The organism is Erwinia sp. HR93 (assembly GCF_034555055.1).
Taxonomy (GTDB): Bacteria; Pseudomonadota; Gammaproteobacteria; order Enterobacterales; family Enterobacteriaceae; genus Apirhabdus; species Apirhabdus apintestini.
The window spans coordinates 1,490,826-1,721,511 of record NZ_JAXUDP010000001.1 but is presented as its reverse complement, the minus strand read 5'-3'; the positions used below and the strand labels follow the sequence as shown (position 1 = coordinate 1,721,511).

Genomic DNA, 230,686 nt, shown 5'->3' with positions numbered 1-230,686 from the left:
AATTGGTTTTTCCTCATCTGAAGTTTCATCAATTAAATATTTGATGAATGATTCTGCTGTGCATATTGAACGCAATGTATCAATAATTTCTCTAGCTTCATAAGGATTGTCAAATCCAGGATGTTTTGCTCTTTCATAAGATTCTCCCCCAGCATCGGAAGTATCAACCCAAGTAACAATAGAACTTAATCTTTTAGGTAATTGATTAAACCAAGGTTCTGGATTTCCACGTCCAGGTTCTAACGGTTTGGGATAAAAACAAGCTGAAACCATTTCACCTATTGGTGGGGCCATTCTATATTGAGTACGTAATGTTGCTCCGACTTGTTTACCATAATCTGATTCGAAAGCACGTTCAAAATCACTACGAGTTAGTACCGTGCGATCAGAGTAATTTAGTTCTATCGATATTTTTCGCACCACTGGTTCAGGATACAAAGGTGGCAATTGACGATGATCGCCGACCAGTAACACCCTGCGACCCGACTGAATTGCTATAGCCAATTCGCCAGGTGTCGCACGAGCAGCTTCGTCGACTATCACCCAATCATAGCGATTTTTTGCTACACCAAATTGTGAGCGTCCTAGACCCACACAAGTCCCACATACAAGTGATCGAGTCTTCGCAAGAAATTCTTCAAAGTTACCTCTCAGAGTGCCTAAGCGATCTACCCACTCTTGAGACATTGCAATTACTTGCTCCAGTCTAGACACTGCATCTAAAGAAGTTACACCAAACTGATTCATTGTCTCACGGCTTAATTGATTAATCACTTCATCTGGAGTTCCCTCCCCCGCATAACCAAACTTTTCAGATGCAATTTTTTTAAATCGTTCAAGTCGCTGATTTATTCGAGCTATCAGAGGATTATTAGCTCCTGATATTTCATTTTTATTTAGTTTTGTGGTTAACCTTTCTATTTCACGATTCAAACGCTTAAGTTGATATTCAATATCGAACCATCTTTCTACAAATTTGTTAGGGAGGCCTAAATTTCGGTTCATTGCTGAAATTCTAACTCGCATTTCTGAGCGGAATAAGTCTCGATAATTTTGCAAAATGGAAGATGAATGATATGGATGAAGTTTTTCTGAGACCATTCCTTCTGCACCGAACCTAACAACATCTAGGGGCAAATTGCTGTGCTGACAAAGTTCAATTACTTTTTCTGCAGCATTATTAACTGCTTCATGTGACTGGCTTGCAAGAAGTATACTTTGGGCTCCTTGTGAGAGAGCATAATGGATAAATGAAGCAATGAATGAAGTTTTACCAGTGCCTGGAGGGCCTTGCAAAAGACTCAATGGGCCGTATGACCAAAGTTTAGAAAAGGCATCTCGTTGCTGTCGATTGAGTGAAAAAGATAGCTCTCCATCTTTATCATATCGATTATAAGCATCAAGATCAGAATCAGTTGGCTCTGGTTGTAGATATTGTGGATGAGGGCAAGTTAATGGATCAAAGTAATTGATTAATGAGGGGATAGCCGATTCCGCATTTAAAATACGTGTAACTGCATGACGCCTACGAATAAAAGATGATAAATCTTGTTGACTTCGTAATTTCAAAGTGTCGCCAATATTAGTCTGAATGCGAATCTTTGGATTTTCAAGTACGAGAGTAGATTGGGTAGTCTCTCTTATATCAACATTCCCTACACGAATTAGTTCACCGTTTATTTCTTGTAATGCCTCAACTTTTGCATCTGATTCATAGTCTAAAGACTCTCCCTCTTTTCTGTAAGGTATTCGCAATTTCTCATGACGCTTATCCATATCCCTGACAACTGATGAGGTGATTTCAATTTCAGGTAAGGAATCTTCTTCTGCATCTAAAATTGCACGCCAAAGTGATGCTGTATGTGGTCTTGTTTGAGAAACAGTTAAAGTTTCTGAGTTCTCAATTTCTTCCTCATCAGAAGAAAGATCGCCACCGAGAATTCTATTCTGAATTCTCGATATTGCAGAGATAACCTCAGGTATTTTTTTTACATGTTCTAATAACTTGCTAGGGTCATCCGCGGATGAGGGTTCGAATAATATATTAGCTTCGAGTTGTGTAATGGCTTGTGATGCCATTCGTACAAATAAGCTATGGGCTATATCTTTAGTTCGTAAAAATGCAAAATCTAATTGGGTCGCTTTAAGATAGATTTGTAACTGTTTACGTACTCCGGCAAAAGCTACGATAATATGAGGCTGCTGCTTTGGCGAACGGACTCGTTCTTCACTAATACTGATATGGTATACACCATTGTCATTTATTAATTCCTGGCTGGAGGTCAGTTGCCTCATTAATACTGACAACCTCACTCCCTCATTTATTTGTGGAGGGTTGATTAACATCTCTATTTCATCATTTATTCGGTCAAGAGAATAAATTTTAAAATCCCGCCCCATACAACTTCTGATCTCATTAAGTAAAGCTGATGGATCAACCCCTTCCCAGTTAACGTCGTGTTCTAAAATCTCATTACACACTTTGGCTACAGCGTAGCAATCACGTTCCTCCGTTGGCAAAGATTCGTAATCTGTAGGTACATATGCAGGAGTAAATATTATATTCTCACCTGAACAAGGTATATCAAGTGCATCAATGAAGCGAACGTCTCCCTCTTCTATTAAAATATTGTTAGGGTGCAGGTCCCCATGTTGTAATTGCATAGCATGTAAATGTAGCACTGCCCTAACTATTTTTTTGCATAGTAATATCAATTCACGACCAACATGACATGATTCGACAGCGTCATTTAGGAATTCCCCATTCAACCATTTTTGGACTAAATAGGTTCCTGCATCTGAAATACCAAAATCAATAACTTCAGCAAGAGAAGAACAGGGCTGGGATTTTATTAGGCGAGCTTTATCGAGAAAATTCTGAAGTTGTAAAGCCTCTTCCGGTCGCTTTATATCTGGTTTCCGCCCGTACCATACTTTAACCGAAACACTCTCACCAGAAAAAGTCGATTTATATAAATGACTCATGCCCTGCTTTATATTTTCCTCAATAGGATAAATAACCATTGGAATCAACTCACTTCGATAAGGCTCGAATCTACGTAAGTCAATACCTGTTTTTTCCGGATATCCTAAAGGTAAGGTATTAAAAGAATTAAGCATCGTTCGCGCATCTGAAAATCGACCTGCGGGAATTAAATCCAAAGCAGTTTCAAACCAAGTGCTAAGTTGTGGATCAACTTCAAAATCAGCTGGACTATTCCAAACAAATAAAGAGTCTTCTTGCTTGGGGGCTTGTAAAAATAAAATATGATGTATAACTACAGCCAATAAATAAACATCTCTACGGAATGGATCGCTCGCTTCACCTTGTCCAATTTCGGAATCCTCAGGTAAAACAGTTTTGCTTGCACGAAGCTGATCACGAAGAGAACCAACTGTTCCTAATTCAGGGAAATATGCGGTCAGGAAACCTGATATAGATATTTTAGATGGCCGTTCTAACCAAATAGAATGATCGCTAATATCCCGATGAGCAACGCCCAAGTCATGTAAATCGGCTGCGTGGGATAAAAGTACCTTTACAAAGTTAACCCTTTCACAGAACTCTAGATCTTCACCAAAACGTTGAATGAATTCATTAAGTCTTAATTGTCTCGACGGTAGTCTATATAGTTCACAGAAATCAGCATCTATATCATCTCGAGTTGGATGCGATAGAGGTTGCAAAACTACGCTATCAAGTTGTTCATTTTGCTCATGAATGAAACCTAGAACTTTATGCTCTCGCAATGCTATACGGGCTCGTTCATCAATAGTATCGGCTATGCCAGATAATGCTGAGAAATCCCATCGCCTTAACAATGCTTCATGTCGTTGGTCATCTTTTTTGACAGATTTATATTCTTTGTACAATCCATCAGGATGAGGAAAAGTTGCTTCTCCAACAATTTGGAAATTATTGAATGAAAAACTTGAAGGCTTGAAATCCTTACCTCTAAAAAATGGTGTGAACACCTGCAAATATTCACAAGGCTTACGCGCTTTTTGTGGACCAAATTCGCCTTGGTACCCCCCAGATTTGGCAATTTTTAAAAACTGTTCAAGTGTACATACAAATGATTTTTCATCTTCTGGAATTTCAGAAAAGTCAGCACTCCCACACATGACAACTCTGTAATCAATGTATACTTCTGTTGCTGGCGCACTTAGACGAGTTTTAATCTTTGATGATAAAATTTTCCACTTATCGGCAAGGACTTTAACTGGTGAACGCCCCATGTCATCACCATCACGTAACCAATGATCATGCATTGGTTCAATTTTCCCGCGCCACTTTTTAAGTTCCACGATTAGGAGTCTATCATGCGTCAGAAGAACTAAATCAATCTCTCGATCTCTATAAGTTGTATCCATCATCATGAAACCAGCATAGCCATGCCATTTTTGGCTAAAACTAGATGCATTGAAAACTTCTACCATCCTCTTAATTGCTTCCTTTTCTGAGGCATGGATACCGTCACTACTTAGAATATCAATCTTCATTTTTATATTTTCATCAGGAGTTCCGTCATGTTAACGATTTGCAAGACTCTTAACGGAAACGCAAACAAAAAATGACAGATAACTCGTGAAATCAAGGACAAAACGCAGAACTAACTCAACAGGAGCAGTGCTACATACCGCATTCAATTATTGATGAATTTTTCACCACATTACATTATAACATGTAACGTATTGATTTTTAAAATATTAATAGTTATAAACATATTCCTTACCATTTTAACATTCGTAGCAAATAGCATGATCTTCATTTCATGCCGAATCATGGGTATAAAAGGGTAATAAAGCAATGCTCCTACCCTTTAATTAGCGACACCCCCCAACACTTAAAACAATATCAAACCCACTTCTGGAGCTAAATTTATGGAACCATTGAGGCGTTAGGCACATCATAGATGTGCGCAGCAAAGTGCGATTGCAAGCGATGGTCAAGCAAAGCCTGAAATATATCCGCACAACACTCATCACTGGCAATGATTTTACCTTGAGCATCAAACTGCAGATTTAATCTAAATCGTAACGCATTAGCTCTCAAACTATCCATGAACTCTGGTACCTTGTAATACCCTTTTTCTTTAATAGCAGATGCTCTTCTCAGTTGCATCGCATTATTACCAACGTACCGTTTCAACGGCTCTGCATCGGTAAGCAACTGACTGAATTCCGGTTCATCCATCAATACGTTAAAATTATCAATATGCGCTGTTTTGTAGCTCAAAACTGATTCAAATACTTTTTTATTCTTAATATAAACATTATCCTCAAGAATGAAAAAGTCAAAATCCTTTGCAATGTTAAATCGCGGGGACCTATCAATTTTTAACTTATTATTTTTGAAAACAACTGACTTCAACCCAGCCTGCTTTTTGGCCGCCCAGGATGCATCAGTTTTCTTTACACAGTGTAGTACTGTATCGCCGGAGACTAATTTTACAGAGTAGAAATCACAATTAGATAACTCTTTAATCTCTTTTACCTTTTTCGCTGGCATTTGATTTGCAGATATCGTTGTAACATCTACAGCCGAAGTTTCCCCGGTTCCAATAAGCATAAGACTGCCTTCGTTGTTCTGCGCCAGCAACGAATAATCGATGATTTCTGTATAGTTACCTCTTTCTGTTTGAATAAATCCTAATAATTCTGTTTTAAGCTCAGGATCTACTGGGATCCATTTCCCTGTAAATGACGCCTGTCCTTTCAGGGATTTTTTCCTGAAAACCCAGACCGATAACTCGGCCGTTTGAAGATCAAAACCCTGTAAATTCTCAAGCATCATCATTCTCTCCACAAATGACTATAACAGATTGTATTGTTTCGTATTCATAATCTGAATTTGGATTAACATCAGTGTTGGCTAACACAACTCCAGAAAAGATATCATTGCTCCCAGGGAAACGATAAGATATCTCATACATCTTCCAGTTAAAGACTATAAGCATGGGGTTTAATATTATTTGACCTGACTTATATGAGAGCCAGAAGAGCCACAACAGGAATATAACAAACCCTAGAAACTTATTGGTCTCCATATAACTTATACTCATAAATGAAACGATATAAGGAAGCACATAGTTCATTAAATCTGATGGAGTATATTTTGATTCAATTATTTTTATTTTTTGCCCATCTGGTTTAGCAAGGTTCAAAGCGAACCATGAGAAAACAAAGCAGGCTAAACAAACAAGAAACAAACTCACTGACAGGAATGGTTTTTGAAGCGGAAGATGGCATGTTCCTGAAGTCAAAAAATTAAAACAGATGTTTCCCTTGAGTTTTTATTGTCCAAATCCTGCATTAGCAGGATCATACTTAATGGCAAATATGATCCTAAGAAGATTGCAAGAGCAAAGAATAGTCTTGGTGTCACGCTCCCCCCTTGTTTTTTCTTATGTTCTTAATCAAACAACCTCGCGCTTTTTCCACTGCTTTTTTGGTCCTGTCCGGAAACAGTATTACCTGCTGCTCAGCCACACTCAGATGCATATTCTTTTCCAGAAGAGACCATTCTTCTTCGCTCCAGGGACGGAAACCAGCTTCACTACTGCGGGATTTCTTCAGCCCCAGCCTTCTCGCCATTATTTTAACTGACATTGCATTTCTTCCTGGCAGACGAGCAGTTACCGACATTCCCATCCGGGGATAGTCTGATTTAAGTATATCGAGTTCCTCCTCACGCCAGAAACGTCCACTTTGTACCCCCAGCGTCTCCGCCATCGAAAAAATCGCACTAATACTTCTCCCTGGAAGTAATTGTGTCAGAGACCTAGCCTCCATACCCCGGGCATAGTGGTCACGGATAATATCCATTTCATTTTCACTCCACGGTGCATTTTTCTTTTTTCGACACCCGAGCTTATCAGCCATCAACCCTACTGCACCTGGAGTCCGCCCCAACCCGTCAGCAATTTCAACGACTGACATGGAAGAATAATTATTTTCCAGAAAGGTTAAATCCCTGATCGTCCATCGGGCACGATTATTACGATAACGAACTGAATTACCCATAATTTTTAGCACCATTTCTATTCTGATGCATTCTCTTGTATTTCAGCATAGCGAGCTGTCAATTGTTTCAGATGCATCTCCAGTTGAGCCCGGGCAGCAGCAGGTAAAGGTTCACTCTCAGGATTTTGTAACAATACCCGCATTTGCTCTTCAGCCGGTACCGATTTGTTAAATGACTGCATGGCGGAAAATACCACAGATTTCAGCTCGCTGACCGTCATGTATTTACCTTTCTGTTCATCCAGCCCGTTCAGCCTGTCACTCAGTTGCTTCAGCTTCATCATCCCCTGATGCCAACCATTCAGCTGCTCTGTTGGTAATGCAGCAGTATTAAGTCGTTGTTGCCACTGTTGTACTAGGGGCTTTGCCTGTTCCGGCCACAGTTCCTGAGCCTGTTCTGTGAGTTTTCTGGCGTAAGTGATATTCCAGTCAGGCGGCAACTTATCCAGTCGGGAAAGCTGTTGCTGTGTCCGGGCGATAAGGTCCTGCGGTAACGAAGTCTGCTGACGCAACATATCCAGTTGTTCAGGTGTAAGAGGTGCAGGGAACGGAGCCAGTGAAGCAGCAAGCTGAGTCTGTAGCGGGTCTGGACGGTGAAGAAAATGCCAGCTCCACACTGAGACTATGCTTATCGCCAGCATGGTACACATGCCGGCAGCGAAGGATTTCCATTTTTTTACCGGAGCGGGCATAGCCGCCAGCACCTCCACGTTCGGCTGTTGTTCCGGTTGCGCAACGTAAACCCACTTCACTGCACTCTCTGGCGTATCTTCAGCATGGCTACCAGTAAGGTCCCTCGTGGATGCTGTCGCAACATTCATCACGGTGGCAGGCAACACAACACCAGGCTGAATGTTCGACCCGGTGCTGGTTATGTCATCGCTGTTTTCCAGCCGGACAGCACTGTTGTGCATCAGGGTACGCAATGTATCGAGCTGGCTCAGATGTTTTAGCTCCAGGTGTTGCAGTACTTCTCCCAGACCCGTAAGCAGTTGCTCCGCTCGGTACAGCTGGCTGAGGTCGCTGTAATTCAGCGGGAGCGAGCGCATTCGTTGCTGCAGGCGCTGACTCAGACTGCTGAGGATTTCCATCCGGGCATGGACAGGCTGTGGCCACAGTGTCCCCCACTGATGGCTTATCAGGGCCTCGAGTATCGTCAGCCCTTCATTGAGCCCGAATAAGCCGGCCAGTTGCGTACGCGCAAGCGTATACCAGGCTGCCGTCTGCAACTCCACACCGTTCTGCTCAAACAGTGAGAGACAGAGTTTTTCGGCATAACGCCAGTTCACATCCGGGCGAGCCGGATGTGTCAGTTTACTCAGTTCATCACGCAGGGCGGCATAATCCGGTAGCGTGCGCGGGTCGCCGCCGGTTTTGATTTTACGCGGGATGATGTCATTCATGACCAGTTGTCCATTTGATATATAAGGAGCGATTGAAAGTTATTGCTTATCCGATTAATACTGATTCCCTGAGCAAATCGGTAAATGGGTGTATCCGGGCTTACTGGCCATATAGAGGGGAGCGCATGTGGGCTGGCGGGGTTGGGTACTGACCGGTTCGTCGTTTTCTGCAACACGTTGCGGTTCCTGCTTTTTCGCCGTTGTCACTTTTTTCGTCTGCGCTTTGCGGGTGGAAGTGGGCGGTTTTACCGGATTGCTGGTTGCTGAGGAACCATACCCGGAACAGAATCGTTTCGACTGACTTAAACTCCCGTCATTACAGACAAAGCGGCCATCCGATGTGCAGTGCGCTATACCGCCTTTTGAACCTGAGCAGGGCTGCCTCCCACGCGCAGCATCAGCCTGTACCGTAAAAAGAATTCCTGAGACCAGAAAAAAGATTAATTTTCTCATTTCCATATCCGTAATTTATTTCGTTATTTTGTGGCTCTGTTCTCCGTCAGCCATTAACTGTTTCGCCAGGTAATTATGCAATGGCTGACAGGCAAACAAACTATTACTCATTCCGGTTCCGCTATGGAAGGAGCGTCAGAATCAAACCAAAAAATGTGCTCTCATCAAAATCCTGCCCGGAGGGGGATAAAGCACCAGGCGGAGTAAAGGTCCAGTGGTTCACCGTGCCTGACCGCATAAATAATCGCCCCAGTGAAGTCGTATACCTCCCATCATGGAAGGTCGCCTCCACGCACCCGGTTACACCCTGACCATAAAGAAATGCCGGCACAAATTTTACAGACCGGTCGTCGATACGAAGAACGAGGCTGGCAATATCAAATACTCTCCCCTCAACCAGCAGGTCCGTAACGGATGTACTGGCCGTCTCCACATTCAGTCCGGTACCTTCCAGCCACGCGTCCATCTGCTCCTGAAGCTGTGCCATTCGCAGGCGGAACTCAGCAATATCGGCCTGAGTCTTGCTGACAGATGAAGCCGGAGCAGACTGTCTGGTCTGCAATTTTTCGAGAAACCGTGATTTTACTGACATGGTGTTATCTGGCCTTACAGACGGGTTGCGGTGTCAAGATACTGCTGTTGCTTCAGATGCCTCAGCATCACTCGTCCCTCGGGCATAAACTCGGTGCCATAGCGTACGAGGCCAATGCCCTTCAGCTCAGCATCAATGGCATAACGCAACTCGCCGGGGACGTTCTGCTCCAGCAGGACGACAGTAATTTTTTTCAGACGCGGTTCGTATTTGAGCAGAACAGCCGACAGGGTACCCATCAGCTCATGGGCGGTGCCCGGCATGCCCTGGAGAACTCTGGTCATATCCGGCAGTCCATAGTCCGGCAGATGCGCCAGCGTGCCGGCACGACAGTTGAGGATACGCTGCATATTGTCGAGTACGGACAAAATGACCTGGTTCTGCTCGCTGACCTGGTGCAGGTCGAGGCCGCCGGTGAAGTTGCCATAAAGCGTTTCATACAATGAAGGACGGGATGACTCACTCATCTTTCAGCGCCTTCAGGGTCAGGTGGTTGTTACCGGCCTCAATCACCCGGGCTTTATCCGGATCGAGGTCATCACGGCTCAGCACCACCCGCCAGGTGTTGTTCACCTGGTCTGGCGACATAAACATGCCAGCCACTGCGACATACTGCGCATTTTCATCCATCGGCATATCCACCATCACCGCCCCGCCCGGCTGCAGGCGGATATCTTTCTCTGCCACCAGGTCCGCCCTGATGGCCTGACTGTCGGCTTTAAACAGTGACGGGTAGTCCGTGCTGTCGAAGGTCTTGCGGTCCTTCAACTGGTAAATACGCACCACCGTCGACAGCGCAACCCCACGCGCATTGCTGTTAACGGCCTCGCGGGCCCGAATATCCAGATGCAGAGTTTTTATCTGCTTATAAAATATCGATTTGGTCACAGCAACGGTGCCGTCTGTCACTTTTTGCGTCAGCCCGCACCCCGCCAGCATCAAGGTGATACCCGCGGCCAGTGCAGCCAGAGGAAATTTACCAGCGATAATCGCCATCTTCATCGGTCTCCCTGCGGTGAATATTTTCCTGTACCCGCTCATAGCGGCCCAGATTAATGGTGATTGTTTTTGGGTGTGATGCGGTCTTAGCCGCATTCAGCGGTCGCATCACGGCAGTGCGGCCCAGTTGCACTGCGCCGGCGTTGGGTTTAGCGCTCATTGTCGCGTCCGGGAGCAGGCTACGGTCGACACGCAACTGCAGCCGGACATCCAGGCGAGACCCAAGATACACGTGCAGCAGCGCCATAAAATCCGTGTGAAGCTCTCTGCCCGGTAACCAGCCCTGCACTTCTGCCGGGTCGGTGGTGGTCAGACGCATCAGCACCTGACTGTTTACGTCGGTGGCATAGTTGCCCATCACCGGACGGTTTGTCAGGGTGACGGGCTGGCTGACGCTCATGGTCAGTGGCTTCTTCAGCGGCACACGGCGTTTGTCGTGGTGCCAGAGTTTCGCCTGCGTGTTGGGTGCCAGCAGGCGCACCAGCGAGGCCATGCCTTCTGCAGTACGCCCCGGCAGTAACATGACCGGCAGCAGTGCCAGAAAGCGCGAAGCCGGGGTCGCGATACTGTCCGTGCAGCCGTTAATCCCGAGCCCGGCCAGTCCCAGCAGGTACTGCGAGGTTTTGTCCTTACCGCCTTCCTCAAAGGTTGCCGGATACGAATATTTCCGCCAGATGCGGTAGTACTGGGCAATCAGCCGGTGGTTGAAGATATCGAGGAAATCCGCGGTGGCCTCATACCCTTCCCGGCGCTGGGTGATGTCATCGATATAGTGCGTCGGCAGCGGGGACTCCACGCCGTAGAGCCCCATAAAGGTGATGCGTACCGTCGGCGGCAGATGCGAATACTCAGACTGCTCAATCCCTTTGATTTCAGATGCCGGAAAGCCCATCCCCGGGTGTGGCCGAAAACGTACCGGTTCATGACGCACCTGCCAGGTGCTGCCCGTAACCGGTTTGTCCGGCAGGCTCTGCTCCAGCAACTGACAGAAGCGGTAAAAGTTGATATATGGCAGCCGGTCACCCAGCCGCTCCATCAGCCTGGCAGGCGCGGACTGTGATTCTCTTTCCACCGGATGCATTTTCCTTCTGGCTGTACGATGAGGGTGAGCTGGTTGAACTGGTTCATGTCGGCATACAGAGCAAAGAACCGGTTGAGCATTTCACCAAACAGGTGAATATCCCCCTCGCCGGTGAAGCCATTGCTGTCGAGGGTCACTTCGATATCCAGGCCCCGTAGCAGGTAGCCCTGCTCAAAGCGCTGAAGGCGGTGATGCTCCACATGCTGGATAGCTTCCAGACGCCGTGTGTTCAGTTCATCTTCCTGCCAGTTATAAAGGGCCAGCGTCCCGCGCAGCACTTCGGCGGTACTCATCATGTTCAGGAAACCGGATCCCAGGTGGCTCAGAACCCGCCAGTGAAAACGGTCTTCGGAAGGCGGATAGACTGGCAGCGTTGGTTTGCAGAGATTGCGTACTGAAAGTTGTGTGCTGACCACCTGCTCACAGCGGTCAAGCAGCGTGCTCTGTAATGCCCGGCGTGGCAACTGGCCGTTGGTGCCGGTGATTTGCAGCGAGACAGCTTCACGCTCAAACAGACGGTCCTCTTCCCACTGATGCCCACCAAGGATAAGCCAGGTGTCATACAGCCCGGTCACGCTGCGCTTCACGCGGGTGTGGTAGTAACGGGGTGGTGCATGACGGCGCATCATCCCGCCCTTGTGCCTGAAGCTGCTGAACGGCACATACTCTGCGTCACTGGTCCGGTTTGAGCCTGTCACCGAATCCACCGAATAAATCTCGGTATGTCCGTCCTGCAGACGTTTAGGACGCAGCAGGTACTCACTTTCAAGCCCGGTAATGGTGAGCGGGTCAGCTTCCAGTGTGAACAGGTTAATCACCGGCACACAGTGCAGACGAACCGCGTCATCGGTGACCGGCAGCTCTGATGGCCACGGTGTGCTGAACACGACTTCGATGTCGAAATACCCCGCTCCGGCAGGCGGTGTAATGCCATCCAGGCCGTTGAGGTGGACAAACATAAACTTGTCACGGAAGGTGAAATACTCCAGCAGCAGCTGGTAACCACTGAAGGCGGTATCGCCTTTTGGCCACAGGCTGTCTTCCTCCGCAAAACCACCCGGCGAGAAATACCCGTCGAGGCGAATACGGTCGGTCTGCCCGGGCAGACGCATATACAAGGCAGCCTGTCGTTTGGTCAGCATCAGGTGCAGCTGGCTGCTGACCGGGGCATCCGCCCCGAGATAGAGACTCAGGTGGCTGAGATCAGCATGGGACCAGTCCGCCTGGGTGCTGCAGGTAAAACGCATCCGCAGTAGCGAGCGCCCGTCCGGCTCAGTGGTCATGGTCACCCCAGAGATATTCAGCGGATTGAGCATCACATCGCGGGTGGTGCGGTAGCGACAGACCGTGTTTTTCGGCCCCACCGGGCGGGAATATACTTCCAGACCCGCGGGCATCACTTCTGCCATCTTAACAGTCTGAAGCGCAGGCGTGAACGCAACCACCGAGAGTGACGGAATGGTTCGCAGGTAGTGTGGCCAGAGCATACTGACCAGCCCTTCGGTCAGTTCCGGCAGGTCGTCGTCGATCTTCTCCCGCAGCCGTCCCATTGAGAAAGCAAAGCCTTCGAACAGCCGTTCAACATACGGATCAGGTGTGCCGGCCTTATCCAGGTCGAGCATTGCTGCGCGATCGGGATGGGTCTGAGCGAACTCTTTCGCGGCTTCACGCAGGTAGCGCATTTCCGCGTCGTAATAACGTAGGGTCAAATCTTCCATTTATTTCTGTTCCTGTGGATTTAACCGCAAAGCACGGCGGCACGGGCTGGATCGACTGCTATCAGCCCGGCAAGTAACTGGTCCATTACCGGTGTAAGGCGGGCCTTATCAGCCTCACTGCGACCGGCTTTCAGGCGCAGGAGTTTCAGATGGCGGGCCTGTACCTCGAACAACAGCTCAGGCTCCCAGTCACTGATAGTCACTTCTCTTGCACGTTCACCCAGTTCTGCAAACAGGTGTACCGCCAGGTCATTTTTACCGTACTGCTCAGCAATGCGCCCCATCAGCAGACGCAGAAGCCACTTCTGACGATCGGTGGTCATACCCGGTCGGGTCTGCAACCAACCCAGTGCGGCATCCGGACCTTCACTGTCGGCCAGTGCCACGGCTTCCGGCTCCAGCGCCAGAATGTCGTCGTTACCAGAGGTGATCGGGGCTGATGGCGTGTCATCACCCCACCCACCGACGGTGTCCAGCACGCTCTGCTGGATCCAGTTCAGCGTCACTTCATCCGCAAAGGGGGTACCGTCACTGAACGCCAGCGTTTCGAGGCCTGACAGCCGCGTCAGCAGCCCTTTCAGATCAGCCACGACAATGTCGGCCAGCGTCTCCTGACCGGATTTCGTCAACGCCTGGTGGATATACCACTGCAAATCCAGCCACAGGTGATTGGCACCGCGGGAAAATGTGCTGTCGGCCGTTTCCAGCATTTCAGTCCAGTTCTGCTGCAGGTAGAGACGTTTGAGTAACGCGCGTTGATCCGACCTTGGCGGCTCAATGCGTGTGCGCCCCTGCGCATCCGGTGCCGGGATGGCCCGCAGGGTGTCGTGCCGCAGGCTTTTCATCAGATGGTGTGCTGACAGCCAGCCGTCCGGCTGCTCGCGCAGATATTCAGTAAGGGTGCGGGCCTGGGCCAGCAAATCCTGACCGGAGGTGATCCGCCCGATGGCCGGGGCATCGCTGTGGCTGGCAGCCGAAGGGGTTTCACTGGTACTGGCATTCTGTGGTACCACCGCATCCACACCTCCCGCTTTCTGCAGACGACTTTCCAGCGCGCTGTAAAGCGCATTGAGCTCAGGACGGGTTTCATCCGGCTCTTTCTCAATAATCTGTGATATCAGCAGCAGCGCACCAGTGGTTCGCATCGCATCGATCCTGACCACTTCCGGGTACAGGGAAAGCGAATCAGTCATGCGCGACCCGGCCAGCCATTCCAGTGCCGCCTTACGGCTGCGGTCACGCTGCGGGTGCAACTGTGGTCCAAAGCGCTCCAGCAGACCAGCCAGCAACTCGAGTCCTTCGGCCAGCCCCTGCTCACCTTCGCGGTGTAGCTTCGCCCAGCAGTAGTATGTTGCCACACGGATATCTTTGGCGGTCGTGGTCAGCAGCTTCTCAGCAAGCCGGCAGATGAGTTCGGTATCTGCACCGGAAAGTTTATTGACCTCTTCACGCATCTGCTGGAAGTCATCGTCATAGCCCGGGTCTTCGCCAGCGGACGATTGCCCGGACAGCGGCTGCAGCCAGCTTTCCCACTGCGCCATACGTTCACGGGTTGCTACAAGCAATGGTTCCTGTTCTGTCTGGCAGGCGCTGAGTAAGGCATTGAGCGTGCTCATCAGTAAACCTCCTCTGCATCACTGTTCGCACTGGCGACATGGTCTGACAGTGCAACTCCGGTCATGCTGAAGATGGTTTCCGGCAGACGGAAATTACGCAGTTTCAGCAGCGCCAGCGGACCCTCGCCGGCTTCGGTACGCAGGGTATAATTGAGCATACGACCATCCTGTGCCTTCCAGCTCAGGCTGTAGCTGCTGCCCACGCCCGGATACGCTTTCACGCTGGCTTTATCGAGCAGGCGAATCAGCCCCCAGCTACCCGGAATATCGGCGTACTGACGGGTCCCGGCCTGCGTGCTAATCCAGCTCAGGTTGGCCCCCGGGGCTTCAGTATCAGCAGGCCAGGTGAACCGCTTCCATGCCGGCATCTGGTTCACATAAGTCAGCTTCTGGCTGTCGATAATTATGTCGGTCTGCATCACCCCATCGGCGGTACCCGGGCGCAGTTCGAAGTGCATGCCAGCATTGCCTTCGGTGAAGGCCACATCCGAAATGTGACTCAGGGTGTTAATGGCGTTAAGGAACGCCGGGTTAAAGGCGAGGCCCTGCGAGTTGATGCTGTCAGGTACCCAGTGGTTGCCCTCTCTGTGCAGCACACCTTTGAGGCGGGTCTGCAGGAACCGGGCGATACGCCCGGAATCCGCGTTGAGGTATTTGGCGAGCAGCGGAAGAGAAACATCGCTGCTGGTGTTGTTAAATGGATAACGGCCTCCAAAAGCACTGTTCCAATCAGCCACGACTGCCTGCTGCCACTGGACATTGAGGCTGTCGGCCGCCGGGGTCAGTACCTGCTGCCAGGCCTGCTCCATCGGATTCACAAACACCGAACGACCAAAACCGCTCCACTCCTGCCCCAGACCGGCGGCAATGAGACTTCCGTAGTCGCGGGTTTCAGTCAGGTCTACCGCTTTGCCCTGGAATACTGTCTGGGCGATGGTCTGGGTCATAGCCTGTGGGTCGGCGGCATTAGTCACCTGCTGCAGACGCAGACGCACCTGCGTCACGCGGGTCAGAAACGACCGCAGACTTTGCTCCTGTGCTCCCGTGCGGTTCTTGTCCATCAGCGCCAGTACCGGACCAAAGGTCGCATCCAGCGGGCCGTGAACGCCTGCACTCTGGTCAATGGCATCCCTGTTGTCACCGCCCAGCAGATTTTTCGCTGATTTCACCAGTGAATCCGAAATCGCCTCCCCGGTCTGGCCGGTACGGCCCTGTACATTCAGGGTATTCATCAGCGCCACCAACGGCGACTGGCGCACGTCGGCCATCAGGGTCAGTTGGTCAATGGAATCCGACAGCGTGGTGGCCTGGTTCCAGCGCAGGCTGTTGAGAAACTCAAGCCAGGCCCCGCCAAAGTCGGCAAAGTAACGCTCCGTCAGGCGTTTTTTCAGGGCTTCCGGCGAGGTCTCGTCCTGTTTATTCACCTGGCGCTTGCTGTCAGTGAGCACCCAGTCGAGTTCGTCCCGGCGCGCCTTCACTACCTTCTCGATAGCGGGCTGAACGGCCTGCTCCCACGCCTGGCGGGTGAACATGCCCGGCACAATTTCGGTGGTGCTGAACAGGCGGGATGCATCGGTGTCGCCTGTCATATCTTCAAGGCGCATGTCGACATACAGGTGCGCTACCTGAGAGAGCATCTTCTGATACAGGGTCGATTCACTGTTGCGCACACCCATCAGGCGTACTAACAGTGCGCGCGACTGGCTGACCATCGTCTCATCCGCAGGCAACCGCCAATACGGGTGGGTGGTCAGGCTGGCGGCATAAAATGCCAGCAGTGACGGGGCCATGCCCTGCCAGACGGCGTCTTTCACGCCATCACGCTTCGGCCAGTTATGCAGCAGCGCGGTACTGAACCAGGCCGCATCCATACGTTCCGGGCGGGCCAGCATCAGGTAGAGCCTGAGCTGGTCATACGTGGTTTTTGCCATCTGCTCGCGCAGCGGGCTGCCCGGCGGCAGCGCGTTAAAAGCACTGACCTGCTTCTGCAGATGGTCTGCGGCGGCATCCCGCAACAGCGGCAGTGCACTGTCCTGGTAACGTGGCCAGAGTGCGGCCAACAGCGCATTGTTCTGACTTAGTCCGGCCTGCTCATACCATGGCACACCGTGCTCAGAACGGTATTGCAGACGGGCCAGCGTTTTCTGCAGTTCAGACAGCGCGTGCAGGCGCTGTTCCAGCGGCTGATTCTGTCGGGCGGCAAGTGCGGCCTGGGCATTCGCACCGTCAATCTGGCTGCGGTTGGTGACATACGCGATGCTCATCCACGCAGCCCAGCCCATCATTGCCAGGGCGATAACCGACGCAAATACTTTGCGCCAGGGAATACCCGGTTTGCGCGGACGCAGTCCGGCAGGAAGCGTCCGGACGGATTCAGGCAGGACATCCCAGCGCTTGTCCATCCCCCAGTGATGCTGCACCGCGCGCTCAGTACCGGCAGAAGGCTGGCTGAATACCACACCCGCCAGCGGCAGCGGGCGGTACGGATTGAGCATCACCGACAGCGGCGCAGTCACGCTCTCCGGTTCGCGAATAAGCTGGTCGGCAAGCGTCAGCAGGAAGTTATGTTTCACCTCACCGCAGGTCTGCTGCAGACCCTGTGAAGTCAGTTCCGGCGTCAGGGCGGAAAGTTGTTCTGCCAGCCCTTCGGTACGGCAACCGGCAGGTAACAGACAACCGGTAGCCTGAGTAATGCGCCCTTCCGGTTTACCGGCGCGCGGGTGCAGGGACCAGACGTACAGCGGGAGTTTCCAGCCAAGCGTTTCCATACGCGCGCTGATGGCGTGAGACAGGGAATCCATGGTGCTTTCAGACGGTACCGGCAGCGGCGGCTCCAGCCCTGGTGCTGAGAGCTGGTCAAAGGCCGAGGTGACCCACACCAGCCCATCTACCGGGCGACGGCGCAGTTTGCGCAGCGCGTTCAGCCAGGCACTGTCCACTGGCGTATTGAGGTCACCGCCCCACAGCAACAGTGTGCCGCGGTCATCCTGCCAGAGCTGGCCCGTAAGACCCGGAGTCAACTGCTCCACCTCAGATATGGTCCCGGTGACCAGCAGAATGCGTGTTTTACGTCCCCAGCGCCGACCGTAGAGGTTACGCATGGCGTCACGGATAGTATCAACGGTGACATTGCGTGGCGGAGTCCGGGCAACTCTTGATTCATCAGAAGGTAACGCATTGTTCTTCTGTTCCCACCAGCGGTGATACTTTTCTCGCATGTACCGGAACATGAACGGCGTATAGAAAACAATCAGCAAGACTATCCATACGGCAACAAATGCAAGCACTTGCTTCAGTCGGGTATCAAGGCCATACGAGGGACCAAAATGCAGGATCAAGGCCACTATAATCGCTGAGATGCAGGCTATTATGCCGGCAAGCCCCACTCTGCTCCATGTACTACCCGGCATCATTATTTTCACTCCCTGAGGTAACAGTACTGACAAAACGATCAGCACCTGAGGTAAACAACCCTAAAACAGGTTTGTTGCTGACGGACACGATGTCGGCCAGTAATGTGGCCAGAAGCCACGCACTCCCGGCCCCTGGAATACCGTTATATTTTTCCAGTACATCAATTTCCTGGGGCACCCACGGTGTCAGATGTGATTGAGACGCAGTCATTAGATCAGCAAACCCGTCATTCCAGTGCCCGTAATCACAGAACACGTTTGACGTCTGACAGGCGATCGTTTGTGTTTCGAGGAACAAACCCATATCAGCCCTGAAATTTGTCATGTCCAGCGGCATCGGTCGCAATATGCGGGCGGAGTGTGAAAGCTGGTATTTTTCAGCAACATCATCGCTGGTAAGTACCATCGCTGTGAGTGCATCGGAATACTGTTCAGCCCCCTGATTCTGCAATATCAGGATCAAATCAATATCGAAAACGGGATTTTTAAGGCGCTCTTCGATCCAGGCAAAAGAAAGGACTTCACAACATGAAATCGAACCTGTCAGCGCACGCCCTGGATAAATTTTTCCCCATGATTTGCGAAACCGGGTCTCGAAGTCAGACGAAATCGTGTCGCTCACAATGGTGACGTTGAACGGCACTGTCGCAGGCAACATCGCGATTGCCTTTTGTACACCGGCCAGCCCCAGTTCGAGCAAGGAGGTGGACGTCGTCGATTTCGCATCAAAATGACAGGTTAGTGAAAGAAATTGCGGTGCATCTGCAGCATCTGATTTAGCAATGGCGTCAGAGGTCACTCCGGAAGGTAGCAGTATGCTGCTTCCGAGTACGGCCAGATAGCGTCCAGCCCAGGCCTCCCACTGTTGCTGTCCATATTCAGCTTCCTTCTGCAAAAACTGATGTTCATTGACGGTTCTGCCCCACAGCCCCCCCCGCAAACAAAACAGGAAAAACCAGCCAAGAATCGGGCTGGATGCCAGCCACCAGATATTGAATGCAGCCAGTGCCTTAACCATGCCTGACGCATGCAGAATAAACAGCAAAATACCCACAACCGCGGCAACACCCCCTGCCAACAGCCATCCCGTAAAAGATGGCTCAGGAGGCAACTCCATTGTCGTTGCTTTCGTCCTTTCCCAGCCCATTGATTATCCTACTGTGCTGTTCTGAGCACTTGAAATTACAGTACAACCGCACTGACATTTGCAGCCATCAACGACAACAGCGCGACCGTTAAAGGTACGGTGCGGTGATCCTTCCACGACAGGATTAGTTCCATGCCCATCTACCGGACAACTCACCATATCACCCACTAATGCGGTTTTTTTCCCGTCGACAGTAATATTGGAAGAGGCGGAGATCACTTTTCCGCCGTGAGAAGTATTGTCACCAAGCAAAACTAAGCCTTTTGTCATGTTGAATACTCGAAAAATAAATAAGAATCAATTAACATTCATTTTGTCGATCTTATCAAAATCAGGAAAAAGAGTTTTTTCAGGAGCAACACTTCCATCCGGATAAATTATCTTGGAGTACACACCATCAATTTTTTTTTCTGGCTCTATATATCTAACAACTTTCATCTCATCAACTTCAGGATAAAAATAAATATTGCTAAGTTTAGAAACTCTATAAGAAAGAAAGTTCTCTTTCCCTAGCAGGGAAAGCGTTTTTGTTTCCTCTGCTATTTTTCTTTCTCGAATATATGGGTAATATTTAGGCGAAATATTTAAGTCGCCTGTAGCGAAGGTGAATTGACCATTCCGCGCGGCATCATTATCAAAAGCAAGCGATACCCCTACGGCAGTACCGGGTATCAAATCCTCGCCAAGATGTGTTGCATCAATGTATTCGATACCTAAATTGACCGCACTCAACGTCCATTTACACGAGCCCCCCCCGGTCATAGCCACTTTTGCTTTCCAGATATCCCCGCTCTCTTGCTGCATGGGGATCCCGGTAACGTTATAGCTGGGTTCCGTAATAACTGAACCATCAAATCCACTGATTCTTTTTTTCTTACATTCATAAGAGATGTATCTGACTTCGAGCGGGAAGGGTTTTGTATACTGAGACGGATTTTTTACTTCAACATTCACCCATTTTGTATCCGCTGGCGGAGATAAGGTTTTATTAACAGTTCTACTTATGCTGCACCCTGATGATGAAAACAACACTAATGAAAGCAAAATGATTTTTGATTGATTAGACATTTTCCATTACCTCTTCTCCGTATTGAGCAAACCGCAAAAGTGTATCGTTGCCAGACGGTATGGACAACGTAGGGGAAAGCGATGCATCCAGCAGTCCTTCTATATTCAGAAAGATGTTATTTCTTGCTACCTCTCTCTCCGGTATGTCATTTTTATTTTCTGCCATCTGCTCCCGGAATGCATCCACATTATACCGGTGCTCAGTAAAGGTACGTTTTTCCACTATCCCGGCATTATCAATCAGCTCTAGCACTTTGTTATACATATAAGGCATATAGGAGGTCATGAAGTGTTCAAAAAGATTTAAATTAACGCCTCTGTCCGGATTACTGCCTTTGGGGAAAAAGTTCTTTAGATCTGCCTGCGTTAATGACGCTTTAAATTCTTTCTGCTTCTGACCAGCCTGCTGCATCTCCTGCTCTGCCAGTGCAGGGACCAGGTAAAGTTTAGCCTTAAGAGGTAGTAAATTCCTGATGGTAATACACCCTGCCGGCGTTGGCAGGTCTCGCTTGCACTCATGCCATTCCCGACTCTGGGTAGCTGTGAGAAAAGCCACCGTATTGCCGTGGTGCCAGAAGCAGTCTCCCCAGGTAACCATCTGGTTAGCCAGAAGCTCACCCAATGACCAGAAAAAGCCCAGAGTCCCACCAAACCATCCCCATAATTTATATAACTCGTTATCCAGGTTAGCTTCCGCGGGCACGGCTGGAATAGGATCATTATCGTTTACATGACGGAAATGGGTAATCTCCGATAATTGCATTACGGCATCGCGGGTAAAAGTTCGCGGCATTCCATAAGTGTAAAGTATCGGATTAAAATTCTTCAATTTGGCTGCATGAATTAATGCCAATGCACCGCCTAAACTATGCCCACAGATAAACAACTTAAGATTTGCGAGCAGATCTTTTAATGTTTCGATCTGTTCTTTAAATTTCTTTTCAACACGACTATATCCGCTCCAGAACCCGGTATGTACTTTTCCAGCAGGCAGTAAGCTAGTACATTGTGTTTTATCCATATCACAAACTTCAGTATTCACCGGTCTGAACGCCAGATCCGTTCCCACATCAAACAAGCTGGCCGTTCCACGCCAGGCAACAATCACCTTATCCGCGTTATAAACATAATAAAGCTGCGTATCACCGTCTGCCTTTGTTGCAGCAGTGTCATCCTCTGCCTGTACTGTTCCATGTGGGTTCTTCTCGTCTTCCTTAGGTGACGTGTCTCGTGAGGTATCCATAAATACCGGGGGATGATATCGTTCACTAAAGGGAACATCCTGTACTAACGTATTCCATGCAGAGCCGTCTTTATAAAGCTGAGGTAAGCGGGATAGATCCTGGCACTGGTTAATAAAAAAGCGCGTAATTGATACCGTATCCAGAGTACTGTCGTCTGCATAGGCAAGCGTTGCTGCCGCACCAAGATTAATTCCGTTCGCAATGGAATAGTCCTTTTGATGATGCAGAACAAGCTCCCAAGCTCTGAAAGGACATATTTCAATAACGTGTCGCTTTTCAAGCTCATTGGTTCTTACAATCACCCCTTTCATAATTTTCTGCGGAGGGAAATGGAATGGCGGCCACACTTCTCTTTTACGTAGTTTAACAGAGGGAAGGGTACGGCAAAGTTCGCCGATAACAGCGTAGTGCCAGATATACCCTTTCTCTTCAGCTTCAGGACGAACAACAGAATCATTTTCCGCATCCCTGCTAACACGCAAGGTACGTTTTTCCATTTCAGTAGCCAGTTGATTGCCATCTAACGTCAGCCTCAGCTCCAGACCGTGCGGCATGTCGACCCTGATTAGCCCGTCAGCATCGCTCTGACCAGAATAAGTGAATCCCTCCACCGGCCCGGAAACAGGGTGTGAACTTTCAGCAGTCCATGGCATATTCGCCACAGGTTCGCCCTGCTCATCAACCAGTTGAAATTCGACCCAGTAGGGCTTCTGCTCGTCACATGGAGCATGGGGGTTTTTACGGCAGAGTGAGGATACAGCGGTAGTCATGTTATTCGCCCTCCTGGCTATCAGCAATATTTCGCGGATATTCGATTTTTAACTGCGATGGCATAGACGTAAATATTGGAGAAGTCTCTCCATCTGCACCAGAAATGCCCTCATAAATCTCTCCTTCAGCTGTCGTAATTTTATATGTGGTGAAAGGCTTGACTGCTCCGCTTACTGATGAAGTTGTGGTAAACCCTTCACTGTACCCTTTTGGGAAAGTCACTGGTGGTGTATCTAAGCTGGCGGGGCCCGTCTGATTAACATTGGCCGCTTTCAGCAAAATATTCCCCGGACATCCCAGTTCAATATTCCCGCCGCTAAGCTTTATATAAGCACCACCGCAACTTAAAATTAGTTCCTTGCTGGCATTTACCTTCACGCTCCCCTGACCACTGGCGACAGTAATGTCCTGTAATGCTGAGACATTCATGGCATCAGCTTGTGCCTGAATATCAACCTTCCCTGCCCCTGCATACATTTTCATTCCTGCAGCCTGTGCAAACAAACTTACAGCCTCGCTTGCCGCTACAGTGAACGATTGCCCGGTGCTGATATCCGTGTTTTTACCTGACATGAGGCCTATACTTGCTCCGCCTGAAGCAAGCCGGACAGCCTCAGGACTCAGAATGCCTATACCAGCAGGTGCACTGGCCAGCATTCCTGGCATTTTCAGATATTTCAGTGAACTGTTAAGCGTCTTTTGGCTGTCGATATCTGATACCGTTGCCTTCGCTCCTTTCGCCGCTGCCTTGAGGCTTCTTGCCAGCGTGAGTGCCTGCTCCAGTTGTTCTACAGCCCTGTCCATTTCGAGCATTTTACTGCCGACGTCAGGCTGAGCATCTGCGGTAAGCAGAATGCCCTTACCACCACGAACGCTGACCCAGTCGTTAGTGCGCAGCTCCGCCCCCTCGCCACGGAGAGTTCTGGATGCATTGACGTTGTGACCTAAATTGAGTTGGGTTTTGCCGCCATACTCTGTACTGAGCTTAATGTGCTCCTCGCCGCGCTTATCCTCCATCCTCAGTTTGTTCAGGCCAGCAGTGCGGATAACGTTACGCGTGCTGTTGGCTTCAGTGACGTGGTCAACGTGCCGGGAGTCGTGGAGGGCGTGAGCGATGTATGGACGGTCTGGGTCACCTTCATGGAACGCAATGGCGACTTCAGTACCCTGTATCAGCGGAAAGTGAAAACCGTATTTGTCACCCCCATAAGGTTTGGCAAAACGCACTGGCATGCTTTCCATACCCTGTTTTTTGTCATCACGGTCGGCATCAAACTTCACCCGGTACATGCCGGATGCATCCTGCCAGGCGTAGATGTCGTTATCTTTGGCACTGGTCACACGCGCCATAAGGGTGCCGCTGACCACCGGACGCTTTTTCGCGGCTGGACGCCAGCATCGGTTCTCGTAGTACGGCATAGCCGCCCATTCCACCTTCAGCGCGTTCTGACGGCTGGCAGAGTAACCGGCGCTGATGATGACGAGACCGTTTTCGGTTTCACGCGGCAGCGTCGGCGGGATAGCCGTCTCGGTGATAGTCAATACCTGAGCCGGGCCCAGGGTATGGTCGGTGCTGCTGCCAGCTACAGTGGTCTGGGTGGAAAGGTAACGTTCATGCTCCAGGCGCGCCCAGTAGTTACCTGTTTCCGCTGCGGGGTTAATTTTGTCGCCACGTTCAAGGTGACGCGGGCGATAATGGTACACATCGCCGTAGGTGTTCCCTTCCCCGTCCCCGCGGGTCATGTCCGCCGGCACGGACGTCAGGACGTTCTGGGCCTCACGGTGGTTATAGTCGCTGGCCGTGACAGAGCGTTCCACGACGTTATGCCAGACGTGCACATCCCACACCGAGTCGACCGCATTGTCATTCGCCCCTGACGGGCTGTTCAGCGGCAGTTTCTTACCAAACGTCCACGCGCTCTGCTTGTCCGCAAAGTGCACCACTTCGGTCTGGGTGTCAGGCTGCAGGGTGAAGAAGTAAAAAATCCCCACCTCTGCCAGCAGGCGTTCAATGAAGGCGAGGTCGTTTTCCTGATACTGGTTAATCTGCTCACGCTTTGGATAATCAGCTTTGAGGGTAAAGTCATACTCCCAGCCTTTCAGGCCATGTTCCGTGAGCACCTCTGCAACCACTTCCGGTACCGACTTATTGACGAAAAAGCGGTGAGTGCGGAACTGATTCCCCAACAATGCCAGAAACGGCTCCAGCACGATGCAGTACTTCGCCTCATCCGCCGAACCACCGGTACGCTCGAAGTGGGTGACCACCCCGTGCACCACCTTGCGCTCTGTCAGGGACAGCAGGTTCCCCGCCCCCATCGTCAGGGTCGCCGGCTTGCTCAGCAGCTGGCGGGCATCGATGTTTTTGTCGGTACTGGTGAAATTGATGGTGTAGCTGTACAGCTCGCTCATCGCTTCCGAGCCACTGAAGTCCTCCACGTCGATATCGGCTGTACAGGAAGGGATATCGAGGCGGTAGCGGTTAAGGGCTTTTCCGGTGACGGTGGCCACCATCGTGTTCAGGGTATCCGTCAGGCTCATGGCGTTGACTCCATTGTGTATTCGGTTATTCCGTCAGGGCTGGCGCGGGCCAGCATCGGTCAGTGAAGAAGAAAACGGACTATTTATTCGGGCGGTTGCGCAGCCAGTGAAGCAGGGTCAGCAGGAGGTATGCCCCGACGCCGCTGAGCAGGGCTTTTATCAGGATGACCGTCATCGCAAGGTTATCCATCCCCTCCTCACCGTCTCCCGACACCGGAAGGTGGTTGATGACAAAATCGGTAAGGTTGCCATCGGGAAGGAAGAACGACCCGAGCAACGCAAGGGCCAGTACGAGCAGGATTTTCATTCTGCGCTCTCCGTGCGTTTCTTCAGGGCCTGTTGTGCACGACGCTTGTCAGCGTCTTCCTTTTCCCTGACCTCTGCCTCACACTGGCTGAAATCAGGGATACCGCGTACATCAATACGGGCATAGGCCATCAGGCCGTTGCCACCCGGAACCGGAAACGTACCGCGGCTCAGTAACAGGCGGCGCAGATGCTGGAAGTCGCTGTAGCGACGCAGGGTGATACAGCCCCATGAAACACCGGTTCCGTCGCTGTTCAGCGGATGAAGGCGAAATCCGGTCCGGTTCAGGCCATTCACATTCAGACTGTCTTTCTTGGTTTTGTCGCTGAACAGCGCAAACCAGTCGCTGTGATGGTTGCGGTAGTGATGCCAGGCATCGATCGCTTCTGCACGAACCCGGTTGTAGAGACTGCCGGCAGGCCGGTCAGTGACCCAGTAGGTCCCGACAGGAATCGCGGCTTTTTCATGGTCGGCGCAGTCAGGATTATTCATATAACGCTCAATCCCCGAGAGCACTTCAAACGTCCCGATGCCGTAGCATTTCAGGTACGCCGTTTTGCCATCTGCCGACAGGTTGCCGTAATCCATCATGCAAATCTGCATTTCAGCCTCCGTGCGCCTCATTAAACGCCAGTACAATCCCTTCTTCCTCATTCCAGCCGAGCGTCAGGGAGTGTGGTTTCTGTTTCGCGGCCATGTGGGTCAGCAGTTGCTGACTCAGCACTGGCAGAATTTGTTGATTGAGCAGACTGTCGACGTTACGTGCGCCGGTGTCCGGCAGCAGGCAGGCTGCAGTCAGGGCGTCATACAGGCTTTCATCAATCTGCGTGGTCAAACCGTAGTGGCGATGTAAGCGCTTGCTGACCTGAGCCAGTTTCATTTCCACGATGGTACGCATGGCTGCTTCTGCCAGTGGGCGGTAAATTACGGTCTGGAAGCGGGCCAGCAGCGCCGGCTGGAAGTGGTCACGCAATATCGGACGCAACAGTTCCTGCAAGTCGCCTTCGGTGGCGTCCGGCTGTTCGTCGAGCAGCTGCATCAGGTGGTCGCTGCCGAGGTTCGAGGTCATCAGGATAACGGTGTTACGGAAGTCGATTTCACGCCCTTCCCCGTCGCGCATAAAGCCACGGTCGAACACCTGATAGAACAGGTTCATCACGTCGCGGTGCGCCTTTTCCACTTCATCCAGCAGCACCACGCTGTACGGGCGCTTGCGCACCGCTTCGGTAAGAATGCCGCCCTGGCCGTAACCGACATAGCCCGGAGGCGAGCCCTTCAGCTGCGAAACGGTGTGCGGCTCCTGGTACTCGGACAGGTTGATGGTAATGAGTGACTTCTCACCGCCGTACAGCACGTCTGCCAGCGCCAGTGCAGTTTCGGTTTTCCCGACACCACTCGGGCCGACCAGCAGGAACACACCCTGCGGGCCGTTCTCTGACGTCAGCCCGGTCTTCGCTGCGCGCAGGCGCTGGGCGATAGCCTCAAGGGAAACATCCTGACCGACGACACGACAGCCGATTTCATTTTCCAGGGTCAGCAGTTCGGTCTGCTCGTCTTTCATCAGGGAAGAGAGCGGTACGCCGGTCCAGTCGGCAATCACGTTAGCGACCGTGCGGGTGTCCACATCCACCTGAACCAGCACGTCGCCTTGTTGTGCCTGTTCGAGCTGCTGCTGCAGGTCGGAAATCTCAGCCTGCTGGCTGATGTCCTGGCGGCTGGCCATCAGCTGCTGTGCCAGTACCTTCTCGTTGCTGAAGCGCGCCTCCTGCTCCCCGATACGTGCTTCCAGTTCAGCCCGCTGCTGCTCAATGGCACCCAGACGGTCACCATGGCGGTTGCTGCCGGCAGCGATATCTTCCAGCAGCGCCTGCTCTTCCAGTTCCAGAGCGGTCAGCAGTGCTTTCAGGCGCACAATTTGTTCCGGCACCGTGTCGAGGCTCATGCGCACACGCGCGGCGGCGGTATCCAGCAGGTCAACGGCCTTGTCTGGTAACTGACGGCCTGTCAGGTAACGACGTGATAGCGTGACCGCAGCACGGACGGCGTCATCGGTGATATGTACGTTGTGGTGTTCGGCATAGCGGGATTTGAGGCCGCGCAGCATCAGGCACGCAGTATCATCATCCGGCTCGTCCACCTTCACCATCTGGAAGCGGCGCTCCAGCGCAGCATCACGCTCAAAATACTGCTTGTATTCAGACCAGGTGGTCGCGGCAATGGTGCGCAGTTCGCCGCGGGCGAGTGCCGGTTTCAGCAGGTTGGCCGCATCCGCACCACCCGCCTGATTACCGGCTCCGATAATGGTGTGGGCTTCGTCGATAAACAGCAGGATTGGCGTCGGTGACTGTTGCACCGCATCAATGACATTTTTCAGGCGCTGTTCGAATTCGCCTTTTACGCCTGCGCCCGCCTGCAGTAAACCGAGGTCAAGGGTGCGCAGGATGACCGGTTTGAGGGATTCCGGCACGTTGCCCTCGGCAATGCGCAGCGCCAGACCTTCGACCAGCGCGGTTTTGCCCACGCCCGGTTCACCGACCAGAATCGGGTTGTTCTTGCGACGACGCGAGAGAATATCCACCATCTGGCGGATTTCGGTATCGCGACCAAACACCGGGTCGATTTTGCCCTCTTTGGCCTTGGCGGTGACATCGAGGGTGAATTTATCCAGCGCGTTCTGCAGCGCCGGGTTGAGCTCACCCTCTTTCAGCTCTGCCCCGACAGGACGGCCAACAAATTCCACCTCAGTGCCGTGATCCTGGCTCAGTTCGGCTTCCAGCTGCAGATCCGGCCGCTCGTCAGACTGCGCATCCAGTAACGGACGCAGGCGGGAGAGCTGGCTCATCCCGAGCGTCAGCAGTGGCCACAGACCATCACAGTGGGCAAGTCGCTGGTTTTCCGTCAGCGCCATCAGCAGGTATACGCTGCGGATACTTTCCTCTCCGGCAAGTGAGGCCAGCATCCAGGCTTCCTGCATCAGTTTCTGGATATCGGCGGACAACTGCGGACGGCTGCGTACCGAGCGCGGTTGATTATCCAGCCAGCCGAGCAAATCCTGCCATAGTGCATCCATATCCCACTCGTAGCGGCGAGCCAGCACTGTCAGGTCACCTTCCCCCTGTTCGAGCAGCTTCAGCAGCCAGTGCTCCGGCAAAATTTCCGCATGGGCACGGGTCTGGCACAGGGAGGCCGCCCCTTCCATCGCACGGGCACAGTAAGGGTTCAGACGTCGCAACAGGATGGCTGGATTTTCCATGAATCTCTCTCTTGATGGCTTCCGGACACGCTACCGCCCCTCGCTGTTTCCCGTTCAGGAGACCAAAGCGCATGTGGCCGGGCAGGCAGATGGTGAATTTCTTTGCTGAAGGCCCGTGTTGACAGGCGCTTAACGAAGAAATCCATTCAGGTCCGCGTGACGGACCTGAACAGGGAGCAAATTAAAAACTGTGCCCCAAATATTCACGTTTATTGATTTCGACAGGTCTGGTCACGCTGTTATCCAGAATGACATGCCAGCAGGAACTGCTGGTATTGGGCTGTAATGTCATATGCTACCGGGCATCACCACCGCCATTCGGCCCGGCTTTACGATGCGGCCCGGCAATTACCTTAAGCGTTCCGCTGCAATAAGCATTGTTTAACTGAGTATCCAGCCCACAAGCTTTTTCAATAAGACGCGCCGTGTAGTTTTTGCTAAAGCGCTGGTCTTTCTGCCAGTTAGTCGCCCAGTTCGCGAGTGAAACAGACATAGCTCTCTCCTGTAACCGCATTGTGATACGCAAAGGGATCGCAATGCGGTGTGAACATGGTCTTACGCGGTGGCGCGTTCGTTCCAGGAATCGGAATGAATGATGTTGCCGTCTTTGTAGGTCCAGGTGATTTTTTCGTAACGCAGCTCGATTTGCTCGAGGTGGTTGTGTTTCTCGAAAGCCGGGTTTTTGATGTCGTGCATCATCGGATTCACTTTAACGACCTTCACGTTTTCTAACTTCGTGTTGAAATACTCCACTTCCTGGCCCGCGTCGTTGATTTTGTACCACTTGAATTCCGCAGACTTGAGGGTCTGACCGGTGGTCACCGCCTTGTACAGATACGGGCTGGAGGAGTCGATTTCCTTGGTGAACAGGAACGGGGTGTGGATACGGGTACCAGTCAGTTTGCCGGTGTTGTTATCGGTCGGGATGTACAGGTTATGTTCCTGAGCGACCACTTCGATGCTGCCTTCACGATCCTGAACGTCCACAGACCCTTTAATGTCCGCGCCGCCGTCGTCTTTCAGCCACAGATAAACAGGAATTGCCATGGTTTATTTCTCCATTTCTTGAGTTGATGCGTCACTTTCATCCGGTGACGCTGGTTTGCCTGGCACCTGACAGGCGTCAGCCTGCGGCACAAGGCTTATCTCTACACGCCGGTTGGCTGCGCGGCCTTCCGCCGTGTCATTGGTGACGACCGGTCGGCTTGCGCCATAGCCCTGCACCGCAAAACAGCTTTCTGGCACGTCACCGGTGTCACGCATCCAGTTGCGTACCGCTTCGGCACGTTTCAGAGACAGCGTCTGATTAAGCTTCGGGTTACCGGTGTTATCGGTATGGCCGGACACGACAATCAGCCAGCCCGGCTTCGCCTTAACGCCGACCAGCGAATTGACCAGCATTTTGGTGGACCCGGCTTTCAGCGCCGACTTGCCCGAATCGAACAGCGACATGCTGTCGAGGCGAATGGTTTTCGGACCCTGGATGATTTTCTTAATGACCGGTGGTGGCGGTGGCGGTGGAGCCCAGTCGCTGACGGCAGCCTCAACAGGCGGAACCAGACGCAGCCCCTGATACAGCCCCAGGCGATAACGCAGTGGCTCCCCACGACGCTGCCAGTCGTCCAGCAATGCGCCATCGGCTCTTAGGCGCTGCTGGGCCCGCAGTTTCGGAGCAACAGGCTTACCCGTCAGTTGGTGATATAACGCAAGGTGATCGCCCACATTACGGATGAGACGCTGGTTGTTCATCCAGGATGCCAGCATGGCCAGTGCAAGGAAAATCCCGCCCAGTAATCCGGCATAGCGCCAGAACACCATTCTGCGGCTGACACCACGTCGGCGTGGTAACGCCGGCAGCAGCAGTTCAGGCAGCGGCAGTGGCTCTGTCGTCACAACGGCATCCGGTGGCAGCGCCGTCACGGAAGTGATGTGCTGCTGCCAGAGATTGCCCGTGATACCGCTCACCGGCACCATGCACATGCCCTGCACGCAGGGCTTCATCACCGGCAGTTCGCCCTGGCGTACCGACAGCAGGTTTGTCACCGCGCTGTTCTGCCAGGCAAGCAGACTGTCCAGCCACAGGCCCTGACTCAGACGCGAAAGACGTCCGTCTGAGCCGGTCTCCCGGGTCCACTCCGTCAGTGACACATTGCCCTGACCAGGCTGATACACCTGAATGCCACTTCGCTGGCTGACCGTGGTAAACCAGACGGACTCTGCCTCCGCGCAGGCCACAGGGGGCGAGCCCCAGGTCACAGTCCACAGCGGAGGGAGAGTGCCAAATGCCGCACGGCACTGGACGACAGCCCGCTGCCAGCCCCGCAGGGACTGGGTAAAATCATCACCGGAGGTGTGCTGTTCAGGCACCACCGCCAGCATGACGGAGATTTGCGACACCAGGGCCGGGCGCACCAGGCTCAGATGCTGCGCAAAGAGTGGCAGCTGTTCCGCATCTTTCACCCACAGATACCAGCCCTGCCGGGTTTCCCGGTGACGGGAACCGGACACAAACAGCGGGGTGTTGTCCCCACAGACGAGGATCACCGCCCCCTGAAAATCTTCCGCCGGCAGGTTTTCATCCACAATCTCACTGACAGCGGTCGCCCGCGCCTGAGAAGCCCGACGCTGACGCCAGAGCATCCCCCCGGACACCAGAACAACCAGCAGGCTGAGTGCCACACGGCTGCCTGTGGACAGTGGCCAGAATCCCAGGATGAGCCACAGCGCCAGTAAGGCACCCAGGGCAGTTAACAGACTTCTGTACGCATCCCGCATCGCTTATCCCGGCCTGACGGTCTGGCCTACCAGGTCAGTAAGCGAAGACGAAAGGAAGAACCAGAGCGCCACCAGGGCAACGGCGGCCACAATCCAGGTCAGCCAGTACCAGCGACGACCACTGCGCAGGCGTGATGCCCGGGCAACAATGGGGGCGTCCTGAGCCAGCGTGAAGGCCGGCACCCGTTCCGCGAGTGCGCGAACAATATCCTCCCGACGCTCATCATCCTGGGCGCGATACTGACCGACGAACCCCAGTTGCAGGGTCCGGTACATGCAGGTCAGGACGGCGGCGTCAGGAGCCGTTTCTTTCAGCAGGTTTCGGATCCGCTCCCACAGCTCTTCACCAGCATTGAGGGTGCCAAAGAAGTGTGCCTGTAGCGGGTCACGGCGCCAGGTCAGGTAACCATCATCGGTGGTTCCCCGGTTCATCACGCTCTCATCAAGCAGTGCACACAGGGCATACACCATATGGTCACGGCTGATGTCGCTGTAACCTGTCTCCGTGAGCGCCGCTTTCGCCTCCTGCACCAGACGGCAGGCCCGGCGATAGAGCCCTTCCCCGTCCCGGACTTCCTGGCCGCCGCGCAGCTGGCTGGCCATCAGCCAGCCCGGGTAGAAAATGCGTTCTATCTGGCTGAGTTCGGATTTATTCATGAGCGCAGCACCGCAAAGAGTTCAAGATTCACATCCCCCAGTGACCGCGGGGTGTAGAAGGTGCAACTGCCCATCTCAAGCATTGCGCGAGCCGCCTCAGTACTCAGATCCAGCGAGAAATACTGGTTCTCAAGGCGTAACGGGATAGCGGCCGGAACATGGGCCAGCGGTTTGATAACCATGCCGCTCAGGGCCACATTCACCACATCAGACACATCATCAAAACTGCCCGCTTTACACAGCTGCGGGAATTTCGTCTGAAGTTCATGGTTCGGCATGGAGGAGCGTACGGAGAGGTAGAAATCAGCCCCTTCGCGCAGGCGCGCATCGTGCAGGGCTCCTTTCCAGATCTGGTCCTGATGTTCCAGGTGAATACTCACCACCCGTGACGGCAGGCTCGCTTCCAGCAGCTTGTCGAGCAGTGCCAGCAGCGGCGGGAATACCCGCTCAGGTGCATCGTGCTGATAAGCAGGAATATCGCCGGCGTCGTGCTCCAGTGAGAAGGTCAGCAGGCTGCCGGCCAGACGGGTCAGTTCGCGGTACAGCAGTTCCGGGTGACGCTCAGGCGTCTGCAGCAGTTCCGTCAGCACCGGCCCGGCGCTGTTCAGGGCATTGAGCAACCAGAACAGGGAGACATCCGCGACCGCAAAGTCGGCCATCCGCTCATTGCTTTCACGACGCATGGCCATCAGGCGACGTCGACGGGCCTGCAGACGAACCAGCAGATCACCCAGTTCGGTGGCAAGCCACGGGCTCGCAGCAACGGACAGCATCGGCGGGATAAAGGCCGGGTCACGGCTCCACTGCCCCTGCGCATTGCGTACCAGGCGGGCCACCGGACAGGTCAGGTATGCCGTGTTTTCCTGGCTGGACAGACGCAGGGTCAGCGCATTACGCAGAATCGCCAGCTCCCCGCTTTCATGCCCGGCCAGCTCCTGCACCACCACACGCTCCGCTTTCCAGCGGCGCGGGCGCTCACTGTCCTGCCCGTTATCGAGGTTACCGCCGCTGGCACTCAGCAGCGGCAGCGCAACAACCACATCAACAGCCTCACTGCCGGCGGCAACAGACAAATCACAGACCGGTGGAAGCGTGTCTGCCAGGTCGGTATCCACAAGGGTACCGTCCTGAAAGCGCACCACAAGACGGGTGGCGTTCAGGCGCGAGAGCGCGAGTGCAGCATCATCAAATTCTGCCGCCACCACGCCCCAGGGATGAGAAATACCCATCCGGGCGACCATGTCGGCAACGTGTTCACTCCAGCGGGCCTGCTGCTGGAACTGTTGCGGGGCCAGAGCAGCCCCATCCTCCCAAAGTGGGCGGTAAATTTTCATCCCTGATTTCCCCTCGCCTTACGATTTGGCTTTCGGCATCTGAGAAACCAGTGACAGGTTGACGTCCATCCCTTCCACCTGGAAGTGCGGGATCGCGTACAGCTTCACGCGGAAGAAACCCGGGTTATCTTCGATGTCTTCCACCACCACTTTCGCGTCACGCAGCGGGTGTGAAGCCTGCAGTTCGTCGCCCGGATCGGTCATTTCGGTCACCAGACTGCGCACCCAGGTATTGAGTTCTAATTCCAGCAGACGACGGTCCTTGGTGGTGCCGATATTTTCACGCTGAATCAGCTTCAGGTAGTGCGCAATACGCGACAGCAGGAAAATGTACGGCAGACGGGCATTGATACGGCTGTTGGCCGTCGCATCCGCGGTGTCATATAGCGCCGGTTTCTGGGTGGAGTTCGCCGAGAAGAAGCACGCGTAGTCGCGGTTCTTGTAGTAGGACAGCGGAATGAAGCCAAGGTTAGCGAATTCAAATTCGCGGGTTTCCGGGATCATCACTTCTGACGGAATTTTCACCTGGTTGCCGGTGCCCAGGTCATACAGATGGATTGGCAGGTCCTGTACGGCGCCACCCGCCTGCGGGCCACGAATTTGTACGCACCAGCCGTTGTTGATGAAGCTTTTCACCATGTTGGATGCAAAGGCGAACGAGGCATTGGTCCACAGGTATTTATCATGATCCGGGCCTTTCACTTCTTCCACATAGTTGAAGCTGCGGACCGGCACGGTGTCCGGACCATACGGCAGGCGACCCAGTACACGTGGCATCACCAGACCGATATAGCGGGAATCGTCCGTCTCGCGGAAGGATTTCCACTTGATGTACTCCGCACGGTCGAAGTAGTTACCAATGTCCTTGATGGCTGCCACTTCTTCCATTGAGTCCTTGAGGAAGAATTTCGGGCCGGCAGAGCCGATAAACGGCATGTGGGCAGCAGCGGAGACTTTTGATATATTACGCAGCAGCGCGACATCCTGCGCAGACGCGTCAAATTCGTAGGCAGAAATCAGCGCGGCAATCGGCTCTCCACCCGGGGTGTCATACTCATCGATATATGTATGTTTATACAGTCCACTCTGGATAATTTCCGGGCTGTCTTCGAAGTCCTGACGCAGGTCTTCTTTTGACATATCCAGCAGCTCAACCTTCACGTTCTGACGGAAATCGGTTTTGTCGACCAGCGATTTCACGCCGCGCCACAGGCTCTCCACCGCCTGGAATTCTTCGCTATGCATTACTGCATCCAGCTGACGGCTAATCTGCCAGTCCAGCTCCGCGATATGGTGGTCAATCAGGTTTTTGTCGAGTTTTTCAACTTTTGAGCCCGCTTTCGTCAGGCACTCCAGGAACACCTGCATCCCCGCCGTTAGACGTTCATCCGCAGTCGCATCCGACATCGCCTGCGCGTCCTGCCAGATATCCAGCGCACTCAGCTCAGAGACCGGATTCAGATTGATTTTTTCAAACAGGGACGCATAAACCCCGCCCGCAGCAGGACGTTCCAGCACCACACTTTCGCCGCCCGTCGCATTCTCATTTTTTACAGAAATCAGCATCTTCCTTATTAATCCGTTAAATCATCGTGACCGTTATGGCTGTTTCGGGGCCAGGGCTGAAAGTTCGGCTCTGAGCTCTGCACTTAACGCCGGGTCGAGCAGAATTTTTTCCAGCTCCTTTCGGAAAGCCTGATTGTCCAGCAGGTTCGCTTTTAAATCCCGAAGCAGGTTGCGCATGGAAAGCATTGCCTTCAGTTGAGGGATTTGCCGGGAGACCTGCTCCGGAGTGAAATCTTTCATGCTCCGGAAGGTCAGGCTGATGTTGTCTTCGCTGCCATCATCAGCCAGCGTGTTTTTAACAGTCAGATTGACTTTTGGGGAATATTCGGACAACACTGAGTCGAAATTATTTTTATTCAAATCAACTTTTTTGCGCTCAGACAGGGGGGCAGATTCCTGACCGTGACTGAAGTCGCCCGCCACCAGTAATTTCAGGGGGAGCTCCGTTTTCTTGCTCGCGCCCCCCGTATGCAAATCGAGCTTGAGATTAATACGCGCTTTAGGGATTTCGGACTGAAAGGAAGAGTTAGACATGGCTGTCCCTGTTCTATGGAGTAATAGAAACGGTCAATGCCAGTGAGAAATAACTAAGAAAAAATTACCCTGCCAGAACAACTTTCCGGTTCGCGTCATCCGACGTAAATAAAAATCCCGGAACTAAAAAGCGGGCGCATTCCATCCACCAGCATGCCGACACTGTATTTTTGAGCATTTGTCTGAAATGAAAAATTTCGGATAAAACCCAATAGCCGGAGTGTAGGAACGTTCCCTGCCAGATAGGAAACAAAAAAATGTAACAATATTTTACATTTCCAGTTTTTAACAATCACAGATCATCTTTCTGATTTATAAGAATTTTCTTACATAACCCCTTAAGGCCTTATGGGATAAGGGTGTGCAGCAAATGATCAATTTTGCTTAGGGAGCATGCTTGTACAAAATATCAACGAATAACGTGAAATATCTGATTTTGTACTTTTATCAAAAATGAGAAGCAGGACGTGAATGAGCATGTGAAAAATTGACGACATTTTCAGGTTTTCATCATTTCTTATTTTTCATTTAAACGGGGCTTATTTTTTTCTCGTCAGAAGGAAATGTCACGACTGCCCTTTACACATGCACCAATACCAGGAGGTAAGCACGACCCGGATACCTGCCATTCAGGGAATGGACAGTGATCAGACTGACTAATGCGTTGAGAATGTTTGTTCTATTGCTCAGGTTGTAATGCGAACCGATTCAACGCCATCATGACTAAAGGAAGGGCATGGGCCTGAAAAACCGCTGTACATGCTGACAGGTTACCCGTCACCAGAAATTCCACCGGTGCAACCAGTTTGCCCTCATCCGAAAAGCCACCGGTCAGTGCCAACTTCCTTACCAGCAGTGCATCCATATCACTGTATTCCTGGACCAGGAGCGCTTCATTGTCCCAGTCCCCATCGCTCACCACGGCATTGACCCAGCCCTGCGATTTAAGCTGTTCAATTGCGTACGTCAGACTGTACAAATCTGACTGAGCAGGCACCGGTCTGCTACACGAAGACCAGATATATTCCAGACGACTGAGTAAGCTGGCAGCAAGACCTTTGTTGCGCCCCAGCACCACCAGACTCTCAATGTCGGATGCGATTGCACGCGGAAACCGTTTTTGTTTATACGCCACCGTTAACCAGCGAAGTAAAAATGTGTGCGTGCTGAGCAGCGACAACGCCTGACCATCCTGCTGTGCAGTGCGTAAGGCGACAAGGGCACACCAGGCAAAATGCGCAAGTGCCGTGACGGTTTGTTCTGTGGGTAAGGTATCAAGAGCTTTTTTCATTCAGAAATTATATCGGCGCTGCAGACATCGGGGAAGACCAGGAGAAGGTGCATATTTTCTGGCCCGAATAACTGCCACAAGAACAGCCATAACCTTTACGGACAAACCACAGCCGTTCTGGCCGTCATAACGGGAGAGGCCATTTCATTCACCCTGGTCTGTAACTGACTGAATGATCGGGTAAATGAACACCTGTCTGTGCGGCTGATAATGGAAGAGGACATGCTGACTACGCGGTTATCTGCATCCGTCACCGTGCGCCATGCCTCGCGAATAACGGCATACATCTCCTGCAACACACTCTCCACAAGTGGCGGTTTTCTCACAGCCGCCAGCGTGTCAAGGTTCATCAGCAGTACCATCCGACACGCTGGCGCACTCGCGGCCTCCCATAGCCAGCGCAAAAGAGTGGGCGGTAAGTGACACCGCGCCTGCTGGCGTTGCCACGAATATTCGCCAATACGCTGCCAGACTTCGGTATGAAAGCGCAGAATCAATGACCGGTAATCGGCCATGCTCTCGCGGTACGGCAGCGCCAGCGTAAAGCAGAACGCCGCGAGTCGTGGGTAATGGTCAACGGCCTGTTGCAGAAAGGCGCGTGTATTTGTCGTGTCAGTCGAATTGCCGGAGACGATGGAGGGAGAATAAGGATTCATAAAGACGCTCTCTTTGTTTCATAGAGGAATACTGGTGTGATGGACAGGAGCGTGATGTCGCAGGCGTGCTGCTCATCATCGGTCCCATATCATTACGTTCGCTCACTAAGACGGAGAGCCTTTCGTCCTTTAATCGGTTACAATCCAAATAATTTCAGAAAGATATTATCTCCGTGAATCCCCCGCCTCCTGTACTGGTGCGCGGGGATTTTTCTTTTTCACGCTGAGAACCCTGTATGACTAAACCACACGGCCTTCAGGCCCTTGAACAACCGCTGGCGTCGCTTCCCGGTACACTTCGCCAGCTGATTCTTGAACGCATTCAGAATCTCACCCACTACGAGCCGGTAATTGGCATCATGGGCAAAAGTGGTGCCGGTAAGTCCTCGCTCTGCAACGAACTCTTCCGGGGCGAGGTCTCCCCCGTCAGTGATGTGAACGCCTGTACCCGTGACGTGCTGCGCTTCCGGCTGCGCAGCGGGCGTCACAGCCTGGTGATTGTCGATTTACCGGGGGTGGGAGAAAACGGGCAACGGGACCATGAATACCGCGCCCTGTACCGGCGCATGCTGCCGGAGCTGGACATGGTGCTGTGGGTCATTAAGGCCGATGACCGGGCGCTGTCGGTGGACGAACAGTTCTGGCACGGTGTGATGCAGCCTTACCGGCAGCAGGTGTTGTTTATAATTAACCAGGCCGACAAAATCGAACCCAGCCACGAATGGGATACCCGAACCAGTACCCCTTCAGCACAGCAACAGGAAAACCTGAAGGCGAAGCAGGCAGCCATTACGTCGATGTTTAACCCGCATCACCCGGTCTGCATGGTCTCCGCCTGTAGCGGCTGGGGTGTGGAGGAGATGGTGGCAACCATGATGCGCTGTCTGCCGGACCGCGCCACCAGCCCGGTGGCGACACAACTGCAAGGGAGGCTCTGTACGGAGCCGGTAAAGTCGCAGGCCCGTGACGACTTCGGTGAGGCGGTGGGCCGGGTGTTCGATACAGCCGAGTCATCGTCATTCCTGCCCGCGCCGCTGAAGACTGTGATACGTACCGTGCGTGATGCGGTGGTGTCCGTGGCCCGCGCGGTCTGGGACTGGATTTTCTTCTGAATGAGTAAAAGGTCGTCATGACGGTAGTGAATGACTCTATTTGTTCACCACATGGTAGATGATTATTTCAAGGCAGACATAACCTGTCCTGACCAGCAAAAGATACCACCAGTTATAAGCGCGTCACCACTGCCGACACTGCATCCACACAGTCTTCTTGCACCAGGCGTTTCGCTACGTATGACGGACACAACCTGTCACCCCCATCCTTTACAGTAATACCTTCTTAATTAATCACTTACCCAACACGGAGATAATACATGTCTCAGGCTGAGCGTCGTTATGACCGCCTGTCTGTCCGGCTGTCGCTGATTATCAGCCGTCTGCTCGCGGGTGAAACGCTGAATATGCGCAAACTGGCCGCTGAGTTTGGCGTGTCGGTTCGCACCCTGCATCGTGATTTCCGCGAGCGTCTGATTTATCTCGACATCGAGTATCAGGATGGCTGCTGCCGTCTGCTGACCGGTGGGCGTCAGGAAATTCGGGAGGAGGCAGCAATGCAGTTTGCCCTTCAGTCAGGCACTGGCGCGTTGTTTCCTGATATGGACCACCATCTGGTCAGTTCATTGATGAGCAGCCAGAGCGCCTCTCCATGCCTTATCTGGTATCAGGGGGCATCCGTACCGTCTTCCCGCCCGGGTATTTTCACGCGACTGGTCAGGGCGGTATCAGAACAGCGGAGGGTAACCCTGCTGGCTGACGGATGCCGTTGCGACAACCTTGCCCCCTACCGACTGATTTTCAGCGCCGGTGAGTGGTTTCTGGTGGGGGAACACCTTGCCCGGATAACCGTTTTTGCACTGCACACCGTTCACTCCGTGACGTTTCATGCGGAAACCTTCACACCAGACGGACATGTTATCCGCACTCTGTCACGCCCGGATTTTTTACAGGCGTTACCGCATTTTCATGTGTTTCATTCATTGTTCGTTGACGGCAACGAACAGTTTACCCATAAGGAACAGGTATGAAATTACTCTCCACGGCGGCGCTGGCAGCCAGCCTCTGCATCACCTCAGTAGCTCCGGCCCTTGCTGATGACATCATGGGCTCCGTCAGGTCCTGGCAGTACATGCAGGCCGACGGCTGGAAATCGGCCGACGGTACGGATAACAACACGCTGCATAACGCCCTTTATCAGGCTAATGTAATAGGCAATTATCCCTGGACGAAACAGTTTCTGCTGCGTGTCCGTGGTGGCGGTGCCTATTACCTTGCCGACAAGAAAACGCACACGGTACGCAGGCTGAATCTGAAACCAGCCAGCGGCTACACCTCTGACCTTACCTCTGTGTACCAGGGCGAAGACCAGGGGAAAGGCTGTTATTTCACCATTATCGATACGCAGTATCAACTGGAGCTGGCCGAAGAACCTCACAGCAATCAGGTGCTGGCCGCCTTCCCGGAAAACTGCGTCAACAAAAAACAACAGGTAGCCCTGGCGGCCAGAAGATCTGAAGCTGACAGGAAACTACAGCAGTGGGTGGCGCAACAGAGCCTGGCGGAGCTGTGTCGCCGCACCGGCAACTGCTGAACCCGCTGAAAATAACCATAACAGGGCGTTTTAACATGAATGTATTTATTACGCGTCTGACGACCTCTCTGGTGGTCATCGGCACTCTGCTGCTCTCCGGCTGCGACAGCAAGGAAGATGCAGGCGTGAAGGCGATTGCCCGATTTAAGGACCTGACCCCGCCGCCGTTCAGCAAGGTGGTGTCGCATAAATCCGATATCGTGCAGGAATGGGTAAAAAAGGATGCCTTCGGTACGCCGCAATACACGGTAATGAAAACACACCAGTCGCCGGAAGACTGTGAGTCCGGTAATTATTACTACATTGCTGATATGCAGCAGAAAACGGTACAGCCGCTGATGGCTGCCCTGTGCCTCGCTGACAATATTACGCTGAGCTTCCGGATTGAGACCGATAGCTATACGGGTGAAAAATCGGTGGTGTATTCGCACGATGGCAAGGAAATGGGGAAACTCTATCTGCCGGATAACCAGGAGAACCATCCATGAAGAAGCTGAAAGGTGTTATCTCTGCTGCAGTCCTGAGTCTGTATTTGCTGACACCGGCCCATGCTGATGTCTCTGGCGGTTTTCAGGGTGCCATCAAAGGCGGCATTCCGGCCTACACCCGCGATATGCAGCATAACAAACCCTTCTGGTGTAACCAGTACAAACTGGTGAGAAAGATGTGTGAAGTGGTTTCGCAATCGGAAAACGGGTGCGTTGCCATTGTCAGAATGGTCCCCAGCGACTGGAAATGCCCCAACGGTATCTGGGGTGTGGTTGACCGTTCTAATGGTGACGCCATGGAGTTGATCCCGACGGCGAAAATGTCCCTGGAGCAGTACTGCAGCAAGGCATTCAGTGCAGGTTTTGTCAAACCACAGAACAGAAAATCACTGGCAGACGTCGTGATGTACTACAACGGCAAGCCAGTCGGTTCTTTCGAATACATTGAAGAGTGAACTCCCTGTCTCAGGGAGAAGCTTCCCGTATTCATTTAACACATTAAAAATAAAGGAAAAGAATGAACTGGCATTATGAGAAAAATGGCGTGCGTCATGACAATGTGACCGAAGCCGACATAAGCGAACGTATTCGGCGCGGAGAGCTGAATGCCTCAACGCTGGTATGGCAACAGGGCATGGCGGAATGGCAACCACTGTCAGCCACCCCGCTGGCTGAGGTCCTGAAACAAAGTACAGTTCCCCCCGCGCTCCCCGGCAATCGTATCCCCGGCGGGGTGGTCTGGACGCTGGCTTTTGCTCCCCTGATTGGGTATGCCCTGGAGATGTGGACGGCCGGGCTGAGCGGAATGGAATTTGAGGAGGCGTATACCGCAGTAAGTGAAGGGCAATACTGGTTTATCACGCTGATACTGAATATTGCGCTGGGATATCTGGATGAACGGCGGCTCCGTAAATCCGGTGTGGATACCGCCGCCTTTGGCTGGCTGGCCTGGCTGGTTCCGTTTTATCTGTGGCGCAGGGCAAAAGCCCTCGGTCAGAAACCGGCTTACTTCTGGGTCTGGCTGGTCACGCTGATACTGGTACTGCTGGCGGCCTGATGGTTATTCAGCAGGAGAAAGGTTGAACATCAGCCTGTTTAATTACAACCATTATTATCAACACAATAACAGTGTTCATTACTTAAGGACAATATCATGAGACTGTCTCAATGTATTCTCACCGCCGCCATACTGACTTTAGCATCAACGGCCCATGCCCTGCCCAATATGTGGACCAGCGGATTTGGTCAGGGCGTGACCGAATATCTCATCACCAGCCCGGAGAAGGTGGTGTTTAATCTGAACTGCACCACCAACCCGGATGCTCAGAATATTCTGCAACACGGTGTTGATCTCACCCTGCCTGATGGAACATCAGTAAGTTCTCATGACAACGGGACGGAAATAACGGTCGTCATGGATAATAGTCAGTATTTGCTACCGTCATTCCTCGGCTGGCGAAACGGTGATAACGCCTGGGTGTCATTTATTAACGCGCTGGCTCAGGCCACGACGTTTGATGTTTACGTCAACGATAAAAAAGTCGACACCTTCAGTCCGGGGCTGAAGAACACGCAGAAAGAATTGTCTGACCTCAGTGAATGCAGGACCATCGACGCCACAGACGGCTAATCCCCCACGTTTCTGGTCACAGACCAGTCCCCACCAGCACCAGATAACACCAGGCCATGTTCCCGAAGGAACATGGCCTTTTTGTTTTTATTTCACTATCGATACAAGGAGTTAATCATGCGATTAGCCAGCCACTTTGGACGAACAAATCAGATCCGCCGCGACCGTCCATTAACCCATGAAGAACTGATGCAGCATGTCCCCAGCGTCTTTGGAGAGGATAAACATGCTTCCAGGAGTGAAAAATATACTTTTATTCCCACCATCACCCTGCTGGAGAACCTGCAGCGCGAAGGCTTCCAGCCCTTTTTTGCCTGCCAGTCCCGCGTCCGCGATCCGGGTCGCCGGGAACACACAAAACATATGCTCCGACTGCGTCGCGCCAGTCAGATAAACGGTCAGCAGGTGCCGGAAATTATCATCCTGAATTCGCACGGCGGTGAATCCAGTTTTCAATTGCTTCCTGGAATATTCCGCAGCGTCTGTACTAATTCGCTCGTCTGCGGACAGTCGTTTGGTGAAATCCGGGTTCCACACCGGGGGAATGTGGTGGAAAAGGTCATTGAAGGTGCTTACGAGGTACTGGGTGTGTTCGACCGGGTGGAAGAGAAGCGTGATGCGATGCAGTCGCTTTTACTCCCGCCACCGGCACAACAGGCTTTTGCCAGAGCCGCGCTGACGTACCGTTTCGGGGAAGAGCACCAGCCGGTGACGGAAGCGCAGATACTGACACCCCGCCGCTATGAAGACCGTCAGGATGACCTGTGGTCAGTTTTTAATCGGTGCCAGGAGAACCTGCTCAAAGGGGGGCAGCCAGGGCGTACTGCCAAAGGCAAACGCAGCCATACCCGCGCGGTGAAAGGCATCGACGGCGACGTTAAGCTCAACCGGGCACTCTGGGTGATGGCGGAAGAGCTGCAGCAGGCGCTGAGCTGATGCCACCGTTGCCTGATAACGCCCACCCGGCTGCCATTTATCCTGCCCCCCTGGAGAACAACCCCGGCAGCCGCTCTATCTCCGATGACGACCTGTGCGCCTGGTGTTCACACCTTCTTTATCGTCCCGGTGAACTCAGTCTCTGCCGGTTAAGTCTCGCTGACGGCCACTGGCCCTCACACTGTGATGAAGACGGCTATGCGCAGTCCTGTCCGTCACTCCGGTTGAACCGGTATCCCCAACACAATGAATAAAAGAGGAAAAACAACATGACCGATAACACTCTGCCACTGTTCACACCCGCAACAGATACTCCTGCTGCGGCTCAGCATCAGATTATCGCTATACCGGTAACCGATGAGAACCGCATCAGCTTCTGGCCGCAGCACTTTGGCAGCATTCCGCAGTGGATAATCCTTGAGCCCACGGTCTTCGCGTGGATGGACCGCCTCTGCGCCGATTACCACGGCGGTATCTGGCAGTTGTACACGCTCAGCAACGGCGGCGCGTTTATGGCCCCGGAAGCGGATAGCGAGGGCCCCTGGTCTCTGTTCAACGCGATGAATGGCAACGGCGGTGACATGAGTGCCGAAGCTGCCGGGATTGCGGTCTGTCTGATGACTTACAGCCACCACTCCATGCGTACCGAATGCGATGCCATGACAGAGCACTATTACCGCCTGCGGGATTACGCGCTCAACCACGCGGAATGTAACACCATCATGCACATCATCGACTGAGGTCAGCCGCTATGGAACAACAGTTACCGCTGTTTGCCCGTGAATTACCCCCTGCCGACCAGCAGACAGTCAGGGAAGCGTTAACCCTGCTGGAGTGCCAGCTACGTGAACCCGGCGCGTCATTTACTTCCAGCCATGCCGTCCGCGACTGGCTGCGCCTGCAGCTCGCGTCACTTGAGCGTGAAGAGTTTACCGCACTCTTCCTCGATAACCAGCACCGTCTTATAGACCATGAAACGCTCTTCACCGGCACCATAAACCATACGCAGCTCCATCCCCGGGAAGTGGTGAAATCCGGCCTGAAACACAACGCTGCCGCAGTCATTGTGGCGCATTGCCACCCGTCAGGTCATGCAGAACCCAGCCAGGCCGATCGTCAGGTCACTGTGCGTATTCAGCAGGCTCTGGCGCTGGTTGATATCCGCCTGCTGGACCACCTGGTGGTGGGCGGCATGGATGTTGTCTCATTTTCCGAACGTGGCTGGCTTTAAAGGAGAGCAGCACGATGAAAATCATCAGCAAACGTCAGGCGATGACGATTTATCGCCAGCATCCGCAGTCCCGGTTGTTTCGCTTCTGTACCGGCAAATATAAGTGGTCCGGCAGTATCTGCCACTATGCCGGTCGGGAGGTGCAGGATATCACCGGTGTGCTCGCGGTCTTCGCTGAACGCCGCCAGGACCGCAATGGCCCGTATGTCGTATTACGCAGCGTCACGCTTAATTAACACACGTTTAAGGAAGGCTAAAATTGTCGAATAAAATACCGACAGTAAACCACGATATCACTGAACCCTGGTGGGGGCTTAAACGCAGTATCACGCCCTGTTTTGGCGCACGGCTGGTGCAGGCGGGCAACCGTCTGCATTATCTCGCTGACCGGGCCAGCATCACCGGACAGTTCAGCGACGCGGATTTACGGCATCTCGACCAGGCATTTCCACTGCTGCTCAAACAGCTTGAACTGATGCTCACCAGCGGTGAACTCAATCCCCGCCATCAGCACTGTGTCATGCTCTATGCAAAAGGGCTGACCTGCGAGGCCGACTCCCTCGGCTCGCATGGTTACGTATACCTGGCGATTTATCCGACACCAGCGGCAACCGCATAAAGCTTCTTACTACTTACCCTCGTTTTACCCATCAACAAAGAGATCCCACTATGCAAACCCAACCACTATCCTCAACGCAGGAGGCTACACCACACCCGTCACCGGTGGAGATTTGGCAACGGCTTCTGAGCAACCTGTTAGATCGTCACTACGGTCTGACACTTAACGACACGCCGTTTGGTAACGACGGTGTGATTCAGGAGCATATCGACGCCGGTATATCACTGTGCGACGCCGTGAACTTTATCGTGGAGAAATACGATCTGGTACGCACCGACCGTCGCGGTTTCAGCGCAGAAACACAGTCGCAGCTTCTCACCAGTATCGATATTCTCCGCGCCCGCAAAGCCACCGGACTGATGACCCGCAACGACTACAGAACGGTGACCGACATCACCATCGGCAAATACCGGGAGGTGCAGCCATGAAGCTGTCCCTCACTGTGGAAGCTGATGCCATCAACGTACTGGCCCTGAATGCGGGCCGGATCGCTGTCGATATCGATGGTATTGAACTGGCCGACCTGATTAACGTGGTCTGTGACAACGGTTATTCCCTTCGCGTTGCTGACTCCCCCGGAAAGCTGGTTGTTGAAGATCCGCTTCCGCCCGTCGCCCGCGTCAACTGTATCCAGTGCAGTACCGCGCATATCACGGAGCAAGACAATGCTCTGCTGTTTACCCTTTCACACCAGTATGAAGACTTTGGCGACCAGGAATGGATTTCTTACACTGGCTCGGGTTATCTGCTCTACCTGGGGGCGTGGTCATTTCCGGTCTTACGACTCAAACGCCTCGGTCTGTCGAAAGCCTGCCGTCGGTTAGTGGTGACGCTTATCCGTCGCTACGCCGCTGGTATAGTTCATCTGGACGCCTTTGGCGAAGTGCTACCGGGCTTTGCCACCTTCGACTGGTAATCCAGCCTCAATCACCGCAAGGTTTTCACATGCCGGAATTAACCACTGAGGTTGCTCTCAACATTCTGATCGACTGGCTACAGGACAATATTGATTGCGGTACGGAGATCATCTTCGACAACGACGAAGACAACACCGATTCAGCAGTGCTGTTGCCCTGGATTGAACGTGCGCGTCAGGACGTTCGCGATCTCCGTCATCTTCAACTTCTGCGACAGACCAGTACAGATTAACCACCGAACAGTAGTCATCACTTACTCATAATCGCCAGCCCTCACCGGCTGGCGCTTTGCTTTATATAAGGAACGAAATAATGTCAGAGCTTACTCTCACCGAACCCGAAGTATTAACCGGCCACACCGACGTGATTTGCTCCACCAGCATTGAGCGTATTGTCACGGGACGTAATGCCGCTCTGGCGCAGATTGAAGTGCTCATGCAACAACTGGACGATGTTTCGATGCTGACCCGCAGTATCGGGGGAAAAACCGCGCTGGACTGGGCTATGAAGCAGGATTTCCGTTGCGGCTGCTGGTTGATGGAGAAACCAGAAGCGGCGATGAAAGCTATTACCCGTAATCTCGATCGCAGCATATGGCGAGACCTGATGAAGAAGTCGGGCATGCTTTCGCTCATGGATGCTCAGGCTCGTGAGCAGTGGTACAACAGCCTGGAAAAGGACGATATTCCCGCTGTCAGTGAAGCCAATATCCTCAGTACGTTTGAGCAGTTGCACCAGAGCAAAGGCGAGGTGTTTGAGCGTGGGGTGATCAACGTGTTTAAAGGGTTGTCCTGGGATTTCAAGACAAACTCGCCCTGCAAGTTTGGCGCGAAAATCATTGTGACGGGACTGGTCAAATTCGACCGATGGGGATTTGGGCTTAACTGGGGCTGGCAACGTGATCGGCTTGCAGACCTTGAACGCATGCTGATGCTTCTTGATGGCAAACCGGTTCCCGACAACCGCGCTGACGTTACCCGTCGTCTCAGCGATCATATCCATGCTAATCGGCACAGTAACCGTTACGAGGATGAGATATTTGTGATTAAGTATTTTCAGAAGGGAACTGCACACATCGTATTCAAGCGACCTGAGCTGGTTGATAAGCTGAACGACATCATCGCCCGACACTATCCGGGAGCACTGCCAGCGAGAAGAGAGTGAGTTGTCCGATGCTATATCAGGTGAGCCAGCGCAAGCCGGACGACAATGGCATACTGGATGGCATACCGAAAAATCAGAAAAGAAAAAGGGCCATGTTAATCAATAACATGGCCCTGAATATTGGCGGAACGGACGGGACTCGAACCCGCGACCCCCTGCGTGACAGGCAGGTATTCTAACCAACTGAACTACCGCTCCGCGGCGCTCCACGTTGGGAGCGGAGCGAATATTACGAATTGCCCCCGGGCGCGTCAATAAATTTTCTCGTAAAATAAACCGACTGCGTGAAATTTAGCCCGAAAATCGGCATTCAGGCACGCCACATGCAGCTACCGCCCTTTTTTTCTACCAGGTCCAGGCGCGCCTCATGGTTTAATAGCTCTTCATCGCTGGCGTTAATGACGCGCAGTTTCCCGCCGCTGCGCACGATGCGTTGCACCCTATTTTCATCGCCCTGCTTCTGACGCGACTCACCTTCCATCGTAAACGCCAATGCCGTTTGCCCACCGGTCATCGCCAGGTAGACATCTGCCAGAATTTGGGCATCGAGTAATGCGCCGTGCAGGGTGCGTTTGGTGTTATCTATCTCATAGCGCGAGCATAAAGCATCAAGGCTGTTTCTCTTGCCGGGAAACATCTGGCGAGCGAGAGCGAGGCTGTCGGTGATTTTGCAAAACGTATTTGTCTTCGGGATGCCGCGATTGAGCATACCGAACTCATAATCCATAAAGCCGATATCAAACGATGCGTTGTGTATAACCAGCTCGGCGCCATCGATATAGGCCAGAAAGTCGTCGGCGATATCGGCAAACGTCGGCATATTGCGCAGAAACTCATCGGCGATACCGTGGACATTGAACGCTTCGGGGTCCACCAGCCGGTCCGGTTTTATATAGACGTGAAAGTTATTCCCCGTTAAGCGCCGGTTAACAACCTCAACGGCGCCCACTTCTATAATTCGGTGCCCTTCATAGTGGACACCGAGCTGGTTCATACCCGTGGTTTCGGTATCGAGAACAATCTGTCGTGTAATTGCAGTGCTCATAGCGCTCGTTTATGTCAGACTTGGCTTTTTGTCACAGGAAGTCTACCAGAGATGCGTAAACAGGTAGAAATTTTCACCGACGGCTCCTGCCTAGGCAACCCAGGCCCCGGCGGATATGGCGCAATTCTACGCTATAAACAGCATGAAAAAACCTTCAGCGCCGGATATCAGCTAACCACCAATAATCGTATGGAGCTTATGGCTGCTATTGTGGCGCTTGAGGCCGTTCGGGAGCACTGCGATATTGTCCTGAGTACCGATAGCCAGTATGTACGCCAGGGTATAACGCAGTGGATCCATAACTGGAAAAAGCGCGGCTGGAAGACTGCGGCCAAACAGCCGGTTAAAAATGTCGACCTTTGGCAGCGTCTCGATGCCGCACTCAGCCAGCATACGATTAAATGGGAATGGGTAAAGGGACACGCTGGCCACCCGGAAAATGAGCGCTGCGATGAACTGGCGCGCGCGGCGGCCTCTAAGCCGACGCTGGACGATGTGGGCTATCAGGCGCAGGAGGCTGCGGGATAACCCGATTCAGTACTGGCGCGTCGCGCCCACCGCCGGGCGCAACTGCGGTTTTTTACGCAAGTTTTTCATGGGGGTGAATGTCAACGGCACGGTGCGTTTACGCGCCACGATCATTTGCAGGCATCCCAGGGCGGGCACGTGGGTATTTAATAAACGTCCGCCGCTCTTCTGCCATGGCAATACTTCAAAGCAGCCGCAGTGCATAACTTCAAAATTAAGTAATGCCAGCCAGTCTATTTGGCGCATCAGCGTAAATGACCGCCACTGAGGAACCCGCGGTTTGCGAAACAGCGTCCGTATTCTGCCGACTCTGGCAAGACTTAAGGGGTTGAATCCGGTGATTATCAGCCAGCCATCGTCAATCAGGACTCTGTCAATCTCACGCAATAAACGATGAGGATCGCCACACCAGGGCAGAGAATGTGCCAGCAAACACGCATCGATTGAATCTGGTGCGAAGGGAAGTTGCAGCGCCTCTCCCATCACCTGAAGGTTTTCCCCTTGTAATGCCATGTTAAACTGGTGTGAAATAGCGCAGGTATCGGTATTGATTTCTGCGCTTAAGTTACCGACTTTAAGCAGATGAAAGCCAAACATCTTCGCCAGCCACGGCTGCAACTGCCGTTCGATCGCCGCGCGATGGTTATCGCCCCAGGGCAACTCGGCCCAGCGGGCTGGCGCCACCAGTGGTTCAGGAATCCTTGCCGGTTTCATCTCGCCCTTCCATTACGCAGTAAGAGGTATGCATGAATCTTACCAGTATTTCCGCTTTTCAGGATAATTACATCTGGGTTCTGAGCGATGAGAAAAAACGCTGTCTGATCGTTGACCCCGGTGAGGCCGCACCGGTGCTGAGCGCATTAGAAGATAATCAGTGGCAGCCTGAAGCAATTTTATTGACGCATCATCATCAGGATCACGTCGGCGGTGTTGCACAGCTGCGTGAACGCTATCCGCAGCTTCCTGTTTACGGCCCTGAAGAAACGCGGGATAAAGGCGCGACAGAGCTTGTGTACGACGGCACTCGCATGACACTTCTGGGCCTTGATTTTCAGGTTATCGCCACGCCCGGTCATACGCTGGGGCATATTTGCTGGTATGCCGCCCCCTGGCTATTTTGCGGAGATACACTCTTTTCCGGCGGCTGTGGGCGTTTGTTTGAAGGAACCGCCGCACAAATGTTCGCTTCTTTGAAGAAATTAAATGCGCTCCCTGCGGATACGTTAATTTGCTGTGCTCATGAATACACGCTGAGTAACATAAAATTTGCATTAAGCATTCTTCCGGAAGATAGAGCTTTAAAGGATTACTATCGCGATGTAAGTGAATTAAGGGCAAAAAATGAAAAAACCTTACCCACTATTTTAAAAAATGAGCGCGCAATAAATTTATTCTTAAGAACAGAAGATTCTGATTTAATTAAAAAAATTTCAAAAGAAACAAAGTTGCAACAATCTGAACACGTTTTTGCATGGTTACGGGCCGCTAAAGATATGTTCTGAGTTTTCCTGGTTGCTTCCCCCCGCAGTGGACTGTATGATTGCACGTCTTTTAAACAACCATTGACGCACACACATGAAGGCAAAAGCGATAATTTTCGCCTCTGTCCTGCTCGTGGGGTGCCAGGCGACGCAGCGCGACGCCGGCGTTCAACAGCACGCACAGAGCCTTTCTGCAGCGAGTCAAAATGATGCAGGGAAGCTAGCAGATCGAGCGACATCCGCGCGATGGCTGGATAATAATCTCGCCCTCGCGCAGGATCAGGATCTGTGGTCCTTCATTGGCAACGAGCTAAAGATGGGAATTCCGGCCAATAGCCGGGTTCGCGAGCAAAAATTAAAATTTTTAAAAAACAAGAGCTATCTCCACGATGTGACCTTACGGGCTGAACCGTATATGTACTGGATAGCCGGGCAAATTAAGAAACGTAATATGCCTATGGAACTGGTACTGTTACCCATAGTGGAGAGCGCTTTTGATCCCCATGCAACGTCTGCCCGCAGCGCTGCAGGAATTTGGCAAATTATCCCCAGCACGGGGCGTAATTACGGTCTGAAACAGACCCGGGATTACGATGCACGTCGCGACGTAGAGGCTTCAACGACGGCCGCGCTTAATATCATGCAGCGCCTTAACCGAATGTTTGACGGGGACTGGCTGCTAACGGTTGCCGCGTATAATAGCGGCGAAGGGCGCGTGTTAAAGGCGATAAAAGCGAATAGAGCCGCAGGGAAACCAACCGACTACTGGTCGCTGTCGTTGCCCAAAGAGACACAAATCTATATTCCGAAAATGCTGGCGCTGAGCGATATCTTCAAAAACAGCAAACGCTATGGCGTTCGCCTGCCTACCACCAACGGCAGCCGCGCGCTGGCGCGCGTCAAAGTGACAACGCCGGTCGAAATGACTCAGTTAGCGAGTATGACCGGTATGCCTGTGAGTAAATTGAAGGCATTTAATGCTGGTTACAAAGGCAGCGTACTGGGCAAAGGCGGCTCGCAGTATGTTATGGTCCCGCAAAAGCATGTGGCTAAACTGCGCGCATCGCTGGCGTCCAGCGATTTTGTTGCCGTAGAGTCGGGGCTTCTGGCAGAAAATAGTAGCCGGACTACAAAAAGCCGTTATACCGTGCAGCGTGGCGATACGCTTAGCGGTATCGCCGCTAAGCTGAATATGTCGCAGAGCGCTTTGCAGCGGAATAACGGTTTGAACAGCGCACGTATCAAACCAGGGCAAACGTTGACCGTAAGCACTGAGTCCAAAAGCGTATCTCAACTTGCGAAAAACGATAACAGCATTACTTATCGCGTGCGAAAAGGTGACTCTCTGGCCAGCATCGCAAAAAGGCATGGCGTTAAAATTAAAGATTTAATGCGCTGGAATGAGAGTACCGGCAATCTTAAGCCGGGCGATCAGCTTACGCTATATGTTAAGCACGATGCGATGCCTGAAACCTGAAATTCCTGAAATTCCTGAAATTCCTGAAATTCCTGAAATGATAAAAAAGCGCCGCTCAAACGGTGCTTTTTTATTGCCTGTCTCCCTGTAAAAAGCCAGTCTCCACCAGTTTTGTCCGTTCTTAATGTATTTACTTGAATCCTGTCAATGGGTAGCCGCTCCGATCGTTTAGCGCGTATCTCAACCGCTAGCTATGAAAGCAATTTTTGGCTGCGGCGCCTGCAAGGAGTGATTGGGAGAAGATAGGAGTAGTGTTGTTAAGGATAGCAACGTCTGTAATTGCAGCGTCATCTCTGCCAGAGCGCCCTTCACATCGCGTAACGCGTTAAAATAATCGCCTGGATATCGCTCGTCGGCTACCGTTCTCTACTACGCTTACCGGTTAGCGCCGGCCTGGCGTAAATTCAACCAGCAAAGGGTTATGATCGGAAGCTCGGGTAACTAATACAGAGGCATCATGCACGGTCAGGCCGCGATAGAAAACAAAATCCAGCGGGCGGCCAAAAGTCCGGCGGCGGCGGTCGTCCTTAAAACGCACTTCACGCAGCGACATTTCCCGAGAGAAGCGGTAGAGCGCATTCATACGCGGGCGACTCCATGCATTGAAATCGCCGGCCATAATAACCGGACCAGAATGCGCCGCTATTTGTTCACCAATCGGTCCTAACTGCTTACTATAAACATCCACGCCGAGGCTAAAATTTACGGCATGAATGTTGACGACCATTAAAAGGCGCCCGTCCGGGATGGGATAAACCGTAACCAAGGCTGATTTTGCAAGGCGTAATATTGGCTCTCTTTCACGCAGTGGGCAACAATAGACGGGATGAGCTGAAGCCAGTGTCATTACTCCGGATGGATGCTGCGGCAGTACAAAGGCGGGAACCTGATCGGCGGCTAAATAGTTCGTGGTCGCAAAGCGAATCAACTCAGGGGTAGTTTGCGCCTCCTGTAGCAGCACCAAATGCGCTTCTTTGCCAAAATCACGCAGTACGGATAGCCATTCGGCCCGCTGCTGCTTAAAAATATTCCATACTAATACGCGCAGTGGGCCCTCTCCATTAAGAGGCGCCCCGGAGGGCATCGCCTGGCCAATGCCGACCGGAACGCCGGTTGCCATTATCCTTTCCGCTGGCTGACCTGCAACGTAGCGCATAGCGTAGGTTTTTCTTCGCACGATTGATTAATGCCTCTATTTCTTTTCGACACAATAACGGCCGTTTCTTTCGTTATAGGGTGTTTAGACGTCACTTTCAACGTTACGTTCCCACAACCGCATGTAGTCTCAAAACAGATGACAGCTTTCTGCCACTGTGCTGAAATGCTAATTATATATAAATCGCATGGCAATTTTGCTTTAGGTGCAATAGTGAAAGCAACTTCGGAAGAGCTAATTATTTTTGTGGCTGTGGTAGAAAGCGGAAGTTTTAGCCGGGCTGCCGAACTGTTAGGGCAGGCGAATTCGGCTATCAGCCGGGCAGTAAAGCGCCTCGAAAATAAACTTGAAGTTAACTTGTTAAATCGTACAACGCGTCAGCTCAGTATGACCGAAGAAGGACAGCGCTATTTCAGACGCGCACAGCAAATTCTGCAGGATATGGCGGCGGCGGAAAATGAATTACAGGAAAGCCGCCGCGCACCTAAAGGGCTGCTGCGAGTTGACGCTGCAACGCCTATCGTTCTACATCTGTTGTTGCCACTGGTTAAACCCTTTCGTGAACGTTACCCTGATGTGACGCTCTCTTTGGTCTCCTCTGAAACCTTTATCAACTTAATTGAGCGCAAAGTGGATATTGCTATTCGCGTAGGGGAGCTCACAGATTCCAGCCTGCGGGCACGCCCATTATTCAATAGCCTGCGCCGCATCATCGCAACTCCTGCCTATCTGGAGCAGTTTGGCCATCCTCAATGTGCGGCCGATCTCAATCAGCATTCCTGTCTGGGTTTTAGCGAGCCTGCGTCACTTAATCGGTGGCCGCTTGCCCAGGATGACGGGCAAATGTATGAGGTTAACCCTTCGCTCTCCTCTAACAGCGGAGAGACAATTAAGCAGCTTTGCCTGCAAGATAACGGCATCGCCTGCTTATCGGATTTTATGGTCGATAAGGAAATTGCGCGAGGTGAATTAGTGGAAGTATTACCCGATAAATTGCTTCCCGTCACCATACCATTAAGCGCCGTATATTATAGCGATCGGGCAGTGAGTACGCGGATCAGGGCATTTATCGATTTCTTAAGCACGAATATTCATAAGACGGATGCTCCATGAAATAGGCAACCCATATAAAAGGCGTTTAACCCCTTCAATTATTACTATAAAACCACGGCGAACGTTAAACGCGTTGAGATTTTAAAAGCCGGCGATATATCAATGATGCTCTTGCAGGAATTCCAACCGCCTACACTGTGTAAACCGTGTAGCTTCATGGTTTTCGCTCCTATGCAACATATTTAGCGGCTAGTAGAAAAGCAAAAAACCCTGAGCAAGGCTCAGGGTTTTTAATAAGTGGCGGAACGGACGGGACTCGAACCCGCGACCCCCTGCGTGACAGGCAGGTATTCTAACCAACTGAACTACCGCTCCACCGAATTTTTATTACACCAGGATATTCCCCGGTTTACTGCAATTAAAAGCCTGGCAGTTCCCTACTCTCGCATGGGGAAGCCCCACACTACCATCGGCGCTACGGCGTTTCACTTCTGAGTTCGGCATGGGGTCAGGTGGGACCACCGCGCTGTCGCCGCCAGGCATATTCTGTCACCCGCCGCCGCACTCTCGTGCCGCCACAGGTCTTATCCGTCACAAACTGAAAATACTCTCAACCCCTCAAAACACCTTCGGCGTTGTAAGGTTAAGCCTCTCGGTTCATTAGTACCGGTTAGCTCAACGCATCGCTGCGCTTACACACCCGACCTATCAACGTCGTCGTCTTCAACGTTCCTTCAGGAGACTTTAAGTCTCAGGGAGAACTCATCTCGGGGCAAGTTTCGTGCTTAGATGCTTTCAGCACTTATCTCTTCCGCATTTAGCTACCGGGCAGTGCCATTGGCATGACAACCCGAACACCAGTGATGCGTCCACTCCGGTCCTCTCGTACTAGGAGCAGCCCCCCTCAGTTCTCCAGCGCCCACGGCAGATAGGGACCGAACTGTCTCACGACGTTCTAAACCCAGCTCGCGTACCACTTTAAATGGCGAACAGCCATACCCTTGGGACCTACTTCAGCCCCAGGATGTGATGAGCCGACATCGAGGTGCCAAACACCGCCGTCGATATGAACTCTTGGGCGGTATCAGCCTGTTATCCCCGGAGTACCTTTTATCCGTTGAGCGATGGCCCTTCCATTCAGAACCACCGGATCACTATGACCTGCTTTCGCACCTGCTCGAGCCGTCACTCTCGCAGTCAAGCGGGCTTATGCCATTGCACTAACCTCCTGATGTCCGACCAGGATTAGCCCACCTTCGTGCTCCTCCGTTACTCTTTGGGAGGAGACCGCCCCAGTCAAACTACCCACCAGACACTGTCCGCGACCCGGATTACGGGCCTGCGTTAGAACACCAGCCATTAAAGGGTGGTATTTCAAGGATGGCTCCGTGCAGACTGGCGTCCACACTTCAAAGCCTCCCACCTATCCTGCACATCAAGGACCAGTGTTCAGTGTCAAGCTATAGTAAAGGTTCACGGGGTCTTTCCGTCTTGCCGCGGGTACACTGCATCTTCACAGCGAGTTCAATTTCACTGAGTCCCGGGTGGAGACAGCCTGGCCATCATTACGCCATTCGTGCAGGTCGGAACTTACCCGACAAGGAATTTCGCTACCTTAGGACCGTTATAGTTACGGCCGCCGTTTACCGGGGCTTCGATCAGGAGCTTCTCGCAACGCGATAACCCCATCAATTAACCTTCCGGCACCGGGCAGGCGTCACACCCTATACGTCCACTTTCGTGTTTGCAGAGTGCTGTGTTTTTAATAAACAGTTGCAGCCAGCTGGTATCTTCGACTGGCTTCAGCTCCGTCAGCAAGTGACTTCACCTACGCGCCAGCGTGCCTTCTCCCGAAGTTACGGCACCATTTTGCCTAGTTCCTTCACCCGGGTTCTCTCAAGCGCCTTGGTATTCTCTACCTGACCACCTGTGTCGGTTTGGGATACGATTTGATGTTACCTGATGCTTAGAGGCTTTTCCTGGAAGCAGGGCATTTGTTACTTCATCACCGTAGTGACTCGTCATCGTGCCTCAGCGTTAAAGCAGACCGGATTTGCCTGGTCCACACACCTACACACTTAAACCGGGACAACCGTCGCCCGGCTAACATAGCCTTCTCCGTCCCCCCTTCGCAGTAACACCGAGTACAGGAATATTAACCTGTTTCCCATCGACTACGCCTTTCGGCCTCGCCTTAGGGGTCGACTCACCCTGCCCCGATTAACGTTGGACAGGAACCCTTGGTCTTCCGGCGAGCGGGCTTTTCACCCGCTTTATCGTTACTCATGTCAGCATTCGCACTTCTGATACCTCCAGCAGACCTCACAGTCCACCTTCGACGGCTTACAGAACGCTCCCCTACCCAACAACACATAGTGTCGCTGCCGCAGCTTCGGTGCATGGTTTAGCCCCGTTACATCTTCCGCGCAGGCCGACTCGACCAGTGAGCTATTACGCTTTCTTTAAATGATGGCTGCTTCTAAGCCAACATCCTGGCTGTCTGGGCCTTCCCACATCGTTTCCCACTTAACCATGACTTTGGGACCTTAGCTGGCGGTCTGGGTTGTTTCCCTCTTCACGACGGACGTTAGCACCCGCCGTGTGTCTCCCGTGATAACATTCTCCGGTATTCGTAGTTTGCATCGGGTTGGTAAGCCGGGATGGCCCCCTAGCCGAAACAGTGCTCTACCCCCGGAGATGAATTCACGAGGCGCTACCTAAATAGCTTTCGGGGAGAACCAGCTATCTCCCGGTTTGATTGGCCTTTCACCCCCAGCCACAGGTCATCCGCTAATTTTTCAACATTAGTCGGTTCGGTCCTCCAGTTAGTGTTACCCAACCTTCAACCTGCCCATGGCTAGATCACCGGGTTTCGGGTCTATACCCTGCAACTTAGCGCCCGGTTAAGACTCGGTTTCCCTTCGGCTCCCCTATTCGGTTAACCTTGCTACAGAATATAAGTCGCTGACCCATTATACAAAAGGTACGCAGTCACCCCCCATAAAGGAAGGCTCCCACTGCTTGTACGTACACGGTTTCAGGTTCTGTTTCACTCCCCTCGCCGGGGTTCTTTTCGCCTTTCCCTCACGGTACTGGTTCACTATCGGTCAGTCAGGAGTATTTAGCCTTGGAGGATGGTCCCCCCATATTCAGACAGGATACCACGTGTCCCGCCCTACTCATCGAGCTCACAACAGGTGCATTTTCATGTACGGGGCTGTCACCCTGTATCGCCGGACTTTCCAGACCGTTCCATTAACACACCCGCTGATTCAGACTCTGGGCTCTTCCCCGTTCGCTCGCCGCTACTCAGGGAATCTCGGTTGATTTCTTTTCCTCGGGGTACTTAGATGTTTCAGTTCTCCCGGTTCGCCTCATTAACCTATGGATTCAGTTAATGATAGTGCAACGAATTGCACTGGGTTTCCCCATTCGGACATCGTCGGTTATAACGCCTCATATCAGCTTACCGACGCTTTTCGCAGATTAGCACGTCCTTCATCGCCTCTGACTGCCAGGGCATCCACCGTGTACGCTTATTCGCTTAACCTCACAACCCGAAGATGTCTTCGGACTGCAGGCTTGAGAGACCCATTAAACGGTTATTCCGTTTATGGATTTTCAATTTTCAGCTTGTTCCGGATTGTTAAAGAGCAAATATCTCAGACCTGACTCCGCCTTCACGGCAAAATCAGCTTTGAGATACAGTGGCCGGTGACTTTCACTCACAAACCAGCAAGTGGCGTCCCCTAGGGGATTCGAACCCCTGTTACCGCCGTGAAAGGGCGGTGTCCTGGGCCTCTAGACGAAGGGGACACGAAAATTGTCTGTCACACATTGTGTGACATTTTCGTGTAGGGTGAGCTTTCGTTAACAGAAAGCGAACGGCTATATCCCGCCCTTACTCACGCCCAACGCGTAAACGCCTTGCTTCTTTTCTTTCATCAGACAATCTGTGTGAGCACTGCAAAAGACCGTATCTTCAGGTAAGGAGGTGATCCAACCGCAGGTTCCCCTACGGTTACCTTGTTACGACTTCACCCCAGTCATGAATCACAAAGTGGTAAGCGCCCTCCCGAAGGTTAAGCTACCTACTTCTTTTGCAACCCACTCCCATGGTGTGACGGGCGGTGTGTACAAGGCCCGGGAACGTATTCACCGTGGCATTCTGATCCACGATTACTAGCGATTCCGACTTCACGGAGTCGAGTTGCAGACTCCGATCCGGACTACGACGCACTTTATGAGGTCCGCTTGCTCTCGCGAGGTCGCTTCTCTTTGTATGCGCCATTGTAGCACGTGTGTAGCCCTGGTCGTAAGGGCCATGATGACTTGACGTCATCCCCACCTTCCTCCGGTTTATCACCGGCAGTCTCCTTTGAGTTCCCGACCGAATCGCTGGCAACAAAGGATAAGGGTTGCGCTCGTTGCGGGACTTAACCCAACATTTCACAACACGAGCTGACGACAGCCATGCAGCACCTGTCTCACAGTTCCCGAAGGCACTTCTCCGTCTCCGGAGAATTCTGTGGATGTCAAGACCAGGTAAGGTTCTTCGCGTTGCATCGAATTAAACCACATGCTCCACCGCTTGTGCGGGCCCCCGTCAATTCATTTGAGTTTTAACCTTGCGGCCGTACTCCCCAGGCGGTCTACTTAACGCGTTAGCTCCGGAAGCCACGGTTCATGACCACAGCCTCCAAGTAGACATCGTTTACGGCGTGGACTACCAGGGTATCTAATCCTGTTTGCTCCCCACGCTTTCGCACCTGAGCGTCAGTCTTCGTCCAGGGGGCCGCCTTCGCCACCGGTATTCCTCCAGATCTCTACGCATTTCACCGCTACACCTGGAATTCTACCCCCCTCTACGAGACTCAAGCCTGCCAGTTTCAAATGCAGTTCCCGGGTTGAGCCCGGGGATTTCACATCTGACTTAACAGACCGCCTGCGTGCGCTTTACGCCCAGTAATTCCGATTAACGCTTGCACCCTCCGTATTACCGCGGCTGCTGGCACGGAGTTAGCCGGTGCTTCTTCTGCGGGTAACGTCAATCTGATGGCGTATTAAGCCACCAGCCTTCCTCCCCGCTGAAAGTACTTTACAACCCGAAGGCCTTCTTCATACACGCGGCATGGCTGCATCAGGGTTTCCCCCATTGTGCAATATTCCCCACTGCTGCCTCCCGTAGGAGTCTGGACCGTGTCTCAGTTCCAGTGTGGCTGGTCATCCTCTCAGACCAGCTAGAGATCGTCGCCTAGGTGAGCCTTTACCCCACCTACTAGCTAATCCCATCTGGGTTCATCCTATGGCGTGAGGCCCGAAGGTCCCCCACTTTGGTCTTGCGACATTATGCGGTATTAGCCACCGTTTCCAGTGGTTATCCCCCTCCATCGGGCAGATCCCCAGACATTACTCACCCGTCCGCCGCTCGCCGGCAAAGAAGCAAGCTTCTTTCCGCTGCCGCTCGACTTGCATGTGTTAGGCCTGCCGCCAGCGTTCAATCTGAGCCATGATCAAACTCTTCAATTAAAGTTTGATGCTCAAAGAATTAAACTGTTAGTTCGTAATGAATTAACTGTTGTTCACTCTTGAGACTTGATAATCATTTTTCGTCCGAAGACGTTGATATCAGTGCTTTCGAGTGCCCACACAGATTGTCTGATAAATTGTTAAAGAGCAGTTGCGCCGGGCTTTCGCTCCGGTCGCGAGGTGGCGTATGTTACGCTTTCCTCTTTCAGAGTCAACCCCATTTTTTAGGCGTTTTCTCTTTCGGCCCGGCCTTCACTTTCGTCTGCGCCGTGTCGATGGAGGCGCATTATAGGGACTGCTGCGCCCCTGACAAGCAAAAATTAAGAAACTTCGATCAACCGCTCAATTTACGAGCGAAAGCGCTATTTTGCTCTGTTTCTGATAGCCGTTGGAAGTTCTGCCAGGCTATCGATAACCCAGTCCGCTAACTGTTCGCTTTCCTCAGTTACTGGCTTACCGGTGCGTACTAATACCCGCGTCCCAACTTTTGCAGCGGTCGCGGCCTGCATATCTTCTGTCTTATCGCCCACCATATACGATGCTGCCATATCGATATTAAGATAATCGCGGGCCGTAATGAGCATCCCCGGTTGCGGCTTACGGCAATCACACGCCTGTCGGTAGGCTTCAACGCCTGCTTGCGGATGATGCGGACAGTAATAAATACCATCCAGATCCACGCCGCGATCGGCCAAAGACCAATCCATCCATTCAGTGAGCCGTTCGAACTGCGTCTCACTGAATAAACCGCGGGCAATCCCCGATTGATTAGTCACCAGCACTAACGCAAATCCCATCTCTTTTAATTCACGTAGCGCATCAATAGCTCCATCAATAAATTCAAAGCTTTCGATTTCATGCACATAACCGTGATCAACATTAATAGTGCCATCACGATCGAGAAATATAGCGGGGACAGATTTAGTCACCAGGCGCTCCTGAGATTGAATATGAATAATGTTGCCTATGATATCGTCGCAATGATTTCCGGGCCACAAACAACGCGCTTCTTTAGATAAAACCTTTCATTTTGCCGCTTCTCTTAAAAAGGATGAGTGGCGAATAAGAGACAGATTGATTTAGACGTCTGGATGCCTTAACATCCATCCATCGCGGACTTTGAACCCAGTCGAACAATACAAAATGCCACGGCAACATTTTATAAGATAAAAATAATCTAATGATTAAACTTTCCAGCATCACCAAAGTATTCCAGCAAGGGAATCGACATATTCAGGCGTTAAAAAATGTCAGCCTGCACGTCCCCGCTGGGCAAATATTTGGCGTTATCGGCTCTTCCGGCGCCGGGAAAAGCACGCTGATTCGCTGCGTGAATCTTCTTGAACGGCCTACTTCCGGCGAGGTACTTGTTGACGGCAAAGATCTCACGGCAATGAGCGAAGCGCAGCTTACGAAAGCTCGTCGCCAAATCGGCATGATATTTCAGCATTTTAACCTGCTGTCTTCACGTACGGTTTTCGGCAATGTCGCGCTTCCGCTTGAACTTGATAATACTCCGCGTAGCGAAGTTAAACGCCGCGTAATGGAGCTTCTTGAGCTGGTAGGGCTTGCAGAGAAGCATGACGCTTACCCGGCCAATCTATCCGGTGGGCAAAAACAGCGCGTCGCGATTGCTCGCGCTCTGGCGAGCAACCCTAAAATATTGCTGTGCGATGAGGCCACCAGCGCACTGGACCCCGCAACCACGCGCGCTATTCTGGAGCTATTAAAGGATATTAACCGCCGCCTGGGGTTAACCATTCTACTGATTACGCATGAGATGGACGTCGTAAAACGCATTTGCGATCGAGTTGCAGTGATTAGTGACGGCGAGCTTATTGAACAAGACAAAGTCGGTGAAGTCTTTTCTCATCCTAAAACCCCGCTGGCGCAACAGTTTATTCAATCAACCCTGCATTTGGATATTCCTGATGACTATGCCCAGCGGCTCAGCGCACGGCCCCAGGACGATATGATGCCACTTATGCGCCTTGAGTTTACCGGCCAATCTGTCGATGCCCCGCTGCTGTCGGAAACCGCCCGCCGCTTCAATGTTAATAACAACATTATTAGTGCGCAGATGGATTACGCCGGCGGCGTAAAATTCGGCATCATGCTGGCGGAAATGCACGGAGAACAAGAAGATACTAACGCTGCCATTGCGTATTTGCAGCAGCATCACGTAAAAGTAGAGGTGCTGGGTTATGTCTGAAGCAATGGTTTGGCTATTAATCCGAGGCGTCTGGGAAACGCTGGCGATGACGTTCGTTTCCGGCTTCTTTGGTTTTGTATTAGGCCTGCCGCTTGGCGTGCTGCTATATATCACTCGCCCCGGGCAAATCAGCGCCAACGCGCCGCTATACCGTATTATTTCAGCGCTGGTTAATATTTTCCGCTCAATTCCCTTTATTATTCTGCTGGTGTGGATGATTCCGTTTACGCGGGCTATTGTTGGCACCTCTATTGGGCTTCAGGCGGCAATTGTACCTTTAACCGTCGGTGCGGCGCCGTTCATCGCCCGTATGGTGGAAAACGCCCTGCTCGAAATTCCCGGCGGGCTTATCGAAGCGTCTCGCGCAATGGGCGCCACGCCGCTACAGATTATCCGCAAAGTCTTACTGCCCGAAGCGCTTCCTGGTCTAATCAACGCCGCGACTATCACGCTGATCACCCTTGTTGGCTACTCGGCGATGGGCGGAGCCGTCGGTGCCGGTGGCTTAGGCCAAATTGGCTATCAATACGGCTATATTGGATATAACGCTACGGTGATGAATACCGTACTGATTCTCCTGGTATTACTGGTTTACATTATTCAGTTCGCAGGCGATAACTTTGCACGTGCCGTAACGCGAAAATAACGCAACGTCGTATTCAACACCTACAGAAGGAAAGACTATGTCTCTGAAATTTAAGGCCGTGGCCGTGATTGGTACGTTGATAGGCGCGCTGACTCTGGCTGCCTGCGGTCAGGAAGAAAAAGATCCTAACCATATTAAAGTCGGCGTTATTGTCGGTGCAGAACAGCAGGTTGCTGAAGTCGCACAGAAAGTCGCTAAAGATAAATACAATCTCAACGTCGAGCTAGTGACGTTTAACGATTATGTTTTGCCGAACGAAGCCCTGAGCAAAGGCGATATTGACGTGAATGCATTCCAGCATAAACCTTATCTGGACCAGCAAATTAAAGATCACGGCTATAAGCTAGTGCCCGTCGGCAGTACATTTGTTTACCCGATTGCCGGTTATTCGAAGAAGATTAAATCACTGGATGAACTTCAATCCGGTGCGCAAATTGCGCTTCCAAACGATCCTACCAACTTAGGGCGCGCCTTACTGCTATTGCAAAAAGAAGATCTAATTAAACTGAAAGAAGGCTCCGGGTTGTTGCCTACGGTGCTGGATGTGATTGAGAATCCTAAAAATCTGAAGCTGGTCGAACTGGAAGCACCGCAGTTACCGCGCTCGCTTGACGACGCACAAATCGCACTCGCCGTGATTAATACCACCTACGCCAGCCAGATTGGCCTGACGCCGGCAAAAGATGGGATTTTTGTTGAAGATAAGGATTCCCCTTACGTTAATCTGATCGTGGCGCGGGAAGATAATAAAGACGCTGAAAACGTGAAAAAATTCGTGAAAGCCTTCCAGTCAGACGAAGTATCAGAAGCTGCTAATAAAATTTTTAACGGTGGTGCAGTAAAAGGCTGGTAAACCACTATTAACATTTTTCGTATAAAAATAAACAAGACAGGCGCAAGCCTGTCTTGTTATTTATGCGAGAGATTGTTTCAATAAGCCCCGTTTGATTATTCATTGAGGAAGACTTATGCGTGCTTTACCGATCTGTTTATTAGCACTCATGTTAAGCGGCTGTTCATTGCTAAGCAGATCCCCCGTGGAGCCCACGCAGAGCACGGCAGCACCGGTTAAACGCCAGCCCGTTAAGCCAAAGATTGCGCGCCCGGCGCCCGTCAAAATTTATACCAATGCAGAAGATTTGGTCGGTAAACCGTTTAAAGATCTCGGAGAAGTCACCGGAGAATCCTGCCAAATGAGCAATCAGGATTCCCCACCCAATATCCCGACCGCGCGTAAGCGGATGCAGATCAATGCTGCGAAAATGCACGCCAACGCCGTGCTTCAGCATAGCTGCGAAGTCACCAGCGGCACTCCGGGCTGTTACCGCCAGGCCGTATGTCTGGGTTCAGCGTTAAAAGTAAGCGCGCAATGACCGGTTATAACGTCAACCAGATTGGCGTTATTCGATCTCCCTATAAAGAAAAGTTCGCCGTTCCGCGCCAGCCAGGTCTGGTCAACAGCGCGGATGGCGAACTTCACCTGCTTGCCCCGTGGAATCATCCCGATGCCGTGCGTGAGCTGGAAGGCTTCAGCCATCTGTGGGTGCTGTTTATTTTTCATCACACCATGGATAAAGGCTGGCGCCCCACCGTGAGGCCGCCGAGGCTTGGCGGTAATACGCGCGTAGGGGTATTTGCTTCGCGCTCCACATTCCGCCCCAACCCTATTGGAATGTCGCTGCTAGAGCTGAAAGCCATCTGTTTCGGTAAAACCGGGCCGGTACTTAAACTGGGGGGCGTCGATTTAGTCGATGGAACTCCCGTTATTGATATAAAGCCTTACCTTCCTTTTGCCGAAGCGATTCCTGGCGCGCGCTCTGGATACGCACCGGAGGCACCCACCGCCAATATGCCCGTGCGCTTTACCCCTGAAGTGATGCAACAGCTGGCCGTGCTGGCACCGCGCTACCCTACGCTGAAGCAGTTTATTTGCGAGGTGTTAGCTCAGGACCCACGTCCCGCCTATCGCAAAACGGACGCCAGGGATAAAACCTACGCCGCCTGGCTCATGGATTTCAACGTGCGCTGGCGTATCGATACGCTGGGCGCTGAAGTGTTTGCACTTGAGCTAAGTTAATTTCCCGCCCCTCTCTTTTGGCAACTCTGCCACACTGGTAAACTAAACCACTTTTTTGCATCAGGTCGCTTTAGGCCTGCGTTCGTTTGTCCATATGGAACCTGAATAACATGCGTACTAGCCAATATATGCTCTCCACTCTGAAGGAGACCCCCGCCGACGCCGAAGTCATCAGTCACCAACTGATGCTGCGCGCCGGGATGATCCGTAAGTTAGCCTCCGGGTTATATACCTGGCTGCCGACCGGTCTGCGCGTTCTTAAAAAAGTCGAAAATATCGTGCGCGAAGAGATGAACAACGCCGGTGCGATTGAGGTTTCCATGCCGGTGGTGCAGCCTGCAGACTTATGGCAGGAAAGCGGCCGCTGGGAACAATATGGCCCGGAATTGCTGCGTTTTGTCGATCGCGGCGAGCGCCCGTTCGTATTGGGCCCCACTCATGAAGAAGTGATTACCGATTTAATACGCAATGAGCTGAGTTCCTATAAACAGCTCCCGCTTAACTTTTTCCAGATCCAAACTAAATTCCGCGACGAAGTACGCCCGCGTTTCGGCGTGATGCGCTCACGCGAATTTATTATGAAGGATGCCTATTCATTTCATACTTCGCAGGAATCTCTGCAGGCGACATACGACACCATGTATGAAGCCTACAGCAAGATCTTTACCCGCATGGGGCTTGATTTTCGGGCGGTTCAGGCGGATACCGGCTCCATTGGCGGCAGCGCATCTCACGAATTCCAGGTACTGGCGCACAGCGGCGAAGATGACGTTATCTTCTCTGATTCATCCGACTATGCGGCGAATATCGAGCTGGCCGAGGCCGTCGCGCCCGCAGCGCCCCGGGCTGCGGCGACCCAAGAAATGACTCTTGTGGATACGCCAAAGGCAAAAACTATCGCCGAGCTGGTTGAGCAATTTGCTCTGCCGATTGAAAAGACGGTGAAAACTCTGCTGGTAAAAGCGGCCGAAGGTAGCGCGTATCCGCTGGTTGCTCTGCTGGTTCGCGGCGACCATGAATTAAATGAAGTGAAAGCGGAAAAACTGCCGCAGGTCGCCAGCCCGCTAACATTCGCCACGGAAGAAGAGATTCGCGCCGTAGTTAACGCTGGTCCTGGCTCCCTCGGCCCGGTGAATATGCCGGTACCTGTGGTAATTGATCGCACCGTTGCCGCGATGAGCGACTTCAGCGCTGGCGCGAATATCGACGGCAAACATTATTTCGGCATTAATTGGGATCGCGACGCGGTTACCCCAGAAGTTGCAGACATTCGTAACGTTGTCGCCGGCGATCCCAGCCCGGACGGCAAAGGAACGCTGCTGATTAAACGCGGCATTGAAGTCGGCCATATTTTCCAGCTTGGCACCAAATACTCAGAGGCGATGAAAGCCAGCGTTCAGGGTGAAGATGGACGCAACCAAATCCTGACAATGGGCTGTTATGGTATTGGTGTCACGCGCGTCGTTGCCGCTGCCATCGAGCAAAACTACGATGAGCGGGGCATCGTGTGGCCAGAAGCCATTGCGCCTTTCCAGGTCGCCATTCTGCCGATGAACATGCACAAGTCCTATCGCGTTCAGGAGTTGGCGGAAAAACTGTATGCCGAGCTGCGCGCCCAGGGCGTAGAAGTGCTGCTCGACGATAGAAAAGAGCGCCCCGGCGTTATGTTTGCCGATATGGAACTCATCGGCGTGCCGCATACCATCGTGCTGGGCGATCGCAATCTCGATAACGACGATATTGAATATAAGTATCGCCGCGAGGGCGATAAGCAACTGATTAAAACCGGCGATATTGTTGAGTATCTACTATCCCGCATCCGCGGCTAACAGCATCGTAAATTGGCCCGCCTTTGGCGGGCTTTTTTAGCAACCTCAAATGTATTTCGCACAATACATTAATTATCGCAGTCTTTTCCCGGGATGAATTGCCCATTCTCATCGGCAACAATCGCCAGGCGCATAACGCCGGTATCTGAATTTTCTTCCAGAGTGAAATGCGCTTTAACGCTCACCAATACCGGTGCCATTGAGGCATCACGAGATGCGCTATATCCAAGCTCAAGCTGTGGACTATCGGTCACCAGAAAGGTGCGTCGCGTGGCGCAATCAGTAATAATTGCCACATCAGCCATATATTTATACATCCCTTTCATCACGACAGACGTCGCCTGCGGACGTATCTGCTGAATGGCCGTTAGGCGATAAACGGGCGAGGTCGGATTACCGTGAACATCCAGCGCCTCCAGCCCATTATTATCCGGGCGAAAATAGAGTTTGTTCTGTTTGGAATCGGTCAGCACCAGCTTATCCGCGGTACGCGCCCAGGTGCCATAGCTCACGGCATCGGCGGAAGCGATACCTTTTTGATAATGGCGATTAATCACCCAGTCGCCATTTTTATCTAAAAATAACGTGGTCTCAATGCCTTCACAATCGGCGCAGGGAAGTACACCGCGATAGCTCTGCTGCATCGGCTTAAGTTCCTGAACCTGTGCCGGAATATCCGTAACGCGGTGGTTACATCCTGCAAGCAGAAAGAGTAGGCCTGACGCCAGCGCCGCGCCCGCCGCATAGCCCGTCTTTTTCATCTCCTTTCTCCCATAGTCCCTTTACGCTTAATCTCCGCGATCGCGCACTTTTCCGCGCAGCGATCTAACCGCTGAGCGGCGCGATTTCGCATCAAGCCTCCGTTCTTTTGAGGCTCGGGTTGGCCGCGTCGCCTTACGGCTCTTTGGCACTACGGTCAGCTCCTGAATCAGTGCCGCCAGCCGCGCTATCGCCGCCTCTTTATTCATTTCCTGGCTACGGTACTCCTGCGCTTTGATAACGACAACGCCTTCCGGGGTAATCAGATGATGAGAAGCGGCCAGCAGCCGTGATTTCCAGACCTCCGGCAGCCGGGAAGCGGCAATATCAAAGCGCAAATGGATAGCCGTAGAGGCTTTATTTACGTGTTGCCCACCGGCTCCCTGGGCGCGGATAGCGCTGAGCGTATACTCATCATCCCCAATACTCACACCGCGTCCGAGCGTAATCATGCCGCGCTCTGCCAACGTGTCAGACGTAGCTCCAGGTGAGTTTGCGCATCTGAAAGCCAGATAACGCCTTCCTGCAGCGTGGCCTGTAGCGCCATATTTCTATCCGCCAACGCGCTCAACGCCGCCAGTTGCTCATCATCCAGATACCATAACGTCAGGTTCTTATACTGCGATAGCGCGGCCTGCTGCTGCTGCCACCAAACCTGCGCCGCGCGACTGTTATACGCAAATAAAACCACTTCAGCCGCTTTGCGGGTCGCCTTTTTCAAGCGCCGTTCATCAGGCAAGCCTAGCTCAACCCAGAGATCTACACCGCCATGATCGTTACAGAGCCAAATCTCTGGTTCCTCATCCGCGCACAGCCCGCGCGTAAATGCCAGTTTCTCATCGGCATACACTATCCATGCCAGCAAACGCAGCATCATACGCTGCTGCGTTTCTGAAGGGTGGCAGGCGAGCGTCAGGCTGGTCTCAAGAAAGCGATTGCGATCTAAATCGGCAATGCTCACCGCTGCTTTATAAATTGTTGCCTTTAACGCCATGTTAACCTCTCTTACGGGAACGGCATTGTACCTTTTAAAAATGCACCGCGCCCGTCAATCCGCGCCTGGTTTCTGCGTAAATAATCATGTCAGCGGCTACGGAAAAGCGGCACCATCTTGCTAAACCGAAGCGAACTTCGTAGGCTTAACAAGCACCTTATGCACAATCCCAATTCGGGACGCTGACAGGAGGGCCTATGGAGCAATATTGTGAATTAATACGCCGCCGCTACGCCGGGGTAGCCAGCGGCGAGCTCGGATATATCCCCGATGCTCTAGGTTGCGTATTAACGGTTCTGAATGACATCGCTGGCAACGATGCGCTTTCAGAGTCAATCAGGGAACAGGCAGCTTACGCTGCCGCTAACTTACTGGTGAGCGATTATGTCAACGAATGATGTCTACCACCCCATCAATTGCGATGATTATGACAATCTGGAACTCGCCTGCCAGCAACATATGCTGTTAACGCTGGAACTTAAAAACGGCGAAACGCTACAGGCCAAAGCCGATGCTCTGGTAACGCGAAAAAACGTGGAATATCTTCTGGTCGATAACGCAGGAACCGTGCGCGAACTGCGGCTCGATACTATCAGCAAATACAGTAATCCTCAGCTTGGCGAGATGATCGTCAGCGAGTAATACCTCCCTCACGCAGTAAAGCCGCCTTCCCTGCGAAGGCGGCTTTACTATTGTTGCTAAATTACCTGATTAAGCGCCTGACAAAAGGCGCCTCGCGCTGTAGGCGCTACCCCCGAGTCAAGAAAAGAAAAAGCCCCGCTCCATAAGCCAGCGCTTAAATAGTTGATAAAATAATGGCTTGAGACACTCTTTGATACTTATTAATCCACCGCTTAACGACGTGCGCGCATCGCCCCACGGCGGTTACGCTTGCATTACCCTGCTCGCGCTGTATGCATACGCGCTCGCTTACTGCACCCACGAGACCAAATCGTCGCTACTCTTTTTGCGAGGAATACCAGGCGGCCAGATTCGCGATATCTTCATCGCTCAGGCTACTTACGTACGCTCTCATTATTTCTGCCTGCCCGCCGTGCCGCTCGCCGTTTTTATAGGCATGCAGCGCGTGCGCCAGATAATTTTCGCTCTGACCGGCAAGAGTTGGATAAATGGGCGCAGTCGACTTTCCATCATCGCCGTGGCAGGCGGCACAGGTCACGGCTTTCTTTGCACCGGCCTGAGGATCGCCCTTTGCCATAGCCATAAAACTGCACAATAGTATGCTACTTAGCACCAGCCCAGGTTTTTTCATCATAACTCTAACCCCTTATGCCAATAGAGATAGCCACATTGCCCAATTGGCGCTGCTCCCTCCCGGGTGACGAATATCCCGGGCGCGGCAATCAGACAATCATCATAAAACAGTAGGGGAACCGCACCTCGTAGCCAGGGGGCAATGCCCAACTCCTGCCACAGTTTTTTTAAGGTTCGCCCTCGCTCTCGCCCAACGATGTGCAGCCTGCCTTCGGCGTGAAACCTGACGCTAACGGTTTCATGCGATAACGGGAAACGCACCGGCGCACCGCCCTGCTGCCAGCAAAGCTGCCCCAATCCTCCCGGCAGCGTTAATGGCTGTGAATGTTCATGCCAGACAATGGGGGTGGATGAGAACGCAGGTATACAAGGAATACGCCATAGCGCGCCCCGCCAGCGCCGAATTTCATAATGCCCCAACTGCAGGCGGGGGCTGGCATCCTGTCGCGCGCAGGCAACTTCGTGCCAAATCCGCGTCAATGCATCCCGAGAAGGCATTTCCGCGCCCAGACTACTGAGCCAGCGCCGAAGCAGCGCCCCGCGCCGGGCCTCGCTTTTATCGTTCAATGCCGCTATCCGCAATGATCCTTGCGCCGTTGTCGCAAGCGCCAGTTCATCGGCAAGGAGTTCATTCAATAATGACTCCTGCTCGGCGCACAGCGCGGCGCTACGCGCAGCGGCGTCGGTAAAATGCGGCCAGCGCGCCGTCAGTTGAGGCAAAATCTGCTGGCGCAGGAAATTGCGTTCAAAACGGACATCCGTATTGCTATCGTCTTCAACCCAGACAAGTTGGTGCATGGAGGCCCACTGTTCCAGATTAATGCGAGCAACATCCAGCAGCGGACGTAATAATTCTCCGCCGGCGAACGGAGTGCTCATCGGCATCGCCGATAGCCCCGCAGGGCCGCTACCGCGTTTTAATGCCAGCAGCAAGGTTTCACACTGATCGTCCTGGTGCTGGGCAGTTAGCAGGGTCTCCCCTGGCAATAACGCCCGCGCCAGCGCCGCGTAGCGTGCGTCGCGAGCCTGGGATTCGATGCCTTTACCATTCGAAGTAAGCGTCACGCGCTCCACGCACAGCGGGACTTGCCATTGCTGGCACTGGTGCGTGCAGTGCGCCGCCCATTCATCCGCGTGCGGGCTTAGCCCGTGATGAATATGCATAGCGCGCAGCGTAATATCCGGATAACAGTGACGTAGCTGAACCAGTTGATGCAGTAATACCGTAGAATCCAGACCGCCGCTGTAGGCGACCAGCAAATGCCGGCGTGCGCCGAGACGATGATGCAGCTGTGGGGGTGTCATAGTATGGAAAGATTAACAGACATAGCGGCACGTTACCGGGCAACTTCCGGCAACGCAAGTCTTACTGTTGGTACAGCTCTAGCGGCAAACCATCCGGATCGCAAAAAAACGTAAATCGTTTTCCCGTCAGTGGATCCAAACGCACCGCTTCACAGGCTACACCCAGTGAGAGTAGCTGCTTCATCGCAAGGTCGACATCGTCGACGCTGAAAGCTAAATGGCGTAAACCGCAGGCTTCCGGCTGACTCACGCGCGCCGGTGGCTTTGGAAATGAAAACAGCTCAATGGCATAAGCACCGTTAAGCGCTAAATCCCCTTTCCAGGAGTCGCGCGCCTCGCGGTAAACTTCGCTAAGTAGCGTAAACCCCAGAATATCGCAATAAAACGCCTTACTGCGGGCATAATCGCTCGCAATAATCGCGATGTGGTGCACCTGGTTTAAATTCAGCATTAACGTCTCCTTCAAGGGCAGCAAATCAGGTAATTACGGCGAAGTCTCTGTAATAGACGTCAGGCAAAACGCATTGGATTTGCCTGACGGCTTAAAGCCAAAATCAGGCTAGTACGCCGATGGTTGGCTTTAGTCGTTTATTCTGCGGGCGATGCAATTCACAATAGAGAAGAGAAAATCCCCGTAAAACGCACTTTGCGCATACTCCCGCGGGATAAACTGACGGCCTTAAATCAAGCCGCATCGGGTTCTATTAAAATTAATAGCCCACTTTGTAGATGCCACAGGAGAGCGTTTACTATCGGCAATAAATATCCGCCTTCATACAAGGCAGCTTTGATTTCGCCCCACAGAGATGTATCAAAACCCTTACCGCCACTCCTGGAAGTATTAAAACCCCGCGCGATAATAAAGCTGAGCCAAAACCCGCTGATGACCGCGCCCGCAGGAGGTGAATTTCAGTTAGCAATAAAAAAACCGGCCCAAAAGGAGCCGGCTGCATAGTCTATTTTTAATCAGGCGTAGCCGTAGCTCATTAAACGCTGGTAGCGGCGGTTAAGTAAATCTTCAGTTCCCAGCGTATCAAGATCTTCTAAATCCGCCAGTAGCTGTGCCTTAAGCGCTTCCGCCATTGCTTCCGGATTACGATGAGCGCCGCCAAGCGGTTCCGGGATAACGGAATCAATAAGCTTCAATTCTTTCAGACGTGGCGCAATAATGCCCATCGCCTCTGCTGCCAGCGGCGCTTTATCCGCACTTTTCCACAGAATAGATGCGCATCCTTCCGGAGAAATCACCGAATAAGTGCTGTACTGCAGCATATTGACTTTATCGCCGACGCCGATAGCCAGCGCGCCGCCGGAGCCGCCTTCACCGATCACCGTGCAAATTACCGGCACTTTTAACCCCGACATTTCACGCAGGTTACGGGCAATCGCCTCTGATTGCCCGCGCTCCTCGGCGCCAACGCCGGGATAAGCGCCTGGGGTGTCGATAAACGTGATGATAGGCATCTTAAAGCGTTCGGCCATTTCCATTAACCGTAAAGCTTTACGATAGCCTTCTGGGGCTGGCATACCAAAATTACGGCGAATTTTTTCTTTTGTCTCACGGCCTTTTTGATGGCCAATGACCATTACCGGGCGCCCGCTCAGGCGAGCGATGCCGCCCACAATTGCTTTATCATCCGCGTAGGCGCGATCGCCTGCCAGCTCATCGAAATCATCGAACGCCATACGGACATAATCCAGCGTATATGGCCGCAGCGGATGGCGCGCTAACTGCGCGATTTGCCACGCCCCTAAATCAGCAAAAATTTTCCGCGTCAGTTCTACGCTCTTTTCGCGCAGGCGGTAAACTTCTTCATCTATATTAATATCCAGCGCTTCATCCTGACGGCTCACCGCGGTCAGGGAATCGATTTTCGCTTCCAGCTCTGCAATCGGCTGTTCAAAATCAAGGAAATTCAGACTCATAGTATTCCTGTATTAATCAAACTCCAGTTCCACCTGCAGCGAACCTGGCAAACGGTATCGCCTTCACCCGCCAAACCTGGCGGATGAAAGGCTAAATCTTAGGCGTCCATTACACCGGCAACCGGCGCTTAGAATGCCTCAGACGTTAGTCAAACTCTAAATCCACCTGTTCTGCACCCACCAAGCCACGCAGATCGTTGAGTAAACGGTCGTTTGGCGACACGCGCCAGGCTGCCCCAAAACGCAGACGGGCGCGTGCATCAGCCCTCTGATAATAGAGGTGCACTGGAATTGTCCCCGAACGGTACGGCTCCAGAGATTGTCGGAGACGGTTTAAAAGTTGGTCATCAATTTGCCTGTCTGTCAGCGAGATAGCAAGCCCGCGCGCATATTTTTCACGCGCCTCGTCAATATCCATGACTTCACGGGCGGTCATTTTAAGGCCGCCGCTGAAGTCATCAAAGCTGACCTGTCCGCTCACAATTAAAATTCGGTCTTTTTCCAGCAAATGCTGATATTTTTCCAGCGCATCGGTAAATAGCATCACTTCCAGTCGCCCGGAGCGGTCATCCAGAGTACAAATGCCAATACGATTGCCGCGCTTAGTCACCATAATACGCGCACCAAGCACTAATCCTGCGGCGGTAGTCACCTTTCCGCGATCGGTTGGGTGCATATCTTTTAGCCGCACCCCGCCGACATAGCGCTCGATCTCTTTTAAATATTGGTTGATCGGATGACCGGTAAGATACAGACCCAGCGTTTCACGTTCCCCGTCCAGAACAATTTGCTCCGGCCAGCGCTGGCAATTCGCATAAGAGCGCTCAACCTCTTCCGGCTCTTCAGCCAGCACGCCAAACATATCTGCCTGCCCGATAGCCTCGGCTTTAGCGTGTTGATCCGCCGCCTTCAGCGCCGCAGGCAGCGAGTTCATCAATGCCGCACGATGCGGGCCCAGGCGATCGAAGGCACCGGACATTACAAGCTTTTCCATCACGCGTTTGTTGATTTTTTTGGTATCAGTACGCGCACATAAATCAAACAGCTCGCGGAAGTAACCGCCTTCGTTACGCGCCTCAAGGATTGCTTCAATCGGCCCTTCACCCACGCCTTTAATAGCGCCAATCCCGTAAACTATTTCACCTTCATCGTTAACGTGAAAATGATACAGCCCTGAGTTAATATCCGGCGGTAGAATTTTCAACCCCATACGCCAGCATTCATCTACCAGCCCCACCACTTTCTCGGTGTTATCCATATCGGCAGTCATAACGGCTGCCATAAATTCAGCGGGATAATGTGCTTTTAGCCACAGGGTCTGATACGAGACCAGCGCATACGCGGCGGAGTGCGATTTGTTAAATCCGTAGCCAGCAAATTTCTCTACCAGATCAAAGATTTTTATCGCCAGTTCGCCGTCAATGCCGTTTTTACGCGCCCCTTCTTCAAATACGGAGCGCTGCTTGGCCATCTCCTCCGGCTTTTTCTTACCCATCGCACGGCGCAGCATATCCGCGCCGCCGAGAGTATAGCCAGAAAGCACCTGGGCAATCTGCATCACCTGTTCCTGATACAAAATGATGCCGTAAGTTGGCTCCAGTACGGGCTTCAGGCTTTCATGCTGCCACTGAACGTCCGGATAGGATATCTCCTCACGACCGTGTTTACGGTCGATAAAGTTATCCACCATTCCCGACTGCAGCGGGCCAGGACGGAACAGCGCTACCAGGGCTATCATGTCTTCGAAGCAGTCAGGCTGCAGGCGCTTGATCAAATCTTTCATACCGCGAGATTCAAGCTGGAAAACGGCGGTCGTTTCCGAACGCTGCAGCATATCGAAACTTTTTTTGTCATCCAGCGGGATCGCGGCGATATCCAGCGGCGGCTCACCTTGCTTTTCCCGGCGCGCATTAATCATTTCCAGCGCCCAGTTGATGATGGTAAGCGTGCGCAAGCCCAGGAAGTCGAACTTGACCAGCCCGGCATATTCCACATCATTTTTATCAAACTGGGTTACCGGATGCTGGCCGGCTTCATCGCAATAGAGGGGCGCAAAGTCCGTTATTTTGGTCGGCGCAATTACCACGCCGCCCGCGTGTTTCCCTGCGTTACGCGTGACCCCTTCCAGCTTGCGCGCCATATCGATCAGCGCTTTTACTTCTTCGTCTGCGTCGTAGATTTCCGGTAGCTGTGGCTCTGCCTCAAACGCTTTCGCCAGCGTCATTCCGGGGTCAGGCGGCACCAGCTTAGAGATCCTGTCTACAAAGCCGTAGGGGTGCCCTAATACGCGCCCGACGTCGCGGATTACCGCCTTCGCCGCCATGGTACCGAAGGTAATAATTTGCGAGACCGCGTCGCGCCCATACATATCCGCAACGTGCTCAATAACCCGATCGCGTTTCTCCATACAGAAGTCAACGTCAAAGTCTGGCATCGACACGCGTTCAGGGTTAAGGAATCGTTCAAACAGTAAATCAAATTCCAGCGGATCGAGGTCCGTGATTTTTAACGCATACGCCACTAACGAGCCAGCGCCGGAACCGCGCCCTGGTCCAACCGGCACACCGTTATCCTTCGACCACTGGATAAATTCCATTACGATGAGGAAGTAGCCGGGAAATCCCATCTGGTTAATTACCTGAAGTTCGATATCCAGGCGTTCATCGTACGGGGGACGCTGCTTTTGCCGCTCATCCGGGTCCGGATAAAGAAATGCCAGCCGCTCTTCCAGCCCTTCCTGCGATTTCTTCACCAGAAAATCTTCTGTCGACATTTCTCCGGTGGGGAACTGCGGCAGAAAATATTCGCCGAGGCGGACGGTCACATTGCAGCGTTTGGCGATTTCAACGCTGTTTTCCAGCGCTTCAGGAATGTCAGCAAACAGCTCGCACATCTCTTCTTCGCTGCGCATATACTGCTGCGGTGAATAGTTGCGCGGCCGCTTGGGGTCGTCCAGGGTAAAGCCATCGTGGATAGCAACGCGAATTTCGTGCGCGTCGAAATCATCGCTATTGATGAAGCGCACATCGTTGGACGCCACAACCGGAATACCGCTTTTTTCCGCGAGTTCAACCGCCGCGTGTAAATAGCGCTCTTCGTCCGGGCGCCCGGTACGAGTCAGCTCCAAATAGTAGCGTTCCGGAAAATATTCCTGATAGAAAGCGAGGCACTGTTCCGCCAGCGCCGCGTTACCGCGCAGCAGGCTTTTTCCCACATCGCCCATGCGCGCGCCGGAGAGTAAAATTAATCCCTCATTCAGTTCAGCCAGCCATTCTTTATCAATCCAGGGCCCCGCCGCGCCGTAGCCGCGCTGATAGGCGCGAGATATCAGTAAAGTGAGATTTTGATAGCCGGTATTATTGGCCGCTAGCACCGTCAGCTGATTAAACTCGTCGCCCAAGAGCGCGTTAGCTACGTGAAAATCGGCGCCAACAATAGGCTTTATACCTACCCCATGGGCGCCGCCATAAAACTTCACCAGGCCACACAAATTAGTAAAATCGGTAATGGCTATAGCAGGCATTTCAAGCGAGGCCGCTTTTTTCACTAAAGGGCCGACCTTCGCCAGCCCGTCGATCATCGAATAATCGCTATGAATGCGCAGATGAATAAAACGAGGTTCAGCCATAGTTCTCCCAGCAAGAATCAGGAAACCAGACCCAGCGCCCGCTTGACGGGAGCAAAGCTTCGGCGATGGTGCTCGGTCGCGCCATGTTGCGCCAGTTTCTCAAGGTGGAAAGCCGTTGGGTAGCCTTTATGCTGCGCAAATCCGTATTCAGGATAAACGCGGTCCAGTTCGGCCATTTCTCTATCACGGGTAACTTTCGCGATGATTGACGCGGCGCTAATTTCTGCCACCCGGCTGTCGCCTTTGACTACCGCCATACTCGGCATCGGCAGGCTGGGGCAACGATTTCCGTCTATCAGAACATACTCGGGAATAACGGGCAGCGCAGCGACGGCTCGCTGCATCGCCAGCATCGTGGCGTGCAAAATATTCAGCCGGTCTATTTCCTCCGGCTCGGCGCGACCAACGCTCCAGGCCAGTGCCTGCTCGCAAATCAAGGGGTACAGCGCCAGACGCCGTTTTTCGCTAATCGCTTTCGAATCGGCAAGCCCGGGAATTGGGCGTTCAGGATTGAGAATCACCGCCGCGGTGACTACCGCACCAACCAGAGGGCCGCGCCCAACTTCATCAACGCCGGCGACTAAGTGTGTATGGGGATAAAGAAAAGTAGTATCCATCATTTTGCAAGCTCCAGCACGGCCTGTACCGCCTGTTCATCGGCGTTACAGCGAATTTTCTGGTGTAACTGACGAAAAGTGTCGTGCATCTGGCGGCTGGTTTCACCGCCATCAAGGAGCGGCGCCAGCGCGGCAGCCAATAGCGCCGGCTGGCACTCATCCTGCAGTAACTCTTTCACCAGCGCTTTACCTGACAGCAAATTAGGTAATGATACGTATTCGGTTTTTACCAGACGCTTTGCCAGCCAGAAAGTCACGGGTTTCATACGATAGCCGACCACCATCGGGCATTTAGCCAGCATGCATTCCAGCGCCGCGGTTCCGGAGGCCAATAGCGCGGCATCGCTGGCGATCATCGCCTCGCGCGCCCTGCCGTCCAGCAGATGTATATTTAACTCTGGCGCGACTTCGGCTTTGATTTGTTCAAATTGCTCGCGCCGCTTCTCGTTAACCAGCGGCACGACGATTTCCAGATCCGGACGTTCCACCCGCAATAGCTGCGCCGTATGCAGAAAGTCGGCGCTCAGCATTTCAACCTCTGCGCCCCTGCTCCCCGGCAATAGCGCCAGGCAACGCGCGTGAGGGGCTATTGCCAGCGCTTCCCTCGCGGCCAGCTTATCCGGATCCAGCGGCATAGCATCAGCCATCGTGTGGCCGATAAAGCGGCAAGGCACGTGATATTTATCGTAAAACGCTTTTTCAAACGGCAGAAAAGCCAGCACTAAGTCAGTGGCTTTACCTATTTTGAAAACCCGTTTCTGTCGCCACGCCCATACGGAGGGGCTGACATAATGAATGGTTTTAATCCCGCGCTTTTTTAAATTGCCTTCAAGCGTCAGATTAAAATCCGGTGCATCAATGCCAACAAAGACATCAGGTCGCAGTGCGGTAAAACGCCGGGTAAGGTCCGCGCGAATATGAAGCAAGCGGCGCAGGCGTCCAAGAACTTCAACGATGCCCATCACCGCCAGCTCTTCCATGTCATACCAGCTTTCACAACCTTCCGCCTGCATGCGTGGGCCAGCCACGCCGACAAAGCGTGCGTCAGGCACCTGGGCCTTTAATGCGCGAATTAAACCCGCGCCTAAAATGTCACCGGAGGTTTCACCAGCCACCAGTGCGATGGTTAATGGGCGTGACGTGGACATTCAGCGAATCATACCGCGCTTAGAGCGGGCAAAAAATTCCGTAAAACGTTTCAGCTCTGCGTGCTGCTGCGCCAGAGTTTCGATTTCCGGGCGCACTTCATCCAGCGTCTTACCGCTACGGTAGAGCAGCTTGTAGACATTGCGGATCGCATGCATCGCTTCTTTACTGAATCCTCGACGCTTTAATCCTTCCAGATTGACGCCAAACGGCCCGGCGTGATTTCCCTGAGCGATGATATAAGGCGGCACATCCTGAGCCACGCCGGAACAGCCGCCTACCATAACGTGAGCGCCAATGATGCAGAACTGATGAACCGCCGTCATACCGCCAATGATAGCAAAGTCGTCAACGGATACATGGCCCGCGAGGGTCGCGTTATTTGCTAGAATGCAGCGATCGCCTACCGTGCAATCATGTGCGATATGCACATTGACCATGAATAAGTTGTCGCTCCCGATGCGGGTTAATCCGCCGCCCTGCGTTGTCCCTCGATGCACGGTGACGCTTTCGCGTATGCGATTACGATCGCCAATTTCAACGCGGGTCGGTTCGCCTGCATATTTCAGATCCTGGTTAGCTTCGCCAATTGAGGCAAACTGATAGATCTGATTCTCACAGCCTATTTTCGTATGACCATTAACTACAACGTGGGATTTCAGCTCAGTGCCTTCGCCAATTTCAACGTTAGGCCCCACAAGGCAAAATGGCCCGATATGGACGCGGGCGCCAATGACTGCGCCCTCTTCAACGATCGCAGTAGGGTGGATAAAGGCGGATTTATCAATCACGTATTAGGCCTCCCGGTTACGGGCACACATCATCGTCGCTTCACAGACAATCTTACCGTCAACCGTTGCAACGCCTTTAAAGCGCGTCACACCGCGGCGGGTCTTTTCAAAGGTGACTTCCATAATCATCTGATCGCCCGGCACAACCGGACGCTTAAAGCGAGCCTCATCGATGCCAGCAAAATAATACAGCTCGCCCGGTTCCAGTTTACCGACGCTTTTAAACGCCAGAATGCCGGTAGCCTGAGCCATCGCCTCGAGAATTAATACGCCCGGAAAAATAGGCTTACCAGGGAAATGTCCCTGGAAGAACGGTTCGTTTACTGAAACATTCTTTACCGCGCGCAAAAAACGCCCTTCTTCAAAATCCAGCACGCGGTCAACCAGCAGAAACGGGAAACGGTGCGGTAAAAGCTCCAGAATCTCGTCAATGTGCAGTGTATGAGTGTCAGTAGTCAAAATACGCTTCCTGTCTAAATATAGATAAAGGCAATAATAACACGGCCTGCGGCGATACGACGATCGCTGGCAGGCCGCGAAACATGGGCTTGCGCCCGGGCATAATGAGCGCGCTTAGTCCTGACTGGCTTTACGTTCCAGCGCCTTCAGGCGTTTGCTCATATCATCAATATTCATCACCAGAGCAGCGGTTTTACGCCAGGCTTTGTTCGGCTGCAGCGGGATACCGGAGGAGTAAACGCCAGGTTCTGTAATCGGGCGCATAACCATTCCCATACCGGTGACGGTCACTTTATCGCATATTTCCATATGCCCGTTAATGACGCTGGCGCCACCAATCATGCAATAACGACCGATTTTAAGGCTACCGGCCATGATAACGCCCCCGGCTACGGCCGTGCCATCGCCAATCACAACGTTATGTGCGATTTGGCATTGGTTATCAATAATTACGCCATTGCCGATTTGGGTGTCATCCAGCGCACCGCGATCGATAGTCGTGCAGGCACCAATTTCAACGTCATTACCAATAAGCACGCGCCCCAACTGGGGGATTTTTACCCATACGCCGCGATCGTTCGCATAACCAAAACCATCTGCACCAATGACGGTACCAGACTGGATCAGGCAGCGCTCGCCTATCGCGATATCATGATAAATGCTGACATTGGCCCATAACCGCGTACCTGCGCCAATGCGCGTATTTTTTCCGATAAAACAGCCGGGACCAATTACTACGCCATCGCCCAACTCTACGCCAGATTCGATAACCGCATTCGCGCCGATAGCAACATTCGCGCCGAGCCGTGCCTGCGCATCGATAACCGCGCTGGGCGCAATATTTTGCGCAGGTTGAGGCGTGGTATCCAGGATTTGCGCCAGGCGCGCGTAGGTTAGGTAAGGATTTTTTACTACCAGCGCCGGACCGTGCGCCCAGGGTAGATCTGCTTCAGTCATTACTACCGCCGCCGCACTGCATGTTGCTAACAGTTCGCGATAGCGGGGGTTCACAATAAAAGTAATCTGACCATCTGCTGCAGATTGCATAGACGCAACGCCGGTGATGGCGATATCGCCATCACCGTGCAATTCCGCATCTAGCCGCTGCGCCAAATCAGCCAGTCGAATGGAATGCATGAATTATTTAACCTGCTTCAGTACGTCAGCGGTAATGTCTTTCACATCGCTGCTGTTATACGCCACGGTGTTAGCATCCAGAACCAGATCGAGGCTCTGATCGTCCGCTACTTTCTTCACAGCGCTCTGAATGCGCGTTACAAGCTTGCCACGCTCTTCGTTAGAACGACGCGCGCGATCCTGCTCAAACGCCTGCGCTTTGCTGGAAAACGCTTCGCGTTTAGCCATCAAATCTTTTTCCATGCTGGTACGCGCGCTGGCTTTCATGGTTGAACCATCACGCTGCAGTTGCTGCATTTTGCCCTGAAGATCGCTCTCCATACGCTGCAGTTCACTGGCTCGGCCTTTAAATTCATTTTCCAGCGTTTTAGAAACGCCGGTTTTCTGTGCAACCTGCTGAAACAGGTTTGCCATGTTTACAATAGCAATTTTATCTGCTGCCTGCGCAGATGCCGCCATTGCCAGACCCAGACTCGCTGCAATTAACCATTTTTTCACATTAAACTCCTTACCATCCCATACATACCCAAAGTAGCTTTAACGAAGCGGAGAAGATCTTCGCCGCTTCGCTGTAAGGCAAACACATTCCATTGCGCGGGACAATTACCAGGTTTTACCAATGTTAAACTGGAACTGTTCCGCTTTGTCTCCATCGTATTTTTTGAACGGTTGGGCGTAGGAGAATACCAACGGCCCCAATGGCGACATCCACTGTAAAGCAATACCGGCAGCCATACGAATGTTGCCCGGATCGCTGTAGTCAGGAATACCTGCCGCGCGCGTTGCCGCGGTGTTATCCCAATTGGTATCCCACACGGTGCCCGCATCAACAAACAGCGAGGTGCGCACCGAATTAGCGTATTTTTCGCTCAGGAACGGCGTTGGCGTTATCAGTTCAAGGCTTGCTACGCCCATCGCATTACCGCCGATAGCATCGTCGGAATTACACAACGATCCCGAACCGCAGTTATCGTTATTTGGACCGTAGTAAGCCGCTTTCGGACCGATGTTATTGGACTGGAAGCCGCGAACGGTACTGGAACCACCGGCGTAGAAGTTCTCATAGAACGGCAGCTCTTTTCCGCCCAGACCATCGCCATAACCCCACCGCGTGCGACCGAGGACAACCCACTTATGGTCGTCATCAATAGGCAGATAAGTGGCTGTATCCAGCGTGACCTTATAGAACTCATTATCAGAGCCAGGGATAGTGACTTTACCATTCAGGTTGACGCGCGAACCTTTGGTCGGGAAGTATCCGCGGTCAAGGTTGTTGTAAGTCCAGCCATAGTTAAAGGTAAAATCATCCGCAGAGAAGTCATTATCATCTTTTGACTTGCTCGGGTGTTCGCCCTGACCTTCCAGGTAACGCCACATAGCGACCTGAGGCTGCATATCAGACAAGTCGTTATGCACATAACCCAACCCTACACGCAGCGTATTGTACTCATTTATCGGGAAGCCCAGCGTCCCATCGAGCCCATAGCTGGTATTAGTGTAGGTGGAAAGATCCGCGTCGTCCGCTTTAAAGTCGTTATAGAACAGGCGCCCGCCCAGGCTTACGCCATCAACGGTAAAATACGGGTTGGTAACGGCCAGTTCTGCATAAGTTTGATAGTCGTTTTTCGTACCGTTGATGCCAACGGAGTAACCGGTTCCTAACCAGTTATCCTGCTGAACGCCGGCCTGGAAGCTCACGCCGCTTTCGGTGCCGTAACCCACGCCAAAGTTAAGGCTGCCGGTATTGCGTTCTTTCACTTTATAAACGACATCAACCTGATCGGGGCTACCCGGCACGCGCTGAGTATCCACGTCAACCGTTTCAAAATAGCCGGTACGGTTCAGGCGCTCTTTGCCTTGATCGACAAGATCGCTGCCCAGCCACGAACCTTCCATTTGGCGCATTTCACGGCGCAGCACGGTATCTTTGGAGGTATCGTTGCCCTGGAAGCGGATTTTACGCACGTAATAACGATTGCCGGAGTCAACGCTCACGTGCAGTTTAACGGTTTTATCCGCATCGTTAATTTCAGGCTGAGATTGTACGCGCGGATACGCGTAGCCATAGCGCCCCAGAAGCTTTTTAATGTCATCTTCCATGCGGGTCACTTTGGTGCCATTGTACAGCTCGCCGGGTTTTATTTTGGTCAACCCTTCGATTTCCGCCGAGTGGCCCGCCAGGTTGCCGTTCACCTCAACGCCGGAGAGCTTATACTGCTCGCCTTCAGTAATGTTGATGGTGATATAGATACCTTTTTTATCCGGCGTCAGGCTGACCTGCGTCGAATCGATATTAAACCGGGCGTATCCACGATCGAGATAGTAGCTGCGCAAAGCTTCCAGATCGCCCGCCAGCTTCTGCTTCTGATATTTACGATCGCCGACCACATTCCACCAAGGAACCTCATCGCGTAGCTGGAAGTTTGAAATCAATTCTTCGGTACTGAATGCGTGGTTACCGACAATATTGATCTGCTGGATTTTCGCCGAGACGCCTTCCTGGAACACCAGTTTAAGGTCAACGCGGTTACGCGGCAGCGGTGTTACCACGGCTTTCACGCTAGCGCTGTATTTCCCGACGCTGTAGTAGAAGTCTTCCAGGCCTTTTTCAATATCGGCAAGCGTAGTACGATCGAGAGATTCCCCAACGCGAACCCCGGAAGCCTCAAGGTTCTGCTTCAGCATGTCATCCTTAACCGACTTATTACCGGAGAATGTAATGCTGGCGATAGTTGGGCGCTCCTTCACCTGAACCAACAGCGAATCGCCGTCGCGCAGTACTCGCACGTCCTCGAAATTCCCGGTGGCAAACAGTGAACGAATGGTATTACTGATATCCTCATCGTTAACCGTATCGCCAACGCGCACCGGCATACTGAGGAGAGCCGCACCAACGGCGACTCGCTGCAGGCCTTCGAAATGGATATCTCTGACCACAAACCCGTCTGCACCGTACACGGTGGCGCTGCTGAAGAGCAGCGACGCTATGAGCAACTTTTTCATCGCCATCGTTGTTATGCGTTCTTCCTAACCCAGTTCTCTCTACAACCGAGAGAAATCATTGAAAAGTGCAAGCCCCATTAGCAACACCAGCAATACCGCGCCGATGCGATAACTAACGTCTTGAACTCGCTCGGAAACCGGCCCGCCCTTCAGCTTCTCAATCGCTAAAAACAGCAGATGTCCGCCATCCAGAACTGGCAACGGAAACAGATTGATTATCCCCAAATTAACGCTGATGAGCGCCAAAAACATCAGGAAGTAAATCAGTCCATACCCCGCCGACATCCCCGCCCCCTGGGCGATGGAAATCGGCCCACTGAGGTTGTTCAGTTTTACGTCACCGGTTATTAATTTCCCCAGCATGTTAACCGTCAGCTTCATAAGCTGCCAGGTTTTCCCTACGGCTTCTGCTACTGCGGTAAACGGCCCATACTGGCGTACTGTTTTATACTCATCGGGCAAGGGAATCACATTGGGTATTACACCAACAAATCCCTGCGCCTTGGTTTTCGCCGCACCAGGTTTTGTATCTGGTATCAGCGTTAAAGACAAGAAGCTCCCTTGTCTTTCAATATCAACGTTGAGTTCGCGCCCGGGATTATCACGAACCAGCGTGGCAAACGTTACCCACTTTGTTAACGTCTGCCCCCCGACTTTAACGATCCTGTCTCCAGCTTGCAAACCCGCTTTTGCGGCCGCCGAATGCGGCTGTACCTCGGCAAGCGTCAGTTCAATTACTGGCCCACGCGGCTGCATACCTAATGAAGTGACCGGATCCTGCTTATCTGGATCAAAGTGCCAGTTACGCAAATCAACGCGTTTTTCACTGCGGGCATTTTGCCCAAACGGCGCAACGTCAATTTGCACTGACTCATCGCCTATTTTGCTCATCAGCGCGAGACGCACGGCGTCCCAATCAGGCGTTTCGATACCATCGATAGCCTTAAGTTCCATTCCCGGCGCAATTTGTGCCTGCGCGGCAAGCGAATTGGGCGTTATTTCACCAATCACTGGCCGCACGCCGGGGACGCCAATCATATACACCAGCCACCAGGCAAATGCGGCAAATAAAAAATTAGCGATTGGACCGGCGGCAATAACTCCCGCGCGCTGAGCAACGCTTTTATTATTAAACGCCCGATGCCTTAACTCCGGCGCCACAGGCTCAACCCGCTCATCCAGCATCTTAACGTAGCCGCCCAATGGAATAAGCGCCAGGACATACTCCGTTCCCTGTTTATCCACCCGGCGATAGAACGCCTTGCCAAACCCAATTGAAAAACGCTCAACTTGCACGCCACAGCGGCGGGCAACCCAGAAATGACCGAATTCATGCACGGTAATTAAGATGCCTAATGCAACAATAAAGGCCGCCAGATTCCAGAGCAGGCTCAGCATACTTTTCTCAACTTAAATCGTCTGAAAAACCAGCAATAATAAACAGGCGAATACAGGCACCGCCGCGGTCAGGCTATCGATACGATCCAGAATGCCGCCGTGGCCTGGTATCAGATTGCCGCTGTCTTTGATCCCGGCTTCACGTTTAAACATGCTTTCCGTCAAATCGCCTAATACAGAGGCTAAAGCAGCAACAATGGAGCAGGTTAGCAATACGGAAAGAGCAACATTCAGATGTGCTAAATAGCCAAAAAGCCAGGCGATCGCCGCCGACGTTAAGAGACCACCGAAAAAGCCTTGCCAGGTTTTGCCCGGTGAAACTTTTGGCGCCAGCTTATGTTTACCAAACATTTTACCGAAGATATATGCACCGGAATCAGCGCTCCATACCAGTAACATCACGTATAAAAGCCATAGCGCGCCGGTATAATGATTAGTTTCATAGTGCCAGTTGCGTAAAACGATCATGCCCCAGAAAAAAGGCACTATCGTCAGCACACCGAAGAGAAGGCGTAAGAGACGTGATTTCCGCCATAAAGCGGCGGAAGACGGATAAAAGAAGACCAGCAGCAACGCGACGATCCACCATCCGAGAGAAGCCCATAGCGTCCCTTCTATCACCGGCAAGCTGGCGCCGTGACGATATTCTGGCAGCATTAACATCATCGCCGCCAACAGCAATCCACACAACAGAGCCAGCCAGATACGCTGCCCGCGCTGCGCGAATCCGCTCAATTGCCCCCACTCCCATGCGGCAAGCATGCATACAGCGAGCGTTACAATAGCAAACCCAACGGGAGGTAACCACAGCAATGCGGCTATCACCACGGGAATTAAAATTAAAGCAGAAATCAGGCGATACTTCAGCAAAAGCTCCCCCCATCAGGCAAGATTGCCGTCCGGTGTCGTGCCGCCAAAACGTCGCTCTCGATTAGCAAAGGCATGCAGCGCACCTTCAAAGTCTTGTTCATCGAAATCAGGCCAGAGAACATCAGTAAAGTAAAGTTCAGCGTAGGCTATCTGCCACAGCAAAAAGTTACTGATACGGTGCTCTCCCCCTGTCCTAATCACTAAATCCACGGGAGCCAGTTCATTCATGCTGATGTGCTGACTTATCGTCTCTTCATCTATTCCGTCAGGTTGCAGCATCCCCTGCTGCACCTTCTCGGCCAGACGCCTGACGCCCTGGACTATATCCCACCGGCCACCGTAGTTGGCGGCAATATTCAGCGTTAGCCCCGTATTCTGGCCAGTTAGCGCTTCCGCTTTCTGGATACGCTCCTGCAAGCGCGTATTAAACCGGCTGGTATCGCCAATAATACGCAAACGCACATTATGGCGATGCAGGCTTTTCACCTCGCTGTCCAGAGCCCAGACAAACAGCTCCATTAGCGCGCTCACTTCCTGCGCCGGACGGTTCCAGTTTTCGCTACTAAACGCATACAGCGTTAGTGCATCGATTCCATTATTCGCCGCGAAAGAAACCGCGCGTCGAACTGATTTCGCTCCGGCCTTATGGCCAAAGACTCTCATCTTCCCTTGTCTTTTCGCCCAACGGCCATTGCCGTCCATAATGATGGCAACATGGCGTGCGCCATGCGCAGGTATGGTTTCGCTCAATGGTTGGTTAGCAGACAACATAACGCGTTTAATTTCCCTGATAAGGATTAAGCGGTTCTCAGGAATAAAGAAGCCTTCTCGTGAAAAAACCGTGATAAACCACGGCGTTATTCCCTTTACCGTTACAATTAACGGTTGTCGAGTGGCGCTGACTATATCACCTCAGCCGGGCGCTCACAAATAGCGGCGCACTCCCGGCATGGTTTTCTTATTCACCATACTGCGCGATAAGTTGCTGCGCCAGGCGGCGCGCCTCAGCGTCAATCACCAGCACATCATCTACGGTCTGAGGCTCATTCGCGTTACACGAATCCAGCACGGCCTGATTGAGCGCTGCGATATCGGTAAAGCGGATACGCTGCGCCAAAAATGCAGCCACCAGTTCTTCATTGGCAGCATTCAGCGCCGTTGTCGCCGCCTGCCCTTGCTCACTGGCAGCAATCGCCAGCTTCAGGCATGGATAACGCGTAAAATCAGGTGCCTGAAACGTCAATGCGCTTATCTGGCAAAAATCGAGCGCCTTTACATCAGCGTGCACGCGCGCGGGCCATGCCATCGTATGAGCGATCGGGGTACGCATATCCGGCTCCCCAAGCTGCGCAAGCACGCTGCCATCCCGATAACGCACCATGGAATGAATCATCGACTGCGGGTGTATCAGCACTTCCATTTGTTCGGCGGAAGCGTTAAATAGCCAGCGGGCTTCAATATATTCGAGACCTTTATTCATCATAGTGGCGGAATCAACGGAGATTTTACGCCCCATTGACCAATTCGGATGTCGGCAAGCTTGCTCCGGCGTAATAGACGCCATCGCAGACAGCGGAGACTCGCGAAATGGGCCACCAGATCCGGTCAGAATAATGGAGTCAACCCCATTATCCCTGAGAGAAGCGTATCCCAGCCGCCGCTGAATTGTTTCGGGCATACTCTGAAAAATCGCATTATGTTCGCTATCAACGGGCAAAAGTTGGGCGCCGCTCTGCTGTACCGCCTCCATAAACAGGCGTCCACATGTGACCAGCACCTCTTTATTGGCCAGTAATACTCGCTTTCCCGCCCGCACTGCCGCAAGCGTGGGCAGCACGCCTGCCGCACCGACAATAGCCGCCATAACCTGGTCGACGTCATCCAGAGACGCTATGTCACACGCGGCCTGCTGCCCGCTCAGTACCGTAGTTCGGCTACCCGACTCCCGCAGGCGTCGGTGTAATTCACCGGCGCTTCGCTCATCGTTCATTACGGCATAACGCGGCTGAAACTCCAGGCACTGCTCCAGCATACGCTCAATATTCGTTGCAGCGACCAGTGCGGCCACCGCAAAAGCGCCTGGATTATGACGGACAACATCAAGCGTGCTGCAACCAATCGACCCGGTTGAACCCAGCAGAGTTAACTGTTTCATCGAATGCCTGAACTCCCGAAAACGTTTCGCGCCAGCAGCGCTGCAAAAAGCAAAACGCCGTAAGAAAAACCGCGTCATCGGCTTTCCTGTACGGCGTTTCGAATTAAACCACTATCAGAACTGCATCAGTTCTTCTTCTTTATCCGCCAGCGCCGCGTCAACCTTTTTAATCGCCGCGTCGGTCAGCTTCTGAACGTCATCCTGCGAACGACGTTCATCATCTTCGCTAATTTCTTTATCTTTCAGCAAAGCTTTCACTTTGTCGTTCGCATCGCGGCGAACGTTACGCACGGACACCCTCGCCTGCTCTGCTTCACCGCGCACAACCTTAATCAGATCTTTACGGCGCTCTTCCGTTAACGGTGGCAGCGGTACGCGGATATCGGTACCCGCAGAGCTGGGATTGAGCCCCAAATCGGAGGTCATGATCGCTTTCTCGATAGCCGGTGACATTGAGCGATCGAAAACGTTAATTTTTAAGGTACGGGAATCTTCTACGGTGACGTTTGCTAACTGGCGCAGCGGCGTCGGCGTACCATAATATTCCACGGTAATACCATCAAGCAGGCTGGGAGAAGCGCGGCCAGTACGCACTTTGCTAATCTGATTTTTAAACGCTTCAACGCACTTATCCATGCGAACTTCAGCGTCTTTTTTGATGTCGTTAATCACGTTATAAATCCTTGAAAACTGTTTGTCGGGCAGCCTGGGGCAATACGCAGCGCGCGCGTAAAACCTTGCAGCTAAGTATAGCCCGGCCGGCTGCCTGAATGAAAACCGGGTATTAAAGCAGAATCTTACCCCGATTCGCTAAAAACGAAAATTAATCCGCGATTAGCGTACCTTCTTTTTCGCCCATAATTACACGGCGCAGTGCGCCGGGCTTGTTCATATTAAAGACGCGAATCGGCAAACCGTGATCGCGAGCCAGCGTAAATGCAGCTAAATCCATGACTTTTAGCTCTTTTTCCAGAACTTCCTGATAAGTGAGCTGTTCATGCAGCGTTGCATTCGGGTCTTTAACCGGATCGGCCGAATAGACACCGTCCACCTTCGTCGCCTTCAGTACAATATCTGCTTCGATTTCAATGCCGCGCAGGCAGGCGGCGGAATCCGTGGTAAAAAACGGATTTCCAGTACCCGCAGAGAAAATAACTACCCGACCATTACGTAGCAGGCTAATCGCCTCTGCCCAACTGTAGTTATCGCAGACGCCGTTCAGCGGGATGGCCGACATCAGACGCGCATTAACGTAAGCGCGATGCAGCGCATCTCGCATCGCCAGGCCGTTCATTACAGTCGCCAGCATCCCCATATGATCGCCCACCACACGGTTCATCCCGGCTTTAGCAAGCCCTGCCCCGCGAAACAAGTTACCGCCCCCGATGACAACGCCGACCTGAACCCCGAGCTCCACCAGCTCTTTCACTTCCTGAGCCATACGGTCCAGTATGCTCGCATCAATACCGAAGCCTTCAGTGCCTTGCAGCGCTTCGCCACTCAGTTTGAGTAGAATGCGTTTGTATACGGGTTTTGCATTGGTAGCCATGTTTCTTTCCTGGAACAGTGAACGAATAGGACGATTATATTGACGGCATTTGATGCCGTCTTTGTCTCCGGAGCCGGGGGCGCTTATATCAAGCAGCATTTATGTAACGGCACACGACGTGAGTAGGGCGCCAGGCCCGGCATACGGCAAACTACACGCGATACAGCCACCTCTCGTATAGGCTGGCGTATTCCGGACAAAAAGGAGCCGCCCGTAGGCGGCTTCTTATTAGGTAACTATCAGGAAGATTTAGACATTGCCGCAACTTCAGCAGCAAAATCGGTTTCTTCTTTTTCGATACCTTCGCCAACTTCAAAACGCGTAAAGCCAGTGACTTCAGCGTTATGCTCTTTCAGTAGCTGGCCAACCGTTTTACTCGGATCCATGATGAATGCCTGGCCGGTCAGAGAAACTTCGCCGGTGAATTTCTTCATGCGGCCTTCAACCATTTTCTCTGCGATTTCTTTCGGCTTACCGGACTGCATAGCAATATCCAACTGGATCTGATGTTCATGTTTTACAACATCAGCAGGTACATCTTCCGGCTTCACATATTCAGGCTTAGAAGCAGCAATATGCATAGCGACGTGTTTGATCAGCTCTTCATCAGCGCCGGTTGCGGCAACCAATACGCCAATACGCGCGCCGTGCAGGTAAGAGCCCAGCGCTTCGCCTTCCAGAATAGAGATGCGACGGATATTGATGTTTTCACCAATTTTCGCCACCAGCGTCGTACGCTGCTCTTCAAAGCGCGCCTTAAGTACATCAACGTTGCTGATGCGCTCTTCCAGCGCAACGGCGAGAACTTCTTCGCCAAACGCTTTAAAGCCAGCGTCTTTCGCAACGAAATCGGTTTCACAGTTCAGCTCAAGGATAACGCCGTATTTGTAATCGATACCGGTCAGAATGATACCTTCAGCAGCAACGCGGCCCGCTTTTTTCGCAGCCTTCGCCTGTCCGGATTTACGCATATTGTCGATAGCCAGCTCAATGTCGCCATTCGCTTCGACCAGCGCTTTTTTACATTCCATCATGCCTGCGCCGGTACGTTCGCGCAGCTCTTTTACCAGGGAAGCGGTAATTTCAGCCATTATGAATTCCTCGGTTATCTCAGGGGGAGATATGACCTGCCCGGTCATAAGACCAAACAGATTAAAAGAAAAAGGGAGCCTGAGACAGGCCCCCTAACCAAACTATTTCATACCTGGTTAATAAGGGCTCACCCCTTTGCACGTTAACGTCTGATGCGTAAACCACCCGTTTCCAATGCGTTATTAACGTAAAGACACCGGTGGTTTTCGTCTGTTCGTGAGTTAACCTGACCAGGGTATGCCAGCAAACCTTATTACTCAGCTTCTACGAAGCTTTCTTCAGCCTGGGTTGCCAGATCCTGAGAACGACCTTCACGTACAGTCGTCGCTACCGCGCTCAGGTACAGGGTCACGGCGCGAATTGCGTCGTCGTTGCCCGGTACAACAAAGTCAACGCCATCCGGATCGGAGTTAGTATCAACAATAGCAAATACCGGGATACCCAGGTTGTTTGCTTCTTTGATAGCAATGTGCTCATGGTCAGCATCGATAACAAACAGTGCGTCCGGCAGGCCGCCCATGTCTTTGATACCGCCAAGGCTGTTTTCCAGCTTTTCCAGTTCGCGAGTACGCATCAGCGCCTCTTTTTTGGTCAGCTTTTCAAACGTACCATCCTGAGACTGAGTTTCCAGATCTTTCAGACGCTTAATGGACTGACGAACGGTTTTCCAGTTAGTCAGCATGCCGCCCAGCCAGCGATGGTTCACGAAGAACTGATCGCAGCTATTTGCCGCTTCTTTTACCGCTTCGCTTGCTGCGCGCTTAGTACCGACGAACAAAATTTTGCCTTTACGGGACGCGATTTTGTGCAGTTCAGCCAGAGCGTCATTGAACATCGGTACGGTTTTTTCAAGGTTGATGATGTGAACTTTGTTACGCGCGCCGAAGATGAACGGTTTCATTTTCGGGTTCCAGTAACGGGTCTGGTGACCAAAGTGAACACCAGCCTTGAGCATATCGCGCATGGAAACAGTTGCCATGTTAAAACCTCTATATAAAAGTTGGGGTTATGCCTCCACGTATCCCATATCACCGACCCCACAGGGCACCCCGGAATATGTGTCGATACGTGTGTGTTATACACAAAGTGAGTTTTCAGCTTGTGCACACAAAATCCAGGTACACAAGTCCGGCGCGCTTTATATCATAAAGTGTAACATAAGGCTAATTATTGTTATCCTCACGGAGGTATCGTTATTCCCGATTTGGCACCTTACGGCGGCCCTGATAACATTGCCGCCACTTGCTTAATTATTGTCGAAAACGACCTCAGCGGACCCTGATGTATGGCTATCTCAATTAAAACCCCGGAAGATATTGAAAAAATGCGCGTTGCTGGCCGACTGGCCGCCGAAGTGCTGGAAATGATCGCGCCGCACGTAGTACCTGGTGTTACGACAGGGGCGCTCGATAAGCTGTGCAACGACTGGATTGTTGAGCATCAACACGCCGTTTCGGCCTGTCTTGGGTATCACGGTTTTCCGAAATCCGTCTGCATTTCCGTAAATGAAGTCGTCTGTCACGGCATTCCAAGTGACGATAAGCACCTTAAAGAAGGGGATATTGTCAATATTGACGTTACCGTGATTAAAGATGAATTCCACGGTGACACCTCCAAAATGTTTATTGTTGGGAAACCCACTATCCTCGGTGAACGCCTGTGCCGTGTGACGCAGGAAAGCCTGTATCTGGCATTGCGGATGGTGAAACCCGGTATTCCCCTGCGCAGCCTGGGCGCCGCTATTCAAAAATATGTTGAGGCAGAAGGTTTTTCCGTGGTCCGCGAATATTGCGGTCACGGTATCGGGCGAGTCTTTCACGAAGAACCGCAGGTACTACACTATGACGCCGACGACGGCGGCGTCATTTTGCAACCCGGCATGACGTTCACTATTGAGCCAATGGTTAACGCCGGGGATTACCGCATCCGTATGATGAAAGATGGCTGGACGGTAAAAACCAAAGACAGAAGCCTGTCCGCGCAATATGAGCACACGATTGTGGTTACAGAAGACGGTTGTGAAATATTGACGCTACGGGAAGATGATACTATTCCAGCCATTATTTCTCACAGCGCGCCGCAGTAAGCTCGGTTAGGTAAGGCCAAATATCAGCAGGCGGCGGCAACCCCTGCCCCGCCGTGATATCCAAGCGCCGTTTTCTTACCAACTGTGAATCGACAGGGTATTATTTCGACAATATCTCCAGCCAGCGCTCGCTGGCTACAGCGTGAGGCGGGCCGAATATGAGTCACTATCTCCCCGAGCAGCACCCTAACGCGGCCACACCCACACTGCCAGGACAACCGGATAATCCCGGCAGCTGGCCTGAAAACGATTTACACCGCGAGCAAATTTGTCGCCATCTTGATACTTTTCAACGCTGGTCCGGCGAGGTGTTTGATAAAGGCGTGCCCGTTGATCGCCTGCTTAATGCTCGCAGCGAATTTATCGATCAATTACTTCAGCGTCTGTGGATATATTATGGCTTCAGCGACGCCGCCGATTTAGCGCTGGTAGCCGTTGGCGGCTATGGGCGCCGCGAGCTACATCCTCTTTCCGATATCGACGTGTTGGTGCTTAGCCGCGAGCCACTCCCGGCCGCTCATGCTCAAAAAGTAGGTGAATTAATCACCTTACTGTGGGATCTGCGCCTGAATGTCGGTCACAGCGTCCGCTCGCTGGAGGAATGCCTTCTCGAAGGCCTGGCCGATCTGACCGTCGCGACTAATCTGATTGAATCTCGCCTGCTGATTGGCGATGTCGCTCTGTTCCTTGAAATGCAGAAATACGTTTTTAGTGACGGCTTCTGGCCCTCGGAAACGTTTTTTTCCGCAAAAGTGGACGAGCAAACTATGCGCCATCAGCGCTATCACGGCACCAGCTACAATCTGGAGCCGGACATTAAAAATAGCCCTGGCGGGTTACGCGACATTCACACCTTGCAGTGGGTTGCACGCCGACATTTTGGCGCCACGTCTTTAAATGAGATGGTTGGTTTCGGCTTTTTAACCGCAGCCGAACGCAACGAACTCAACGAATGCCAGCATACCCTTTGGCGCATTCGCTTCGCCCTGCATTTGACGCTCAGCCGCTACGATAACCGACTGTTATTCGACCGGCAGCTTAATGTTGCCCAACGCCTTCAATATCAGGGCGAAGGAAATCATCCTGTAGAACGGATGATGAAAGATTTCTACCGCGTCACGCGCCGCGTCAGTGAACTCAATAACATGCTACTGCAGCTTTTCGACGAGGCGATTCTCGCCCTGCCGGCCGACGAGAAACCGCGCCCTATCGACGATGACTTTCAACTGCGCGGCAGGCTAATTGACCTGCGCGATGAAACGCTATTTGTCCGCGAGCCGCAGGCTATTTTGCGGCTGTTCTACACGATGGTGCGCAATCGCGATATCGATGGGATTTATTCCACCACGCTGCGCCAACTTCGTCACGCTCGCCGCCAGTTAACGCAGCCGCTATGCTACCTACCTGAAGCCCGAACTCTATTTTTAGCTATGTTACGTCATCCTGGTATGGTGCGCCGGGGATTACTGCCGATGCATCGTCATAGTGTGCTGGGGGCTTATATGCCTCAGTGGTCGCACATTGTCGGTCAAATGCAGTTTGATTTATTCCACGCCTACACCGTGGATGAACACACGATTCGCGTATTGCTGAAGCTTGAAAGTTTCGCTGATGAGGCTACCCGAGAAAAGCATCCGCTGTGCGTTAATCTCTGGCCGCGCCTCAACCATCCGGTGCTTTTGTTTATCGCCGCATTATTTCACGATATCGCTAAAGGACGCGGCGGCGACCATTCCGTGCTTGGGGCGCAGGATGTCACGATTTTCGCCCAGCTCCACGGATTAAACTCACGTGAAACCCAGCTTCTAGTCTGGCTGGTGCGTCAGCACCTGTGCATGTCCGTTACGGCACAGCGTCGGGATATCCAGGATCCGCAGGTGATTGCGCAATTCGCGCATGAAGTACAAACGGAAAGCCGTTTACACTATTTAACCTGCCTGACCGTCGCCGACATTTGCGCAACCAACGAAACACTCTGGAATAGCTGGAAGCAAAGCCTGCTGCGCGAACTTTACTTTGCCACAGAAAAACAGCTTCGACGCGGGACCGGCAATACGCCAGATATGCGGGAACGCGTGCGCCACCATCAGCAGCAAGCGCTAGCGCTACTGCGAATGGAAAACATTGATGAAACCGCTTTGCATCATATTTGGGGCCGCTGCCGGGCCAACTATTTCGTACGTCATACTCCCAATCAGCTCGCCTGGCACGCGCGCCATCTGCTGGCGCACGATCTTAGCACACCGCTGATTGTGCTTAGCCCACAGGCTATCCGCGGCGGCACGGAAATTTTCATCTGGAGCCCCGACCGACCCTATTTGTTTGCCGCAGTATGCGCAGAGCTGGATAAACGTAACCTGAGCGTTCATGACGCCCAGATATTCACCACCCGGGACGACATGGCAATGGATACATTCATCGTTCTGGAGCCAGACGGCACGCCGCTGTCCGTAGATCGACACGATCAAATCCACAGCGGGCTGATGCATACAATCACACAAAGTGTCTGGCAGCCCCCTCAGCCCCGCCGTCGCTCCATGCGCCTGCGCCACTTTCACGTCGCCACTGAAGTCACCTTTTTGCCCACCCACACAGAAAGACGTTCCTACCTGGAACTGGTGGCGCTCGATGCGCCAGGCCTGCTGGCCTATATCGGGCAAATCTTCGCGGATCTGGGCATCACGCTACACGGCGCGCGGATCACTACCATAGGTGAGCGCGTGGAAGATCTCTTTATTTTAGCGACAAGCACGGGCGAAGCGCTGGATGCGACGCTTCAGCACGAAGTCTATCAACGGTTGACAGAAGCCCTTGATCCAAACGATAAAGGGTAAGTTTTTTTATTTATTGAACTATTGGGAAAGAAAGAACAATGCAGCAGCTACAGAATGTCATCGAATCCGCCTTTGAGCGTCGCGCAGACATCACGCCAGCCAACGTCGATATCGTTACCCGCGATGCCGTTAATCAGGTTATCGCAATGCTCGATAGCGGCGTACTGCGCGTTGCAGAGAAAATTAACGGCCAATGGACGACCCATCAGTGGCTAAAAAAAGCCGTCCTGCTGTCTTTTCGCATTCATGACAATCAGGTCATGGAAGGCGCGGAAAGCCGCTACTTCGACAAAGTACCGATGAAATTCGCCGCTTATGATGAAGCGCGGTTTCAAAAGGAAGGTTTTCGCGTCGTACCGCCTGCCGCAGTTCGCCAGGGCGCCTTCATCGCACGCAACGCGGTGCTGATGCCTTCTTACGTCAATATTGGTGCTTACGTTGACGAAGGCACTATGGTTGATACTTGGGCCACCGTAGGCTCCTGTGCGCAAATTGGTAAGAATGTACACCTGTCCGGCGGGGTGGGCATTGGCGGCGTTCTGGAGCCGCTGCAGGCCAATCCAACCATCATTGAAGATAACTGCTTTATTGGTGCCCGTTCTGAAGTAGTTGAAGGCGTTATCGTTGAAGAAGGCGCGGTTATCTCTATGGGCGTTTACATCGGCCAAAGCACCAAAATTTACGATCGTGAGACCGGGGAGGTTCACTACGGCCGCGTCCCCGCGGGGTCCGTTGTCGTTTCCGGCAACCTTCCCTCCAAAGATGGGAAATATAGCCTGTACTGCGCGGTTATCGTGAAAAAAGTAGATGCGAAAACGCGTGGCAAAGTTGGCATTAATGAACTCCTGCGTACTATCGACGCATAGCCCTTTCTCCTCCAATCAGGCACGGTTTTAAAACATCGTGCCTGTTATCTTTTCCAAAATCTTGTCGTTTGCTTCCGGCTACTTTCGAGGATAGCTGATATAAATCTCTTTTTTGTAGCCGCACGCTTACTCCATCTGCGCTTTTATTACTTCGCTCGCATTAAATTAAGTAAAAATGCGCTCGCCTGCCACCGTGGCTTTTGCCACGCGTTGATAGCTAACTTCGCTTTCATTTAATTTTTAACAGTAATAGTTTATTTAGTAAATGATATGTTAATTTAGTACAATCAATGAGTTATATATATTATCTTTTATCGAATTTTATTGACACCACCCATTTTGTAAGGTTATATTACAAAACGTGTCCAAAGATGGCGCGTCTTTCCTTAAATTAGTCTTATATATATAGGATTTATAAATGAAAAATACCCTAAAAATTGCTCTTTTGGCCGCAGTATTTTCTACACTGACGGGTTGCACAGGCAGCGTTTATAATAAAGAAAAAAATTGTGACTACGACTACCTGCTACACCCGGCTATTTCTATTTCTAAAATTATCGGCGGTTGCGGCCCGGTCGCTAAATAATTTTATTTTGGTAACATTAACCGGCCTGATGGCCGGTTTTTGCTCTCTTCTCAGGCGGCTGTTTTCTAAGAAATTGCTATTGGGCCGTTGTTTATAATAATGGCGACCAATATATATGCATTACACGCAGAAATTAATATTTATATAAACAGGATTAAATAATACAGTTATGCCTTTATATAAATCTTGTATTAACTTCCATGGTCAGCCTGTAATAATTGTATTAACGCCGCAGGAAAAATCACTTATTAAAATTGAGATATAAAGCCACCAATAACAAACTATCATCACGCTATAGTGTTCAGAAGAATAAATAAAAACCAACTCTCATTTTTTAGCAAACAAACGCCATCAACTATCTTCCGTTTAGTTTACACAAATTTTGATTTACGGATCATGATAAGTGCTAACCTGAAAAAGGTTCACATCTGGCTAAAAATGGCTGCTACATATGCTTCACCGTTGCCTTCACATGATAAATGCCGTGATTCTTGTAATCGGGGTGGAAAAAGGGGTCATTTACGCTATCTATTTATAATAGCTATCACCACAACGTTAAGAGGAAGGCAATGTACAAGAACCTAAAAAGTTTAGGAATTTCAAACCCACAGGATATTGACCGCTACAACCTGCGCCAGGAAGCAAATAACGATATCCTAAAAATTTATTTTCAAAAGGGTAAAGGAGAGTTCTTTGCTAAAAGCGTAAAATTTAAATACCCACGCCACCGCAAAACGATCACCGCACAGGAAACTACGCATGGCTATAAAGAAATTCACGAAATCAGCCCAAATTTACGCGCTATTATCGATGAACTGGACCAGATTTGCCGACGCGAGCACAGTGAAATCGATTTGAAACGTAAAATTCTCGACGATCTTCATCACCTTGAAAGCGTTGTTACTAATAAAATCAGCGAAATTGAAGCAGATCTGGAAAAGCTGACGCGAAACTAACTGCTATCAGGGCTGGAGCAGCCGGCCCATTTCACTTTACTTCTCATTCCCTCCTTTGAAAAAAACATATCAATATCTTTCAGATTTAGATTTAGATTTAGATTTAGATTTAGATTTAGATTTAGATTTAGATTTAGATTTAGATTTAGATTTAGGTTAATAATAAAACCACTGCCACAAAAAGCATTTATTAAGCGTTCATCAGCCTGCGATATAAACAACCATTAGTATTTATAAGTTATCATAATTATTGATTGGCTCACCTATTCTTTCTCTTTGTATAACGACTCCTGCCACGGTGATTATTTTTTACCGGCCTGTGGCAGGAACCATTTTCTTATTATAAGGAGAGCCAGCATGGCTAATTTCTTTGAGTTATATGATATTAATAATGATGTTTATGCGCCAACCGGCGACCCAAAAGTAGGTTATCCACAATTATGCATTCGCACCAATCGAACCGCCCAGCGTTCCGATTTAGAAGCCGTGGTAAAAATCGCGGATGACGCGGCGAATCAATTTCCCCCGGAAGATAAAGAAGGGCGTAAAAAAGCCGTTTTTGAAGTGCTGACTCAGGCCTTTGGCGGCGGCGGCTTTGGACATTCATGGATAATCTTTTTCCATAGTAATAAAAAAGGCGATTGCACAACTTACTGATTTCATGAAGGTTTTGGCTTCGTCAAAAATGGCACGGCTTCTAATCAAAACGACAGCCCGGAGCGTAAATTCCATTTGCAGCGCTGCGTGCCGCTAACTGACCCTAATAAACAGCCGGATATGCTGGAAAAAACGGTCATTCATGAACTCATTCAAAACAGCCTAACGATTGCAGAGTTAATGGGAATGGAAGTGGACACGCCAGAAAACGGTGCCTATACGCCTATTAGCAATTGTTCATGGTTTGCCGGGCAGGTCTGGAATTACGCAACCGACGAAAATCTGGTATTTGAGCAGCAATTTGACGGTAAAGCGCACGCCGATGATTGGGGCATGGATTTTCTAGCCAATGTAACCTCTATCGCCGATCCGGGCATGGTGGCGGAAAGTCTGGCGGCGCCAAAAATAGCCGGTAACCGGGCATAATCCAAACCGCAGCGTAATATCGCCCGAAATGACTGCGTATTGGTAATGTCCTAAGGCCTAACTGCAAATGAAATACAGCAAGCAAGGCTATAACGTTTAATTTGAAGCTAACAAAGTCGTCTTTAAATATAAGGCGACTTTGGCTAACACCTGCAGACGGAGCGCATACAACCTTTTTTTATATGCCATTCGACGAGAAAAAGAAAAAAGGCCGCAAAGCGGCCTTTTACAAACATCAGGTTATAATAGCGCTACTCGCGCTTTACTGCATTATTAAGTAAATGGAAGCGTCACCACGCTGAATATTCAGCGCCAGTACGGACGGCTTGCTATCCAAAACTTTACGTAGTTCAGCAATATTCTCCACCGGCTGCTGGTTTGCACCGATAATAATATCGCCTTTTTTCAGACCGATACGCGCCGCTGGCGTGTTTGGCTTAACGATATTGACCACTACACCTTTTTGTTTATCACCGCGATTACTCAGCTCAGCGCCTTCGATACCGTTAAATACGCTGGCGGAGTCCACCTGAGTCTGCGTACTTTGCTGCAGTTCGAGATTTACGGTAACGGGTTTGCCATCGCGCAGAAGTCCAAGCGTAATTTTACTACCAACCGGCATGCTGCCAACTTCCGCTCGCAGCGCAGAGAAGCTATTAATCGCCTTACCGTTCATGGATACAATCACATCACCGGCTTTTACGCCCGCTTTCGCCGCTGAGGACCCGGCCGTTACCTGGCTGACAAAAGCACCGCGCTGCGCGTCGGCTTTCATCGCCTTCGCCAGGTCTGAATTCAGCTCATAGCCTCTGATACCAAGCTCACCTCGGCGCACCTGACCATATTTGACCATCTGCTCCGACAGGCTTTTCACCATATTACTTGGGATGGCGAAACCAATACCGATATTGCCGCCGTCCGGTGCCAGAATCGCCGTATTAATGCCAATAAGCTCGCCGTTTAAGTTAACCAGCGCACCGCCAGAGTTACCGCGGTTGATAGCGGCATCGGTCTGAATAAAGTTTTCGTAGTTTTCTACGTTCAGCCCGCTACGCCCCAGCGCCGAAACAATACCTGACGTCACCGTTTCGCCTAATCCGTAAGGATTACCGATAGCAACGGTATAATCCCCAACGCGCAGGGAGTCAGAATCCGCCATTTTAATCGCCATTAAGTTTTTTGGCTCTTTCAACTGAATCAGCGCGATATCCGAGCGCGGGTCTTTACCCACAACTTTAGCGTCGAATTTGCGCCCGTCGCTAAGCTGCACTTTAATCGTGTTCGCGTTATCCACCACGTGGTTATTAGTCACCACATAGCCTTTTTCGGCATCAATAATCACACCCGAACCCAGCGCCATAAATTTTTGCTGCTGGCGTGGCCCGGCGCCGCCCTGGCAAAGCGGTGAACTCTGGAAGGGAGACCCTTCCTGGCAGAACGGTGAATCATCACCGAAAAATTGCTGGAAGTTGCGCGGCATACGCTGCGTATTAACCGTAGTACTCCCTTCTACGTTAATACTCACCACCGATGGCATTACTTTTTCCAGCATCGGCGCCAGGCTTGGTAACTGCTGTGACGTAGAAGCGGAAGAAGCGGTCTCAGCGGCAAGAACGGACGCGGGGCCCATCGCCAAACCCAGACTTAAAGCCAGTGCACTCATTGCTAACGTGGTTTTTTTCATGTCTCTATTTGATCCCAATTGTCCGAATACAAGCTGTGTTTATTGACGTTAATGAGAGTCAATTTATAGCGCGAAGTTCCCGCGTAAAGGTTATGGAAAAAGTAAAAAAATATTGTTCTTCTTTACAAAGCAAAACGTTATGTCACCGCCATTAGCCGCCGATACTCATCCCAGGCATAGAGATCCGTCATACCGCTGATATAGTCCTGGATTAAACGGCAGCGATAGTAAAACTCCCAAATCGCAAACGCCTCCTCGCCTGATTCACGTTCGCGTAGCGCCTCAATGGCTTCAATGTAAGCAAGGCAATGTTTCGTTGAGAGTTTATGATACAACCGTGCTTCAATAGGGAAACGCCGCCCCTGGCTGCCCTGAACAATCTCCGCAAACGCCGCCTGCGGTAAAGCCAGCAACGCGCCGTAAATATCCAGCAAACCGGTTATCACGCGGTAGCCCTGTAGCTCCAGTTGTTCAACGTCAGGGTGGCTAAACACATAGCGTCCGGCGATATACTTATACAAATCAAGAAGCTGGCCGAAGGAGCTATCATCCTCCAGCAGGGCATGATTGAACGAGCCGGCGTAGATTTCATCAAGGTTATCGATAAAGCGCTGCGCGGCCCAGGGAACCAGCTTATTCAGCGTATTCACGCGTAAATACATAAAGAACTGATCTTCCGCGCTGCGCTGCATTTGGTTGGCGCGGGACTTCTCCCACGCATCCTGCACCACCTGCGCAAAAAGATCCTCTGGCGCATGCTGCCCCCAGCGATCGTGAAGATGCTGATAAAGCCGCTCTACGCTGAAGATATTCTTTTCTACCGCATCTTCGAGATCGGCCACGCAGTACGAGATATCATCCGCGGCTTCCATTATCCAGGTGAGCGGAAACCGGCTGTGTTGCTCCATAGATAAAGCTTCGCGCAAACGCGCGATATACGGCGCTTCAGATAAATAAAAGCCCGGTTTTTTCATTAAATAGCTGTGCGTCGCAGGCGGTGTGTCCGCGTACCAGGCCGGACGAGTATATTTTAAAATGCAACCCACCTGTGCCCACGTTAAATTCATACGTAATAGGGTATGTACCAGGCGAATTCCCTGAGCATTACCTTCAAAATGGCACAAATCCTGGCGAACCTGGGTGCGCAGTTCGTTTATTCCATCGTCAGGTGCCACGATTCGTAAATACGGTACGATGCAGCGTGAGTCGGCCTGCGCATCCTGCGTATCGTCCGGGAACAGGCGCTGACAAAACCAGTCGTTGATCGCCGCCTCACCGAAGTGCCCGAACGGCGGATTACCAATATCGTGCATCAGGCACGCCATCTCGACGACGCTTTCAAAAGGGCCGCACAATTCATCCAGCCCATATTCATCCAGCTTGCCTGCTTGTTTCAGGCGCCCTAATATTTCGCGGGCGATATAACGCCCTACCTGCTGCACTTCCATTGAATGCGTCAGCCGCGTGCGCACCGCCGCATTGCGCTCCAGCGGAAAGACCTGGGTTTTCTGCTGCAGGCGTCGAATAGCCGGCGAATTAATAATCCGCCCGCGATCGCTTTCAAAGATCTGTGAAATTTCAAGTTCGCTTTTCTCACCCTGCGGTGAGCGAAAACGACGATGCCAGTTAATCTTCCTGCGAAAATCGATGCCACCCATATCCCTCTCCAGTCTTTTGCGATGATGCATGCCCCACGCCTGGCGCACTTTTGTTTTGCTACACCTGCAAACGGCACAATTGCGCTATGACAACGCAATGCGACAATTATTTACCGTCCGTTCGCCATGATAGACTATCCCGCACAATCCACCTATTAGCGAGAATTCCCATGAAAGTTGGCATCATTGGCGCAATGGAAGAAGAAGTCACCCTACTGCGCGACAAAATTGAAAACCGTCGCACCTTGCAGCTGGCCCATTGTGAAATCTACACCGGTACCTTACACCAGGTTGAAATCGCTTTATTAAAATCAGGTATTGGCAAAGTCTCCGCCGCTATGGGCGCTACGTTATTGCTGGAACACTGCAAACCCGATGTAGTTATCAATACCGGATCTGCAGGCGGTCTGGCCTCCACGCTGAACGTTGGGGATATCGTAGTATCTAATGAAGTGCGCTACCACGATGCAGACGTCACGGCATTCGGCTATGAATACGGCCAAATGGCGGGCTGCCCCGCCGCGTTTCCCGCCGATGAAAAACTGATTAACATCGCACAGAGCTGTATCGCCCAATTAGACTTGCATGCAGTACGCGGCCTTATTGTCAGCGGCGATGCCTTTATTAACGGTGCCGAGAATCTGGCCCGTATTCGCCAGCATTTTCCACAGGCTGTCGCGGTAGAAATGGAAGCCACTGCTATCGGCCACGTCTGCCACAACTACGGCACGCCGTTTGTGGTAGTGCGCGCTATCTCTGACGTCGCGGATAAAGCTTCCCATTTAAGCTTTGATGAATTTCTGAGCGTTGCGGCGAAGCAGTCCAGCCTGATGGTGGAATCGCTGATTCAAAAACTGGCTCATGGTTAAAGCCGCTCTCCGGCGCGCGCTGGGCGCGCTGTTGATAAGTATCCCGGCGTGGCTCCCTGCTGCGCCTCGGGTCATATCATTATCTCCGGCCAATACCGAACTTGCTTTCGCCGCCGGCATCGTTCCTGTCGCCGTCAGCGAGCATTCTGATTATCCCCCGGCGGCGCTGCCCATTGAGCGCGTCGCTAACTGGCAAGGTGTCGACAGTGAGCGTATTTTGACGCTAAAACCCGACCTGATTCTCGCGTGGCGGGGCGGTAACGCCAGGCGCCCGCTAGATCAACTTGCCAGCCAGGGCATTCGCGTGCTCTGGCTGGATCCCAATAGCGTGGAAGATATCGCTAAAGCGCTGCGTGAGCTCGCAGCGTGGAGCCCGCACCCGGAACAGGCCCTCCGAGCGGCGGATGAGCTGCTGGCGCAGTGGCAGGCATTGAAAACGCGCTATCGCGGCGCGCCCTCCCAAAAAGTATTCGTCCAGTTTGGTGATAAACCGCTCTTCACCATGGCTGATGGAACACTCCAGCAAACGATTTTGCACGCCTGCGGCGGTATCAATATTTTTCAGGGCTCCGCAATACCCTGGCCCCAGGTCAGCCGGGAGCAGGTACTTATTCGCCATCCGGATGTCATAGTAAGCCCCGGAGCGCCACCGCGCGCTGCGGCCATCGGACAATTTTGGGGGCGTAATTTAACGGTTCCAATTATCGTCCTTAATGAGGACTGGTTTGAACGTGCCGGCCCGCGTATTATCCTTGCCGCTCAGGCGCTTTGCGAAGCGCTGGCGCACAAACCATCTCACTGAGGCGCATATCATGCTGGTTTATTGGCTGGATATTATCGGAACAGCGGTGTTTGCCGTGTCAGGCGTATTATTAGCGGGAAAACTGCGCATGGATCCGTTCGGCGTGCTGGTGCTGGGCGTGGTCACGGCAATAGGCGGTGGAACCATTCGCGATATGGCGCTGGATAACGGCCCGGTTTTCTGGGTAAAAGATCCCACCGACCTTATCGTTGCGATGGTCACCTGTATGGCAACTATCGTACTGGTGCGCCAGCCCCGTCGCCTGCCAAAATGGATAATGCCCACGCTCGACGCCGTCGGCCTGGCCGTATTCGTCGGCATCGGCGTCAATAAAGCCTTCCTTGCTGGCACAGGGCCGCTCGTCGCCATTTGTATGGGCGTTGTTACCGGCGTCGGTGGCGGGATTATTCGCGATGTGCTGGCGCGAGAAGTTCCAATGATCATGCGCACCGAAATCTATGCGACGCCGTGTATCATCGGCGGCATTGTTCATGCGACCGCCTGGCAGGTTTATAACCTGCCGCTCGATCAGGCCAATATGCTGGGCGTGTTTGTTACTCTAACCATTCGCCTGGCAGCGATTCGCTGGCATCTAAAATTACCCACTTTCGCCTTAGAAGACAGGCCATAAGCGGTAGATATTTCCCTCACCTGCCTCTTTACTTCAACGCGTTGACAGCTCAACTGGCGGTTCGCCTGAAAATAAGGATGGCCTGCGCCACGTTTGCCCTGGCGCTATATCTCATCAGGCAAAAAGATTGGGGAGATTAGTGTATTTATTAATGAGGAAATACGGGGTGGCTATGGAATAGCATAACGCCAGCAATGATTAGCTGGCGTTGATTTATTACTTATTCATCTATCAACTGTGCATTAATCGGCTATTGCCCCACAGGCTAAAGTCATTGCGTACCGGAGAGCTAAAAGCGCTCCCCGGCTATGTGCGCAGCGCACCGCCTACGCCGCCAGAGCATTAAACGCTGAACGATGAGCCGCATCCGCAGGTGCTTTTTGCGTTCGGATTGGTAACGATAAAGCGCGAACCTTCCAACCCTTCCGTATAATCGACAGAGCCACCCACCAGGTATTGCAGGCTCATGGGGTCGACAACCAGCGCCACGCCCTGCTTTTCGATAGTCATATCGTCGTCATTCACTTTATCGTCGAAGGTGAAACCATACTGAAATCCGCTACACCCTCCGCCGGTAATATATACGCGCAGTTTAAGATTCGGATTATCTTCGTCCGCGATAAGATTTTTTACTTTACTGGCCGCCGCATCGGTAAACTCCAGCGGCAGTGCTACGTCATCACTCATTTTTAGCTCCCAACGAAGACGGGTATCGGATAAAAACCGACAATTATCGCCATTATCCGATACCCTGGTAAATCGTTCAAGTATTCTCCGATATAATGGCGCTATGCGGCACGATCCGCCGCTTCTCGCTGCTCCTTTGCTATAGTCCGCGCCAGAATAGTCGAATATAACGGCTTCCCGCCCAGAAATTGGGCCAATAGCGTCGCTCCCAGGCAGGTAATTATCATAGGCAAGATAAGCTGATAGTTGTTCGTCATTTCCAGTACTAACACAATACCGGTAATTGGCGCCCGCACCGAAGCCGCCAGCAGCGCACCCATACCGGCAATGGCAAACGTACCTGCCTCCAGGTGATATCCCGGAAACCAGTGCATACAGGCCATGCCAAACGCGCTGCCGAGCAGCGTTCCCAGCGCCAGCATCGGCGCGAAAATCCCTCCCGGCGCGCCGGAAGAGAAACACAGCACGGTGGTAATGATTCTGGCAATGAAAATAAATAGCAGCATACCAACGCTAAAATTACCCGCTGCAGCGATAGGGATTAGGCCGAAGCCACCGCCGGCTGCTTCCGGCTCGATAAAACTCAAAACCCCGCATACGCCGCCCAATAAACCGCCGATCAGCACCCATGGAGCCGTGCGTCCGCCGTGGATGCGCTGGAACATATCCTGCGCCCTCAGCAACAGCTGGTTAAACAGCGGCCCCAGCACCCCAAACAGAGCGCCCAACGCGAGATATAGCCAGAGAGTATGCACCGGCGCGTTGCTCAATTGCCCGACTGCAATCACCGCCCCTTCGCCGTTGAAAATGCGAAATACCACGCTGGACATAATCACGCCGGTAAACACCGCTTTAATCGAAATCAGGTTATAGCGAAACTGCGGTCGCATCTCTTCGATAATAAACAAAATGCCGGCCAGCGGCGCATTAAACGCCGCGGATAACCCCGCAGCCGCGCCGGTCGCCAGCACCGTATGGCGCGCTTCAGGGCTACGCATCCGACACAGATCCAGCACCATGCGCCCAACATTGCCGCCGAGCTGCACGGTCGGCCCTTCCCGACCAAGCACCATTCCTGCGCCCAGAGTGCCCATTCCGCCGATAAATTTAACCGGCAATACGCGCCACCAGCGCACCGGACGCAGCTCTTCCAGTGCACCTTCAATTTCAGGGATGCCGGAACCCCCGGCTTCGGGCGCAAATCGCCGCACCAGCCAGTAACCCAGCATGGCCAGCGCCATCGAAAATAAAAACGCCAGCGGCCAGACCAGCCACGCATTATCCGCAGCGCTCAGCAGCGCTGAAAAACGCCAATTTTGCACGCTGTTTACGGCTTTCTCAAACGCTACGCCCACCAGGCCAGCCAGCGCGCCAACGATTGCCGCCATTAACAGGACCGCCAGAGGCGTTTTATCACGCTGAATTAAACGACGTACTGCGTCACCGCGCCGCAGACGTACCAGCCGCCGATAGCCGCCAGGTGGGGTTTCCGGATTCATAACACCTTCATTTCCAGGTATGATAAAACGAGGCGGATATTCTACCCGCTCACACCGTTGACGTCCCAATGAAAAACGCTGACAAGTAGGGTGTAGCGCCGCGCAAAACTTTTACAACGCCGCAGGAAGCCTTAGAATAACCGGTTATCTCCCATTACACGAATCAGGAGCCGATTCATGAGCCACTCAGAAAACCTCTATGCCGCAGCACGCGAGCTTATTCCCGGTGGCGTTAACTCGCCGGTGCGCGCCTTCTCCGGCGTAGGCGGCGTCCCACTATTTATCTCCCACGCAGACGGTGCTTATCTCTATGACGTGGACGGTAAAGCCTATGTGGACTACGTCGGCTCCTGGGGACCGATGGTTCTCGGTCATAATCACCCGGCAATCCGTAACGCCGTGATTGAAGCGGCGGGCAGAGGCTTAAGTTTCGGCGCACCGACGGAAATGGAAGTGAAAATGGCTGACCTGGTCACAAGTCTGGTGCCTACCATGGACATGGTGCGCATGGTGAACTCAGGCACCGAAGCTACAATGAGCGCTATCCGTCTGGCTCGCGGTTATACCGGACGGGATAAAATCATTAAATTTGAAGGCTGTTACCACGGCCACGCCGACTGCCTGTTGGTTAAAGCCGGCTCTGGAGCGCTGACGCTCGGGCAACCTAATTCTCCGGGCATCCCTGCAGATTTTGCCAAACATACGCTAACCTGCACCTATAATGACCTGGCGTCGGTCCGGGCGGCGTGTGAGCAATATCCGCAGGATATCGCCTGCATCATCGTTGAGCCAGTTGCGGGCAATATGAACTGCGTGCCGCCGCTCCCGGATTTCCTGCCTGGCCTGCGGGCGCTGTGCGATGAGTTTGGGGCGCTGCTGATTATCGATGAAGTAATGACGGGATTTCGCGTCGCGCTGGCCGGGGCGCAGGACTACTACGGCGTCACGCCGGATCTCACCTGCCTTGGGAAAATCATTGGCGGCGGTATGCCGGTTGGCGCCTTCGGCGGTCGCCGCGAAGTAATGGACGCGCTGGCGCCCACCGGGCCGGTCTATCAGGCGGGTACGCTCTCAGGCAACCCAATCGCCATGGCCGCCGGTTATGCCTGCCTGAATGAAGTCGCCCAACCCGGCGTGCACGGCACGCTGACGGAGCTGACTACGCAGTTAGCAGAAGGCCTGCGCTCTGCGGCTCAGGAAAACGACATCCCGCTGGTGGTTAATCACGTGGGTGGAATGTTTGGGCTGTTCTTCACCGATCTACCTGCGGTGACCTGCTATCAGCACGTCCTCGCCAGCGACGTTGAGCGCTTTAAGCGTTTCTTCCATCTAATGCTGGATGCCGGCATTTATCTGGCGCCTTCCGCGTTTGAGGCGGGCTTTATGTCTATTGCCCATAGTGAAGAAGATATCGATCGTACAATTGAGGCGGCGCGCTCCGCATTTAAGCAACTGTAAAACGCTGCGGCGGATCTTCGGTAGATAACGATAACGACTCACCGCCCGCCGCATCCGCGCCTTTGGTCTTCCCTCTGGCGCATCTTATTTATCCGCGCTTAACTGCTCCCACCTCTTATTTACCCTGCCTGCGCAATAACACCACAAAATAGGGCGCGCCGATAAACGTCGCCAGCAGCCCTGCGGGCACCTGGTTAGGGAACAGCAGCATGCGACCCACCCAGTCCGCCAGTACCATTAAAGCGCCGCCAACAAGCATTGCGATAACCAACTGAGGAAACGCGCGACGGAACCCCAGCATACGCGTTATGTGCGGAGCCATCAGTCCCACAAAGCTTAGCGGGCCAACGGTGAGCGTCGCGGCGGCGGTTAACATCGAAGCAAGCATTAGCAGCAATAAGCGAGCGGGCGTAAGCGCGATACCCACCGCGCGCGCGGTTACACTTCCCAACGGCAGGATTTGCAGCCAGCGCTGACTCAGCGGCGTTAATGTCAGCAGCGCCACCATAATAGCGGCGGCGCGCCACGCCTGGGGGGCGTTCACGTTATAGGTCGAGCCGGAAATCCATGTCAACAGCCGGGCCATGCGGGGATCGCCGCTGGCCAGCAGCAGCGCCAGCAGCATGCTAAATGCGGTGCTTAGCGCCATTCCCGCCAGCAGCATTCGCTGAGGTGAAAAACCGCCGCGCCCGGATGTGAAAAGAATAATTAGCAGCGTCACCGCTGCGCCCAGGCTCCCGGCAGGCAATAGCCAGATAAAGGCATCTCCCGGGACCAAAAATAGCATCAACACCACGCCAAATGCCGCACCGGAGCTAATCCCAAGTACTTCCGGGCTCGCCATCGCATTTCCGGTCAGGCGCTGAATAATACATCCTGCTACTGCCAACATCATACCGGCGCTGAGCGCGGCTAACGCACGCGGCCAGCGCCATTGCCACAGGCTCGATAGCATATCACCGGTGGCCCAGCGCCAGCCGTGTGCGTCCCGCCCCAGCAATAGCGCGATTACCAGCACAACAAGCAGCAGTAAACCACCTGCCAGCACATACCCAATTAAGTGCTGGCGCTCAGGCGCAGTGCGACCGCCCTGCGTAAGCACCGGTTCTTCTCGGGTGCGCAGTCGGGGTAATAGCCATAACAATAGCGGCGCTCCCGCCAGCGCGGTGACGGCACCGGTTGGGATTTCGCGCCAGACTGCGGTGAGCCAGATGACCACTTGATCGGAGAACCACAAAATCAATGCGCCTAAAAGCGTCGCCAGAAAAAGCCGCGAGATTAATCGGCGGGCACCTAGCATTTTGGCCAGCAGCGGGGCAAATAATCCAATAAAACCGATAATCCCGACGGCATTCACCAGCAGGGCACTCATGGCAATCGCCAGGACCAGTGCACCAAGGCGCGCGGCTGATAACATCAGGCCAAGATTGCGCGCTACGCCGTCATCCAGCCCCATAAGCGTGAGCGGGCGCAGCATTAATAATACCAGCAGCGCTGCGCCCAGCAGGCGCGGCCATAGCGTAGCCACGGTTTGCCAGTCGTTCTGGTTCAGCATGCCGGAGCCCCACAGAAACAGGCTCTGAAGCTGTTCATGATAAAATAACGCCAGCAATTGATTTACCGCACCGCAGTATAAGCTGACGACTAATCCTGCCAGTATTAGCGTCACCGGCGAGACGCGCTTGCCCCAGGCGATACCGAAAACCAGCATCCCTACCAGCCCAGCTCCCGCCAGCGCCGCGAATTGCTGCACCGCCAGCGGCAGCGCCAGTAGCGTCGATACGGCAACGCCTAACTGTGCACCGGTCGCCACGCCGAGCGTCGTTGGCTCCGCCAGCGGATTACGCAATACCTGCTGAAACAGCGCGCCTGCCAGCCCAAGTCCTGCGCCCACTAGCAGGGCGAGCGTTAATCTAGGCAGCGCGCTGTAATGAAACAGCATCTGGTGAATATTATCGATATCCGGCTGCCACAGCGCGCTGCGCCACTGGGCGTAGGGCAGTAGCGCAGTGAGATTATGCAGCGTTAGCCAAAGCGCTGCGCCGCACAACAGCGGTACCAGCAGCCAGCTAAAAGAAGCATGTCGCGTCATGGATGAGCCCCCAGCGCGGCGTCTAGCAGATGACAAAACCGCATCGCTGAAGGCGTCGCGCCATAAAACCAAACCGCCGAGGTGCGGTGAAAACGGCCTTCGCGAACAAAAGGCATCGCCTGCCATAGCGGCGTTGCCGCCACCTGACGCATGAGCGTTTCATCGTTATGCGCAAAGCAGATAACGCGCGCCGCATCGACCGCTGCCAGCCGCTCTAGCCCTACCACCGCACTGCCCCAAAAATTCGCATCTCCGCGCCAGGCGTTTTGTAACTCCAGCTCGCTCATGGTTTGTTGAAACAGACTGTTTTGACCAATGATCAGCGCATGGCGCGTATCGATAAGCGTCATGAGTAACAGCGGCTTGCCGCGCCAGGGGGCGAAACGCTGGCGCATATGGGTAATCAGAGCTTCAAATTCATTGAGGTGACGGCGCGCCTGCGCCTGTAGCCCTAACCGCTCGCCCAGGGCCAGCACGGAACGACGGGCGTTATCCAGCGGATGTTTACCATCGGTAAAAGTGATGCCCATTCCCGGCGCGATACGCGCGATTTTATCGGGAGCGGGCCCGTATCCTGCAGAATAGACGATAAGCGACGGGCGCAGTTGCGTCATAAGTTCAAGATTGGGCTCAGTGCGCAGCCCAATATCCACTACGCCCTCAGGCAGCGTGGGGGATTCAACCCACGCCCGATAGCCCGCAATATCTGCTATGGCAAACGGTGTTATCCCCAGCGCCAGCAGCAATTCAGTCGGCAGCCATTCCAGTGCGATAATCCGCTGTAAATCAGGCCTTGACGCCGCGCTGGCGCCGGGAAGATGCCAGGCCAGCGGCGAAAGCGCCATGGCCGTTAATAATCTACGCCGACGAAAATCGATCTCAGACATAGCGCGCCTCACCACACAAAACTGACCGGCGCGCTGCCGGAAGGATGCGACAAAATACCCATCGGAATGCCGTAAATACGCTCCAGAATCTCGCCGGACATTATCGCGTCCGGTGTTCCCTGGGCAATGGCTTCCCCCCCGCGCAGCGCTACCAGATAATCGCAGTATCGCGCCGCCATATTAATATCGTGCAACACGGCAATCACCGTCAGCCCATTCTGGCGGCTCAGGCGCCGGATTAGCGCCAGTACCTCAACCTGATGCGCGATATCCAGCGCTGATGTTGGTTCATCCAGCAGTAGGCAGCGGCTATCCTGGGCGACCAGCATGGCTATCCACGCGCGCTGGCGTTCCCCGCCGGAAAGGCTATCAACCAGGCGATGCGACAGCGATTTTAGCCCCACCAGCCCGATGGCTTCGTCCACTTTTTCTCTGTCGGCAATACCAAAGCGCCCAAGAGCGCCGTGCCACGGATAGCGCCCGATCGCAACCAGCTCCCGCACGGTCATCCCTTCCGCTGCCGGTAAATTCTGCGGCAAATAGGCGACCCTGCGTGCAAAGGATTTACTGCTCCAGCTCGCCAGCGGCTGACCGTCCAGCATAATTTCGCCCTCAGACGGTAATTGATGCCGCCCGAGCATTTTCAAAAGCGTAGATTTACCGGAACCATTGTGGCCGATAAGGCCGGTGACCTGACCCGCAGGAAAGGACAGCGTGAGAGGATGTAGCAGCGTGCGGCCCGGCACGCGAAAAGCAACATCAGTGAGGCTAAACGTCGCCCCGGGCGCACTCGTTTTATCCTGCATAACTCGCCAACGTGAAGTCAGAGCGGGCGCTGGCGCGCCCGACAATTCATTAAAAACTGAAGTTTGCGGTTGCGATAACCGCGCGTTCGGCTCCCCAATAGCACGCATAATCGCGATAGCAGCTCGAAACATACTTCCGATTAAACAGGTTATTGATATTAATACCCACGGAAGATCCCGGCATGCCCGCGCGAGCCAAATCGTATTTGATGGTCGCGTCCGCCACCGTATATCCCGGTACGCTGAAGGTCTTATTCATTTTATCCGCCGTGGTGTAGAAGCTGGACGACGCTCCCACATAGCGCGTACCGGCCCCGAGCGTTAATCCGCTCAGCGCCGTTTCATGGAAGGTATAATCCAGCCACAAAGACGCCATATTGCGCGGTACTTCAACCGGCCGTTTGTGTTTATAGGCAGAGTCTTCAGTATATTGCGCATCCGTATAGCTGTATGCAGCGGTCATATCAACATTCGCACTCAGCGCCGCTTTTGCTTCCAGCTCGAACCCGCGCGAACGAATTTTACCGCTCTGAATGGAGTAAATATTGTCGCTCGGGTCCGCGGTCAGATTTTTATCTTTAGTAATCTGAAACAGCGACGCGGTAACGCTAATCGGCCTGTCCTTAGGCAGGTACTTTACGCCCGCTTCATACTGCTTCGCCCGCGAAGGATCGAAGGCTTGCCTGTCTTTAGAGCGCCCGGCGTTCGGTTCAAATGACTCACTATAGCTGACATACGGGGCTACGCCGTTATCAAACAGGTAGTTCAACCCGCCGCGCCAGGTAAATGCCTCATCGCGATTCATATTGGTCGATGCCGGTGCATAGCTGGTCGCACGGCTGTATACGCTGGATTTGGCGAAGTCATAGCGGCCTCCCAGCGTAAGAACCCATTTGTCCCACTCAGCCTGATCCTGAACGTACAGCCCCGTTTGTTCCAGCCGGTTGACAACCTGATACGGATCGGCGAACGGCGTCACATTCCCGTGGCCGTAGCCGGGATTATGCATATCCAGGGGATCGGCGGTGCCGTACTGCGCGTCTACGTCGTTACGGCTGCGCAGATAGTCAACGCCGGTAAGTAACGTATGCCCCACCGCACCCGTAGCAAATTTGCTCTGTAGCTGCGTATCGACGGAAAAATCGTTTAGGTCTTCATCAGAGCGCACATACGCGCGTGAGATTTTACCCGGAGCAAGGTACCCATTGCCGTACACGGCGTCATACAGCGTATGGATGCGCGTATAGCGCAGGTTCTGGCGCACCGTGAACGTATCGTTAAACGCGTGCGCAAAAGCATACCCCACCATTTGCTGGCGGCGCTGCATTTTGTTGCCCTGCTCCCCTTCGTTAAAATCGACGGGCAATTTATGTTTGTGGCCGTTCGCATCATAGTACGGCGCCACCGTTCCGGTACGCGGCAGCCAGCCGTAATACCCTGCGTGAGGATCGCTCTGGAAGTTGCTCAGGAAAGTGAAGTCCGTATTACTGTCCGGGCGCCAGCTAAAAGAGGGCGCAATCGCGTAGCGGTTCGCTCTGGCGTTATCCTGCTGCGTGTTCTGGCTGTATGCAAGCCCGGTCAGGCGGTAGCTAAACACACCGTCGTCATCCAGCGCATCGCTAAAATCAAAACCGGTTTGCCACAAATTATGTGAACCAGCCTTGAACTGAATATTGCGCAACGGTTCGGTGGTAGGTCGCTTGCTGACCATACTAACGACGCCGCCGGGATTGCTGTTGCCATATAGCACGGAAACCGGCCCGCGAATCAACTCCACGCGCTCAAGGAACCAGGGGTCCATCGAGGCTTCAGAATAGTTATTTCCCTGAAGCTTCAGCCCATCGAGATACTGGTTGGTGTTCACCGTGGACGGAGAAGTAAAACCGCGAATGGAAACCACGTCATAAATGCCGGAACTGCCGCGTGTGGCAAACACGCCGGGCGTATAGCTTAGCGCGTCTTTTACCGTCGCCGGCTGGCGCATATCGAGTTCCTGGCGCGTAACAACGGAAATAGACTGAGGGACTTTCTCGATAGGCGTATCGGTCTTAGTACCGGTCGCACTGCGCTTCGCAGCCACGGTTAATGATGGCCCCCAGGCGCTCTCCTGAGGTGCCGCCGCCGCATCCGTTGAAACGGTGATGGTATCTTCCTGTGCGCTACCGGCGGCAAAACTCTGCGTCGCCATACTCCCCAGTGCGACTGCGACCCAAACTGCAATTCTGCGAACCGGAATACCGGTCAATTGACCCTGATTAGAACACGCCATGATAATTTCTCTGAGTGATAAAGTGAAACACGAACGTAAACGATAATTATTATTATGCCGCACGGATGATATGCGAAACAGCGCGCGTAAGGCAAGTTTCACACCGCGCCAAAAGGTGCGTCAGCGCAGGAAATAGACAGCGTATGACCCGGGTTACCGGATAAAAGTATGGGGTTACGTGAAAATAACCTTGCTCTCTTAAGAGCATACTAAAAGCTCTTAAATAGGCTATTGCCAGCGTATTGAATCTACATTCAAAAGCAGGAACTCAGTGATTGATAGCTCTGAAGCCAAAAAGTAATTTAGAAATGGCAGTAAAAAAGCGCCTTCGGAAAGGCGCTTTTTATATTTACATCTGATTATTTAATCAGAACATTTCTGCGGCTGTCTATTAATCGCCGCCAAACATATCCTTAATCCAGCCCGCCACGCCACTGCTTTTATCTTCCTGCGGCGGTGGCTGCGTGGGCTGAGAAGACTGACTAAACGGGTTTTTGGCCTCCAGCGCCTGCTGACTCTGCTGACACAGCGCCTGCGGATTTGAGGTCCACACGGGCAGCGTGCGCGCGCCGCCGCTACACAGGAAATTGCCCGCATCGTCCACGCCCATCTCAACAATATTTTCAGGCGGCGTCAGCGACAGCGGAATCGGCGTCTGATTATTGAGATAACGCTGGTAGACAGACATTGCGCCGCTGGCACCATACAGCCGCGTCGGCTGATTGTTATCGCGTCCCACCCAGGTAATCACGACTTCTTTACCATCAACACCGGCAAACCACGTATCAACCTGCTTGTTGGTAGTACCCGTTTTCCCGGCCAGGTGTAGCTTCGGAAATTTCGCGCCCAGCGCGCGTCCGGTACCGCGCTGCATCACTTGCTGCATGGTGTAGAGCGTCATATAGGCCGCCTGCGCGGGCACCGCGCGCTCCGCCTGTGGGTAGCTCTGATAAAGCACCGTACCGTCTTCCGCAATGACTGAACGCAGCGCGGATAGCGGCGCGCGATTGCCGCCGCTGGCGATAGTCTGGAACGCCTGCGCGACCTCAACCGGCGTCAGGTTAAGCGCGCCCAGCAGCATCGCAGGCACGGGATTCAGTTTATCTCGCGAAACCCCGAGCTTCGTCCAGGTGTCGGTCACGGCGGGTAGCCCCAGCGCCAGCCCCAGATTTACCGTCGGTACGTTCATTGAACGCGCCAGCGCGTCCACTAGCATCACCTGTCCGCTAAAGCGACGATCGTCATTTTGCGGCGACCAAACTTTACCCCCCGGCTGAGGCAAAGACAGCGGTGCATCCGCAATCCAGGTATTCAAACGATATTGATTAGGCTGGCTTAACGCGGTCAGATAGGTCGCAGGTTTGGCCAGAGAACCGATGGAGCGCCGCGCCTGCATTGCGCGGTTATAGCCGGCAAAATCGGGATCGGCGCCGCCGACCATCGCCCGCACCTCGCCGCTAAAGCGATCGACCACCACCATCGCCGTTTCCAAATCGTCAAGCTTACGCTGTTTCTTCAGCGCCGGAATTCCCTCTTTCACCGCTTTTTCTGCGGCATCCTGGGACTCAGGATCGAAGGTGGTGAAAATTTTAACCCCGGATAAATCTTTAACTTTATCGCCCAGACGTTCCTGTAACTGCTGGCGCACCATCTGCATAAACGCCGGCTGCGGAGAAATAATGCCGCCGCGCGGCGAAACGCCCAGCGGGCGAGCGCTCAGCATGTCATACAGTTCGCCATCGATAATTTTTTGCTGCTGCAGCAGGCGCAGCACAAGGTTTCGCCGCTCTAGCGATAATTTCGGGTTACGCCACGGATTATAGAGCGACGCGCCTTTAACCATTCCCACCAGCAGCGCCTGCTGATCGAGGCTGAGTTCATCCACCGGACGCCCAAAGTAATAGAGACTAGCCAGCGGGAAGCCGCGAATTTGTTCATTGCCGCTCTGACCGAGATAAACCTCATTCAGATAGAGTTCCAGGATGCGATCTTTACCGTAGCGCGCGTCCATAATCAGCGCCATATAGGCTTCGTTCGCTTTACGCCACAGCGTGCGTTTATTCGTCAAAAACAGATTTTTGACGAGCTGCTGAGTCAGCGTACTGCCGCCCTGCACCGCGCGCCCTGCGGTGAGATTCGCCAGAAATGCGCGGCCAATAGAGTACAGGCTGATGCCATCGTGCTCATAAAAGTGCCTGTCTTCTGTCGCTACCAGAGTATCCACCAGCAGATCGGGGAAACCGGAGCGCGGCACAAATAAGCGCTGCTCGCCGTTTGGCGATGAAAGCATGGTAATCAGGCGCGGATCGAGGCGGAAAAAACCAAAATCGCGCCCGGTTACCATATTTTTAATCGATGCCAGCCTGTCACCGTCAAAGGTTAGCAGGGCGTGAATCTGCCCTTCTTTGCTGTCCGGAAAGTCAAACGGACGGCGCAGCATTTCAATGGTATTCCCTTTAACGGAAAACTCACCGGGGCGCGTAATGCGGGAGACAAGGCGGTACTGCGTGGCTTCCAGCAGTTTTACCATCTCATTTTTGCTATAGGGCATATCCGGCTCAAGATTTAGCATCCGTCCGTAGACGGCGGCCGGAAGTTGCCAGACTTTTCCATCAATGCGGCTGCGTATTTTCTGATCAAGATAGACGCCGTAAGCAATGAACAGCACCAACAGCACAATAAGCAGTTTGATAAAAAACCAGAGCCAGCGACGCGTTTTTCGCGGCGGACGTCCTTTATTTACATTGCGCGACATGGCGCCCCCGTCATCGTGTTCATAATCATCATTATCGTATTCATCCCTGATGCGACGGCGGCCAGCCTTTGTTTTCTCCGGGCGTCCGGATTTGCCTTTTCGCCCTATCGGTTCGCGATCATTCCCCGACATTATTTTTCTCCACACACTTTCGGTCGCAGGGACCCGATTCTCCCTTCTTCCCCCCAGCGAGGAAGAAGAAACCTCTCAAAATAGTCGCACTATTGATACTTTTTGGTTCGCGTCGTTGGGGCAGTCGTGGCCGGGTCTTCAGGCCAGACGTGCTTTGGATAGCGCCCTTTCATCTCTTTACGCACCTCGCGATACGCGCCGCGCCAAAAAGCGGCGAGATCGCGCGTTATCTGCAGCGGGCGACGCGCCGGCGATAATAACTCCAGCACTAGCGCAATGCGCCCTTCTGCAATTACTGGCGTACTGGCTTCGCCGAACATTTCCTGCATTCGCACCGCCAGCGCAGGATCGTTATCGGCATCATAGCGGATAGCAATACGGCTACCGGTGGGCACAGTGTAATGCGTTGGTAAAGCGCCATCCAGACGCTGGCGCAGCGGCCAGTCCAGCAGAGTATACAACGCGCTGGTGAGATCCAGGTTTTTTAGCGCCTGAAGATTGCGCACCCCCTGCAGGTGCGGCAGCAGCCACTGTTCCAGCGTCGCCAGCAGCCCGTCATCGCTTACAGCAGGCCAGGGCAGCTCCGGCAGCCAGCGCGCAGCGCAGGATAAGCGCAGGCGAAGCTGCCGCGCGTTTTCGCTCCAGGGCAATATTTGCAGGCCACGCTCACGAATGCCGTTAAGCATCGCCTGATGTAGCTCCGCCTCTGAAGGCTGCGCCAGCGACTGACGTTTTACCGATAATTCGCCTATTCGCCAGTCGCGCCACGTTTTTAGCGTGCCTTTGCCATCATCCCATTCAACGCTGTCGCTCTGCGTCAGTAGGGCAGGACACGTTGCCGTCAGCGCCTCAATATCCAGCGCGTGCGCCAGAAGAATACGCGCGTCTGCCGCGTCGGCACCCTGCAATAATAGCGGCGTAATTAGCCATTCATGGCGCGCCATCGCGCTATCGCGTTCAAGCATTGCACCACTGCCGTTCGCCAGCCGGTAGCGTCCGTCCTGCCCGCGACGGCGGGCAATACGATCGGGAAATCCCCAGGATAAAATTTCCGCCGCCCGATATTCATCCAAAGCGAACTCGGCACGCCCCCCGGCGCGCCGGTAAAGCTGGCGCGCGCGCTGGCGCCACGATCCCTGCCCGCGCGCCAGCGCATCGCGTAAATCTACGCTTCCGCCGCGCGGCGGCTCCTCGATAATGGCGGTTAGCTGCGCCGCCGTTGCGCGCGCCTCATCGTCTTGCGCCGCGCACAGCATGGCCGCACAGCGGGGATCGACGCCGGTTCGCGCCATTCGCCGCCCGAGTGCGGTGAGTCTGCCCGCCTCATCTATCGCCCGCAGGCGCGCCAGCAGCACCTGCCCGGCGGCAACATTGCGCGCAGGCGGTATATCAAGCCACTCCAGCTGCGTAATGTCCGTGGCTCCCCACTGCAGCAGCTCCATCAGTAAACCTGACACTTCGCTGCGCAGTATTTCAGGCTCACTTTGCGCGCTGGCGCGTTCCGCCTGCTCCGCCGCCAGCAGATGTAAACAAATCCCTGCGCTTAAGCGCCCGGCACGCCCGGCGCGCTGCGTCATGGAAGCCTGGCTGATGCGCTGCGTCACCAGCCGGGTCAATCCCGTGCGCGCATCGAACTGCGCGCTGCGCTCCAGTGCGCAATCAACCACCAGCCTGATCCCTTCTATTGTCAGACTGGTTTCCGCGATATTCGTCGCCAGCACGATTTTCCGCCGCCCTTCCGGCGCCGGTAATATCGCCTGCCGCTGGGCATCAAGCGACAGCGCGCCGTAAAGCGGGCACAGCACTACATCTGTCGCAATGCGCGATTTAAGATGCTCCTGTACGCGCTGGATTTCCCTAACGCCAGGTAAAAAGAGCAGCAGCGATCCCGCTTCCTCGCGCATTAATTGCGCCGTGGCGGCGGCAATCGCCTCTTCCATATGCCCCTGAGCGGGCAGCGACCGGTAGCGCCGTTCCACGGGCCAGCTACGCCCCTGTGAAATAATGACCGGCGCATCGGGGATTAAACGCCGCAGCCGCTCGTTATCCAGCGTCGCGGACATTACGATAACTTTTAAGGTATCGCGCAGCCCCTGCTGCACCTCCAGTAATAGCGCCAGCGCCAGGTCGGCCTGCACGCTGCGCTCGTGGAATTCATCCAGCAGCACATAATCAATGCCGCTTAACTCGGGGTCGCGCTGAAGCATGCGCGTCATGATACCTTCGGTCACCACTTCAATACGCGTTTGTGCGCTGACGCATGACTCTGCGCGCATCCGGTATCCAACGGTCTCGCCCGGCTGCTGGCCTAGCTGTTCGGCCAGACGCTGGGCCACGCTGCGGGCAGCCAGTCGCCGTGGCTCTAAAAGAATGATGCGGCCAGTGGGGTTGAGCGCCTCTAATAGCGCCAGCGGCAGCCAGGTCGATTTACCGGCGCCGGTCGGTGCATTGAGCAGCACCAGCGGCGCATGCTGCAGCGCGGCAAGCAGCTCGGGTAAAACGGCAGCGACGGGTAATGTAGACACAACGTGTTCCTGAGGGGTTAACAATGAACTCGCGACATTGTAGCATCCTGTACGTTAACAAATCTCAGGCCGCGCCTGAGTTATATGCTGCGGCTTGCCGCCACCTCCGGAGAGATAATGTCCGACGATCGCCGTCTGTTTTTTGCCGTTGAAGTCCCCGACGCCATTCGCCAGGAGATTATCGACTGGCGCGCCCGCCATTTTCCTGACGATACCGGCCGCCCCGTCGCGGCGGCCAGTCTGCACCTTACGCTGGCTTTTCTCGGCGAAGTGAGCGCCGCGAAATCTCAGGCGCTCTGCGCGCAGGCCGCGCGTATCCGCCAGCCCGGTTTTTCTATTACCCTGGATGACGCCGGCCACTGGCCGCGTTCGCGCGTGGTATGGGTCGGCCCCCGGCGCGCAGAGCGCGGGCTACTGCAGCTCGCGTCGCTGCTGCGCGCGCAGGCGGCTCGCAGCGGTTGCCCACAGCGATCGCTGCCTTTCCTGCCGCATATCACGCTGTGGCGCCAGGCGCGACATGATATTGCACTGCCGGCGCCGGGGTTTCTCTGGCGCTGGCAGGTTGACAGTTTTACGCTCTTTGAATCACAGTTTCAGTCTGGCCGCGTGCGCTACCGCGCGCTGGAAAGCTGGACGCTTTCGCAATAGCGCGTTAATACCGGAATGCCGGCGTGTAAAACGACACCGCCTGCTTTAAAAGAACGACAACCAGGATGGATTTAATGGATTTCACTCCCGCGCTACAGCCCGCCACGCTTATTCAGCGCTATAAACGCTTCCTGGCAGACGTGATTACACCGGCAGGGGAAACGCTAACCCTGCACTGCCCGAATACAGGAGCCATGACCGGTTGCGCTACGCCCGGCGATACCGTCTGGTATTCAACCTCCGCCAATCCAACGCGAAAATACCCCCATACCTGGGAACTCACACATACTCAGCAGGGCGCAACAATTTGTGTCAATACATTACGTGCTAATACCATTGTTAAAGAAGCGTTAGGATTAAACCGAATTTCACAATTAATAGGTTATGAGAAAATTCTTAGCGAAGTGAAATATGGGATTGAGGGTAGCCGCATTGATTTTCTGTTACAGGCAGAAGACCGCCCCAACTGCTATATTGAAGTAAAATCCGTAACGCTGGCAGAGGCCGGTAAGGGATTTTTCCCCGACGCGGTTACGCTGCGAGGACAAAAACATTTACGCGAGTTAATGGAAGTCGCGGGCCGCGGAGAACGGGCTGTGCTGCTGTTTACGGTGCTTCACTCCGCGATTATGCAGGTGGCACCCGCAGCGCATATCGATGAAAAATACACGCAACTGGTACGCGAAGCCGTTAACGCAGGCGTTGAGATATATGCCTGGAAAAGCAGCCTAAGTTCACAGCAAATAAAGCTGACTGAACAGGTTCCTTTTCTCTTATAAATGTAGGGATATATAAATCGTTTATTTAATGATCGGCGTTTTAGCCAAATACGCTTTTCCTCACAGGCTTGTCAAGAGGGAGATTTAATATAATTGCCAACCGGAATCGCTTCTGTTATTTATAGCGGCCTGTTTTTTCCCCCTACATGGGGACCGATAGTGCGTGTTAAGGAGAAGCAACATGCAAGAAGGGCAAAACCGTAAAACATCGTCCCTGAGTATCCTCGCCATCGCTGGGGTGGAGCCATATCAGGAGAAAGCGGGCGAAGAGTATATGAATGAAGCCCAGCTGGCGCACTTCAGACGTATTCTTGAAGCGTGGCGTAATCAGCTTAGGGATGAAGTCAACCGTACCGTAACTCATATGCAGGATGAAGCGGCTAATTTTCCCGACCCCGTTGACCGCGCGGCACAGGAAGAGGAGTTCAGCCTCGAACTGCGTAACCGCGATCGCGAGCGCAAACTGATTAAGAAAATCGAGAAAACTCTGAAGAAAGTCGAGGATGAAGATTTTGGCTTCTGCGAATCCTGCGGCGTAGAAATCGGTATCCGTCGCCTCGAAGCGCGCCCCACGGCCGATCTGTGCATTGACTGCAAAACCCTTGCAGAGATCCGCGAAAAACAGATGGCTGGCTAACGTCCGGCTCATTCTTATCTGACTCTGGCGGGCCGTTGCCCGCCTTATATTCTCATGTGTTATTCAGATTATATCGGTCGTTTCGCGCCCTCTCCGTCGGGCGAACTGCATTTTGGCTCTCTCATTGCCGCATTAGGCAGCTGGCTTCAGGCCCGCGCGCATAGCGGTAAATGGTGGGTGCGCATTGAAGATATCGATCCTCCCCGTGAAGTACCAGGCGCGGCGAATACTATTTTGCGCCAGCTTGAACATTACGGTCTGTACTGGGACGGTGACGTGCTGTGGCAATCCCAGCGCCATGACGCTTATCACACCGCGCTGGAATGGCTTCAAACCAAAGGCCTGAGCTATAACTGCACCTGCTCTCGTAAGCATATTCAGGCGTGTGGCGGCATCTATGACGGGCACTGTCGTAGCCTCAAACGCCCTGCCCGGCAGGCGGCAATACGCCTGATACAACGTCACCCTGTGACACACTTTTCCGATGCGCTGCGCGGTGATATCCATGCCAATGCCGCGCTGGCACACGAAGATTTTATCATTCATCGCCGCGACGGCCTGTTCGCCTACAATCTGGCGGTAGTGGTTGACGACCACTTTCAAGGCGTGACTGAAATTGTGCGAGGCGCCGATCTTATCGAACCGACCGTGCGTCAAATTGCGCTTTATCAGACTTTTGGCTGGAAGATCCCTGGCTATGCACATCTACCGCTAGTGTTAAACCCGCACGGCGATAAGCTCTCTAAGCAAAACCACGCGCCCGCCCTACCGCAGGGCGATCCACGCCCCGTAATCGCTGAGGCTCTGCGCTTTTTGAATCAACCCGTTGATGCACACTGGCGCGATTTAACGCTGAGCGCGCTGCTGGAAAATGCGGTCACCGCCTGGCAACTTGAGCGCGTTCCGGCGCAATCCGGCATTCTCAAATGCGCGACTCTGAGCTATGATTAGCCGCCATTTTTTGTTTCCCTAATGATTGACACAACCGAGGTGCACCATTTTTACCCGAGTCGCTAATTTCTGCCGCAAAGTGCTGAGCCGTGACGAAGCCGCTGAAAAGCAGGCAACGCCGCCGCGCATCACGGTCATCCCCCGCGATAAGCACATCATTTCCCGCAAAGATATTAGTGAAAACGCTCTGAAAGTGCTTTACCGGCTAAATAAAGCAGGCTTCGAAGCTTATCTTGTCGGCGGTGGCGTTCGCGACCTGCTGCTAGGGAAAAAACCGAAAGATTTCGATATCACCACCAATGCCACACCAGAGCAAATGCGTAAACTGTTTCGCAACTGCCGCCTGGTAGGGCGCCGCTTTCGCCTGGCACACGTGATGTTCGGGCCGGAAATCATCGAAGTAGCAACTTTCCGCGGCCACCATTCTGACCAGGAGGCATCGGGCAATCGCCAGCTTTCTCAACGCGGCCAGAATGGCATGCTGCTGCGCGACAATATATTCGGCTCCATCGAAGAAGACGCCCAGCGACGCGATTTGACCATCAATAGCCTCTATTACAGCGCCGCCGATTTTACGGTGCGCGATTATGTGGGCGGCCTGCGCGATTTGCAGGATGGCATTATTCGCCTGATTGGCGTGCCCGAAACGCGCTATCGCGAAGATCCGGTGCGTATGCTGCGCGTGGTGCGTTTTGCCGCCAAGTTGGATATGACCATTAGTCCGGAAACAGCGGAGCCTATTCCACAACTGGCCGCACTGATTAATGATGTCCCTGCCGCGCGTCTATTTGAGGAGTCACTCAAATTACTGCAGGCAGGGCACGGCTTTAAAACCTATACATTACTGCGTAAATATCACCTGTTTCAGCCGCTGTTTCCGACGATTGCGCGCTATTTCACCGAGCGTAACGATAGCCCAATGGAGCGTATAATCGCGCAGGTGCTGAAGAATACGGATACGCGATTGCACAACGGCATGCGCGTTAACCCAGCGTTTTTGTTCGCCGCCATGCTGTGGTATCCCCAGCTGGAAATGGCGCAAAAGCTGACCCAGGAAAGCGGACTGGCCTACTACGACGCCTTTGCGCTGGCGGCTAATGAAGTGCTGGACGAGGCCTGCCGCTCAATTGCGATTCCGAAGCGGATAACCTCGCTGGTACGCGATATCTGGCAGCTTCAGTTACGTCTGCCGAAGCGCCAGGGCAAACGCGCGTGGCGCTTGATGGAGCATCCTAAATTCCGTGCGGCGTATGATTTACTGGAATTACGCGCCGAAATCGAAAACAACCCGGAGCTTTTACGTCTGGCCCAGTGGTGGGGCGAATTCCAGGCGGCACCGCCGCCAAAACAAAAAGAGTTGATCGGCAAGCTTGGCAGCGATCCTGCCGCACGGCGCCGTCAACGCCCGCGCCGTAAGCGCCCTTCTCCCCACAGCGATCGGGCGTGACGCGCTGCTATATTGCCATAGGCAGTAATCTGGCCTCGCCGTTAGCGCAGGCCAGCGCCGCGATTGCCGCGCTGAAAACGCTGCCTGATAGTGAGCTTGTCGCCCACTCTTCCTTCTGGCGCACGCCGCCGCTGGGGCCACAGGATCAACCGGACTATTTAAATGCCGCCGTCGCGCTGGAAACGCAGTTAAGCCCTGAAGCGCTGCTCGACTGTACTCAGCGCATTGAGCTGGAGCAAGGGCGAGAACGCAAAGCCGAGCGCTGGGGGCCACGCACGCTGGATTTAGACATCATGCTGTTCGGCGGCCTAACCCTGGATACGCCGCGGCTTACCGTGCCCCATTACGATATGAAAAACCGCATGTTTATGCTGTGGCCGCTGTACGAAATCGCCCCTACGCTTTACTTTCCTGACGGTGAAACGCTGCAAAACTGTATCGCCCGTCTCACTGACGCACCGCCGAAAAAGTGGTGATTCATCTAACCCGCTAAACGGGCGCGATTTATGGAAATCCACATCCCGTAAGCCAATCCCTCTCTTCCCGTTTAACTTTTCCACAACGCTTGTGTTTTCTGGTAACCCTACGCCGCCCGGGCAGGTCACGTACGCGTTACCAGCAGATATTACAGAATGCGGTGAAAAGACCGGCTTTTCGGGCCGGTTTAACGGGGATATGAAAACAATCGTTTGGTTGCTATTTGAATGTCAGCGTAGCCTGATGGCATCAACGCCGGGCTATCAGGTATAACGTAGCAGAGGAAGATTTAGAAGAAAGTTTGGCGCGTTTGAACGGTATTGTTCCGGGTGGTATATCGCGCGGCATCTCTTGTCCATGGATGGCTTTTTTGCGTACAGACTACACTGAAGCAGGTGAGTCTTTCGCTACCCGGTAACGTTAATACTCAGGCGGCGATACTAAGCGGCGGGCGCTGTTCAAGGCCAATGATGGCGGCCGGTCAGACATCGAAGACGCGTTGACTAAAATCCCCGGTGCCAGACGGCGGCATTTACCTCGCAGTCGGGAATGGCGGCAAACCAAATATCAGCGCCCGTGTCATCGATGAACGCATTTTAACAGGAGTAAAACCGTGCTGATTGTTGAAACTATACCGCTGCTGCGCCAGCAAATTCGCCGCTGGCGCCTCGATAATCAGCGCGTTGCGCTGGTGCCCACCATGGGCAATCTGCATGACGGGCATCTTGCCCTGGTTGATGAGGCCAGAACGCGTGCGGATATCGTCGTCGCGTCTATTTTTGTTAACCCAATGCAGTTCGGGCAAACCGAGGATTTAGCGCGCTATCCCCGCACCCTGCAACAGGATAGCGAGATGCTGAGTCACCGGGGCGTTAGCCTGATCTTTGCACCTGCGGTACAGGAGCTTTTCCCACAGCAGATGGAAACTCAGAGCTTCGTTGAGGTGCCGGAGCTATCAACTCTGCTGGAAGGCGCCCATCGGCCCGGGCATTTTCGCGGCGTTGCCACCATCGTGAGTAAATTATTCAATCTGATTCAGCCAGATATCGCCTGCTTCGGTGAAAAGGATTATCAACAGCTGGCGCTAATCCGCAAAATTGTTGCGGATATGAACTACGACATTGACATTATCGGCGTACCTACCGTGCGCGCTAAAGATGGCCTGGCACTCAGTTCGCGTAACGGCTATCTCACCGGCGCTGAACGTAAACGGGCACCGACCCTGTATCGCGTGATGCTGGATATTGCGGATCAATTGCATGCCGGGGCGCGTAATACCGACGAGCTACTCGCCCAGGCGGCTCAAACGCTTAATGCGCGGGGGTTCCGTAGCGATGAACTGTTTATTCGCGACGCAATAACACTACAGCCACTAACCCCACACAGCACGCAGGCGGTCATTTTAATGGCGGCCTGGCTAGGCGAGGCGCGCCTGATTGATAACCTGCTGGTTTCACTTATCGAATAGATAATGTGCGCCAGTACGCACAGCGCTGGACCTATTCAGTGAGGCGTCGCGGCTGCCGCAGGGCTATAAGCCCAGGCGGCTCAAACGCTTAATGCGCGGGGGTTTCGTAGCGATGCACTGTTTATTCGCGACGCAATAACACTACAGTCACTAACCCCACACAGCACGCAGGCGGTCATTTTAATGGCGGCCTGGCTAGGCGAGGCGCGCCTGATTGATAACCTGCTGGTTTCACTTATCGAATAGATAATGTGCGCCAGTACGCGCAGCGCTGGACCTATTCAGTGAGGCGTCGCGGCTGCCGCAGGAGAGTTAGCTACGCAGTCCGCGTCCTCGCTGGATTAAATACCAGCACAGCCCGTAAAAGAGAGCGATAAAAATAATCAGCACGCCCACGGTCATCAGTAAACGCACGTCCGAGACGCCCAGAAAACCATAGCGGAAGCCGCTTATCATGTAGACGATAGGGTTTAAGCGCGACAGCGCCTGCCAGAACGGCGGCAGCAGCGTCAGGGAGTAAAACACCCCGCCCAGATAAGTCAACGGCGTCAGGACGAACGTGGGGATCAGACTGATATCGTCAAACGTTTTTGCAAAAATCGCATTTAGCAGACCCGCCAGCGAAAAGAGCACCGCCGTCAATAGCAGCGTCAATGCAACAAAAAGCCACGAATGCACGTGAAAAGGGACAAAAAACAATGAAATTGCAGTGACCAGCATTCCAACAAAAACCCCGCGGGCAACGCCGCCCCCAACATACCCGGCGATAATAACGTGGGTGGGTACCGGCGCTACTAACATTTCTTCAATATTACGCACGAATTTAGAGCTGAAGAATGAAGAAGCGACGTTGGCGTATGAATTGGTGATAACTGCCATCATAATCAGCCCCGGTACGATAAACTGCATGTAGCTAAAGCCGTGCATTTCACCGATGCGCGAACCAATCAGATTACCGAAAATGATGAAATAGAGCGTCATGGTAATCACCGGCGGTACCAGAGTTTGGATCCAAATACGCATAAACCGGTGAATTTCTCGCGCCCAGATGCTTTTTAGCGCTACCCAATAAAGCTGCATCATGCCTGCGCTCCTGTCTTATTATTAACCAGCGTAACGAATAGTTCTTCAAGCCGATTAGCTTTATTGCGCATGCTGAGCACCTGTATATCCTGCGCGCTTAGCTGACTAAAGAGGCTATTAATGCCCTGCTCACGCAGAACTTCTACTTCCAGCGTTGCGCTATCAATCATGTGCCAGCGGTACCCTTCCAGCGTAGGAGTCGCCTGCGTGGGGGCTAAATCCAGAATAAAGGTTTCGGACTTAAGTTTCGCCAGCAGCGCTTTCATCGAGGTGTTTTCCACCAGTTCGCCGTGCTGAATAATACCGATATTACGGCACAGCATTTCGGCCTCCTCCAAATAGTGGGTCGTCAAAATAATCGTCGTCCCCTGCTGGTTCAGCTCTTGAAGGAAATGCCACATAGAGCGACGCAGTTCGATATCCACGCCGGCGGTGGGTTCATCCAGAATCAGCAGCTTCGGTTCATGCATTAAAGCGCGGGCGATCATGAGACGACGCTTCATCCCGCCGGATAACATCCGCGCACGTTCGCTGCGTTTTCCCCATAAATCGAGTTGTTTCAGATATTTTTCACTGCGCTCCAGCGCCACACGCCGGGGCACGCCATAATATCCCGCCTGATTGACGACTATCTGTTGTACCGTTTCAAAGGGATTGAAGTTGAATTCCTGAGGAACCAGCCCGAGCTGTCGCTTGGCATTGACGACGTCACGATCCAGGTCATAGCCGAATACGCTAACCCGTCCGGCGCTTTTATTGACCAGTGAACTGATAATACCGATGGTGGTCGATTTACCGGCGCCGTTCGGCCCGAGAAGCGCGTAGAAATCGCCGGATTCAACGCGCAGGTCGATGCCGCGCAGCGCCTGAACGCCACCGGGATACGTTTTTGTCAGATGCTCCAGTTCCAGTGCATATGTCATAACAATGAGATTGCCCTTGCTTAGTATGTCGTTTACCCGCACTGAATGTTGAAACGCGACAGCCGCTGCCAGAACGCGCGCCCAGTAGCCTCGCTTCCTTCGGCTTCGCCTTTCATCATGCTAAGTATGGCGAGTAGGTTTCAAAAAAAGTTGAGTTGCCTTATATTACCTCAACGAACTACTTTGGTTACAGGTTGTTAACCTTACATGAAAACAATTGATACGCTTATCAGTAACAATAAAGTCTGGTCCAAACTGCTAGTGGAAGAAGATCCTGGCTTTTTCGAACAGCTTTCGAAAGCCCAGAAGCCCCGCTTTCTTTGGATCGGTTGCTCTGATAGCCGAGTTCCCGCCGAGCGCCTCACTGGCCTGGAGCCTGGCGAACTCTTCGTCCACCGCAACGTTGCCAACCTTGTCATCCATACCGATTTAAACTGCCTTTCCGTAGTCCAGTATGCGGTCGACGTGCTGGAAGTAGATCACATTATTATTTGCGGCCACTACGGCTGCGGCGGCGTGCAGGCGGCGGTAGAAAACCCCGAGCTTGGCCTGATCGATAACTGGCTGCTGCACATCCGCGATATCTGGTTTAAACACAGTACGCTGCTTGGAGAATTGCCGCCCGAAGAGCGCATGGATACGCTGTGCGAACTGAATGTGATGGAGCAGGTTTATAACCTTGGCCACTCAACCATTTTACAGTCCGCCTGGAAACGCGGGCAGAAAGTGTCCGTTCACGGTTGGGTATACGGCATCCACGATGGCCTGCTGCGCGATCTTGACGTCACTGCCATTAGCCGCGCTTCGTTAGAGCAGCAATATCGCAACGGCATGTCTAACCTAAAACGCGCGCATCATAACCACAGATGACATCATAAGCGCCGCGGGCTTAATTACCGGCGACCACGCGCTCACCTGAGGCGTATTCGCGCTATATTAAGAGGGAAACGCTCCCTCTTAACTATTTGCCTTCAAAGCTATGCCTTTACCGCGCCTTTATAACTTATTCCAGTGTAACGGGGATATAGTGAAAACACCTTTTCCGTTGGTGCTTATTTATTAACACCTACCGTCATCCGGGAACGTCAGTAACTTCTCCGCTCGCCGGAGATCCAGATATTATTCATCCAGTAAGATAACTTTGCCGATATAGGGCAAGTGGCGGTAACGCTGGGCGTAATCGATGCCGTAACCCACAACAAACTCATCCGGGATAGAAAAACCAATGTAATCGACCATTACGTCCACTTCACGGCGGGAAGGTTTATCCAGCAGCGTACAAATCGCCAGCGACTTAGGCTCACGCAGGCGCAGAATTTCACGAACTTTACTGAGCGTATTACCGGAATCAATGATGTCTTCAACGATAAGTACATCTTTACCGCGAATGTCTTCATCCAGATCCTTGATGATTTTCACATCCCGCGAGCTGGACATCCCGCTGCCGTAGCTGGAGGCGGTCATGAAATCAACTTCATGCGGCACCTGAACTTCCCGACACAAATCCGCCATAAAGATGAAGGAACCGCGCAATAGCCCTATTAGCACCATATCGCTCCCGCTATCGCGATAGCGCTCCGAAATTTGCTTACCCAGTTCTGCAATTCGGGCCTTAATTTTCCCTTCCGGGATCATGACTTCTACCGTATGTTTCATTTGATATAACCAACTGATTTATTTAATAGATAACTCTTTTGGCAACCGTAATTTGCGCGCTGAGAACCGTAAAGCGAAGAGTATAACAGCAAACCGCATCCCGGCGCTTCCCTTCCCGAATGCGTCATTTTTTGTGAATTATGTCACAATGGTTAATATATATAATTCATTGATACAAAAACTGTGTGAGTGTAAAAATTATGGAAAATAGAAGATCGCGACGGTCGAAAGCAGTGCTGCTATCGGCCCTGTTCGCATTGGTTACAGGGCTGTTTTTGCTGGGCGGGGGCGTATGGCTTACCTCGCTGGGCGGTTCCTGGTACTACCCTATCGCAGGGATTATCATGCTGGCGGTCGCGGTGCTGCTGTGGCGCCGCAGCGCGGGCGCGCTGTGGCTATACGCTTTCTTCCTGCTGGGAACCATGCTCTGGGGCGTTCACGAAGCCGGCTTTGATTTCTGGGCGCTGACGCCGCGCTGCGATATCCTCGTGTTCTTTGGCATTTGGCTGCTACTGCCTTTTGTGCGGCGTAAGCTTTTCCCCTCTTCTGCTGCTACATCGTCCCTGCTGGTTTCCCTACTGATCGCAGCCGGTATATTAATCTGGGCAGGGTTTCACGATCCGCAGGAAATCAATGGCACGCTGCCTGCCGCCTCCGCGACACCCGTTGCTCAGACCGATATCGACGATGGAGACTGGCCGGCCTATGCGCGCACTCAGGAAGGGCAGCGTTACTCTCCGCTAAAGCAAATAAATGCGCACAACGTTCATCAGCTTAAGCAGGCGTGGGTTTTCCGTACCGGCGATGTGAAATTACCGAGCGATCCCGGGGAAATCACTAACGAAGTCACGCCAATTAAAATCGGTGACACCCTTTATTTATGTACCGCGCATCAACGGCTGTACGCGCTCAATGCGGAAAATGGTAAAGAGAAGTGGCATTTCGATCCACACCTGAAAACCGATCCTTCATTCCAGCACGTGACCTGTCGCGGCGTTTCATATCATGAGGCCACGCCGCAAAATGCCGCAGCGGAAAATATCGCCGCCTGCCCGCGCCGCATCTTACTGCCGGTGAACGATGGCCGACTGTTTGCTCTGAACGCGGATAACGGTAAGCCCTGCGAAGATTTCGCCGATAAAGGGGTTCTCAATTTACAAAGTAATATGCCGGTGACAAAACCGGGCATGTACGAACCTACTTCTCCCCCCATCGTCACCGATCGTGTGATTGTTATCGCCGGTGCCGTCACCGATAACTTCTCCAACCGGGAGCCGTCTGGCGTTATTCGCGGGTTTGATGTTAACAGCGGCAAGCTTCTGTGGGTGTTCGACCCCGGCGCTAAAGACCCCAACGCGATCCCGGCTGACGAGCACCACTTTACGGAAAACTCGCCGAACTCCTGGGCGCCGGCGGTGTACGACAGCAAACGGGATATGGTCTATTTACCCACGGGCGTTACCACGCCGGATATATGGGGCGGTAACCGTACTCCGGAGCAAGAGCGCTACGCCAGTTCTATTCTGGCGCTGAACGCGACTACCGGTAAGCTTGTCTGGTCTTATCAAACGGTGCATCACGATCTTTGGGATATGGATTTACCGTCCCAGCCTACCCTTGCAGATATCACCGATAAAGACGGTAACACGGTGCCGGTTATCTATGCGCCAGCGAAAACAGGCAACCTGTTTGTGCTGGACAGACGCAACGGTAAGCTTGTAGTGCCTGCCCCCGAGCGTCCGGTTCCTCAGGGGGCCGCGAAGGGCGACCGGGTGTCAGCCACTCAGCCATTTTCGGAACTGACCTTCCGTCCTGAGAAAAAACTTACCGATGCGGACATGTGGGGCGCCACAATGTACGACCAACTGGTATGCCGGATTATCTTTAAAGGCCTGCGCTATGACGGCACCTTTACGCCGCCCTCAGAGCAAGGAACGCTGGTTTTCCCCGGCAATTTAGGCATGTTCGAATGGGGTGGGATTTCCGTCGATCCTCAGCGCCAGGTCGCGATCGCTAACCCAATGGCGCTACCGTTTGTCTCGCGTCTCATTCCTCGCGGCCCGGGCAACCCTATCGAGCCGCCGGCAGGCGCGCAAAGTAGCGGGACCGAATCCGGGATCCAGCCGCAATACGGCGTTCCTTACGGCGTCACGCTTAACCCCTTCCTGTCGCCGTTCGGACTGCCGTGTAAGCAACCGGCGTGGGGCTATATTTCAGGCATTAACCTGAAAACACACCAAATTGCCTGGAAAAAACGTATCGGCACGCCGCGCGATAGCCTGCCGTTCCCGATGCCGGTGCCAGTGCCGTTTACGCTGGGTATGCCGATGCTGGGCGGGCCCATTTCTACGGCTGGCAACGTCCTGTTTATTGGTGCAACGGCCGATAACTACCTGCGCGCTTATAACGTAACCAACGGCGAGAAACTGTGGCAGGCTCGCCTGCCTGCAGGCGGACAGGCAACGCCGATGACCTATTCCGTTAATGGCAAGCAGTATGTGGCGATCGCCGCGGGCGGGCACGGCTCCTTCGGAACAAAAATGGGCGACTATATTGTGGCCTGGACGCTTCCCGATGACGCGCACTAAACCGTAATTGCCGCGCGCGAACGTCCCGTTTTGCTGATAACTAACACATAACGCTGTGCTTCAGAATGCTGATGCCATGGCGTGTTGTGCGCGTGCTGATGCAAAAGCGGCTGAGTATAAAGGCGGATCACAATGGCTGATTATCCCTATTGAATGGCTGAATGTGGATATTATACCTGCCACAGAGTGCAGTATCTTTGTTTTCAGCAAACACGGAAAATCCCGGAGACCTAAGATGAAGGCAGCACAGCGTATTGAACAGGCCCTACAGCAAATAGTTTGCCAGCCAGAGCATGATGAAACCCTGATTGCAGAGTACTTCTCACCTCACTACCAGCAGTGGGTTGATGGAAAATCGCTGGACTTTGACGGATTTGTGCAGCATATGGCGGCTGTTAAAGCGGCGACAAGCAGCGTTTGCATTGAAATACAGGCCATTGCCGAAAATGGCAATGAAGTGTTGACCCATCATCGGGTGAGCGTCGTCAAACCCGACGCAAGCGAGGCGGTAATAGATGTATTTGCTCGCTTCACCCTCTGCGAGGGAATGATCGTCCGCTGCCAGGAACTGACTTATCCACTAAGCGGAGCGGAGGAAGACCGGGATTTGGGAAGCCGACGTTAGGTCAGGCCATCCCGCTTTGGTGCACCACCCGTTGCGGATCGTCAATGCGTTGGGATGGGGTAAGACCAGAAACCCTTAAGGTGTAACGCCAGGTAAGGCTGGCGTTCTTCGCTGCGGAGGTTAAGATACGCCTGTGATGGATTTGAGGTTTTCACATGAGCATGCCGCTGTATATTCTTGCCGCCGGAAGCCTGAAGCGAGCATTTATTCCTTTATGTCAGCAGTTCAGCGCGTCAACGGGCATCCCCGTTAAGATTGATTTTGGCCCGGCAGGCCTGCTGCGTGAGCGCATAGAGGCCGGAGAGCGCTGCGATTTATTTGCATCGGCTAATACACTGCATCCGCAAACGCTGCTAAACAGCGGACGCGCGCAGGCGGCAGAGACGTTTGCTTTTAATCGTCTCAATCTGACGGCACGAAAAACGGCGCAGACCGAAAACGCCGACTGGCTGGCGCTGCTGGCGAACCCGGCGTTACGCCTAGGCACCTCAACGCCCGGCTGCGATCCGTCCGGAGATTACACCTGGCAGTTGTTCACGCGGCTTGAAGCGCGTTACCCGGCGCTGACGCTAAAAGCCAGGGCGCAGATGCTGGTTGGCGGAAGGGAATCCCTTTCGGTTCCGGTAGGCGAAATCGCCAGCGCGTGGCTGATTCGTCAAAACCTCACCGATCTGTTTATCGGCTACGCGCACTATGCGCAGGCGCTGGAAAACACCGACGATCTGCGCATCCTCGCGATCCCCGATGAATTCCAGACGCGCTGCGAATACCAGCTGGCGCTGATAAATGCGAACGCGGAGCCATTGGCGCGGTTCATCGTCGGCCCCGACGGGCAGACATTTTTACGTCAGGCAGGCTTTTTAACGCTCGATGGTGAATAAAGGGGCTATCACCTGGCGCGGATAATTCTCCAGCGTCAGGGTGCGAACCGGCACGCCGTAGGCGTCCAGCAGATGTTTCTCCGTTACGATTTCCGGCGTTTCTCCTGCCAGCCATTTTCCCTCTGGCAATAGCAGCAGCGTATGGCTTGCGACCTGCAACGCATGCGTCGGATCGTGAGTGGTAAAAATGACGCTGCGCTGCTGGCGATGCGCCAGATGGCTGATGAGCTGTAACACCACCTGCTGGTTCGACAAATCAAGCGCGGAGCAGGGCTCGTCGAGCAAAATATTCTGGCTGCCGCTGACCAGCGCGCGCGCGATCATCACCAGCTGCTGCTGGCCGCCGGAGAGTGCACCAAACGTCCGGCCCGCCAGTGAACCGATACTGAGCTGCTCCAGGGCGAGCATGACCTGTCGCTTATCTTCCACCGTTGGCTGAGAAAAGAGCCCGACGTGACGGGCGCGGCCCATCAGCACTACATCCTGAACCTGCCAGGCAAAGGCCGGATGGAACGACTGCGGGACGATGCTCACGCCGCCTTCCACCGTCAGCTTGCCACCCAGCGCGGGCAGAGCCCCGGTAAATGTCTCCAGCAATGTGCTTTTCCCACGCCCGTTGGCACCGAGCACGGCCCAGATGTCTCCGGGCTGGCAGGTAAAACTCAGCGGCGAAAACAGCGGACTGCCGTGGCCGTACAGCAATTCACTGACGGATAAAGAGGCGGCAATCATCGGGCACTCCTGCGGTTGCTGTAGATCAGCAAAAAGGTGAACACCGGCGCGCCGACCAGCGCGGTGATGATGCCGATCGGGATTTCGGCGGCGGTCAGCGTGCGGGCCAAGTCGTCTACAGCCACCATAAACGCGCCGCCAAGCCAGAAGGCGGTCGGCAGCAGGCGGCGATGATCGGCTCCCACGAATAATCGCGCCAGATGCGGGATCACCAGCCCGGTCCAGGCAATGCTGCCGCTGACGGCAACCTGAGCGGCGACCAGCAATGCGCAGCATATCAGTACGACTCGCCGTAATGACCTGACCGACACGCCAAGCGCACGGGCATCTTTTTCATCCAACGACAGCAGGTTGATGCGCCAGCGCAGGGCGAACAAAACGCCACCGGCTAGCAGGACGGGCACAACGATCAGCGAGATTTTATGCCAGCTGGCGGTGGCGAAGCTGCCGAGCAGCCAGAAGACGATGTTCGGCAGCACTTCTTCGGTATCCGCCATGTACTGCATCAGGCTCACCAGTGCGGCGAAAAAGCCGCTGAGAATAATGCCGGAGAGGATCAGCACCAGCGTGCTTTCGCGCCCCTGGAGCGTGGCTATCAGATACACCAGCCCGAGCGCTGCCAGGCCAAACCCAAAGGTAGAGCCCATCATCAGCAAGGGGCTCAGCCCCAGAAGGATCGCCAGCGTGCCGCCGAAAGCGGCCCCGGACGTCACGCCGATAATGTGCGGATCAACCAGAGGGTTGCGAAACACGCCCTGCAAAGTGGCACCGCTGAGTCCCAGCGCGGCACCGCACATAAATGCCATCAGCACGCGCGGCAGACGTACTGACCAGACGATCTGGCTGGCGATATCCGCCTGTTGCTGAGGATGAAGCAGGCGTGAAATCACCTCGCTCAGCGGCAGGTGATACTGACCGAGACAGAGGGAAATCAACGCCAGCAGCAGCGTGAAGAGGATTAGCGCAGATTGCAGGCCGCGAAAGCGGGCTTCACTGAGCATCCGCTGTCCAGTTCACGCGATAAAAGCGCTGATAGTAATCCTGCGCCTGTTTATCGACGTCGACGCTGTTGTAGCGTTCCGGATAGAGCTTTTTCGCCATCCACAGTTCGCCAATCGCCAGCGCTTCCGGCATTGGATAACCCCATGCTTTGGCGTATTCCGGCATAAGCCAGACGCGATGATTTTTGACGGCATCAATAGCCTGCCACTGTGGATCGTTTTCAATCTGCTTCACTACCTGCGGATAGCGGTCCTGGACGAAAATTACCTGAGGATTCCACTGCAAAACCTGCTCCAGTGAAACCTGGCGCGCGCCTTTCACCGTGGCTGCCGCGACGTTCAGCGCTCCGGCGTGCTCCATCATCAGGCCGGTATATTTTCCGGAGCCGTAGGTGTTAAGGTCCGGGTTCGCGATATAGACGCGGACTTTTTTATCCTGCGGAATATCTGCCACTGGGGCATTGGCTTTTGCCCGCGCGGTGAAGGTGTAGTTAATCAGCTGCTCGGCTTCTTTCGAACGTTCCACCACGTTACCGATCAGGCGGATCCCCTGTTTCAGCCCGTCGTTGTAGGCCTGCTCTTCGTTCGCCATCGTCGGGTTCATTTTATTCTTTTCGCCAGCGGCGTCTTCACGCAGAGAAACGGCCACCACCGGAATACCGGCATTCTGAATCTGCTGAATCATTTCTGTCGGGGCGTAGTTTGCGACAAAAACCACCTGCGGATGCAGCGCCAGCAGGCTCTCGATATTGGCCTGAGTCAGATCGCCGGGCATCGGCAGGGTAGCAATCTTCGGTATAAAGCGGGCGAACTGCGGGCCAAGCTGTTTCTTCCAGCTGCTCAGCACGCCGACCACGTCATCCTGAGCATTGAGCTGTACCAGCAGGTTCAGCGTCTGATGCTGAAGCACCACCACGCGATTGACACGATCGGGCAGCGTGACCTGGCGACCCAGCTGGTCGGTAACGGTACGATCGGCGTGCGCCGCATTGACGGTGAACAGCGTGCCAAAGGCAAGGGCAGTACAAAGAGAAAGGCGGTGTAGTCTGGACATAAATGTGCTCTGAGAAGGGAAATAATCGCTATGCATTAAATTATATAGCGATGCGGAGTGCAAACCTTTCGGGCCGAATACCCCTTCTGGATCAACAGAACCTAACGATTTATCGGTGATGGCAGAAAAAGATGAACCACGATAACCCGGCGTTATTCCCCGCTGCGCATGTTGCATAAGGCCAATAATTTATGTGTTTTTATGCAAATTAAACACATAAAAATGCACTAATATAATCGGTAAATGAATGAAAGCCTGCTGCCTCACGGCGGCCCTCGCGCTCAGCGCACACGCGGCAGCAAAAACCTATAGTAGTGGGCGCGGGCGGAATCTATCGCCCGTTTGAGTTTGAAAATAATCAGAAGCAGCAGGAAGGCTTCGATATCTATCTGATTAAGGCCATCGCGAAAGCCGAAAACTTCGATATCAAACTGGTCAATACGCCGTGGGAGGGGATTTTCGCGACCCTGAACTCCGGCGATCGCGACATCATCATTTCCGGCATCACCATCACCGACAAGCGTAAGCAGATGGTCGATTTCTCGGCACCGTACTTCCCGGCAGAGCAGTCCATTGTGGTGCCAAAGAATTCGAAAGCGGGCCCGCTGGCAGACCTGAAAGATCAGAAAGTCGGCGTCGTGAATTCCAGCACCGGCGATATCGTGGTATCTGACGTGCTCGGCAAAAACAGTACCGCCATCAAACGCTTCGACAACACGCCGCTGATGTTACAGGGGCTGTTTGAAGACGGCGTGAGCGCGGCGGTGGGCGACGTCGGCGTGGTGAAGTACTACATTAAACAGCCCCCGGAGAAACAGTTCAAACTGGTGCCGAACGCCAAATTCGCGCGCCAGTATTTTGGTATCGCTGTGGCTAAAGGCAACGCTGCGCTGCTCAACAAGCTGAACGCCGGACTGAAGAAAATCGTTGCCGACGGCACCTACGCCAAAATCTATCAGATCTGGTTTGATGCCGACGTACCTGGGTTACCGGCGCAGTAATCATTAGTAATGTTACGGCAATCGCCTCTGTGGACGGTCGCCGTTTTTTTCAGGGATAAACTATGACGGAATTCCGTTGGGAAATTATCGAGGAGTATGGCCCGCTGTTCGTGGATGGCGCGATAATGACCCTCAAATGCACCATTATCTGCGCGATCCTCGGCACGCTGTGGGGGCTGACGCGCGGACTTGGGCAAATGGCGAAAGCCGAGCACGGACCGTGGAAATATGTGCTTCGTTACCTGGTGCAGTTTCCGGTGCGTTTTTACGTCAGCGCATTTCGCGGCACGCCGCTGTTTGTGCAGATCGCGGTGGTGCACTTTGCGCTGGTGCCGTTATTCATCAACCCGCGAGAGGGGTTACTGGTGACAAGCGGCGTGATGAGCAGCGATTTTGCCCGCGAGCTGCGCTCGAACTACGGCGCGTTTTTGTCATGTATCGTCGCCATTACGCTCAATGCGGATGCTTATGTTTCCAAAATTTTCCGTGCGGGCATCCAGTCGATCGATAAAGGACAGAGGGAAGCCTCACGCGCGCTCGGTATGTCTTGGTGGAAAACCATGCGCAAGGTGATCCTCCCTCAGGCTTTCCGCCGCATCCTGCCGCCGCCGGGTAATAACGCAATTGCCACCGTCAAAGACTCCTCGCTGGCTTCGGCGATAGGGCTTGCCGATCTGGCCTACGCCGCGCGTACGGTGTCGGGGGCTAATGCCACCTACTGGGACCCCTACCTGACCATTTCCCTTGTGTACTGGGTCATAACGTTCGTGCTGGCGCAGCTGGTTAACCGTCTGGAAAAGAGGTTTGGCAAAAGTGATTCACATAAAAAATCTGCATAAGCATTTCGGTGACAGCCACGTGCTCCGCGGCATCGACTGCGAGATTCAACCGCAGAAAGTGGTCTGCGTGATAGGCCCATCCGACTCCGGGAAAAGCATATTTCTTCGCTGCATGAACGCGCTGGAAAGCGTGACGGGAGGCGAAGTGGTGGTGAACGGTTTTGCCGTGCACGATAAGAACACCGATCTCAATAAGCTGCGTGAAAGCGTGGGCATAGTCTTCCAGCGTTTTAACCTGTTCCCGCACATGACGGTGCTGGAGAATCTGCTGATGGCGCCGATGTCGCTGCGCGGCATGACGCGCAATGATGCGGTTATCTTTGCCGAAGAGCTGTTAGTAAAGGTCGGACTCAGCGATAAACGCGATGCCTGGCCATCGAGCCTGTCAGGCGGGCAGCAGCAGCGGGTGGCAATTGCCCGCGCGCTGGCGATGCGACCCTAAATCATGCTCTTTGATGAGCCGACTTCCGCACAGCCCGGCTTAACGCCGGGCTGTTTTTTCTGTTCTACATTAAAACGTTTCTCTGCCCGCAATCTGCGCAACGTTACACCGTAAAACCAAGCATCATGCCGGTATCTTCATGTTCCAGCAAATGGCAGTGCGCCATGTACGCGCATTCGGCGGCAGCGGCGTGATTAAACCGCACCAGCACTTCGCTGCGTGCGCCCTCAACCTGCACAATGTCTTTCCAGCCCTGACGATGCGGCGCGACGGCACGACCGTTTTCCGAAACAATACGGAATTGCGCGCCGTGAATATGGAAAGGATGCAGCATCATGTCGCCTTCGCCGGAAATAACCCAGCGTTCATACTCACCGCGCGCGGCCTGAAACGCGGGCTTATTCATGTCGAAGGCTTTGCCGTTAATTTTATTCGCGCTGAATAAATCAAAGCCCGCACTATTCCCCTGGCCGCTCCGGTGATGCGCCATGCTCGCCTGCCCCATGTGCGCATCTTTCATTCCCGCATGCGATGCCTTGCCGTGCATCTTAGCCATTTCCCCGTGCGACATTCCCGCCATCGCCTGAGGTCCGTACTTATCCTGCAGCGCCTGCATGCCCATCATATCAAGCATGGGGTCCATCATAAGCTGGAGCCAGCGCTCCTGCGCCCCCTCTGCCTTCGGCACAGGTGGCAGCTTCACCAGCGTGTCCGGCAGCGCGCCGGGCGCCATCGCAGTAACGGGCTGAATACGCGCCACGGGCACCGGTTTGTCAAACGGCGCCACCACCATCCCCATTTGCTTCACGGGCAGCGTGAGAATATCAAAGGCCGTGGCCCCGCTTACTTCGACCAGTACCTCAAAACGTTCGCCCATCAGCACAGGCAGCGCATCCAGTTTTACCGGCTCACTCAGCAAGCCGCCGTCGCTGCCGATTACATAGAGCGGTCGTTTATCGCTGGTCGTTATCATCAAAGAACGCGCATTACAGCCATTCAATATACGCAGGCGTAGCCAGCCTCGCGGCGCTGCGTGCTGAGGATAGTTAACGCCATTACACAATAACGTATCGCCAAACCAGCCCACGGCGGCAGTCATGGTATCGAGCCGATAATCAATCTGCCCGCGCGCATCAAACCGTTTGTCCTGGATAATGAGCGGAATGTCATCAATTCCCCACTGCCGGGGCAGCATTAGTTTGCGGCTGGCTTCGTCCTCAATCAGCACCAGCCCCGCCAGCCCCATCGCCACCTGGTGCCCGGTTTTGCCGTGCTGATGCGGATGAAACCAGCAGGTAGCCGCAGGCTGCTGCGGCGTAAAACTCACCTGCCGCATAGCGCCGGGAGCAATAACACCCTGCGGCCCGCCGTCAACGTCACCCGGGATTTCCAGCCCATGCCAGTGCACCGTCGTCGCTTCGGGTAAACGATTGTGAATATCAACACTGACATTTTGCCCCTGCCGCACGCGCAGCGCCGGCCCTAATAGCGCGCCGTTATAGCCCCACGTGGCGGCATCTTTGCCATTGAATGCTGTTTTGCCCGCCTGAGCGATAAGCGTCACGCGCCCGCGGGCATCGGGTTCAAGCAGCGCCGGGATCGGCAGCGTCGGACGCGTAAGCGGCTGTGCCGCACGACTGATAAAAGGGAAGGCGCTAACGGCGCCCAAGGCGGCGGAATATTTCAAAAAATCACGACGCTGCATATGCTATTCCTTGGATAAAAGATAACCGCCGGCAGCATAAACCCTCCCCTAACGGTAAGGTCAAGAAATGCGGTTCGGAATAAAGGAACGCCGAACGGTAAAGAAATATGCTAACGTGAAAGTTCTGTTCATTGTCGGTAGATGTCATGAAGAAGTTGATCCAGGTAGCCCTGCTGGGCAGTCTGTTAGGGTTTTCCGCCACCAGCCAGGCATTAAGCGAATCTGAAGCGGAAGATATCGCCGATCTCACGGCGGTATTCGTTTATCTCAAAAATGATTGCGGCTACCAGAACCTGCCTAACAACCTAATCCGCCGTGCGCTGGTATTTTTTGCCGAGCAAAATCAGTGGGATCTGAGCAATTACGAGAGTTTCAACATGAAAGCGCTGGGCGAAGATAGCTATCGCGACCTCAGCGGCATCGCCATCGCCAGATCTAAAAAATGCAAAGCGCTGGCGCGCGACTCCTTTAACTTATTAGCCTACGTAAAATAATCCTCGCTTTACCCTGCTAACAATAACCGTGCATGCCGGGCTATTGTTAGCTACCATGTTGCGTTATCTTTAACCATACGTTAACAAAGGGGCGTATTATGTGCGATCTCACCGTATGGAATGAAACGCTGCATCCGCAGTTTGGCCAATACTTTAGCGTCGATCGCGTACTCTATCGCGAACGTACCGCGCTTCAGGATCTGATTATTTTTGAAAATGCCGCCTTTGGCCGGGTGATGGCGCTTGATGGCGTGATACAAACTACCGAGCGCGATGAATTTATTTACCATGAGATGCTGACTCACGTACCGCTACTGGCTCACGGGCATGTAAAACACGTATTGATTATCGGCGGCGGCGATGGCGGTATGCTACGCGAGGTGTGTCGCCATCAGGACGTAGAAACCGTCACGATGGTGGAGATAGATGCCAGCGTCATCGATTTTTGTCGCCAGTATCTGCCCCGCCACAGCGCCGGCGCTTATGACGATCCCAGGCTGAATCTAATCATTGATGACGGCGTCAATTTCGTTACCCAGACTCAGCGCACATTTGATGTCATTATTTCTGATTGCACCGATCCTATCGGACCAGGCGCATCGCTTTTTACCTCTGAGTTTTATACCGGCTGTCGGCGCTGCCTGAACCCGGGCGGTGTTTTCGTCGCCCAAAACGGCGTTTGTTTTCTGCAGCAGGATGAAGCACAAGAGAGTTATCACCGGCTGAGCCATACTTTTGCCGATGCCAGCTTTTATCAGGCGGCGGTTCCCACTTATTACGGCGGCCCTATGGTTTTTGCCTGGGCGACGGATAACGAAGCGCTGCGCCATTTGCAGCCTGATACCATTCAGGCCCGTTTTCACCGGGCCGGCCTACGCTGCCGCTACTATAATCCGGCAATACACTGCGCAGCATTCGCACTGCCGCAATATTTACTGGATGCGCTTAACGCTTAACCTGACCACCCGCTATGGATCCCTAATACCCTGACATACTGTTAAGGAGGTGAGCCAAATTGAATAAAATCAAACTGCACGGCTTTAATAATCTGACGAAAAGTCTCAGTTTTTGTATTTACGATATCTGCTATGTCAAAACAGCAGAAGAACGCGATGGATATATCGCCTATATTGATGAGCTGTACAACGCTAACCGGCTCACAGAAATCCTTACCGAAACCTGCACGATAATTGGCGCGAATATTCTGAACGTTGCGCGCCAGGATTACGATCCTCAGGGCGCCAGCGTCACCATTTTAATGTGCGAAGAACCTATCGATTCGAAGCTGATTGACACCAGCGAGCACCCCGGTCCGCTGCCGGGCAGCGTAGTCGCGCATTTAGATAAAAGTCATATTTGCGTACATACCTATCCCGAAAGCGATCCTCGCAGCGGATTATGCACTTTTCGCGCAGATATCGAAGTATCCACCTGCGGCGTAATTTCGCCGCTCAATGCCCTGAACTACCTAATCCATCAGCTTGAATCAGATATTGTCACTATTGATTATCGCGTGCGGGGATTTACCCGCGATGTAAAAGGAAAGAAGCATTTTATCGACCATGATATCAACTCCATCCAAAACTTTATGCCGCAGGATATGAAAGCGCTGTATGACATGACGGATGTCAATGTCTATCAGGAAAACATCTTTCATACCAAGATGCTTTTAAAAGCCTTTGATTTAAAACACTATATGTTCCACACCCGGCCACAAGATCTTACCGCTGCAGAGCGCGATGCAATTACCCAGTTATTGTGGAAAGAGATGCGCGAAATTTACTACGGACACAACATCCCCAGCGTGTGATCTCAAGATAACCGCCTGCGGCAAGGTGGTTATTACCGCTTTTTAAAGTAGCATCATCAATTCAATGGCCAGCGTTTTTCACCACACTATGTCCGGTAAAAACGCCCTCTGGCCCAATAGTCGTCGCATCTGACCTATTTCGCACTAGCCGTAACGCTATCTCATAACATCACGCTGCCAGCGTGCGCGCCGAACGTAAATTCTTCGATACAGGCCGTATCCTACAAAACAGCCTCAGCGCTCTGCCGCTACGCATAATCTTTTCTGGAAGGTGATATAAAACAGCCGAAGCTGTGACGATACCTGGCGCGAAGGCAGATGCGCTGCCCCCAATAAAAGAGCCTCTTCGGCCCCGATTACGCTAATTTTCAGTCTCCTTCCAGAGGGGCTGATGAAAGCAAACGTCTCCTTCACCTGAGCAAGTAGTTCAGATATATACCTCAATTAGGCGAGCAGATATTCACTGGCTAAATACCAGGCAACAGAAAAAGATAGAACCCCGGGCGCAGCGATATGAAACATGTTTTGCCAGCTTAATGAAAAAACATTGTCTGCACTTGTGTCTTCCTCCCTATTCGAGTTTAGAATTAACCTAATAGCAATATATTGTTAAAATTTCACAGCCGTGAATTCATAGTATGCGGGAAATCGCTGAATGACTATTCTTAAAAAGTAGCTTTCACACTTTTTACACAGAGTTAACCATATAAATAAATTAATTAAAAATCACTTATTTTTCAAAAAATTAAAATAAAATCATCTTCCCATCACGCTAACATAGAATTAATTTGAACTATTGACAACATATATTTATTAGATATAAATGCATGATAAGGGAACCGTTTACACATTAAATTACTCCCTTTTAAATTCAAGAATCGATGCATATATTTATCGCCATGCATTGAGATTTTTCTTCAATGAACACACCCTCATAAGAGTTTCAGGGAGGATATGAATAATGAAAAGGATTTATTTTCCCCTCGCTATACTGGCAGCGGCCTTAAATATTAATAGCGCCGTAGCCGCCGATAGCGTAGATGTTAAAGTTATCGGTACTATTGTGCCGGTTGCCTGTACTCCCAGTTTATTGGGTGGCGGCACATTTGATTACGGCACAATAGTCACCAGTACGCTTTCACCGGATAGCTATACCACGCTGCCAGAGAAACGACTGGACTTCTCTATTACATGCGAAGCGCCAACATTTGTAGGCCTTCGCGTCTCTGACGCGCAGGCAAGCAGCGCCGTAGCCATGCCAAAAACCTTGAACTTCACGTTCAATCGCGGCGCGACGGCAAACTTAATAAACGGGCTAGGTTTAACAAGTGAAGGCAAGTTGATCGGTAATTACCAGGCTATTCTGAATACCACCAAAGCTATCATCGACGGCCAGCCGCACCCATTAAACACATTGATCAGTAAAGATAGCGGCGGTTCGTGGAGCGATTTGGAACTTGTCACGAATTTGAGCGGCCCATGGGTGGCCGGCAACAAACCGTCCTTTCATGGCGGAGCACCGAAGGTGGCGGAAATACGCCGCTTAAATTCACCACCTTTTCAGCACCGCTGGCGCTGCAGGCAAATATTAATAAAGTATCCGAGCTGGGTAACGTCAGCCAGGCAATTCACCTGAACGGACAAATGTCTATCGAGCTATTCTATCTTTAATTATTTCGCTTAATAGATTTGCGCAGCATCGGCAATTTAGATGCTGCGCCCCCTGCTATTCCGTCTGCACGTATCGCCGCAAATCCCAGGCTGATATTAACCTGCCAATCTATGGCAAACCGTACAGGGTGCCGCTATCTCTGACAGCCTTTTCTTCTTTTGCTAAACCTGAATCAGAAAACATTGCGGTACTGGCCTGTTTCCGATCGGAAACTTATAAAATTCATCAGCATCTGATGAAAAGGGTTAAGCGCTTACTGAAATCTACCGGTGGAAGCAAACCGCCCGGCAGAAGAAGCTTCCATCAACCGGGCGTTTTTTACGCAACTAGGCTAACTGCATCGCCAGATGAATAGAGGTCGCCATACTGGCGGCATTTGCTTTTCCCTGCCAGGCGATATCAAACGCGGTCCCGTGATCGGCGGAGGTACGGATAAAAGGCAGCCCCGCAGTAATGTTCACGCCATCATAGAAACCAAGTAGTTTTAATGGAATATGCCCCTGGTCGTGATACATCGCGACAACCATATCGTACAGTCCTTCGTGCGCCTGAAGAAACACAGTATCCGGCGGGCAGGGGCCGGATACGTTTATCCCCCGTGCGGCGCATGCTTCAATTGCGGGCGTAACAAAACGCGCCTCTTCATCACCAAAAAGGCCGTGTTCACCCGCATGCGGGTTAACGCCCGCCACAGCGATACGCGGCTTTTGGTATCCCACCCGTTTCAAAAAACTATCCGCTAGCCCTATCACGGTTTCAATACGCGGCTGGTTTAAGGTATCCAGAAACTTACGTAATGCGATATGCGTGGTAACGTGGATCACTTTTAATTTATCGGTATAGAGCACCATCGCATAATCACGGCTTTCCGTAAGCGTGGCCAGCAGCTCGGTGTGTCCGGGATAAAGATGCCCGGCTAAATGCAGCGCTTCTTTATTCAGCGGCGCGGTCGCAATAGCCTGCACCTCACCCGCCATCGCCATTTCAGTTGCTCGTTTCACGCAGCGATATGCTAAATCTCCCGCCTCAGGCTGCACTTTCCCCGGTATCAGCGCATCAGGATCGGCCAGTGGCTCATCGATAACGTGAATTTTATCCGGAGAAAAATGCGCGTCGGCGGCGTGCTGGATGGGGCACAGCGTTACGGCTTCGCCGATACCGGCATGCTGTAAGCGCTGCAGTGTGCTCAAACATCCCACCACCACAACCGGCGCACCGGCGAGTTCGGTTTCACTCAGCGCTTTAAGTATAATTTCCGGACCGATTCCCGCAGGATCGCCCATCGTTACAGCAACAGTTTTACTGACCACGATACATCTCCTCAATAAAATAAAGCGCGTCACACAGCGTGTTGTCACTTCCAAATCCCCCGGCTTTTGTGATAACCGGCAGATCGTCTATCTCGCTATTAATAAAGGTGCCACAGGGAATACAGGGAGCCACCTCGCGCTGGATCCGGTATCCTTCTGCTCCCAGCGCATTCGCAACCGCGGTCGCCATATCACCGCCGGTTAAAAACAGCCCACCGGTTCGCGTACGTTCGAGTATTGCCAGCGTAATGTCGCCTATTCGCTGGCTTAACCGCGCACCTAATTCTTCCCTATCCAGCGCATAGCGCGCGGCTAATGCCTCAATGTTATTCCGATCGTCGGCGCGGCGACTGGTGCGAATTGCACAGTGGCGCTGGCGCAGTAAAATTTCGCAGGCGGCTTCAATAATATGCGCGCTATGGGCATCAGCCTGCGGCGATAGCAGGCATTCGACATCCGCATCAACCACGTCGAGACGCCCCTGCCGCTGCGCCTGCTCCACCTGACGTCGGGTAGCTTCACTCATTGAACCCGCGATAACGAGGACAGGCAATTGTTGCAATGGCGTCAGATATCGCTCCGCAGGAAGCGCATTCGCAAGCCCGGCTGCGCCAACCAGCAGGGGAACTTCCGGCAATTGAAATGCCGCCAGCGCGATGGCCTGCAAATCACTTTCCTGCTCTGCATCCAGCACGATCAGCGCTCTCTCTTTGCCGGCTATTTGTATTAAGCGATCGGCCAGCGCACCACTGCGAACCTGCTCCAAAGAACATTCATAAACGGGTAACGCGCTTTGCAGCCCAATCAGTGTTGCAATGCGTGAAGAGACGATCGGCGTGCGCGGATCGCTGGCAAACTCGGTCTCCAGCAGTGGAACATGATTAACAAGGCACTCGCCGTTGCGGGTAATTCTTCCGGCAGCGGGAATAGCGCCGGCAATCAACGCCAGTCGTTTACCGCTGACTTGCATCGCCGCCGTAATTTCCGCTCCAATGTTGCCGCGAAAGGTCGAATCAATTTTTTTATAGATAATCGGTACGGTTTGCTCGCTCTGACACCAGGCGCGCAGCGCCTGACTGACGGCTTCTGCTGCCCATTCCGCCGGCAGCGCCCGGCTTTCCGTATTCACCACCAGTACGTCTGCATGCCGGGAGATAGCGCCATCGCTTCTCAGGAGTACATCGGTTCTGGCCCCTTTTTTTGCAAGCTGAACGCCGGTATCATTCGCGCCGGTAAAATCATCGGCAATGACTATCATTTTCACGCTACTTTTCCTCCCTCTACCCGCATCGTCCGTCGATTACGCTTTGCTACCCATGAAGTCAGCATTGGAGTCAAAATCGCAGTGACAATCACCGATGTCGCAACCAAAGGCGTAGCGGCAGCGACCACCTTCGCCAGAGAAGGGTCAGCGGTAGCAATCGCCAGTGGCGTTGCCACCGCGTTTCCCGCGGTGCTGGACGCTGCGGCACCGGCAATTCCGGTTCCTCCCAACAGCCGGTCAACTTTGATATTGAAAAATCCGCCCAATAGTGTGGTTAACACGCCTAATAAAATCCCCGCAATGCCGCCCTTAAGCAGCATGCCTAAATCAATACTGGTTCCCAACGCGAATGCAAAGAAAGGGATTAATAAAGGGCCGCCTTTAGAGAGGAAATCCCGCATTTGCGCATCGAGGTTACCAAGCAGCATACCGATTAACATGGGAATGATGACGACGACAATCGACATGATGGGAATGTTCGCCATTCCCGCCGAGCCGAGTGCAATCATGGTGAGAATCGGGCCATCGCTGAGTGACATTAACGGCGTGGCACCGACCTCATTTTGCTGCCCAAACTCCCCGGCCAGCGCGGCATATAGTCCACCATTGGTATTACTCATCGCCGCAATAATCGCTACCGAAGAAAGTCCCCAAATGCCGTTCGCGCCAAAAGCTTTTTCTACAATAAAACCAAACGCGACGGCCACGACAAATTTTGTCAACGTAATACCGCCGCCGATAAGTAATGATTTAGGCGCCGCCTTAATATGAATTCCCGCCCCCATACAGAGCAGAAAAGCCCCTAACAGCGCCGGTGCACCGTTCTTGAACAGCGCAGTGGTAAACCCGCCCACCTGTAATGCCTCAGGCGCAAATGTATTGATCAGGGCACCGAGTACTAAAGGGACGATCATCATCCCGCCAGGAATTTTTTCTATTGACGCTTTTATCTTCATAACCACCGCCTGATTAATAAAAATCAGTTTGATTATATTCAATCAAATCGACAAGTAAATGAAGCGGATCACAACTCTTTTATGATTGAGTTAAATCAATAGATTTAGAGCGCTGCAGAACAGTGCGTGCAGTGATTAACGATGAAAACGGAGGTAAGAGATAAATAGGGTGCAGGCTCGGCAGGCTCGGCAGGCTCGGCAGGCTCGGCAGGTAGCGTAATCGAACTAACGCTCGTTAACAAACGTTCGATAAGCATTTACTACGCGTAAAAAATCTTCAACCCCGCATAACGAAAGGCTTTCTTCATCGTAATAACACATACCTTCCTCTATTTCATCACCGGAAAAATCCAGTTGATTGGCACGAATCATTACCTCTTCACCATCCAGCCACAGCGTGTATTCATGCCCGGTATGCTGCCAGTGACGCTCGCTCCCGATTACGGAACGCGCCGCCTGCTCTACGGTGTTAAGAAGGGAAAGAGAGCCTTTTACCTCCTCGTTAAACCAGTGCCCAAGAGCTTCATGGCCCATTGACATCCGGACTTTTACCGCCCCCGTCACATCACGTAAAAATTCATAATCCATAATTCAGGCTCGCCTCTACTCTTTATAACGATATATTTCTCAGACGCAGGCATCCTGCGGCGATTACGCTCATTTTACATCAAAATATCCGCTTAACCGGCGCGGCTGCATTCTGGAGATGAAACATACAGCACAGCCATACACAGTATGACTGAATAGTCTTTTCGCCCACAGTCAGTTCACAATATCCCGTTGATCTCACGCCACTATCAATAACCAACCCAGCATAGCCGAAACAATCCACGGCCCGAATGGCTGCGGCTGATGGCGCATTTCTTTCCTGAATCGCAATGACGCGCACAGAGCCAGCCCCGATGCAATCGCCATAATATACAATAGCGTCTCCGGCCCAAACCAGGCGCCAGCGCCGGCAAAGAGCTTCATGTCCCCCATGCCTAATCCTTCGGTTTTTCGAATAGCGAAAAAAAGCCGATTGATAAGCCAGGGAAGAAGAAAGCCGACGCCTGCACCAAAGCAGGCCTGAATATCGCTGACTTTCCATTCGGGTAGCGTCGATAGACCAAATGCCAAAATGACCACGCTCAGCGTCAGGCGATCGGGCAACAGCATGGTTTGCATGTCAATAACAAATAGCGCAACCAGTGCGGTTACCATCACGCTATTGATAGCGGCAACTGGCGATTGGCCCCATTTATAGGCTATTGCGAGAAACAGCAGCGACAGTAAAATCTCGACAACCAGATATTGCACACCAATTGCGTATCGGCAATAGGCACAGCGCCCCTTCAGCCACAGCCATCCAATAACAGGCAGATTGTGCCGCGCTTTTAGCGGGCTTTTGCAGTGAGGACAGTGAGATGGTGGCGAGAATAAAGAGAGACTCGTCCCGCCCGCCAGCATCCTCGGCAGGCGCCAAATCAGCATGTTACATACGCTACCGGCAATCGCACCGAGAAGCATCGCCAGAATCAACGGCATCTGTTTTCCCATCCATGGCATCACAATGCTATGAAGATAATATGTTTTTCACGCAGGAAAAGCGCTTTTAGAACTGAGATATCATTTTCTGAAAATACCCCGCAGTTTTTTCGCTTTATTTCGCAGGCTTTCTTTTTAGCTGAGAGATAAAACAGCGGCAGGTAAAACCCGCGCTGCCGATAACCGTATCCACAGAAGAACTTTTTAGTTAGCAATAAAAACTCGTCATAAGTAAAAAGTAGTATGATTTCGCTCTGGAAATGCACTAAAAACCCCTAAAGAACACCGTTCTCCTTTAAGCAACGTCAACGAATTGAGTCAAAGCCACTGATGTCCGCCGCCGCAAAAATGGCAAAAACCGACAATAAAAATCCGCCTTCATAGAAGGCGGCATTGCTTTGATGTCCCAGTGGGGCATACCAAATTCCTAAAAAAAGTCTCTGCCAGTCTTGTGAGATTTAAATCCCAAAACAATAAGGCAGAGCCAAAACCTGTTGATGACTACGCCCACAGGACATGGTTTTCAGCTGACAATAAAAAAGGCCAGCGCAAGGCTGGCCTGAGTATTTCGCCCGGTATCGAATTAGACGGCGGTCTGGAAAATGACCTCATCGGCCTTTTCCGTATACTCGCCAAGCTGGTCAAAATTCAGGTAGCGGTACGTGTCGGTCGCAGTATCGTCCACCTGCGCCATAAAGCGCTGATACTCATCCGGCGTGGGCAGCTTGCCTAATAGGGCGGATACGGCCGCAAGCTCTGCGGAAGCCAGATACACATTCGCACCGTTTCCAAGGCGATTTGGGAAGTTACGGGTCGAGGTCGACACCACGGTAGCACCATCGGCGACCCGCGCCTGGTTGCCCATACACAGCGAACAACCGGGGATTTCAATACGCGCACCGCTTTTGCCGAAGACGCTGTAATACCCCTCTTCCGTTAGCTGCGCTGCGTCCATTCGGGTTGGCGGCGCTACCCACAGGCGCGTCGGCAACTGGCCTTTATGGCTGTCCAGCAGTTTGCCCGCAGCGCGGAAGTGACCAATATTGGTCATACAGGAGCCAATAAATACCTCATCGATACTATCTCCCTGCACATCCGACAGCAGCCTGGCGTCGTCCGGGTCGTTCGGTGCACAAATGATAGGTTCACGAATTTGCGCCAGATCGATTTCGATGACGGCCGCATATTCTGCGTCAGCGTCCGCTTCCAGCAATTGCGGATCGGCCAGCCATTTTTCCATCGCTTCAACGCGGCGCTCCAGCGTGCGCCTGTCACCATAGCCTTCAGCGATCATCCATTTCAACAGCACAACGTTGGAGCTGAGGTACTCAATAATCGGCGCTTTATCAAGCTTGATGGTGCATCCCGCGGCCGAGCGCTCGGCGGAGGCATCCGCCAGTTCAAACGCCTGCTCCACTTTCAGGTCCGGCAGGCCTTCGATTTCCAGAATACGCCCTGAGAAAATGTTCTTTTTCCCTTTTTTCTCAACGGTCAGTAGCCCCTGCTGAATAGCATAGTAAGGAACCGCATGCACCAAATCGCGCAGCGTGATCCCCGGCTGGCGCTCGCCCTTGAAGCGCACCAGTACCGATTCCGGCATATCCAGCGGCATTACCCCGGTCGCTGCGGCAAAGGCCACCAGCCCGGACCCGGCGGGGAAAGAGATACCGATCGGGAAACGCGTATGGGAATCGCCGCCGGTGCCAACGGTATCCGGGAGCAGCATTCGGTTAAGCCACGAGTGAATAATGCCATCGCCGGGGCGCAGCGATACGCCGCCGCGATTCATAATGAAATCAGGCAGGCTATGGTGAGTTTGTACATCAACCGGTTTCGGATAGGCCGCCGTATGACAAAACGACTGCATGACCAGGTCTGCGGAAAATCCCAGGCAGGCCAAATCTTTTAGTTCATCGCGCGTCATTGGGCCGGTAGTATCCTGCGATCCTACCGAGGTCATCTTCGGCTCGCAGTACTGGCCGGGGCGAATGCCCTCTACGCCGCAGGCGCGGCCAACCATTTTCTGTGCCAGAGAAAATCCTTTATCGCTTTGAGCGATGTCTTTCGCACGCCGGAAAACCTCGCTGGGTTCAAGCGCCAGCGATTCACGCGCTTTTGCGGTTAACCCGCGCCCGACAATCAGGGGAATACGCCCGCCGGCGCGCACTTCATCCAGTAACACGTCGGTTTTTAATTCGAAAGTCGCCAGCAGTTCACCGGATTCATGGCTGCGAACTTCGCCCAGATACGGATAGATGTCGATGACATCTCCCATATTCAGGCTACTTACGTCAACTTCAATTGGCAGCGCGCCGGCATCTTCCATCGTATTGAAGAAGATAGGCGCGATTTTACCGCCCAGCACCACGCCGCCGCCGCGCTTATTGGGAACATGCGGAATGTCATCGCCCATGAACCATAGCACTGAGTTGGTGGCGGATTTACGCGAGGATCCGGTACCCACAACGTCGCCAACGTAGGCCAGCGGGAAACCTTTAGCGCTGAGCGCTTCGATTTGTTTAATTGGGCCGACCGCGCCGGGGCTATCAGGCTCAATGCCTTCGCGCGGGTTTTTTAACATTGCCAGCGCATGCAGTGGGATATCCGGGCGCGACCAGGCGTCCGGCGCCGGGGAAAGGTCGTCAGTGTTCGTCTCGCCGCTGACTTTAAACACGGTAACGGTAATTTTTTCAGCCACCGTGGGGCGCGAAAGAAACCACTCGGCATCGGCCCAGGAGCGCATAACCTGCTGCGCATAGGCGTTACCGGCTTTTGCTTTCTCTTCAACATCATAAAAGCTGTCAAACATCAGCAGCGTATGCGATAACGCCTGCGCTGCCGCAGGCGCTAACGCTTCATCATCCAGCGCTTCAATCAGCGGGTGAATATTATATCCCCCCTGCATTGTGCCCAGCAGTTCTATCGCCATTTCCGGGGTAATCAGCGGGGAGACCGTTTCACCTTTGGCTACCGCAGCTAAAAAACCGGCTTTCACATAGGCGGCTTCGTCAACGCCGGGCGGCACACGATTCGCCAGCAGATCCAGTAAAAAAGCATCTTCGCCCGCGGGTGGATTCTTCAGTAGCTCAATTAAGGCGGCCATTTGGCCGGCGTCCAGAGGCTTTGCAATCACCCCTTCGGCGGCACGGGATGCCGACTGTTTGCGGTATTCTTCTAGCACGACGGTTCTCCTCGTTCTCATTATCAGAACGGCGCCAGGCGAATTTCTTCACTCTCCAGTGAGACAGCAGTCTTGTAGGGTAAAAGCCCGGTACCGCGTCGGGCAGCATAGCAGGAATTGATGAATATGTTAATACGTTTACAATTAAGCAACAAAAAATGAGAGGTAGGGATAAGTGAGACGAAGAGCGGTGGTTCGGGAAAGCGCGGCAGCGCATACGGCCTGGCCGCGCGAGATTTATTTAGTGTGGAAAAAGAGCAGTGCTGTCAAAGTCCCAGCGACTGCGCGGTTCGATCCATCGCCCGGCGCGTTTTTTCCAGTAACTCGTCGATTTCACTGCGCGTCGCTATCAGCGCTGGCGCCATGATCATTCGGCCCTGCGTCGAACGGATAATCACGCCCTCTTCAAATCCATAGCTGCGACAGCGCCAGCTAATTTCATCCTCATTCTTAAAGCGTTTGCGCGCTGCTTTATCTTCTGCCAGTTGCAGCGCCGCGACCATGCCCGCGCCCTGAATTTCGCCCACCAGCGGATGCCCGGTGAAAATTTCACGCAGACATTCCTGCAAATAAAGCCCCGTGTCCTGTTTTACGCGCTCAACGATTTTCTCATCGCGCAGCGCCTTGATATTGGCGATGGCGACGGCCGCAGCTACCGGATGCCCCGCATAGGTCAGCCCGTGAGCAAATACGCCCCCTTGCCCAACCAGCGCGTCTGACATCCGCTTTGATAACACTAGCCCGCCCATTGGAATGTAGCCCGATGTCAGCCCTTTCGCGATAGATAACGTATCCGGCTCAAAGCCAAAATACTGGTGCGCGAACCATTCGCCGGTGCGACCAAAGCCGCCGATAACCTCATCGGCGCACAGTAGAACGTCATACTGACGGCAGATTCGCTGGATTTCCGGCCAGTAGCTTTCCGGCGGGAAAATCATGCCGCCCGCCCCCTGGAACGGCTCAGCAACAAATGCAGCGACATTCTCGCTGCCCAGCTCCAGAATTTTGTCTTCCAGCTGTCGGGCGCAGTGAAGCCCAAAGGCTTCCGGCGTCATATCAGCACCGTGCGCATACCAGTAAGGTTCATCAATATGCGCGATTTCCGGCAGCATCCCGCCCATTTCGTGCATAAACTTCATGCCGCCCATGGCGGTACTGGCAAGCGTAGAGCCGTGATAGCCGTTCCAGCGCCCAATCATGATGCGTTTCGTAGGTTTACCGACCACTTGCCAGTAGCGGCGCACGGTGCGTATTAGCGCCTCGTTCGCTTCCGAGCCCGAGTTGGTATACAGCACGTGGCTGTAGTGTTTAGGCAGCAGACTGAACAATAACTCAGATAGCTCAACCACCGACGGGTGCGTGGTATGGAAAAACATATTGTAATAGGTAAGCTTTTCCATTTGCTGCGTCGCAGCGGCGATAAGATCTTCGCGCCCATAGCCTAACTGGGTGCACCACAGCCCGGACATACCGTCCAGATACTTGTTGCCATCGCTGTCCCACAGATAGAGCCGCTTTCCTTCCGTAATAACCCGTGGACCTTCCTCATTGAGTTTCTTCTGGTCGACAAAGGCGTGGATGTGATGCGCGGCATCCATTGCCTGCCATTCCTGAGTACTGTATTTGCTGTTGGTTTGCGTGGTCATGTGATTCTCCTGAGTTTAATACGCGGGTTTCTCACGTTTTGGACGCTGCGCGGTGGCCTCCGGCGCAGGCAATGGCGTGGGGTACAGAGCCTGTTCAATAGGCTCGGGGACAAATAACGGTTTGCGCATGACGAAAACTATCCACAGCGCGGCAATAATCGCCACCAGCGCCAGAACGCCGCCGGCAAAACCGAAAATCTCGATGGTCATATCGGGAGACGGAGACGCCATCCACATCGCGTACAGCATGCCGGCAATCCCTAAAATCTGAGGCAGGGGGTAAAACGGCGTGCGGAAAGGGCGTTCCATATTGGGATAGCGGCGGCGCAGGACGATGACGTCCACGTGCGCGACGATATAGGCCAGCAGCCAGCACAAGGCGGCGGCGAGAAGCAGAATGCTCACGGAATCGGCGGTCATGAGTAACATTGGCAATCCGGTAATCGCTGCCACAAAAAGTACGGCGACCCAGGGTGCCCCGGTCCGCGCGCTGTGTTTTTTAAAGCAGCCAAAAGCCTGCCCATTCACCGCCATGCCGCTCAACATGAGCGATATGGTCGCCAGCGATGAATTCAGGGTGCTGCACGTGGCCGTAGTGGCCGCCATCAGTAGCAAAATTTTACCGGCGTGCCCAAATACGTGCGTCGCCAATAAGTAATGCGGCAGCGAGTTATTCATGAGTTCATCGCGCGGTACTATCAGCAGCGCGCCAAGGCTATAAAGCACCGCGGTGACAAAAATCACGCACAGGCCAATGGTCATGGAGCGCGGGATATTGCGCTCCGGGCGGCGGGTTTGCTCCACCAGCGGGCAGACAAATTCCGCGCCGACAAACCCCCAAATACCCGCCGCCACCAGTGCTACCACGCCCCAGCCCAGCGGCGCCCTATTTTCTTCGCTCATCAGGCTGCTTATCGGCGCGGCATGTTCGCTGCCGATGGCACATACGCCAAGCGCCAGTAGCGTAATCACCATTACCGCCGCTAACACAAACTGCAGGCGGGCGAAAATATCGATATTGAGCAGATTAAGTAGCGTAAATAGCAGCAGAATACCGCCCCCAATACTCATCGGAGGCAGCGGCAGTGACGGGAAGAGGTGCCCAACCACCTGGTCGAGCAATAAAATTTCAGCCGATAGCGCAAACATCGCCACGACGATATAACCGGAAAAGGTCGCGACAATGGCAGGGAAATGCCCCAAAGCCACCTCGGTGTAGCTACACAGGCTCCCGGCTCGCGGGATCATCAGCGCCAGTTCGGAAAATGACCAGGCATACGTCAGCGCAAGAAACAGCGCCAGCGCAAGGGGCGCAATAAAACTGAACCCTGCCATTCCGACGCCGTGGAGCATCATTACCATGACGCCCTGGGACACGACTAGCCCCACGGAGACGGAGAGCAGCGACAGCAGCCCCAGGCGTTTCGAGGCCGGATCTGGGGTGATATTCTCCGTGGGCAACGCGTTCTTTTGTATCCGCATGGCTAAATCCTCTCACGATGAGTTTACAGAGAATCCACCCCAGCGGCAGAGTGCAGCTGGATCCAGGTGGTTTTAAGCTGGGTGTATTTATCAAAGGCGTGCAGCGAAAGATCGCGGCCGAATCCTGACTGCTTACCGCCGCCAAAAGGTGTGCAAACGTCCAGCGCATCCACGGTATTTACCGAAACGGTGCCGACATCCAGCGCCCGAGCCACTCGATGCGCCCGATTTAAATCTCCGCTCCACACGGATGCGGCAAGCCCATAATGGGAATCATTCGCCATGGTGATGGCCTGCTGCTCGGAATCAAAAGGCAATACCGCCAGTACCGGGCCAAACGCCTCTTCGCGCGCCAGCGTCATATCCAGCGTCACGCCGGTAAAAATCGTCGGTTGAATGTAATTCGCCACGCCGTTGATACTGACCTGCTCGCCGCCGCAGACCAGATGAGCGCCCTGCTGGCGTGCGCCATTGATAAACTCCATCACGCGCCGGGTTTGGCGGGCGCTAACCATTGCCCCGCTGCGCGTTTGCGGATCGAGAGGGTCGCCCGGCTGCCAGTGCCGGGTTTGTTCAGTGAGAAGCGCAATAAATTCATCATGAACCGAGCGCTCCACCAGCAGCCGGGAGTTAGCGGAACAGACTTCTCCCTGATTATAAAAAATGGCGCGGGCGGCGTATTCTGCAGCCTGCGCCAGGCTGTGCGCGTCGGCGAAAATAAGATTTGGGCTTTTGCCTCCGCACTCCAGCCATACCTGTTTCAGATTGGACTGCCCGGCGTACTGCATTAAGTATTTACCCACCTGCGTCGAGCCGGTGAAAGCCAGGCAGTCAATATCCGGGTGTAGCCCCAGCGCTTTGCCCGTAACCTCGCCCGTGCCAGGCAACACGTGGAAAACGCCCTCGGGGATCCCGGCTTCCAGCGCCAGCTCCGCAAGCCGCAGTGCAGAAAACGGCGACTGCTCCGCAGGTTTAAGGATAACGCTATTGCCCGCCGCCAGCGCAGGCGCCAGCTTCCAGACCGCCATTTCCAGCGGGAAATTCCACGGTACAATGGCCGCCACCACGCCCAGAGCACTGCGGGTAATGGTCGCTATCGCATCGCGCGCGGTCGGCGCGACTTCGCCATAAAGTTTATCCAGGCTTTCGGCGTACCAGTTAAAGATATGCGCCGAGCCGGGGACATCAACACTGCAAGCTTCGGTAATCGGTTTTCCCACGCTGAGCGTATCCAGCAACGCCAGTTCATCCCGATGCGTTAAGATAAGCCCGGCCAGGCGCTGAAGCACCGCTTTACGCGCCGCCGGCGGCTGAGAAGACCAGTCGCCGCGTATAAAACTGCGTCGGGCCGCACGGACGGCGCGGTCTACTTCAGCCTCACCGCTTTGAGCAACCTCCGTCAGTACCGCATTGGTCGCCGGGTTAACCACCGCGAAGGTTTGCCCTGAAGCAGCGTGACATCTTTCCGCACCGATAAACGCGTGGGTTAAAAACGACTGCTCCGCAGCGCGCTGTTTCCACTCATTCAACGTCAACATCCCCTGGCTCCTCTCGCTAAATGCACATTAATGTTAATTTATTGTTTGGATATTGTAAGGATTTTGAGGAATGCTACTACAGCGTGTCAGGCAGAAAAATTACTAAAAATATCGAGACAGGCGATAAAAAAGCTCTGCAAAGACAGTGAGATAGGCACAATGAAAGCAGGGAATTACCTGTTATAACCTGGTAATAAAGGGGGACGATGACGAAAATTCGTCTCTATGGTAGCTGACGTTTTATCAGCAATAAAAAACCGGGCGACCCGCGCCCGGCTTGGATTACTGCGCTGTGCCTGAAGGCAAAGCAGTGATTATTTCTTTTTCGCCTTCGGATTCGGCAAATCGGTGATGCTGCCTTCATAAATCTCGGCGGCCAGCCCAACGGATTCGTGCAGCGTTGGGTGAGCGTGGATGGTCAGCGCAATGTCTTCCGCGTCACAGCCCATTTCAATCGCCAGACCGATCTCGCCCAGCAGCTCACCGCCATTCACGCCGACAATCGCGCCGCCGATGATACGATGGCTCTCTTTTTCAAAGATAAGCTTGGTTATGCCGTCCGCGCAGTCGGAGGCAATAGCGCGCCCGGATGCCGCCCAGGGGAAGGTCGCCGTTTCGTAGCTGATACCTTTCTCTTTCGCTTCTTTTTCAGTTAACCCTACCCACGCCACTTCTGGTTCGGTATAGGCGATAGACGGGATAACTTTCGGATCGAAGTAGTGTTTCATACCGGCGATAACTTCTGCGGCAACGTGGCCTTCATGCACGCCTTTATGCGCCAGCATCGGCTGACCAACGATATCCCCGATGGCGAAAATGTGTGGCACATTGGTGCGCATTTGCTTGTCGACATGGATAAAACCGCGGTCATCGACTTCCACGCCCGCTTTACCGGCATCCAGCAGTTTCCCGTTCGGCACGCGCCCGATAGCCACCAGCACCGCATCGTAGCGCTTCGCTTCAGCCGGCGCTTTTTTACCTTCCATCGAGACGTAGATACCGTCGTCTTTCGCCTCAACGGCGGTGACTTTGGTTTCCAGCATCAGGTTGAATTTTTTATCGATGCGTTTGGTGAACACTTTCACCACATCTTTGTCCGCCGCCGGGATCACCTGGTCGAACATTTCAACCACGTCAATTTCTGAACCCAGCGCGTGATAGACGGTACCCATTTCCAGACCGATGATGCCGCCGCCCATAACCAGCAGGCGCTTAGGCACTTCTTTCAGTTCCAGAGCATCGGTGGAATCCCATACGCGCGGGTCATCGTGCGGAATAAAAGGAAGCTGAATTGGGCGAGAACCGGCAGCGATAATAGCATTGTCAAAGTTAATAACGGTTTTCCCATTTTCGCCATCTACTTCCAGCGTATTGGCGCCGGTAAACTGCCCCAGTCCGTTAACGACTTTTACCTTGCGGCCTTTCGCCATGCCGGAAAGCCCGCCGGTAAGCTGTGTAATAACTTTCTCTTTCCAGGTGCGGATTTTAGTGATGTCTGTTTTAGGTTCCCCAAAAACAATACCGTGTTCGGCCAGCGCTTTCGCTTCTTCGATAACTTTTGCTACGTGAAGCAGCGCTTTAGAGGGGATACACCCGACGTTCAAACAAACCCCGCCGAGGGTGTTATAGCGTTCTACTATTACGGTTTCCAGACCTAAGTCCGCGCAACGGAAGGCGGCGGAATATCCTGCCGGGCCTGCCCCAAGTACCACGACCTGAGTTTTGATTTCAGTACTCATCATGACCTCTGTAATTTATATCCGACGGTTATACCCGGTTCCCGGTAGCCAACCACGCTGTGCGTTTCTGGCCATAAGCTGGCTCAGATGGCAAAACCGGCTGCCTGCTGACCGGCATATATCGTCAACGCCCGCTTATCCGCCGGATCGTCTGCCCTGCAGCGAATCACACCGCAGCCATACTGACGCTCACCGCTGATAGCGGCATTGCCCGGAATATCTGGCGGGGCAAATGCCCTCAAACCACCGCGCGTAGGGTACAATCCGCCCGTATCTTACAAAATCGTTAACAATTTTGAAACAATAACCGGCATATGAATTTCATAGTTCGCCAGTAACCTCACAAAACGCGTGAGATTATCAGAAAAAAGCCGACCGCATGGCCGGCTTTCTTGCTTACATCACCAGGCGGCGAATGTCGCTTAGCGTATTGTTAATGATAGTAATGAAGCGCGCGCCGTCCGCGCCGTCGATAACGCGGTGGTCAAACGACAGCGAAATCGGCAGCATAAGGCGCGGCACAAATTCTTTACCGTTCCATACCGGTTCCATCGCGGACTTAGAGACCCCGAGGATAGCCACTTCCGGCGCATTAACGATCGGCGCAAAGTGGGTGGTACCCAGGCCGCCGATACTGGAGATGGTAAAGCAACCGCCCTGCATTTCGCCTGCGGTCAACTTACCATCGCGCGCTTTTTTGGATATCGCCATCAGCTCGCGGGAAAGTTCGACAATGCCTTTCTTATTCACGTCTTTAAAGACAGGCACAACCAGCCCGTTCGGCGTATCCACCGCAACGCCAATATTAATGTATTTCTTCAGCGTCAGCTTCTGCGCATCTTCAGACAAAGAGCTGTTGAAGCGCGGCATTTGCTCAAGAGCTGCGGCCACCGCTTTCATGATGAAGACAACCGGAGTGATTTTCACGTCCAGTTTACGCTTCTCAGCTTCGGCATTCTGCTGCTTGCGGAAGGCTTCCAGGTCCGTGATGTCGGTTTTATCAAAGTGCGTAACGTGCGGGATCATCACCCAGTTACGGCTGAGATTCGCGCCGGAAATTTTCTGGATGCGGCCCAGCTCCACTTCTTCGATTTCACCGAACTTGCTGAAATCGACTTTCGGCCACGGCAGCATGCCCGGTAAACCGCCGCCAGCACCGGCAGGTGCGGATTCAGCGCGCTTAACCGCATCTTTCACATAGGCCTGCACGTCTTCGCGCAGAATACGGCCTTTGCGCCCGGTGCCTTTCACTTTCGCCAGGTTAACGCCAAACTCGCGCGCCAGGCGGCGTATTAGCGGTGTCGCGTGGACATAAGCGTCGTTTTCAGCGAATTCATTTTTACCTGCCGCCTTCGGCTCAGGCGCTGCGGCGGGTTTCGCCGCCTGTGCCGGCGCAGCGGTTGCACCTGAAGCACTGGCCGCAGCGGGAGCAGAGGCAGGCGCAGCGCCTTCCACTTCGAAAACCATAATCAGCGAACCGGTAGACACTTTATCCCCAACGTTCACTTTGAGTTCTTTTACCGTGCCGGCGAACGGCGCGGGAACTTCCATCGAGGCTTTGTCGCCTTCAACGGTAATCAGCGACTGTTCGGCTTCTACTTTATCGCCAACTTTGACCATGACTTCAGTGACTTCAACTTCATCGCCGCCGATATCCGGTACTTTAACGTCTTTAACGCCTGCCGCCGCTGGCGCAGCAGCCGGGGCGGACTCTTGTTTAGCCGGCGTTGATGCAGGCGCCGAACCTGCCACTTCAAAGACCATAATTAGCGAACCGGTCGATACTTTATCGCCAGTCGCAACTTTGATCTCTTTGACAGTGCCCGCGAAAGGTGCGGGTACTTCCATTGAGGCTTTATCGCCTTCAACGGTAATCAGCGACTGTTCAGCTTCCACTGTATCGCCAACTTTCACCATGACTTCAGTGACTTCGACTTCATCACCGCCGATATCCGGCACGTTAACGTCTTTCGCCGCACTGGCAGCGGGGGCCGCCGCCGGAGTCGCTTCTTTTTTCTCTTCTGCCTGAGCCGGCGCTGCATCAGCAGCGCCATCGGCAGAATCAAAAATCATGATAAGCGCGCCGGTCTGGGTTTTATCGCCGACAGAGACTTTAATCTCTTTCACAATGCCCGCCTGCGGAGACGGCACTTCCATAGAAGCTTTATCGCCTTCTACAGTAATAAGCGACTGTTCAGCGTCCACTTTATCGCCGACTTTGACCAGGATCTCGGTGATTTCAACTTCATCCGCCCCGATGTCCGGTACCTTGATTTCGATAGTCATTATCTTTTTACCTCTTACGCCAGACGCGGGTTGACTTTATCTGCATCGATATTGAATTTTTTGATAGCGTCCGCTACCACGTTCTTCTCGATTTCACCGCGTTTAGCCAGTTCACCCAGCGCAGCAACCACAACATAGGAAGCATCAATTTCGAAGTGGTGACGCAGGTTTTCACGGCTGTCAGAGCGGCCGAAGCCGTCCGTACCCAGTACGCGATAGTCATCTGCAGGAACATAAGTACGCACCTGCTCAGCGAAAAGCTTCATATAGTCGGTAGAGGCTACTGCCGGTGCATCGTTCATTACCTGGGTGATGTACGGCACGCGCGGCGTATCCAGCGGATGCAGCATATTCCAGCGCTCGCAGTCCTGGCCATCGCGCGCCAGCTCGGTAAAGGACGTTACGCTGTACACATCGGAACCTACGCCATAGTCTTTCGCCAGAATCTGGGCGGCTTCACGCACGTGGCGTAAGATGGCACCGGAGCCAAGCAACTGTACTTTGCCCTTACTACCTTCCAGCGTTTCTAGCTTGTAGATGCCCTTACGAATACCGTCTTCAGCGCCTTCCGGCATTGCAGGCATATGGTAGTTTTCGTTCAGCGTCGTGATGTAGTAATACACGTTTTCCTGTTTCTCACCGTACATGCGATCCAGGCCATCGTGCATAATAACAGCGACTTCATAGGCGTATGCCGGGTCATAGGAAATACAGTTAGGGATAGTCAGCGACTGAATATGGCTGTGGCCATCTTCGTGCTGCAGGCCTTCACCGTTCAGCGTGGTACGCCCGGACGTTCCGCCTATCAGGAAGCCGCGCGCCTGCTGATCGCCAGCCGCCCAGCACAGGTCGCCGATACGCTGGAACCCGAACATAGAGTAATAGATATAGAACGGGATCATCGGCAGGTTATTGGTGCTATATGAAGTTGCCGCCGCCAGCCAAGAGGCGCCAGCGCCCAGCTCGTTGATCCCTTCCTGCAGAATTTGGCCTTTTTCGTCTTCTTTGTAGTACGCCACCTGCTCGCGGTCCTGCGGGGTGTACTGCTGACCGTTAGGACTATAGATGCCAATCTGGCGGAACAGACCTTCCATACCAAAGGTGCGCGCCTCATCCGCAATAATGGGCACCAGCCGGTCTTTAATCGATTTGTTTTTCAGCATGACATTAAGCGCACGCACAAACGCAATCGTGGTGGAGATTTCTTTGGTTTGCTCTTCGAGCAGCGCGCCGAAGTCTTCCAGCGTTGGCAGTTCCAGCGTTTCGGTAAAGTGCGTCTGACGCGTCGGCAGATAGCCGTTCAACTTATCACGCTGACCGTGCAGGTATTTGTACTCTTCGGAATCCTGCGGGAAGGTGATGTACGGCAGTTTTTCGATATCAGCATCGGCTACCGGCACATTGAAACGATCGCGGACGTAACGCACGCCGTCCATGTTCATTTTCTTCACCTGGTGCGCGATGTTTTTCCCTTCAGCGGAGTCGCCCATACCATAGCCTTTGATGGTATGCGCCAGAATCACCGTCGGTTTACCCTTGGTATCCTGGGCTTTTTTCAGCGCCGCGTAGACTTTCTTCGGATCGTGGCCGCCGCGATTCAGCGCCCAGATATCCTCGTCGCTCCAGTCTTTAACCAGCGCGGCGGTTTCCGGATATTTACCAAAGAAGTGTTCACGCACGTAAGCGCCGTCTTTCGATTTAAAGGTCTGGTAATCGCCATCGACGGTTTCATTCATTAATTGAATCAGTTTACCGCTGGTGTCGTTACGCAGCAGTTCGTCCCAGCGGCCACCCCAAATGACTTTCACCACTTCCCAGCCAGCGCCGGCGAAAATGCCTTCCAGTTCATTGATGATTTTACCGTTACCGGTGACCGGGCCATCCAGACGCTGAAGGTTACAGTTGATAACAAAAACCAGGTTATCCAGCTTTTCACGAGTCGCGATTGTGATAGCGCCTTTGGACTCCGGCTCATCCATTTCACCATCGCCAAGGAAAGCGTAAACAGTTTGCGCAGAGGTCTCTTTTAGGCCACGATGTTCCAGATATTTCAGGAATTTAGCCTGATAAATAGCGCCAATCGGACCGAGCCCCATTGACACAGTTGGGAACTGCCAGAATTCTGGTAGCAGTTTCGGATGCGGGTAAGAAGGCAGGCCGTTACCGTGCACTTCCTGGCGGAAGTTATTCATCTGTTCTTCAGTTAAACGCCCTTCCAGAAACGCGCGTGCGTAAACCCCCGGCGAAATATGTCCCTGGAAATACACTAAATCGCCGCCGTCTTTTTCACTGCGTGCGCGGAAGAAATGGTTAAAGCAGACTTCATAAATCGTCGCCGCAGACTGGTAGGACGCCATGTGCCCCCCCAGCTCCAGGTCTTTTTTCGACGCGCGCAGTACGGTCATAATTGCGTTCCAGCGAATCGCTGAACGGATGCGGCGTTCCAGGTCCAGGTTGCCCGGATACTCAGGCTCATCTTCGGTCGCAATCGTATTGATGTAGTCGCGGGAAGCCTGCCCGGCAGCAACATTCAGACCACCTTTACGGGCCTCACCTAATACGCTGTCGATCAGGAACTGAGCGCGTTCAATACCTTCTTCACGGATGACCGATTCGATCGCCTGTAGCCAGTCGCGAGTTTCGATCGGATCCACGTCATTTTGCATACGTTCTGACATGGGGTATTCCTTATCTCTAATAGTTGGTTTGTCTGGAACCTGCCCTATTGCGCTCTTTTTAAAGCGCATAAAGCGCAATAGGACAGGCTCAGCGTTTCGTTGCCGCGCGAGATAAATCAGGCGCATTCAGATAACGGATAACCGTAATCTTAGTCTTTTCGCTGTTGTAACCGACGCAGAGAACGCTCACGGCGGCTCTGTTCACGGCTACGGCCCAGCAATATTTCTTCGATAAATGCCAGATGGCGATGCGAAGCTTCGCGCGCGCGCTCTGGCTCCCTGGCGATAATCGCTTCATAAATCCGGGCGCGGTGTTCGCTGACTAATGGCAGCATCTCCCGTCGCCCATAGATCAGTTCAAAGTTTTGCCGCACATTCTGCGCCAGCATCGGCTCCATACAGCGAAGCAGGTGCAAAAGCACCACATTGTGCGCAGCCTCTGTAACGGCTATTTGATACTTCATTACGGCGCTGGATTCCGCATCCAGATCCCCAGAGCGCTGCGCCAGTTCGATATCGCGATAGCAGTCGCGCAGGCGCGCCACATCTTCATCAGTACCGCGCAGCGCCGCATAATAAGCCGCAACGCCCTCTAACGCGTGACGCGTTTCCAGCAAATCAAACTGGGATTCAGGATGTTCGGCCAGAAGTTCGACCAGCGGATCGCTAAAACTTTGCCACAGGCTTTTTTGCACAAAAGTCCCGCCGCCCTGGCGACGAAGCAGAAGCCCTTTTGCCTCAAGGCGCTGAATTGCCTCACGCAGAGAAGGACGAGAAACATCAAACTGTTTTGCCAGTTCGCGTTCAGGAGGAAGTTTTTCACCGGGGCGCAGTGTCCCCTCAAGAATCAGAAACTCCAGCTGCTGCTCGATTACGTCAGATAATTTCGGCTGGCGGATTTTGCTATAGGCCATACTGTCCTGTCTTAAGCCAGTTTCGCAGTCAATTGGTCATACCAATTTCAAATTCATGACGGTAAAGTAACAAAACATTCACCTTATGTCCATCCGGTTTTGATTTAAATCAGTAAAACCGGCATTTTTTAACAACATGCAGGATATAAAATCGCATAAATGCAACGACATGCAAATATGCGCATTACTCACAAGGTTAATAATGAAACGAAATTGCAACGTTTACACTTAGTAACTATAGGGTTTATTTCCCTCATTAATAACCCTCCCCTATGTATAACAGCCTCGCTCACTACCGGGAGCCCCCTTGCTGGGCCTGCTTTTTAAGCATCCTGTCAGCACATCAGCAAAAAGCAGGTGCATTCACCGGCGCTTACCACTATTCTTGCCGGTGCGGTAGTGTGTATCGCAAAATAACTCACCTCAGAATGTAAATATAAGAATACATACTGCGGAATAATAAAATTACACCCGCATTAAGATGTCGGGCATTTACCACATACGAGGCTTTATTAATGGAAGGTCAAGAGCACAGCGATTCGCTAAAGCGTGGTCTTAAAAACCGCCATATTCAATTAATCGCGCTGGGCGGGGCCGTAGGCACCAGCCTGTTCCTCGGGGTTGCGGATACCATAAAAATGGCAGGTCCCGCTGTTATTTTGGGATACGGTATTGGCGGTTTTATCGCATTTTTAATCATGCGCCAGCTCGGTGAAATGGTCGTGGAAGAACCGGTCGCCGGCTCATTTAGCCATTTCGCCTATAAATACTGGGGCAAATTTGCCGGCTTCGCCTCCGGCTGGAACTACTGGGTGCTTTATGTGCTGGTCGCAATGGCGGAGCTGACCGCCGTTGGGAAATATATTCAGTACTGGTGGCCGGAAATACCAACCTGGGTTTCAGCGCTGGCATTCTTCATCGTTATCAACCTTATTAACCTCTCGAATGTTAAAATCTATGGTGAACTGGAATTTTGGTTCGCCATTATTAAAGTCGTCGCGATTATTGGGATGATTATCTTCGGCGCATGGCTGTTAATTAGCGGCCACGGCGGCCCGCAGGCCTCTGTAACCAACCTCTGGAGCCACGGCGGCTTTTTCCCCTACGGCATATCCGGGCTTGTGATGGCAACAGCGGTAATCATGTTCTCCTTCGGCGGGCTGGAACTGGTGGGCATCACCGCAGCAGAAGCGGATCACCCGGAAAAAACGATACCGCAAGCCACTAATCAGGTTATCTGGCGCGTGCTGATTTTCTATATTGGCTCACTGACCGTGTTGCTATCGCTTTACCCCTGGAGCAAAGTGGTTGAGGGTAGCAGCCCCTTCGTCATGATTTTTCACGATCTGAATAGCAATATCATCGCGAATGTTTTAAACGCTGTGGTGCTTACCGCCGCACTATCGGTTTACAACAGCTGTGTCTACTGTAATAGCCGGATGCTTTTTGGGCTAGCGAAGCAGGGCAATGGCCCGAAAGCGTTATTGAAAGTGGACAAACGCGGCGTTCCCTATGTGGCACTTGGCTTGTCTGCTGCCGCGACGGCGCTTTGCGTGGTCATTAACTACGTGATGCCAGGCAAAGCATTTGGTTTCCTGATGACACTAGTGGTCGCCACGCTTGTGATTAACTGGGCAATGATCAGTATTTCCCACCTTAAATTCCGGCGGGCGAAAAAACGTGAAGGCGTAGAACCTCGCTTTAAGGCGTTATGGTATCCCTTCGGTAACTGGCTCTGCCTTGCATTTATGGTCGCAATTCTGATTATCTTGAGCGTTAACGATGGCATGCGAGAGTCGGTAATTATGCTGCCGTTCTGGATAGTGCTGCTAGCTATCGGCTACTACCTTAAACAGCGCGCGCAAAAAACCGCCTAAAAAAAGCGCCCTTCACGGGCGCTTTTTGTTACTGATTGCAGGCTAAAATACTCTACTGCTAAGCACTCAGCCGCAAACTCGCTGGTAATTCTTCCCCCCTACAGGCGCACAATATCTCCTGTCGCGGCATTATTAATGATGCACCCTGAAAGGAATTTACGCCGTTCACCCGCAGGTCAATTGCATTATGGTTACTGGTACCGGTCATTCATTGTCGTCCTGCAAGCTTTTAGCAGGCGTAGCCTGAACGAGCTTGGTCGCAGGCAATATTTTCAGAGTACCTATATATCACAATAGAGCGCCATAAATTGTCAGTAGCGCAACGACAACCACAATACAAAATGCTACTTTTTTAGCCATCGCCACGGCTATTTTCGGCGTTTTAACTTTATCCGTGTGAGGATCTCGCGCCAGAGAAAACTGTGCCAGTTCGGTTAATATCTGATACTGCGAGGTTTTCAAATCTCCCAGTGAAGCAAACCACGCGGGCAACGCTTTTTCACCGTGCCCTAATAGGGCATAAGCAATACCGGCCAGACGAACAGGCACCCAGTCAATAACGTGTAAAATCGTATCGGTGCCAGATAGTAAGCGCTGTCTCGGTGTACAGCGACGCGCCAGCCACGCTTGCCAGGCTCGGAGAAAGGCATAACCCACCAGCAGCGCAGGCCCCCAGATACCGCCGACAATAAACCAGAACAGCGGCGCCAAATAAAATCGGAAGTTAATCCAAAGCAGCGCGTTTTGCAGCTCGCGCAGAAATGCTTCTTCGTCACAATCATGCGGAACACCGTGGATTAGCGTAAGTTCATCCGCCATAGCCTGACGCGCCGCGCTATCATCCCGGCTCGCGGCCTGCAAATAAGCATGATAATGAAGCCGCGTTGGCCCGGCACCAATACATAATAACCCCACGGCTATCCAGTAAATCAGGAGCGGTAAATTAAAGAACAGACCGGTCAGCGCCCGCTCGCACAACATAATCACCAGTATCGCGCCTATCGTCATTCCTGCGGTAACCCAAAAAGAATAACTGCGCACATGCCGGAATACCCTCTCAAGGCGGTAGTCAAGCTGCCAGTGACTGCCCTGTTTAAACAAGCGTTCAAACGCCAGCACCAGCAACAGGGTAAAAAGCGTCATGTTATCTCCTTATTATTAAGACGTCGCAATGCAGGCTGCGCGCAGCCGCTCCCAGTCAAAAGCCGGGCCGGGATCGGTTTTACGCCCCGGCGCAATATCACAATGGCCTGCCATATGGCTGGCTATCGCGGGCCATTTTTCGATTAATAAACGGGTAATGGACGCTAACTGACAATACTGAGCGTCGGTATAGGGCTGCGTATCCGTGCCTTCAAGTTCTATTCCGATAGAAAAATCATTGCACTTTTCTCGGCCCTGATAGCGAGATATGCCTGCGTGCCATGCCCGCCTTGTAAAAGGAACATATTGCACGATCTCGCCATCGCGGCGGATCAGACAGTGCGCAGAGACGCGTAACTGGGCAATATCATTAAAATAAGGATGTGCATCGGGCGGAAGAGTGCCACTGAATAAACGATCAATCCACGGCCCCCCAAATTCTCCCGGCGGTAGGCTAATATTATGAATTACCAGCAAAGAGGGAGAAACGTTATCCGGGCGCGCATCAAAATGCGGTGAAGGACAATGTCGGGCGCCTTCCAGCCAGCCGTCAGAAATCTGCATGTCTGTTCTCCTGAATCTGGTACGCAAAGCCGCTTGAGAGTAGCATGTTTCTATACATTTCAGCCTGCCATTTGGAGTTTTATTATGCCGTCTTCCAGCGCCCAGTTCGATCAACGGCGGAAAAATCTACTTGAGCATATTAGCCTTGATATCCCGGATATCGTTGCCCGCTCCCTGAGTGAGGAACTCGATAGCAAAGAGAACCCAAAAAGAGAGATTACCGCCCAGATTATTCCCGCAGAAACCCGTGTGCGAGCGCAAGCCATTGCCCGCGAAGGCGGCATTTTTTGCGGGCGACGCTGGGTTGAAGAGGTATTTATTCAGCTCGGTGGCGATATTGAAATCAACTGGCAGGTTGATGACGGCGAGTTGATCACCGTTAACCAGACGCTATGCGAAATGAAAGGCTCTGCGCACCAGCTTTTGGCCGGTGAGCGTACCGCGCTCAATTTTATGCAAACACTGTCCGGCGTCGCCAGCGCTGTTCGCGACTGGACCGCGCAGTTGAAGGGAACGCACACCCAGCTTTTAGATACCCGGAAAACCGTACCGGGCCTTCGCTCCGCGCTTAAATACGCGGTTTTGTGCGGCGGCGGTGCCAGCCATCACATGGGCCTTTCCGATATATTTTTAATCAATAAACATCATATTGCCGCTTCAGGCTCGCTGCGCCAGGCCGTAGAAAAAGCGTTCTGGCTGCACCCGGATGCACCGGTAGAAGTGGAAATTACCGCACCGGAAGAACTGGACGAAGCATTAAAATCGGGCGCCGATATTATTATGCTGGATAACTTCTCGCCGGATGACACACGGATTGCCGTAGAAACGGCCCAGGGCCAGGCCCTGCTGGCAGTTTCTGGTGATATGACTAGCGCCACGCTTCAGGATTATGCCAAAACCGGCGTTAACTATATTTCCGTGGATGCGCTGACTAAAAATATTCACACTCTCGCGCTGTCGATGAATATCATCAATAAATAGATATTCTGGCATGCGGAAGGGCAAGCGGGTTGTTTATTGCATTTATGGACTTCGCAACAGCGGTCGTCAGCAACCGCTTTTCTGATGAAAGAAAACGTGCAGGCGCTACCTTCTGGCCTGCCAATGTTTTAATTTGTTGAGAATTCCCGCGAATAACATGATAAACGCCACAGCCTGTTAACCCCTTACAGAACCTGCCCCCTATAAGCCACGCACTACCGGGCGTTTTCGCTAACCACACTTAGATGCCAGCAAAAGCGTAATAACCTTACTCCGCCCGCTAAAACCCTTGCTGCCCAACTAGCCTCAGCTACAGCGCCATAAATTGCCTCCTGAGTTCAGATGAACATTGCTTTACGGATAGCGCTTGTCTCATAGATATATTTAGTAAACTTGCCATAACCAATGCAATGCGTATCAACCACCACATTAAGACACTGGCCGCAGGCGCGCTATTTGAGCTCCTTTTATCAGAGCTATAATCGGCGCACACAGTTATATCAATATTGTTCCCCTCGCTGTAATGCAATTCGGATCAGTGCCCTGCCCGACGCTATAAATAGCGAGCAGGATGCTAAAACCTTAGCAACGTGTGCAACGCCCTTATTTTGTCAGGAATCCACATTCCACTTCGCCACTCGCGCTTTCGCCTCTTATTTATTTGCGTGACACAGTTAACGCCAACGCGAACAGGAGGAAAATATCATGCGCCATCAACGGGGTTTTACATTAATTGAATTAATGGTTGTTATCGGGATTGTTGCCATTCTTAGCGCGATTGGCGTCCCTGCGTGGCAGAATTATCTGCGTAAAGCGGCCCTCACCGATATGCTCCAGACTTTTATGCCTTATCGCACGGCCGTTGAACTCTGTGCACTGGAACAAGGTGGAATTGAAGGCTGCAGCGCGGGTAGCCACGGCATCCCTGAGACAACGAATAGCCGCTATGTGTCCCGACTTAGCGTTGCAAAAGGCACCGTCATAATAGCCGGTGCACAAAGCCTGAATGGGCTTACGATTACGCTCACGCCTAGCTGGAGCGATGCCGAAGGCGTACAAAGCTGGAAACGCATATGCGAAGTTCAGGATAACGGCGCGTTAAAACAGGCCTGCGAAGATACTTTTCGCTTTAGCGCGGAATAACCGCGATGAATCACGAAAAATTAGCCGCACTTTGCCACCGCTATCAGGCAATAATTCTCACCGTAAACAGTGAGCAAATTTGCATCGCGATTAACGGTACGCCATCACAAGAGTTTATCGAGGCGCTGGAGTTTGCCAGCAATAGACGAATCGTTATCGAAAGCTGGGATATAGAGCGCCTGGAAAAGTTTCGTCTAGGCGAGCAATTTACTGCGGATAACACGGCGCTAAATGGGTCTGCTGTACAACTGGTAAATTATGCGCTCAATCAGGCAGCCTCGCGCCGCGCATCAGACCTACACGTTGAGCCGGATGCCGATGCTTGCCGAATTCGGCTTCGTATTGACGGCGTATTGCACCCGCTGACCGAATTTCCGACCGCTCAGGCAGCAAGCGTCGTTGCTCGCTTTAAAATACTTGGCAGCCTGGATATTGCCGAGCGCCGAATTCCGCAAGACGGGCAATTTAATCACCACATCAATGGCGAGAAATTGTCTCTACGCATTTCGACGCTGCCATGCCTCAATGGTGAAAAAATCGTATTACGCCTGCTTCGTCAACAAAACCGTCCGTTAACCCTTGAAGCGCTAGGCATGCCTGATGGCGCTCTCAAAAAATTTGAGCAAGCGCTGGCTTCAGCGCAAGGGTTGATATTAGTCACTGGCCCCACCGGTAGCGGTAAAACGTTAACGCTCTACAGCGCGCTGCATACTTTAAATAAACCCAGCGTGAACATCTCCTGCGTTGAAGATCCTATTGAGCTTCCTCTGCCAGGGCTAACGCAAACACAGATTCATCCACGAGCCGGGATTACATTTCAAACCGTGCTACGCGCACTGCTGCGCCAGGATCCCGATATCATAATGGTAGGAGAAATCCGCGACGGAGAAACGGCTGAAATTGCCGTCAAAGCGGCACAGACAGGACATCTGGTTCTTTCAACTGTGCATACCAATTCCGCCGCAGAGGCACTAACACGGCTTGAACAAATGGGGATTGCCCGCTGGCAGCTAACATCTGCGCTCAGATTAATTATTGCTCAACGGCTAGTACGCCGCCTGTGTCCCCACTGTCGGGAAGAGCAACCTCCTGCAAATTTACCAGCTTCGCTGTCTTCCGAACCGCTCCCACACTGGAGCGCCAAAGGCTGCGAACGGTGCTACTCCGGATATTATGACCGACTCGCTTTGTTTGAAATTCTGGTGGTCAACGAAGCGCTTAAAGAAGCAATACTCGCTAACCAAACGGCCAGCGTTATTGAGGATATTGCCCGCCGCCATGGGACACATATACTTATAGAATGCGGACTGCAGGCCGTCAGAGAAGGTTTAACCACGCTGGAAGAGGTCTGGCGCGTATTAGGGGTACCACATGTTTGCGCTTCAGAAAGCTAACCTTCAGGTGTGGCGCGGGCTAATGCTGGACAGCTCTGGCGCTTTGCAACAGGATGTTATTCTGGCGTGTAGCCGCGCTGAAGCGCGCGCAAGTCTAATTAGCCAGGGTTTCATTCCCATTCGCATAAAGCGTGATATCTCTCCCGGGCGTAAATGCTGGCATTTGCGGCAAAAGATAGAGGTACTGCGCCAATTATCCACGTTACTTCAGGCAGGGATCGCTCTGGACGACGGATGCCGACTTATCGCCCAGCAGCACCCACTGCCGGGATGGCGCGCTCTGCTCAATCAAATTGCCGGGCATATCAGCACCGGGAAAGCATTCTCAGATACTCTGGCTCTCTGGCCAACGCTATTTCCTCCACTCTTTATCGCGCTTTTACGTACCGGTGAATTAACAGGGAAATTAGAATTATGCTGCCATCGGCTCGCCGAACAACAGGAACGGCAATATCAATTACAGATAAAAATCCGTAAAGCTTTGCGATACCCTTTGTTTACTCTGGGAGTCACGCTATTAGTCAGCGCAGCTATGCTGGGCTTTGTTTTACCGGAATTTGCATCTATTTATCAAAGCTTTAATACGCCACTCCCCTCATTGACGCGGGCCTTCATTGCGCTATCGCATGCCCTCATACAATATAGTGTTCCTGTCGTTGCGGCGATTGCTCTATGCTTTCCATTCTTCACTCATCTGCGTAAGCAAATGGCCTGGCAAATGCGTGAACAGCGCTGGCTGCTATCCTTGCCATTTACAGGCGCCCTGCTGCGTGGACAAAAATTAAGTCAAATTCATACCACCCTGGCGCTGACACAGCAGGCAGGAATATCTTTGCTGCAGGGGCTTGAAACCGCTGGGCTGGCAATGACGCATCCATGGTGGCGTGCGGCGTTGACGCGAGTACAAAAAAAACTTTTATCCGGAGATCCATTATCTCAGGCTATCGCCCAGGAAACCGCTTTTAGCCCACTCTGCGTGCAACTGATACGTACCGGAGAGGAGAGCGGTACGCTGGATAACATGCTAGCGCGGTTAGGGCAGTGGCATACAGAGCAAACGCAGGATCGCGCGGATACGCTGGCGGCAGCGCTAGAGCCTGCAATGATGTCGCTAATGGGAGGGATAGTGGGCACATTAACGATAGCTCTTTATCTGCCGGTGTTCAGGCTTGGGGAGGCTATAAGTATGGGTTAGCGATGCGTAACCGCTTGGCTACGCATCGTCAGGAAAGGTTATAGCGTATTAAATACGCGGTTTTCCTGCTCCTGCACTCGAATAAACGTCGTTCTTTTGGTTAACTCTTTTAAACGCTCGGCTCCCACATAGGTGCAAGCAGAGCGCAGGCCGCCCATGATATCACGCGCCGTATATTCTACCGGTCCGCGTAGCGGGAGTTTTACCGTCTTTCCCTCAGCCGCGCGATATTCAGCGACCCCGCCGACGTGCCGGTTCATCGCAGATTCAGAGCTCATACCATAAAACAGCATGAATTTTTCACCGTTTTCTTCGATAACCTTTCCGCCACTTTCTTCGTGGCCTGCAAGCATACCACCCAGCATGACGAAATCGGCTCCACCGCCAAAAGCTTTCGCAACGTCGCCAGGCGTTGTGCAACCACCATCGCTAACAATTTGTCCACCCAGTCCATGAGCCGCATCAGCGCACTCAATAACCGCCGAGAGCTGCGGATAACCAACCCCTGTTTTAACGCGCGTGGTACAAACCGATCCTGGCCCGATACCAACTTTAACGATATCTGCGCCAGAGAGAATGAGTTCCTCGCACATTTCGCCTGTAACGACATTACCGGCGCAGATAGTTTTGTCCGGCCATGCATCACGCGCTTTACTCACAAAGCGAACAAAGTGTTCAGAGTAACCGTTTGCGACATCGATACAAATAAACTTCAGGCGCGGAGAAAGCGCCAAAATAGCGTTAGTTTTATCAAAATCTGCGTCTGAAGTACCCGTTGAAACCATAACATGGTTTAACACAGAATCTGGTACCTGGCTGATAAACGCCTGCCAGGCATTCACATCATAATGCTTGTGCACTGCGGTCAGAATCTGGAATTGCGCTAAAGCCTGCGCCATAGAAAAGGTCCCAACAGTGTCCATATTAGCAGCGATAATAGGAACGCCAGACCATGTGGCTTTTGAGTGTTTAAAGGTGAATTCGCGCTCAAGCTCTACTTCTGAGCGGCTTTTTAGCGTAGAACGCTTCGGGCGGATAAGTACATCTTTAAAGCCTAATTTCAGATCTTCTTCAATACGCATATGCGGATTCCTGGTCAATGGCGGTAGTCGCGTAAACATTCATTGGCGGAACAACAACCCATTCCAGTAACGCTATCATACGCACTAATATATGCGCCGCAAGACTGCGAAAAGTTCTTTTTTTACGCTACAATCCCGCTAATTTACCTTTTAAAAGAGAGAGTGATTATTACAGCGCCCCATGCATCTGCCAACACTCGCGCAGCATGCTGATTAATCGGAAGAAAGCGCGCTGTTTACTCTAAATAAACCTTCAGGGCTATGCGTTATGGTGTATACAGTCGCACTAACCGGCGGGATTGGAAGTGGTAAAAGTACCGTTGCGGCGGCTTTTTCCCGAGAAGGTATAGCCATTATCGACGCTGACGTTATAGCTCGCGAGGTGGTAGAACTTGGGCAGCCAGCGCTGGTAGCAATTAGCGAACATTTTGGCTCTGAGATTTTACATACTGACGGCACGCTTAATCGGCGCAAATTACGTGAAGTTATTTTTACGATGCCACAAGAAAAGACGTGGCTAAATGCTTTACTCCATCCATTAATTCAATGCCGTACGCGGCACTATATATCCGTAGCGACATCACCTTATGTTTTATGGGTTGTGCCTTTATTACTTGAGAACAACCTTCAAAATCTGGCAAACCGTATTTTAGTGGTTGATGTATCGCCGGAAACGCAAAGGCGCCGAACTATCCAACGCGACGGTGTCAGTCGCGAGCAGGTCGAAAAAATTATAGCCGCACAGGTCTCTCGCGCTGAGCGTCTGGCGGCCGCAGATGATATTATTAATAATGACGGCGATCCTCAGGCTATCCCCACTGAAGTCGTCCGCCTGCATCAGCGCTATCTGGCGCTAGCTGCAAAGGCTGTAGCACAGGAAAAAGAGTAATGCATTGCCAAATCATTTTTGAGCATCCATTGAATGAAAAAATGCGTACCTGGTTACGTATGGAATTTCTATTGCAGCAACTGGAAGCTCAATTACCGCTCGACAGTCACGCCAGCGCGTTACATTTTTTCCGCAATATCGGAGACTTACTCGATGTATTCGAGCGAGGTGAAATACGTACCGAAATTCTAAAAGAGTTAGAGCGCCAGCAGCGTAAATTGCAGGAATGGGCGCAAGTGCCCGGCGTCGACCCGGAGCGTATTACCCAATTGCGTCATCAATTAAAAGAAAACAGCACAATGCTAATGTCTGCGCCACGCCCCGGGCAAGTGCTGCGAGAAGACCGAATCATTGGCCTGGTACGCCAAAGGCTGAGCATTCCCGGCGGTTGTTGTAGTTTCGATTTACCTACGCTGCATATCTGGCTTGCTCAAAGTCAACCTACGCGCGATGCTCAGGTAGATTTATGGCTGGCGTCGCTGAGTTCGATAAAAAAACCGCTTTTTCTATTACTGGACCTGATCCGTAATGCGGCACCGCTGCGTAAACAAACGAGCCTGAACGGTTTCTATCAGGACAATGCGGAAGGCGCTGATTTACTGCGCCTGCGGCTAGAGAAGGAGAGCCTGCTTTATCCTCAGGTTTCTGGCCATAAAAGTCGCTTTGCGATTCGCTTCTTACCGCTCGATAGCGAGCACGGCAGTGTTCCTGCCCGCTTTGATTTCGACTTAGCCTGCTGTTGATAGAGAAATACTATGTCAGAACACACCGTAGTAACCTGCCCAACCTGTGGAAAGCCCGTTATCTGGGGAGAAAATAGCCCCTGCCGTCCTTTTTGCAGTAAACGCTGCCAGCTTATTGATTTAGGGGAATGGGCCGCCGAGGAAAAACGGATTTCCAGCCAGGGGACATTATCGGATAGCGATAACTGGAGCGAAGAAGGGAACACCTAACGAGTGACACTAAGTGCCTGGAATGCATTTGGCACTGACATTGCTGCTACAGTTATTTTTCACATAATAAGCGCTCAATAATATGAAGGTTAGCCGGGGGAAACGTAGCGGAATCTAAGGCAGTCCTTGCCACCCACTGCCCTTGCTGACCCTCTTTGCCCCAGGGCGATCCCTGCCATTTTTCGACCCGATAAAACCAAAGTGTTACCTGCCTGTCCGGGAAAGTATGTTCCTGTGTCGCGTAATGGGTGTATTCTGTAGCCGTTATGCCAACTTCTTCCTGTAATTCACGGATTAGCGCCTGTTCAGGCGTTTCATTCGCTTCGATTTTTCCTCCAGGAAACTCCCATTTGTTGCCCATATGCGTGCCAGAGGGACGTTCGGTAATAAAAATCTCATCGCGATCGTTGCAGATAATACCTACTGCAATTTGTAAGCTCTTCATACTGTTTCCCGACTATATCCGGCCAGTAAATTATTACCCTTACAATACAGATATCATGCCACCATAGCCAGAGCCGACTTCGCCCTGAAATTTAGCAAGGCGACAGATCCAACCTAAATAGCTATCTGCCCGTAGTGTTAATACGAGAATACTGATTGCTAATGTAGAAAGAAAAAATCGATGACAGATAGCAGTCGTAAATTTTTAAATACGCATTTTTTATAAGGCAAAATTTGATTATTATTAAAAAAACCACCGCACCAGGATACTCAGTGCGGCTGGCTTCTAATGCGCCACGGTGAGAAGCATCCCGAAATAATAGATAAATCAGCATCATATCTTTATCACGCATTACAAAACTATCAATGCCGTTACCATAGTTATATTTTATTGTGATGTTGCTTTAGTTAGGGCTATTTTACCTTTATGCAATTAGCCTAAATATAGAAAAACGGTGTTCCTATGAAGATTTTCTCTAAATCTCTAAATCTCTAAATCTCTAAATCTCTAAATCTCTAAATCTCTAAATCTCTAAATCTCTGAAGAATAACTAACTTAAGTCTTCGAATTAAAATGATTAACAAGGAGGATTATTCGGGAATAACAGTCTTCCTGTATCAGGAATAATATTCGATAGCATCAGCGGCTAAATTCGCCGCTGAATAGGCGACCATAAAATCAGAGTTAGTATTTATCCGTTATGAAAACGCTAAATATTGGGAAATGGAACTTAACCAATCAGCACTAACTAACCGCAACCTGCAGATTGCCAGAATATCTCCGGCATAAAATTATAGACAATTAGAGATAAAACGCATCCAGATGAATGTATTTATAAAGCATTACATATTTCGAAAATGGAGGATAAGATATCCTCCATTTTTTATTATTTTAGCTCAGGCTGATGCCAGCCTGAGCTTTATATTTAACTTAACCGCCCATGGCACTGTTTATATTTCTTACCAGATCCACACGGGCAGGGATCGTTACGCCCTACTTTACGATCCCCCGTTTGTGCAGCTAAAGAAGCCGCCGCTTCGGCATCGTCATCATGGTGGCTAAGCTGCTGCATGCTGGCAAGATGTTCCGCCTCTTCACGACGCTGCTGCTCCATCGCCTCAACTTCTTCTGGCATCCGCACCTGAACCTTACTCAGTGTGCTAACCACTTCGTATTTCAACGACTCCAGCATTGCCGCAAACATTGCGAACGATTCCCGCTTATATTCTTGCTTAGGATCTTTTTGCGCATATCCACGTAAATGAATCCCCTGACGCAGGTAATCCATTGCCGCCAGGTGCTCTTTCCACAATGAATCCAGCGTCTGTAGCATTACGCCTTTTTCAAAATTGCGCATCATTTCAATGCCGACAATCTCTTCTTTCTCCTGATAGACTTCAATTGCCCGCTGCAGAATACGCTCACGCAGCGTCTCTTCATGCAGTTCAGGTTCTTTATCGAGCCATTCAGCAATCGGCATATCGAGATCAAAATCGTTTTTCAGGCGTTCCTGCAACCCCGGGATATCCCACATTTCCTCAAGAGACTGAGGCGGAATGTGCGCATCGATAGTGGTCTTGAAAACATCTTCACGAATGCTGGCGATGGTTTCACTGATATCATCAGCATCGAGCAACTCATTACGCTGCGTATAAATGGCCCGACGCTGATCGTTTGCAACATCATCATATTCCAGCAATTGCTTACGAATATCGAAGTTACGACTTTCAACTTTACGCTGTGCATTAGCAATAGCTTTTGTTACCCAGGGATGTTCAATCGCTTCACCGGGTTTCATTCCCAGCCGGCGCATCATGTTTGAAACGCGATCGGAGGCGAAAATACGCATCAGCGCATCTTCCATTGATAGATAAAAGCGAGAAGACCCTGCGTCCCCTTGACGCCCCGAGCGGCCACGCAGCTGATTATCAATACGGCGCGATTCATGGCGCTCGGTGCCTATAATATGCAAACCGCCGGCTTCCAGCACTGCATCGTGGCGCTTCTGCCATTCCGCTTTAATTTGTGCAATTTGTTCTTCGCTGGGAGCTTCATGCTGCGCAACTTCTGTCTGCCAGCTACCTCCCAGCATGATGTCAGTACCGCGCCCGGCCATGTTCGTGGCAATAGTCACCGTCCCAGGATAACCGGCCTGAGCGACGATATCTGCTTCATGTGCGTGAAACTTGGCATTCAGAACATTATGCTGGATACCCGCTTTTTTCAGCTCCTGAGAAACCAACTCTGACTTTTCAATAGAAATAGTACCAACCAGTACCGGCTGCCCTTTTGCCGTACGCTCTTTGATATCTTCAATTATCGCCGCAATTTTTTCTGCCTCTGTCATGTAAACCAGATCGGGCAAATCTTTACGGATCATCGGCCTGTTGGTAGGAACAACAATAGTATCTAGCTTATAAATAGAACTAAATTCAAATGCTTCGGTGTCAGCAGTTCCCGTCATTCCCGCCAGTTTCACGTAAAGGCGGAAATAGTTCTGGAAGGTAATAGAAGCCAGCGTCTGATTCTCATTCTGAATATCAACGCCTTCTTTTGCTTCTACGGCCTGGTGCAACCCATCAGACCAGCGGCGCCCTTGCATGGTACGCCCGGTATGTTCATCAACAATAATGACTTCACCCTCTTTTACGATGTAATCTACATCTCGGGTGAATAGCGCATGGGCGCGTAAAGCGGCGGTGACGTGATGCATCAGCATAATATTGGCCGGGGAGTAAAGCGATTCGCCTTCTTCCATGATGCCTTCACGTACTAATAATTCTTCAACCAGCACCAACCCACGCTCGGTCAGGTTAACCTGGCGCGCTTTTTCATCAACGGAGAAGTGGCCCTCTCCCTGAAAAGTATCGGAGTCTTCTTTTTCCTGGCGAATCAAATGTGGAATGATTTTATCAACTTTGCGGTACAGCTCGGAGCTATCTTCCGCTGGCCCTGAAATGATGAGTGGGGTACGAGCTTCGTCGATAAGGATAGAGTCGACCTCATCCACCAGCGCATAGTGAAGCTTACGCTGCACGCGTTCTTCCGGGCTAAACGCCATATTATCGCGAAGATAATCAAACCCGTATTCATTATTAGTACCGTAGGTGATATCAGCCGCATAGGCTTCGCGTTTGGCTGGTGCAGGCATCCCCGGCAGATTGATGCCAACCGACAGCCCCAGGAATTCAAACAGCGGACGGTTATTTTCCGCATCGCGCTGAGCAAGATAATCATTGACGGTAACAACATGCACCCCCTTACCGCTAAGCGCGTTAAGATAGGCAGGCAGTGTCGCAGTAAGAGTTTTACCTTCCCCGGTACGCATTTCAGCGATACAGCGATCGTTTAGCACCATGCCGCCAATAAGCTGGACATCAAAGTGACGCATGCCAAATACGCGCTTACTGGCTTCACGTACTACGGCAAACGCTTCAGGCAGGAGTGACTCTTCCGATTCTCCTTTTCTCAAGCGATCGCGAAATTCTACGGTTTTATGTTTAAGCTCATCATCAGAAAGCTGTTCCATTGCCGGTTCCATTGCATTAATTTTTGCAACGGCTTTACGCATACGGCGTAAGGTACGGTCATTACGGCTACCAAATACTTTAGTCAATACTTTAATTAGCATAAATAAGGTCTCAAACGTCCCATTTAACGGGAAAATCACCAATAGTAAAAAAACAGTTTTAGCTAAGGTGAAGTGGCCCAGCGCGAATACCCCGGACCCGGCTAAGCCAGTAAGGAATGCTGAAAGTCAGTGCTGGAGCAAAATTAACCTTCTGATGTACAGAGGTAATTTCCAGTGGACGCTCTTGGGTCAGCAGTACGCTAAGCGTGTCCAGCAGTGCAGTGTGGTGAGCCTGAAGCGGCAAGGTTGCCTGAACTGGCGGAGTTGCAGAGGGAGCCAGTACAAAAGAGAGATGACGAATTACCGTGCGAATCGCATGCTGTTGCCAGTAATCGACGGTAAAGGACGCACGACGATTATTTTCCTGGAGCAACACCAAGTTATTCAGGTTAACTGCTATCAGGCGCTCAGCGCGAAGTGTAGCATTTTCAGAAGGCGCGGCGCGATCCGTGCTGTTATTTAGCGCGGGTAAACCTAAGCCAGCCGCAACCATCCCCAACAGGAGATGCGGCCAGAAGTAACGCCTGCCAAATTGTCGCCAACGAGAGAAAATACCTGTCACTGCGCCACCAAAAATGAAAATATCGCGCATCCATAATCGCGAAATATGTGCCAAATAATATCATTAATCCATCGTAGCGGCACCCGGTAATCAATAAATGCAGATAAAGCACGGGATAAATCGCAAAAAGCGCTACGACTATTTCCTCTGACCATTAACTGACAAGGCATGTTGATGACTAGTATTGAAAAGCCAGAGAGCGGCTCCCTATCCGCATGAGAATTGTTAGCTTCAATACAGTATCCATGATTCTCTGACAAACGGCGCATAAATCATTTCTGACGCTGCAAAGATATTCATGGAGGGAATGCGTTTTTTTAACAGAATTATCCAAATGCCTCGCCGGAGCCTAAATTTATGGAAGCTCTTTTTAGACGAAAACTCACGGCCATGAAGGCATTAAGTTAAGTAAGGTCAGAATATGCAACGGTGTGAATGTGGCAGGCTCATTATACCAGTAGTTATTGGATACATAGAGAGTAGATATACTTCATACATAGAATGATAAGCGAGCAGGCATAAAAAAACGGCTGATGCGCCAAGCCGGAGAGAGTGCCAGACGAATCAACCGTCAATATTTGAACTATATATTACGCCAGAACTGCAGACGGAGCTTTAAACGCCAGCGGTAATTCCGCGTCGTCTTCGAAAGTGACGTATTCCCAGGCTTCCTGTTTAGCCAGCACAGCCTGGAGCAGCTTATTATTCAAGGCATGTCCAGATTTGTATGCTGTGAAAGCACCAATGATATTGTGCCCACACATAAACAAATCGCCTATCGCATCCAGCATTTTGTGGCGAACAAATTCGTCATCAAACCGCAGGCCATCTTCATTTAGAACGCGATAATCATCTACGACAATAGCGCAATCAAAGCTTCCGCCTAGCGCCAAACCGCGAGACTGAAGGTATTCAATATCACGCATAAAACCGAAGGTACGAGCACGGCTAATCTGGCGCATAAAAGCATCAGCAGAGAAATCCATACGATAACGCTGACTGCTGGCATCGATCGCCGGATGGTTAAAATCAATGGTAAAATCCAGTGAAAAACCATTATACGGTTTGAACTCAGCCCACTTATCGCCATCTTCAACGCGGACAGTTTCCTTAATGCGAACAAATTTCTTCGCTGTATTGAGTTCTTCGATACCCGCATCGAGCAGCAGATAGACGAAAGGCGCCGCGCTACCATCCATGATCGGAATTTCTGGTGCGTTCACTTCAACGACTATGTTATCAATGCCTAACCCAGCCAGAGCAGCATTTAAGTGCTCGACGGTAGAAATCCGCACATCGTGCTCGTTCACCAGGCAGGTACAAAGCATGGTATCACGCACGGATTTGGCATCAGCCGGAAAATCAACCGGTGGATTCAAGTCTGTGCGACGATAGATGACCCCGGTGTTAGCCGGCGCAGGTCGCAGAGTCAGAGAGACTTTCTTGCCGGTATGTAACCCGACGCCAGTCGCCTGAACAATGCGTTTTAATGTCCTTTGTTTGATCATCGTATAATCTCACCAAATTACTTATCCAACCGAGAGTGTACATCACAATCGGCAGGCCAGTTTAGCACAAAGAGCCGGAATACCCAACTTCCAGCTTATTCTTAATCGGCCTGTTTACGCAGAAACGCCGGAATATCCAGATAATCTGGCTCTTTTGTCGTTTGAGCATTATTGTCATTGACCACTTTGGCGACGGTTTTCTGTTCTTGAGTCAATGGCGTCATACCGTGTTGCTGATAGCGATCTATCGCGGGCTGCTGCATTTGCTGCTGCTTATTAGTGACCAGCGTAATTTCCGGACGCTTATCCATACCAATGCCCGTAGCAACCACGGTAACTCGCAGCTCATCATTCATTTCCGGATCGAGCGAGGTACCAATTACTACCGTGGCATTATCAGACGCAAAAGCGCGGATCGTATTACCAACGGTCTCAAATTCATCCAGACGCAGATCGAAACCTGCCGTAATGTTGACCAGAACGCCGCGAGCACCAGAAAGATCGATATCTTCGAGCAGCGGACTGGAAATCGCCATTTCTGCGGCTTCTTCCGCGCGGTCTTCGCCGTTAGCAACGCCAGATCCCATCATCGCGTAGCCCATTTCAGACATCACGGTACGCACATCGGCAAAGTCGACGTTCATCAACCCCGGACGAGTGATCAGTTCGGCTATCCCCTGAACCGCACCTTTAAGCACATCGTTAGCGGCGCCGAAAGCATCCAACAGCGAGATACCGCGCCCCAGTACTTTTAGAAGCTTATCGTTAGGAATAGTAATCAGCGAATCGACATGCTTAGATAGCTCAGCAATACCCTGCTCAGCGAAAGCCATGCGCTTTTTACCTTCAAAATTAAACGGTTTAGTGACAACGGCAACGGTCAGTATGCCTAAATCCTTCGCCACTTCAGCGACAACAGGTGCTGCACCAGTACCGGTGCCGCCGCCCATACCGGCAGCGATAAATACCATGTCCGCCCCTTCCAGCGCCGCGCGCAGCGCTTCGCGATCTTCATCCGCAGCGTTACGGCCTACTTCAGGATTTGCGCCTGCGCCTAACCCTTTGGTAATACCGCTACCAATCTGGATAGTCTGGCCAACCGCCGTTTTACGCAGCGCCTGAGCGTCAGTATTAACAGCGAAGAACTCTACCCCTTCGATGCGCTCGCGCACCATGTGCTCTACGGCATTGCCGCCGCCGCCGCCGACGCCGATGACTTTAATCACCGCGTCGTTGGTCAGTTCCATCGGTTCAAACATAGTTTCTCTCCGTTTTATGCCTGTCGCTTGAGATCGCAACAATTCCGATCTCTTAAAAATTAAAATTCTTTCTTAAGCCAGGTATTAATGCGCTTAAACCATGACCCGACTGATGTACGTTTTTCCACTTCAGCCTCACCGCTCAGATGAGTCTCTTTCCCGTAGTGCAAAAGCCCTACCGCCGTTGAGTAATAAGACGCCTGCGCATAATCTGTGAGACCTGTGATATTTAATGGCTGCCCAATGCGCACCTGCGTATGGAACACGCGCTGTGCGCACTCTGCCAGCCCTTCAATTTGCGCAGCCCCGCCGGTCAATACAATGCCTGCGGCTAAATGGTGCTTAACCCCTTGCTGACGCAGCTGCTCCTGTAGCTGAAGAATTTCCTCATTCACCAGGTTTAGCAGCTCGGCGTAGCGAGGTTCAATGACTTCAGCCAGCGTTTGGCGCTGCAGGCTGCGCGGCGGCCGCCCACCGACGCTCGGGACTTCAACATTCTCATCTTTTCCGACAATTGAACCTAAAGCGCAGCCGTGCCGCACTTTAATAGCTTCAGCGTCGCTCGGCGGCGTACCGAAAGCGTAGGCGATATCGCTGGTCACGACATTTCCTGCGTAAGGAATGACTTTAGTGTGACGCAGGGCACCGCCGGTATATACCGCAATGTCCATTGTACCACCACCGATATCGACCACACAGACACCCAGCTCGCGCTCATCTTCCGTTAATACTGAATAGCTGGACGCCAAACCCGCGAAAATAAGTTGGTCAACTTTTAGGCCGCATCGTTCAACTGCTTTCACGATGTTTTTCGCCATATCGTTATGGCAGGTGATGAGATGCACTTTTGCCTGCATTCTCACGCCCGATAAGCCTACCGGATTTTTAATGCCTTCCTGGTAATCGATAGCATATTCCTGAGGAATAACATGCAAAACACGATGTTCATCGCGTACACGCACCGATTTTGCCGTATGGACGACATTTTCAACGTCTTCCTGGGTAACTTCCTCTTCTGATATCGGCACCATGCCAATTTCATTCTGGCAACTAATATGTTTGCCAGAGAGTGCCAGATAGACTGAAGAAATTTGGCAATCTGCCATAAGCTCGGCCTGATCGATAGCGCGCTGAACGCATTTCACTACCGATTCAAGGTCGTTGACCCCGCCTTTATCCATGCCGCGAGACGGGCAACTGCCTACACCGATAATATTCACTATACCGTCGGGCAGAACTTCCCCGACTAAAGCGGCTACCTTCGCAGTGCCTATCTCCAGTCCCACTACCAGCTTTCTGTCCGTCGACTTGATCATCGTTGCTCTGCCTGTGCCTGAGTCTGTTTCTGATTAAGATCTTCGGCGGGAGCCGGCGCCCAGCCGACCGCCGCGCCTGAGTCATAGCGCAAATCAACATAACTAATGCTTTTGCCATCGCTTTGCGCCTGGCGCTGTAAAACCGGATACAGTTCTACAAAACGATTCAGACGCTTCATCGTGTCACTCCGGCCAAGGTTGAGCTTAATATCGTTATTTAGCGTCAACGCCCATGAGCGACGGGCGGTCATCGCCGCCTCTTTCAGGGTAAAACGCGCTTTCGCCAGCACCGCGCTCATTGTTTGATATCCCTGAAGAACTTCTTTCTCGCTGCCTTCTGGCCCGTACAGCATCGGCAGAACCTGCCTGCTGGTACGCTCGGCGGGCACACTGAATGCATTTCCATCTACATCGACCATATGCTGGTCATTCCAGCGTGCCAGCGGCACATATTCAACCAGATGAATCTTCAATTCGTCTGGCCACTGCTTACGCACGCTCGCTTGCTTAATCCACGGCAAGCGCTCTATTTGCTGCTGAATGACGTTGACGTCCTGTGTCATAAAGGTACCTGGAGCGCCGAGTGATAGCACCGCCTGGCGCACATCATCGTTCCGGGTATAGTGCCGTTCACCGGTTAACACTAACCTGGAGAGCGGTAGACGCTGCGCATCTTCCATCCAGTTCACTATCATCAGGCCGCCGACGAATACGGTGAGCAACACCATAAGCAGGAAAAGCATTCCTGCTACGCGCGACCCGTTGCTGCGATGCGGCGTCTGGTCATCCTCACGCGGACGTGTATTCAGTGCGGCCTGTGACATATTAGTCTGCCAGCTCCAGAATTCGCGCCACCAGCTCAGAGAAACTCATCCCTGCCTGGCGAGCTGCCATGGGTACCAGGCTGTGGCTGGTCATGCCCGGCGCCGTATTTACCTCAAGCAGATAAAATGCACCGTCGCTATCCTGCATGACATCCACGCGCCCCCATCCGCTACATCCCAATATCTGCCAGGCACGGCGCGCCAAATCACGTAATTCCGCTTCGCGGTTGTCGTTCAGCCCCGCCGGACAGAAGTACTGCGTGTCATCCGATAAATACTTCGCTTCGTAATCATAAAAAACGCCCGCTGGCTGAATGCGGATTGAGGGCAGGATCTCCTCGCCCAACACGGCGACGGTATATTCCGGCCCGCTTAGCCATTTTTCCACCAACACGTCATCATCGTGCTCGAAAGCCAGTTCGAGCGCGGCGGGCAGCGCATCAGCACTGTCAACTTTAGACATCCCAACGCTTGAACCTTCGCGGCTCGGCTTAACAATAACCGGCATACCCAATGCGGCCAGACGTAGCGCTGCGGCGGTTAAGCGCAACCGAGGGCGCCACCGGTAACCCCGCACCTTGCCACAGCAGCTTAGTCCGTAATTTATCCATCGTAATGGACGATGCCATCACACCGCTGCCGGTATAGGGTAAGCCAAGATATTCCAACATCCCTTGCAGCGTACCGTCTTCACCGCCGCGTCCGTGTAACGCGATAAAAACCTTATCAAATCCCTCTTCTTTCAGGCCGGTCACTGGAACTTCACGCGGGTCAATAGCGTACGCATCAAACCCCGCTTCGCGCAGCCCCGCTAACACTGCGCTTCCTGACTGTAACGACACTTCACGCTCTGCGGAAGTTCCGCCCAGCAGCACAGCAATTTTATCCGCCATGGCGTTCGTCCTCTTCAGTGTGGGAGCGTAATTGATTTTCGGCCAGTTTTTTTGCAATTTTGCCGACGTTCCCGGCACCTTGCACCAGGATTAAGTCATTTCCGTTCAACACAGGTGCCAGCATTTCTGCCACCTGTTCGGTGTCCGGCACCAAAATAGGATCCACTTTACCGCGAGCGCGGATCGTGCGGCATAGCGCCCTGCTGTCGGCGCCGGGAATCGGCGCTTCGCCCGCCGGGTAAACATCAAGCATTAATAATGTATCGACCTGAGATAAAACATTGGCGAAATCGTCATAGAGATCGCGCGTGCGCGTATAGCGGTGCGGCTGAAATACCATAACCAGATTTTTATCCGGCCAGCCTGCGCGGGCCGCTTTAATGGTGGCGTCTACTTCCGTCGGATGATGACCGTAATCGTCCACCAGCATCGCGCTACCGTCTTTCCCGTTAACCTCATCCAGCGCGTATTCACCCAGGAAATCGAAGCGGCGCCCCGTCCCCTGAAAACTTTCCAGCGCACGTAATATAGCTGCGTCATCGATGCCTTCTTCCGTCGCCACCGCAACCGCCGCCGCCGCGTTAAGCGCATTGTGACGGCCTGGCGCATTCAAACACACGCGCAAAGCAGGCTTACCGTGACGCACCAGGGTAAATAACCCCTGTGCGCCGCGCTGCTGATAATCTTCAATACGCACATCAGCATCTTCACTAAAGCCGTAGGTCGTAATCTGGCGGCCAACCTGCGGCAGCAGTTCGCGAATCACACCGTCGTCGACGCACATCACGGCGCGCCCATAAAAAGGCAAGTTGTGTAAAAAGCTGATAAATGTCTGCTTCAGGTTTTCAAAATCGCCCTGATAGGTATCCATGTGATCGGCTTCAATATTTGTCACAATAGAGACCATCGGCTGCAGATGTAAAAATGACGCATCGCTTTCATCTGCTTCGGCTATTAAATAGCGGCTATTCCCAAGCCGGGCATGCGTGCCGGCCGACTTTACCAGGCCACCATTCACAAATGTCGGATCCAGCCCGGCCTCGGCGTAAATATTCGCGACCATCGCCGTAGTCGTCGTTTTACCGTGCGTCCCTGCCACGGCAATGCCGTAGCGAAAGCGCATGAGTTCAGCCAGCATTTCCGCACGGCGAATAACGGGAATACGTAGCTCATGCGCAGCGACAATCTCCGGGTTCTCCATTGAAATTGCCGTGGAAACCACGACAACGCTCGCATCGCGCACATTTTCAGGGCGATGATTGAAATAAATCGTTGCGCCAAGCTCAGACAACTGCTGCGTCACGGGGTTAGGCGCCAAATCAGACCCGCTGATTTGATAGCCTTCATTCGCCAGCACTTCGGCGATGCCGCCCATGCCAGCACCGCCAATGCCAACGAAATGGATATGTCGCACGCGACGCATTTCGGGGACAATAGAACGCAGTTTCGCCAGTTGTTGTGTATTCATGCTTTAATCCGGGCCTTCGCCCTCAACTCTTTATTACCTGGGGCGCAATATGGCGCCCGCAAAAAAATCATGCGTTACCTGCGGCACTGATTACCGCATTAGCAACCCGCTGCGTCGCATCGGGTATAGCCGCCGCGCGCGCTTTAATCGCCATTTCCAATAGCACTGGCCGCGTCCAGCCAGACAAGACATCCACCGCGGCCTGAGCGGAAAACTGCGGCTGTTCGAGGATCTGCGCCGCGCCTGCTTTCTCCAGCGGCAGCGCATTCCAGTACTGCTGGCGATCTTTATGCTGGAATGGGACAAACAGCGCCGGCAGGCCTGCCGCCGCAACCTCACTTACCGTTAGCGCGCCGGAACGACACACCACCACATCGGCCCAGGCGTAGGCTGCCGCCATATCATCAATAAATTCCGTCACTTTGTGTTCAGGCTGCCCCACCTCAGCGTAGGCCTGTTCAACGCTCCGCTGAGCGCCTTTGCCGGTCTGGTGCCAAATCGTAATACGTTCGCCCAGCGCTGCCGCTACCTGCGGCAGCGTTTGATTTAAAATGCGTGCGCCCTGTGAACCGCCAATAACCAGCACGCGCACCGGCCCTTCACGGCCCGCCAGGCGATCTTCGGGAGGAGCGAGCGCCAGCACATCTTCACGCACCGGATTGCCAACCGTCGCAGCACCGGGAAACGCGCCGGGAAAGGCCTGCAAAACCGTGGTCGCGATTTTAGACAGCCATTTATTGGTTAACCCGGCAATACCATTTTGCTCATGCAGCACCACGGGAATACCGAGAGACCATGCGGCCAGGCCACCGGGGCCGGAAACATATCCCCCCATGCCTAACACCGCATCCGGCTGAAAGTTTTTCATAATGCGGCGCGCCTGGCGCCAGGCATTGAAAATACGCCAGGGCGCCAAAAGCAGCGCTTTAACGCCTTTGCCACGCAGCCCTGAGATGCGAATAAAATCAATCTCAATGCCGTGGCGAGGCACCAACTCGGCTTCCATTCGGTCTGCGGTACCAAGCCAGCGGACTTGCCAGCCCTGCGCCATGAGCGCATGCGCAACCGCAAGCCCCGGGAAAACGTGACCGCCCGTGCCACCGGCCATAACCATCAGTCGCCGCGTCATCGTGCGCTCCTTGTCACCGCCTGCGCTTTTGTCAGGCGCGTTTCGTAATCAATTCTCAACAGCATCATAATTGCCGTCGACATAATCAGCAGGCTAGAACCACCGTAGCTAATCAGCGGCAACGTAAGCCCCTTCGTCGGCAGCATACCTGCCGCCGCGCCCACATTAACCAGCGCCTGAAAGCTAAACCAAATTCCGATGGAACACGCGAGGAAGCCGGAGAACCGATGATCGATTTCCAGTGCTTTACGTCCAATAGACATCGCCCGAAAAGCGACGAAGAATACCATTAATAGCGCTAATACCACACCGATATATCCCAGTTCCTCGCCAATAATGGCGAAGATAAAGTCGGTATGCGCTTCGGGTAAATACTCCAGCTTTTGAATTGAGTTCCCGAGCCCTTGCCCCCACAGTTCGCCGCGTCCAAACGCCATTAGCGATTGCGTAAGCTGGTAACCGCTACCAAAAGGGTCATCCCAGGGATTCCAGAATGAGGTCACGCGGCGCATACGATAAGGCTCAGCCAAAATCAGTAATATTACGGCGACGATGCCCATTCCAATAATTGCCAAAAACTGCCACAGCTTTGCGCCCGCAAGAAACAGCATCGCCAGAGTGGTGACAAACAGTACCACCACCGTACCCAGGTCGGGCTGCGCCAGCAGTAGAATAGCCATGATAAGAATAACGCCCATCGGCTTTAAGAAGCCGCGCAGGTTATTGCGCACTTCATCTACTTTACGCACCAGGTAATTCGCCAGGTAGCAAAAAAGCGATAGTTTGGAGAATTCAGCGGGCTGAATACGCAGTGGCCCTAACGAAATCCAGCGCGAAGCCCCGTTTACCGAACTGCCGACGACCAGCACAATCAGCAGCATAACAATAGAGGCCAGCAGCATCGGCGCGCTATAGCGCTGCCAGAAGGTCATCGGCAATCGCAGCGTAATCAGCGCCAGCAAAAAGGCCAAAATGAGATACAGCCCGTCGCGTTTAGCAAACAAGAAGGGATCATTTGCCAGACGCTGCCCTACCGGCATGGAGGCGGATGTCACCATTATGAACCCGATTGCAGCCAGCCCAAGCGTTAGCCATAGCAGAGTGCGATCGTATAAAGCCATGCTGTTAGCATCAGCCTCACGCGACCCCATTACCCAGCTTTTTATAGCCGTTGCCAACCATGCCAGAATAAACATCCCGGGGATGCGCGGAATTCGAAAACGGGGCAGGGTCAACCGCATTAGCCTAGCTCCTTCGCTAACGCAGTAAAACAATCGCCGCGCTGTTCAAAGTTCTTAAACTGATCGAGGCTCGCGCAGGCAGGCGATAGTAGCACCGTATCACCCGGCTGAACGCGCTGAGCAATACGCTGCATCGCCTGTTCCAGCGTCTCGGTTAATTCCGCGTTATCCGGGCTTAGCGCGGCCAGTTCGGCGCCATCACGTCCAAAACAGTACAGGCGAACGCGCTCTGTTTGAACATACGGGGCTAGCGGAGAAAAATCCGCCGCTTTACCATCACCGCCAAGCAGCAAATGCAGCGTACCATCCACCTGCAGGCCGTTGAGCGCAGCTTCGGTGCTACCGACATTCGTCGCCTTAGAATCATTAATCCAGCGCACGCCGTTACGCATTAGCGCCAGCTGGAAGCGATGCGGCAGGCCGGTAAACGTAGTTAATGCTTTCAGACTGCTGGCACGCGGTAAATGCACCGCATCCGCCAGCGCCAGCGCGGCCAGCGCATTGGTGTAATTATGCTGGCCCGTTAAATGCATTTCGTTAACGTTGAGGATTTTTTCTCCCGCCACCCGCAGCCAGGTATCTCCCTGCTGATGATTAAGATGATAATCCCCGAAATCTACGCCAAAGCTAACGCAGCGCGCGTCTGCGCCGCGTGCGGGCATGCTCAGTGCATCATCCGCATTGACAACGCAGACCTGAGCTTCTTCATAGATACGCAGTTTCGCCGCCCGGTATTGCTGTAATCCAAGCGGGTAACGATCCATATGATCTTCTGAGATATTCAATACCGTTGCCGCTGCGGCCCGCAGGCTGTACGTTGTTTCAAGCTGAAAACTGGACAATTCGAGAACATAAAGCTCGCGGGCAGGATCAAGCAGCATTAATGCGGGCAGGCCTATGTTTCCGCCTACGCCGACATTAACGCCAGCGGCCTGCGCCATTTCGCCCACCAGCCGGGTAACGGTGCTTTTGCCGTTAGACCCGGTGATCGCGACAATCGGTGCCTGTGCTTCCCGACAAAACAGCTCAATATCGCCTACGATTTCAATCCCGGACGCGGCCGCATTGGCTAAAGCCGGCGTCGACAGCGCAATGCCCGGACTGGCAACAATCAAATCGGCTTCTTGCAGCCATTCCTCATTCAGGCTGCCGGTGTGGCAGGCTACGCTGTCCGGCAGTTTATCCAGACCGGCGGGCGAAACTCGGGTATCCATAACGCGGGGAATCACCCCGCGCTCCAGGAAGAATGTCACGCAAGAAAGGCCGGTGAGCCCCAACCCTATGATGACAACCTTTTTACCCTGATAATCCGCCATATTAACGTACCTTCAGCGTGGCCAGCCCGATCAGGACCAGCATCAGCGAAATAATCCAGAAGCGCACAATGACGCGCGGCTCAGGCCAACCTTTGAGTTCATAGTGGTGATGAATGGGTGCCATGCGGAAGATGCGCTGCCCGCGCAGCTTAAACGACCCAACCTGGAGAATCACCGAGAGGGTTTCGACAACGAATACGCCCCCCATAATCACCAGCAAAAACTCTTGACGCAGCAGCACTGCGATAATGCCTAAAGCACCGCCCAGAGCCAGCGAACCAACATCGCCCATAAACACCTGCGCAGGATAGGTGTTAAACCATAAAAACCCCAGCCCGGCGCCCACTATCGCGGTACACACAATCACTAGCTCACCGGCATGTCGTAAATAAGGGATATGCAGATAGCTGGCGAAATTCATATTGCCGGTAGCCCAAGCTACCAGCGCGAAACCGGATGCCACTAAAACCGTCGGCATAATCGCCAGGCCGTCCAGGCCATCGGTCAAGTTCACGGCGTTACCGGTGCCAACAATGACAAAATAGGCCAGTAAAATGTAAAAAATACCGAGCTGAGGCATCACGTCTTTAAAGAACGGCACCACCAGTTCCGTAGCCGGCGTGTCCTTCCCGGTGATATACAGCATGAAGGCAACGGCCAGCGCAATCACCGACATCCAGAAGTATTTCCAGCGTGCAATTAACCCTTTGGTATCTTTACGCACCACTTTGCGATAATCGTCGACAAACCCAACGATGCCGTAGCCCACCAGCACGAATAGCACGCACCAGACATAGGGATTCGATGGATAGGCCCACATTAAAACGGAGATAACAATTGAGGTCAGGATCATCAGCCCACCCATCGTAGGCGTTCCCCGTTTACTAAAATGCGATTCCGGCCCGTCGTTACGCACCACCTGCCCGAAAGAAAGCTCCTGCAGGCGAGCAATCAAGCGTGGCCCCATCCACAAAGAGATAAACAGGGCCGTCAGCAGGCTGACAATGGCGCGAAACGTCAAATATGAAAAGACGTTAAAGCCGGAATAGTATTTGACCAGATGCTCGGCCAGCCAGACTAGCATGTCCCCTTCTCCTGTAATGCTTGCACAACCTGCTCCATGGCGGCGCTACGTGAACCTTTTACTAAAATGGTCATTATTGGATGTTCTTGAAGTAGTGTTTTTAATCGAGCAACAAGCTCAGGCTTATCGGTGTAATGCTCACCCGCACCGCTGGCCTCGCTAATATGCCGGCTTAACGCCCCCACGCTTAGTACGCAATCCAGCCCTGCGGCTCGCGCCGCCTCGCCGACCTGCGTATGGCAAGACGCACTCTCTGCTCCCAGTTCCGCCATGTCTCCGACAACCAGAACGCGATAGCCCGGCATTTCAGACAGCACCTGAACCGCCGCAGTCATAGAGCCGACATTTGCGTTGTAGGAATCATCCAGCAGCAGTTGGTTTTCTGATAATGGAATAGGGAATAGTCGCCCGGGAACCGCCTGTAGACCTGCAAGCCCCGCCTGAATTGCGGTTAATGGCGCATCGACGGCCGTGGCTAATGCAGCGGCGGCAAGCGCATTCGCAATATTGTGTCGCCCGGGCAGTGGCAGTAAAACATTAACCTCTCCCCGCGGCGTGCACAGCGTGAATTGTGTACCACGGTTGGTCACATGAATATTCGTCGCCGTAAAGTCGCTCACATTATCGTTAGCAGAAAAACGCCAGACCCGACGATCGCCAATAATGCTCTGCCAGTTCAGCCAGTCATTATTATCCGCATTCAGGATAGCGGTACCGTTTTGCGACAAACCGCTGAAAATTTCGCCCTTCGCTTTCGCCACGCCCGCCAAAGAGCCAAACCCCTCTAAGTGAGCGGCTGCCAGGTTATTGACCAGAGCCGCCTCCGGGCGCGTTAGCCCCACGGTCCAGGCGATTTCGCCCTGATGATTCGCCCCCAGTTCAATCACCGCATACTGATGCGATGGCGTAAGTCGCAGCAGCGTCATCGGTACGCCAATATCATTATTGAGGTTACCGGCGGTATACAGCGTATTACCGCACTGGTTTAAGATGGCTGCGGCCATCTCTTTAACAGAGGTTTTTCCTGAGGAGCCCGTTAAAGCGACGATGCGGGCAGGCATTTGTCGACGCACCCACGCCGCCAGCTCACCGAATGCCAGGCGCGTATCATGCACTACAATTTGCGGCAGCGCGCAGTCCAGACGCCTGCTGACTAATAGCGCGCCAGCGCCGCCGGCTTTTGCCTGTTCAGCAAAATCGTGCGCATCAAACCGCTCGCCCTTTAACGCCACGAACAGGCAGCCCGGCGTTAGGTGCCGGGAATCCGTTGTTACTGCGTCAAACTCCCCCGCAGCGCCAATATGTTCACCGTTTACGATTTCGGCCAATTGCGCATATGAAATGCGGATCATGCGAGCCTCCCTAACAGACGCGCGACCGTTACGCGATCGGAGTAATCCAGGCGCCGCGTACCGACAATCTGATAATCTTCGTGCCCTTTTCCGGCTATCAGAACCACATCATCAGCATCAGCCTGCATCACGGCGTTGGTGACAGCCTCCGCCCGGCCTGCAACCACATACGCCATGCCAGTATCCATCATGCCAGCGAGAATATCGTTAACTATGGCGCGCGGGTCTTCAGTACGCGGGTTATCATCGGTAACAACAACAACATCCGCACACTCTTCAGCGATTGCGCCCATTAACGGACGTTTACCTTTATCGCGATCGCCGCCGCACCCAAATACGCACCATAAACGCCCCGTACAGTGTAATCGCGCGGCATCAAGCGCTTTTTGCAAAGCATCCGGGGTATGAGCGTAGTCAACGACAACGGTAGGTTTGCCCGGCACGCTAAAAACTTCCATCCGTCCGCAAACCGGCTGCAAGCGCGGCGCCACAGCGAGTAAATCATTCAGGGGATAGCCCAGCGCCAGCAGCGTCGCCAGTGCTAACAGGAGATTGCTCACATTGAACGCGCCCATCAGACCGCTTTCAATAGTGCCCTCTCCCCAACTTGATGCGAAATGAATCGTCGCGCCGCTGTCGTGATAATGCACCGCCGTGGCTTTTAGCCAGCGACCGTGGCTATCCGTATGACTGTAGTTTTCCATCGTAACGGCCACCGCATCGGGCAGTTTCTCAAGCCACCGGCGTCCGACTTCATCATCCGCATTAATGATTGCCTGCCCGTACTGATGCTCGGAAAAGAGCAACCATTTTGCAGACTCATAGTGGGCCATGTCGCCGTGGTAATCGAGATGGTCGCGACTAAGATTAGTAAATACAGAGGCGGAGAAACGCAGCGCCGCGACCCGATGCTGCACCAGGCCGTGAGAGGAAACTTCCATTGCGGCAAAACTGGCGCCTTTTGCGGCCAGCCCGGCCAGCATTTGCTGGACGTCCACCGCGGAGCCGGTGGTATTTTCCGTTGGAACAACGTGCCCCAGCAGCCCGTTTCCTACAGTGCCCATTACCGCGCTGGTTTCGCCAAGTAACTGCGCCCACTGCGCCAGCAACTGGCTGGTGGTGGTTTTTCCATTCGTGCCGGTTACAGCAACCAGACGTAAACGCTCCGAAGGCTGCTGATAAAATCGGCCCGCCAGTGCGGAAAGCCGTTCGTGTAGCTGCTCCAGATAAATCACCGGAACACCGTGCATCTCACGGATTTCACCGTCGCGGGCTTCATCCTGCGCCTCTGCCACTATGGCGGAAACGCCTTGCGCGATGGCCTGCGGGATAAACCGCCGTCCATCCGCCTGGTGCCCTTTTAGCGCGACGAAGAGATCGCCAGCAGCCGCAGCCCGGCTATCCAGCGTCATCTCCCGCAATGTCCGCTCCGGTACGCCAGGTACCCACGGAGCGAGAAGGTCGCGCAAATTACGATCTGCCACCTGTTTTCTCACCTTGATTAATCACAAATTCATTTTTATTTGCCGCCGTCAGCGCGTCAGGCTCTACGTTCATCGTGCGTAGAACGCCACCCATGATTGCGCCAAACACCGGCGCAGAGACGGCACCGCCGTAATACTTACCTGCCTGTGGATCGTTTATCACCACCACCAGCGCAAAACGCGGGTTACTGGCTGGAGCAACGCCTGCGGTATAAGCAATGTATTTATTGATGTAGTGCCCGTCCGGCCCTACTTTTTTTGCCGTACCGGTTTTTATTGCGATGCGATAACCTTTAATTGCCGCCTTCACGCCGCCGCCGCCTGGCAATGCCACGCTTTCCATCATGTGCACCACGGTGCGCACAATCGACTCAGGGAAAATACGTTCGCCGGGAACGGGCGGATCAACTTTCGTAATTGAGAGCGGACGATAAATGCCATAACTGCCGATTGTCGCGTAGACTCGCGCTAATTGTAACGGCGTTACCATTAGCCCATAGCCAAAAGAGAAGGTGGCCCTCTCTATGTCAGACCACCGTTGTTTTGTTGGAAATAAGCCACTGCGTTCTCCGACCAACCCCAAATTGGTCGATTTTCCCAGTCCAAAACGTGAGTAAGTCTCTACCAACGCTGAGGAGGGCATCGCTAACGCCAGTCTGGAAACACCGACGTTACTCGACTTCTGTAGAACCCCGGTCAGGGTCAATTCGCTATAGCGTGCGACATCTTTAATTTCATGGCCGTTAATCCGGTACGGCACTGTATTCAACACACTATTTTCGCGCACCACATTACGCTGTAGCGCGGTCATCACCACCATAGGTTTTACGGTGGAGCCGGGCTCAAAAACATCAGTAATCGTGCGGTTACGCATCGCTTCTTTTGGCGTACTCGCCAGCTTATTTGGGTTGTAAGATGGACTATTCGCCATTGCCAACACCTCGCCGGTATTGACATCTACCAGCACGGCACTCCCCGATTCTGCTTTGTTAAAAGCAACGGCGTTGCTCAGCTCACGATAGACCTGGGCCTGAAGCCGCTCATCAATACTTAGCGTCAAATTATGCGCCGCCTGACTGTCGGTTGACGAGATATCTTCAATAACACGCCCATAGCGGTCTTTTCGGACAATGCGCTCGCCGGGGCGCCCGGTCAGCCATTTATCAAAACTTTTCTCAACCCCTTCAATCCCCTGGCTATCCACATTTGTGAAACCAATAAGATGTGACGTCACCTCGCCTGAGGGATAAAATCGGCGCGATTCTTTACGCAGATGGATGCCAGGCAATTTAAGTTTCTTAATATATTCGCCAATATCGGGGTCAACCTGGCGGGCCAGATAAATAAACCGCCCGCGCGGATTGGCGCTCACCCGCGCCGCAAGTTGATCCAGCGGCAGGTTTAAAGCGTCGGACAGAGCTTTCCAGCGATTATCCAGCGTTACGCCGCCAGCGGCCGTGAGTTCTTTAGGATCTGCCCAAATCGCGCTAACGGGCACGGAGACCGCTAAAGGACGCCCGGCGCGATCGGTTATCATACCGCGCGATGTGGCAACTTCCTGCACGCGCAGCGAACGCATATCTCCCTGGCGCACCAGCATATCCGGATTGATGATTTGCAGCCAGGCCGCACGCCCTAACAAAAGCCCCAAAGCCAGAAGAATACAGCCGCACAGCAGCGCAAAACGCCAGCCAATAAAATTAGCATGCCCGTCCTGACGTTTAGTTTTTAGCGATTTCGCCGCTGCTTTCATTATTTACAATATTCCTTAACTGGCTAATTTCTTTTAGGATTATTTCTGTACGACTATATTGTCCTGCGAAGGATCGACGTGCTGCATATGCAATTTCTCGGTTGCAGTACGCTCAATGCGGCTATGCGCCCCAAGCCAGTTTTCTTCGAGAATAAGATTGCGCCATTCAATATCCAGCGCATCGCGCTCCAGCACCATTTGTTCCCGCTGCGCCGTAAGCAAGCGCGTATGATGGGCGGTAGTAATAACAAAAATTGCGGTAATGACAATGGCGATAAAGAGAAAGCAGGGTACTTTGCCGTAGCGCAGCAGATCGCTGCCAATTACCCCCGGCAGCGCATGGCGTTCGTTACTGCCAATAGAACCGGTCAGTTTTCCAAGATGCGCCGCCAGCTTACCAATCATGCATCAGTCCTTTCAGCAATTCGCAGTACTGAGCTGCGCGCCCGCGGGTTTTCGTTAATCTCTGCTTCACCGGGCTTTAATTTGCCAAGGCTTTTTAACTGCCGGCCTCCCATTTCCCGTAGCTGGACCTCTGTCATCGGCAGTCCGGCCGGAACCTGTGGGCCGCGGCTGGACTCACGCATGAAGCGTTTTACCAGTCTATCTTCCAGCGAGTGAAAGCTGATTACCGATAACCTTCCGCCCGGAGCCAGCACGTCTAGCGCGCTTTTCAGCGCCATCTCAATTTCATCAAGCTCACTGTTCACCCAAATACGAACCGCCTGAAAAGTGCGGGTTGCAGGGTGTTTGAATTTGTCTTTAATCGGGGTCGCCGCAGCCACAACCGCTGCCAGCTCGCGGGTGCGCGTCATGGGCGCTTCGCGATTACGCTCAACGATCGCGCGAGCGATACGTTTGGCGAAACGTTCTTCACCAAACGTTTTTAATACCCATGCAATATCGCTTTCGTCTGCGGTTTGTAGCCACTGGGCCGCAGACTGACCACGACCGGGGTCCATACGCATATCTAGCGGGCCATCGCGCATAAATGAAAAACCGCGCTCAGGATCGTCAAGCTGGGGGGAGGAAACGCCAAGATCCAGCAAAATGCCGTCTATCTTTCCCGTTAACTGACGTTCATGCATATAGTCGCCGAGCGCAGAAAAAGGGCCATGAATAATGGAAAATCGGGGGTCTTCAATAGCCTCTGCCGCAGCAATGGCCTGTGGATCGCGATCGATAGCGATCAGGCGTCCTTTCTCTCCCAGCCGGGAGAGAATAAGACGAGAATGACCGCCTCGCCCGAAAGTACCGTCGATATAGATACCCTCTTTGCGGATATTTAGCCCGTTGACGGCTTCATCAAGCAGTACCGTTGTATGTTTCAAACATTCCATCATCATTAAAGTGATAAATCCTGCAGGCGCTCTGATAGCGCATCGGCAGAGCGTTGCTCTGCATCAATATCTTCCGTAACCTGTTGGTGCCAGGTCGTTTCATCCCACAGTTCAAACTTATTGAACTGGCCAACCAGCATTACTTCTTTTGTTAAACCCGCATGCTGCCTTAGTACTGGCGCCAGCAGTAGTCGCCCGGCGCTATCCATCTGACATTCACTGGCGTGACCAAGCAACAGCCGCTGCACGCGCCGCTCCGCGGGATTCATGCTTGAAAGACGAGACAGCTTATGTTCAATAATTTCCCACTCCGGGAGCGGGTAAAGCAGCAGGCATGGATGATGAATATCAATGGTACAGACCATTTGACCGGACGCGGCTTCGACGAGCTTTTCCCGATACCGGGTCGGCACCGCAAGGCGCCCTTTGCCATCGAGATTGACTAATGTAGCCCCACGGAACATGCCAGCCTCACCCTCTCATAATCCTTTTCTCCACTTTACCCCACAAATTCCCACATAAAAGAGTTTACGGAGCGGAGGAAAACCTTGTCAAGAAAACCCCGGCACGTTCTCAAGTAAAAAAATGCATCAAAGGAGGTTAAACAGACCAGGATTTTTCCATCAGGGAGTTCATTTAAAATTAACGTTCTGAATATTTGCAGAAAAATTAAAAGTGATGGTATGAGAGTCGCTGAGAGCATTAACAAAAAATAAAAAAATATAATACCTCAGGTTTGCGACGCGACCGGCATTTTAGGGCAATTCCCCCCGCAGGGACAGCGGAATTGCTGGCGCAGGTGCCAGGGATTAGAAAATTAGTGTGATGAATAGAATACGATGGCTTTAACGCACTTCAATATTCCATATTCGTCAAAGTGATGCAGGAAAAATAAAATATTTCATTACCAAAATGAATGAAAATGCAGTAGAACTTTACACAACCGCTGGTTATTTTTTAAAACAACATTGTTTGTTTTTAATCCACAAAGACAGATTTATCTTATTTCAAAAGGCGGCACGACGCCGCCCTGAATATTTATCGACGGCTTAAATTCCCCCGACGGGAAAGATTCCTGCGAATACGCGTCATACCCGGTTTCGGTTTTTTAGGCTCATCCAGGCTTGCCAGCACCAGTTCAAGAACCCGCTCAGCCACGTCCCGGTGACGCTGTGCTACCGCCAAAACCGGGCACTGGAGAAAATCCAAAAGTTCGTTATCGCCGAATGTGGCAATCGCTAAATTAGAGGGAAGCTGCCCCTCTTTACGTAAAGCGACGTCCATCACCCCCTGAAGCAGTGCAAACGAGGTGGTAAATAACGCCTGTGGCATAGGGTTATCCTGCAACCAGCGTTCAAAAACCGCGCCTGCCGCCTCGCGCTCATAGCTGTCAGCATATAAAAATTGCACTGTGCGAGCGTCTTCTTTCCAGGCATCCCGGAAGCCTTGCTCACGTAAAAAGCTGACGGAAAGTTCCGGTAATGCCCCTAAATACAGCACGTTTTCCCCGGGAAACTTACGCAACTCTTGCGCCAGCGCTTCAGCATCTTCCCGATCTGCGCCCACGACGCTAATAAAATGTTCGCGATCGAGCGCGCGATCCAGAGCAATAATAGGGAAAGTTCCACCGGCCCAGCGCTGATAAAAAGGGTGCTCCGGAGGAAGGGAAGTAGATACAATGATCGCATCGACCTGGCGCTGTAAAAGATGCTCCACACAGCGCATTTCATTATCCGGCTGATCCTCTGAACAAGCGATAAGCAACTGGTAACCGCGCTGACGCGCCTGACGCTCCAGATAATTCGCAATCCGTGTATAGCTGGTATTTTCTAAATCCGGAATAACAAGGCCTATTGAGCGAGTGCGGCCTGCCCGCAGCCCGGCGGCGACGGCATTTGGGTGATAATTATGTTCACGCACCACCGCCATTACTTTCTCGACGGTTTTATCGCTAACGCGATACTGTTTTGCCTTGCCATTAATGACATAACTCGCCGTGGTGCGAGAAACACCGGCCAGGCGCGCGATTTCATCCAGTTTCACACTTACCTCTTCATAAATCGGTTTAATGATAGCTCAGGCGATGACCGGCTACCTTGCAATAACCAGACGCTCATTAAGGGTATATCAATATGCATATCGATGCAGAATAATAACCGGAGCGGCGCTCTTCAAAGTAGATTATTCCCGATTTCAAAAATTCTATCGGGCGTTAGCGCGTTCGGCTCGCTTATTTCTCCCGCCACGCGGGTATAGCCAAGCAAAGCGTCACCGCTCGCCTGCCGTTTCCCTTTAAAAAAGCGCACTAAATCACTTATCTGAGCCATTGCTTACTGCCTCAGACTAACCTTTCAAAATCCAGGTTGCGCCCAGGCTGGTCACCAGCCCGCAGCGCAGAGAGTTATTTTTGGCAAGTGATGATGTGAGGGAAAAATGAGGTTTTCTCACCGCGCAGAAGATTACCGTACTTCACAATGAACGTCTGTGAACGCCGTCAAACCGACGCTAACGCATTATCTTTTCTCCGCGCGCCAGCCCGACCACGCCTGAACGGGCAACCTCAACAATCTTTGCTGTATCTCTGACCGTAGCCAGGAAGGCATCAAGCTTATCGCTGGTTCCCGCAAGTTGAACGGTATAAAACGCGGGCGTGACATCAATAATCTGCCCACGGAAAATTTCGGTATTGCGTTTAACTTCTTCACGCCCATAACCGCTTGCCTGAAGTTTAACTAGCATAATTTCACGCTCCACGTGCGCGCCCTGCCCCAGTTCGCTAACACGCAGTACATCCACCAGCTTGTGAAGCTGCTTTTCAATTTGTTCGAGCACTTTTTCATCACCGACGGTCTGAATAGTCATACGTGACAGCGTTGGATCATCCGTCGGCGCTACCGTTAAACTTTCAATGTTATAGCCACGCTGAGAGAACAGCCCGATAACGCGCGACAGCGCCCCCGATTCGTTTTCCAGTAATACAGACAATATCCGGCGCATAATCAGGTCCTCTCCGTTTTACTTAACCACATTTCATCCATTCCACCTCCGCGAATTTGCATCGGGTAAACGTGTTCTCCGCCATCCACCATCACATCGACGAAAACCAGGCGCCCTTCGCGCACCTGCGCCAGAGCCTGACTCATGCGGTCATCCAGTTGGTCGGGACGCTCAATTAAAATACCCACGTGCCCATACGCCTCTGCCAGACGGACAAAATCAGGCAAAGAAGCCATATAAGATTGAGAATGACGCCCGGAGTAAAGGATGTCCTGCCACTGCTTTACCATGCCCAAATAGCGATTATTTAGATTTAAAACCAGAACCGGCAGACGATACTGCAGCGCAGTAGACAGCTCCTGTATATTCATCTGGATACTGCCGTCGCCGGTCACACAAACAACGGTTTCATCCGGTAGCGCAAGTTTCACGCCCAGCGCGGCAGGTAAACCGAATCCCATCGTGCCGAGGCCTCCTGAATTAATCCAGCGTCGCGGCTTATCAAATGTGTAATGCAGCGCAGCAAACATTTGATGCTGCCCGACATCAGAAGTAACCCAGGCATCCCCTTTCGTCAGACGATATAGCGTCTGAATTACCGCCTGGGGTTTTATGGTTTCGCCATCATCACGGTAATTGAGACAGCGCCGTGCTCGCCACTGCTCAATGCGCTGCCACCAGTCGCGAATATCATCCAGCGGCTGCGCAGGCAGCGCCTCCTGGTGAGACATTTCCAGCATTTGTGCTAAAACCTGCCGCGCATCCCCTACGATAGGAATATCCGCCGCTACCGTTTTCGATATGGAGGCTGGATCAATATCAATATGTAATACCGTGGCATCCGGGCAATACTTCGCCAGGTTATTTGTGGTTCGATCGTCAAATCGTACGCCGACGGCAAAAATAACGTCCGCATGATGCATCGCCATATTCGCCTCATAGGTACCATGCATACCGAGCATGCCCAGCGCCTGGCGATGGCTGCCCGGAAATACGCCCAGCCCCATGAGCGATGTGGTCACAGGAAGATTAAACCGCTCCGCCAGCGTTTGTAACTCCCGGTGACAGCCAGCGCTAATCGCACCGCCGCCGGTATAAATGACCGGTCTTTTCGCCGCAATTAATGTACTTAATGCGCGCTTAATCTGGCCTTTGTGGCCCTGGGTGGTTGGGTTATATGAACGCATACTAACCGCATCCGGCCACAGATAGGGCAATTTATGCGCCGGGTTCAAAATATCTTTCGGTAAATCCACCACTACCGGGCCGGGGCGCCCGCTGGCGGCCAGCCAAAATGCTTTTTTCAGCATCGTAGGAATATCCTCAGCCTGCTTTACCAGAAAGCTGTGCTTCACCACCGGGCGCGAAATCCCGACCATATCGCACTCCTGAAAGGCGTCATAACCAATCAGTGAGGTTGCTACCTGCCCGGAAAGCACCACCAGCGGTACAGAGTCCATATAGGCGGTGGCAATCCCGGTAATGGCATTCGTTGCTCCTGGGCCAGAAGTCACCAACACGACCCCAACCCGGCCCGTCGCCCGCGCCAGCCCATCAGCCATATGAACCGCGGCCTGCTCGTGGCGCACCAGCACGTGATCGATACCGCCGACGGTATGCAGCGCATCATAAATATCCAGCACCGCGCCACCGGGATAACCAAACACTTGCCTAACGCCCTGGTCGATAAGCGAACGCACGACCATCTCTGCTCCTGACAACATCTCCATTACTTGCCTCCAGGCTCACTATTTTGGCTTAAGACGCGTTAAATATGTTCGCGTAACGCAAAGACGGACTCCCCCGCCTTTTTAAGGCGATACAGATTCTTAACATAACCGTTGAAAATGTGGCAGGCAACGCATGGAAAAAGCGATAACAGCCAGAAACAGAAGGGATATTAGGGAGTTATTGAGGCAAATTCCGAGCAAAGTACCAAACATAAAAAAACCTCAGTCCATAAATTTTATTTAATCGTCAAAAAACAGGATGAAATTCAATTTATGGCTGATGAATTAAATGCAGATAAACGCCCGGTTTGAAATAGTATAAAAATCTAAAACAATTTAATAAATCAGTGTAAAAGAAGGCACAGGTAGCACTTAATGATTGCGTACCATTAACGCTGGCAAATACTGACCAACGTATCCTTCATCCACTGATATCCCTTATCGCGCTCCAGCGTTTCTGACCATGCCAGATAAGCCGTGCGCTGATTGACTCTTAAGGGCAGCGGCAATGCTTTAATTCCCAGGCTTTCAGAAAAATTATCCGCCAGCCAGCGTGGTACGATAGCGACTAAATCCGTTTGCGATACCACATTTAGCGCACTGGTCAATGCCATACTTTGGCAGGCCACCGCCGCGCGTTTTTCCGATGTGTCATACCACGGCATACTAAAAGAAGCAAAACGGTCAAGAGCGACCACAGCGTGCTGCTCTCGATAAATATCACGCTCTCGTTTTAGATTATTTATTCTTGGATGATGGTTATTACACACTAATACCATTTCATCGCTAAATAGTGGAATATTGGTAAAGTCATGACGAAAGAACTCATCATAGCCAATTACAAAACCTAATTTCTGGCAATGAACAGAGTCATCAATATCCTGTTCCAGCGATGAAGTAAAAAATAAATTAACGTGCGGTGCAGCTTTTTGAATCTGGTTAAAAATTATTGAGGTTAAAAGATTATCCAGTGGGCTACTTACGCACAAATTAAACGCTCTATCGCTGCTTTGAGGATCGAATAATGCCCCAGGCAATTCATCCTGAATCAACTTAAGCGCCTGTCGAACCGAGCCAAACAAACTCCATGCTCTGGAAGTCGGCTGGATCCCACGCCCGCGACGCACAAATAGTTCATCGCCAAACATAACCTTCAGGCGCGCCACTGCGTTACTCACCGCAGGCTGAGACATGCCCAACATCTGCGCCGCGCGAGTAATATTTTGTAATTGCATTACGGCGTCAAATACGGTCAGTAAATTCAAATCAACCATCCGCAAATGCGGCATAACATTTTCGCTGGTGTTTGAATAACTCACCTGCTCTTCAGACATATGTGTTTCCATAAACTCCTTTTCCGCTGACGCCAGCGCAAATAATTCCCTGTACTAAGTCGATACTGGCAATATGCAGATTCGCTGAACACCCAATATAATAACGACTATCAAAACAAACAGGGGAAATAGATTTCCACCACCCAGTTTATACAAGTGATAACCCAATAAGATTACCCCGGAGATCACACCATAAATTTGAGCTCGGCACAATTCATTCATGTAATAAATAACACTTCAAATATTCTTAAAAAAGCATTCAAATAGTCGGAAAGTACAAGTTAAATTAAAATAATATTAATTCACCCCTCATTTTTATCTTTATTAAGAAGCAAAACCATTAAAGGGCATTAAAAAACAACGAGATACCCTCACAAACCCATAGCAACTTCATTTATTTATGATAATGCAAAACCTAAAGCTGAATTAATCTTAATCTTCAGAATATTATTCTAAAATAATATTGCTCCGGATATGACGCCCACACAGATAAAATTCCACGTAGTATTTGACAGCGCAGCGCATATCCAGTACCACTTAATACATCGTAAAAATTCATGTAAGGTCTGTTTCATGTTCTTAATGTCTCTCCTACTCAGCCTACTACTAATCGCCTTCACTGTGCGCGGCAGCAGGCTGGACGGAGCCGGACGATAGAACAAGCTCCCCAGACCAGAAACCCGCGCCGCTGCGCGGGTTTTTTTATGCTCGCAGCGCGGCGCCTTCGACATCCATAAGGATTTAACCATGAGCCAGCAGCAAGTTATTATTTTCGATACCACATTGCGCGATGGAGAACAGGCTTTACAGGCAAGCCTGAGCGTAAAAGAAAAACTGCAAATCGCCCTGGCGCTGGAGCGTATGGGTATCGATGTCATGGAAGTCGGCTTTCCAGTTTCCTCCCCCGGCGATTTCGAATCCGTTCAAACAATAGCCAGAAATATAAAACACAGCCGCGTCTGCGGGCTGGCGCGCTGCGTCGAAAAAGATATTGATGCCGCCGCCGAGGCTCTGCGCGCCGCTGACGCTTTCCGTATTCATACCTTCATTGCGACTTCACCAATGCACATCGCGACTAAACTGCGCAGCACGCTGGATGAAGTCATCGAGCGCGCGGTGTATATGGTCAAACGCGCACGTAACTACACCGATGACGTCGAATTCTCCTGCGAAGACGCCGGTCGCACGCCACCGGAGGATTTAGCCCGTGTCGTAGAAGCTGCTATTCGAGCAGGTGCCACCACGGTCAATATCCCCGATACCGTGGGATATACCACCCCGGTTGAATACGGCGGCATTATTACTTCCCTGTTTGAACGCGTGCCGAATATCGATAGCGCCATCATTTCTATACACACCCACGACGATTTAGGTATGGCAACAGGAAACGCCATCACCGCCGTTCAGGCTGGCGCCCGTCAAATCGAGGGGACCCTGAACGGCCTCGGTGAGCGGGCCGGTAATTGCGCGCTGGAAGAGGCAATCATGGCCATTAAAGTACGCGGCGCCGCTATGGGCGGGCTGTATACCAATATTCATCATCAGGAAATCTGGCGCACCAGCCAGACGGTAAGCCAAGTGTGCAGTATGCCTATCTCCGCCAATAAGGCCATCGTTGGCAGTAACGCCTTTGCGCACTCATCGGGTATTCATCAGGACGGCGTCCTGAAAAATCGCGAAAACTACGAAATCATGACGCCGGACGCAATCGGCCTGAATCAAATACAACTGAACCTGACCTCCCGCTCAGGGCGCGCCGCGGTCAAACATCGCATGGAAGAAATGGGCTATCAGGAAGCCGATTACGACCTGGATCAGCTATACGACGCTTTCCTGAAACTGGCGGATAAGAAAGGCCAGGTTTTTGACTATGACCTGGAAGCACTGGCATTCATCAACAAACAGCAGGAAGAACCGGAACACTATCGGCTGGAATACTTCAGCGTGCAATCCGGCACCAGCGCGCTGCCGACGGCCTCGGTAAAACTGGCGTGCGGCAACGCCGTTATTTCAGAAGCAGCGACGGGGAACGGCCCGGTGGATGCCGTTTATCAGGCAATCAATCGCATTACCGATTACAACATTGAGCTAGTCAACTACCAGTTAGGCGCCAAAGGCCACGGCAGAAATGCGCTGGGCCAGGTCAACATTGTCGCCAACTATAACGGAAGGCGCTTTCACGGCGTAGGGCTGGCCACAGATATCGTCGAGTCGTCGGCAAAAGCAATGATTCACGTACTGAATAATATCTGGCGCGCCGCCGAGGTCGAAAAGGCGTTACAGCACAAACAAATCAAAGAAGCTAACCAGGAAACCGTGTGATATGTCCAGGAATTATCATATAGCCGTCCTGCCGGGAGACGGAATTGGTCCCGAAGTCATGGCACAGGCACACAAGGCGCTGGACGCCGTTCGCCGCCGCTTTCAGTTAACTATCAGCACCAGTGAGTATGACGTAGGCGGTATCGCCATCGACAGCCACGGCTCGCCGCTGCCGCCCGCGACGCTGGAAGGCTGCGCCGGGGCGAATGCCGTGCTGTTTGGCTCCGTCGGCGGCCCTAAATGGGAACATTTGCCGCCCAATGAACAACCTGAACGCGGCGCCCTGCTGCCGCTGCGCAAGCATTTTAAATTATTCAGCAATTTGCGCCCCGCGCGGCTGTACCCCGGGCTGGAAAGCTTCTGCCCGCTGCGTGCCGACATCGCCGGGCGGGGCTTTGACATTCTGTGCGTGCGTGAATTAACCGGCGGCATCTATTTCGGGCAACCTAAGGGCCGCGAAGGCAGCGGTTTACACGAAAAAGCATTCGATACGGAAGTCTATTACCGTTTTGAAATCGAGCGTATCGCCCGCATCGCTTTTGAATCAGCGCGCAAACGTCGCGGTAAAGTTACATCAATTGATAAAGCCAACGTGCTGCAATCTTCCGTTATGTGGCGGGAAATTGTCAGTGAAATCGCAGCTGACTATCCGGATATTACGCTGTCGCATATGTATATCGACAACGCCGCAATGCAGTTAATAAAAGATCCTTCGCAATTTGACGTGCTGCTGTGTTCCAACCTGTTTGGCGACATTCTCTCCGACGAGTGCGCCATGATAACCGGCTCGATGGGCATGCTACCGTCCGCCAGCCTCAACGAACAGGGGTTCGGCTTATATGAGCCAGCGGGCGGCTCTGCGCCGGATATCGCCGGAAAAGATATTGCTAATCCCATCGCCCAAATATTGTCACTGGCGCTGCTGCTGCGTTACAGCCTGAATGAAGACGAGGCGGCATCAGGTATTGAACGCGCGATAAATCGCGTATTGACGGAAGGCATTCGCACCCGCGACCTGGCACAAGACGGCCAGGGCATTGGCACTCAGGAAATGGGCGATATCATCGCTCGCTATATCGCAGACGAGGCGTAACCATGGCTAAAACGTTATATCAAAAATTATTCGACGCGCACGTGGTTCACGAGGCGGCGGGCGAAACCCCGATTATCTATATCGACAGACATTTAGTGCATGAAGTAACTTCTCCGCAGGCGTTTGATGGGCTGCGCGCTCACGGACGCCGCGTGCGCAGGCCGGAAAAAACCTTTGCGACCATGGATCATAATGTCTCCACGCAAACCAAAGACATCAACGCCAGCGGCGAAATGGCGCGTATTCAAATGCAAGAATTGATGAAAAACTGTCAGGAATTCAACGTCGAGCTTTACGATTTGAACCACCCCTGGCAGGGCATCGTCCACGTTATGGGGCCAGAGCAGGGAATTACGCTGCCCGGCATGACTATCGTCTGCGGCGATTCACACACCGCCACACACGGTGCATTCGGCGCGCTGGCGTTCGGTATTGGCACCTCGGAAGTCGAACACGTGCTGGCGACGCAAACTCTGAAGCAGGGCCGCGCAAAAACCATGAAAATCGAAGTTACCGGCACCGCCGCACCGGGGATCACCGCAAAAGACATTGTACTGGCAATCATCGGTAAAATCGGCAGCGCCGGCGGTACCGGCTACGTTGTCGAGTTTTGCGGCCCGGCAATCCGCGCCTTAAGCATGGAAGGCCGTATGACGCTGTGCAATATGGCCATTGAGATGGGCGCCAAAGCAGGTCTGGTCGCGCCGGACGAAACCACCTTTAACTACGTGAAAGGGCGCCGCCACGCGCCAAAAGACGAGCACTGGGAAGACGCCATCACCCACTGGAGCACGCTGAAAAGCGACGGCGACGCGCAGTTTGACAGCGTCATCACGCTGGCCGCCGAAGAGATTGCGCCACAGATAACCTGGGGCACCAATCCCGGTCAGGTTATCGCCGTTAGCGACAGCATTCCCGCGCCGGAATCGTTCCGCGATCCGGTGGCGCGCGCTTCAGCGGAAAAAGCGCTGGCGTATATGGGGCTGCAGCCGGGCGTACCGCTGACCGATGTCACCATCGATAAAGTATTTATTGGCTCCTGCACCAATTCGCGCATTGAAGATCTGCGGGCCGCCGCCGCCATCGCTCAGGGCCGCAAAGTCGCACCCGGCGTTCAGGCAATGGTAGTTCCCGGCTCCGGCCCGGTGAAAGCACAGGCCGAAGCGGAAGGGCTGGATAAAATTTTTATTGATGCCGGTTTTGAATGGCGCCTGCCCGGCTGCTCGATGTGCCTGGCGATGAATAACGACCGTCTGAACCCTGGAGAGCGCTGCGCGTCCACCAGCAACCGTAATTTTGAAGGACGTCAGGGGCGCGGCGGGCGCACGCATCTGGTCAGCCCGGCAATGGCCGCCGCCGCCGCGGTGACGGGCCGCTTCGCCGATATCCGTACACTGAAATAAGGGGAGGAATAATCATGGCTGAGAAATTTACCCAACACGCCGGGCCGGTGGTTCCGCTGGATACAGCGAATGTAGATACTGACGCAATTATTCCCAAACAATTTTTGCAAAAGGTTACCCGCACCGGGTTCGGCGCGCACTTATTTAACGACTGGCGCTTTCTGGACGATAACGGGCAGCGCCCGAATCCCGATTTTATTATGAACCGCCCCGAGTATCAGGGCGCCTCCATCCTGCTGGCGCGGGAAAACTTCGGCTGCGGCTCTTCTCGGGAACACGCCCCCTGGGCGCTAACCGATTACGGATTTAACGTGATTATCGCCCCAAGTTTTGCAGATATTTTTTATGGCAACTGCTTTAACAACCAGTTACTGCCGGTAACGCTAAAAGAAAGTGAGATAGACGAACTGTTTCAGCTTGCGCAGGCTGAACCGGGAATTTGCTTTGATGTCGATTTAGAACAACAGGTGGTGCGGGCTGGCAACAAAAACTATGCCTTCACTCTGGATGCCTTCCGGCGGCACTGCTTGCTCAACGGGCTGGACGGTATCGGGCTGACGCTACAACACGAAACCGACATCGCCGCCTGGGAAGAGCGCCAACCGGCGTTTATGGCCTGATAGACAAGCTGAATCCCGCCCTATTGTTCGCTATAGCTTCACAGCATAGCGAACAATAGGGCGCAACTGCCGGGCAGATTTGGTCTGCAAATAATCTGCGCCTGGCATCAGGCTTCTTTAACCCGAAACGTCATCCACAGCGCCAAAACGGCAAGCCCGGCAATCACCGGATAAACCGCCGCGTGGCCCATATTTTGCGCCAGTAATCCCTGTAGCAACCCAGCCAGAATCATTCCCGTGAGAATACTATTGGTAAATAGCGTGGTCGCCGCACCGGCGCGCCCGGGCATTAAATCCTGAAACCATAGCATGCCAATACCCGCGATAATGCCGATAAAGGCGGCGTTAAAAATCTGCAGCGCGATAAGCGCCGGTTTAGTGTGAAATGCCAATAAACCAAGATAAAAAATCACCCCCGCGCTCACGGCGCCAATCATCATCCTGCGCTTACCGGTGCGCTTCACAAAATAGCCGGCAAGCAGCATCAGCGGAATTTCCAGCCCGGCAGCGCTGCCCATCAGGATCCCGGCAAGTTTATCCGGCAAACCAAGGCTTTGACTCAGCCATAGTGGCATATCAATAAGATACATAGTGTTGCAGGCCCACATTAAAACCGAAGCGCCGAACAGCGTTCTGACATCGCGATTACGCCAGACGGCGACCTGACTCAGCGACCCACCGGTTCCACCCGCTGCGCGCGGCACCGAAGGCAGCGCCATCAAAATCAGCACCAGGCTTACCACAAACACGGTTGCCGCCACGGTATACATCACGGTAAAGCCATAATTTAGCGCCAGCATGTAGGCCAGCGGCGGACCAATCACCCACGCCAGCGAAAGCTGGGCGCGCATCACTGAACTGAACATTGCCGCTTCCCGCGAACGGCTATCGGTATACTCGCGAGCCAGCGCAAAAAGCTGCGGCATCGCCGTATTTCCCAGCGCCGCCAGCAATACTCCCAGCGTAATTAGCGCCAAATAATGACGGCTAAACGCAAACAGCAGGCTATTAGCGATAGCCATCGTGCAGCACAGCAAAATTAAACGCCGCCGATCGCCGCTGCGATCGGAGCGGCGCGCCAGCGTCATGCTAACGACAATTCCCGCTATGGCATTTACCGTATAAAACAGTCCTACCTGAAACGGTAATGCTTTTACTTCACGGGTTAAAAAGAGGCTGAGCGTCGGCATTTGCAGGGCGCCAGCCACGCCTAGCATAAAAGCGGTTGCCATAAAGGCTAACGAAACGGCATTAAATCGGATACCGTTCCCGGTTTTTAATTTCACGTAGACTCCCGATGATTAGCGCCACATCTTCATGATGCATCGCGCGCTGCCTTGCGCCACGCGGTATGCCGCGCCGAGCGCAATTTGCGCACGATAAGCAACCCGATGACGAAAGCCAAAAATAAACGGCGTGCTGCGTATCATAAACGAAAAAAGCCGGCGGTAATCTACCGTCGGCCGGTGAAAGTTGGGCACCAATACTCAGTCACACTTGATGTCCGCACCGGCTGTGCCTCAGCGCTCCCCCACCGTTGCGGCGGTTTAAGTCAGCCAGACAATGCCTTGCTTTCATCAGGACGTATTATTGCCTTAATATAGAGGAAGAAATATTGATAACTTTATGCGCGGGAGTTCCCCTTTTATGTCTTCGCCCCGGCTTCAGCAGCAGTTTATCCGCCTGTGGCAATACTGCGACGGAAAATCCCATAACACAACGCTCAGCGAACTGGCGCTTCTGCTTAACTGCTCACGGCGGCATATGCGCACGCTGCTTAACACCATGCAGGAAAACGGCTGGCTTAGCTGGCAGGCGGAGCCAGGGAGAGGTAAACGCTCACGTCTAACGTTTTTGAGCACCGGGCCGGCGCTCCAGCGCGAGCGTGCCGAAGACCTGCTGGAACAGGATAGAATTGACCAACTGGTGCAGCTTGTAGGCAATAAAGACGCGGTGCGGCAGATGATCGCGGCGCATCTGGGGCGCAGCTTTCGTCAGGGCAGGCATATTTTACGCATTCTGTACTATCGCCCGCTGCAGAATTTGCTGCCCGGCAGCGCCCTGCGCCGTTCGGAAACGCATATTGTGCGCCAACTGTTTAACGGACTTACGCGTATAAATGAGGAAAACGGGGAAGCCGAACCGGATATCGCCCATCACTGGCAGCAAATCAGCGCGCTGCACTGGCGCTTTTATTTACGCCCAGGCATCCGTTTTCATCACGGGCGAGAACTGGATATGCAGGATGTGTTATCTACGCTTGGGCGCGCCTGTACATTACCGCTCTACGCGCACATCGCCCGCATTCATTCGCCAACGGCGTGGACCCTGGATATCCATTTACACCAGCCCGACGGCTGGCTGCCGTGGTTAATGGGGCACGTTAGCGCGATGGTTTTGCCGCAGGAGTGGCCCACGATTGCGGATTTCGCGCGCAAACCTATTGGCACTGGCCCGTATGCCGTAGCCCGCAACAGCTCCAGCCAGCTAAAAATCCACGCCTTCGACGACTATTTCGGCTATCGGGCGCTGATCGATGAAGTTAACTTTTGGGTGCTTCCGGAAATTAGCGATGATTTAAGCTGCGGCGTGCAGCTTGACGGCGGCAGAGAAACGGATGAGCCTTCCATGGAGAGCCGGCTGGAAGAAGGCTGTTACTATCTTCTGTTCGATGCGCGCTCTGCCACCGGCGCCAGCCTCGCCGCGCGCCGGTGGATAGCCCATATTCTGTCGCCGGTGCGGCTGATTGCCGAGGCCGGCGAACAATATCAGCGCTACTGGTTTCCCGCGTGGGGCCTTATCCCCCGCTGGCATCACGCCGTTATGCACCAGGCGGTAGAAAAGCCGGAAGGCCTGTCGCGTATACGGTTGACTTTCTATCGCGAACACGCCGAACACCATATTTTAAGCGATATTATGAGCGCGCTATTAGCAAAGCATCAAGTGACGCTTGAGGTACAGGAAGTGGATTACGACGCCTGGCATCGCGGCGATGTCGTCAGCGATCTCTGGCTCAACAGCGCTAATTTTACGCTGCCGCTTAACTTTTCTCTGTTTGCACATCTATATGAACTGCCGCTATTGCAGCGCTGCATTCCCGGAGCCTGGAAAGAAGAAGCGCGCCAGTGGCGGGCGGGCGAGTTGCCGCTGCCGGAATGGTGCAAACAGTTGCTGGCCGAAGGCGCTATTTTGCCGCTTATCCATCACTGGCTAATGCTGCAGGGCAGCCGCAGCATGCGGGGCGTGCGCATGAATACGCTGGGCTGGTTCGATTTTAAATCCGCCTGGTTTTCACCACCGGAATCATAGCCCTTTCGCGATTGTCACAAAGTTATTACAATGCGCCTTGCTCAACGGGGTGCCGCAACACTTTTGCGCGCTGAGATAACACCCGTCGAACCTGATCCGGATAACGCCGGCGAAGGGATTTGAGGCTACTCAAACTCCTTTGCCCCATCTTGCTAAGTATGGAGCGCAAAGTGTTAAAAAAACTGCTATTTCTCCTGACAATCGTCACACTGCCCGTCGCGGCCAAACCTCAGCTTACCGTATACACTTACAGCGCTTTTGCCGCAGAATGGGGCCCTGGACCCGCCGTCAAAAAAGCCTTTGAGGCCCGCTGCGACTGCACATTGAAATTCGTCGCGCTGGAAGACGGCGTGTCTCTGTTTAATCGCCTGAAAATGGAAGGAAAACGCGGTCGCGCCGATGTCGCGCTGGGGCTGGACAATAACCTGCTCGACGCCGCGCGCCAGAGCGGCCTGTTTGCTTCCAGCGGCGTAGATCCCCATGGGCTAACCCTGCCCGGCGGCTGGCATGATGATATCTTTCTTCCCTATGATTACGGCTGGTTCGCCTTCGTTTATGACAAAACGCGTCTGAAAAATCCACCGTCCAGCCTGCACGAGCTTATCGACAGCCCCCAGCGCTGGCGCGTTATTCTGCAGGACCCTCGCACCAGCACGCCCGGGCTGGGAATGCTGTTATGGATGCAAAAAGTGTGGGGCGATAAAGCCCCGCAGGCGTGGCAAAAACTGGCGCGTAAAACCGTCACCGTCACCAAAGGCTGGAGCGAAGCCTACGGGTTATTCCTGAAAGGCGAAGCGGATATGGTGCTAAGTTACACCACCTCTCCGGCCTATCACCTCATTGAAGAACACAGCGGTCGGTATGCCGCCGCCGCCTTCAGCGAAGGGCACTATCTACAGGTAGAAGTCGCCGCACAGCTGGCATCCAGCAAACAGCCTGAACTTGCCCGTCAGTTCATGCGCTTCATCCTGACGCCTGATTTCCAGAAGACAATCCCGACCGGTAACTGGATGTACCCGGTTACCGATATCGCCCTGCCAGAAGGATTCCAGTCCCTGAAGCGCCCGACCACGACGCTGGAGTATTCTCCCCAGCAGGTTAACCAGCAGCGCGCCGCGTGGATTCAGGCATGGCAACGCGCCGTCAGCCGCTAATTCCGGGCTGGCTGGCATCGGGGATTTGCGCTGCCGGGCTGATTATGCTGGTCGCTATTGCGGCTCTGGGCGCGCTATGCGCGGCAGCACCGAACCTGGATATTCAGGCGCTTTGGCATGACAGCTATCTGTGGCACATCGTGCGTTTTTCATTCTGGCAGGCGCTGCTCTCAACGCTGCTCTCAGTGGCTCCCGCGGTGCCGGTGGCGCGGGCGCTTTACCGCCGCCGCTTTCCCGGGCGTCGGCTGTTGATACAACTGTGCGCCATGACGCTGGTATTACCCGTGCTGGTCACCGTATTCGGGATTCTGTCGGTCTATGGCCATCAGGGCTGGCTGGCGCAGATTCTGAGTTTCTTTGGCATTCAATGGCGCCTTCCTGTTTATGGATTAACGGGCATCCTGCTGGCGCACATTTTTTTCAATTTGCCGATGGCGACGCGCCTGTTACTTCTGGCGCTGGAAAGTATCCCACCTCAACAGCGGCAGCTTGCGGCACAGCTTAATATGCGCGGCTGGGCGTTTTTCCGGTTTATTGAATGGCCGCAGCTGAAGCGTCGGCTGCCGCCCGCCGCCGCCCTGATATTTATGCTGTGTTTCGCCAGTTTCGCCGTTGTGCTAACGCTGGGCGGCGGCCCGCGCGCCACTACTATTGAGCTGGCCATCTGGCAGGCTCTTAGCTACGACTTCGATCCCGGGCGCGCCGCGCTGCTGGCGCTGCTGCAAATACTTTGCTGTTTGGGGCTGGTTGCTTTGGGCCAATATTTGGGCCGTTCAGTGAGTAATGAGCGCGGCATTGCCGCTTACTGGCGAGACCCGCAGGACGCGGGCATAAGCCGCCTATGGGATGCCATCATTATCTTGCTGATGCTACTGCTGATACTGCCTCCGCTGCTTGCGGTTGTATTTGACGGGCTGCGCGGCGCACTGTTACCCGCCCTGAGTCATCCGGCTCTGTGGCAGGCGACATGGACCTCATTGCGCATCGCGGTCGCCGCAGCAATCGTATGCCTGGGCCTGACCCTGATGCTCCTGTGGAGCGCCAGAGAGCTGCGCCTGCGCCGACATCCGCTGGCGGGGCAAACGCTGGAAATGAGCGGCATGCTAATACTGGCGATGCCGGGTATCGTGCTGGCGACCGGTTTTTTCCTGCTGCTCACGAATAGCATCGGTTTACCGGACTCCGCGGACGGCGTAGTGATTATGGCGAATGCACTGATGGCGACGCCCTACGCGCTTAAAGTGCTGGAAGCGCCGATGCGCGATGCGGCGGCGCGCTACGGGCCACTGTGCGCCTCACTGGGGCTACGCGGCCCGCGTCGCCTGTGGATAGTGGAAATGCGCGCCCTGCGTCGCCCGTTATCTCAGGCGCTCGCTTTCGCCTGCGTGCTCTCACTTGGGGATTTCGGCGCGGTCGCACTGTTTGGCAATGAGGAATTTCGCACGCTGCCTTTTTATCTGTATCAGCAGATTGGCGCTTACCGCAGCCACGACGGCGCGGTCACCGCGCTGCTGCTGCTTACGCTCTGCTTTTTACTGTTTATTCTGATGGAGGGCCTGTCCGGACGCCATGCTGACGCTAACTGATCTTTGCTGGCAATATCAAACGATGCCAATGCACTTTACGCTACGCGCGGCGCGTGGCGAAAAGATAGCGCTGCTCGGCCCAAGCGGCGCCGGAAAAAGCACGCTGCTCAATTTGATAGCCGGTTTTCTTACACCAGCGCGCGGCTCAATTACGCTGGATGGCACCTGTCACACCCACACGCCGCCGTCCGTAAGACCGGTCTCCATGCTGTTTCAGGAGAATAATTTGTTCGCACATTTGACGGTGCGGCAAAATATCGGGCTGGGGCTGCATCCGGGCCTGCGCCTGAATGCGATTCAGAAGCAACAGGTCACAGAAATCGCCCGGCGCATGGGAATTAGCGAATTACTCGACAGGCTACCGGAGGCGCTTTCCGGCGGGCAGCGTCAGCGCGCGGCGCTGGCGCGCTGCCTGATACGCCAGCGCCCGATATTGCTGCTGGACGAACCGTTTTCCGCGCTCGACCCCGCGCTGCGCGCTGAAATGCTGTCGCTGGTGGACGAGCTGTGTCAGACCCGGCACATCACGCTATTAATGGTTTCTCACAATCTGGATGATGCGCTGCGTATCGCCCCGCGCAGTCTGGTCATTAATGAAGGGAATATTGTCTGGGACGGCGAAACTGCCCGCCTGGCGGCCGGGGAAGTCGCCGCTTCTGCCCTGCTGGGCATTGCGCGTTAAACGGCGCGAGCGAGCAACGCCTGCCGCACTGGCTGCGGCGCACGGAGCATAAACCGGCACGGTGAGAGCCAGGCCCGGCGCGCTGACCGAGGCCGCCTGCCGCGCTCGGTGTTTTTTGGCAAGTACCAGCCCGTGTTTTTAATGAACAACGCTCAAAACATGCCACAGGATAGCGCCATAAATCGGCATTAGCGGGTGCCGAAAAACGGCTACCAGCGCAATACATGCGACGACACTCACCAGCGGTGCCAGCCAGCGCAGTCGGTTTTGCGGCAACCAGCGCGCCAGCGCGCCGGTAGCTGACTTCCTGGCGCGCCACCAGCGCCAGCATAGCCATACTGCCAGCCATAGAATCGCAGCCGCGGCCAATAATAGCCACTTAAACCCGGCGCTTTGCATATCGGAAGGAATATCAATCGCCGCGCCTGCCAGTATCCCAGGCAGAAAATAGAACGGAGGCCAGAGTATGCAGCCAATAATGTTAGGCAGAATGAATTTACGAATGGGTAAATCCAGCATGCCCGCGACCATCGGCACCAGCGGCCGGGTTGGGCCAATAAAACGCCCGATTAGAATTGTCGCCATGCTGTGCTGATGGATTGCATATTCGGTTTTATCCAGCCAGGCCTTCTGCTTTTTCAGAAATGACCAGTTATGCAGCGGGGTTTTAAAGCGCCGCCCCAGCCAGAACGAGATCCAGTCCGCCAGCAGGCAGCCGGTGATGCCCACGCACCACGCCTGGTAAAAATTAACTTTACCGCTGCCGATTAGCGCACCGAGCGCGGCCATCACCACCGTGCCAGGCATAATCAGGCCAACCAGCGCCAGAGATTCAAAAAAAGCGACCAGCCATACCGCAGCCAGCGACCATGCGGTTGACTGTGTAATCACGTGTTCCAGCAATGCTTCCATAATGCGCCCGTTAAACCATCAGAGAGCCGATTCTCCGGGCTGCCCGCGCAGGCGTCAAGCGCCTTGCCGAAAACGGGATAAATACCTGGCATACGGCGCGCCTGAAAATGTTTTCACAGCGCGTACGTATTTCTAACGGCTGATGCCAGCCGCTGGTGAACGAGCTGCTATCACAGGAAAGCCGTGAATGTTACCCGGCTCTGTTACGGCAGCGCTGCCCGACGAGCGCGAAGTGCATCGGACATCCGGCTTTTCTGGATAAAGCGCGGCCCGCTCCTGACAATCCCTTTTTGTTTTTTATCGATTCTGAGCATCCCTTTTATATTCCACACGCTTTACATCTCGCACCACCCACGGTTCAGCATCCCGATTCTCAGTACTGGCCCGACGCCGACATTACTGTATAAAACCCCAGATAACAGTGTGAAAACCGGTTATACTCAGCCGGAAGAATGGGTAAGCGAGAAAAGTGTGTGAACGAAACGCATAGCGGCTTTATTTTGACCCGCCACTGGCGGGATACCCCCCAGGGCACCGTCGTTTCCTTTTGGCTGGCGACGGATAATGGCCCGCGCTATGTCAGCACCGCCCCCCAGGAATCCGTAGCGTTTATTCCCGCCGAACAGCAGGCCCAGGCCGAAAGCCTATTAGCGGATGAAAAAAACTGGCGCCTTGCGCCACTCTCACTGTGCGATTTTCAGCGCCGCCCCGTCTGCGCGCTGTACACCCGGCAGCATCGGCAATTAATGCGCCTGGAAAAGCGCCTGCGCGACGGGGGAATAACCGTCTACGAAGCCGATATTCGCCCGCCGGAGCGCTATCTGATGGAACGGTTTATTAATGCCCCGGTTTACGTCAGCGGTGAGGTACAGCGGGATACCATTACTCAGGCGCGTCTGAAAAGCGCGCCTGAGTATCGGCCATCGCTGAAATGGGCGTCGCTGGATATTGAAACCAGCCGCTACGGCGAACTTTATTGCATCGGCCTTGAAGGCTGCGGCCAGCGCACCGTTTATATGCTGGGGCCGCCCACATCAGAAACCCGCGAGGTGGATTTTGAGCTTCATTACGTCTCTAGCCGCCCTCAGCTACTCGAAAAACTCAATGCATGGTTCGCGCTCCACGACCCGGACGCGCTTATCGGCTGGAACGTGATTCAGTTTGATTTGAAGGTGCTGCAGCGGCAGGCTGAGCGCTACGGCGTTCCGCTATTATTGGGGCGCGGCGCCACGCCGCTTGAATGGCGCGAGCACGGTTTTAAACCCGGCGTTTACTTCGCGCAGGCGCCGGGCAGGCTGATTATCGACGGAATAGACGCGCTGAAATCCGCATTCTGGAATTTCCCTTCTTTCTCACTGGAAAACGTCTCACAAACGCTGCTTGGCGAAGGAAAAGCTATCGACGATCCCTGGCAGCGCATGAATGAAATCGACCGCCGTTTTGCAGAAGAAAAAACCGCGCTGGCGGTCTACAACCTGAAAGATTGCGAGCTGGTAACCCGCATCTTCCAGCATACGGAGCTTTTCCCCTTTCTTCTTGAGCGCGCCGCCATTAATGGCCTGCCGGCCGATCGCCACGGCGGCTCCGTTGCGGCTTTCAGCCACCTTTATTTTCCTCGCATGCACCGCGCCGGTTACGTAGCACCTAATATGGGCAGCATCCCGCCGCAGGCAAGCCCCGGTGGCTATGTCATGGATTCCCGCCCCGGCCTGTACGATTCAGTGCTGGTGCTGGATTACAAAAGCCTTTATCCCTCAATAATCCGTACCTTCCTGATAGATCCCGTCGGACTTATCGAAGGCCTGGCACACCCCGATGCCGCGCACAGCGTCGAGGGCTTCCTGGATGCCCATTTTTCCCGCCAAAAACACTGCCTGCCCGCCATCGTGACCGAACTGTGGCAGGGCCGCGAGGCCGCAAAACGCCAGGCAAACAGGCCGCTCGCCCAGGCGCTGAAAATTATGATGAACGCGTTTTACGGCGTATTAGGCACCAGCGCCTGCCGCTTTTTTGATCCGCGCCTCGCCTCGTCTATCACCATGCGCGGCCACGCAATTATGCGCCAAACCAAGGCTCTGATTGAATCACAGGGCTACGAAGTTATTTATGGCGATACCGATTCAACGTTCGTCTGGCTCAAAACGCCGCACGATGAGGCCAGTGCCTGTGCAACAGGCCGCGCGCTGGTGGCATACGTCAACCAATGGTGGTGTAAACACCTGCGCGACGCTTACGCGCTCGATAGCGCGTTAGAGCTGGAGTTTGAAACCCACTTTTGCCGCTTTTTAATGCCCACCATCCGCGGCGCGGAAACCGGCAGCAAAAAGCGCTACGCGGGCATGATCCGTAATAAAGACGGCGAGCACATGGTATTTAAGGGGCTGGAAACCGTTCGTACCGACTGGACGCCGCTGGCCCAGCAGTTTCAGCAAGGGCTGTACCAGCGGATCTTTCGCAAAGAGCCATGGGAAGCGTTCGCACGCGAAACCGTCGCGCGTTTAATGGCCGGGGAACTGGACGATCGGCTTGTCTATCGCAAGCAACTGCGCCGCCCGCTTGATGACTACCAGCGCAATGTGCCGCCGCACGTGCGCGCGGCGCGACTGGCCGATGACGAGAACCGGCGCCTGGGGCGCCCTGCCCGCTATCAAAACCGCGGTGCCATTAAATATCTCTGGACGGTTAACGGCCCGGAGCCGCTGGATTATCTGCGTTCGCCTATCGATTATCAGCATTATTTGACTCGGCAACTGGAGCCGGTTGCCGAAGGGATACTGCCTTTTGTCGAGGGAGATTTTGCTACACTGATTACCGGGCAACTGGGGCTATTTTGACAGGTGACGAACGCCCTGCCATCCAGTACCATAACGCCCTTTCCTTGCTCTTAGCCCATTTTGATAGCGCCTGCCGGATACGGCGGGATAAAAATCGTACTCTCCAGCACTGGAAGATGGCGCCTGATAGTTTCCTGGCATCATCCCATGACGGCATTTCTGTTAGCGTTATCCCTTAGCCTGCGTGCGGTACCGTGCAGCCGGGATAGCATCCTGGGTAACAGAGATGAAACGAGCGCGGCTTTACGCTATTGCCTGAAAATACAGAACTGAGTCAAATCGATATGCCTTTTACTCTTGGTCAACGCTGGATAAGTGATACAGAAAGCGAACTGGGCCTCGGCACCGTCGTCGCCATCGACGCGCGCATGGTCACCCTTCTTTTCCCCGCAACCGGTGAAAATCGTATGTACGCCCGCAATGACGCGCCCGTTACGCGCGTTATGTTCCATTCAGGAGATGCCATTACCAGCCATGAAGGCTGGCAGCTACGGGTAGAAAATGTTCAGCAAGAAAAAGGGCTACTCATTTATACCGGCGTGCGCATGGACACCGGCGAAGAGAATGTGGAACTCCGTGAAGTCCTGCTCGACAGTAAACTGGTGTTTAGCAAACCCCAGGATAGGCTTTTCGCCGGCCAGATTGATCGAATGGACCGCTTTGCGCTGCGCTATCGCGCACGCGCGTACCAAAGCGAGCAGGCGCGCATGGCGTGGAGCGGTCTGCGCGGCATGCGCACCAGCCTGATTCCCCACCAGTTACATATCGCCCGCGATGTGGGGCGTCGCCACGCGCCGCGCGTACTGCTCGCCGATGAGGTAGGACTGGGTAAAACCATTGAAGCCGGCATGATTATTCATCAGCAGCTTTTGTCCGGCGCGGCAGAGCGCGTATTGATCGTGGTGCCGGAGACGCTGCAGCACCAGTGGCTGGTCGAAATGCTGCGCCGCTTTAACCTGCGCTTTGCGCTATTTGACGATTCGCGCTACGCCGAAGCCCAACATGAGGCCGATAACCCGTTCGATACCGAGCAGCTGGTTATCTGCTCACTCGATTTTGCACGCCGTAATAAAGAGCGGCTGGCTCAGCTTAGCGACGCGCAGTGGGATCTGCTGGTCGTGGACGAAGCGCATCACCTGGTGTGGAGCGAAGAGGCGCCGAGCCGTGAATATCTGGCCATTGAACAAATCGCCAGCCAGACTCCCGGCGTGCTGTTACTGACCGCTACGCCGGAGCAGCTTGGTATGGAGAGCCACTTTGCGCGCTTGCGCCTGCTCGATGCTAACCGTTTTCACCAGTTTGCACATTTTGTCGAGGAACAGCAGGGCTATCGCCCCGTCGCGGACGCCGTCGCTTTACTGCTGGCGGATAGGGATCTTAGCGCCGACAGCCTCAATACCCTGCGCGCACTATTTACCGGCGAGGATATCGCGCCGCTGCTGCAGGCTGCCAACGGCGCGGCAGAGCAGCGCCAGGCCGCGCGCCAGACGCTCATCAGCAGGCTGATGGATAGCCACGGTACCAGCCGCGTCCTGTTTCGTAACACGCGCGCCGGGGTTAAGGGCTTCCCTCAGCGCGAGCTGCACAGCATTCGGTTACCGCTACCCGCGCAATATCAAACGGCAATTAAAGTCTCCGGAATTATGAGCGCCAAAAAATCCGAAGAGGATCGCGCCCGAGACATGCTGTATCCCGAACATATTTACCAGGAGTTTGAAGGCGACACCGGCACCTGGTGGAATTTCGATCCCCGCGTGGAATGGTTAATGGGCTGGCTGACCGGCCATCGTTCACAAAAAGCGCTGGTTATCTGCTCGCGCGCCGATACTGCTCTTCAGCTTGAACAGGTTTTGCGTGAGCGCGAAGGTATTCGCGCTGCGGTGTTCCACGAGGGAATGTCGATTATTGAACGCGATCGCGCCGCCGCCTGGTTTGCCGAAGAGGATACCGGCGCACAGGTGCTGCTGTGTTCGGAAATTGGCTCCGAAGGGCGGAACTTTCAGTTCGCCAGCCATTTGATCATGTTTGATTTACCCGTCAATCCGGATCTTCTTGAACAGCGCATCGGCCGTCTCGATCGTATCGGCCAGGCGCACGACATCCAAATCCACGTGCCCTATCTGGAAAATACCGCACAGGCGGTGCTGGTGCGCTGGTATCACGAAGGGCTTGATGCCTTCGAACATACCTGCCCAACAGGCCGCGCTATTTACGATGAAGTGCGCGAAACTTTAACCCACTATTTGGCGCAGCCGGATAAACTCGACGGCTTCGATGCGCTGATAGCCGAGTGCCGTCAGCGCCACGACGCGCTTAAAGCCGAGCTGGAGCAGGGGCGCGATCGCCTGCTGGAAATTCACTCTAACGGTGGAGAAAAAGCCCAGGCGCTGGCCGATGAAATCGCCGCACAGGATGACGATCCGGCGCTGGTGAACTTCGCCATGAATCTGTTTGATATTGTCGGTATCAACCAGGACGATCGGGGCGAACATCTGATCGTACTCACGCCGTCGGATCATATGCTGGTGCCTGATTTCCCCGGCCTGCCCGAAGATGGCTGTACAATTACCTTTAACCGCAGCGTCGCGCTGTCGCGCGAAGATGCGCAGTTCGTGACTTGGGAACACCCGCTTATCCGCAACGGGCTCGACTTAATTCTGTCCGGCGAGATCGGTAGCTGCGCGATATCGCTGCTGAAGAATAAAGCGCTGCCGGTGGGTACCCTGCTGCTGGAGCTTATCTATGTGGTGGAAGCCGCCGCGCCGAAACAGCTCCAGTTACAGCGCTTCCTGCCGCCAACGCCGGTGCGTATGCTGCTGGATAAGAGCGGAAATAATCTTGCATCGCAGGTTGAGTTTGAAGCATTTAACCGCCAGCTTAGCGCCGTTAACCGACATACCGGCAATAAGTTAATCGGGGCCGTACAGCAGGAAATCCACGCCATCATCCAGCAAACGGAAGCGCAAGTCGCGCTGGCATCGCAGGCGATTATTGATACCGCTCGCGCCGAAGCCGATGAAACCCTGAGCGCGGAATATGCCCGCCTGAAGGCGTTAAAAGCCGTGAATCCCAATATTCGCGAGGACGAGCTTAGCGCCATCGCCGCCAACCGCCAGCAGGTGCTGGAAGCGCTGGATCAGGCAAGCTGGCGGCTTGATGCCCTGCGCCCGATTATCGTCACGCATCAGTAAACCAGGGAGAGCTTATGCTGGAGTCATATCATCCTGCGCAGGACCCGTGGCTGATGGTGCTATATCAGGACGCCCATATTATTGTGGTGAACAAACCCAGCGGGCTGCTCTCGGTCCCCGGGCGCCTGGAGACGCACCGGGACAGTATTATGTCGCGGGTACAGCGCGATTTCCCGCAGGCTGAGTCGGTGCATCGGCTGGATATGGCTACCAGCGGCGTGATTGTCGTCGCGTTAACCAAGGCGGCTGAGCGCGAGTTAAAGCGCCAGTTTCGCGAGCGGGAGCCACAAAAACACTATCTGGCGCGCGTGTGGGGGCATCCTGAACTGGAAGAGGGCGTCATCGATCTGCCGCTGGTTTGCGACTGGCCTAACCGCCCAAAACAGAAAGTCTGTTTTGAAACGGGAAAACCGGCGCAAACCGGCTATCAGGTGCTCGACTATGCGCCCGATAATACGGCGCGCGTACTGTTAACGCCCGTTACCGGGCGCTCACACCAGCTTCGCGTGCATATGCTGGCGCTCGGGCATCCGATCCTCGGGGATAAATTTTACGCACACCCTGAAGCACTGGCGCGCGCGCCGCGTTTGCTGCTGCACGCCTGGACGTTAACCATCACGCATCCGGCGTTCGGCAATAGCATGACCTTCCGCGCCGAGCCGGATTTTTAGCACGCGGTGCGGCGCTAAAAGGGGGAAATCGCCCGCCGTACTACCCCGCAGTGTATTAATACCCCGGCGCGGGCGGCGCGCCCGGATGTTAGCCCTCGCGCATCCGGCGTTCGGCAATAGCATGGCCTTCCGCGCCGAGCCGGATTTTTAGCAAGCGGTGCGGCGCCAAAAGGGGGGAATCGCCCGCCGGACTACCCGCAGTGTATTAATGCTCCGGCGCAGGCGGCGCGCCCGGACGTTAACCATCACGCATCCGGCGTTCGGCAATAGCATGACCTTCCGCGCCGAGCCGGATTTTTAGCACGCGGTGCGGCGCCAAAAGGGGGGAATCGCCCGCCGTACTACCCCGCAGTGTATTAATACCCCGGCGCGGGCGGCGCGCCCGGATGTTAGCCCTCGCGCATCCGGCGTTCGCTCAAGAAGGCTCCAGAAGATAGCGGCCCAGTTCATCACACAGCCATTAACCTTCTCACCCGGCGTTCGCTGCTGGCTTACACCGCACGCGGAAATTAATACGCGCGCGGCGTTTCTTCCTGCTTTATTTAAATCCTTTCGCCGTTTTCAGCAGCTCATACGCTTGCTGAATTTCCTGCGCTTTTTTACGCGCAATTTCCATCATCTCCGGCGGTAATCCTTTCGCTATCAATTTGTCCGGATGGTGCTCATTCATCAATTTGCGATACGCGCGCTTAATTGCCGTCGCATCATCGTTTTGATTAACGCCCAATACATTGCAGGCATCTTCCAGCGTAGGCCCCTGCGAGGTATAGCGCGTTCCCTGCTGATGACCACCGCTTTGCCACTGCCCGCCACCGAAGCTGGCGCCCCCTTGCATCATGCGTAAAAACTGCTCAAACTGCGGACGTGAAATCCCCAACTCTTCGCCAATTACGAACAAAACATCCCGTTCGTTAGGATGCAGTTCGCCGTCCGCCAGCGCAGCGCGCACCTGAATATCCAGAAACATCCGAATTAAATCAAAGCGGCCAAAGCAGACGCTGCGCAACTGACGCATTTTTTCCCGCAGCGGATAATTATTTTGTTTCCCTACTCGAAACGCCTGCTGGGCCGCTGCGCGCATCTCGCCGTGAAGCTGCATCTGGTCCATAAACTGAGAGGCGACCTGAATATCCGCCTCCGTGACCCGCCCCTTTGATTTCGTGAGGTGTCCCATCACTTCAAACGTGGTGGTGAAAAACAGCGCCTGGCGCTGCTGCTGACCGGCGAAAGGCCCGCTGCGGCGCGCGCGCGCTGAGTCAAACATCTGCCCGACGATAAGCCCCAATAGCGCGCCCCAAAAGCCACCGCCAATGTAAAGTGCGAGCGCAACGCCGATCGCTTTCCCCAAATACTGCATATACTCTCCAAATCGTCATGCCGTCAGACAGAAATTGCATTATCATACCTGTCATTCAAGGCGCTGCCTAACGGCGCTGAGCTAAAACGGCAAGAGCCTTACCCGTTGATAAACGCGCCCGGCGCAAATAGAGCCGATACCGACTAGCGCCCGATGCGGCAACGCTCTGCCCATCTCAACCCCGAATTATTTCAGGTTAAAGCTGGCGCGTTGCAACTGAGTAAGTTAGTCTCTGAGCGTTTGCCGACGCGAAGCCACTGATGACGGAACAACGAAAACAACGTATGAAAAAACGTATTCCCACCTTGCTGGCCACCCTGATTGGATCAGCCCTTTATAGTCAGCCCGGGATGGCTGCGGATCTTGCTTCGCAGTGTATGCTCGGCGTACCCAGTTACAACCGCCCGCTAGTGAAAGGTGATGCCAACGAGCTGCCCGTCACCATCAATGCCGATAGCGCCAAAGGGAACTATCCGGACAACGCGGTGTTTACCGGTAATGTCGATATTCAACAGGGCAATGGGCGCCTGCTCGCCGATGAAGTCCAGCTTCACCAAAAGCAGGTGGCAGGCCAGCCAGACCCGATTCGCACCGTTGACGCGCTGGGCAATGTACACTACGACGATAATCAAATTATCCTGAAAGGCCCAAAAGCCTGGTCGAATCTGAATAGTAAAGATACCAATGTCTGGAAAGGCGATTATCAGATGGTGGGACGCCAGGGGCGCGGTAAAGCGGACCTGATGAAACAGCGCGGTGAGAATCGCTATACCATCCTGGAAAACGGTACGTTTACTTCCTGCCTGCCGGGCTCCAACACCTGGAGCGTGGTCGGCAGCGAAGTCATTCATGACAGAGAAGAACAGCTTGCCGAGATCTGGAATGCGCGCTTTATGCTGGGGCCGGTACCCATTTTCTATAGCCCGTATCTACAGTTGCCGGTGGGCGATAATCGCCGCTCCGGTTTCCTGATCCCGAATGCGAAGTACAGCTCGCAAAGCGGATTTGAATTTACCCTGCCGTATTACTGGAATATTGCGCCAAACTTCGATGCGACTATTACGCCGCATTACTATGAGGATCGCGGCGGCATTCAGTGGCAAAACGAATTCCGCTATTTGTCGCAGGCCGGTGCCGGCCTGGTGGAGTTTGATTACCTTAATCATGACAACCGCTATACAGAGGATCACTCCAGCGAGAAAGAAGATCGCCGTCGCTGGCTGTTCTTCTGGCGCCACAGCGGTGTTATGGACAAAGTGTGGCGCTTTAGCGCTAACTACACCAAGGTCAGCGATCCTTATTATTTCAACGATTTCGACTCTGAGTACGGCGACAGTACCGACGGCTATGCCACGCAGAAATTCAGCGTTGGTTATGCTAACGAAAACTTTGACGCGACGGTTTCTACCAAGCAGTTCCAGGTCTTCGAAAGCCAGACGGCGCGCGATGTCTACCGCGCCGAGCCGCAGGTTGACGTTAACTACTACCTGAACGACGTTGGGCCGTTTGATACCCGTATTTATGCCCAGGCGGTGCGCTTTACTAACGTTAACGATAATTTACCTGAAGCCACGCGTTTGCATCTGGAGCCCACCGTCAGTCTGCCGCTGGCAAATACCTGGGGCAGCCTGAACACAGAGATGAAACTGCTGGCAACGCACTATCAGCAGAACAATCTGGATCGCTATCGTAAGTACGTTTCTTCAGATCCAACGCGTTTTCCAGCGGCTACCAGAATGAAAGACAGCGTCAACCGCGTTATGCCGCAGCTTAAAGTCGACGGCAAAATGGTATTCGAACGCGATATGGACTGGGCGCAGGGTTATACCCAAACCGTAGAGCCGCGCGCGCAATACCTCTATATTCCTTATCGCGATCAGAGCGATATTAAACCTTACGATTCATCGTTCCTGCAGTCTGATTATTCCGGCCTGTTCCGCGATCGCACCTATGGCGGCCTGGATCGTATTGCCTCAGCAAACCAGGTGACCACCGGTTTGACGTCGCGTGTTTATGACGATAATGCGGTTGAACGTTTTAACGTTTCACTGGGTCAGATTTACTACTTTACCCAGTCGCGTACCGGCGATGACAACATCAATTGGGAAAAGGACAAGAAAACCGGCTCGATGGTTTGGGCCGGCGATACTTACTGGCGCATCACCCAGCGCTGGGGGCTACGCGGCGGCGTAGAATATGACACCCGCATGAACAATGTGGCCACCGGCAGCGGCACGCTAGAGTACCGCCGTGATTCAGACCGCATCGTGCAGTTGAATTATCGCTATGCCAGCCCGGAATACATCCGCGCGACGCTTGCGACCACCACTAGCAGCATGTTTACCCGTCCACAATACAAAGACGGGATTGCGCAGGTGGGCATGGCCGCAAGCTGGCCTATCGTCGATCGCTGGTCCGTAGTGGGCGCGTACTATTACGATACCAATACGCACCAGCCTGCCGATCAAATGGTAGGAGTTCAGTATAACTCCTGCTGTTACGCAATTCGCGTGGGGTATGAACGTAAGCTTAACGGCTGGGAACATGCGAAAAGCTCGTATGACGAAAAAGTTGGCTTCAACATTGAGCTGCGCGGTCTGAGTTCCAACTATGGTCTCGGCACTCAGCAGATGATGCGCTCGAATATTTTGCCGTATCAGAACTCACTGTAATCGCTTATTAAAATAAACCCGCTTTGCGGTTAAATCAGAAATGGAACGTGTATGAAGAACTGGAGAACGCTGCTTCTCGGTATCGCCTTTACGGTGAATACCGCCTTCGCCGCCCCGCAGGTCGTCGACAAAGTCGCCGCTGTGGTCAATAACGGCGTCGTACTGGAAAGCGACGTGGACGGCCTGATGCAGTCGGTAAAACTGAACGCCGACCAGGCGCGCCAGCAGCTCCCGGATGATAAAACGCTGCGACATCAGATAATGGAACGTCTGATCATGGATCAGATCCTGCTGCAAATGGGCCAGAAAATGGGCGTTAACGTCAGTGATGCCCAGCTCGATCAGGCGATTTCAGGCATCGCTAAGCAAAATGGCATGTCGCTCGATCAAATGCGCAGCCGCCTTGCTTATGAAGGGATTAGCTACCCCACTTACCGTAGCCAGATCCGTAAAGAGATGGTTATCTCCGAAGTGCGCAATAATGAAGTGCGCCGCCGGGTCACTATTCTGCCGCAGGAAGTCGAGCAACTGGCCCAGCAGGTGGGAAACCAGAACGACGCCAGCACAGAATTAAACCTGAGCCATATTCTGCTGCCGTTACCTGAAAATCCCACTTCAGCGCAGGTGAGTGAAGCGCAAAGCGTGGCGCAGTCCATTGTCGAACGCGCGCATAACGGCGAAGACTTTGGCAAGCTGGCTATCACCTATTCCGCAGATCAGCAGGCGCTAAAAGGTGGCCAAATGGGCTGGGGACGTATTCAGGAGCTACCGTCACTGTTCGCCCAGGCGCTCAGTACCGCTAAAAAAGGCGATATTATCGGCCCGATTCGCTCCGGCGTCGGCTTTCACATCCTTAAAGTGAACGATATGCGCGGCCAGACGCAAAATATTTCCGTCACGGAAGTGCATGCGCGCCACATTCTGTTAAAACCGTCGCCTATCCTGAACGACGCGCAGGCGCGTCAAAAGCTGGAAGTTTTAGCGGCGGATATTAAAAGCGGAAAAACAACGTTCGCCAACGCGGCGAAAGAGTTCTCTCAGGATCCGGGTTCCGCTAATCAGGGCGGCGATCTGGGCTGGGCAATGCCGGATATCTACGATCCTGCGTTCCGCGATGCGCTGCAGCATCTGCAAAAAGGCCAACTCAGCGCTCCGGTGCACTCCTCCTTCGGCTGGCATCTGATTGAAGTAATGGATACCCGAAAAGTGGATAAAACCGACGCCGCGCAGAAAGATCGCGCCTACCGCATGCTGTTTAACCGTAAGTTTGCCGAAGAAGCGCAAACCTGGATGCAAGAGCAGCGCGCCAGCGCATACGTTAAAATATTGAGCCGATAAATGGCGTTAGTTCCACGTATCGTTATTACGCCCGGCGAACCCGCCGGGATTGGTCCCGATCTCGTTGTTGCCCTTGCGCAGTACGGCTGGCCCGCTGAGCTGGTTGTCTGCGCCTCGCCCGAACTCCTTCACACGCGCGCGTCCCTTCTGAAACTACCGCTGCAGCTGAAACCCTATCAGTCGGACGCCCCTGCGCGCGCTCAGCATGCGGGGACGCTCACCGTTTTGCCTATCCCACTGCGCGTAGACGCCGCGCCCGGACGGCTTGATACGCGCAACGGCGCGTATGTCGTTGAAACGCTGGCGCGCGCCTGCGACGGTTGCCTGAACCAGGAGTTCGCCGCGCTGGTCACAGGTCCGGTTAATAAAGGCGTAATTAACGACGCGGGCATCCCCTTTACCGGGCATACGGAATTTCTGGAGTCCCGCGCGGGCAGTGATAAAGTCGTGATGATGCTGGCAACCGATACGCTGCGCGTTGCGCTGGCAACCACGCATTTACCGCTGCGCGCGGTCGCGGATGCCATCACGCCGGCACTACTGCGCCAGGTGATAACGATTTTGCATCGCGATTTGCGCGATAAATTCGGTATTCAGGCACCCCATATCCTGGTCAGCGGCCTCAACCCCCACGCCGGTGAAGGCGGTCATATGGGGCGCGAAGAGCTCGACGTTATTATCCCGACGCTTGACGCGCTGCGCGCTGAAGGTATGAATCTAACCGGGCCTTTACCGGCCGATACGCTATTTCAGCCCCGCTATCTTAATAGCGCTGACGCCGTCCTGGCGATGTACCACGATCAGGGGCTACCCGTGTTAAAGTACCAGGGCTTTGGCCGGGCGG

The 230,686-nt window shown here is 53.1% G+C and carries 195 protein-coding genes, 3 tRNA genes, 3 rRNA genes, 4 pseudogenes and 1 riboswitch (2 of these 206 only partly in view); of the genes and pseudogenes, 81 read left to right on the top strand and 124 right to left on the bottom strand.

Going from position 1 to position 230,686, the window contains the following annotated elements; genetic code table 11:
• From SFA31_RS07960 to SFA31_RS07815, 30 genes are all read right to left on the bottom strand, one after another.
• Positions 1-4,503, bottom strand: partial view of an AAA domain-containing protein gene (locus SFA31_RS07960; protein ID WP_322837504.1) — the 5' portion only. The gene continues 381 nt to the left of window position 1, outside the view; the window shows 4,503 of its 4,884 coding nt (coding positions 1-4,503); the start codon lies at positions 4,501-4,503; its stop codon lies off the left edge, out of view.
• A 379-nt stretch (positions 4,504-4,882) separates the two neighbouring features.
• A complete protein-coding gene (locus SFA31_RS07955; protein WP_322837503.1) occupies positions 4,883-5,800 on the bottom strand; it encodes a Kiwa anti-phage protein KwaB-like domain-containing protein in 918 nt (305 codons plus the stop codon).
• On the bottom strand, positions 5,787-6,167 hold the full coding sequence (locus tag SFA31_RS07950) for a hypothetical protein (RefSeq protein ID WP_174491892.1): 381 nt from the start codon (positions 6,165-6,167) through the stop codon (positions 5,787-5,789). The genes SFA31_RS07955 and SFA31_RS07950 overlap by 14 nt, the downstream gene beginning before the upstream one ends.
• A gap of 217 nt (positions 6,168-6,384) precedes the next feature.
• On the bottom strand, positions 6,385-7,041 hold the full coding sequence (locus SFA31_RS07945) for a hypothetical protein (RefSeq protein WP_322837502.1): 657 nt from the start codon (positions 7,039-7,041) through the stop codon (positions 6,385-6,387).
• Positions 7,042-7,043: 2 nt separating this feature from the next.
• On the bottom strand, positions 7,044-8,429 hold the full coding sequence (locus SFA31_RS07940) for a VasL domain-containing protein (RefSeq protein WP_322837501.1): 1,386 nt from the start codon (positions 8,427-8,429) through the stop codon (positions 7,044-7,046).
• A gap of 54 nt (positions 8,430-8,483) precedes the next feature.
• Positions 8,484-8,882 carry a hypothetical protein gene (locus SFA31_RS07935; protein ID WP_322837500.1) on the bottom strand — a complete coding sequence of 133 codons (399 nt, stop codon included), beginning with the start codon at positions 8,880-8,882 and terminating at the stop codon, positions 8,484-8,486.
• Between the two features lie 121 nt (positions 8,883-9,003).
• On the bottom strand, positions 9,004-9,474 hold the full coding sequence (locus tag SFA31_RS07930; RefSeq protein WP_322837499.1) for a hypothetical protein: 471 nt from the start codon (positions 9,472-9,474) through the stop codon (positions 9,004-9,006).
• Positions 9,475-9,488: 14 nt separating this feature from the next.
• Positions 9,489-9,941, bottom strand: a complete 453-nt coding sequence (gene tssE / locus SFA31_RS07925) for a type VI secretion system baseplate subunit TssE (RefSeq protein ID WP_322837498.1) — start codon at positions 9,939-9,941, stop codon at positions 9,489-9,491.
• Positions 9,934-10,470, bottom strand: a complete 537-nt coding sequence (tssJ, locus tag SFA31_RS07920) for a type VI secretion system lipoprotein TssJ (protein WP_322837497.1) — start codon at positions 10,468-10,470, stop codon at positions 9,934-9,936. The genes tssE and tssJ overlap by 8 nt, the downstream gene beginning before the upstream one ends.
• The gene (gene tssG / locus SFA31_RS07915) at positions 10,451-11,554 is read right to left on the bottom strand and encodes a type VI secretion system baseplate subunit TssG (protein WP_322837496.1); all 1,104 of its coding nucleotides are present in this window, start codon (positions 11,552-11,554) and stop codon (positions 10,451-10,453) included. Before tssG ends, tssJ begins: the two co-directional genes overlap by 20 nt.
• A complete protein-coding gene (gene tssF, locus SFA31_RS07910; RefSeq protein ID WP_322837495.1) occupies positions 11,509-13,272 on the bottom strand; it encodes a type VI secretion system baseplate subunit TssF in 1,764 nt (587 codons plus the stop codon). Before tssF ends, tssG begins: the two co-directional genes overlap by 46 nt.
• 20 nt (positions 13,273-13,292) lie before the next feature.
• A complete protein-coding gene (gene tssA, locus SFA31_RS07905) occupies positions 13,293-14,888 on the bottom strand; it encodes a type VI secretion system protein TssA (protein ID WP_322837494.1) in 1,596 nt (531 codons plus the stop codon).
• Positions 14,888-18,301: an ImcF-related family protein gene (locus tag SFA31_RS07900; protein ID WP_322837493.1), complete on the bottom strand. Its 3,414-nt coding sequence runs from the start codon at positions 18,299-18,301 to the stop codon at positions 14,888-14,890. Before SFA31_RS07900 ends, tssA begins: the two co-directional genes overlap by 1 nt.
• Positions 18,288-19,448 carry a hypothetical protein gene (locus SFA31_RS07895; protein ID WP_322837492.1) on the bottom strand — a complete coding sequence of 387 codons (1,161 nt, stop codon included), beginning with the start codon at positions 19,446-19,448 and terminating at the stop codon, positions 18,288-18,290. Before SFA31_RS07895 ends, SFA31_RS07900 begins: the two co-directional genes overlap by 14 nt.
• Before the next feature lie 3 nt (positions 19,449-19,451).
• Positions 19,452-19,718, bottom strand: coding sequence for a PAAR domain-containing protein (locus SFA31_RS07890; RefSeq protein WP_322837491.1), 267 nt, complete (start codon positions 19,716-19,718; stop codon positions 19,452-19,454).
• 27 nt (positions 19,719-19,745) lie between these two features.
• Positions 19,746-20,516 (bottom strand): hypothetical protein, encoded by a 771-nt coding sequence (locus tag SFA31_RS07885; RefSeq protein ID WP_322837490.1) that lies wholly within the window; start codon positions 20,514-20,516, stop codon positions 19,746-19,748.
• On the bottom strand, positions 20,509-22,530 hold the full coding sequence (locus tag SFA31_RS07880; RefSeq protein WP_322837489.1) for a lipase family protein: 2,022 nt from the start codon (positions 22,528-22,530) through the stop codon (positions 20,509-20,511). The genes SFA31_RS07885 and SFA31_RS07880 overlap by 8 nt, the downstream gene beginning before the upstream one ends.
• A gap of 1 nt (position 22,531) precedes the next feature.
• Positions 22,532-25,072 (bottom strand): type VI secretion system tip protein VgrG, encoded by a 2,541-nt coding sequence (locus SFA31_RS07875; protein WP_322837488.1) that lies wholly within the window; start codon positions 25,070-25,072, stop codon positions 22,532-22,534.
• Between the two features lie 79 nt (positions 25,073-25,151).
• Complete coding sequence (locus tag SFA31_RS07870) at positions 25,152-25,379, bottom strand: hypothetical protein (RefSeq protein ID WP_322837487.1); 228 nt, start codon at positions 25,377-25,379, stop codon at positions 25,152-25,154.
• Positions 25,376-25,981 carry a DUF2778 domain-containing protein gene (locus SFA31_RS07865; protein ID WP_271126085.1) on the bottom strand — a complete coding sequence of 202 codons (606 nt, stop codon included), beginning with the start codon at positions 25,979-25,981 and terminating at the stop codon, positions 25,376-25,378. Before SFA31_RS07865 ends, SFA31_RS07870 begins: the two co-directional genes overlap by 4 nt.
• A gap of 1 nt (position 25,982) precedes the next feature.
• Entirely contained in the window at positions 25,983-28,631 is a 2,649-nt protein-coding gene (gene tssH / locus SFA31_RS07860; protein WP_322837486.1) for a type VI secretion system ATPase TssH, read from the bottom strand.
• Positions 28,632-28,926: 295 nt separating this feature from the next.
• Entirely contained in the window at positions 28,927-29,124 is a 198-nt protein-coding gene (locus SFA31_RS07855) for a hypothetical protein (protein WP_322837485.1), read from the bottom strand.
• A 62-nt stretch (positions 29,125-29,186) separates the two neighbouring features.
• Positions 29,187-29,678: a type VI secretion system effector Hcp gene (gene hcp / locus SFA31_RS07850; protein WP_322837484.1), complete on the bottom strand. Its 492-nt coding sequence runs from the start codon at positions 29,676-29,678 to the stop codon at positions 29,187-29,189.
• A 3-nt stretch (positions 29,679-29,681) separates the two neighbouring features.
• Positions 29,682-31,406 carry an OmpA family protein gene (locus SFA31_RS07845; protein ID WP_322837483.1) on the bottom strand — a complete coding sequence of 575 codons (1,725 nt, stop codon included), beginning with the start codon at positions 31,404-31,406 and terminating at the stop codon, positions 29,682-29,684.
• A 3-nt stretch (positions 31,407-31,409) separates the two neighbouring features.
• Positions 31,410-32,063, bottom strand: a complete 654-nt coding sequence (gene tssL, locus SFA31_RS07840) for a type VI secretion system protein TssL, short form (protein WP_322837482.1) — start codon at positions 32,061-32,063, stop codon at positions 31,410-31,412.
• A complete protein-coding gene (gene tssK / locus SFA31_RS07835; RefSeq protein WP_322837481.1) occupies positions 32,060-33,397 on the bottom strand; it encodes a type VI secretion system baseplate subunit TssK in 1,338 nt (445 codons plus the stop codon). Before tssK ends, tssL begins: the two co-directional genes overlap by 4 nt.
• A gap of 18 nt (positions 33,398-33,415) precedes the next feature.
• A complete protein-coding gene (tssC, locus tag SFA31_RS07830) occupies positions 33,416-34,963 on the bottom strand; it encodes a type VI secretion system contractile sheath large subunit (RefSeq protein ID WP_322837480.1) in 1,548 nt (515 codons plus the stop codon).
• Positions 34,964-34,996: 33 nt separating this feature from the next.
• The gene (tssB, locus tag SFA31_RS07825; RefSeq protein ID WP_322837479.1) at positions 34,997-35,497 is read right to left on the bottom strand and encodes a type VI secretion system contractile sheath small subunit; all 501 of its coding nucleotides are present in this window, start codon (positions 35,495-35,497) and stop codon (positions 34,997-34,999) included.
• A gap of 679 nt (positions 35,498-36,176) precedes the next feature.
• On the bottom strand, positions 36,177-36,788 hold the full coding sequence (locus SFA31_RS07820) for a DUF2913 family protein (RefSeq protein ID WP_322837478.1): 612 nt from the start codon (positions 36,786-36,788) through the stop codon (positions 36,177-36,179).
• A gap of 95 nt (positions 36,789-36,883) precedes the next feature.
• Complete coding sequence (locus SFA31_RS07815; RefSeq protein WP_322837477.1) at positions 36,884-37,444, bottom strand: YagK/YfjJ domain-containing protein; 561 nt, start codon at positions 37,442-37,444, stop codon at positions 36,884-36,886.
• Positions 37,445-37,680: 236 nt separating this feature from the next.
• On the opposite strand from SFA31_RS07815, the gene SFA31_RS07810 reads away from it, so the two are divergent.
• The 17 genes from SFA31_RS07810 to SFA31_RS07730 all read left to right on the top strand — a co-directional run bounded on the left by SFA31_RS07810 (position 37,681) and on the right by SFA31_RS07730 (position 47,075).
• The gene (locus SFA31_RS07810; protein WP_322837476.1) at positions 37,681-38,556 is read left to right on the top strand and encodes a GTPase family protein; all 876 of its coding nucleotides are present in this window, start codon (positions 37,681-37,683) and stop codon (positions 38,554-38,556) included.
• Between the two features lie 260 nt (positions 38,557-38,816).
• Positions 38,817-39,527, top strand: coding sequence for a WYL domain-containing protein (locus SFA31_RS07805; protein WP_322837475.1), 711 nt, complete (start codon positions 38,817-38,819; stop codon positions 39,525-39,527).
• Complete coding sequence (locus SFA31_RS07800) at positions 39,524-40,090, top strand: hypothetical protein (protein WP_322837474.1); 567 nt, start codon at positions 39,524-39,526, stop codon at positions 40,088-40,090. The genes SFA31_RS07805 and SFA31_RS07800 overlap by 4 nt, the downstream gene beginning before the upstream one ends.
• 35 nt (positions 40,091-40,125) lie before the next feature.
• Positions 40,126-40,578, top strand: coding sequence for a YfjS/YafY family lipoprotein (locus SFA31_RS07795; protein ID WP_322837473.1), 453 nt, complete (start codon positions 40,126-40,128; stop codon positions 40,576-40,578).
• The gene (locus tag SFA31_RS07790; protein WP_322837472.1) at positions 40,575-41,033 is read left to right on the top strand and encodes a hypothetical protein; all 459 of its coding nucleotides are present in this window, start codon (positions 40,575-40,577) and stop codon (positions 41,031-41,033) included. Before SFA31_RS07795 ends, SFA31_RS07790 begins: the two co-directional genes overlap by 4 nt.
• A 62-nt stretch (positions 41,034-41,095) precedes the next feature.
• On the top strand, positions 41,096-41,635 hold the full coding sequence (locus SFA31_RS07785; RefSeq protein WP_322837471.1) for a DUF4339 domain-containing protein: 540 nt from the start codon (positions 41,096-41,098) through the stop codon (positions 41,633-41,635).
• Between the two features lie 96 nt (positions 41,636-41,731).
• Positions 41,732-42,208 (top strand): hypothetical protein, encoded by a 477-nt coding sequence (locus tag SFA31_RS07780; RefSeq protein ID WP_322837470.1) that lies wholly within the window; start codon positions 41,732-41,734, stop codon positions 42,206-42,208.
• A gap of 117 nt (positions 42,209-42,325) precedes the next feature.
• Positions 42,326-43,144 carry a DUF932 domain-containing protein gene (locus SFA31_RS07775; RefSeq protein WP_322837469.1) on the top strand — a complete coding sequence of 273 codons (819 nt, stop codon included), beginning with the start codon at positions 42,326-42,328 and terminating at the stop codon, positions 43,142-43,144.
• Positions 43,144-43,398 (top strand): hypothetical protein, encoded by a 255-nt coding sequence (locus SFA31_RS07770; RefSeq protein ID WP_322837468.1) that lies wholly within the window; start codon positions 43,144-43,146, stop codon positions 43,396-43,398. Before SFA31_RS07775 ends, SFA31_RS07770 begins: the two co-directional genes overlap by 1 nt.
• A 15-nt stretch (positions 43,399-43,413) precedes the next feature.
• Positions 43,414-43,884 (top strand): antirestriction protein, encoded by a 471-nt coding sequence (locus tag SFA31_RS07765; protein ID WP_322837467.1) that lies wholly within the window; start codon positions 43,414-43,416, stop codon positions 43,882-43,884.
• 11 nt (positions 43,885-43,895) lie between these two features.
• Positions 43,896-44,375, top strand: coding sequence for a RadC family protein (gene radC / locus SFA31_RS07760; RefSeq protein ID WP_322837466.1), 480 nt, complete (start codon positions 43,896-43,898; stop codon positions 44,373-44,375).
• A 14-nt stretch (positions 44,376-44,389) separates the two neighbouring features.
• Entirely contained in the window at positions 44,390-44,611 is a 222-nt protein-coding gene (locus SFA31_RS07755; protein ID WP_322837465.1) for a DUF987 domain-containing protein, read from the top strand.
• Positions 44,612-44,634: 23 nt separating this feature from the next.
• A complete protein-coding gene (locus tag SFA31_RS07750; RefSeq protein ID WP_322837464.1) occupies positions 44,635-44,994 on the top strand; it encodes a type IV toxin-antitoxin system YeeU family antitoxin in 360 nt (119 codons plus the stop codon).
• 50 nt (positions 44,995-45,044) lie between these two features.
• Positions 45,045-45,422: a TA system toxin CbtA family protein gene (locus tag SFA31_RS07745; RefSeq protein WP_322837463.1), complete on the top strand. Its 378-nt coding sequence runs from the start codon at positions 45,045-45,047 to the stop codon at positions 45,420-45,422.
• Positions 45,419-45,910 (top strand): DUF5983 family protein, encoded by a 492-nt coding sequence (locus SFA31_RS07740; RefSeq protein WP_322837462.1) that lies wholly within the window; start codon positions 45,419-45,421, stop codon positions 45,908-45,910. Before SFA31_RS07745 ends, SFA31_RS07740 begins: the two co-directional genes overlap by 4 nt.
• A 29-nt stretch (positions 45,911-45,939) precedes the next feature.
• Positions 45,940-46,143 (top strand): DUF957 domain-containing protein, encoded by a 204-nt coding sequence (locus SFA31_RS07735; RefSeq protein WP_125311035.1) that lies wholly within the window; start codon positions 45,940-45,942, stop codon positions 46,141-46,143.
• A gap of 80 nt (positions 46,144-46,223) precedes the next feature.
• Positions 46,224-47,075: a DUF4942 domain-containing protein gene (locus SFA31_RS07730; RefSeq protein WP_322837461.1), complete on the top strand. Its 852-nt coding sequence runs from the start codon at positions 46,224-46,226 to the stop codon at positions 47,073-47,075.
• Between the two features lie 121 nt (positions 47,076-47,196).
• Here the strand turns inward: SFA31_RS07730 and SFA31_RS07725 are convergent.
• Positions 47,197-47,273: transfer RNA gene (locus tag SFA31_RS07725), tRNA-Asp, on the bottom strand.
• 112 nt (positions 47,274-47,385) lie between these two features.
• Positions 47,386-48,120 (bottom strand): DNA polymerase III subunit epsilon, encoded by a 735-nt coding sequence (dnaQ, locus tag SFA31_RS07720; protein WP_322837460.1) that lies wholly within the window; start codon positions 48,118-48,120, stop codon positions 47,386-47,388.
• A 51-nt stretch (positions 48,121-48,171) separates the two neighbouring features.
• On the opposite strand from dnaQ, the gene rnhA reads away from it, so the two are divergent.
• Complete coding sequence (gene rnhA / locus SFA31_RS07715) at positions 48,172-48,648, top strand: ribonuclease HI (RefSeq protein WP_322837459.1); 477 nt, start codon at positions 48,172-48,174, stop codon at positions 48,646-48,648.
• Between the two features lie 6 nt (positions 48,649-48,654).
• Here rnhA and SFA31_RS07710 read toward each other — a convergent pair whose 3' ends face one another.
• A complete protein-coding gene (locus SFA31_RS07710; RefSeq protein ID WP_322837458.1) occupies positions 48,655-49,362 on the bottom strand; it encodes a class I SAM-dependent methyltransferase in 708 nt (235 codons plus the stop codon).
• 32 nt (positions 49,363-49,394) lie between these two features.
• On the opposite strand from SFA31_RS07710, the gene gloB reads away from it, so the two are divergent.
• Both gloB and mltD read left to right on the top strand, forming a co-directional pair.
• Positions 49,395-50,150 (top strand): hydroxyacylglutathione hydrolase, encoded by a 756-nt coding sequence (gene gloB, locus SFA31_RS07705; protein ID WP_322837457.1) that lies wholly within the window; start codon positions 49,395-49,397, stop codon positions 50,148-50,150.
• 73 nt (positions 50,151-50,223) lie between these two features.
• Positions 50,224-51,606: a murein transglycosylase D gene (gene mltD, locus SFA31_RS07700; protein ID WP_322837456.1), complete on the top strand. Its 1,383-nt coding sequence runs from the start codon at positions 50,224-50,226 to the stop codon at positions 51,604-51,606.
• A gap of 382 nt (positions 51,607-51,988) precedes the next feature.
• On the opposite strand, the gene SFA31_RS07695 is transcribed toward mltD, so the two are convergent.
• On the bottom strand, positions 51,989-52,783 hold the full coding sequence (locus tag SFA31_RS07695; RefSeq protein ID WP_322837455.1) for an endonuclease/exonuclease/phosphatase family protein: 795 nt from the start codon (positions 52,781-52,783) through the stop codon (positions 51,989-51,991).
• Positions 52,784-52,975: 192 nt separating this feature from the next.
• Between SFA31_RS07695 and yafC the strand changes: the two genes are divergently transcribed.
• On the top strand, positions 52,976-53,875 hold the full coding sequence (gene yafC / locus SFA31_RS07690; RefSeq protein WP_322837454.1) for a DNA-binding transcriptional regulator YafC: 900 nt from the start codon (positions 52,976-52,978) through the stop codon (positions 53,873-53,875).
• Positions 53,876-54,113: 238 nt separating this feature from the next.
• Here the strand turns inward: yafC and SFA31_RS07685 are convergent.
• The 6 genes from SFA31_RS07685 to gmhB form a co-directional block, all read right to left on the bottom strand.
• A tRNA-Asp gene (locus SFA31_RS07685) sits at positions 54,114-54,190 on the bottom strand.
• 49 nt (positions 54,191-54,239) lie between these two features.
• A 5S ribosomal RNA gene (gene rrf / locus SFA31_RS07680) occupies positions 54,240-54,355 on the bottom strand.
• A 99-nt stretch (positions 54,356-54,454) separates the two neighbouring features.
• Positions 54,455-57,365, bottom strand: a 23S ribosomal RNA gene (locus tag SFA31_RS07675).
• Positions 57,366-57,555: 190 nt separating this feature from the next.
• Positions 57,556-57,631, bottom strand: a tRNA-Glu gene (locus SFA31_RS07670).
• Between the two features lie 171 nt (positions 57,632-57,802).
• Positions 57,803-59,344: ribosomal RNA gene (locus SFA31_RS07665) — 16S ribosomal RNA — on the bottom strand.
• Together the 16S, 23S and 5S rRNA genes with 2 tRNA genes alongside form the textbook arrangement of a ribosomal RNA operon.
• Positions 59,345-59,706: 362 nt before the next feature.
• The gene (gmhB, locus tag SFA31_RS07660; protein WP_322837453.1) at positions 59,707-60,273 is read right to left on the bottom strand and encodes a D-glycero-beta-D-manno-heptose 1,7-bisphosphate 7-phosphatase; all 567 of its coding nucleotides are present in this window, start codon (positions 60,271-60,273) and stop codon (positions 59,707-59,709) included.
• Positions 60,274-60,524: 251 nt separating this feature from the next.
• Between gmhB and metN the strand changes: the two genes are divergently transcribed.
• The 6 genes from metN to proS all read left to right on the top strand — a co-directional run bounded on the left by metN (position 60,525) and on the right by proS (position 66,108).
• The gene (gene metN, locus SFA31_RS07655) at positions 60,525-61,556 is read left to right on the top strand and encodes a methionine ABC transporter ATP-binding protein MetN (protein WP_322837452.1); all 1,032 of its coding nucleotides are present in this window, start codon (positions 60,525-60,527) and stop codon (positions 61,554-61,556) included.
• Entirely contained in the window at positions 61,549-62,202 is a 654-nt protein-coding gene (locus tag SFA31_RS07650; RefSeq protein ID WP_322837451.1) for a methionine ABC transporter permease MetI, read from the top strand. Before metN ends, SFA31_RS07650 begins: the two co-directional genes overlap by 8 nt.
• Before the next feature lie 37 nt (positions 62,203-62,239).
• Positions 62,240-63,055 (top strand): MetQ/NlpA family lipoprotein, encoded by an 816-nt coding sequence (locus tag SFA31_RS07645; RefSeq protein WP_322837450.1) that lies wholly within the window; start codon positions 62,240-62,242, stop codon positions 63,053-63,055.
• Positions 63,056-63,170: 115 nt separating this feature from the next.
• Positions 63,171-63,575, top strand: a complete 405-nt coding sequence (gene rcsF / locus SFA31_RS07640) for an Rcs stress response system protein RcsF (protein ID WP_322837449.1) — start codon at positions 63,171-63,173, stop codon at positions 63,573-63,575.
• Positions 63,572-64,279: a tRNA (N6-threonylcarbamoyladenosine(37)-N6)-methyltransferase TrmO gene (tsaA, locus tag SFA31_RS07635; protein ID WP_322837448.1), complete on the top strand. Its 708-nt coding sequence runs from the start codon at positions 63,572-63,574 to the stop codon at positions 64,277-64,279. The genes rcsF and tsaA overlap by 4 nt, the downstream gene beginning before the upstream one ends.
• Before the next feature lie 110 nt (positions 64,280-64,389).
• A complete protein-coding gene (gene proS / locus SFA31_RS07630; protein ID WP_322837447.1) occupies positions 64,390-66,108 on the top strand; it encodes a proline--tRNA ligase in 1,719 nt (572 codons plus the stop codon).
• 68 nt (positions 66,109-66,176) lie between these two features.
• Here proS and SFA31_RS07625 read toward each other — a convergent pair whose 3' ends face one another.
• The 3 genes from SFA31_RS07625 to SFA31_RS07615 are packed head-to-tail and all read right to left on the bottom strand — an operon-like array spanning position 66,177 to position 67,861.
• Positions 66,177-66,869 carry a copper resistance protein NlpE N-terminal domain-containing protein gene (locus tag SFA31_RS07625; protein ID WP_322837446.1) on the bottom strand — a complete coding sequence of 231 codons (693 nt, stop codon included), beginning with the start codon at positions 66,867-66,869 and terminating at the stop codon, positions 66,177-66,179.
• Positions 66,870-66,896: 27 nt separating this feature from the next.
• Positions 66,897-67,319: an alternative ribosome rescue aminoacyl-tRNA hydrolase ArfB gene (gene arfB / locus SFA31_RS07620; protein WP_322837445.1), complete on the bottom strand. Its 423-nt coding sequence runs from the start codon at positions 67,317-67,319 to the stop codon at positions 66,897-66,899.
• Complete coding sequence (locus SFA31_RS07615; RefSeq protein WP_322837444.1) at positions 67,316-67,861, bottom strand: YaeQ family protein; 546 nt, start codon at positions 67,859-67,861, stop codon at positions 67,316-67,318. Before SFA31_RS07615 ends, arfB begins: the two co-directional genes overlap by 4 nt.
• Positions 67,862-68,058: 197 nt before the next feature.
• Here SFA31_RS07615 and SFA31_RS07610 point away from each other — a divergent pair, with 197 nt between their 5' ends.
• Complete coding sequence (locus tag SFA31_RS07610) at positions 68,059-68,259, top strand: YaeP family protein (RefSeq protein ID WP_322837443.1); 201 nt, start codon at positions 68,059-68,061, stop codon at positions 68,257-68,259.
• Positions 68,246-68,503: a Rho-binding antiterminator gene (gene rof / locus SFA31_RS07605; RefSeq protein ID WP_322837442.1), complete on the top strand. Its 258-nt coding sequence runs from the start codon at positions 68,246-68,248 to the stop codon at positions 68,501-68,503. The genes SFA31_RS07610 and rof overlap by 14 nt, the downstream gene beginning before the upstream one ends.
• A 316-nt stretch (positions 68,504-68,819) precedes the next feature.
• Here rof and SFA31_RS07600 read toward each other — a convergent pair whose 3' ends face one another.
• The 20 genes from SFA31_RS07600 to rpsB form a co-directional block, all read right to left on the bottom strand.
• Complete coding sequence (locus tag SFA31_RS07600; RefSeq protein ID WP_322839327.1) at positions 68,820-69,134, bottom strand: cytochrome c; 315 nt, start codon at positions 69,132-69,134, stop codon at positions 68,820-68,822.
• Positions 69,134-70,441: a tRNA lysidine(34) synthetase TilS gene (gene tilS / locus SFA31_RS07595; RefSeq protein WP_322837441.1), complete on the bottom strand. Its 1,308-nt coding sequence runs from the start codon at positions 70,439-70,441 to the stop codon at positions 69,134-69,136. Before tilS ends, SFA31_RS07600 begins: the two co-directional genes overlap by 1 nt.
• Positions 70,442-70,502: 61 nt before the next feature.
• On the bottom strand, positions 70,503-70,892 hold the full coding sequence (locus tag SFA31_RS07590) for a VOC family protein (RefSeq protein WP_322837440.1): 390 nt from the start codon (positions 70,890-70,892) through the stop codon (positions 70,503-70,505).
• Positions 70,893-71,407: 515 nt separating this feature from the next.
• A complete protein-coding gene (accA, locus tag SFA31_RS07585) occupies positions 71,408-72,367 on the bottom strand; it encodes an acetyl-CoA carboxylase carboxyl transferase subunit alpha (protein ID WP_322837439.1) in 960 nt (319 codons plus the stop codon).
• A gap of 145 nt (positions 72,368-72,512) precedes the next feature.
• Positions 72,513-75,995 (bottom strand): DNA polymerase III subunit alpha, encoded by a 3,483-nt coding sequence (gene dnaE, locus SFA31_RS07580; RefSeq protein WP_322837438.1) that lies wholly within the window; start codon positions 75,993-75,995, stop codon positions 72,513-72,515.
• Between the two features lie 17 nt (positions 75,996-76,012).
• Positions 76,013-76,612: a ribonuclease HII gene (gene rnhB / locus SFA31_RS07575; RefSeq protein WP_416208349.1), complete on the bottom strand. Its 600-nt coding sequence runs from the start codon at positions 76,610-76,612 to the stop codon at positions 76,013-76,015.
• Positions 76,612-77,760, bottom strand: coding sequence for a lipid-A-disaccharide synthase (gene lpxB / locus SFA31_RS07570; protein ID WP_322837436.1), 1,149 nt, complete (start codon positions 77,758-77,760; stop codon positions 76,612-76,614). Before lpxB ends, rnhB begins: the two co-directional genes overlap by 1 nt.
• Entirely contained in the window at positions 77,761-78,549 is a 789-nt protein-coding gene (gene lpxA, locus SFA31_RS07565; RefSeq protein ID WP_322837435.1) for an acyl-ACP--UDP-N-acetylglucosamine O-acyltransferase, read from the bottom strand.
• Positions 78,550-78,552: 3 nt separating this feature from the next.
• The gene (gene fabZ / locus SFA31_RS07560; RefSeq protein WP_322837434.1) at positions 78,553-79,008 is read right to left on the bottom strand and encodes a 3-hydroxyacyl-ACP dehydratase FabZ; all 456 of its coding nucleotides are present in this window, start codon (positions 79,006-79,008) and stop codon (positions 78,553-78,555) included.
• 114 nt (positions 79,009-79,122) lie between these two features.
• Positions 79,123-80,145 carry a UDP-3-O-(3-hydroxymyristoyl)glucosamine N-acyltransferase gene (lpxD, locus tag SFA31_RS07555; RefSeq protein WP_322837433.1) on the bottom strand — a complete coding sequence of 341 codons (1,023 nt, stop codon included), beginning with the start codon at positions 80,143-80,145 and terminating at the stop codon, positions 79,123-79,125.
• Positions 80,146-80,148: 3 nt separating this feature from the next.
• Positions 80,149-80,643 (bottom strand): molecular chaperone Skp, encoded by a 495-nt coding sequence (skp, locus tag SFA31_RS07550; protein ID WP_322837432.1) that lies wholly within the window; start codon positions 80,641-80,643, stop codon positions 80,149-80,151.
• Between the two features lie 105 nt (positions 80,644-80,748).
• Positions 80,749-83,154: an outer membrane protein assembly factor BamA gene (bamA, locus tag SFA31_RS07545; protein ID WP_322837431.1), complete on the bottom strand. Its 2,406-nt coding sequence runs from the start codon at positions 83,152-83,154 to the stop codon at positions 80,749-80,751.
• 33 nt (positions 83,155-83,187) lie between these two features.
• Positions 83,188-84,546, bottom strand: coding sequence for a sigma E protease regulator RseP (gene rseP / locus SFA31_RS07540; RefSeq protein ID WP_322837430.1), 1,359 nt, complete (start codon positions 84,544-84,546; stop codon positions 83,188-83,190).
• Positions 84,547-84,558: 12 nt separating this feature from the next.
• A complete protein-coding gene (cdsA, locus tag SFA31_RS07535; protein WP_322837429.1) occupies positions 84,559-85,416 on the bottom strand; it encodes a phosphatidate cytidylyltransferase in 858 nt (285 codons plus the stop codon).
• A gap of 12 nt (positions 85,417-85,428) precedes the next feature.
• Positions 85,429-86,187: a (2E,6E)-farnesyl-diphosphate-specific ditrans,polycis-undecaprenyl-diphosphate synthase gene (gene ispU / locus SFA31_RS07530; protein ID WP_322837428.1), complete on the bottom strand. Its 759-nt coding sequence runs from the start codon at positions 86,185-86,187 to the stop codon at positions 85,429-85,431.
• A gap of 187 nt (positions 86,188-86,374) precedes the next feature.
• Positions 86,375-87,571 (bottom strand): 1-deoxy-D-xylulose-5-phosphate reductoisomerase, encoded by a 1,197-nt coding sequence (gene ispC, locus SFA31_RS07525; RefSeq protein WP_322837427.1) that lies wholly within the window; start codon positions 87,569-87,571, stop codon positions 86,375-86,377.
• A 114-nt stretch (positions 87,572-87,685) separates the two neighbouring features.
• Positions 87,686-88,243, bottom strand: coding sequence for a ribosome recycling factor (gene frr, locus SFA31_RS07520; protein ID WP_322837426.1), 558 nt, complete (start codon positions 88,241-88,243; stop codon positions 87,686-87,688).
• Between the two features lie 151 nt (positions 88,244-88,394).
• Entirely contained in the window at positions 88,395-89,120 is a 726-nt protein-coding gene (pyrH, locus tag SFA31_RS07515; protein ID WP_322837425.1) for a UMP kinase, read from the bottom strand.
• A 239-nt stretch (positions 89,121-89,359) separates the two neighbouring features.
• On the bottom strand, positions 89,360-90,211 hold the full coding sequence (gene tsf / locus SFA31_RS07510; RefSeq protein WP_322837424.1) for a translation elongation factor Ts: 852 nt from the start codon (positions 90,209-90,211) through the stop codon (positions 89,360-89,362).
• Between the two features lie 254 nt (positions 90,212-90,465).
• A complete protein-coding gene (gene rpsB, locus SFA31_RS07505; RefSeq protein ID WP_322837423.1) occupies positions 90,466-91,191 on the bottom strand; it encodes a 30S ribosomal protein S2 in 726 nt (241 codons plus the stop codon).
• Between the two features lie 306 nt (positions 91,192-91,497).
• Between rpsB and map the strand changes: the two genes are divergently transcribed.
• The 7 genes from map to SFA31_RS07470 all read left to right on the top strand — a co-directional run bounded on the left by map (position 91,498) and on the right by SFA31_RS07470 (position 98,623).
• Positions 91,498-92,298, top strand: coding sequence for a type I methionyl aminopeptidase (gene map, locus SFA31_RS07500; protein WP_322837422.1), 801 nt, complete (start codon positions 91,498-91,500; stop codon positions 92,296-92,298).
• A gap of 158 nt (positions 92,299-92,456) precedes the next feature.
• Positions 92,457-95,132: a bifunctional uridylyltransferase/uridylyl-removing protein GlnD gene (glnD, locus tag SFA31_RS07495; protein WP_322837421.1), complete on the top strand. Its 2,676-nt coding sequence runs from the start codon at positions 92,457-92,459 to the stop codon at positions 95,130-95,132.
• A 38-nt stretch (positions 95,133-95,170) separates the two neighbouring features.
• A complete protein-coding gene (dapD, locus tag SFA31_RS07490; protein WP_322837420.1) occupies positions 95,171-95,998 on the top strand; it encodes a 2,3,4,5-tetrahydropyridine-2,6-dicarboxylate N-succinyltransferase in 828 nt (275 codons plus the stop codon).
• A 418-nt stretch (positions 95,999-96,416) separates the two neighbouring features.
• The gene (locus SFA31_RS07485) at positions 96,417-96,584 is read left to right on the top strand and encodes a YhfL family protein (protein ID WP_322837419.1); all 168 of its coding nucleotides are present in this window, start codon (positions 96,417-96,419) and stop codon (positions 96,582-96,584) included.
• 569 nt (positions 96,585-97,153) lie between these two features.
• Complete coding sequence (locus SFA31_RS07480) at positions 97,154-97,540, top strand: DUF3461 family protein (protein WP_322837418.1); 387 nt, start codon at positions 97,154-97,156, stop codon at positions 97,538-97,540.
• Positions 97,541-97,897: 357 nt separating this feature from the next.
• Positions 97,898-98,197, top strand: a complete 300-nt coding sequence (locus tag SFA31_RS07475; protein ID WP_322837417.1) for a hypothetical protein — start codon at positions 97,898-97,900, stop codon at positions 98,195-98,197.
• Positions 98,198-98,284: 87 nt separating this feature from the next.
• Positions 98,285-98,623, top strand: a complete 339-nt coding sequence (locus tag SFA31_RS07470; protein ID WP_322837416.1) for a hypothetical protein — start codon at positions 98,285-98,287, stop codon at positions 98,621-98,623.
• A gap of 262 nt (positions 98,624-98,885) precedes the next feature.
• Here the strand turns inward: SFA31_RS07470 and degP are convergent, their stop codons facing one another.
• Positions 98,886-100,307, bottom strand: coding sequence for a serine endoprotease DegP (gene degP, locus SFA31_RS07465; RefSeq protein WP_322837415.1), 1,422 nt, complete (start codon positions 100,305-100,307; stop codon positions 98,886-98,888).
• A 137-nt stretch (positions 100,308-100,444) separates the two neighbouring features.
• Complete coding sequence (gene dgt, locus SFA31_RS07460; RefSeq protein ID WP_322839326.1) at positions 100,445-101,965, bottom strand: dGTPase; 1,521 nt, start codon at positions 101,963-101,965, stop codon at positions 100,445-100,447.
• Positions 101,966-102,135: 170 nt separating this feature from the next.
• On the opposite strand from dgt, the gene mtnN reads away from it, so the two are divergent.
• The 3 genes from mtnN to SFA31_RS07445 are packed head-to-tail and all read left to right on the top strand — an operon-like array spanning position 102,136 to position 104,267.
• Complete coding sequence (gene mtnN / locus SFA31_RS07455) at positions 102,136-102,834, top strand: 5'-methylthioadenosine/S-adenosylhomocysteine nucleosidase (protein WP_322837414.1); 699 nt, start codon at positions 102,136-102,138, stop codon at positions 102,832-102,834.
• Positions 102,827-103,636, top strand: a complete 810-nt coding sequence (btuF, locus tag SFA31_RS07450) for a vitamin B12 ABC transporter substrate-binding protein BtuF (protein ID WP_322837413.1) — start codon at positions 102,827-102,829, stop codon at positions 103,634-103,636. The genes mtnN and btuF overlap by 8 nt, the downstream gene beginning before the upstream one ends.
• 10 nt (positions 103,637-103,646) lie before the next feature.
• Positions 103,647-104,267, top strand: a complete 621-nt coding sequence (locus SFA31_RS07445; protein ID WP_322837412.1) for a TRIC cation channel family protein — start codon at positions 103,647-103,649, stop codon at positions 104,265-104,267.
• 342 nt (positions 104,268-104,609) lie between these two features.
• Here the strand turns inward: SFA31_RS07445 and erpA are convergent, their stop codons facing one another.
• Both erpA and clcA read right to left on the bottom strand, forming a co-directional pair.
• On the bottom strand, positions 104,610-104,954 hold the full coding sequence (erpA, locus tag SFA31_RS07440; RefSeq protein ID WP_322837411.1) for an iron-sulfur cluster insertion protein ErpA: 345 nt from the start codon (positions 104,952-104,954) through the stop codon (positions 104,610-104,612).
• 101 nt (positions 104,955-105,055) lie between these two features.
• Positions 105,056-106,453 (bottom strand): H(+)/Cl(-) exchange transporter ClcA, encoded by a 1,398-nt coding sequence (gene clcA, locus SFA31_RS07435; protein WP_322837410.1) that lies wholly within the window; start codon positions 106,451-106,453, stop codon positions 105,056-105,058.
• A gap of 177 nt (positions 106,454-106,630) precedes the next feature.
• Between clcA and hemL the strand changes: the two genes are divergently transcribed.
• On the top strand, positions 106,631-107,911 hold the full coding sequence (gene hemL / locus SFA31_RS07430; protein WP_322837409.1) for a glutamate-1-semialdehyde 2,1-aminomutase: 1,281 nt from the start codon (positions 106,631-106,633) through the stop codon (positions 107,909-107,911).
• A 115-nt stretch (positions 107,912-108,026) separates the two neighbouring features.
• Here the strand turns inward: hemL and fhuB are convergent, their stop codons facing one another.
• The 6 genes from fhuB to hrpB form a co-directional block, all read right to left on the bottom strand.
• A complete protein-coding gene (gene fhuB / locus SFA31_RS07425) occupies positions 108,027-110,003 on the bottom strand; it encodes a Fe(3+)-hydroxamate ABC transporter permease FhuB (RefSeq protein WP_322837408.1) in 1,977 nt (658 codons plus the stop codon).
• Positions 110,000-110,890, bottom strand: a complete 891-nt coding sequence (fhuD, locus tag SFA31_RS07420) for a Fe(3+)-hydroxamate ABC transporter substrate-binding protein FhuD (RefSeq protein WP_322837407.1) — start codon at positions 110,888-110,890, stop codon at positions 110,000-110,002. The genes fhuB and fhuD overlap by 4 nt, the downstream gene beginning before the upstream one ends.
• Before the next feature lie 8 nt (positions 110,891-110,898).
• On the bottom strand, positions 110,899-111,696 hold the full coding sequence (gene fhuC, locus SFA31_RS07415; protein ID WP_322837406.1) for a Fe3+-hydroxamate ABC transporter ATP-binding protein FhuC: 798 nt from the start codon (positions 111,694-111,696) through the stop codon (positions 110,899-110,901).
• Between the two features lie 49 nt (positions 111,697-111,745).
• A complete protein-coding gene (gene fhuA, locus SFA31_RS07410; protein WP_322837405.1) occupies positions 111,746-113,965 on the bottom strand; it encodes a ferrichrome porin FhuA in 2,220 nt (739 codons plus the stop codon).
• A gap of 391 nt (positions 113,966-114,356) precedes the next feature.
• Positions 114,357-116,852: a bifunctional glycosyl transferase/transpeptidase gene (mrcB, locus tag SFA31_RS07405; RefSeq protein ID WP_322837404.1), complete on the bottom strand. Its 2,496-nt coding sequence runs from the start codon at positions 116,850-116,852 to the stop codon at positions 114,357-114,359.
• 89 nt (positions 116,853-116,941) lie between these two features.
• Positions 116,942-119,377 carry an ATP-dependent helicase HrpB gene (gene hrpB, locus SFA31_RS07400; RefSeq protein ID WP_322837403.1) on the bottom strand — a complete coding sequence of 812 codons (2,436 nt, stop codon included), beginning with the start codon at positions 119,375-119,377 and terminating at the stop codon, positions 116,942-116,944.
• A gap of 117 nt (positions 119,378-119,494) precedes the next feature.
• Here hrpB and thpR point away from each other — a divergent pair, with 117 nt between their 5' ends.
• From thpR to SFA31_RS07360, 8 genes and pseudogenes are all read left to right on the top strand, one after another.
• On the top strand, positions 119,495-120,025 hold the full coding sequence (gene thpR / locus SFA31_RS07395) for an RNA 2',3'-cyclic phosphodiesterase (RefSeq protein ID WP_322837402.1): 531 nt from the start codon (positions 119,495-119,497) through the stop codon (positions 120,023-120,025).
• A gap of 74 nt (positions 120,026-120,099) precedes the next feature.
• Positions 120,100-120,804, top strand: a complete 705-nt coding sequence (gene sfsA, locus SFA31_RS07390; protein ID WP_322837401.1) for a DNA/RNA nuclease SfsA — start codon at positions 120,100-120,102, stop codon at positions 120,802-120,804.
• 181 nt (positions 120,805-120,985) lie between these two features.
• Positions 120,986-121,441, top strand: a complete 456-nt coding sequence (gene dksA / locus SFA31_RS07385; protein WP_322837400.1) for an RNA polymerase-binding protein DksA — start codon at positions 120,986-120,988, stop codon at positions 121,439-121,441.
• 54 nt (positions 121,442-121,495) lie between these two features.
• Positions 121,496-122,392, top strand: a complete 897-nt coding sequence (gene gluQRS, locus SFA31_RS07380; RefSeq protein WP_322837399.1) for a tRNA glutamyl-Q(34) synthetase GluQRS — start codon at positions 121,496-121,498, stop codon at positions 122,390-122,392.
• A gap of 46 nt (positions 122,393-122,438) precedes the next feature.
• Positions 122,439-123,839 carry a polynucleotide adenylyltransferase PcnB gene (pcnB, locus tag SFA31_RS07375; RefSeq protein ID WP_322839325.1) on the top strand — a complete coding sequence of 467 codons (1,401 nt, stop codon included), beginning with the start codon at positions 122,439-122,441 and terminating at the stop codon, positions 123,837-123,839.
• A complete protein-coding gene (folK, locus tag SFA31_RS07370) occupies positions 123,836-124,315 on the top strand; it encodes a 2-amino-4-hydroxy-6-hydroxymethyldihydropteridine diphosphokinase (RefSeq protein WP_322837398.1) in 480 nt (159 codons plus the stop codon). Before pcnB ends, folK begins: the two co-directional genes overlap by 4 nt.
• Positions 124,316-124,929: 614 nt before the next feature.
• The gene (gene panC / locus SFA31_RS07365; RefSeq protein WP_322837397.1) at positions 124,930-125,784 is read left to right on the top strand and encodes a pantoate--beta-alanine ligase; all 855 of its coding nucleotides are present in this window, start codon (positions 124,930-124,932) and stop codon (positions 125,782-125,784) included.
• 69 nt (positions 125,785-125,853) lie between these two features.
• Positions 125,854-126,030: pseudogene (locus tag SFA31_RS07360) on the top strand (pantoate--beta-alanine ligase); the annotation flags it as partial.
• A 66-nt stretch (positions 126,031-126,096) separates the two neighbouring features.
• On the opposite strand, the gene SFA31_RS07355 reads toward SFA31_RS07360, so the two are convergent.
• The gene (locus tag SFA31_RS07355; RefSeq protein WP_322837396.1) at positions 126,097-126,867 is read right to left on the bottom strand and encodes an ABC transporter permease; all 771 of its coding nucleotides are present in this window, start codon (positions 126,865-126,867) and stop codon (positions 126,097-126,099) included.
• Entirely contained in the window at positions 126,864-127,790 is a 927-nt protein-coding gene (locus SFA31_RS07350) for an ABC transporter ATP-binding protein (RefSeq protein ID WP_322837395.1), read from the bottom strand. Before SFA31_RS07350 ends, SFA31_RS07355 begins: the two co-directional genes overlap by 4 nt.
• Before the next feature lie 207 nt (positions 127,791-127,997).
• Here SFA31_RS07350 and can point away from each other — a divergent pair, with 207 nt between their 5' ends.
• Positions 127,998-128,660 (top strand): carbonate dehydratase, encoded by a 663-nt coding sequence (gene can, locus SFA31_RS07345; protein WP_322837393.1) that lies wholly within the window; start codon positions 127,998-128,000, stop codon positions 128,658-128,660.
• A 249-nt stretch (positions 128,661-128,909) separates the two neighbouring features.
• On the opposite strand, the gene hpt is transcribed toward can, so the two are convergent.
• Complete coding sequence (gene hpt / locus SFA31_RS07340) at positions 128,910-129,446, bottom strand: hypoxanthine phosphoribosyltransferase (RefSeq protein ID WP_322837392.1); 537 nt, start codon at positions 129,444-129,446, stop codon at positions 128,910-128,912.
• A gap of 200 nt (positions 129,447-129,646) precedes the next feature.
• Between hpt and SFA31_RS07335 the strand changes: the two genes are divergently transcribed.
• The 3 genes from SFA31_RS07335 (at position 129,647) to SFA31_RS07325 (ending at position 133,540) form a co-directional block, all read left to right on the top strand.
• Positions 129,647-132,034 carry a glucose/quinate/shikimate family membrane-bound PQQ-dependent dehydrogenase gene (locus SFA31_RS07335; RefSeq protein ID WP_322837391.1) on the top strand — a complete coding sequence of 796 codons (2,388 nt, stop codon included), beginning with the start codon at positions 129,647-129,649 and terminating at the stop codon, positions 132,032-132,034.
• 235 nt (positions 132,035-132,269) lie between these two features.
• Positions 132,270-132,659: a nuclear transport factor 2 family protein gene (locus tag SFA31_RS07330; protein WP_322837390.1), complete on the top strand. Its 390-nt coding sequence runs from the start codon at positions 132,270-132,272 to the stop codon at positions 132,657-132,659.
• Between the two features lie 155 nt (positions 132,660-132,814).
• Entirely contained in the window at positions 132,815-133,540 is a 726-nt protein-coding gene (locus SFA31_RS07325) for a substrate-binding domain-containing protein (RefSeq protein ID WP_322837389.1), read from the top strand.
• Here SFA31_RS07325 and SFA31_RS07320 read toward each other — a convergent pair.
• From SFA31_RS07320 to SFA31_RS07310, 3 genes are read right to left on the bottom strand one after another with little or no spacing between them, the layout of a single operon-like run.
• Entirely contained in the window at positions 133,520-134,269 is a 750-nt protein-coding gene (locus SFA31_RS07320; protein ID WP_322839324.1) for an ABC transporter ATP-binding protein, read from the bottom strand. The genes SFA31_RS07325 and SFA31_RS07320 overlap by 21 nt on opposite strands.
• On the bottom strand, positions 134,269-135,273 hold the full coding sequence (locus SFA31_RS07315) for an iron ABC transporter permease (RefSeq protein WP_322837388.1): 1,005 nt from the start codon (positions 135,271-135,273) through the stop codon (positions 134,269-134,271). Before SFA31_RS07315 ends, SFA31_RS07320 begins: the two co-directional genes overlap by 1 nt.
• Positions 135,263-136,327 (bottom strand): ABC transporter substrate-binding protein, encoded by a 1,065-nt coding sequence (locus SFA31_RS07310; protein ID WP_322837387.1) that lies wholly within the window; start codon positions 136,325-136,327, stop codon positions 135,263-135,265. The genes SFA31_RS07315 and SFA31_RS07310 overlap by 11 nt, the downstream gene beginning before the upstream one ends.
• A 247-nt stretch (positions 136,328-136,574) precedes the next feature.
• On the opposite strand from SFA31_RS07310, the pseudogene SFA31_RS07305 reads away from it, so the two are divergent.
• The 3 genes and pseudogenes from SFA31_RS07305 to SFA31_RS07295 form a co-directional block, all read left to right on the top strand.
• Positions 136,575-137,328 (top strand): annotated as a pseudogene (locus SFA31_RS07305) (basic amino acid ABC transporter substrate-binding protein).
• 62 nt (positions 137,329-137,390) lie between these two features.
• The gene (locus SFA31_RS07300; RefSeq protein WP_322837386.1) at positions 137,391-138,167 is read left to right on the top strand and encodes an amino acid ABC transporter permease; all 777 of its coding nucleotides are present in this window, start codon (positions 137,391-137,393) and stop codon (positions 138,165-138,167) included.
• Positions 138,142-138,606: pseudogene (locus SFA31_RS07295) on the top strand (amino acid ABC transporter ATP-binding protein); the annotation flags it as partial. The gene SFA31_RS07300 and the pseudogene SFA31_RS07295, both read left to right, overlap by 26 nt.
• A 106-nt stretch (positions 138,607-138,712) precedes the next feature.
• Here SFA31_RS07295 and cueO read toward each other — a convergent pair.
• The gene (gene cueO / locus SFA31_RS07290) at positions 138,713-140,314 is read right to left on the bottom strand and encodes a multicopper oxidase CueO (protein WP_322837385.1); all 1,602 of its coding nucleotides are present in this window, start codon (positions 140,312-140,314) and stop codon (positions 138,713-138,715) included.
• Positions 140,315-140,460: 146 nt separating this feature from the next.
• On the opposite strand from cueO, the gene SFA31_RS07285 reads away from it, so the two are divergent.
• The 4 genes from SFA31_RS07285 to SFA31_RS07270 all read left to right on the top strand — a co-directional run bounded on the left by SFA31_RS07285 (position 140,461) and on the right by SFA31_RS07270 (position 144,254).
• The gene (locus tag SFA31_RS07285) at positions 140,461-140,808 is read left to right on the top strand and encodes a YacC family pilotin-like protein (RefSeq protein WP_322837384.1); all 348 of its coding nucleotides are present in this window, start codon (positions 140,461-140,463) and stop codon (positions 140,806-140,808) included.
• Positions 140,809-140,906: 98 nt separating this feature from the next.
• Entirely contained in the window at positions 140,907-141,764 is an 858-nt protein-coding gene (gene speE / locus SFA31_RS07280) for a polyamine aminopropyltransferase (RefSeq protein ID WP_322837383.1), read from the top strand.
• Positions 141,765-141,823: 59 nt separating this feature from the next.
• On the top strand, positions 141,824-142,618 hold the full coding sequence (gene speD / locus SFA31_RS07275) for an adenosylmethionine decarboxylase (RefSeq protein WP_322837382.1): 795 nt from the start codon (positions 141,824-141,826) through the stop codon (positions 142,616-142,618).
• A 961-nt stretch (positions 142,619-143,579) separates the two neighbouring features.
• Positions 143,580-144,254 carry a DUF1120 domain-containing protein gene (locus SFA31_RS07270; RefSeq protein WP_322837381.1) on the top strand — a complete coding sequence of 225 codons (675 nt, stop codon included), beginning with the start codon at positions 143,580-143,582 and terminating at the stop codon, positions 144,252-144,254.
• A gap of 362 nt (positions 144,255-144,616) precedes the next feature.
• Here the strand turns inward: SFA31_RS07270 and SFA31_RS07265 are convergent, their stop codons facing one another.
• The 14 genes from SFA31_RS07265 to pdhR all read right to left on the bottom strand — a co-directional run bounded on the left by SFA31_RS07265 (position 144,617) and on the right by pdhR (position 164,811).
• Positions 144,617-145,600 (bottom strand): D-threonate 4-phosphate dehydrogenase, encoded by a 984-nt coding sequence (locus SFA31_RS07265; protein ID WP_322837380.1) that lies wholly within the window; start codon positions 145,598-145,600, stop codon positions 144,617-144,619.
• On the bottom strand, positions 145,590-146,864 hold the full coding sequence (gene dtnK, locus SFA31_RS07260; RefSeq protein WP_322837379.1) for a D-threonate kinase: 1,275 nt from the start codon (positions 146,862-146,864) through the stop codon (positions 145,590-145,592). Before dtnK ends, SFA31_RS07265 begins: the two co-directional genes overlap by 11 nt.
• Positions 146,861-147,820, bottom strand: a complete 960-nt coding sequence (locus SFA31_RS07255; RefSeq protein ID WP_322837378.1) for a 2-keto-3-deoxygluconate permease — start codon at positions 147,818-147,820, stop codon at positions 146,861-146,863. The genes dtnK and SFA31_RS07255 overlap by 4 nt, the downstream gene beginning before the upstream one ends.
• 225 nt (positions 147,821-148,045) lie before the next feature.
• Complete coding sequence (yacL, locus tag SFA31_RS07250; protein ID WP_322837377.1) at positions 148,046-148,408, bottom strand: protein YacL; 363 nt, start codon at positions 148,406-148,408, stop codon at positions 148,046-148,048.
• A gap of 198 nt (positions 148,409-148,606) precedes the next feature.
• Positions 148,607-149,347, bottom strand: a complete 741-nt coding sequence (locus SFA31_RS07245) for a prepilin peptidase (protein ID WP_322837376.1) — start codon at positions 149,345-149,347, stop codon at positions 148,607-148,609.
• A 583-nt stretch (positions 149,348-149,930) separates the two neighbouring features.
• Positions 149,931-152,528, bottom strand: coding sequence for a bifunctional aconitate hydratase 2/2-methylisocitrate dehydratase (gene acnB, locus SFA31_RS07240; protein ID WP_322837375.1), 2,598 nt, complete (start codon positions 152,526-152,528; stop codon positions 149,931-149,933).
• Between the two features lie 266 nt (positions 152,529-152,794).
• Positions 152,795-154,174 carry an aspartate aminotransferase family protein gene (locus SFA31_RS07235; protein ID WP_322837374.1) on the bottom strand — a complete coding sequence of 460 codons (1,380 nt, stop codon included), beginning with the start codon at positions 154,172-154,174 and terminating at the stop codon, positions 152,795-152,797.
• Between the two features lie 15 nt (positions 154,175-154,189).
• Positions 154,190-155,656, bottom strand: coding sequence for an APC family permease (locus tag SFA31_RS07230; protein ID WP_322837373.1), 1,467 nt, complete (start codon positions 155,654-155,656; stop codon positions 154,190-154,192).
• Between the two features lie 23 nt (positions 155,657-155,679).
• A complete protein-coding gene (locus SFA31_RS07225; RefSeq protein ID WP_322837372.1) occupies positions 155,680-157,194 on the bottom strand; it encodes an aldehyde dehydrogenase in 1,515 nt (504 codons plus the stop codon).
• A gap of 314 nt (positions 157,195-157,508) precedes the next feature.
• Positions 157,509-158,933 (bottom strand): dihydrolipoyl dehydrogenase, encoded by a 1,425-nt coding sequence (lpdA, locus tag SFA31_RS07220; RefSeq protein ID WP_322837371.1) that lies wholly within the window; start codon positions 158,931-158,933, stop codon positions 157,509-157,511.
• 83 nt (positions 158,934-159,016) lie between these two features.
• Complete coding sequence (locus SFA31_RS07215) at positions 159,017-159,175, bottom strand: hypothetical protein (RefSeq protein ID WP_322837370.1); 159 nt, start codon at positions 159,173-159,175, stop codon at positions 159,017-159,019.
• A gap of 154 nt (positions 159,176-159,329) precedes the next feature.
• Positions 159,330-161,219 (bottom strand): pyruvate dehydrogenase complex dihydrolipoyllysine-residue acetyltransferase, encoded by a 1,890-nt coding sequence (gene aceF, locus SFA31_RS07210; RefSeq protein WP_322837369.1) that lies wholly within the window; start codon positions 161,217-161,219, stop codon positions 159,330-159,332.
• Positions 161,220-161,233: 14 nt separating this feature from the next.
• Positions 161,234-163,897 (bottom strand): pyruvate dehydrogenase (acetyl-transferring), homodimeric type, encoded by a 2,664-nt coding sequence (gene aceE, locus SFA31_RS07205; RefSeq protein ID WP_322837368.1) that lies wholly within the window; start codon positions 163,895-163,897, stop codon positions 161,234-161,236.
• Positions 163,898-164,046: 149 nt separating this feature from the next.
• Positions 164,047-164,811, bottom strand: a complete 765-nt coding sequence (pdhR, locus tag SFA31_RS07200) for a pyruvate dehydrogenase complex transcriptional repressor PdhR (RefSeq protein WP_322837367.1) — start codon at positions 164,809-164,811, stop codon at positions 164,047-164,049.
• A 515-nt stretch (positions 164,812-165,326) separates the two neighbouring features.
• On the opposite strand from pdhR, the gene SFA31_RS07195 reads away from it, so the two are divergent.
• Positions 165,327-166,688: an amino acid permease gene (locus SFA31_RS07195; protein WP_322837366.1), complete on the top strand. Its 1,362-nt coding sequence runs from the start codon at positions 165,327-165,329 to the stop codon at positions 166,686-166,688.
• 288 nt (positions 166,689-166,976) lie between these two features.
• Here SFA31_RS07195 and ampE read toward each other — a convergent pair whose 3' ends face one another.
• Both ampE and ampD read right to left on the bottom strand, forming a co-directional pair.
• Entirely contained in the window at positions 166,977-167,831 is an 855-nt protein-coding gene (gene ampE, locus SFA31_RS07190; RefSeq protein ID WP_322837365.1) for a beta-lactamase regulator AmpE, read from the bottom strand.
• Between the two features lie 15 nt (positions 167,832-167,846).
• Complete coding sequence (gene ampD / locus SFA31_RS07185) at positions 167,847-168,395, bottom strand: 1,6-anhydro-N-acetylmuramyl-L-alanine amidase AmpD (protein WP_322837364.1); 549 nt, start codon at positions 168,393-168,395, stop codon at positions 167,847-167,849.
• Between the two features lie 84 nt (positions 168,396-168,479).
• On the opposite strand from ampD, the gene nadC reads away from it, so the two are divergent.
• The 4 genes from nadC to hofC all read left to right on the top strand — a co-directional run bounded on the left by nadC (position 168,480) and on the right by hofC (position 173,108).
• Positions 168,480-169,376 carry a carboxylating nicotinate-nucleotide diphosphorylase gene (gene nadC, locus SFA31_RS07180; protein WP_322837363.1) on the top strand — a complete coding sequence of 299 codons (897 nt, stop codon included), beginning with the start codon at positions 168,480-168,482 and terminating at the stop codon, positions 169,374-169,376.
• 705 nt (positions 169,377-170,081) lie between these two features.
• Positions 170,082-170,519 (top strand): prepilin peptidase-dependent pilin, encoded by a 438-nt coding sequence (gene ppdD, locus SFA31_RS07175; protein ID WP_322837362.1) that lies wholly within the window; start codon positions 170,082-170,084, stop codon positions 170,517-170,519.
• 5 nt (positions 170,520-170,524) lie between these two features.
• Positions 170,525-171,913 (top strand): type II secretion system protein GspE, encoded by a 1,389-nt coding sequence (gspE, locus tag SFA31_RS07170; RefSeq protein WP_322837361.1) that lies wholly within the window; start codon positions 170,525-170,527, stop codon positions 171,911-171,913.
• Positions 171,891-173,108, top strand: coding sequence for a protein transport protein HofC (gene hofC / locus SFA31_RS07165; protein ID WP_322837360.1), 1,218 nt, complete (start codon positions 171,891-171,893; stop codon positions 173,106-173,108). The genes gspE and hofC overlap by 23 nt, the downstream gene beginning before the upstream one ends.
• A gap of 38 nt (positions 173,109-173,146) precedes the next feature.
• On the opposite strand, the gene SFA31_RS07160 is transcribed toward hofC, so the two are convergent.
• A complete protein-coding gene (locus tag SFA31_RS07160; protein WP_322837359.1) occupies positions 173,147-174,190 on the bottom strand; it encodes a GMP reductase in 1,044 nt (347 codons plus the stop codon).
• A gap of 268 nt (positions 174,191-174,458) precedes the next feature.
• Between SFA31_RS07160 and coaE the strand changes: the two genes are divergently transcribed.
• The 3 genes from coaE to yacG are packed head-to-tail and all read left to right on the top strand — an operon-like array spanning position 174,459 to position 176,032.
• On the top strand, positions 174,459-175,079 hold the full coding sequence (gene coaE / locus SFA31_RS07155) for a dephospho-CoA kinase (protein WP_322837358.1): 621 nt from the start codon (positions 174,459-174,461) through the stop codon (positions 175,077-175,079).
• The gene (gene zapD, locus SFA31_RS07150) at positions 175,079-175,822 is read left to right on the top strand and encodes a cell division protein ZapD (protein ID WP_322837357.1); all 744 of its coding nucleotides are present in this window, start codon (positions 175,079-175,081) and stop codon (positions 175,820-175,822) included. Before coaE ends, zapD begins: the two co-directional genes overlap by 1 nt.
• 12 nt (positions 175,823-175,834) lie before the next feature.
• Complete coding sequence (gene yacG / locus SFA31_RS07145) at positions 175,835-176,032, top strand: DNA gyrase inhibitor YacG (RefSeq protein WP_322837356.1); 198 nt, start codon at positions 175,835-175,837, stop codon at positions 176,030-176,032.
• Between the two features lie 52 nt (positions 176,033-176,084).
• Here the strand turns inward: yacG and mutT are convergent, their stop codons facing one another.
• The 24 genes and pseudogenes from mutT to leuO form a co-directional block, all read right to left on the bottom strand.
• Positions 176,085-176,477: an 8-oxo-dGTP diphosphatase MutT gene (mutT, locus tag SFA31_RS07140; RefSeq protein ID WP_322837355.1), complete on the bottom strand. Its 393-nt coding sequence runs from the start codon at positions 176,475-176,477 to the stop codon at positions 176,085-176,087.
• 925 nt (positions 176,478-177,402) lie between these two features.
• A complete protein-coding gene (secA, locus tag SFA31_RS07135; RefSeq protein ID WP_322837354.1) occupies positions 177,403-180,108 on the bottom strand; it encodes a preprotein translocase subunit SecA in 2,706 nt (901 codons plus the stop codon).
• A gap of 58 nt (positions 180,109-180,166) precedes the next feature.
• Positions 180,167-180,670 (bottom strand): secA translation cis-regulator SecM, encoded by a 504-nt coding sequence (gene secM / locus SFA31_RS07130; protein WP_322839323.1) that lies wholly within the window; start codon positions 180,668-180,670, stop codon positions 180,167-180,169.
• 590 nt (positions 180,671-181,260) lie between these two features.
• Entirely contained in the window at positions 181,261-182,178 is a 918-nt protein-coding gene (lpxC, locus tag SFA31_RS07125; protein ID WP_322837353.1) for a UDP-3-O-acyl-N-acetylglucosamine deacetylase, read from the bottom strand.
• Between the two features lie 101 nt (positions 182,179-182,279).
• Positions 182,280-183,437 (bottom strand): cell division protein FtsZ, encoded by a 1,158-nt coding sequence (gene ftsZ / locus SFA31_RS07120; RefSeq protein ID WP_322837352.1) that lies wholly within the window; start codon positions 183,435-183,437, stop codon positions 182,280-182,282.
• 59 nt (positions 183,438-183,496) lie between these two features.
• The gene (ftsA, locus tag SFA31_RS07115) at positions 183,497-184,753 is read right to left on the bottom strand and encodes a cell division protein FtsA (protein WP_322837351.1); all 1,257 of its coding nucleotides are present in this window, start codon (positions 184,751-184,753) and stop codon (positions 183,497-183,499) included.
• Positions 184,750-185,577, bottom strand: a complete 828-nt coding sequence (ftsQ, locus tag SFA31_RS07110; RefSeq protein WP_322837350.1) for a cell division protein FtsQ — start codon at positions 185,575-185,577, stop codon at positions 184,750-184,752. Before ftsQ ends, ftsA begins: the two co-directional genes overlap by 4 nt.
• Position 185,578: 1 nt before the next feature.
• Positions 185,579-186,470 (bottom strand): annotated as a pseudogene (locus tag SFA31_RS07105) (D-alanine--D-alanine ligase).
• Positions 186,460-187,938, bottom strand: coding sequence for a UDP-N-acetylmuramate--L-alanine ligase (murC, locus tag SFA31_RS07100; RefSeq protein WP_322837349.1), 1,479 nt, complete (start codon positions 187,936-187,938; stop codon positions 186,460-186,462). The pseudogene SFA31_RS07105 and the gene murC overlap by 11 nt, the downstream one beginning before the upstream one ends.
• A 67-nt stretch (positions 187,939-188,005) precedes the next feature.
• Complete coding sequence (gene murG, locus SFA31_RS07095; protein ID WP_322837348.1) at positions 188,006-189,067, bottom strand: undecaprenyldiphospho-muramoylpentapeptide beta-N-acetylglucosaminyltransferase; 1,062 nt, start codon at positions 189,065-189,067, stop codon at positions 188,006-188,008.
• Positions 189,064-190,308: a cell division protein FtsW gene (gene ftsW / locus SFA31_RS07090; protein WP_322837347.1), complete on the bottom strand. Its 1,245-nt coding sequence runs from the start codon at positions 190,306-190,308 to the stop codon at positions 189,064-189,066. Before ftsW ends, murG begins: the two co-directional genes overlap by 4 nt.
• Positions 190,308-191,624 (bottom strand): UDP-N-acetylmuramoyl-L-alanine--D-glutamate ligase, encoded by a 1,317-nt coding sequence (gene murD / locus SFA31_RS07085; protein WP_322837346.1) that lies wholly within the window; start codon positions 191,622-191,624, stop codon positions 190,308-190,310. The genes ftsW and murD overlap by 1 nt, the downstream gene beginning before the upstream one ends.
• A 1-nt stretch (position 191,625) precedes the next feature.
• Positions 191,626-192,708: a phospho-N-acetylmuramoyl-pentapeptide-transferase gene (gene mraY / locus SFA31_RS07080; protein ID WP_322837345.1), complete on the bottom strand. Its 1,083-nt coding sequence runs from the start codon at positions 192,706-192,708 to the stop codon at positions 191,626-191,628.
• Positions 192,702-194,060: a UDP-N-acetylmuramoyl-tripeptide--D-alanyl-D-alanine ligase gene (gene murF, locus SFA31_RS07075; RefSeq protein ID WP_322837344.1), complete on the bottom strand. Its 1,359-nt coding sequence runs from the start codon at positions 194,058-194,060 to the stop codon at positions 192,702-192,704. The genes mraY and murF overlap by 7 nt, the downstream gene beginning before the upstream one ends.
• Entirely contained in the window at positions 194,057-195,544 is a 1,488-nt protein-coding gene (murE, locus tag SFA31_RS07070) for a UDP-N-acetylmuramoyl-L-alanyl-D-glutamate--2,6-diaminopimelate ligase (protein ID WP_322837343.1), read from the bottom strand. The genes murF and murE overlap by 4 nt, the downstream gene beginning before the upstream one ends.
• On the bottom strand, positions 195,531-197,297 hold the full coding sequence (locus tag SFA31_RS07065; RefSeq protein ID WP_322837342.1) for a peptidoglycan glycosyltransferase FtsI: 1,767 nt from the start codon (positions 197,295-197,297) through the stop codon (positions 195,531-195,533). The genes murE and SFA31_RS07065 overlap by 14 nt, the downstream gene beginning before the upstream one ends.
• Positions 197,298-197,336: 39 nt before the next feature.
• The gene (gene ftsL / locus SFA31_RS07060; RefSeq protein WP_322837341.1) at positions 197,337-197,702 is read right to left on the bottom strand and encodes a cell division protein FtsL; all 366 of its coding nucleotides are present in this window, start codon (positions 197,700-197,702) and stop codon (positions 197,337-197,339) included.
• The gene (rsmH, locus tag SFA31_RS07055; protein ID WP_322839322.1) at positions 197,699-198,640 is read right to left on the bottom strand and encodes a 16S rRNA (cytosine(1402)-N(4))-methyltransferase RsmH; all 942 of its coding nucleotides are present in this window, start codon (positions 198,638-198,640) and stop codon (positions 197,699-197,701) included. The genes ftsL and rsmH overlap by 4 nt, the downstream gene beginning before the upstream one ends.
• Before the next feature lie 2 nt (positions 198,641-198,642).
• Complete coding sequence (gene mraZ / locus SFA31_RS07050; RefSeq protein WP_322837340.1) at positions 198,643-199,101, bottom strand: division/cell wall cluster transcriptional repressor MraZ; 459 nt, start codon at positions 199,099-199,101, stop codon at positions 198,643-198,645.
• Between the two features lie 574 nt (positions 199,102-199,675).
• Positions 199,676-200,680, bottom strand: coding sequence for a catabolite repressor/activator (gene cra / locus SFA31_RS07045; RefSeq protein WP_322837339.1), 1,005 nt, complete (start codon positions 200,678-200,680; stop codon positions 199,676-199,678).
• Positions 200,681-200,808: 128 nt separating this feature from the next.
• Positions 200,809-200,964: a hypothetical protein gene (locus SFA31_RS07040; protein ID WP_322837338.1), complete on the bottom strand. Its 156-nt coding sequence runs from the start codon at positions 200,962-200,964 to the stop codon at positions 200,809-200,811.
• 178 nt (positions 200,965-201,142) lie between these two features.
• Complete coding sequence (gene ilvN, locus SFA31_RS07035; RefSeq protein WP_322837337.1) at positions 201,143-201,634, bottom strand: acetolactate synthase small subunit; 492 nt, start codon at positions 201,632-201,634, stop codon at positions 201,143-201,145.
• 2 nt (positions 201,635-201,636) lie between these two features.
• Entirely contained in the window at positions 201,637-203,364 is a 1,728-nt protein-coding gene (gene ilvI / locus SFA31_RS07030; RefSeq protein ID WP_322837336.1) for an acetolactate synthase 3 large subunit, read from the bottom strand.
• 389 nt (positions 203,365-203,753) lie between these two features.
• Positions 203,754-204,698 (bottom strand): transcriptional regulator LeuO, encoded by a 945-nt coding sequence (gene leuO / locus SFA31_RS07025; RefSeq protein ID WP_322839321.1) that lies wholly within the window; start codon positions 204,696-204,698, stop codon positions 203,754-203,756.
• Between the two features lie 747 nt (positions 204,699-205,445).
• On the opposite strand from leuO, the gene leuA reads away from it, so the two are divergent.
• Genes leuA through leuD form a run of 4 tightly spaced genes read left to right on the top strand, consistent with a single transcriptional unit; the run spans position 205,446 to position 210,136 of the window.
• On the top strand, positions 205,446-207,020 hold the full coding sequence (leuA, locus tag SFA31_RS07020; protein ID WP_322837335.1) for a 2-isopropylmalate synthase: 1,575 nt from the start codon (positions 205,446-205,448) through the stop codon (positions 207,018-207,020).
• A 1-nt stretch (position 207,021) separates the two neighbouring features.
• A complete protein-coding gene (gene leuB / locus SFA31_RS07015; RefSeq protein WP_322837334.1) occupies positions 207,022-208,113 on the top strand; it encodes a 3-isopropylmalate dehydrogenase in 1,092 nt (363 codons plus the stop codon).
• Between the two features lie 2 nt (positions 208,114-208,115).
• Positions 208,116-209,516 (top strand): 3-isopropylmalate dehydratase large subunit, encoded by a 1,401-nt coding sequence (leuC, locus tag SFA31_RS07010; protein ID WP_322837333.1) that lies wholly within the window; start codon positions 208,116-208,118, stop codon positions 209,514-209,516.
• 14 nt (positions 209,517-209,530) lie between these two features.
• Positions 209,531-210,136 carry a 3-isopropylmalate dehydratase small subunit gene (leuD, locus tag SFA31_RS07005; RefSeq protein WP_322837332.1) on the top strand — a complete coding sequence of 202 codons (606 nt, stop codon included), beginning with the start codon at positions 209,531-209,533 and terminating at the stop codon, positions 210,134-210,136.
• 107 nt (positions 210,137-210,243) lie between these two features.
• Here the strand turns inward: leuD and SFA31_RS07000 are convergent, their stop codons facing one another.
• On the bottom strand, positions 210,244-211,368 hold the full coding sequence (locus SFA31_RS07000; protein ID WP_322839320.1) for an MFS transporter: 1,125 nt from the start codon (positions 211,366-211,368) through the stop codon (positions 210,244-210,246).
• A 415-nt stretch (positions 211,369-211,783) separates the two neighbouring features.
• Here SFA31_RS07000 and sgrR point away from each other — a divergent pair, with 415 nt between their 5' ends.
• The 4 genes from sgrR (at position 211,784) to thiQ (ending at position 216,867) form a co-directional block, all read left to right on the top strand.
• Positions 211,784-213,445 (top strand): HTH-type transcriptional regulator SgrR, encoded by a 1,662-nt coding sequence (gene sgrR, locus SFA31_RS06995; protein WP_322837331.1) that lies wholly within the window; start codon positions 211,784-211,786, stop codon positions 213,443-213,445.
• 35 nt (positions 213,446-213,480) lie between these two features.
• A riboswitch (TPP riboswitch) is annotated at positions 213,481-213,581 on the top strand.
• A 34-nt stretch (positions 213,582-213,615) separates the two neighbouring features.
• On the top strand, positions 213,616-214,599 hold the full coding sequence (thiB, locus tag SFA31_RS06990; RefSeq protein WP_322837330.1) for a thiamine ABC transporter substrate binding subunit: 984 nt from the start codon (positions 213,616-213,618) through the stop codon (positions 214,597-214,599).
• On the top strand, positions 214,575-216,185 hold the full coding sequence (gene thiP, locus SFA31_RS06985; RefSeq protein WP_322837329.1) for a thiamine/thiamine pyrophosphate ABC transporter permease ThiP: 1,611 nt from the start codon (positions 214,575-214,577) through the stop codon (positions 216,183-216,185). The genes thiB and thiP overlap by 25 nt, the downstream gene beginning before the upstream one ends.
• Entirely contained in the window at positions 216,169-216,867 is a 699-nt protein-coding gene (thiQ, locus tag SFA31_RS06980; RefSeq protein ID WP_322837328.1) for a thiamine ABC transporter ATP-binding protein ThiQ, read from the top strand. The genes thiP and thiQ overlap by 17 nt, the downstream gene beginning before the upstream one ends.
• 138 nt (positions 216,868-217,005) lie before the next feature.
• Here the strand turns inward: thiQ and SFA31_RS06975 are convergent, their stop codons facing one another.
• Positions 217,006-217,779, bottom strand: a complete 774-nt coding sequence (locus tag SFA31_RS06975) for a DedA family protein (RefSeq protein WP_322837327.1) — start codon at positions 217,777-217,779, stop codon at positions 217,006-217,008.
• A 473-nt stretch (positions 217,780-218,252) separates the two neighbouring features.
• Here SFA31_RS06975 and polB point away from each other — a divergent pair, with 473 nt between their 5' ends.
• The 3 genes from polB (at position 218,253) to rluA (ending at position 224,475) form a co-directional block, all read left to right on the top strand.
• Positions 218,253-220,613 (top strand): DNA polymerase II, encoded by a 2,361-nt coding sequence (polB, locus tag SFA31_RS06970; protein WP_322837326.1) that lies wholly within the window; start codon positions 218,253-218,255, stop codon positions 220,611-220,613.
• A gap of 284 nt (positions 220,614-220,897) precedes the next feature.
• Positions 220,898-223,804 carry an RNA polymerase-associated protein RapA gene (rapA, locus tag SFA31_RS06965; RefSeq protein WP_322837325.1) on the top strand — a complete coding sequence of 969 codons (2,907 nt, stop codon included), beginning with the start codon at positions 220,898-220,900 and terminating at the stop codon, positions 223,802-223,804.
• Positions 223,805-223,818: 14 nt separating this feature from the next.
• Complete coding sequence (rluA, locus tag SFA31_RS06960) at positions 223,819-224,475, top strand: bifunctional tRNA pseudouridine(32) synthase/23S rRNA pseudouridine(746) synthase RluA (protein ID WP_322837324.1); 657 nt, start codon at positions 223,819-223,821, stop codon at positions 224,473-224,475.
• Positions 224,476-225,013: 538 nt separating this feature from the next.
• Here rluA and djlA read toward each other — a convergent pair.
• On the bottom strand, positions 225,014-225,832 hold the full coding sequence (djlA, locus tag SFA31_RS06955) for a co-chaperone DjlA (protein WP_322837323.1): 819 nt from the start codon (positions 225,830-225,832) through the stop codon (positions 225,014-225,016).
• Positions 225,833-226,116: 284 nt separating this feature from the next.
• Between djlA and lptD the strand changes: the two genes are divergently transcribed.
• The 3 genes in view from lptD to pdxA are tightly spaced (at most 51 nt apart) and all read left to right on the top strand, a layout consistent with a single transcriptional unit that may run on beyond the window.
• Positions 226,117-228,504: an LPS assembly protein LptD gene (lptD, locus tag SFA31_RS06950; protein ID WP_322837322.1), complete on the top strand. Its 2,388-nt coding sequence runs from the start codon at positions 226,117-226,119 to the stop codon at positions 228,502-228,504.
• A 51-nt stretch (positions 228,505-228,555) separates the two neighbouring features.
• Positions 228,556-229,842, top strand: a complete 1,287-nt coding sequence (surA, locus tag SFA31_RS06945; RefSeq protein WP_322837321.1) for a peptidylprolyl isomerase SurA — start codon at positions 228,556-228,558, stop codon at positions 229,840-229,842.
• Positions 229,843-230,686, top strand: the 5' portion of a protein-coding gene (gene pdxA / locus SFA31_RS06940; protein ID WP_322837320.1) for a 4-hydroxythreonine-4-phosphate dehydrogenase PdxA. The gene runs 146 nt beyond the window's last position; only the first 844 of its 990 coding nucleotides appear in the window; it begins with the start codon at positions 229,843-229,845; its stop codon lies beyond the right edge, outside the window. It begins immediately after the preceding gene.

Coding starts and splice junctions, on each gene's coding strand:
- SFA31_RS07820 (WP_322837478.1), bottom strand. CDS start 36,788: ATGAAAAAAGCTCTTGATACCTTACCCACAGAACAAACCGTCACGGCA.
- SFA31_RS07065 (WP_322837342.1), bottom strand. CDS start 197,297: ATGAAAGCAGCGGCGAAATCGCTAAAAACTAAACGTCAGGACGGGCAT.
- tssA (WP_322837494.1), bottom strand. CDS start 14,888: ATGAGCACGCTCAATGCCTTACTCAGCGCCTGCCAGACAGAACAGGAA.
- thpR (WP_322837402.1), top strand. CDS start 119,495: ATGTCCGACGATCGCCGTCTGTTTTTTGCCGTTGAAGTCCCCGACGCC.
- thiQ (WP_322837328.1), top strand. CDS start 216,169: ATGCTGACGCTAACTGATCTTTGCTGGCAATATCAAACGATGCCAATG.
- SFA31_RS07615 (WP_322837444.1), bottom strand. CDS start 67,861: ATGGCGTTAAAGGCAACAATTTATAAAGCAGCGGTGAGCATTGCCGAT.
- SFA31_RS07770 (WP_322837468.1), top strand. CDS start 43,144: ATGCCACCGTTGCCTGATAACGCCCACCCGGCTGCCATTTATCCTGCC.
- hpt (WP_322837392.1), bottom strand. CDS start 129,446: ATGAAACATACGGTAGAAGTCATGATCCCGGAAGGGAAAATTAAGGCC.
- murD (WP_322837346.1), bottom strand. CDS start 191,624: ATGGCGGATTATCAGGGTAAAAAGGTTGTCATCATAGGGTTGGGGCTC.
- pdhR (WP_322837367.1), bottom strand. CDS start 164,811: ATGGCCTATAGCAAAATCCGCCAGCCGAAATTATCTGACGTAATCGAG.
- SFA31_RS07790 (WP_322837472.1), top strand. CDS start 40,575: ATGAAGAAGCTGAAAGGTGTTATCTCTGCTGCAGTCCTGAGTCTGTAT.
- accA (WP_322837439.1), bottom strand. CDS start 72,367: ATGAGTCTGAATTTCCTTGATTTTGAACAGCCGATTGCAGAGCTGGAA.
- mtnN (WP_322837414.1), top strand. CDS start 102,136: ATGAAAGTTGGCATCATTGGCGCAATGGAAGAAGAAGTCACCCTACTG.
- lpdA (WP_322837371.1), bottom strand. CDS start 158,933: ATGAGTACTGAAATCAAAACTCAGGTCGTGGTACTTGGGGCAGGCCCG.
- SFA31_RS07940 (WP_322837501.1), bottom strand. CDS start 8,429: ATGAATGACATCATCCCGCGTAAAATCAAAACCGGCGGCGACCCGCGC.
- proS (WP_322837447.1), top strand. CDS start 64,390: ATGCGTACTAGCCAATATATGCTCTCCACTCTGAAGGAGACCCCCGCC.
- metN (WP_322837452.1), top strand. CDS start 60,525: ATGATTAAACTTTCCAGCATCACCAAAGTATTCCAGCAAGGGAATCGA.
- SFA31_RS07330 (WP_322837390.1), top strand. CDS start 132,270: ATGAAGGCAGCACAGCGTATTGAACAGGCCCTACAGCAAATAGTTTGC.
- tsf (WP_322837424.1), bottom strand. CDS start 90,211: ATGGCTGAAATTACCGCTTCCCTGGTAAAAGAGCTGCGCGAACGTACC.
- surA (WP_322837321.1), top strand. CDS start 228,556: ATGAAGAACTGGAGAACGCTGCTTCTCGGTATCGCCTTTACGGTGAAT.
- murC (WP_322837349.1), bottom strand. CDS start 187,938: ATGAATACACAACAACTGGCGAAACTGCGTTCTATTGTCCCCGAAATG.
- SFA31_RS07730 (WP_322837461.1), top strand. CDS start 46,224: ATGTCAGAGCTTACTCTCACCGAACCCGAAGTATTAACCGGCCACACC.
- SFA31_RS07195 (WP_322837366.1), top strand. CDS start 165,327: ATGGAAGGTCAAGAGCACAGCGATTCGCTAAAGCGTGGTCTTAAAAAC.
- SFA31_RS07485 (WP_322837419.1), top strand. CDS start 96,417: ATGAAAAATACCCTAAAAATTGCTCTTTTGGCCGCAGTATTTTCTACA.
- thiP (WP_322837329.1), top strand. CDS start 214,575: ATGGCAACGCGCCGTCAGCCGCTAATTCCGGGCTGGCTGGCATCGGGG.
- leuA (WP_322837335.1), top strand. CDS start 205,446: ATGAGCCAGCAGCAAGTTATTATTTTCGATACCACATTGCGCGATGGA.
- hofC (WP_322837360.1), top strand. CDS start 171,891: ATGTTTGCGCTTCAGAAAGCTAACCTTCAGGTGTGGCGCGGGCTAATG.
- SFA31_RS07755 (WP_322837465.1), top strand. CDS start 44,390: ATGAAAATCATCAGCAAACGTCAGGCGATGACGATTTATCGCCAGCAT.
- SFA31_RS07040 (WP_322837338.1), bottom strand. CDS start 200,964: ATGGCTCAGATAAGTGATTTAGTGCGCTTTTTTAAAGGGAAACGGCAG.
- SFA31_RS07805 (WP_322837475.1), top strand. CDS start 38,817: ATGTCTCAGGCTGAGCGTCGTTATGACCGCCTGTCTGTCCGGCTGTCG.
- SFA31_RS07480 (WP_322837418.1), top strand. CDS start 97,154: ATGTACAAGAACCTAAAAAGTTTAGGAATTTCAAACCCACAGGATATT.
- rluA (WP_322837324.1), top strand. CDS start 223,819: ATGCTGGAGTCATATCATCCTGCGCAGGACCCGTGGCTGATGGTGCTA.
- cueO (WP_322837385.1), bottom strand. CDS start 140,314: ATGCAGCGTCGTGATTTTTTGAAATATTCCGCCGCCTTGGGCGCCGTT.
- tssK (WP_322837481.1), bottom strand. CDS start 33,397: ATGAAAATTTACCGCCCACTTTGGGAGGATGGGGCTGCTCTGGCCCCG.
- SFA31_RS07735 (WP_125311035.1), top strand. CDS start 45,940: ATGCCGGAATTAACCACTGAGGTTGCTCTCAACATTCTGATCGACTGG.
- SFA31_RS07955 (WP_322837503.1), bottom strand. CDS start 5,800: ATGATGATGCTTGAGAATTTACAGGGTTTTGATCTTCAAACGGCCGAG.
- SFA31_RS07945 (WP_322837502.1), bottom strand. CDS start 7,041: ATGGTGCTAAAAATTATGGGTAATTCAGTTCGTTATCGTAATAATCGT.
- dnaE (WP_322837438.1), bottom strand. CDS start 75,995: ATGGCTGAACCTCGTTTTATTCATCTGCGCATTCATAGCGATTATTCG.
- SFA31_RS07780 (WP_322837470.1), top strand. CDS start 41,732: ATGAGACTGTCTCAATGTATTCTCACCGCCGCCATACTGACTTTAGCA.
- rapA (WP_322837325.1), top strand. CDS start 220,898: ATGCCTTTTACTCTTGGTCAACGCTGGATAAGTGATACAGAAAGCGAA.
- SFA31_RS07270 (WP_322837381.1), top strand. CDS start 143,580: ATGAAAAGGATTTATTTTCCCCTCGCTATACTGGCAGCGGCCTTAAAT.
- ftsW (WP_322837347.1), bottom strand. CDS start 190,308: ATGCGGTTGACCCTGCCCCGTTTTCGAATTCCGCGCATCCCCGGGATG.
- bamA (WP_322837431.1), bottom strand. CDS start 83,154: ATGGCGATGAAAAAGTTGCTCATAGCGTCGCTGCTCTTCAGCAGCGCC.
- tilS (WP_322837441.1), bottom strand. CDS start 70,441: ATGACACCCCCACAGCTGCATCATCGTCTCGGCGCACGCCGGCATTTG.
- dksA (WP_322837400.1), top strand. CDS start 120,986: ATGCAAGAAGGGCAAAACCGTAAAACATCGTCCCTGAGTATCCTCGCC.
- SFA31_RS07350 (WP_322837395.1), bottom strand. CDS start 127,790: ATGACATATGCACTGGAACTGGAGCATCTGACAAAAACGTATCCCGGT.
- sgrR (WP_322837331.1), top strand. CDS start 211,784: ATGTCTTCGCCCCGGCTTCAGCAGCAGTTTATCCGCCTGTGGCAATAC.
- dnaQ (WP_322837460.1), bottom strand. CDS start 48,120: ATGAGCACTGCAATTACACGACAGATTGTTCTCGATACCGAAACCACG.
- rseP (WP_322837430.1), bottom strand. CDS start 84,546: ATGCTGAGCCTGCTCTGGAATCTGGCGGCCTTTATTGTTGCATTAGGC.
- radC (WP_322837466.1), top strand. CDS start 43,896: ATGGAACAACAGTTACCGCTGTTTGCCCGTGAATTACCCCCTGCCGAC.
- clcA (WP_322837410.1), bottom strand. CDS start 106,453: ATGAATCCGGAAACCCCACCTGGCGGCTATCGGCGGCTGGTACGTCTG.
- mraY (WP_322837345.1), bottom strand. CDS start 192,708: ATGCTAGTCTGGCTGGCCGAGCATCTGGTCAAATACTATTCCGGCTTT.
- leuB (WP_322837334.1), top strand. CDS start 207,022: ATGTCCAGGAATTATCATATAGCCGTCCTGCCGGGAGACGGAATTGGT.
- SFA31_RS07245 (WP_322837376.1), bottom strand. CDS start 149,347: ATGCCGTTGATTCTGGCGATGCTTCTCGGTGCGATTGCCGGTAGCGTA.
- mrcB (WP_322837404.1), bottom strand. CDS start 116,852: ATGTCGGGGAATGATCGCGAACCGATAGGGCGAAAAGGCAAATCCGGA.
- lpxD (WP_322837433.1), bottom strand. CDS start 80,145: ATGCATTCCATTCGACTGGCTGATTTGGCGCAGCGGCTAGATGCGGAA.
- SFA31_RS07800 (WP_322837474.1), top strand. CDS start 39,524: ATGAAATTACTCTCCACGGCGGCGCTGGCAGCCAGCCTCTGCATCACC.
- ilvN (WP_322837337.1), bottom strand. CDS start 201,634: ATGCGCCGGATATTGTCTGTATTACTGGAAAACGAATCGGGGGCGCTG.
- ilvI (WP_322837336.1), bottom strand. CDS start 203,364: ATGGAGATGTTGTCAGGAGCAGAGATGGTCGTGCGTTCGCTTATCGAC.
- mltD (WP_322837456.1), top strand. CDS start 50,224: ATGAAGGCAAAAGCGATAATTTTCGCCTCTGTCCTGCTCGTGGGGTGC.
- SFA31_RS07315 (WP_322837388.1), bottom strand. CDS start 135,273: ATGCTCAGTGAAGCCCGCTTTCGCGGCCTGCAATCTGCGCTAATCCTC.
- tssC (WP_322837480.1), bottom strand. CDS start 34,963: ATGCTGATTTCTGTAAAAAATGAGAATGCGACGGGCGGCGAAAGTGTG.
- tssF (WP_322837495.1), bottom strand. CDS start 13,272: ATGGAAGATTTGACCCTACGTTATTACGACGCGGAAATGCGCTACCTG.
- gspE (WP_322837361.1), top strand. CDS start 170,525: ATGAATCACGAAAAATTAGCCGCACTTTGCCACCGCTATCAGGCAATA.
- rnhB (WP_416208349.1), bottom strand. CDS start 76,612: ATGGATACTACTTTTCTTTATCCCCATACACACTTAGTCGCCGGCGTT.
- tssE (WP_322837498.1), bottom strand. CDS start 9,941: ATGAGTGAGTCATCCCGTCCTTCATTGTATGAAACGCTTTATGGCAAC.
- sfsA (WP_322837401.1), top strand. CDS start 120,100: ATGGATTTCACTCCCGCGCTACAGCCCGCCACGCTTATTCAGCGCTAT.
- map (WP_322837422.1), top strand. CDS start 91,498: ATGGCTATCTCAATTAAAACCCCGGAAGATATTGAAAAAATGCGCGTT.
- SFA31_RS07810 (WP_322837476.1), top strand. CDS start 37,681: ATGACTAAACCACACGGCCTTCAGGCCCTTGAACAACCGCTGGCGTCG.
- SFA31_RS07310 (WP_322837387.1), bottom strand. CDS start 136,327: ATGTCCAGACTACACCGCCTTTCTCTTTGTACTGCCCTTGCCTTTGGC.
- ispC (WP_322837427.1), bottom strand. CDS start 87,571: ATGAAACAGTTAACTCTGCTGGGTTCAACCGGGTCGATTGGTTGCAGC.
- degP (WP_322837415.1), bottom strand. CDS start 100,307: ATGAAAAAAACCACGTTAGCAATGAGTGCACTGGCTTTAAGTCTGGGT.
- tssL (WP_322837482.1), bottom strand. CDS start 32,063: ATGAATAAATCCGAACTCAGCCAGATAGAACGCATTTTCTACCCGGGC.
- SFA31_RS07650 (WP_322837451.1), top strand. CDS start 61,549: ATGTCTGAAGCAATGGTTTGGCTATTAATCCGAGGCGTCTGGGAAACG.
- fhuB (WP_322837408.1), bottom strand. CDS start 110,003: ATGACGCGACATGCTTCTTTTAGCTGGCTGCTGGTACCGCTGTTGTGC.
- SFA31_RS07285 (WP_322837384.1), top strand. CDS start 140,461: ATGAAGAAGTTGATCCAGGTAGCCCTGCTGGGCAGTCTGTTAGGGTTT.
- SFA31_RS07710 (WP_322837458.1), bottom strand. CDS start 49,362: ATGAAACCGGCAAGGATTCCTGAACCACTGGTGGCGCCAGCCCGCTGG.
- SFA31_RS07225 (WP_322837372.1), bottom strand. CDS start 157,194: ATGTTGACGTTGAATGAGTGGAAACAGCGCGCTGCGGAGCAGTCGTTT.
- SFA31_RS07875 (WP_322837488.1), bottom strand. CDS start 25,072: ATGAGCCTGACGGATACCCTGAACACGATGGTGGCCACCGTCACCGGA.
- lptD (WP_322837322.1), top strand. CDS start 226,117: ATGAAAAAACGTATTCCCACCTTGCTGGCCACCCTGATTGGATCAGCC.
- SFA31_RS07775 (WP_322837469.1), top strand. CDS start 42,326: ATGCGATTAGCCAGCCACTTTGGACGAACAAATCAGATCCGCCGCGAC.
- SFA31_RS07610 (WP_322837443.1), top strand. CDS start 68,059: ATGGAGCAATATTGTGAATTAATACGCCGCCGCTACGCCGGGGTAGCC.
- speE (WP_322837383.1), top strand. CDS start 140,907: ATGTGCGATCTCACCGTATGGAATGAAACGCTGCATCCGCAGTTTGGC.
- can (WP_322837393.1), top strand. CDS start 127,998: ATGAAAACAATTGATACGCTTATCAGTAACAATAAAGTCTGGTCCAAA.
- leuD (WP_322837332.1), top strand. CDS start 209,531: ATGGCTGAGAAATTTACCCAACACGCCGGGCCGGTGGTTCCGCTGGAT.
- dapD (WP_322837420.1), top strand. CDS start 95,171: ATGCAGCAGCTACAGAATGTCATCGAATCCGCCTTTGAGCGTCGCGCA.
- SFA31_RS07815 (WP_322837477.1), bottom strand. CDS start 37,444: ATGAATCCTTATTCTCCCTCCATCGTCTCCGGCAATTCGACTGACACG.
- leuO (WP_322839321.1), bottom strand. CDS start 204,698: ATGTCTGAAGAGCAGGTGAGTTATTCAAACACCAGCGAAAATGTTATG.
- SFA31_RS07855 (WP_322837485.1), bottom strand. CDS start 29,124: ATGTCTGTTTCACTCGCGAACTGGGCGACTAACTGGCAGAAAGACCAG.
- gloB (WP_322837457.1), top strand. CDS start 49,395: ATGAATCTTACCAGTATTTCCGCTTTTCAGGATAATTACATCTGGGTT.
- SFA31_RS07845 (WP_322837483.1), bottom strand. CDS start 31,406: ATGCGGGATGCGTACAGAAGTCTGTTAACTGCCCTGGGTGCCTTACTG.
- SFA31_RS07590 (WP_322837440.1), bottom strand. CDS start 70,892: ATGCTGAATTTAAACCAGGTGCACCACATCGCGATTATTGCGAGCGAT.
- SFA31_RS07930 (WP_322837499.1), bottom strand. CDS start 9,474: ATGTCAGTAAAATCACGGTTTCTCGAAAAATTGCAGACCAGACAGTCT.
- SFA31_RS07475 (WP_322837417.1), top strand. CDS start 97,898: ATGGCTAATTTCTTTGAGTTATATGATATTAATAATGATGTTTATGCG.
- SFA31_RS07300 (WP_322837386.1), top strand. CDS start 137,391: ATGACGGAATTCCGTTGGGAAATTATCGAGGAGTATGGCCCGCTGTTC.
- ftsA (WP_322837351.1), bottom strand. CDS start 184,753: ATGATCAAGTCGACGGACAGAAAGCTGGTAGTGGGACTGGAGATAGGC.
- rnhA (WP_322837459.1), top strand. CDS start 48,172: ATGCGTAAACAGGTAGAAATTTTCACCGACGGCTCCTGCCTAGGCAAC.
- SFA31_RS07745 (WP_322837463.1), top strand. CDS start 45,045: ATGCAAACCCAACCACTATCCTCAACGCAGGAGGCTACACCACACCCG.
- ispU (WP_322837428.1), bottom strand. CDS start 86,187: ATGTTGTCTGCTAACCAACCATTGAGCGAAACCATACCTGCGCATGGC.
- yacG (WP_322837356.1), top strand. CDS start 175,835: ATGTCAGAACACACCGTAGTAACCTGCCCAACCTGTGGAAAGCCCGTT.
- zapD (WP_322837357.1), top strand. CDS start 175,079: ATGCATTGCCAAATCATTTTTGAGCATCCATTGAATGAAAAAATGCGT.
- mraZ (WP_322837340.1), bottom strand. CDS start 199,101: ATGTTCCGTGGGGCTACATTAGTCAATCTCGATGGCAAAGGGCGCCTT.
- btuF (WP_322837413.1), top strand. CDS start 102,827: ATGGTTAAAGCCGCTCTCCGGCGCGCGCTGGGCGCGCTGTTGATAAGT.
- tssB (WP_322837479.1), bottom strand. CDS start 35,497: ATGTCTAACTCTTCCTTTCAGTCCGAAATCCCTAAAGCGCGTATTAAT.
- glnD (WP_322837421.1), top strand. CDS start 92,457: ATGAGTCACTATCTCCCCGAGCAGCACCCTAACGCGGCCACACCCACA.
- SFA31_RS07795 (WP_322837473.1), top strand. CDS start 40,126: ATGAATGTATTTATTACGCGTCTGACGACCTCTCTGGTGGTCATCGGC.
- tssH (WP_322837486.1), bottom strand. CDS start 28,631: ATGGAAAATCCAGCCATCCTGTTGCGACGTCTGAACCCTTACTGTGCC.
- hcp (WP_322837484.1), bottom strand. CDS start 29,678: ATGGCAATTCCTGTTTATCTGTGGCTGAAAGACGACGGCGGCGCGGAC.
- SFA31_RS07890 (WP_322837491.1), bottom strand. CDS start 19,718: ATGACAAAAGGCTTAGTTTTGCTTGGTGACAATACTTCTCACGGCGGA.
- yacL (WP_322837377.1), bottom strand. CDS start 148,408: ATGGATTATGAATTTTTACGTGATGTGACGGGGGCGGTAAAAGTCCGG.
- SFA31_RS07900 (WP_322837493.1), bottom strand. CDS start 18,301: ATGATGCCGGGTAGTACATGGAGCAGAGTGGGGCTTGCCGGCATAATA.
- SFA31_RS07230 (WP_322837373.1), bottom strand. CDS start 155,656: ATGCGGATACAAAAGAACGCGTTGCCCACGGAGAATATCACCCCAGAT.
- coaE (WP_322837358.1), top strand. CDS start 174,459: ATGGTGTATACAGTCGCACTAACCGGCGGGATTGGAAGTGGTAAAAGT.
- fhuC (WP_322837406.1), bottom strand. CDS start 111,696: ATGCAGGATAAAACGAGTGCGCCCGGGGCGACGTTTAGCCTCACTGAT.
- SFA31_RS07235 (WP_322837374.1), bottom strand. CDS start 154,174: ATGACCACGCAAACCAACAGCAAATACAGTACTCAGGAATGGCAGGCA.
- tssG (WP_322837496.1), bottom strand. CDS start 11,554: ATGCATCCGGTGGAAAGAGAATCACAGTCCGCGCCTGCCAGGCTGATG.
- SFA31_RS07645 (WP_322837450.1), top strand. CDS start 62,240: ATGTCTCTGAAATTTAAGGCCGTGGCCGTGATTGGTACGTTGATAGGC.
- SFA31_RS07785 (WP_322837471.1), top strand. CDS start 41,096: ATGAACTGGCATTATGAGAAAAATGGCGTGCGTCATGACAATGTGACC.
- lpxB (WP_322837436.1), bottom strand. CDS start 77,760: ATGTCCACGTCACGCCCATTAACCATCGCACTGGTGGCTGGTGAAACC.
- fhuA (WP_322837405.1), bottom strand. CDS start 113,965: ATGGCGTGTTCTAATCAGGGTCAATTGACCGGTATTCCGGTTCGCAGA.
- dgt (WP_322839326.1), bottom strand. CDS start 101,965: ATGGGTGGCATCGATTTTCGCAGGAAGATTAACTGGCATCGTCGTTTT.
- SFA31_RS07445 (WP_322837412.1), top strand. CDS start 103,647: ATGCTGGTTTATTGGCTGGATATTATCGGAACAGCGGTGTTTGCCGTG.
- ftsZ (WP_322837352.1), bottom strand. CDS start 183,437: ATGTTTGAACCGATGGAACTGACCAACGACGCGGTGATTAAAGTCATC.
- ampD (WP_322837364.1), bottom strand. CDS start 168,395: ATGCAGATTTCTGACGGCTGGCTGGAAGGCGCCCGACATTGTCCTTCA.
- rsmH (WP_322839322.1), bottom strand. CDS start 198,640: ATGATGGAATGTTTGAAACATACAACGGTACTGCTTGATGAAGCCGTC.
- SFA31_RS07160 (WP_322837359.1), bottom strand. CDS start 174,190: ATGCGTATTGAAGAAGATCTGAAATTAGGCTTTAAAGATGTACTTATC.
- djlA (WP_322837323.1), bottom strand. CDS start 225,832: ATGCAGTATTTGGGGAAAGCGATCGGCGTTGCGCTCGCACTTTACATT.
- ppdD (WP_322837362.1), top strand. CDS start 170,082: ATGCGCCATCAACGGGGTTTTACATTAATTGAATTAATGGTTGTTATC.
- SFA31_RS07935 (WP_322837500.1), bottom strand. CDS start 8,882: ATGAGAAAATTAATCTTTTTTCTGGTCTCAGGAATTCTTTTTACGGTA.
- SFA31_RS07885 (WP_322837490.1), bottom strand. CDS start 20,516: ATGTCTAATCAATCAAAAATCATTTTGCTTTCATTAGTGTTGTTTTCA.
- SFA31_RS07000 (WP_322839320.1), bottom strand. CDS start 211,368: ATGGCAACCGCTTTTATGCTAGGCGTGGCTGGCGCCCTGCAAATGCCG.
- SFA31_RS07625 (WP_322837446.1), bottom strand. CDS start 66,869: ATGAAAAAGACGGGCTATGCGGCGGGCGCGGCGCTGGCGTCAGGCCTA.
- hemL (WP_322837409.1), top strand. CDS start 106,631: ATGAGCCACTCAGAAAACCTCTATGCCGCAGCACGCGAGCTTATTCCC.
- SFA31_RS07870 (WP_322837487.1), bottom strand. CDS start 25,379: ATGAAAATCCTGCTCGTACTGGCCCTTGCGTTGCTCGGGTCGTTCTTC.
- fhuD (WP_322837407.1), bottom strand. CDS start 110,890: ATGTCTGAGATCGATTTTCGTCGGCGTAGATTATTAACGGCCATGGCG.
- leuC (WP_322837333.1), top strand. CDS start 208,116: ATGGCTAAAACGTTATATCAAAAATTATTCGACGCGCACGTGGTTCAC.
- murF (WP_322837344.1), bottom strand. CDS start 194,060: ATGATCCGCATTTCATATGCGCAATTGGCCGAAATCGTAAACGGTGAA.
- erpA (WP_322837411.1), bottom strand. CDS start 104,954: ATGAGTGATGACGTAGCACTGCCGCTGGAGTTTACCGATGCGGCGGCC.
- secA (WP_322837354.1), bottom strand. CDS start 180,108: ATGCTAATTAAAGTATTGACTAAAGTATTTGGTAGCCGTAATGACCGT.
- SFA31_RS07865 (WP_271126085.1), bottom strand. CDS start 25,981: ATGCAGATTTGCATGATGGATTACGGCAACCTGTCGGCAGATGGCAAA.
- pyrH (WP_322837425.1), bottom strand. CDS start 89,120: ATGGCTACCAATGCAAAACCCGTATACAAACGCATTCTACTCAAACTG.
- lpxC (WP_322837353.1), bottom strand. CDS start 182,178: ATGATCAAACAAAGGACATTAAAACGCATTGTTCAGGCGACTGGCGTC.
- SFA31_RS07880 (WP_322837489.1), bottom strand. CDS start 22,530: ATGACTACCGCTGTATCCTCACTCTGCCGTAAAAACCCCCATGCTCCA.
- arfB (WP_322837445.1), bottom strand. CDS start 67,319: ATGATTACGCTCGGACGCGGTGTGAGTATTGGGGATGATGAGTATACG.
- tssJ (WP_322837497.1), bottom strand. CDS start 10,470: ATGGCGATTATCGCTGGTAAATTTCCTCTGGCTGCACTGGCCGCGGGT.
- rof (WP_322837442.1), top strand. CDS start 68,246: ATGTCAACGAATGATGTCTACCACCCCATCAATTGCGATGATTATGAC.
- gluQRS (WP_322837399.1), top strand. CDS start 121,496: ATGTGTTATTCAGATTATATCGGTCGTTTCGCGCCCTCTCCGTCGGGC.
- SFA31_RS07335 (WP_322837391.1), top strand. CDS start 129,647: ATGGAAAATAGAAGATCGCGACGGTCGAAAGCAGTGCTGCTATCGGCC.
- SFA31_RS07255 (WP_322837378.1), bottom strand. CDS start 147,820: ATGAAGATAAAAGCGTCAATAGAAAAAATTCCTGGCGGGATGATGATC.
- SFA31_RS07355 (WP_322837396.1), bottom strand. CDS start 126,867: ATGATGCAGCTTTATTGGGTAGCGCTAAAAAGCATCTGGGCGCGAGAA.
- SFA31_RS07600 (WP_322839327.1), bottom strand. CDS start 69,134: ATGAAAAAACCTGGGCTGGTGCTAAGTAGCATACTATTGTGCAGTTTT.
- SFA31_RS06975 (WP_322837327.1), bottom strand. CDS start 217,779: ATGGAAGCATTGCTGGAACACGTGATTACACAGTCAACCGCATGGTCG.
- aceF (WP_322837369.1), bottom strand. CDS start 161,219: ATGACTATCGAAATCAAGGTACCGGACATCGGGGCGGATGAAGTTGAA.
- murG (WP_322837348.1), bottom strand. CDS start 189,067: ATGACGCGGCGACTGATGGTTATGGCCGGTGGCACGGGCGGTCACGTT.
- ftsL (WP_322837341.1), bottom strand. CDS start 197,702: ATGATTGGTAAGCTGGCGGCGCATCTTGGAAAACTGACCGGTTCTATT.
- aceE (WP_322837368.1), bottom strand. CDS start 163,897: ATGTCAGAACGTATGCAAAATGACGTGGATCCGATCGAAACTCGCGAC.
- nadC (WP_322837363.1), top strand. CDS start 168,480: ATGCCGTCTTCCAGCGCCCAGTTCGATCAACGGCGGAAAAATCTACTT.
- tsaA (WP_322837448.1), top strand. CDS start 63,572: ATGACCGGTTATAACGTCAACCAGATTGGCGTTATTCGATCTCCCTAT.
- ampE (WP_322837365.1), bottom strand. CDS start 167,831: ATGACGCTTTTTACCCTGTTGCTGGTGCTGGCGTTTGAACGCTTGTTT.
- SFA31_RS07325 (WP_322837389.1), top strand. CDS start 132,815: ATGAGCATGCCGCTGTATATTCTTGCCGCCGGAAGCCTGAAGCGAGCA.
- SFA31_RS07895 (WP_322837492.1), bottom strand. CDS start 19,448: ATGGGCTGGGAAAGGACGAAAGCAACGACAATGGAGTTGCCTCCTGAG.
- ftsQ (WP_322837350.1), bottom strand. CDS start 185,577: ATGTCACAGGCCGCACTGAATACACGTCCGCGTGAGGATGACCAGACG.
- SFA31_RS07765 (WP_322837467.1), top strand. CDS start 43,414: ATGACCGATAACACTCTGCCACTGTTCACACCCGCAACAGATACTCCT.
- mutT (WP_322837355.1), bottom strand. CDS start 176,477: ATGAAGAGCTTACAAATTGCAGTAGGTATTATCTGCAACGATCGCGAT.
- rpsB (WP_322837423.1), bottom strand. CDS start 91,191: ATGGCAACTGTTTCCATGCGCGATATGCTCAAGGCTGGTGTTCACTTT.
- SFA31_RS07740 (WP_322837462.1), top strand. CDS start 45,419: ATGAAGCTGTCCCTCACTGTGGAAGCTGATGCCATCAACGTACTGGCC.
- rcsF (WP_322837449.1), top strand. CDS start 63,171: ATGCGTGCTTTACCGATCTGTTTATTAGCACTCATGTTAAGCGGCTGT.